Origin of the sequence: Streptomyces sp. NBC_00009 (genome assembly GCF_045040855.1) — a bacterium.
GTDB classification, from domain to species: Bacteria; Actinomycetota; Actinomycetes; order Streptomycetales; family Streptomycetaceae; genus Streptomyces; species Streptomyces aureus.
Genome location: NZ_CP108312.1, coordinates 4,685,213 through 4,915,898, shown reverse-complemented (window position 1 = coordinate 4,915,898; position 230,686 = coordinate 4,685,213). Strand labels below are relative to the sequence as shown.

Annotated in this window: 186 protein-coding genes, 1 tRNA gene, 3 rRNA genes, 1 other RNA gene and 1 pseudogene (2 of these 192 cut by a window edge); 67 read left to right on the top strand and 125 right to left on the bottom strand. The window is 70.4% G+C overall.

Going from position 1 to position 230,686, the window contains the following annotated elements:
- Positions 1-272 carry the beginning of an RDD family protein gene (locus tag OHA58_RS22180; RefSeq protein ID WP_405480854.1) on the bottom strand. The gene continues 1,438 nt to the left of window position 1, outside the view, so 272 of the gene's 1,710 nt are visible here — the first part of the coding sequence; its start codon is at positions 270-272; the stop codon falls past the left edge of the window.
- A gap of 221 nt (positions 273-493) precedes the next feature.
- Here OHA58_RS22180 and OHA58_RS22175 point away from each other — a divergent pair, with 221 nt between their 5' ends.
- Positions 494-973 carry an SsgA family sporulation/cell division regulator gene (locus OHA58_RS22175; protein ID WP_405480852.1) on the top strand — a complete coding sequence of 160 codons (480 nt, stop codon included), beginning with the start codon at positions 494-496 and terminating at the stop codon, positions 971-973.
- Positions 974-1,025: 52 nt separating this feature from the next.
- Here the strand turns inward: OHA58_RS22175 and OHA58_RS22170 are convergent, their stop codons facing one another.
- A complete protein-coding gene (locus OHA58_RS22170) occupies positions 1,026-2,396 on the bottom strand; it encodes an FAD-binding oxidoreductase (protein ID WP_405480850.1) in 1,371 nt (456 codons plus the stop codon).
- A gap of 108 nt (positions 2,397-2,504) precedes the next feature.
- On the opposite strand from OHA58_RS22170, the gene OHA58_RS22165 reads away from it, so the two are divergent.
- Positions 2,505-4,172 carry a tetratricopeptide repeat protein gene (locus tag OHA58_RS22165; protein WP_405480849.1) on the top strand — a complete coding sequence of 556 codons (1,668 nt, stop codon included), beginning with the start codon at positions 2,505-2,507 and terminating at the stop codon, positions 4,170-4,172.
- 36 nt (positions 4,173-4,208) lie between these two features.
- Here OHA58_RS22165 and nthA read toward each other — a convergent pair whose 3' ends face one another.
- The 4 genes from nthA to hppD are packed head-to-tail and all read right to left on the bottom strand — an operon-like array spanning position 4,209 to position 6,556.
- Positions 4,209-4,796 carry a nitrile hydratase subunit alpha gene (gene nthA, locus OHA58_RS22160; protein ID WP_405480847.1) on the bottom strand — a complete coding sequence of 196 codons (588 nt, stop codon included), beginning with the start codon at positions 4,794-4,796 and terminating at the stop codon, positions 4,209-4,211.
- Positions 4,796-5,071: a nitrile hydratase subunit beta gene (locus OHA58_RS22155; protein WP_264484678.1), complete on the bottom strand. Its 276-nt coding sequence runs from the start codon at positions 5,069-5,071 to the stop codon at positions 4,796-4,798. The genes nthA and OHA58_RS22155 overlap by 1 nt, the downstream gene beginning before the upstream one ends.
- Positions 5,064-5,348 carry an SH3-like domain-containing protein gene (locus OHA58_RS22150; RefSeq protein WP_116512741.1) on the bottom strand — a complete coding sequence of 95 codons (285 nt, stop codon included), beginning with the start codon at positions 5,346-5,348 and terminating at the stop codon, positions 5,064-5,066. The genes OHA58_RS22155 and OHA58_RS22150 overlap by 8 nt, the downstream gene beginning before the upstream one ends.
- Positions 5,349-5,401: 53 nt before the next feature.
- Positions 5,402-6,556 (bottom strand): 4-hydroxyphenylpyruvate dioxygenase, encoded by a 1,155-nt coding sequence (gene hppD / locus OHA58_RS22145; protein WP_405480845.1) that lies wholly within the window; start codon positions 6,554-6,556, stop codon positions 5,402-5,404.
- 122 nt (positions 6,557-6,678) lie between these two features.
- On the opposite strand from hppD, the gene OHA58_RS22140 reads away from it, so the two are divergent.
- The 5 genes from OHA58_RS22140 (at position 6,679) to OHA58_RS22120 (ending at position 11,047) form a co-directional block, all read left to right on the top strand.
- Complete coding sequence (locus OHA58_RS22140) at positions 6,679-7,149, top strand: Lrp/AsnC family transcriptional regulator (protein ID WP_116512739.1); 471 nt, start codon at positions 6,679-6,681, stop codon at positions 7,147-7,149.
- A gap of 131 nt (positions 7,150-7,280) precedes the next feature.
- On the top strand, positions 7,281-7,928 hold the full coding sequence (locus tag OHA58_RS22135; RefSeq protein ID WP_405480844.1) for an ABC transporter permease: 648 nt from the start codon (positions 7,281-7,283) through the stop codon (positions 7,926-7,928).
- Complete coding sequence (locus OHA58_RS22130; protein WP_405480843.1) at positions 7,921-9,225, top strand: betaine/proline/choline family ABC transporter ATP-binding protein; 1,305 nt, start codon at positions 7,921-7,923, stop codon at positions 9,223-9,225. Before OHA58_RS22135 ends, OHA58_RS22130 begins: the two co-directional genes overlap by 8 nt.
- Complete coding sequence (locus OHA58_RS22125; RefSeq protein WP_405480842.1) at positions 9,222-10,082, top strand: ABC transporter permease; 861 nt, start codon at positions 9,222-9,224, stop codon at positions 10,080-10,082. The genes OHA58_RS22130 and OHA58_RS22125 overlap by 4 nt, the downstream gene beginning before the upstream one ends.
- A complete protein-coding gene (locus OHA58_RS22120; protein ID WP_405480840.1) occupies positions 10,079-11,047 on the top strand; it encodes a glycine betaine ABC transporter substrate-binding protein in 969 nt (322 codons plus the stop codon). The genes OHA58_RS22125 and OHA58_RS22120 overlap by 4 nt, the downstream gene beginning before the upstream one ends.
- A 43-nt stretch (positions 11,048-11,090) precedes the next feature.
- Here the strand turns inward: OHA58_RS22120 and OHA58_RS22115 are convergent, their stop codons facing one another.
- The 4 genes from OHA58_RS22115 to OHA58_RS22100 form a co-directional block, all read right to left on the bottom strand.
- Positions 11,091-11,834, bottom strand: coding sequence for a S16 family serine protease (locus OHA58_RS22115; protein ID WP_405480838.1), 744 nt, complete (start codon positions 11,832-11,834; stop codon positions 11,091-11,093).
- A gap of 246 nt (positions 11,835-12,080) precedes the next feature.
- Positions 12,081-12,722 carry an IclR family transcriptional regulator gene (locus OHA58_RS22110; RefSeq protein WP_266671017.1) on the bottom strand — a complete coding sequence of 214 codons (642 nt, stop codon included), beginning with the start codon at positions 12,720-12,722 and terminating at the stop codon, positions 12,081-12,083.
- 363 nt (positions 12,723-13,085) lie between these two features.
- Positions 13,086-14,894, bottom strand: coding sequence for a DEAD/DEAH box helicase (locus OHA58_RS22105; protein WP_405480836.1), 1,809 nt, complete (start codon positions 14,892-14,894; stop codon positions 13,086-13,088).
- 335 nt (positions 14,895-15,229) lie between these two features.
- Positions 15,230-16,747, bottom strand: a complete 1,518-nt coding sequence (locus OHA58_RS22100) for an MFS transporter (RefSeq protein WP_405480835.1) — start codon at positions 16,745-16,747, stop codon at positions 15,230-15,232.
- A gap of 211 nt (positions 16,748-16,958) precedes the next feature.
- On the opposite strand from OHA58_RS22100, the gene OHA58_RS22095 reads away from it, so the two are divergent.
- A tRNA-Cys gene (locus OHA58_RS22095) sits at positions 16,959-17,030 on the top strand.
- A gap of 110 nt (positions 17,031-17,140) precedes the next feature.
- Here the strand turns inward: OHA58_RS22095 and OHA58_RS22090 are convergent.
- The 3 genes from OHA58_RS22090 to OHA58_RS22080 are packed head-to-tail and all read right to left on the bottom strand — an operon-like array spanning position 17,141 to position 20,470.
- Complete coding sequence (locus OHA58_RS22090; RefSeq protein WP_405480833.1) at positions 17,141-17,782, bottom strand: hypothetical protein; 642 nt, start codon at positions 17,780-17,782, stop codon at positions 17,141-17,143.
- Between the two features lie 17 nt (positions 17,783-17,799).
- A complete protein-coding gene (locus OHA58_RS22085; RefSeq protein ID WP_405480831.1) occupies positions 17,800-19,959 on the bottom strand; it encodes a hypothetical protein in 2,160 nt (719 codons plus the stop codon).
- Positions 19,960-20,005: 46 nt separating this feature from the next.
- Positions 20,006-20,470, bottom strand: coding sequence for a hypothetical protein (locus tag OHA58_RS22080; RefSeq protein WP_405480830.1), 465 nt, complete (start codon positions 20,468-20,470; stop codon positions 20,006-20,008).
- A 476-nt stretch (positions 20,471-20,946) separates the two neighbouring features.
- Between OHA58_RS22080 and OHA58_RS22075 the strand changes: the two genes are divergently transcribed.
- The 3 genes from OHA58_RS22075 (at position 20,947) to OHA58_RS22065 (ending at position 23,977) form a co-directional block, all read left to right on the top strand.
- Positions 20,947-21,303 (top strand): hypothetical protein, encoded by a 357-nt coding sequence (locus OHA58_RS22075; protein WP_405480829.1) that lies wholly within the window; start codon positions 20,947-20,949, stop codon positions 21,301-21,303.
- 68 nt (positions 21,304-21,371) lie between these two features.
- Positions 21,372-23,444 carry a hypothetical protein gene (locus OHA58_RS22070; RefSeq protein ID WP_405480827.1) on the top strand — a complete coding sequence of 691 codons (2,073 nt, stop codon included), beginning with the start codon at positions 21,372-21,374 and terminating at the stop codon, positions 23,442-23,444.
- The gene (locus OHA58_RS22065; RefSeq protein WP_405480826.1) at positions 23,441-23,977 is read left to right on the top strand and encodes a hypothetical protein; all 537 of its coding nucleotides are present in this window, start codon (positions 23,441-23,443) and stop codon (positions 23,975-23,977) included. The genes OHA58_RS22070 and OHA58_RS22065 overlap by 4 nt, the downstream gene beginning before the upstream one ends.
- Positions 23,978-24,695: 718 nt before the next feature.
- On the opposite strand, the gene OHA58_RS22060 is transcribed toward OHA58_RS22065, so the two are convergent.
- On the bottom strand, positions 24,696-26,045 hold the full coding sequence (locus OHA58_RS22060; protein WP_405480825.1) for an FG-GAP-like repeat-containing protein: 1,350 nt from the start codon (positions 26,043-26,045) through the stop codon (positions 24,696-24,698).
- Between the two features lie 316 nt (positions 26,046-26,361).
- Positions 26,362-27,009 carry a TetR/AcrR family transcriptional regulator C-terminal ligand-binding domain-containing protein gene (locus OHA58_RS22055; protein ID WP_405480823.1) on the bottom strand — a complete coding sequence of 216 codons (648 nt, stop codon included), beginning with the start codon at positions 27,007-27,009 and terminating at the stop codon, positions 26,362-26,364.
- A gap of 429 nt (positions 27,010-27,438) precedes the next feature.
- Here OHA58_RS22055 and OHA58_RS22050 point away from each other — a divergent pair, with 429 nt between their 5' ends.
- Complete coding sequence (locus OHA58_RS22050; protein ID WP_405480822.1) at positions 27,439-27,864, top strand: hypothetical protein; 426 nt, start codon at positions 27,439-27,441, stop codon at positions 27,862-27,864.
- A 173-nt stretch (positions 27,865-28,037) separates the two neighbouring features.
- Here OHA58_RS22050 and OHA58_RS22045 read toward each other — a convergent pair whose 3' ends face one another.
- The 4 genes from OHA58_RS22045 to OHA58_RS22030 form a co-directional block, all read right to left on the bottom strand.
- Positions 28,038-28,397 (bottom strand): hypothetical protein, encoded by a 360-nt coding sequence (locus OHA58_RS22045; RefSeq protein WP_405480821.1) that lies wholly within the window; start codon positions 28,395-28,397, stop codon positions 28,038-28,040.
- Entirely contained in the window at positions 28,394-28,873 is a 480-nt protein-coding gene (locus OHA58_RS22040; RefSeq protein WP_405480819.1) for a hypothetical protein, read from the bottom strand. The genes OHA58_RS22045 and OHA58_RS22040 overlap by 4 nt, the downstream gene beginning before the upstream one ends.
- 112 nt (positions 28,874-28,985) lie before the next feature.
- Positions 28,986-29,186, bottom strand: coding sequence for a DUF397 domain-containing protein (locus OHA58_RS22035; RefSeq protein WP_405480817.1), 201 nt, complete (start codon positions 29,184-29,186; stop codon positions 28,986-28,988).
- Complete coding sequence (locus tag OHA58_RS22030) at positions 29,183-30,040, bottom strand: helix-turn-helix domain-containing protein (RefSeq protein WP_405480815.1); 858 nt, start codon at positions 30,038-30,040, stop codon at positions 29,183-29,185. The genes OHA58_RS22035 and OHA58_RS22030 overlap by 4 nt, the downstream gene beginning before the upstream one ends.
- Positions 30,041-30,195: 155 nt before the next feature.
- Between OHA58_RS22030 and OHA58_RS22025 the strand changes: the two genes are divergently transcribed.
- From OHA58_RS22025 to OHA58_RS22005, 5 genes are all read left to right on the top strand, one after another.
- On the top strand, positions 30,196-30,573 hold the full coding sequence (locus OHA58_RS22025) for an ATP-binding protein (protein WP_405480814.1): 378 nt from the start codon (positions 30,196-30,198) through the stop codon (positions 30,571-30,573).
- Positions 30,574-32,046: 1,473 nt separating this feature from the next.
- The gene (locus OHA58_RS22020) at positions 32,047-32,505 is read left to right on the top strand and encodes a hypothetical protein (RefSeq protein ID WP_405480813.1); all 459 of its coding nucleotides are present in this window, start codon (positions 32,047-32,049) and stop codon (positions 32,503-32,505) included.
- Positions 32,505-34,751, top strand: a complete 2,247-nt coding sequence (locus tag OHA58_RS22015) for a hypothetical protein (protein WP_405480812.1) — start codon at positions 32,505-32,507, stop codon at positions 34,749-34,751. Before OHA58_RS22020 ends, OHA58_RS22015 begins: the two co-directional genes overlap by 1 nt.
- 48 nt (positions 34,752-34,799) lie before the next feature.
- Complete coding sequence (locus tag OHA58_RS22010; protein ID WP_405480811.1) at positions 34,800-35,453, top strand: hypothetical protein; 654 nt, start codon at positions 34,800-34,802, stop codon at positions 35,451-35,453.
- A 97-nt stretch (positions 35,454-35,550) separates the two neighbouring features.
- Positions 35,551-36,219, top strand: coding sequence for a hypothetical protein (locus OHA58_RS22005; protein WP_405480809.1), 669 nt, complete (start codon positions 35,551-35,553; stop codon positions 36,217-36,219).
- A gap of 118 nt (positions 36,220-36,337) precedes the next feature.
- On the opposite strand, the gene mycP is transcribed toward OHA58_RS22005, so the two are convergent.
- The 12 genes from mycP to OHA58_RS21945 all read right to left on the bottom strand — a co-directional run bounded on the left by mycP (position 36,338) and on the right by OHA58_RS21945 (position 51,358).
- Entirely contained in the window at positions 36,338-37,714 is a 1,377-nt protein-coding gene (gene mycP, locus OHA58_RS22000; protein ID WP_405480808.1) for a type VII secretion-associated serine protease mycosin, read from the bottom strand.
- 3 nt (positions 37,715-37,717) lie between these two features.
- Positions 37,718-39,415 carry a translation initiation factor IF-2 gene (locus OHA58_RS21995; protein WP_405480807.1) on the bottom strand — a complete coding sequence of 566 codons (1,698 nt, stop codon included), beginning with the start codon at positions 39,413-39,415 and terminating at the stop codon, positions 37,718-37,720.
- The gene (locus OHA58_RS21990) at positions 39,416-39,970 is read right to left on the bottom strand and encodes a hypothetical protein (protein WP_405480806.1); all 555 of its coding nucleotides are present in this window, start codon (positions 39,968-39,970) and stop codon (positions 39,416-39,418) included.
- 270 nt (positions 39,971-40,240) lie between these two features.
- Complete coding sequence (locus OHA58_RS21985) at positions 40,241-42,571, bottom strand: xanthine dehydrogenase family protein molybdopterin-binding subunit (RefSeq protein WP_405480804.1); 2,331 nt, start codon at positions 42,569-42,571, stop codon at positions 40,241-40,243.
- Positions 42,568-44,268 carry a 2Fe-2S iron-sulfur cluster-binding protein gene (locus tag OHA58_RS21980; protein WP_405480803.1) on the bottom strand — a complete coding sequence of 567 codons (1,701 nt, stop codon included), beginning with the start codon at positions 44,266-44,268 and terminating at the stop codon, positions 42,568-42,570. Before OHA58_RS21980 ends, OHA58_RS21985 begins: the two co-directional genes overlap by 4 nt.
- The gene (locus OHA58_RS21975; RefSeq protein WP_405480802.1) at positions 44,265-45,149 is read right to left on the bottom strand and encodes an FAD binding domain-containing protein; all 885 of its coding nucleotides are present in this window, start codon (positions 45,147-45,149) and stop codon (positions 44,265-44,267) included. Before OHA58_RS21975 ends, OHA58_RS21980 begins: the two co-directional genes overlap by 4 nt.
- A 317-nt stretch (positions 45,150-45,466) precedes the next feature.
- Positions 45,467-47,125, bottom strand: a complete 1,659-nt coding sequence (locus OHA58_RS21970) for a beta-N-acetylhexosaminidase (protein WP_405480800.1) — start codon at positions 47,123-47,125, stop codon at positions 45,467-45,469.
- Positions 47,126-47,130: 5 nt separating this feature from the next.
- The gene (locus OHA58_RS21965; RefSeq protein ID WP_405480799.1) at positions 47,131-47,988 is read right to left on the bottom strand and encodes a carbohydrate ABC transporter permease; all 858 of its coding nucleotides are present in this window, start codon (positions 47,986-47,988) and stop codon (positions 47,131-47,133) included.
- Between the two features lie 32 nt (positions 47,989-48,020).
- Positions 48,021-48,917 carry a sugar ABC transporter permease gene (locus OHA58_RS21960; RefSeq protein ID WP_361046793.1) on the bottom strand — a complete coding sequence of 299 codons (897 nt, stop codon included), beginning with the start codon at positions 48,915-48,917 and terminating at the stop codon, positions 48,021-48,023.
- A 4-nt stretch (positions 48,918-48,921) separates the two neighbouring features.
- Positions 48,922-50,214 (bottom strand): extracellular solute-binding protein, encoded by a 1,293-nt coding sequence (locus tag OHA58_RS21955; RefSeq protein WP_405480797.1) that lies wholly within the window; start codon positions 50,212-50,214, stop codon positions 48,922-48,924.
- Between the two features lie 196 nt (positions 50,215-50,410).
- Positions 50,411-50,698 carry a DUF3039 domain-containing protein gene (locus tag OHA58_RS21950; protein ID WP_100593929.1) on the bottom strand — a complete coding sequence of 96 codons (288 nt, stop codon included), beginning with the start codon at positions 50,696-50,698 and terminating at the stop codon, positions 50,411-50,413.
- A 99-nt stretch (positions 50,699-50,797) separates the two neighbouring features.
- Positions 50,798-51,358: a YqgE/AlgH family protein gene (locus OHA58_RS21945; protein WP_405480796.1), complete on the bottom strand. Its 561-nt coding sequence runs from the start codon at positions 51,356-51,358 to the stop codon at positions 50,798-50,800.
- A 326-nt stretch (positions 51,359-51,684) separates the two neighbouring features.
- Between OHA58_RS21945 and murA the strand changes: the two genes are divergently transcribed.
- Positions 51,685-53,025, top strand: coding sequence for a UDP-N-acetylglucosamine 1-carboxyvinyltransferase (gene murA / locus OHA58_RS21940; protein WP_100593927.1), 1,341 nt, complete (start codon positions 51,685-51,687; stop codon positions 53,023-53,025).
- 213 nt (positions 53,026-53,238) lie between these two features.
- Here murA and OHA58_RS21935 read toward each other — a convergent pair whose 3' ends face one another.
- The 6 genes from OHA58_RS21935 to OHA58_RS21910 all read right to left on the bottom strand — a co-directional run bounded on the left by OHA58_RS21935 (position 53,239) and on the right by OHA58_RS21910 (position 60,219).
- On the bottom strand, positions 53,239-53,520 hold the full coding sequence (locus OHA58_RS21935; protein ID WP_030680681.1) for an HU family DNA-binding protein: 282 nt from the start codon (positions 53,518-53,520) through the stop codon (positions 53,239-53,241).
- A gap of 296 nt (positions 53,521-53,816) precedes the next feature.
- Entirely contained in the window at positions 53,817-55,250 is a 1,434-nt protein-coding gene (locus OHA58_RS21930; protein WP_405480795.1) for an NAD-dependent malic enzyme, read from the bottom strand.
- 363 nt (positions 55,251-55,613) lie between these two features.
- Positions 55,614-58,010, bottom strand: a complete 2,397-nt coding sequence (locus tag OHA58_RS21925; RefSeq protein WP_405480793.1) for a HelD family protein — start codon at positions 58,008-58,010, stop codon at positions 55,614-55,616.
- An 81-nt stretch (positions 58,011-58,091) separates the two neighbouring features.
- A complete protein-coding gene (locus tag OHA58_RS21920; RefSeq protein ID WP_405480792.1) occupies positions 58,092-58,889 on the bottom strand; it encodes an anti-sigma factor family protein in 798 nt (265 codons plus the stop codon).
- A complete protein-coding gene (locus OHA58_RS21915; RefSeq protein ID WP_116512709.1) occupies positions 58,886-59,461 on the bottom strand; it encodes a sigma-70 family RNA polymerase sigma factor in 576 nt (191 codons plus the stop codon). Before OHA58_RS21915 ends, OHA58_RS21920 begins: the two co-directional genes overlap by 4 nt.
- Before the next feature lie 146 nt (positions 59,462-59,607).
- Positions 59,608-60,219 (bottom strand): CGNR zinc finger domain-containing protein, encoded by a 612-nt coding sequence (locus OHA58_RS21910; protein ID WP_405480790.1) that lies wholly within the window; start codon positions 60,217-60,219, stop codon positions 59,608-59,610.
- Between the two features lie 133 nt (positions 60,220-60,352).
- Here OHA58_RS21910 and OHA58_RS21905 point away from each other — a divergent pair, with 133 nt between their 5' ends.
- Positions 60,353-60,571: a type II toxin-antitoxin system VapB family antitoxin gene (locus OHA58_RS21905; RefSeq protein ID WP_405485097.1), complete on the top strand. Its 219-nt coding sequence runs from the start codon at positions 60,353-60,355 to the stop codon at positions 60,569-60,571.
- 1 nt (position 60,572) lies between these two features.
- A complete protein-coding gene (locus OHA58_RS21900) occupies positions 60,573-60,989 on the top strand; it encodes a PIN domain-containing protein (RefSeq protein WP_405480789.1) in 417 nt (138 codons plus the stop codon).
- A gap of 13 nt (positions 60,990-61,002) precedes the next feature.
- Here the strand turns inward: OHA58_RS21900 and OHA58_RS21895 are convergent, their stop codons facing one another.
- The 3 genes from OHA58_RS21895 to OHA58_RS21885 all read right to left on the bottom strand — a co-directional run bounded on the left by OHA58_RS21895 (position 61,003) and on the right by OHA58_RS21885 (position 64,851).
- Positions 61,003-62,163: a uroporphyrinogen-III synthase gene (locus OHA58_RS21895; protein ID WP_405480788.1), complete on the bottom strand. Its 1,161-nt coding sequence runs from the start codon at positions 62,161-62,163 to the stop codon at positions 61,003-61,005.
- A gap of 97 nt (positions 62,164-62,260) precedes the next feature.
- Complete coding sequence (locus tag OHA58_RS21890) at positions 62,261-63,613, bottom strand: nitrate/nitrite transporter (protein ID WP_405480787.1); 1,353 nt, start codon at positions 63,611-63,613, stop codon at positions 62,261-62,263.
- 200 nt (positions 63,614-63,813) lie between these two features.
- The gene (locus tag OHA58_RS21885; protein ID WP_405480786.1) at positions 63,814-64,851 is read right to left on the bottom strand and encodes a hypothetical protein; all 1,038 of its coding nucleotides are present in this window, start codon (positions 64,849-64,851) and stop codon (positions 63,814-63,816) included.
- A gap of 195 nt (positions 64,852-65,046) precedes the next feature.
- Here OHA58_RS21885 and OHA58_RS21880 point away from each other — a divergent pair, with 195 nt between their 5' ends.
- Positions 65,047-65,328 (top strand): hypothetical protein, encoded by a 282-nt coding sequence (locus OHA58_RS21880; protein WP_405480785.1) that lies wholly within the window; start codon positions 65,047-65,049, stop codon positions 65,326-65,328.
- A gap of 6 nt (positions 65,329-65,334) precedes the next feature.
- Here OHA58_RS21880 and OHA58_RS21875 read toward each other — a convergent pair whose 3' ends face one another.
- The 4 genes from OHA58_RS21875 to OHA58_RS21860 form a co-directional block, all read right to left on the bottom strand.
- Entirely contained in the window at positions 65,335-66,645 is a 1,311-nt protein-coding gene (locus OHA58_RS21875) for an acyltransferase (protein ID WP_405480784.1), read from the bottom strand.
- Entirely contained in the window at positions 66,642-68,816 is a 2,175-nt protein-coding gene (locus OHA58_RS21870; RefSeq protein WP_405480783.1) for a glycosyltransferase, read from the bottom strand. The genes OHA58_RS21875 and OHA58_RS21870 overlap by 4 nt, the downstream gene beginning before the upstream one ends.
- Positions 68,817-69,500 carry a hypothetical protein gene (locus tag OHA58_RS21865; RefSeq protein ID WP_405480782.1) on the bottom strand — a complete coding sequence of 228 codons (684 nt, stop codon included), beginning with the start codon at positions 69,498-69,500 and terminating at the stop codon, positions 68,817-68,819.
- A 247-nt stretch (positions 69,501-69,747) separates the two neighbouring features.
- Positions 69,748-70,761, bottom strand: a complete 1,014-nt coding sequence (locus OHA58_RS21860; protein WP_405480781.1) for a LysR family transcriptional regulator — start codon at positions 70,759-70,761, stop codon at positions 69,748-69,750.
- Between the two features lie 83 nt (positions 70,762-70,844).
- Between OHA58_RS21860 and OHA58_RS21855 the strand changes: the two genes are divergently transcribed.
- Entirely contained in the window at positions 70,845-72,101 is a 1,257-nt protein-coding gene (locus OHA58_RS21855) for an MFS transporter (protein WP_405480780.1), read from the top strand.
- A 13-nt stretch (positions 72,102-72,114) separates the two neighbouring features.
- Here OHA58_RS21855 and dacB read toward each other — a convergent pair whose 3' ends face one another.
- The 7 genes from dacB to ftsE form a co-directional block, all read right to left on the bottom strand.
- Positions 72,115-73,734, bottom strand: coding sequence for a D-alanyl-D-alanine carboxypeptidase/D-alanyl-D-alanine-endopeptidase (dacB, locus tag OHA58_RS21850; RefSeq protein ID WP_405480778.1), 1,620 nt, complete (start codon positions 73,732-73,734; stop codon positions 72,115-72,117).
- A 96-nt stretch (positions 73,735-73,830) separates the two neighbouring features.
- On the bottom strand, positions 73,831-74,934 hold the full coding sequence (locus tag OHA58_RS21845; RefSeq protein WP_405480777.1) for a hypothetical protein: 1,104 nt from the start codon (positions 74,932-74,934) through the stop codon (positions 73,831-73,833).
- A gap of 179 nt (positions 74,935-75,113) precedes the next feature.
- Positions 75,114-75,502, bottom strand: a transfer-messenger RNA (tmRNA) gene (gene ssrA / locus OHA58_RS21840).
- 98 nt (positions 75,503-75,600) lie between these two features.
- Positions 75,601-76,134 (bottom strand): SsrA-binding protein SmpB, encoded by a 534-nt coding sequence (gene smpB / locus OHA58_RS21835; RefSeq protein ID WP_356328691.1) that lies wholly within the window; start codon positions 76,132-76,134, stop codon positions 75,601-75,603.
- Between the two features lie 30 nt (positions 76,135-76,164).
- Positions 76,165-77,319 carry a S41 family peptidase gene (locus tag OHA58_RS21830; protein ID WP_405480776.1) on the bottom strand — a complete coding sequence of 385 codons (1,155 nt, stop codon included), beginning with the start codon at positions 77,317-77,319 and terminating at the stop codon, positions 76,165-76,167.
- 78 nt (positions 77,320-77,397) lie between these two features.
- Positions 77,398-78,315: a permease-like cell division protein FtsX gene (gene ftsX, locus OHA58_RS21825; RefSeq protein ID WP_405480775.1), complete on the bottom strand. Its 918-nt coding sequence runs from the start codon at positions 78,313-78,315 to the stop codon at positions 77,398-77,400.
- A gap of 44 nt (positions 78,316-78,359) precedes the next feature.
- A complete protein-coding gene (ftsE, locus tag OHA58_RS21820; RefSeq protein ID WP_116512695.1) occupies positions 78,360-79,049 on the bottom strand; it encodes a cell division ATP-binding protein FtsE in 690 nt (229 codons plus the stop codon).
- A 291-nt stretch (positions 79,050-79,340) separates the two neighbouring features.
- On the opposite strand from ftsE, the gene OHA58_RS21815 reads away from it, so the two are divergent.
- Positions 79,341-79,532 (top strand): hypothetical protein, encoded by a 192-nt coding sequence (locus OHA58_RS21815; RefSeq protein WP_100593906.1) that lies wholly within the window; start codon positions 79,341-79,343, stop codon positions 79,530-79,532.
- 74 nt (positions 79,533-79,606) lie between these two features.
- Here OHA58_RS21815 and OHA58_RS21810 read toward each other — a convergent pair whose 3' ends face one another.
- The 4 genes from OHA58_RS21810 to OHA58_RS21795 all read right to left on the bottom strand — a co-directional run bounded on the left by OHA58_RS21810 (position 79,607) and on the right by OHA58_RS21795 (position 84,758).
- The gene (locus OHA58_RS21810; protein WP_405480774.1) at positions 79,607-80,260 is read right to left on the bottom strand and encodes an LPXTG cell wall anchor domain-containing protein; all 654 of its coding nucleotides are present in this window, start codon (positions 80,258-80,260) and stop codon (positions 79,607-79,609) included.
- A gap of 290 nt (positions 80,261-80,550) precedes the next feature.
- Positions 80,551-81,654, bottom strand: a complete 1,104-nt coding sequence (prfB, locus tag OHA58_RS21805) for a peptide chain release factor 2 (protein WP_405480772.1) — start codon at positions 81,652-81,654, stop codon at positions 80,551-80,553.
- 78 nt (positions 81,655-81,732) lie between these two features.
- Entirely contained in the window at positions 81,733-82,968 is a 1,236-nt protein-coding gene (locus tag OHA58_RS21800) for a serine/threonine-protein kinase (RefSeq protein WP_405480771.1), read from the bottom strand.
- 137 nt (positions 82,969-83,105) lie between these two features.
- Positions 83,106-84,758, bottom strand: a complete 1,653-nt coding sequence (locus OHA58_RS21795; protein WP_405480770.1) for a protein kinase domain-containing protein — start codon at positions 84,756-84,758, stop codon at positions 83,106-83,108.
- Positions 84,759-85,160: 402 nt separating this feature from the next.
- Here OHA58_RS21795 and OHA58_RS21790 point away from each other — a divergent pair, with 402 nt between their 5' ends.
- The 5 genes from OHA58_RS21790 to OHA58_RS21770 all read left to right on the top strand — a co-directional run bounded on the left by OHA58_RS21790 (position 85,161) and on the right by OHA58_RS21770 (position 94,743).
- Positions 85,161-88,511, top strand: a complete 3,351-nt coding sequence (locus OHA58_RS21790) for an FHA domain-containing protein (RefSeq protein ID WP_405480769.1) — start codon at positions 85,161-85,163, stop codon at positions 88,509-88,511.
- Positions 88,512-88,722: 211 nt separating this feature from the next.
- The gene (locus OHA58_RS21785) at positions 88,723-90,126 is read left to right on the top strand and encodes an ABC transporter substrate-binding protein (RefSeq protein ID WP_405480768.1); all 1,404 of its coding nucleotides are present in this window, start codon (positions 88,723-88,725) and stop codon (positions 90,124-90,126) included.
- A 9-nt stretch (positions 90,127-90,135) separates the two neighbouring features.
- Entirely contained in the window at positions 90,136-91,491 is a 1,356-nt protein-coding gene (locus OHA58_RS21780) for a carbohydrate ABC transporter permease (RefSeq protein ID WP_405480766.1), read from the top strand.
- Positions 91,488-92,369, top strand: coding sequence for a carbohydrate ABC transporter permease (locus tag OHA58_RS21775; protein WP_116512686.1), 882 nt, complete (start codon positions 91,488-91,490; stop codon positions 92,367-92,369). The genes OHA58_RS21780 and OHA58_RS21775 overlap by 4 nt, the downstream gene beginning before the upstream one ends.
- A gap of 148 nt (positions 92,370-92,517) precedes the next feature.
- Positions 92,518-94,743 (top strand): CDP-glycerol glycerophosphotransferase family protein, encoded by a 2,226-nt coding sequence (locus tag OHA58_RS21770; RefSeq protein WP_405480765.1) that lies wholly within the window; start codon positions 92,518-92,520, stop codon positions 94,741-94,743.
- 24 nt (positions 94,744-94,767) lie between these two features.
- Here the strand turns inward: OHA58_RS21770 and OHA58_RS21765 are convergent, their stop codons facing one another.
- From OHA58_RS21765 to OHA58_RS21725, 9 genes are all read right to left on the bottom strand, one after another.
- A complete protein-coding gene (locus OHA58_RS21765) occupies positions 94,768-95,940 on the bottom strand; it encodes a glycosyltransferase (RefSeq protein WP_405480764.1) in 1,173 nt (390 codons plus the stop codon).
- 2 nt (positions 95,941-95,942) lie between these two features.
- Positions 95,943-98,699 (bottom strand): CDP-glycerol glycerophosphotransferase family protein, encoded by a 2,757-nt coding sequence (locus OHA58_RS21760; protein WP_405480763.1) that lies wholly within the window; start codon positions 98,697-98,699, stop codon positions 95,943-95,945.
- Positions 98,696-102,205: a CDP-glycerol glycerophosphotransferase family protein gene (locus OHA58_RS21755; protein ID WP_405480761.1), complete on the bottom strand. Its 3,510-nt coding sequence runs from the start codon at positions 102,203-102,205 to the stop codon at positions 98,696-98,698. The genes OHA58_RS21760 and OHA58_RS21755 overlap by 4 nt, the downstream gene beginning before the upstream one ends.
- A gap of 204 nt (positions 102,206-102,409) precedes the next feature.
- Positions 102,410-103,246, bottom strand: a complete 837-nt coding sequence (locus OHA58_RS21750; protein WP_405480760.1) for a TylF/MycF/NovP-related O-methyltransferase — start codon at positions 103,244-103,246, stop codon at positions 102,410-102,412.
- 60 nt (positions 103,247-103,306) lie between these two features.
- Positions 103,307-104,023: a methyltransferase domain-containing protein gene (locus OHA58_RS21745; protein WP_405480759.1), complete on the bottom strand. Its 717-nt coding sequence runs from the start codon at positions 104,021-104,023 to the stop codon at positions 103,307-103,309.
- 64 nt (positions 104,024-104,087) lie between these two features.
- Positions 104,088-105,227, bottom strand: coding sequence for an acyltransferase family protein (locus tag OHA58_RS21740; RefSeq protein ID WP_405480758.1), 1,140 nt, complete (start codon positions 105,225-105,227; stop codon positions 104,088-104,090).
- A complete protein-coding gene (locus tag OHA58_RS21735) occupies positions 105,224-106,963 on the bottom strand; it encodes a hypothetical protein (RefSeq protein ID WP_405480757.1) in 1,740 nt (579 codons plus the stop codon). The genes OHA58_RS21740 and OHA58_RS21735 overlap by 4 nt, the downstream gene beginning before the upstream one ends.
- On the bottom strand, positions 106,960-108,561 hold the full coding sequence (locus OHA58_RS21730; protein ID WP_405480755.1) for a hypothetical protein: 1,602 nt from the start codon (positions 108,559-108,561) through the stop codon (positions 106,960-106,962). The genes OHA58_RS21735 and OHA58_RS21730 overlap by 4 nt, the downstream gene beginning before the upstream one ends.
- A 192-nt stretch (positions 108,562-108,753) precedes the next feature.
- Complete coding sequence (locus tag OHA58_RS21725) at positions 108,754-109,167, bottom strand: organic hydroperoxide resistance protein (RefSeq protein ID WP_116512677.1); 414 nt, start codon at positions 109,165-109,167, stop codon at positions 108,754-108,756.
- Positions 109,168-109,306: 139 nt separating this feature from the next.
- Between OHA58_RS21725 and OHA58_RS21720 the strand changes: the two genes are divergently transcribed.
- The 4 genes from OHA58_RS21720 to galE all read left to right on the top strand — a co-directional run bounded on the left by OHA58_RS21720 (position 109,307) and on the right by galE (position 113,905).
- Positions 109,307-109,807 (top strand): MarR family winged helix-turn-helix transcriptional regulator, encoded by a 501-nt coding sequence (locus tag OHA58_RS21720; protein WP_405480753.1) that lies wholly within the window; start codon positions 109,307-109,309, stop codon positions 109,805-109,807.
- 122 nt (positions 109,808-109,929) lie between these two features.
- Positions 109,930-111,168, top strand: coding sequence for a glycosyltransferase 87 family protein (locus tag OHA58_RS21715; RefSeq protein ID WP_405480752.1), 1,239 nt, complete (start codon positions 109,930-109,932; stop codon positions 111,166-111,168).
- 57 nt (positions 111,169-111,225) lie between these two features.
- Positions 111,226-112,845 (top strand): glycosyltransferase family 2 protein, encoded by a 1,620-nt coding sequence (locus tag OHA58_RS21710; protein WP_405480751.1) that lies wholly within the window; start codon positions 111,226-111,228, stop codon positions 112,843-112,845.
- A gap of 58 nt (positions 112,846-112,903) precedes the next feature.
- Positions 112,904-113,905, top strand: coding sequence for a UDP-glucose 4-epimerase GalE (gene galE, locus OHA58_RS21705; protein ID WP_405480750.1), 1,002 nt, complete (start codon positions 112,904-112,906; stop codon positions 113,903-113,905).
- Positions 113,906-113,969: 64 nt separating this feature from the next.
- On the opposite strand, the gene OHA58_RS21700 is transcribed toward galE, so the two are convergent.
- Together OHA58_RS21700 and OHA58_RS21695 are read right to left on the bottom strand one after the other, a co-directional pair.
- Positions 113,970-114,614: a LuxR C-terminal-related transcriptional regulator gene (locus OHA58_RS21700; protein WP_405480749.1), complete on the bottom strand. Its 645-nt coding sequence runs from the start codon at positions 114,612-114,614 to the stop codon at positions 113,970-113,972.
- Positions 114,602-115,756 (bottom strand): sensor histidine kinase, encoded by a 1,155-nt coding sequence (locus OHA58_RS21695; RefSeq protein ID WP_405485094.1) that lies wholly within the window; start codon positions 115,754-115,756, stop codon positions 114,602-114,604. Before OHA58_RS21695 ends, OHA58_RS21700 begins: the two co-directional genes overlap by 13 nt.
- Positions 115,757-115,934: 178 nt before the next feature.
- Between OHA58_RS21695 and OHA58_RS21690 the strand changes: the two genes are divergently transcribed.
- The 3 genes from OHA58_RS21690 to OHA58_RS21680 all read left to right on the top strand — a co-directional run bounded on the left by OHA58_RS21690 (position 115,935) and on the right by OHA58_RS21680 (position 118,408).
- Positions 115,935-116,099, top strand: coding sequence for a hypothetical protein (locus OHA58_RS21690; protein WP_405480748.1), 165 nt, complete (start codon positions 115,935-115,937; stop codon positions 116,097-116,099).
- A gap of 693 nt (positions 116,100-116,792) precedes the next feature.
- Positions 116,793-117,590, top strand: a complete 798-nt coding sequence (locus OHA58_RS21685) for a maleylpyruvate isomerase family mycothiol-dependent enzyme (RefSeq protein WP_405480746.1) — start codon at positions 116,793-116,795, stop codon at positions 117,588-117,590.
- A gap of 596 nt (positions 117,591-118,186) precedes the next feature.
- The gene (locus tag OHA58_RS21680; protein ID WP_405480744.1) at positions 118,187-118,408 is read left to right on the top strand and encodes a hypothetical protein; all 222 of its coding nucleotides are present in this window, start codon (positions 118,187-118,189) and stop codon (positions 118,406-118,408) included.
- A 429-nt stretch (positions 118,409-118,837) separates the two neighbouring features.
- Here the strand turns inward: OHA58_RS21680 and OHA58_RS21675 are convergent, their stop codons facing one another.
- Complete coding sequence (locus tag OHA58_RS21675) at positions 118,838-119,263, bottom strand: ATP-binding protein (RefSeq protein WP_405480742.1); 426 nt, start codon at positions 119,261-119,263, stop codon at positions 118,838-118,840.
- A 138-nt stretch (positions 119,264-119,401) separates the two neighbouring features.
- On the opposite strand from OHA58_RS21675, the gene OHA58_RS21670 reads away from it, so the two are divergent.
- Positions 119,402-120,244: a helix-turn-helix domain-containing protein gene (locus tag OHA58_RS21670; protein WP_405480740.1), complete on the top strand. Its 843-nt coding sequence runs from the start codon at positions 119,402-119,404 to the stop codon at positions 120,242-120,244.
- Positions 120,241-120,513: a DUF397 domain-containing protein gene (locus OHA58_RS21665; protein WP_405480738.1), complete on the top strand. Its 273-nt coding sequence runs from the start codon at positions 120,241-120,243 to the stop codon at positions 120,511-120,513. The genes OHA58_RS21670 and OHA58_RS21665 overlap by 4 nt, the downstream gene beginning before the upstream one ends.
- A gap of 6 nt (positions 120,514-120,519) precedes the next feature.
- Here the strand turns inward: OHA58_RS21665 and OHA58_RS21660 are convergent, their stop codons facing one another.
- Complete coding sequence (locus OHA58_RS21660; RefSeq protein WP_405480736.1) at positions 120,520-121,179, bottom strand: TetR/AcrR family transcriptional regulator; 660 nt, start codon at positions 121,177-121,179, stop codon at positions 120,520-120,522.
- Positions 121,180-121,302: 123 nt separating this feature from the next.
- Between OHA58_RS21660 and OHA58_RS21655 the strand changes: the two genes are divergently transcribed.
- The 4 genes from OHA58_RS21655 to OHA58_RS21640 all read left to right on the top strand — a co-directional run bounded on the left by OHA58_RS21655 (position 121,303) and on the right by OHA58_RS21640 (position 127,075).
- A complete protein-coding gene (locus OHA58_RS21655; protein ID WP_405480734.1) occupies positions 121,303-122,229 on the top strand; it encodes an ABC transporter permease in 927 nt (308 codons plus the stop codon).
- A complete protein-coding gene (locus OHA58_RS21650; protein ID WP_405480733.1) occupies positions 122,222-123,058 on the top strand; it encodes an ABC transporter ATP-binding protein in 837 nt (278 codons plus the stop codon). The genes OHA58_RS21655 and OHA58_RS21650 overlap by 8 nt, the downstream gene beginning before the upstream one ends.
- Before the next feature lie 118 nt (positions 123,059-123,176).
- Positions 123,177-125,384, top strand: a complete 2,208-nt coding sequence (locus OHA58_RS21645) for a CDP-glycerol glycerophosphotransferase family protein (protein ID WP_405480732.1) — start codon at positions 123,177-123,179, stop codon at positions 125,382-125,384.
- Entirely contained in the window at positions 125,384-127,075 is a 1,692-nt protein-coding gene (locus tag OHA58_RS21640; protein ID WP_405480731.1) for a glycosyltransferase family 2 protein, read from the top strand. The genes OHA58_RS21645 and OHA58_RS21640 overlap by 1 nt, the downstream gene beginning before the upstream one ends.
- Here OHA58_RS21640 and OHA58_RS21635 read toward each other — a convergent pair.
- The 5 genes from OHA58_RS21635 to OHA58_RS21615 all read right to left on the bottom strand — a co-directional run bounded on the left by OHA58_RS21635 (position 127,072) and on the right by OHA58_RS21615 (position 136,131).
- A complete protein-coding gene (locus OHA58_RS21635; RefSeq protein ID WP_405480730.1) occupies positions 127,072-128,586 on the bottom strand; it encodes a hypothetical protein in 1,515 nt (504 codons plus the stop codon). The genes OHA58_RS21640 and OHA58_RS21635 overlap by 4 nt on opposite strands.
- A complete protein-coding gene (locus tag OHA58_RS21630) occupies positions 128,570-129,040 on the bottom strand; it encodes a GtrA family protein (RefSeq protein ID WP_405480729.1) in 471 nt (156 codons plus the stop codon). Before OHA58_RS21630 ends, OHA58_RS21635 begins: the two co-directional genes overlap by 17 nt.
- On the bottom strand, positions 129,037-129,741 hold the full coding sequence (locus tag OHA58_RS21625) for a polyprenol monophosphomannose synthase (protein WP_116513623.1): 705 nt from the start codon (positions 129,739-129,741) through the stop codon (positions 129,037-129,039). The genes OHA58_RS21630 and OHA58_RS21625 overlap by 4 nt, the downstream gene beginning before the upstream one ends.
- 86 nt (positions 129,742-129,827) lie before the next feature.
- On the bottom strand, positions 129,828-130,931 hold the full coding sequence (locus OHA58_RS21620; RefSeq protein WP_405480728.1) for a sugar phosphate nucleotidyltransferase: 1,104 nt from the start codon (positions 130,929-130,931) through the stop codon (positions 129,828-129,830).
- 268 nt (positions 130,932-131,199) lie between these two features.
- Complete coding sequence (locus OHA58_RS21615; RefSeq protein WP_405480726.1) at positions 131,200-136,131, bottom strand: NAD-glutamate dehydrogenase; 4,932 nt, start codon at positions 136,129-136,131, stop codon at positions 131,200-131,202.
- A 479-nt stretch (positions 136,132-136,610) separates the two neighbouring features.
- Between OHA58_RS21615 and OHA58_RS21610 the strand changes: the two genes are divergently transcribed.
- Positions 136,611-137,177 carry a DJ-1/PfpI family protein gene (locus OHA58_RS21610; protein WP_116512662.1) on the top strand — a complete coding sequence of 189 codons (567 nt, stop codon included), beginning with the start codon at positions 136,611-136,613 and terminating at the stop codon, positions 137,175-137,177.
- A gap of 300 nt (positions 137,178-137,477) precedes the next feature.
- Here OHA58_RS21610 and OHA58_RS21605 read toward each other — a convergent pair.
- From OHA58_RS21605 to OHA58_RS21595, 3 genes and pseudogenes are all read right to left on the bottom strand, one after another.
- Positions 137,478-139,756, bottom strand: a pseudogene (locus OHA58_RS21605) (ATP-binding protein).
- Between the two features lie 102 nt (positions 139,757-139,858).
- The gene (locus OHA58_RS21600) at positions 139,859-140,533 is read right to left on the bottom strand and encodes an HAD family hydrolase (protein WP_405480724.1); all 675 of its coding nucleotides are present in this window, start codon (positions 140,531-140,533) and stop codon (positions 139,859-139,861) included.
- Between the two features lie 46 nt (positions 140,534-140,579).
- Positions 140,580-141,095 (bottom strand): DUF6912 family protein, encoded by a 516-nt coding sequence (locus OHA58_RS21595; protein ID WP_405480723.1) that lies wholly within the window; start codon positions 141,093-141,095, stop codon positions 140,580-140,582.
- 288 nt (positions 141,096-141,383) lie between these two features.
- Here OHA58_RS21595 and OHA58_RS21590 point away from each other — a divergent pair, with 288 nt between their 5' ends.
- On the top strand, positions 141,384-141,875 hold the full coding sequence (locus OHA58_RS21590) for an Rv3235 family protein (RefSeq protein WP_405480722.1): 492 nt from the start codon (positions 141,384-141,386) through the stop codon (positions 141,873-141,875).
- Between the two features lie 298 nt (positions 141,876-142,173).
- Here the strand turns inward: OHA58_RS21590 and secA are convergent, their stop codons facing one another.
- Complete coding sequence (gene secA / locus OHA58_RS21585; RefSeq protein ID WP_405480720.1) at positions 142,174-144,978, bottom strand: preprotein translocase subunit SecA; 2,805 nt, start codon at positions 144,976-144,978, stop codon at positions 142,174-142,176.
- 243 nt (positions 144,979-145,221) lie between these two features.
- Here secA and OHA58_RS21580 point away from each other — a divergent pair, with 243 nt between their 5' ends.
- Positions 145,222-145,794, top strand: a complete 573-nt coding sequence (locus OHA58_RS21580) for a GNAT family N-acetyltransferase (protein ID WP_405480718.1) — start codon at positions 145,222-145,224, stop codon at positions 145,792-145,794.
- A 120-nt stretch (positions 145,795-145,914) separates the two neighbouring features.
- The gene (locus OHA58_RS21575) at positions 145,915-147,093 is read left to right on the top strand and encodes a winged helix-turn-helix domain-containing protein (protein ID WP_405480717.1); all 1,179 of its coding nucleotides are present in this window, start codon (positions 145,915-145,917) and stop codon (positions 147,091-147,093) included.
- A gap of 34 nt (positions 147,094-147,127) precedes the next feature.
- Here OHA58_RS21575 and OHA58_RS21570 read toward each other — a convergent pair whose 3' ends face one another.
- Both OHA58_RS21570 and hpf read right to left on the bottom strand, forming a co-directional pair.
- Positions 147,128-147,883 carry a response regulator transcription factor gene (locus OHA58_RS21570; protein WP_116512656.1) on the bottom strand — a complete coding sequence of 252 codons (756 nt, stop codon included), beginning with the start codon at positions 147,881-147,883 and terminating at the stop codon, positions 147,128-147,130.
- Positions 147,884-148,109: 226 nt separating this feature from the next.
- Complete coding sequence (gene hpf, locus OHA58_RS21565; RefSeq protein WP_375996403.1) at positions 148,110-148,799, bottom strand: ribosome hibernation-promoting factor, HPF/YfiA family; 690 nt, start codon at positions 148,797-148,799, stop codon at positions 148,110-148,112.
- 114 nt (positions 148,800-148,913) lie between these two features.
- Between hpf and OHA58_RS21560 the strand changes: the two genes are divergently transcribed.
- Positions 148,914-149,435 (top strand): hypothetical protein, encoded by a 522-nt coding sequence (locus tag OHA58_RS21560; RefSeq protein ID WP_405480716.1) that lies wholly within the window; start codon positions 148,914-148,916, stop codon positions 149,433-149,435.
- A gap of 901 nt (positions 149,436-150,336) precedes the next feature.
- Here the strand turns inward: OHA58_RS21560 and OHA58_RS21555 are convergent.
- The 4 genes from OHA58_RS21555 to mtnA form a co-directional block, all read right to left on the bottom strand.
- The gene (locus OHA58_RS21555) at positions 150,337-152,139 is read right to left on the bottom strand and encodes an LpqB family beta-propeller domain-containing protein (RefSeq protein ID WP_405485092.1); all 1,803 of its coding nucleotides are present in this window, start codon (positions 152,137-152,139) and stop codon (positions 150,337-150,339) included.
- Positions 152,140-152,233: 94 nt separating this feature from the next.
- Positions 152,234-154,315 carry an MtrAB system histidine kinase MtrB gene (gene mtrB, locus OHA58_RS21550; protein WP_405480715.1) on the bottom strand — a complete coding sequence of 694 codons (2,082 nt, stop codon included), beginning with the start codon at positions 154,313-154,315 and terminating at the stop codon, positions 152,234-152,236.
- 1 nt (position 154,316) lies between these two features.
- Positions 154,317-155,006, bottom strand: a complete 690-nt coding sequence (gene mtrA / locus OHA58_RS21545; RefSeq protein ID WP_189491636.1) for a two-component system response regulator MtrA — start codon at positions 155,004-155,006, stop codon at positions 154,317-154,319.
- 4 nt (positions 155,007-155,010) lie between these two features.
- A complete protein-coding gene (gene mtnA, locus OHA58_RS21540; RefSeq protein ID WP_405480713.1) occupies positions 155,011-156,159 on the bottom strand; it encodes an S-methyl-5-thioribose-1-phosphate isomerase in 1,149 nt (382 codons plus the stop codon).
- A gap of 140 nt (positions 156,160-156,299) precedes the next feature.
- On the opposite strand from mtnA, the gene OHA58_RS21535 reads away from it, so the two are divergent.
- Genes OHA58_RS21535 through OHA58_RS21515 form a run of 5 tightly spaced genes read left to right on the top strand, consistent with a single transcriptional unit; the run spans position 156,300 to position 161,901 of the window.
- On the top strand, positions 156,300-157,625 hold the full coding sequence (locus tag OHA58_RS21535; protein ID WP_405480711.1) for a hypothetical protein: 1,326 nt from the start codon (positions 156,300-156,302) through the stop codon (positions 157,623-157,625).
- Between the two features lie 4 nt (positions 157,626-157,629).
- Complete coding sequence (locus OHA58_RS21530; RefSeq protein WP_405480709.1) at positions 157,630-158,328, top strand: DUF4129 domain-containing protein; 699 nt, start codon at positions 157,630-157,632, stop codon at positions 158,326-158,328.
- The gene (locus tag OHA58_RS21525; RefSeq protein WP_405480708.1) at positions 158,325-159,584 is read left to right on the top strand and encodes a DUF4350 domain-containing protein; all 1,260 of its coding nucleotides are present in this window, start codon (positions 158,325-158,327) and stop codon (positions 159,582-159,584) included. The genes OHA58_RS21530 and OHA58_RS21525 overlap by 4 nt, the downstream gene beginning before the upstream one ends.
- On the top strand, positions 159,581-160,573 hold the full coding sequence (locus tag OHA58_RS21520; protein ID WP_199842108.1) for a MoxR family ATPase: 993 nt from the start codon (positions 159,581-159,583) through the stop codon (positions 160,571-160,573). Before OHA58_RS21525 ends, OHA58_RS21520 begins: the two co-directional genes overlap by 4 nt.
- A gap of 17 nt (positions 160,574-160,590) precedes the next feature.
- Entirely contained in the window at positions 160,591-161,901 is a 1,311-nt protein-coding gene (locus OHA58_RS21515) for a DUF58 domain-containing protein (RefSeq protein ID WP_405480707.1), read from the top strand.
- A gap of 131 nt (positions 161,902-162,032) precedes the next feature.
- On the opposite strand, the gene rrf is transcribed toward OHA58_RS21515, so the two are convergent.
- From rrf to OHA58_RS21495, 4 genes are all read right to left on the bottom strand, one after another.
- A 5S ribosomal RNA gene (gene rrf / locus OHA58_RS21510) occupies positions 162,033-162,149 on the bottom strand.
- Between the two features lie 89 nt (positions 162,150-162,238).
- Positions 162,239-165,362, bottom strand: a 23S ribosomal RNA gene (locus OHA58_RS21505).
- A gap of 313 nt (positions 165,363-165,675) precedes the next feature.
- A 16S ribosomal RNA gene (locus tag OHA58_RS21500) occupies positions 165,676-167,203 on the bottom strand.
- The 16S, 23S and 5S rRNA genes sit together here, the layout of an rRNA operon.
- 600 nt (positions 167,204-167,803) lie before the next feature.
- Complete coding sequence (locus OHA58_RS21495; protein WP_405480706.1) at positions 167,804-168,811, bottom strand: stage II sporulation protein M; 1,008 nt, start codon at positions 168,809-168,811, stop codon at positions 167,804-167,806.
- Between the two features lie 110 nt (positions 168,812-168,921).
- Between OHA58_RS21495 and OHA58_RS21490 the strand changes: the two genes are divergently transcribed.
- Positions 168,922-169,866 (top strand): RDD family protein, encoded by a 945-nt coding sequence (locus OHA58_RS21490; protein ID WP_405480705.1) that lies wholly within the window; start codon positions 168,922-168,924, stop codon positions 169,864-169,866.
- Between the two features lie 17 nt (positions 169,867-169,883).
- Here OHA58_RS21490 and OHA58_RS21485 read toward each other — a convergent pair whose 3' ends face one another.
- The 9 genes from OHA58_RS21485 to OHA58_RS21445 all read right to left on the bottom strand — a co-directional run bounded on the left by OHA58_RS21485 (position 169,884) and on the right by OHA58_RS21445 (position 179,709).
- Positions 169,884-170,498 carry a hypothetical protein gene (locus tag OHA58_RS21485; protein WP_405480703.1) on the bottom strand — a complete coding sequence of 205 codons (615 nt, stop codon included), beginning with the start codon at positions 170,496-170,498 and terminating at the stop codon, positions 169,884-169,886.
- A gap of 124 nt (positions 170,499-170,622) precedes the next feature.
- The gene (gene ahcY / locus OHA58_RS21480; RefSeq protein WP_405480702.1) at positions 170,623-172,086 is read right to left on the bottom strand and encodes an adenosylhomocysteinase; all 1,464 of its coding nucleotides are present in this window, start codon (positions 172,084-172,086) and stop codon (positions 170,623-170,625) included.
- A 235-nt stretch (positions 172,087-172,321) separates the two neighbouring features.
- Complete coding sequence (locus OHA58_RS21475) at positions 172,322-173,326, bottom strand: cation diffusion facilitator family transporter (RefSeq protein WP_405480700.1); 1,005 nt, start codon at positions 173,324-173,326, stop codon at positions 172,322-172,324.
- Between the two features lie 128 nt (positions 173,327-173,454).
- Positions 173,455-174,606, bottom strand: coding sequence for a mannose-6-phosphate isomerase, class I (manA, locus tag OHA58_RS21470; protein WP_405480699.1), 1,152 nt, complete (start codon positions 174,604-174,606; stop codon positions 173,455-173,457).
- A gap of 63 nt (positions 174,607-174,669) precedes the next feature.
- Positions 174,670-175,794 carry an SIS domain-containing protein gene (locus OHA58_RS21465; protein ID WP_405480697.1) on the bottom strand — a complete coding sequence of 375 codons (1,125 nt, stop codon included), beginning with the start codon at positions 175,792-175,794 and terminating at the stop codon, positions 174,670-174,672.
- 43 nt (positions 175,795-175,837) lie between these two features.
- Entirely contained in the window at positions 175,838-176,008 is a 171-nt protein-coding gene (locus OHA58_RS21460) for a Trm112 family protein (RefSeq protein ID WP_100597970.1), read from the bottom strand.
- 110 nt (positions 176,009-176,118) lie between these two features.
- Positions 176,119-177,483 (bottom strand): phosphomannomutase/phosphoglucomutase, encoded by a 1,365-nt coding sequence (locus OHA58_RS21455; protein WP_405485090.1) that lies wholly within the window; start codon positions 177,481-177,483, stop codon positions 176,119-176,121.
- A gap of 90 nt (positions 177,484-177,573) precedes the next feature.
- A complete protein-coding gene (locus OHA58_RS21450) occupies positions 177,574-179,190 on the bottom strand; it encodes an L-lactate permease (RefSeq protein WP_405480696.1) in 1,617 nt (538 codons plus the stop codon).
- Between the two features lie 141 nt (positions 179,191-179,331).
- Complete coding sequence (locus OHA58_RS21445) at positions 179,332-179,709, bottom strand: DUF3499 domain-containing protein (protein ID WP_206302118.1); 378 nt, start codon at positions 179,707-179,709, stop codon at positions 179,332-179,334.
- Between the two features lie 322 nt (positions 179,710-180,031).
- Here OHA58_RS21445 and OHA58_RS21440 point away from each other — a divergent pair, with 322 nt between their 5' ends.
- Positions 180,032-180,487 (top strand): metallopeptidase family protein, encoded by a 456-nt coding sequence (locus tag OHA58_RS21440; RefSeq protein ID WP_405485088.1) that lies wholly within the window; start codon positions 180,032-180,034, stop codon positions 180,485-180,487.
- Between the two features lie 25 nt (positions 180,488-180,512).
- Here the strand turns inward: OHA58_RS21440 and OHA58_RS21435 are convergent, their stop codons facing one another.
- The 3 genes from OHA58_RS21435 to OHA58_RS21425 form a co-directional block, all read right to left on the bottom strand.
- Positions 180,513-182,015 (bottom strand): DUF5719 family protein, encoded by a 1,503-nt coding sequence (locus OHA58_RS21435; protein WP_405480694.1) that lies wholly within the window; start codon positions 182,013-182,015, stop codon positions 180,513-180,515.
- Entirely contained in the window at positions 182,012-185,731 is a 3,720-nt protein-coding gene (locus OHA58_RS21430; RefSeq protein WP_405480692.1) for a glycosyltransferase, read from the bottom strand. The genes OHA58_RS21435 and OHA58_RS21430 overlap by 4 nt, the downstream gene beginning before the upstream one ends.
- A 287-nt stretch (positions 185,732-186,018) precedes the next feature.
- Entirely contained in the window at positions 186,019-186,282 is a 264-nt protein-coding gene (locus OHA58_RS21425; RefSeq protein WP_093617031.1) for a WhiB family transcriptional regulator, read from the bottom strand.
- Between the two features lie 705 nt (positions 186,283-186,987).
- Between OHA58_RS21425 and OHA58_RS21420 the strand changes: the two genes are divergently transcribed.
- Genes OHA58_RS21420 through OHA58_RS21410 form a run of 3 tightly spaced genes read left to right on the top strand, consistent with a single transcriptional unit; the run spans position 186,988 to position 189,779 of the window.
- The gene (locus OHA58_RS21420; protein ID WP_405480690.1) at positions 186,988-187,491 is read left to right on the top strand and encodes a cysteine dioxygenase; all 504 of its coding nucleotides are present in this window, start codon (positions 186,988-186,990) and stop codon (positions 187,489-187,491) included.
- 33 nt (positions 187,492-187,524) lie between these two features.
- Positions 187,525-188,484, top strand: coding sequence for a 2-phospho-L-lactate transferase (gene cofD / locus OHA58_RS21415; RefSeq protein ID WP_405480688.1), 960 nt, complete (start codon positions 187,525-187,527; stop codon positions 188,482-188,484).
- Positions 188,481-189,779, top strand: a complete 1,299-nt coding sequence (locus OHA58_RS21410; RefSeq protein WP_405480686.1) for a coenzyme F420-0:L-glutamate ligase — start codon at positions 188,481-188,483, stop codon at positions 189,777-189,779. The genes cofD and OHA58_RS21410 overlap by 4 nt, the downstream gene beginning before the upstream one ends.
- A 265-nt stretch (positions 189,780-190,044) precedes the next feature.
- On the opposite strand, the gene OHA58_RS21405 is transcribed toward OHA58_RS21410, so the two are convergent.
- The 3 genes from OHA58_RS21405 to OHA58_RS21395 form a co-directional block, all read right to left on the bottom strand.
- Positions 190,045-191,070, bottom strand: a complete 1,026-nt coding sequence (locus OHA58_RS21405; protein WP_405480684.1) for a DNA-3-methyladenine glycosylase family protein — start codon at positions 191,068-191,070, stop codon at positions 190,045-190,047.
- 106 nt (positions 191,071-191,176) lie between these two features.
- Positions 191,177-192,259 (bottom strand): sugar phosphate nucleotidyltransferase, encoded by a 1,083-nt coding sequence (locus tag OHA58_RS21400; RefSeq protein WP_405480683.1) that lies wholly within the window; start codon positions 192,257-192,259, stop codon positions 191,177-191,179.
- Positions 192,260-192,342: 83 nt separating this feature from the next.
- Positions 192,343-193,722, bottom strand: a complete 1,380-nt coding sequence (locus OHA58_RS21395; RefSeq protein WP_405480682.1) for a peptidoglycan recognition protein — start codon at positions 193,720-193,722, stop codon at positions 192,343-192,345.
- Positions 193,723-193,871: 149 nt separating this feature from the next.
- Here OHA58_RS21395 and OHA58_RS21390 point away from each other — a divergent pair, with 149 nt between their 5' ends.
- The 4 genes from OHA58_RS21390 to OHA58_RS21375 all read left to right on the top strand — a co-directional run bounded on the left by OHA58_RS21390 (position 193,872) and on the right by OHA58_RS21375 (position 199,719).
- Entirely contained in the window at positions 193,872-194,627 is a 756-nt protein-coding gene (locus OHA58_RS21390; protein WP_405480680.1) for a TIGR03089 family protein, read from the top strand.
- A gap of 127 nt (positions 194,628-194,754) precedes the next feature.
- The gene (locus tag OHA58_RS21385; RefSeq protein ID WP_405480678.1) at positions 194,755-196,068 is read left to right on the top strand and encodes an LCP family protein; all 1,314 of its coding nucleotides are present in this window, start codon (positions 194,755-194,757) and stop codon (positions 196,066-196,068) included.
- A 226-nt stretch (positions 196,069-196,294) separates the two neighbouring features.
- Entirely contained in the window at positions 196,295-198,025 is a 1,731-nt protein-coding gene (locus OHA58_RS21380; protein WP_405480677.1) for an LCP family protein, read from the top strand.
- Between the two features lie 80 nt (positions 198,026-198,105).
- Positions 198,106-199,719 carry an LCP family protein gene (locus OHA58_RS21375; RefSeq protein ID WP_405480676.1) on the top strand — a complete coding sequence of 538 codons (1,614 nt, stop codon included), beginning with the start codon at positions 198,106-198,108 and terminating at the stop codon, positions 199,717-199,719.
- A 40-nt stretch (positions 199,720-199,759) separates the two neighbouring features.
- On the opposite strand, the gene OHA58_RS21370 is transcribed toward OHA58_RS21375, so the two are convergent.
- The gene (locus tag OHA58_RS21370; RefSeq protein WP_405480674.1) at positions 199,760-200,788 is read right to left on the bottom strand and encodes a glycosyltransferase family 2 protein; all 1,029 of its coding nucleotides are present in this window, start codon (positions 200,786-200,788) and stop codon (positions 199,760-199,762) included.
- A 237-nt stretch (positions 200,789-201,025) separates the two neighbouring features.
- Between OHA58_RS21370 and OHA58_RS21365 the strand changes: the two genes are divergently transcribed.
- A complete protein-coding gene (locus OHA58_RS21365) occupies positions 201,026-202,387 on the top strand; it encodes an LCP family protein (RefSeq protein WP_405480672.1) in 1,362 nt (453 codons plus the stop codon).
- Between the two features lie 228 nt (positions 202,388-202,615).
- On the opposite strand, the gene OHA58_RS21360 is transcribed toward OHA58_RS21365, so the two are convergent.
- Complete coding sequence (locus OHA58_RS21360; RefSeq protein ID WP_405480670.1) at positions 202,616-203,164, bottom strand: acyl-CoA thioesterase; 549 nt, start codon at positions 203,162-203,164, stop codon at positions 202,616-202,618.
- 118 nt (positions 203,165-203,282) lie between these two features.
- Here OHA58_RS21360 and OHA58_RS21355 point away from each other — a divergent pair, with 118 nt between their 5' ends.
- Entirely contained in the window at positions 203,283-204,584 is a 1,302-nt protein-coding gene (locus OHA58_RS21355; RefSeq protein ID WP_405480669.1) for an LCP family protein, read from the top strand.
- A 38-nt stretch (positions 204,585-204,622) separates the two neighbouring features.
- Here the strand turns inward: OHA58_RS21355 and OHA58_RS21350 are convergent, their stop codons facing one another.
- The 6 genes from OHA58_RS21350 to OHA58_RS21325 all read right to left on the bottom strand — a co-directional run bounded on the left by OHA58_RS21350 (position 204,623) and on the right by OHA58_RS21325 (position 210,659).
- A complete protein-coding gene (locus OHA58_RS21350) occupies positions 204,623-205,594 on the bottom strand; it encodes a hypothetical protein (protein ID WP_405480668.1) in 972 nt (323 codons plus the stop codon).
- On the bottom strand, positions 205,591-206,682 hold the full coding sequence (locus tag OHA58_RS21345) for a protein phosphatase 2C domain-containing protein (protein WP_405480667.1): 1,092 nt from the start codon (positions 206,680-206,682) through the stop codon (positions 205,591-205,593). The genes OHA58_RS21350 and OHA58_RS21345 overlap by 4 nt, the downstream gene beginning before the upstream one ends.
- Positions 206,683-206,699: 17 nt before the next feature.
- Positions 206,700-207,365 (bottom strand): VWA domain-containing protein, encoded by a 666-nt coding sequence (locus OHA58_RS21340; protein ID WP_266563463.1) that lies wholly within the window; start codon positions 207,363-207,365, stop codon positions 206,700-206,702.
- 27 nt (positions 207,366-207,392) lie between these two features.
- Positions 207,393-207,884 (bottom strand): hypothetical protein, encoded by a 492-nt coding sequence (locus OHA58_RS21335; RefSeq protein WP_405480666.1) that lies wholly within the window; start codon positions 207,882-207,884, stop codon positions 207,393-207,395.
- Entirely contained in the window at positions 207,881-209,266 is a 1,386-nt protein-coding gene (locus OHA58_RS21330; RefSeq protein WP_405480665.1) for a hypothetical protein, read from the bottom strand. The genes OHA58_RS21335 and OHA58_RS21330 overlap by 4 nt, the downstream gene beginning before the upstream one ends.
- A gap of 235 nt (positions 209,267-209,501) precedes the next feature.
- Positions 209,502-210,659 carry an acyl-CoA dehydrogenase gene (locus OHA58_RS21325; RefSeq protein ID WP_405480664.1) on the bottom strand — a complete coding sequence of 386 codons (1,158 nt, stop codon included), beginning with the start codon at positions 210,657-210,659 and terminating at the stop codon, positions 209,502-209,504.
- A 174-nt stretch (positions 210,660-210,833) separates the two neighbouring features.
- On the opposite strand from OHA58_RS21325, the gene OHA58_RS21320 reads away from it, so the two are divergent.
- Positions 210,834-212,177 carry a UDP-glucose dehydrogenase family protein gene (locus OHA58_RS21320; protein ID WP_405480663.1) on the top strand — a complete coding sequence of 448 codons (1,344 nt, stop codon included), beginning with the start codon at positions 210,834-210,836 and terminating at the stop codon, positions 212,175-212,177.
- A 4-nt stretch (positions 212,178-212,181) separates the two neighbouring features.
- On the opposite strand, the gene OHA58_RS21315 is transcribed toward OHA58_RS21320, so the two are convergent.
- Positions 212,182-212,682 carry a CGNR zinc finger domain-containing protein gene (locus OHA58_RS21315; RefSeq protein ID WP_355686395.1) on the bottom strand — a complete coding sequence of 167 codons (501 nt, stop codon included), beginning with the start codon at positions 212,680-212,682 and terminating at the stop codon, positions 212,182-212,184.
- Positions 212,683-212,773: 91 nt separating this feature from the next.
- Between OHA58_RS21315 and OHA58_RS21310 the strand changes: the two genes are divergently transcribed.
- On the top strand, positions 212,774-213,136 hold the full coding sequence (locus OHA58_RS21310; protein ID WP_405480661.1) for a VOC family protein: 363 nt from the start codon (positions 212,774-212,776) through the stop codon (positions 213,134-213,136).
- A gap of 21 nt (positions 213,137-213,157) precedes the next feature.
- Here the strand turns inward: OHA58_RS21310 and OHA58_RS21305 are convergent, their stop codons facing one another.
- From OHA58_RS21305 to OHA58_RS21290, 4 genes are all read right to left on the bottom strand, one after another.
- Complete coding sequence (locus tag OHA58_RS21305; protein ID WP_405480660.1) at positions 213,158-214,264, bottom strand: dipeptidase; 1,107 nt, start codon at positions 214,262-214,264, stop codon at positions 213,158-213,160.
- A 210-nt stretch (positions 214,265-214,474) separates the two neighbouring features.
- Entirely contained in the window at positions 214,475-215,662 is a 1,188-nt protein-coding gene (locus OHA58_RS21300; protein ID WP_405480658.1) for a dipeptidase, read from the bottom strand.
- 5 nt (positions 215,663-215,667) lie between these two features.
- Positions 215,668-216,195 (bottom strand): 5-(carboxyamino)imidazole ribonucleotide mutase, encoded by a 528-nt coding sequence (gene purE / locus OHA58_RS21295; RefSeq protein WP_362897574.1) that lies wholly within the window; start codon positions 216,193-216,195, stop codon positions 215,668-215,670.
- Entirely contained in the window at positions 216,192-217,346 is a 1,155-nt protein-coding gene (locus OHA58_RS21290) for a 5-(carboxyamino)imidazole ribonucleotide synthase (RefSeq protein ID WP_405480657.1), read from the bottom strand. The genes purE and OHA58_RS21290 overlap by 4 nt, the downstream gene beginning before the upstream one ends.
- Before the next feature lie 123 nt (positions 217,347-217,469).
- Between OHA58_RS21290 and OHA58_RS21285 the strand changes: the two genes are divergently transcribed.
- Complete coding sequence (locus OHA58_RS21285; protein WP_405480655.1) at positions 217,470-218,003, top strand: GtrA family protein; 534 nt, start codon at positions 217,470-217,472, stop codon at positions 218,001-218,003.
- 34 nt (positions 218,004-218,037) lie between these two features.
- On the opposite strand, the gene OHA58_RS21280 is transcribed toward OHA58_RS21285, so the two are convergent.
- Together OHA58_RS21280 and OHA58_RS21275 are read right to left on the bottom strand one after the other, a co-directional pair.
- On the bottom strand, positions 218,038-219,312 hold the full coding sequence (locus tag OHA58_RS21280) for an ATP-binding protein (RefSeq protein WP_405480654.1): 1,275 nt from the start codon (positions 219,310-219,312) through the stop codon (positions 218,038-218,040).
- A gap of 27 nt (positions 219,313-219,339) precedes the next feature.
- Positions 219,340-220,017 carry a response regulator transcription factor gene (locus OHA58_RS21275; RefSeq protein WP_100597941.1) on the bottom strand — a complete coding sequence of 226 codons (678 nt, stop codon included), beginning with the start codon at positions 220,015-220,017 and terminating at the stop codon, positions 219,340-219,342.
- Positions 220,018-220,509: 492 nt separating this feature from the next.
- On the opposite strand from OHA58_RS21275, the gene OHA58_RS21270 reads away from it, so the two are divergent.
- The gene (locus OHA58_RS21270; protein ID WP_405480652.1) at positions 220,510-221,997 is read left to right on the top strand and encodes a peptide MFS transporter; all 1,488 of its coding nucleotides are present in this window, start codon (positions 220,510-220,512) and stop codon (positions 221,995-221,997) included.
- 90 nt (positions 221,998-222,087) lie between these two features.
- Here the strand turns inward: OHA58_RS21270 and OHA58_RS21265 are convergent, their stop codons facing one another.
- From OHA58_RS21265 to OHA58_RS21230, 8 genes are all read right to left on the bottom strand, one after another.
- Complete coding sequence (locus OHA58_RS21265; protein WP_405480650.1) at positions 222,088-222,525, bottom strand: DUF397 domain-containing protein; 438 nt, start codon at positions 222,523-222,525, stop codon at positions 222,088-222,090.
- 589 nt (positions 222,526-223,114) lie between these two features.
- Entirely contained in the window at positions 223,115-223,933 is an 819-nt protein-coding gene (locus OHA58_RS21260) for a hypothetical protein (protein WP_405480649.1), read from the bottom strand.
- A 604-nt stretch (positions 223,934-224,537) separates the two neighbouring features.
- Positions 224,538-225,839, bottom strand: a complete 1,302-nt coding sequence (locus tag OHA58_RS21255) for a hypothetical protein (protein ID WP_405485086.1) — start codon at positions 225,837-225,839, stop codon at positions 224,538-224,540.
- Between the two features lie 38 nt (positions 225,840-225,877).
- Positions 225,878-227,008: a hypothetical protein gene (locus tag OHA58_RS21250; protein WP_405480647.1), complete on the bottom strand. Its 1,131-nt coding sequence runs from the start codon at positions 227,006-227,008 to the stop codon at positions 225,878-225,880.
- Positions 227,005-228,015, bottom strand: a complete 1,011-nt coding sequence (locus OHA58_RS21245) for a hypothetical protein (protein WP_405480646.1) — start codon at positions 228,013-228,015, stop codon at positions 227,005-227,007. Before OHA58_RS21245 ends, OHA58_RS21250 begins: the two co-directional genes overlap by 4 nt.
- Positions 228,016-228,226: 211 nt before the next feature.
- Positions 228,227-228,928, bottom strand: a complete 702-nt coding sequence (locus OHA58_RS21240; protein WP_355686379.1) for an LPXTG cell wall anchor domain-containing protein — start codon at positions 228,926-228,928, stop codon at positions 228,227-228,229.
- Positions 228,929-229,122: 194 nt separating this feature from the next.
- Complete coding sequence (locus OHA58_RS21235) at positions 229,123-229,644, bottom strand: ATP-binding protein (protein ID WP_405480644.1); 522 nt, start codon at positions 229,642-229,644, stop codon at positions 229,123-229,125.
- Positions 229,645-229,858: 214 nt separating this feature from the next.
- Positions 229,859-230,227 (bottom strand): STAS domain-containing protein, encoded by a 369-nt coding sequence (locus tag OHA58_RS21230; protein ID WP_266563427.1) that lies wholly within the window; start codon positions 230,225-230,227, stop codon positions 229,859-229,861.
- A 250-nt stretch (positions 230,228-230,477) separates the two neighbouring features.
- Here OHA58_RS21230 and OHA58_RS21225 point away from each other — a divergent pair, with 250 nt between their 5' ends.
- On the top strand, positions 230,478-230,686 hold the beginning of the coding sequence (locus tag OHA58_RS21225; protein WP_405480643.1) for an RNA polymerase sigma factor SigF. Its footprint extends 688 nt past the window's final position; 209 of the gene's 897 nt are visible here — the first part of the coding sequence; the start codon lies at positions 230,478-230,480; the stop codon falls past the right edge of the window.

Genomic DNA, 230,686 nt, shown 5'->3' with positions numbered 1-230,686 from the left:
GCCGGCTCGTCCGAGTACCGCTCCGGCTCCTCGTCGAGGAAGACCGGGCCGGTCTCCTCGACGGACGCGGGCGTGGGGGCGGGCTCGGGGGCGGGGGCCGGGGTCACCCCGGCGGGGGCCGCGAGGGGTTCGCCGTCGGACGGGGCCGGGCGGCTCGTGCCGGGCACCCATGCGGCACCGTTCCAGTACCGGACATATCCGGGAATGGACGGGTCGGGGTAGTACCCGTCGCGGGGCCTGTCGTCGCCGGGTGCCGGAGTTGGGGCGCTCATGTCCGTCGTCCCGTATCTGCTCGGGGGTTTTGTTGGGGGTCCACATCTATCAGACCACCGCCCGCCACCGGGCGGGTCCACCCGTACGGACCACTTTCCGGGGACGCCGAAAAAACTTTCCGGAACTCGCGTAATGCTCCGCGCCCTTCGCCCTCTCTCCTTGCACGGGCCCGCTCTCGCGGGCCCCCGCACGACCCGTACGAGGAGAGGAAACGCACGACATGCACACCGTGGTGGAACGCGAACTCGAGCTGAGGCTCGTCCTGTCGCCCGAGCGCAGCATCCCTGTCCCTGCCCGGCTCACCTACCGGACCGACGACCCGTACGCCGTCCACATCGCCTTTCACATCGGCTCCGAGCACCCGGTCAACTGGACGTTCGCGCGCGAGCTGCTCGTGGAGGGGGTGTTCCGTCCGTGCGGGCACGGGGACGTGCGCGTGTGGCCGACGAAGGTCGACCGCCGCAGCGTCGTCCTCATGGCGCTGAGTTCACCGGACGGCGACGCGCTCCTGGAGGCGCCCGCCGCCGCCGTGTCCGCCTGGCTGGAGCGGACGCTGCGGGTGGTCCCTCCGGGCTCTGAGTCCGAGCGGCTCGGCATCGACGACGGCCTCGCCGAGCTGCTCGCACCCACCTCGGGCCGCGTCGACGACCTGTGGCTGCGCGACCCGTGGCCCTCGGACGAGTCCCAGGACGGTGAGTGAGCGCGCGTCCCACGGGGGTGGATGCGGGCCGACCGACCAGGAGCGGCGGGCGTCAGAAGAGTTTGCCCGGGTTGAGCAGGCCGAGCGGGTCGAAGGCCGCCTTGACGGCGCGCTGCATCTCGATGCCGACCGGGCCGAGCTCGCGCGCCAGCCACTCCTTCTTGAGTACGCCGACGCCGTGTTCGCCGGTGATGGTCCCGCCGAGTTCGAGACCGAGCGCCATGATCTCGTCGAAGGACTCGCGGGCCCGCCGGCCCTCGTCGGCGTCCTGGGCGTCGAAGCAGACGGTGGGGTGCGTGTTGCCGTCCCCCGCGTGGCAGCAGACGCCGATCGTGAGGCCGTACTTCTCGGCGATACGGTCGACGCCGGTGAGCATCTCGGCGAGTCTCGACCGCGGCACGCACACGTCGTCGATCATCGTCGTGCCCTTGACCGCTTCGAGCGCGGTGAGCGAGAGGCGCCGGGCCTGGAGCAGGAGTTCGGACTCGGCGGCGTCCTCGGCGGGGACGACCTGGGTCGCGCCCGCGGCCTCGCACAGGGCGCCGACGGCGGCGAGGTCGGCGGCCGGGTCGAGGGTGTCGAAGGCGGCGAGGAGCAGCGCCTCGGTGGTCTCGGGGAGCCCCATGTTCGCCATCGCGTTGACGGCCTTCACGGTCGTACGGTCCATGAGTTCGAGCAGCGACGGGACGTGACCGCCCTCCATGATCTTGCAGACCGCGTCGCAGGCGGCGTCCGTGGAGGCGAATTCGGCGGCCAGGACCAGCTGCTGCGGCGGCTCGGGCTTGAGCGCGAGTGTCGCCCGTACGACGATGCCGAGGCTGCCCTCGGAGCCGACGAACAGACGCGTGAGGTCGTAGCCCGCGACGCCCTTGGCCGTGCGGCGTCCCGTGGACAGGAGCCGGCCGTCGGCGAGGACGACGTCGAGCCCGAGGACGTACTCCGCCGTCACCCCGTACTTCACGCAGCACAGGCCGCCCGATGCCGTGCCGATGTTCCCGCCGATGGTGCACATTTCCCAGCTGGACGGGTCCGGCGGGTAGTAGAGGCCCTTCTCGTTGACGGCGCGGGAGAGCGTGGCGTTGATGACGCCCGGCTCGACGACCGCGATCCTGTCGACGGTGCTGATCTCCAGGATGCGGTCCATCTTGACCAGGGACAGCACGATGCAGTCGTCGGACGCGTTCGCCGCGCCCGACAGGCCCGTGCGGGCGCCCTGCGGGACGACGGGGACGCGCAGCTCCGTCGCCGTGCGCATCACGTGCTGGACCTGCTCGACGGTGCGGGGCAGCACCACGACGGCCGGCGCTCCCGCGTCGCAGAAGCTGGCCATGTCATGCGCGTACGAGGCCGTGACGTCGGGGTCGGTGAGGACCGCCCCGGCCGGCAGGCCTTCCTGAAGTCGTTCGACGAGTGTGCGGCTCATGATCACAGCCTCGCACTCGGGGCCATCGGTGTGAACCCGTCTGCGGCAGCCTTCACCTGCCGGGATGTTGCCGTGATGCGCTCTTCGTATTGACGCACAGTGTGCGCCATGAAGACCGAGGAGATCGAAGTGGAACAGCAGGCTCCGGCCACTGTTCCCGAGCCGGGGCGCCTGCTGTCCCCGCTGGTGAAGGGCGTGATGATCAGCGCCGTCGCGGGAACCGTGGTGCTCGGCGGCGTCCTGCCGGTGCTGCCCTCCTCGTCGGAGCGGGCCGTGCCGCCCGCGGCGGGGTCCGCCGGCCGCGCGATGGACGCGGCGGCCGCGGGGGCCGACGCGTCGCTGCCCGATCTGACGGCCCTCATCAGAGAGCGCGAGTCGTATCTGCGGGCCCATCCGCGTGACGACCGGGCGTGGGCGGTGCTCGGGGCCGCCTACGTGGAGCGCGGGCTACGGACGGCCGACTCGGCGTACTACCCGAAGGCGGAGCGCGCCCTGCAGGCCTCGCTGAAGACGCGGCCCGCCGGGAACGTGGACGCCCTGAACGGGCTCGCCGCGCTCGCCGACGCGCGGCACGACTACCGCGCCGCGAAGAAGTGGGGCGAGGCGTCTCTGAAGCTGGCGCCGAAGCGGTGGACGACGTATCCGCTGCTCATCGACGCCTACGGGCAGCTCGGGGACTACAAGGCCGTGGACCGGGCCCTGAAGACGCTGACGGGGCTGCGCTCGGGCGCGGCCGTGATGGCGCGCGAGGGGCAGGTCTACCGGGACCGCGGCTGGCGCGAGGACGCGCTCGCGTCGCTGACCGACGCGGCGGCGCTCGCCTCGACGCCGTCCGAGCAGGCCGCGTATCTGCACAGGGCGGGCGAGCTGACGTGGGAGCGGGGCGAGCCCACGGAGGCGCTGAACTACTTCGCCCAGGCCCTCGCGGCCGACCCCGACCACTACGCGTCGCTCGCCGGGAAGGGCCGCGCCCTGACGTCGCTGGGCCGTACGACGGAGGCGGTCCAGGCGTACCGGAGCGTGCTCACCAGGCAACCGCGGCCCGAATACTCCCTGGAACTGGGCGAGTTGTACGAGTCGATCGGGTTCGGCGACGCGGCGAAGGCACAGTACGGCCTGCTGCGGAAGCGGGTGGACGCGGACGGGGCGAACGGGGTCGACGACTCGCTCCTCCTCGGCCGGTTCGAGGCGGACCACGGGGACCCGCGGGCGGCCGTGACCCGACTGCGGGCCGAGTGGAAGCGGGCGCCGAGCGTGCAGACCGCGGACGCGCTCGGCTGGGCGCTGCACAAGGCGGGCGACGACAAGGAGGCGCTGACGTACGCGAAGCGCGCGACGGACCCGGAGCACGGGGGCACCGTACGCAGTGCACTGATCGCCTACCACCGGGGGGAAGTGGAAAGGGAGTTGAAGCTGGACGGGCCCGCCCGTCGGCACATCGGCGAGGCCCTGCGTATCAACCCGGCGTTCTCTCCGCTCCTGGCCCCGCTCGCGAAGGCGGCGCTGGCCGCGCTGGGCGATCCGCCGGCCGGCAGGCCCGACAAGGCGCGGGGGACGGGGGCGAACGCGGCACCGGCTCCGAGGCCCCACGCGGCGCCCCGGAGCTCGGCCCCCGAGCGCCCCGAATCCCGGCGTCCGGCGAGCCAAAGCCCCGCGGCCCGCCCGACCGCCCCCGTCGCGCCGCCCAAGCCCTCGGCCCCGCCGGCCAAGCCTCCGGCCCCGGCCAAGCCGTCGCCCCGTCAGGCCCCTCAGACGCCCAAGCCCCCGGGTGCGTAACCCCCGGAACCCGGGACCCCCGGGACCCCCGGCCCCCTAGAGCACACCCGTCCCGATGAGCCCGTTCCGCGTGATCAGCGACGCCAGTTCTTCCTCGCTCAGGCGGTCCGTCCCCGCGGGGCGCCTGGGCAGGACCATGTACCGCGTCTCCGCGCTGGAGTCCCAGACCGTGATGTCCACGGACTCCGGGAGCGTCACGCCGAACTCGGCGAGGACGCCGCGCGGGTCCCGCACGACGCGGGAGCGGTACGCCTCGCTCTTGTACCAGCCGGGCGAGGGCCCGAGCAGGCGCAGGGGATAGCAGGAGCACAGCGTGCAGACGATGACGTTGTGCGTGTCGGCGGTGTTCTCGACGACGCGCAGCCGCTGCTTCTGAACTCCCCCGGCGGAGAAGCCCAGTTCACCCACCGCCGAGGTACCGTCGGCGAGGAGCCGCTCGCGGTAGGCCGGGTCGGTCCACGCGCGGGCCACGACCTTCGCGCCGTTCACGGGCGAGGCGCCCGCCAGGAACCCGTCGATGACCTCGTCGACGGTGTCGCCCCCGACGATGCCCTGTGCCTCCAACAGGCTTTCCAGGCGCCGAACCTGACGGGAGATCACCGCGTCCTCATGCGTACCGGACATCACTCGGCCTCCCTCAGATAGCTCTCCGACAGGTCGAGTACGACGTGGTGGTCGCCCTCACCCCACAGCTCGCGTGCCGCGAACCGGACCGCGTAGATCATCTCGACGGGGGCGTCGTCCCGGCCCTGCGCGCGCACGTCGGCGAGCGGTGCCCGCCCCTCCGGCTCGACCACGACGCCGAGCTTGCCGCGGGCGTACCGCGGCAGGCGCGTGTGGTGCGGCGGGTCGTGCGGGTACGTGCGGACGTGGGCGCCGGCCGCGAACCGGTCAGTCATCGCGCAGCGCCCCTTCCTCGATGACGCCCTTGCGTTCGAGGAGCGTGCGGATCGCGTGGAACCAGCGCTCGTAGTACGAGGCCGCGAGGTACTCGCCCGGCGGCATCGTCTCGATGGCGTCCCTGAACTCGTCGAGGTTGAAGACCCCTTTGACGAGGAGCGCGCGCTGGAGGGCGAAGACGCGCGCCTCCCAGTCCGCGTGAAAGGGCTCGGCGTCGTCGGTGGTGTCGATGGCGCCGAACCCTGTCATGCCGCCCACGTCATTGATCCTGGCCATAGGACCAGCCTAGGACGTGTGTCTACGGAGTGCCCCCAGAGATCTGCAGGTCCCTACAGATTGCCGCGCTTCTCCTGCTCGCGCTCGATCGCCTCGAAGAGCGCCTTGAAGTTGCCCTTTCCGAAGCCCATCGAGCCGTGCCGCTCGATCATCTCGAAGAAGACGGTCGGCCGGTCCTGGACCGGCTTGGTGAAGATCTGCAGCAGATAGCCGTCCTCGTCCCGGTCGACGAGGATCTTCAGCTCGCGCAGCGTCTCGACGGGCACGCGCGTCTCGCCGGCCCACTCGCCGAGGGTGTCGTAGTACGAGTCGGGGGTGTCCAGGAACTGGACGCCCGCGGCGCGCATGGTCCGTACGGACGCGACGATGTCGTTCGTGGCGAGCGCGATGTGCTGGACGCCGGCACCGCCGTAGAACTCCAGGTACTCGTCGATCTGGGACTTCTTCTTGGCGATGGCCGGCTCGTTGATCGGGAACTTGACCTTGAGCGTGCCGTCCGCGACGACCTTCGACATCAGCGCGCTGTACTCGGTCGCGATGTCGTCGCCCACGAACTCCTTCATGTTCGTGAAGCCCATGACCTTGTTGTAGAAGCCGACCCACTCGTTCATCCTGCCGAGCTCGACGTTGCCGACGCAGTGGTCGATGGCCTGGAAGGTGCGCTTGGCGGGCGGCTCCACGATCGGCGACGCCTCGGTGAATCCTGGCAGGTAGGGGCCGTCGTACCCGGTGCGCTCGACGAGCGTGTGTCGGGTCTTGCCGTACGTGGCGATCGAGGCGAGCACGACCGTGCCGTGCTCGTCCTTGAGCTCGTACGGCTCCGTGATGCCGCGGGCGCCGTGCTCGACGGCGTACGCGTACGCGGCGCGGGCGTCCGGGACCTCGATGGCGAGGTCGACGACGCCGTCGCCGTGCTCGGCCACATGGTCGGCGAGGAAGTGGCCCCAGTCGGTGGAGACCTTGATGACGGAGGTGAACACGAAGCGGGCGGAGCCGTTCGTGAGCACGTAGGAGGCCGTCTCGCGGCTGCCGTTCTCCGGGCCCGAGTAGGCCACGAGCTTCATGCCGAAGGCGGTCGAGTAGTAGTGGGCGGCCTGTTTGGCGTTGCCCACGGCGAAGACGACCGCGTCCATTCCCTTCACCGGGAAGGGGTCGGCCTCGCGCGCGGTGTCGGGGGTGGGCTGGGTGTGCGCAGAAGTAGCTGCCATGGCCCGAGGCTCTCTCCGAACCACAAGGTGCGCAATAGTTTGTGATTCCGGTGGTCAATCTGCTCAGTGGATCGCCAATATGGGCGAGCGATCTGTACAGGATGACCACCACGGAGGCCCGTATGGCGATCGATCATCTGGACGGGCGGCTGATCCTGCTGCTCGCGCGCGAGCCCCGGATCGGGGTCCTGGAGGCGTCCCGGCGCCTGGGGGTCGCGCGCGGCACCGTGCAGGCGCGCCTCGACCGGCTTCAGTCGAACGGAGTCATCCGCGGCTTCGGACCTCAGGTCGACCCGGCGGCCCTCGGCTACCCGGTCACGGCGTTCGCCACGCTCCAGATCCGGCAGGGCCAAGGCCCCGACGTCAGGGCGCACTTGACGACGGTCCCCGAGGTCCTCGAACTCCACACGACGACCGGCAGCGGCGACATGCTGTGCCGCCTCGTGGCCCGCTCGAACGCCGATCTCCAGCGGGTGATCGACCGGGTGGTGGGTTTTGATGGCATCGTCCGGGCTTCCACCGCGATCGTCATGGAAAACCCCGTTCCGCTGCGGATCATCCCGCTCGTGGAGCAGGCCTCGTCAGATTCCTGACGCGCACGTCCCCGACGCTCGCACAGTCCGCCCGGACGAGGTGAGTGCCGGCGCTGCGTCTTCCCGGGGACAACCCCGGACCACCGGCCGAAGCCGGCCGGACGTCAGCCCGGCGCGAGGAGGTGAGGCCCGTGAACTTCTGGGAGTACATCGTCACCCGCCATCAGCAGCTGCTGGCGGATGCCTACCAGCAGGCCAGCCTCGTCTTCCAGTGCATGGTCGTCGCGACCCTCGCCGGCGTCCTCATCGGCGTCCTCACCTACCGCAGCGAGTGGGCGGGCAACTTCGCCACCTTGGCGACCTCGACCATCCTGACGATCCCCTCGCTCGCCATGATCGGTCTGCTGATCCCGATCGTCGGCCTCGGCGTCCCGCCGACCGTCATCTCGCTGACTCTGTACGGGCTGCTGCCCATCGTGCGGAACGCGATCGTGGGCCTGCGGGGCGTGGACCCCTCCCTGATCGACGCGGCGCAGGGTATCGGCATGTCCCGCATCGCCCGGCTCGCCAAGGTGGAGCTGCCGCTGGCCTGGCCGCCGATCCTCACCGGGATCCGGGTCTCCACCCAGATGCTGATGGGCATCGCCGCCATCGCGGCCTACGCGTCAGGCCCCGGCCTCGGTAACGAGATCTTCCGCGGCATCGCGTCCCTGGGCAGCAAGAACGCGCTCAACCAGGTCCTCTCGGGCACGCTCGGCATCATCATCCTCGCGCTCCTCTTCGACGCCGCGTACGTCCTCATCGGCCACCTGACCATCCCGAGGGGGATCCGTGTCTGATTCCGTGCCCGAGACCCCCGCGTCCGCCGCCACGGCGACCGCCACCGCCGAGCCCGGAGCGGGGCAGCCCGGCTCCACGACCGGGGCGACGATCGAGCTGGAGAACCTCACCAAGCGCTACCCGGGGTCCGCCGCCCCGGCCGTCGACAACGTCAGCCTGGAGATCAAGGCGGGCGAGACCGTCATCTTCGTAGGACCCTCGGGTGGCGGCAAGACCACCCTCCTCAAGATGATCAACCGGCTCATCGAGCCGACCAGCGGCCGCATCAGGATCGGCGGCGAGGACGTCACGGACATGGACCCGGTGAAGCTCCGCCGCAAGGTCGGCTACGCGATCCAGTCCTCGGGCCTCTTCCCGCACATGACGGTCGCGCAGAACATCGCCCTCGTGCCGAAGATGGTCGGCTGGTCCAAGTCGAAGATCAAGGCACGCGTCGAGGAGATGCTGGATCTGGTCGGCCTCGATCCGGGCGAGTTCCGCGGCCGCTATCCGCGCCAGCTCTCCGGAGGGCAGCAGCAACGCGTGGGCGTGGCACGGGCGTTGGCGGCCGACCCGCCCGTACTCCTGATGGACGAGCCGTTCGGCGCCGTCGACCCGATCACCCGCGACCACCTCCAGGACGAGCTGATCCGGCTCCAGCGCGAGCTGCACAAGACGATCGTGTTCGTCACCCACGACTTCGACGAGGCGATCAAGATCGGCGACCGCATCGTGGTCCTGCGCGAGCGCTCGCACATCGCCCAGTTCGACACCCCCGAGGCCATCCTCACCAACCCCGTCGACGACTTCGTTTCCGGCTTCGTCGGCGCGGGCGCCGCCCTCAAGCGCCTCAACCTCACCCGCGTACGGGACGTGGAGGTCACCGACTACCCCACCGTGCAGGTCGACGACCCCCTCCAGACCATCTTCGACAAGCTGCGCGACGCGGGCACCAACGAGCTGCTCCTGCTCGACAAGCGGCGCCGCCCCTACAAGTGGCTGCGGCGCGGCGACCTGATGCGCGCCAAGGGGTCACTGGCCCGCGCGGGCACCCTCGTGCACGACACGGTGACCCGGGACGCGACCCTGCGCGACGCGCTCGAAGCGGTGCTCATCGACAACGCGGGGCGGGTCGCGGTGACCGGGCGGCGCGGCGAGTACGAGGGCGTCGTCGACATGGAGACGCTGATGAACTCCGTGCACGAACTCCTGGACGCCGACCGGCTCGAAGCCGTGGAACACCAGCACGAACTGGAGGAGCTGCGGGCGCAGCAGACCCACAAGGAGCAGGAAGGCGAGGGGGGACCGAAGGCGTGAACACCCCCAAGTCACCCCTGGGCGAGCGTCCCGAGGGCGAGCACGAGGTAAAGGGCGTCGCCTTCCGCGACGAGGGCGAGGCCGAGCAGGAGGCGCCCCCGCCGCCGGTCCGCGAGAAGCGCCGGATCACCTGGCAGAAGCTCACGTTCCTGCCGGCCGCGGTCGCGGCGGTGCTCCTCGCCACCTGGCTCTGGTTCCAGCAGGCCTCCCTGGACACGATCTCCGAGAACGCCATCGTGGGCGGTCAGGTGTGGAAGCTCGTCAAGCAGCACATCTACCTGACGGCGGTCTCCACGTTCTTCGTGCTGATCATCGCGATCCCGCTGGGCATCCTGCTGACCCGCAAGATGTTCCGCAAGGCGACCCCGGTCGCCCTCGCCTTCGCCAACATGGGCCAGGCCACCCCCGCGATCGGCCTGCTCGCCCTGCTGGTGATCTGGCTGGGCATCGGCCGCCGGTCGGCCCTGATCGGCATCATCATCTACGCGATCCTGCCCGTGCTCTCCAACACCATCGCGGGCCTGAAGGCGAACGACCCGACACTCCTCGAATCGGCGCGCGGCATCGGCATGTCACCGGTCGGCGTCCTCACCAAGGTCGAACTTCCGCTGGCCGTACCGCTGATCCTCGCGGGCGTGCGCACCGCGCTCGTCCTGAACGTCGGCACGGCGACCCTCGCCACGTTCGGCGGCGGTGGCGGGCTCGGCGTCCTCATCACCACAGGCATCACCACCCAGCGCATGCCGATCCTGGTGCTCGGCTCGGTCCTGACGGTCGCGCTGGCCCTGATGGTGGACTGGCTGGCGTCGCTCGCCGAACTCCTTTTGCGCCCGCGCGGGTTGGAGGTGCGGTCATGAGGCGTACGTACCGTGCGGCGGCGGCAGCGGGCCTCGTGGCGTCCTTGCTCGCGGGCTGCGGACTGACCAGTGGCAGCCCGATGGTCGACGACGTGAAGCCGGGCTCGGTCGGCCAGGGCGAGCCGCTCAAGGGCGCCGACATCACCGTCACGTCCAAGGAGTTCACCGAACAGCTGATCCTCGGCGCCATGATGGGCATCGCCTTCAAGGCGGCCGGCGCCGAGGTCCTCGACCGCACCGGCATCCAGGGCTCCATCGGCGCCCGCGAGGCCATCAAGAGCGGTGACGCGGACGGGATGTACGAGTACACGGGCACGGCCTGGATCACTTACCTGGGCAACTCCCACCCCATCCCCGACCCACAGAAGCAGTGGCAGGCCGTCCACGACGCCGACCTCAAGAACGGCATCACCTGGCTGCCGCCGTCCGCGCTCAACAACACGTACGCGCTGGCCATGAACGAGACCAACTTCAAGAAGTACGGCACGAAGACCCTCTCGGACGTGGCCGCGCTCGCCAAGAAGAACCCCAAGGCCGTCACACTGTGCGTGGAAAGCGAGTTCGCCAACCGCGCGGACGGGCTGCCGGGCATGGAGAAGGCGTACGGCATGAAGATCCCGACCGCGAACATCACGCAGATGGACACCGGGATCATCTACACGCAGGCCGCGAAGGGCACGTGCACGTTCGGCGAGGTCTTCACGACCGACGGCCGCATCAGGGCGATGAACCTCAAGGTGATGGCGGACGACAAGCACTTCTTCCCGAACTACAACGCGGCCCCGGAGATGAACACCAAGTCCCTGGAGAAGTATCCGGCGATGGCGAACGTCATCGAGCCGATCACGAAGAAGCTCAACAACACGGTCGCGCAGGAGCTGAACGCGAAGGTCGACGTCGACGGCCAGGACCCGCACGACGTGGCGAAGGACTGGCTGGTGAAGGAGGGCTTCGTGACGGAGTGAGCTGATCCGGCTGCCGGGGACTCCGGCTGTCAGGGGCAGGGATTCAGCAGCTGGGGACCTTGCTCGCGTCGCCCTTGTCCAGGGCCGTCAGCGCGGAGACCGCGCCGGTCAACGTCGTCACGGGGATCAGCCGCATGCCCTTGGGCAACTCGGCCTTGGCGTCGCCGCACTCCGCCCTCGGCACCAGGAACACCTTCGCGCCGTCCCGCCAGGCCGCCTGCGTCTTGAGCGAGACTCCGCCGACCGCGCCGACCTTCCCGCCGGAGGTGATGGTGCCCGTACCGGCGATGGAACGGCCGCCCGTGAGGTCGCCGCCGCTGCCGTTGCCGTCCAGCTTGTCGACGATGCCGAGGGAGAAGAAGAGCCCCGCGCTCGGCCCGCCGACGTCAGCGAGCTGAAGGTTCACGTGCACGTCCTTCGGGTCCTTGCCCAGATAGCCGAGCGCGGCCTCGGTCGCGGAGTCCTGCGACTTCTTCATCTCACCGAGGTTGTGCTGCTCGATCTCCTTGGTGGAGTCGCCCGCCGGGTATACGGAGTCGCGGGGCATGACCGCACGGTCCGTACGGAACCAGCTGTCGACGACATCGCCCAGACCCACCTCCGCGTCGGGCCCCGTAGCCACGATCGTCACCATGCGCAGCTTCCCCGAGGTGTCGCGGGTGGGCGCCCCGGAGATCTCGATGACGGGCTTCCCCTTCGAATCCCCGAGGACATCGGTGGTCGGCCCGGGCTGCGCAAGGGCGAACGGCAGCGGCGCGAACCCCGCCACGGCCAGCAGAGCCACCACAGGCAAAGCACAAACGGCAAGGGCCTTGGGCCGAGAAATCCGAGAGAGAAGCACGAGCCCAATCTAACGCGAGGGACAGGGGGGCCGGATGTGCCGGGGGTGGCGCCCCGGAGGGGGCGCGGGGAACTGCGCGCTCAGCCGAACCCGACCCGCAGCCAACAACGGACCGCTTCATCAAGGGGCGCGGGGAACTGCGCAAAACGCCCGGCACTGATCCCCCGCACAAACGCCCAGTCCGCAGCGCGCCTAGCGCAACGCATCCGCCACTTCCCGCGCAGCGTCAAGCACTCGAGGCCCCACCCGCTCCGGCACGGAATCCGACAGCATCACCACACCCACGCTCCCCTCGAGCCCGGTGACCCCGACAAGCGGCGCAGCCGCCCCGCAGGCGCCGGCCTCGAGCTCCCCATGGGTGAGCGTGTAACCGGGCTCGGGCACCAGCCCCTGCCGCGCAGCGAGTATCGCCCGCCCCGCGGCCCCCCGGTCGAGCGGATGCCGGAACCCCGCCCGGTACGCCACGTGATAGTCCGTCCAGGTCGGCTCGACGACGGCCACGGCGAGCGCCTCCGAGCCGTCGACCAACGTCAGATGGGCGGTGGCCCCGATGTCCTCGGCAAGAGAGCGCAGCGCCGGCAGCGCGGCCTCCCGTACCAGCGGATGCACCTGGCGGCCCAGGCGCAGCACGCCGAGCCCCACCCGCGCCCGGCCTCCGAGGTCGCGTCGGACCAGGGCGTGCTGTTCGAGCGTGGCGAGCAGGCGGTACACGACGGTGCGGTTCACGCCGAGCTTGTTGGACAGCTCGGTGACCGTCAGTCCGTGGTCGGTGTCGGCGAGCAGCTTGAGGACACGCAGTCCTCGGTCGAGCGTCTGGGAGGTCTCCGCGGTCACGACGCCCACTCCTTAGTGGTGAAGGCGGCGGCCCCCTCCGCGGCGGTTGCGTCGCCGGTCCCGTGGGCGACGCGCGTCAGAGGCCGCCGGTCGGCAATCGACCCGGTTCGGATGGTCCCGGGCGGAGGCGCATGGCGCACCGGCTGCGCTCCGCGGCGGCTCTGCCACGGGGCGTGTGCGTTGCCGGGAATGTAGCGAGGTCGTCCCGCTCAGCGGAAGACTCCGTCCAGAATCCGGGCAGTAACTATCCTGACCTGTACCGATTGCCCCGTTACGGGGGGCGTGATCAACGGAGCGTGCACCACCTCTGCACGTAGCGCACACGATTCCCGGCGCGCCGGCCCGGCACGGCGCGAGGGGATGTCACTTCATCCGGGTGGCCCACTCCTGGACCTTCGCGATGCGCTGCCGCAACTGACCGGCCGTCGCCTCCGCGCTCGGCGGCCCCCCGCACACCCGCCGCAGCTCGGTGTGGATGACGCCGTGCGGCTTGCCGCTCTGATGTACGTACGCGCCGACCATCGTGTTCAGCGACTTACGGAGTTCGAGGAGCTCCTTGTGCGACACGACGGGCCGCCGCTCGGCCGGCATCTCAAGCAGATCGGCCTCGCTGTCGGGCTTCTTCTTGCTGTGCGCGATCTGCCGGGCCTGCCGCTTCTGGAGCAGCATCTGTACCTGGTCGGGTTCGAGGAGCCCGGGAATGCCGAGGTAGTCCTGCTCCTCCTCGCTTCCCGGGTGGGCCTGCATGCCGAACTCGGCGCCGTCGTAGAGGACCCGGTCGAACGTGGCCTCGGACTCGAGCGCCTCGAAGGAGAACTGCTCCTGCTCCCCCGTGTCCTCGTCCTCCTGCTTGTTCGCCTCGTCCATCTCCGCCTCGGACTCGGCGTAGGGGTCCTCCTCCCCGTCCTTCTTCGGCTTGTCGAGCACGTGGTCGCGCTCGACCTCCATCTCGTTGGCGAAGCCGAGGAGGTCGGGGACGGTGGGCAGGAAGACGGACGCGGTCTCGCCGCGCCGCCGCGAACGCACGAAACGGCCCACGGCCTGCGCGAAGAAGAGCGGGGTCGAGATCGTCGTCGCGTAGACGCCCACGGCGAGACGGGGCACGTCGACGCCCTCGGACACCATGCGGACGGCGACCATCCAGCGGTCGTTGCTCGCCGAGAAGTCGTCGATGCGCTTCGAGGCGCCGGTGTCGTCGGACAGGACGGTGGTGGGCTTCGTGCCGGTGATCTCCCGGATCAGCTTGGCGTAGGCGCGGGCGGAGTCCTGGTCGGCGGCAATGACGAGACCGCCGGCGTCCGGGATGCCCTTGCGCACCTCGGTGAGCCGCTGGTCGGCGGCGCGCAGCACGCTCGGCATCCACTCGCCGCGCGGATCGAGGGCGGTGCGCCAGGCCTGGCTGATGGCGTCCTTGGTCATGGGTTCGCCGAGCCGGGCGGCGATCTCGTCACCGGCCTTCGTGCGCCACCGCATGTTGCCGCTGTAGGAGAGGAAGATGACGGGCCGCACGACGCCGTCGCCGAGCGCACTGCCGTAGCCGTACGTGTAGTCGGCGGAGGAGCGGCGGATGCCGTCCTTGCCCTCCTCGTACTGGACGAAGGGGATCGGGTTGGTGTCGGAGCGGAACGGCGTACCGGTGAGGGCGAGTCGGCGGGTCGCCGGCTCGAAGGCCTCCAGGCACGCCTCACCCCACGATTTGCTGTCACCGGCGTGGTGGATCTCGTCGAGGATGACGAGCGTCTTGCGCTGCTCGCTGCGGTTGCGGTGCAGCATCGGCCGTACGCCCACACCCGCGTACGTGACGGCGACGCCCTGGTATTCCTTGTTGAGCGGCCCCGCGCTGTACTCCGGGTCCAGCTTGATCCCTATGCGCGCGGCGGCCTCGGCCCACTGCTTCTTCAGGTGCTCGGTCGGCGCGACCACGGTCACCTGCTGCACGACATGGTGGTGCAGCAGCCAGGACGCGAGGGTGAGCGCGAACGTCGTCTTGCCGGCGCCCGGGGTGGCGACGGCGAGAAAGTCGCGCGGCTGCTCCTGCAGGTACCTCTCCATGGCCCCTTGCTGCCAGGCACGCAGCTTGCCCGCGGTGCCCCAGGGGGCGCGGCCGGGGAAGGCGGGTGAGAGGTGGTGGGAGGAGGCGGAAGAGGCGGTGGCGGCGGCGGTGGTAGTCACGGTCTCCGGTTTTGACGCAGGTACGGGCGCGGGCTGCGGAGTACTGACGCAGGCTTCTGATGTCTGACGCGAGCATCTGAGTACTGACGCAGGCTTCTGACGCTGGGGGTACGCACTTTGACGCTGGGGGTACGTACGACAACCGGGCCACCCTACCGGTGGGGTGGTCGGGTCAGCGGGGGAACGGCGCCGGGGCGACGCGCGATGCGACCCGTTTCACAGTCGGCCTCACGCAGCGCGTTCGAGTGCCGTACGGAGCGCGTACGGGTGCCGTACGGGGCGCGTCCGGACGGGTGTCCGCCCGGTTCCAGGCGACCGGATTCGGACGGCCGGATTCAGACCCCCGGCTTCAGCGGGCCGGAAGCCGGAGGCCGGGGAGCCGACCTCACGCGCGTAGCCACCCAGGCCCCCACCAGGGCGACCGCCGCCATCGGCAGGAACACCGCGACGAAGGCGGCCGGATGGGATCCGCCGCCGGCCGAGGCCACCTCGTGGGCGGAGCCCACCGCACCGCCCCCGAGCGCTGCGAACGCCGCTCCCCCCACGGCCAGCAGCACCACGTTGGACAGCCCGTCCGAGATCTGGAGGGCGGCCGAGTTGGCCCCCGCCTCCTCGGGCGCCGACAGCTCCAGCAGCAGCACGCTCGTCGACGAGATGACCAGCCCCATCCCCAGGCACCCGAAGCCCCACGCCACCGCCACGATCCACACCGGCACGGCCTGGATCAGCACGCTCGGCGCCGTCGCGACGGCCGCCGTCACCAGCACCATCCCGCCCGCCATCAGCCGCTCCCGATACGGCTCGAAGCGCGGCCGCGACTGCAGGAACGACCCGAACGCCCACGTGGCCCCGCCCACCGCGAGCGAGAGCCCGGCCATCATCGGCGAGAGCCCGCGCTGCGTGACGAGCATCAGCGGCACGAACGACTCGGCCGCGATGAAGGACCCGGCCGCGACACCCCGCAGCAACACCACCGACGGCAGCCCGCGCGCCGCCCGGTACGTCCCGCGGGGCAGCAGCCCGAGCACGGCCGGCACGAGCAGGGCCACGCCCACCGCACCGGGCAGGAGCGAGATCCACCGCAGGTCCTGGGCGGCGTACTGGAGCAGACCGGCCCCGAGCGAGATCCCGAGGGCGAGCCGGATGCGACGGCCGTCGACGGCTCCGCGCGCCGCGCCCTCCGCGGGCCCCGACGCGCGCCGCCGGATCTGCGGCAGCGCGAGCGCCAGCGGGAACACGACGAGCACCGGGATCCCGATGAACACCCACCGCCACCCGAGATGCTCGGTCACGGCCCCCGACGCGAGCGGCCCGACCACGGACGGCACGACCCAGCTCGCCGCGAACGCCGCCATGATCGCGGGCCGCAACCGCTCCGGGTAGGCGCGGCTGACGACGACGTACAACGCCACGATGACGAGCCCGCCCCCGAGCCCCTGCACGGCCCGCCCGGCGATGAACATCCACATCGACCCCGCGGTCCCGGCGAGCAGCAGCCCCACCGCGAACGCCGCGATCCCCGCGCCCAACGGCCCGAGCGGACCGCGCCGGTCCGCCCACTGTCCCGAGAACACCATCCCGAACAGACTCGTCGTGAAGTATCCGGAGAACGCGAACGCGTACAGCGACACCCCGTCCAGCTCACGCGCGGCGACAGGCATCGCCGTCCCGACGGCGGTGGCCTCGAAGGCGATCAGCAGGACGACGGAGACGATGCCGACGCTGAGGGACCGGTAGGAACGGCTGAGGACGCCGACGCCGGGCGGGGTGGTCGGAGCGGTCGGGGGCGGGGTCGGGGTCGGGGTCGGGGTGGCGACGACATCGGCGTCGTCACGCGGTTCCAGGGTGGCCATACGGCTCAGAGTAAGGGGCACGAAACCACTTGACCCCTGTCGGTGGTCCCCGTTCCCCTGGTCCCTTGGTCGTACGACCATGAACGCCGTATGGCAGTCACATTGCGGCCCACGCGCCCCTCTTGGCGCGGCGGCCCAGGGGCCATACGGTCGAGACATCGAGTTCAACGAACCTTGTAACGAACCTTGTTCCGAAGTTCCGAACTCAGTTGGCCGTGTGCCCGAGTGGTTTAGGGATTCGCCTGCAAAGCGAAGCACACCGGTTCGATTCCGGTCACGGCCTCGAGCGGCTCGACGGCGCCGAGCCGCAGCCTTAGGGGTGGCCCACCATTGGTGGGCCACCCCTAAGGCGTTACGGCGACACCCGGACGACGGCCCGCCCGCTACGCCGCGTCAGCCGACGCTCGGCACCCCATCGGGGAGGCGAGTCGCGCTGTCACAGCCTTCCACCCGCTGCCCCAGGGCTCGCGCGCTGTCCGCTGCCAGTGCCGCGACTCTCGCCATGGTGGGCCGATCCTTCAGCTTCCCGCTCTCGCCTCCCAGACTGGCAGTTACCTGAAGCAGGCCGTCGCGCCCGTTGACGCGGGGGCAGTTCACAAAGAGCTTGACGGCGCGGCCCTCCACATACCCCTTGGCCTTCCCAAGACTGACGGGAAGATTCCCCGGCTTCTTGGCGTCCCGATCGACATCTTCTTTCCTGTACCCGTCGGGCCAAAAGACCGTGTAGTAGCCAATGTGAACCGACTTTCCACCACCCGATAGAACACATTTACCGGGCGCTGACAGCGATCCCCGCGGCGAGAAGTCGAACGCGTGCTCCTCGAAGGCTTCCCCCCGCTCCGGTAGCAGTGGCCGGAGCGAATCACCCGGCAGAGACCGCGAACACACGCGGTCGGGCACCGCAACGAGCGGGTCGTCGGACAGCCAGAACTTCCAGACGCCGAACCCAGCCAGCAGTGCCACGATCAACGCAACAGGAACAACAACACCCTTGCGCCAGCTTCTACGCCCCGGCTCTGAAGCAATGTCTTGCATGAGACCTTCCCTGCCGCCTACTGCTGGCCCTGACCGTAGCTGTCCTTCACCTTCTCGGACGCAGTGGTGGCCATGCTCTTAGCCTGGATATCGCTGACACCTGCCTCCTTGGCTGCCGTATATGTCGCGTCATAGACGGCGGATGCCGAGCCGGAACGCTGAGTCGCCAGGAATTTGTCCCGTTCCACCTGAGCCTCCCCACTCGAGTCGCGGGTGTAGTGCTCAACAACTGACTCGCGGATATCCCCGATCACCCACCCTGCGGCATCCCCGGCCACGGGGAAGCGCGCGAGCCCGGTGTCGATGGCGCGCCCCGCCCACTTGTCCGCAGTCACCACGCCCTTGTTGAACTCGGCGTCTTCGGCGATCTTTTGGTCGTACACCGCTTGCGTTCGAGAGTCGGCCATGATCCCAGCGATCTCTGCACCCGGGGACACCCTGTTGTTCACCTCGAACATCAGCTGATCCCCCAACTTGTCCCGGTCATGGAAGGCGCCATTGATAAGTTCCGTGCTGACCGCCTGCTGAGAATTGATGATCGCGCCGTACGCATCCGGGTCCTTGCCTACCTCCCCCAAGAAGCGCTTCAGGGTGCCGTCATCGGCAAGGGCCTCGAGATTCGCGTTACTCCCATATGTCGCAATTCCACCTTCACCGTTCAATCCATCCTGAACGTCGCGCATGTACTCCGCTGTGATGTTGCCGAAGCTGTCACTCATGGGCGAATCGTCGAGCTGTTCAGGGTTGGTCCCGAATTCCTGAACAATCCTGTTGACCAGTTCCGCGCTCTCCGCCGAGTGCTTGGGCGGCGTCGCATCAGATCCATAAGGGACCCCGATCGTCGCCGATTCCAGCGCATGTCCGAGCGCATCGTGCCCGATCGGCTTGCCGTCGTCACCCAGCGGCCACTCGCGCGCACCGTCGCCCTTGGCCACCAGATAGTCCCAGTTGTCGAGCTTCTTCCCATCGGCCGTCGTCGAGTCATTGAAGAACTTCAGGGATGCCTCAGGGTTGTGGCCGAGGCCCTCCATGAAGCCGGCGACGGGGTCGTTCGGCTCGTCGGTCGGCGGGTAGTTGAGGTTCGTCGAGTCGCGCCACGCCACCTTGGGGTCGCCTGGATACTCGCGCTCGTACTTGAGCATCGCGTTGCCGTAGTCGTGCATGAAGTCGCCGTCGAACTTCCCCTTGCCCATCAGGCTGCTCATTACCTGGAAGCCGTTCGGCCCCATGGGCAGTCCCTGGATCGGGAAGGGCTTGTCACCGGCAGCGATGACCTCCCGCTTCCAGGTTTCCATGGCGGGACTGTCGCTCTGGGTGGCGTTGGCGAGCGACATGCTGAGGTTGTCCTGCACGTCGGCGAGGATCTTTGCGCGGTCGCCGTCGACGGCGCCACCGGGCGGCGCGGCCAGGTCGCGCCAGAACTGCAGCGTGCCGTCCGCGCCGAGCGTGGTCGCAAACGTCTCGGTGAACCCGGGGTTGTCGCGCTGATTCTTGAGGGTCTCGTTGTAGCGCCGCAGATCCGCGTCGCTCCAATCCTTGACGTCGCCCTCTTTGATGCGCTTCGCCCAGTACTCGGCGTCCTCTTTACCCTGTTGCGCGTCGGCCTCCTTGAGACCTTGAGGGCCGTCGCCTGTGAAGTCGTACTTACTCTTGGCGAGTTTGCGCAGTGCGCGCGCCGCGATCCGATCGGTCTCGGATGCCTCCCACAAGATGCGAGTGATCCGGTGCTGCGCGACCTCGATCTCCTCGTCCGTGGCATGGATGCCACCGACGCCGGCCGCTCCGGACGCTTCCTGCCGTACGACACCACCCTTGGCGTCGACGTGGAGATTCCGTTTGGCGAGGTCGCTCTCGGCCGTCCGCAGATCCGTCTTGTGCTGCTTGAAGGCGGCGCTGGCGCCCTTCAGAATCCCGAGGACACTTGCCGCCTCCCCTGCCACGTCCTGAAACTCGACAGCCGTCTTCGTGACGAACTCCCGCGACACCGTCGCGTTGACACCCTTCCAATCGGCGGCGTTCGCCTTCGTCTCCAGGTCCTTGGCGCTCACATCGCCATGACCACCGGTGGAGAGCGTGTCCAGCCGTTTCGACATGGTCTCCCAGTCCGAAACAGCGGTGTCCAGCGTACCTAGGCGCAGGTTGCTGAGTTCCTGCGCGGTCATCATCTTCTCCGCCATGCCATGCCCCCGTGTACCGTCGCCGCGAAATGCCCTGCGACGTCGGTCACTTCATGTAGTCGTTGATCCTCGACACCGTCATCAGGTGACCGGCCGCATCCTTCATTCCGGTCTGGATGTGGACCTCGTCCTTCGCGTGCTGGGCACGCGTGAAGTCCAGATGGTTCGAGATATGAGCGCACGCCTCTTTCAACGTCTGCGTCTGCGTGTTCCACGCGTCGTGGAGCTCGAGCAGCGCGGAACCCATGTCGAGTCCGTCGTTGAAGAGGTCGACCGATGCCGTGAACGTGCTCGGCCGCGCGAAGTCACTGTCCACGCGGAACTTCTCGCGCAGGTCGTACGCCATGTTTCCCCGCTTGCCCAACTGATCGTCATGGACGACAAGATCAGCGTCGGACGATCCGCCCCCACCGCCACCACCGCCTTCGGCGGGAAGCTGGTTGAGCTGCATCTTCGCGGACTGCCGGTCCGCAGATTGAGCCTTGAGTTGCTCCCACTCGTCCCATGCCATGGGTTGAGCCCTTCCCCGTACGTTGGTCGATCCAAGGAACGCCTTCGCTTCATGCACGTTAGCAACTCGTATGGGGCCGAAGTGAACAGGATGAAGATGGGTGCAACTTGCTCACACGCGCGAGCCGGCTTGCGGGCCTCACGAGCCGCGAAATGCCCTACTAAATACGCGCTTTCCGGAAGTCGAATTCTGTTGCCAGCGTTGCATTTGCGCATCTCCATCCGCCGCCCAACCGGCAGGCCGTCCCCCGCAAGCTGACCGCGCCCACCATCGCGTCGCCGCCCCGTCAAGCCGCACGGACTGCGTCACCCGGGACGGACCGCCCTCCACCCCGCCCACTACTGGCCTGCGGCACTGATCACCCGGACGTGGGGTGACCGGCGCGTCCGGTCCTCGTTGCCCAGAATCCCGCCTCGACTCAAGACAGTTGGGCTGCGCGGGGATGTGAGTACACACACGGGGAGGACATCAGCATCATGGTCATCGGACCTGCCCAGGGGCAGCAGAACCTCGCTTCGTCGCCCGCGCGGAAGCGCGCCGCGGCACGGGCGATCGAGAACCACATCGAGCCCGACACGCGCCGCTCGGGCGAGTGGGCGGACGAGGACACGGGCGCCGCCGTCCGGGCGTTCGACGCGAAGGACGGGCACGGCTGGGTCACGTCGTCGTCCCTGAAGAGGGCGCACAAGGCCTGGGTGGATCAGGTGAAGTCCCTTATGAACAGGCTGAGTTCAGAGAAGGTGTCCCTGCGCGCCACCACGGCACTCCTCCAGGGAACGGACTTCGGTGTAGGGGCGCAGGTCCGGACGACGTCATCGCTCGACCGCTACTGACTGCCGTACGGCCCGCCCCCGACCAACGCACGAGGACCGACCCACCCATGCCTACGTACCACGAGATCATGACCACTGACCTCGCCACGCTCACCACCGCGGCCGATCGCTGGGACGGTATGGCGAAGGAATTCGGAAAGCGGGAGACGGACTACAAGCGGGACGTGCATGGCATCACGCCCGGCCCGCCGTCCCCCTCGACCTGGACCGGTCTGAGCGCCGACGCGGCCGGCAAGCGCTTCGACGTAACGCTCCACGAATTCCAGAACGCCCAGACGGAAGCAAAGGCGATCGCCTCGCTTCTCCGGGACGCTCACGCGCAGTTCACCACGTTGCGCGGCCACCTCAAGTCCGAGCGCGAGGCGGCCATCAAGGCCGGCATAAAGGTCTCGGATCGCGGCGTGGTGGCATACGACGAGGAACGCGCGGCCGGAAACGCCTCGGACTCGGCGATGCACGACCCCGCAAGCAGGGCCGAAGTCCAACGGGCGGTCGAATCCTGGCAGGGCCGTATCGACAAGGCGGTACGTGCGGTGGGGGACGCCGACGAAGGAGTCGAGATCGCACTAGGGGCCGCCGTCTTCGACTCCAACCTCACCGACGGAACGGGCAACGGATTCAATGCCCGCGCCAAGGGCGACATCGAACAATACGAGGCGGACGTGGCAAAGAAATCCGCCCGCAAACTCGCCGGCGGCGAACGGCTCACGCCACACGAACTCGCCGAACTCCAACGCTCGTTCCGCGACAACAGCCGCGATCCGGGATTCAGCCGCACCGTCCTGGACAGCCTGGGCCCGAGCGGCACGATCCGCCTGACCAACAACCTCGGCGACCTCGCCCATATGACCGACCCCCGGCACGCGGCCGACTACAACTCCATCGAAACCGGCCTCGCCAACTCCCTCGCGACGGCCACCAAGAACCCCCACTCCAAGTGGTACAAGGACTGGCGGACGGAAATGCGGAAGGCGGGAGTCGCGCGCTACGAGACCGACTTCCAGGCAGCCAGGCTGGACAAGGTCCACGGATACCAGTCGCTGATCACACTCATGCAGCACGGTGACGGGTACGGACGCGACTTCCTCGAGGACCTCGGCGACGACATGATCAAGGCCGAGAAGAAGAACCCGGAAATCTGGGATCTGAAGGGCGAATACAGCGGAAAACGGGACGGCTGGTTCGCCAACGACCCGGTCGACGGCGTACTCGGCATCATGAGCCACGAGCCGGCCACGGCGGCGCATTACCTCAATGACGACGACCGCATGAAGTACCTGATGCACGACCGCGACTGGAAGCTCACGCTGCACACGACCGAGACGCCGAAGGCGACGGTCTACACCCCATCCCTGGACACGGACACCCACGCAGGCTTCGCGGCGGCGCTCCAGGCGGGAGCGACGGGCCTGGACCCATCGGACCCGAACGCGAAATATGTGGACCACTCCGCGGACAACAACAAGGTGTTCAAGTCGTCGCTGAAGTACCTGGCGGAAGAGGGCGACAAATTCCCGGCGTCACTACGGGAACCCATGGCGAAAATTCTGGTGAATCATGGGGATACGGTGCATGCGGCGGCTAGCGCGGTAGATATGCATGGGGCGCCACTGGAGCAGGATCAGCTTTACGAGGTCGTGAAGCAGGTTTCCAAGAACCAGGATTCTTATGCGGCTCTCAATAGTGGCATCAACCATTTCATGGTCGCGGACATTCACGACCCAAACCAGAAGCACCCAGAGGATTCACTTACTCACGCCGGACGGACAGTGGGTTTTCTCGAGCAGGCCCGCGCCAACGCCGCGGGGGATCCCAAAGTGGCGGAATTCAAGCACAAGTGGGTCGTCGATCAAGCTATCGGCTACCTCCCAGTGGCCGGTGACGAGGTCCAATCAGGAGTGGATTACGTGACCGATCGATGGCTCGCCGACGAGCAGAAGAAGCTCGATGACAAGGCAGCCGATGAAAACGTCGCCGACTACACCAAGCGGAACAGGCAACTCATGGCCCTCGCAAGTGAGTGGCACAAGGTCCATGGGTCCCACGGTGGATCCGCCATTGCGGCACAGGAGGCTATCGATGAAGCCGCATATGCCGGCTTCGAACGGGGCCGGGGTGCTTCAGGAGAGAAGGCAAAATGATCCACCGAACACCGATCGGACTGCTGACACTGACTGTACTCTCAGGGCTTGCACTGCCCGCTTGCAGCTCCCAGCATCCCGCAATCCCCGAATCCATCTGCGGCACGCGTGTGGACCAGAAACTCACCGAGCCACTACTGAGGGCTACCGGAAAAGTCAACGAATGGCACACCGCAGGCTGGGGCGATAGAGAGACCAACTGGTGCATTGTTCGAGTCGGGAAAGAAGAATCTCTGCGCTTAAAATTTGCGTGGCACTCGGACGCCGTGGACCCGATGAAGTCGGCCTCTCCCGACAAAAACGTCACGGGCCTGCAGAATCCGGTCCAGATGCAACTGGCGGACAATGCCGCACTCGGCGATGACGGCGCGATCGCGACCACTCGCTGCCAGACGAAGCCGAATAATCACTTCACACTGGCCCTCAAACTGAAACACCGAGACGGTGTGCCACGTCTCAGAAGGGACATCGAGCAGTTCATGCGCGCCTACATGCCCGCCACCATAAAAGCCGTGGGCTGCACCCACCCCTGACGAGCGAGCGCACGCGACGCGTCACCCCCCAGCCGTAAGAATCACGCCCCCACCCACAACAATCACCGCAAACGCAACAAACACCGCCACGAAGAGCATCAGCTTCCCGGCGGAGGGTCCGGGCTCGTAAGCGCGCGGCTCGGGCCCGTCCTCCGGTTCCTGGCGACCAGAAGTCTCACTCGTCGTCACCACTGCCGTCCTCTCCGAGCGCATCGCGACGTTCGCGTTCCCAACGTACGACCCCGCCGGAACCCGCAATCAGCCGCCCCGCCATATCCGGAGAAACGGGCCACGTTGGCAACGACCCTGAACCCGATGGGTCGTACAGGGCCCCGTGTCAGATACGGGGCCCCACCGACCGCTCCTGCCACCCCCGTGACGCGGCAGTGCCGCCTCACCATAGGCCTGGACCATTGCAACTCCACCAGGCGGCCGCCGGATGACCACGGGCCTTCCGCAAACGGAGTGAGAGCTGCCAAGTCGCGGACGAGGGCCGCCTAGCCACGGGGGAAGCCGGGCGGCCCTCGTACTCAACAGTAAGTACACAGGAGCGGACGCGGGCCCGCAGATGGCCGACGTTTGCTCGATCTGCACGCCCGGCTCGCGACCGTCACACACACGTCTGCGCTGGTCATCGCCATGAATGAGTCGTGCGAGCGGCGCCGCGGGGCCACGCCGATTCGGCCGGAGTCGATCGCTCCCTCGTAACGGCATGTGCTCAGGAGCCCGAAATGACGTCCCCGAACATGGGGTCGTCCCCCGAGTTCCCGATGCCCACGGACGACGCACCGAAGCTCACCGAGCCGGTGGCCGTGACGCCTCCGGTGGAGCCGCGCAGGACCCACACGGCGCCGTCGTCGCTGTTCTCGCCGCCCGCGCCCACCGACAGATCGGCGCGGCCGTCCTTGTTGTGGTCGGCGAGGTGGATGGCGTCGCCGAACAAGTCCGACGACTCGTTGGCGCCCGGGACACCCGAGGTGCCCTGGTTGAAGGACTGGGCGCCGGTCCCCGTCAGGCCGGAGGCGCCGCCACGCAGTACCCAGATGTTGCCTGCTTGGGCTGCGGAACCGATGCTCTCGAAGTCCGCGCCGACGGCGAGGTCCGGGTAGCCGTCACCGTTGACGTCACCCGCGGCGAGTGCGCCGCCGAACGAGTCGTCGGACTCGTCCGTTCCCGGCACACCCGCGGTGTCCTGGCTGAAGACAGCACTGCGAGCGGTGTCGACGCCCGCCGCACCGCCGTAGAACACGGTGACGTAGCCGCCCCTCGCCGCCTGGTCCAAGACGGAGACGAAGTCGGAGCCGACGACCAGGTCGTCGTGCCCGTCACGGTCGAAGTCGGCCACGGTGAGCGCACCCGCGTACCCCGCGCCCGCCTCGGTCTGCAGCGTGGGCCCGGTCGAGGCGCCCCGGTAGACGAAGTTGCCCGCGGAGGACCCCACCACCACGTCGTCCGTCCTGTCGTTGTCAAAGTCCCCGGCGGCCAGCCGGACGGCGCCCTTGGGGTGCGCGCCGGCTTCGATCTGCGCGTCGAAGCGCAGTTTCCCGGCCGCGCCGCCGGACTTGGTGAAGCCGCCCTTGAAGATCCACACGTCCTTGCCGGTGGAACCGACCGCCAGGTCGGCCTTCCCGTCACCGGTGAAGTCGCCGACCGCGAGGGACTGGCCGAACCGGTCGTGGCCCGACGCGTTCGGGTCACTGATCGTCGTGCCGCCCGACAGGCCGGACGAGCCGCCCCACAGGATCGTGACCGACCCGCCGTCGACGTCGCCGCTGACGTCCTCCAGCGGTGTGCCCACGACGAGATCGCCGTAGCCGTCGTTGTTGAGGTCGCCGTGCGCGAGTTCGGTGCCGAAGCGGTCCGAGGTCTCCGAGGCGCCCGGCACGCCGGAGGAACTCTGCGAAGTGGTCTTGTGGCGCGCGGCGCTGATACCGCTCGACGAGCCGTAGTTGACGACCACGGCGCCCGCCTTCGCCTTCCCGCCCGCGACAGCACCCGGGGCGCCCGTCGCAAGATCGCGGTAGCCGTCACCGTTGAAGTCGTCGGCGAGGCCCGGACGCGGCGGCACTCGCGCCGCCGGGCAGGGTAATGAGCAGGCCACCGGCCAGGACAGCCGCGACGGCGGTGGCGCCCAGGACGACGGGTCGCCGGGAGCGCTTGTGATGGGACCGGGACATGGGTTCCTCTCCTCCAGGCCAGATGTGCGGCTCGGAGATGACCTCTGGTGAGCCTGAAGGGTTGTATGGGACAGGCGAGGTTTTGGCGCTGACGACGTGGTGCACGGCAACGATCGGGGCACTTCCAGGCCATGCCCGCGTGGGGCGCCCGCACGGCCGAAAAATGATCACCCACCAGCCGACCCGTCAGGCCGGCACGCCCCGCCCTCAATCGCGCACCACGCCGTCGCCCGAGCGCCCGCCGGCCCCCTCTCCACAGAACACCCCGCCCAACGCCGCCCGATAAGCCGCCTCAGCGCTCGCAACAACAAGCCGCTCATCAATGTCCGCCCGCATGATGAGCAACCGGTAGTAGAAGGGCGCGCTCAGCGCCGCGATGACTTCGTACGCATCCGTGTCCGGAGGAACCTCGCCCCGATCGACGGCGCGACGCACCAACTGCGTCACGACTTCCGTGCGCGCGACGAAAGCGCCGCGGACAAGATCCGCGATATGCGGGTCGTACGCGGCGGCCGCCACCATCGCCTCGACGAGGTTGCGACTGCGCGGCAGGGCATGGAACCCGGCGATGGCCTCGGCCAGCTCGTACAGGTCCCGACGGAACTCACCGGAGTCCGGCGTGGCGATCGTCTTGCTGTGCTGGGCCATCAGATCGACGACGACCCCCTCGACGCTGCGCCAGCGGCGCCTGATCGTCGAGACGTGCACACCCGAACGCGCCGCGAGCTTGTCGAGGGTGAGCCCGCCGAACCCGGTCTCGTCGAGCTCGTGCAGCGCGGCCGCGAGGACGGCCGCGCGGGTGCGGGCCGTACGTCCGCCGGGGCGGGCGGAGCCGTGCTGTGGTCGCTCAGTCATCGACGCCAATCTAGACGCCGACCCGATGGGCACCAGATCTTCACGTGCGGCCCGGTCGATTCCTGCCGTTTTCGAATTGTGTGGGCCCGCGACTTCCGGATAGCGTGAGCACACCTTAATGCGCGGCGAGAAGCATTAGCGTCACGTCGCGCCGAGGTGTACGGGGGTACGTGAGCCGGGGCCCCATCCGGGCCCTGAGCTCACACAACGGGGGATATCGCCACCGCTGCCGCGCCGGCCAACGCCGCGCGGTGGCGGTGGCGCCACGACCACGCAGAAGAACCTCACCGCGACGTCCGACCACGACAGCGGCACCCCTCCCCACGCCGGAGGCGCCGCCCCACACGTCCCCACGCCTCCCTGCACCACGACCGAGCGGCCCCGAACTCCGCTTCCGGGCCGTCCCCACCGCAGAGAGGGCACAAAGTCATGCGCACCATCCGCCGGAAGATCGCCATGACCGCGACCGGCCTCGTCGGCGCCGCGGCCCTGCTGACCACCAGCGCCGTCAACGCCCACGCCGACGAGTACGACATCACGTTCAAGATGTACCCGGGCAAGATCAGCGTGCTCGTCGCCTACGTGGACGGAAAGCCGGCCGGACGAGTCAGCTGGGTCGCCGACCCCTACGAGGGCGACCCGACGGGCGACCACCTGTGCGCCGTGGACGACAGGTCGGACGGCTACTACGTCAAGGGCATCCTCTCCACCGTCAGCACCGCCGGCAGGCCCGCCCCAGGCGGCTCCGACTGCCAGGGAGGAAACCTCCCCGAAGACCACGGCTACGGCCTGAAGGCCTGCCTGGAAAACCACTACGTACGAGCCTGCTCGACCGAGTACTACGTCCACTCCTGACCAGCAGACAACCGACAACCGGTCCCGGGAGCAGCCAGACCACACTCCCGGGGCCCCACCCCCAAGTGCAGCAACAACATCCGGCCACACCCCAGGTCAGAGGTGCTGGGTTGCTGGGTTGCTGGGGCGTCAGATTCCGAGCCCGGCCCAACGGCGCTGGGCTGCCCCGTACCTCAGCGCTGGTCCGTCGCCCGAGGGTGCCCTGTGCCCGCGAACGTGATCCAGCAAGTGTCGCGACCGGCATCCAGCAGGTACCAGACGCGCCCGCCGCCGGTCACTTCGATCTGCCACTGCTCACAGGTCTGCCCGCGGTAAGTGCCGTGCGCGAGGCTCCCCTTCAGCCGGTGGTGCCGGGAGTTCTCGACCGTGGGCCGGGGATCGGTACGCATGACAACCCAGGCACGGTAGGTGTTCTCGCGCACCTGCCGGCACAGGTTCTCCCACCCCTTGGCCGCGGCCGCGTCGGCGAACCGGACTTCCCATTGCCCCTCCGCTGCCGGAGGGGCGGCACGATCGCCGCGCCCCGCGCTCACGCGCGACCCCTCGGGTCGGGAGCCGTCCCGTAGTCCTCGTCATGCTCCCTGGTCAGCGCCTCCAACAACTCAGGGTCGGAATACGCCTCGGCCGTGTGCTGCCAGGCGACGAGCATGAGGGCCACTGACGCACTGTTGCCCACCGAGTCGGCGGCCCTCATGGTGTCGACCAATTCGACAGCGAAAGCGTGAACGTCGGGCTCGGGCAGGAAACGAACCCAAGGGAACGCGTCCGGCAGTACGTCCAGAAGCAGTTCCATGCTGCCGGGCTCACGACGCGCCATCGCGGCCAGCATGCGGGTCGCGGCCGACACCACGGTCTGATCCTGCTCCGCGCGCGCCGCCGTGGTGAGGACCAGGTCCTCCCCGTCTCTACGGTGAAGCAGCAGCCTGGGCGACTCCTTGAGCCGGGCAAGCGTCTGCTTGTTCTTGTTCACCAGCTCGGAGAAGTTCACGGCCGCGTTCTCAGTCGCCATGAGATTGAAAGTACTTCGAAAGTCGCCACTCCGCCATTACCCGAAAGAGGGGCATCCGCGCCGAGGCGCCTGCATGCACGGCCATACGACGGGTGACCCGCCCCGCCTCACATCAGCAGGAGGCGACGAACACGGCCCAAGCAGCGGGCGCCACAGCCATGTGAGGCTGCCGCGTGTCCTTGGAGTCGCGGACGTGGATGGCCGTGGGCGTACCAGCGACCTCGACACAGTCCTCGCCGTTACTGCTACTGCTGAAGCTGCTCTTGAACCACGCCAGCCCGCAGTCGTTCCTGCCAGCGGTTCTGTCCGTCACGTTTCCCCCAGCAGATGCTCGATGAAAGCCAACGACTCCCCCGCCGTGAGAGCCTCGGCGCGGATGATGCCATACCGCAGTTCGAGGATCCGGAGCTGCCTGGGCTCAGAGACCGGACGGCCCCCGAACTCCCCGTCAGAGCGGCCTACTGCAGAACCGTCCCCGAACTTCAGCACCTCGATCAGCCCGCCCGTACCTGGATGGTCTCCGCGACTGGTCGGCATGACCTGGATCTCAACGTTCCGCATCTGCCCCAGCTCCAGCAGTCGTTCGAGCTGCCGACGCAGAACCATTGTCCCTCCGGTCGGGCGACGCAGCGTCACTTCCTCCTGAACAAAGCTGAGTTCGGGGGCGGGCGACCGGTCGAAGACCGACCGCCGCCCGACACGCGCAGCCACCATCCGCTCCAACTCGTCTGGTCCGTACGCCGGCCGCCGCGTGCTCAGCAACGCCCGCGCGAACTCCTCGGTCTGCAACAAGCCATGCATGTTGTGGTTGCTGTAGAGAGCCAGCTCGACCGCCCGCGCCTCCAGCTTCGCCAGTTCACGGACCTTCTTCGGGTACTGAGCCTGCGCAACATCCTCCGACATCGCGGCGATCTTCCCGCTGGCGCCAAGAACCTCATCCGCCTTCACAAGGAACTCGGGACGCGGAATCCGCCGACCGCTCTCCAACTTGTAGACCTGGTTCTCCCCGTACCCCACCCGAGCACCGAACTCGGCAGCGCGCAGCCCCGCAGCCTCCCGCCACATCCTGAGCTGGCGCCCCAGCGCCTCGACCAAGGCGACCGTCTCGTCCCCCGGCTCGATGCCCCACCCTGCCCCGCCGTCGCCACTGTCCGCAGTCACACTCACAAGCTCACCTCCGAGGCGTCGCTTCCCACCGCGCCCACGCCCCCGGAACATCCCGGCTTGACGGCCTGTACAAGCCCGTACAACCACTGGACAGTCACCGTACGCATCGACGGAATCACTGTTCAGAGTAGGCGCGGCTGGCCACGCTGAGTGACATGAACGACGAACTCACCTTCACGATCCGCCTGTCGGCAACCCACCGAGGCGCACGCCTCGCCCGCCGACTGACAGTCCAGCAACTCCTCGACTGGGCCCGCCCGTTCGAGACGGCAGAGCAACTAGTAGCCGAACTGGCGAACAACGCAATTACCCACGGCCGCGTACCCGGCAGGGACTTCCGCCTGACACTCACACTCACGCCGGCGGACACGCTACGTATCGAGGTGACGGACGCCCGCGGAGACGCGATGCCGCGCGAGCCGGGTTACGGCCTGCTCCTGGTCGAGGCACTGGCGGACGCCTGGGGTACGAGATTGGGCCCGCCTCCAACCAAGACGGTATGGGCCGAATTGGAGGCATCAAAGCCATCTTGACCAGATCGAGGGATTCACGACGCGGTGGCCCAATGCGCGGCAGGTCACGCGATCAAAGGCCAAGTATCCGGGGAGAGAACCCTCCCCAACCTCCCCCAACCCCCGCTGCTGCTGCTCGACCGAACCCCGACTGAGGCTGACGTTCGCAGACCGAGGTCCAACCGCGGCCCGGGTTGCCCTCCCGCCGAATGCTCGATCACTCCACCCTCCCGAGCCTCAGCCCGAGAAAGCCAGCCCCCACAGGCAGCAGCGGAACAACGAAAGGGATGGAGGCATCAGCAACCACCCCCGGAGAGCAACCACGCAATTCAAGAACCCCGAACCCGCACCTCACCCACAAGGGTGATCGCGCCCAACTCAACTTGCATGAAGCCCCGTTCGCACTCCACGCTCACCCAGAGCAACGCGAAACAACTCCAGAACACAGAACGGCCCCCGCCGGGACTGGCATCCCACTGCGAGGGCCTGACCACCCAGGAAGAAGAGACCTTCCCGATGGCTGATCAGCAGCTTAACGCGCCCCCGTGCGCCCAGTCCCAGGTTCCGGCGGACGTTCCGCCGAGCGGCATCCGTCACATCAACCGCCGCCACGCGGACCGCTTCACGGTCGTAGGCAACCACCTGGTCCAACACCGCCAACTCTCCCTCACGGCCATCGGCTTGGCGGCCCACATCCAGTCGCTCCCACCCGGCGCCAGCGTCACGATCAAAACGTTGGCGGCCCGCTTCCCGGAGGGCGAGGTCCGCATCGCGGCGGCGTTACGCGAACTGGAATCGCACGGCTACCTGACGCGAACCCGAGAGCGCCTGGCATCAGGCCGAGTGATCACACGCACGACGTCGTACAACAACCCACCAGCGATGACGGCCACCCCGGCACCACCCCACGAGCCACGGCCCACGCCACGGACACCAGCGCGCCAACCCCCCACCCCCACGCCCCCGCCCACACCTACGGGCCCAGCCGCAACGCTCCTCACAGACCTACGCCGCCACGACCCACGCCTCCTACTCGCAACTCGCGACGTCGCCCGCCTGGCGCCCGCGGTAGCGACATGGATGGACCGCGGCATCACGCGGGAGGCGATCCGCCGAACCCTCACGGCCGCCCTCCCACAGGAACCCCTCCGCAACCCAGCAGCCCTCCTCTCCCACCGCCTGACGGAACTACTCCCCCCACCCCTGCCCGCACGCACCCCCACACCCCCGCCCCCACCCCGCCCGGCCCCCCTCCAGAACTGCGACGGCTGCGACCGAGCATTCCGCTCCCCAGAACCAGGCAAATGCGCCACATGCCGCCCACCCGAGCCGAAGGCGGCGTAACACGAGCGGCAGTTGAGGCATTTCCTCCTGGTTTGCATCTGCGAGATCACCCTCCGGTCTGTGATCTTCGCAGCGAGTTGCTAACTTGATCGAGCCAATGCATCTGACGATCACAGAAGCAACCGGGTACACGGGGGAAGGTGCTCACCCATGGCTTGGGAAGAATGGGATCAGCTCAAGGCCGAGGCGGCAGCCCGGCACTCGACCAACATGCAACTCAACAGCATCCCGGCGGACCCAGGCGGCGGAGGCGGGAGCCCGCACGGCGATCTCACGGTCAACCAGAAGGACCTAGCAGCAGTCGGTAACGCTGCCTTCGAACTCCGCACAGAATTCGAAGGCGTCAGCGACCGCGCCCGCCTCTCTTCCATGAAGGTCACGAGCAGCCTTAAGAAGAGCGATGGGTTCGCGCTCGGTGACGCGCTGGACCACGTCGCAACGCACTGGGTCGACCAAGTACAGAACCTTCTTGACGCGACGGCCCACATCTCCAACCACCTTGACTACACCAAGGGTGTGCACGCCAAGGACGAGGTCTACATCGCCGGCACGATCAGCAGCATCGCCCAGCTGGACAAGGGCTTCGACGAGCGAGGGACGGGCCACTGATGGATCTCGATGCGCTCCGCCACCTCAACTTCTCCCAGCTCGATGACGCCATCGACGACTGGGACCAGATGACGCGGGACCTCAAAACCGTCGCAGACCACGCCGACACGAACCTCAAGAGGAAAGCTGACAGGGCCAACTGGACGGGATACAACGCGGCCGTCACCCGGGAGTTCGTCGACAAGACCTCGGGGGAGTTCAGTGACGCCCACACACAGGCGGACACCGTCACCAAGATCCTCAAGGACACCCGTGGTGAACTGGGGAATTACAAGACTCAGTTGAACACCTTGATCGAGTCGACCAAAAGTATGACGGTCGTGGACACAGGCAACGGCTCGTTCAATGTCATTCCCAACCCCACGACCGACCCCGATGGCGCCAAGACTGATGCCGCCAGCCTGCGTGACCAGATCGAGGGAATCCTCAAGAAGGCTAGCGAAAGCGACACAACAGCCGCAAAGGCCTTGCGGCTCATCGTCGACCACGCCGAGTACGGCTTCTCGGACGCCAGCTACAAGGACCGGGACTCAGCAGCCGCAGCGATCAAGGCGGCCGAGGAGGCCGCTAAGACGCTGCGCAAGAACCCGCATGACGTGACGAACACGGAACTATCTTCCCTCGATTCAACCTTGGCCAAGTACAAGAACGATCCCCTCTTCGCCGAGCAGTTCGCCGTTGACGCGGGCCCGAAGAAGATCATGACGTTCTACGCGGGAATTGCCGATCCTTACGGAATGCATTACGACCCGGAGCGCGGTGCTCTGGCAAAGAAGCTTCAGAAGAACCTGGGCATCACGCTCGGAACAGCCACGCTCTCGGACAGCGCGAACATGCGGGGCTGGGAGAAGCAGATGGTGGGTCTGGGGTCGGGCGAACTCGGAACCGACGATGCCAACAACCCTCGCGGCTTCGCCGTCATGAGCAACCTCATGCGATTCGGCGACTATGACGATCAGTTCCTCAACGACTACGGCGACAAGCTCTACGCGTTCGACAAGGAACACAACGTCAAGGGGCTAAGCCCTTGGGTAAATAACTGGAATCAGGGCGACCTCAACTTCTGGGGCAAGGACGACCGAGGCCGCGACCCGATGTCCGGTTTCCTCGAAGCACTCGGGCACAACCCGGACGCCTCGACGCAGTTCTTCGAGCAGCCTGACGGCTCCGGGGCCGGCGTTGACAAGGACTCTGAGGTCAACGACCACCTCAAGTACCTGACCAAGGAGCGCATCTGGCTCTCCGATGCCACGCTTGACGGCAGTGACAAGGTCGTGGCTGGACGTGACTCCCTCGGCCACGCATTGGAGGCAGCCACCATCGGCTACCCCTACGACGCCGACGCAAAGGCCATGCGGGCCGGAGATCACCGCACAGCCGCGACAGCGGGCGTCATGGAACAGGTCGCATATCTCTACGGCAGCAAAGATGGGCCGGATATGCTGCATGCCCAACCAGAACTGGCCGACAGTCTGGGCAAGATGGGCGGCGCCTACATCGACGACCTCGACTACAATCTTTCCGGTGTCGGCGAGAGCGCCATGGACAGCGATACCTTCCCGCCCAAATATCCCGGGCGCGCCCACTTCACCAACGAGGGTGCGATCAACTTCTTGAGCGTTCTCGGACAAGACGAGAATTCACACCGTGCCGTCACTGCCGCGCAGCACCTTTACGCACTGAGCGCCCTCGACGCCTACCCCCCGACGACCGAAGCCAACATCGGACACGCTCATGACGTGCTGACCACCGAGGCCCAGGCCCGGGGCATTCTCGACAACTCCCGGGTTCAGCAGGCCGAAGCTACGTACAAGGCCGGTTCGGAAGAGGCCAACAAATCGCTGGGACGCTCTGCCGACTGGATCAAGCTCGGGGCCGGAGCGGTCGTCGGCGGCGGCATCGCGGCGATTCCGCTTCCGGGGTCCACGGCAGCTGCTCTCGTAGTCGCGCCGCTCGCAGCGGACACCGTGGGGGAGGCGGTGAATACCTTCATCGGACATCAGGTCGACAAGGGTGTGGACGCGGCAGAGAAGGATCCCACTCAACAGGCTCAGGTGACGAGCAGCGAATTCTACAAGAAGGGCGTAAATCAGCTCGGATCCGAATATGCGTCCTACATTGAGGACAGCTCCAAGGCCAAGGAAATCGGCAACCAACAGGACTGGAACGAAGACATCAACAACGCGTACTACGGAACCGGCTCACAAGAAAACGACTACCGCGGCCTCGCTCCACACAAGGACTGACCTGTGCAACGGATCAGCAGACGACCACGTGCCTGCATTACGCCCCAGGTGGCGGCAGGTATCGCCCTGGCGGCTCTCGGCCTTGTCTCGTGTAGTGACGGCGACGACGGTAACAAGACTGAGCCGAGCTTGACCGCTTCCCAGGTATGCGCCTCAACCCTCGACGATTCGGCGGCTGCGGCTCTCGAGCGCATGGGTGACACCGAGAAGTTCACTGAACTCCCGGGCACTAGTGACTCTGGAGAGCCCAACAAGTTCTCGCCAAAACGAGCCGCGGACACCCTTTACAAGGACATGACGCAGCGGAACCAGTGTGTCGTCTTCAAATCCGAAGACACCACCGGTCATCCGTTGATCTCCGTGGATTTCTCGGCTGTTAAGCACCACCCGAGCACGACCACAGGTGGCAGCGAAGGCTCGGATCCGTCCCGTTACCGGATGGGCGTGTACGCCGCGACGCACGGCACCACTGGGGCCTCGCTGTACTTCAAGTGCTCGACGCGGAATCCCGATGAGTCGGGGCAGTCCACGCCCTACGTCGAGGCAGAGCTTGTCGGACTCCCGGACCAGCTCTCGGCGAAGAGTACGGGGCGCGACAGGATGGCCGTCCTCAACGCCGTCTCACGTGCCATGGCAAAGGAATTGGGTTGCGCCTCACAGGCATCCTTGCCGTATCAAGTGCCTGCAGCCCAGGCCGATTGACACAAGGAAGTTGGGTCGACGATTACCCGCCCCGGAGCCCAAAGCGCTCGTTCCAGCCATCGGCCCTCAGGACTGACGGCCTCGACAGGATGAAGACGTGGACGCGGCCCCCGCGACGACGACTTCCTGCCCGACGCGCGGCCGCCCCTGGAAGGTCTCGGCCGTCGCGGCGGGCGTCCTGCTCGTTCTGGCCGGGGTCGGCGCTTGGCTGTTGTGGCCCGACGAGGAACCCGCCGTAGCAGTGCCCAGGAAGGTGTGCGAGAAGTCGCTTCCCGGCACGGCCGTGAGGGGTCTCATGCCCGAGCACGGCGAGAAGTTCCAAGAGAGGAACTCCTACAAGTTCTCCTCCGCCGAGCACAGTCAGGGCGCCATGCGCGGCTGGGCACTCGGGCAATGCTTGCTGACCGGAGGAGGGGCGAAGGTCGATGTCGAGTACCGGCTGCTTCAGGGTGCCGACTACAACCGCGCCGACGCCGAGCACGATGCTCGCAAGTCCGGCCATACGCCGCTGACGCTCGGGAACGCGATCGGGTACCTGTACGGCACCGGCGCTCACCTCTTTGTCAACTGCCCGGTGCATTCAGGCGGCGACGAGCTTCTGTCGATCTCGGTCGGCGTAGGCGGCAGCGGACCAGACATGAAGGACCACACGTTGCGTGCCAACGCGGCTACCCTGGCCGCCTCCACCGCCCGGCACGCGGCCCAGGACATCCGGCAGTGCGCCGACGCGGAGAACCTGCCGGATGGTGCGCCTGACATCGGGTGAGGCGGGGGTGTCCCCGGTGTTTCGGGCCTGCTCGCGGCCTTGGAGGCGGCGGCCGGCGCAACAGGTTAGGCGTCGTCCGCCCGTTCAGGATCGTGCGGGACGTCCCGGATGGGGACCGTCAGCGACCCTGGTTGGGGTTGTGCTGGTTGTCGCCCGACGGAGGCGCGTACTGCTGTGGGTTCGTGAACTGCGGCGCCCCGTACTGCTGTCCCTGATAGGGCGGCTGGGCCGGAGGGTAGGGCGGCGGCGAGGCATGCGAGGCCGCCGCGCGGCGTCGGCTGCGGCTGATCGCAACGGCGGTCGCGGCGCCGGCCACGACGAGCACGCCTACGCCGACACCGATCCAGAGGAGGGTGTTGCTGTCGTCGCCCTTCGATGCGGCGGCCGGCGCGGCGGAGCTGGTGTCGTCCGGGGCCTGGGCGCCCTTGGAAGGCTTGGTGGCTGGGGGCTTGGATGCTGCGACGGGGTAGTCCGGGAGCGGGTACTTGCCGGCCGGGCCGGGGTCGCCGGGGGTCTTCAGGGCAATGCGGGGGCGGACGGTTCCGTAGCCGATGGCGTCGTTGCGTTTCGCGCCGTCCGTAGGGCCTCCGATGGTGTTGAGCATGACTCGGAGGACCTGGTTGTTGGTCCAGGCAGGATGCTTGGACCAGAGCAGGGCAGCGCTCGCAGAGGCCAAGGCGGTGGCGTCACTTGTACCGTGGGTCTTGCAGAAGCCGGTCTTGCCGCCACAGGCGTGAACCATTTCATCGCCTGGGGCGGAGATGTCGACCTGCTTTCCGTAGGTCGACTCGGACGTCCGATGCAAGTCCTTGCCAATTGCGCCAACGCCAACCACACCTGGCGTGGCCGCAGGATATTCGAGCGTATTGGCCTTGTTTCCACTGTTGCCAGTTCCAGCAAAGATCAACGAGCCCTTCTTCAGGGCGTAGTCGACAGCTGCCGAAAGCTGAGGCGATCCCTGCGCCTGCGCCTGAGAAATATTGATGACCTTCGCGCCTTCGTCGGCCGCGTACCGGATTCCCTTGACCAGCGCGTCGAGGAACTCTGCGCTCGATTCGGCCTCACTGGACGCCTCCATGGCGTTCGGCAGACGGATCGGAAGGATCTTCGCGCCCGGCGACAGGCCGAGAGAGCCCTGTCCGCCTCCGTAAGCACCTGTTCCAGCGATCAATGCAGCCATGCCGGTGCCGTGGCCCTCGTAGTCGGTGTATGCATCTCCCGACTGACTGGCCGGCGCGAGATCCTTGCCGCTGAGGATCCTGCCTTGCAGATCCGGGTTGTTACGGTCCACCCCCGTGTCGATGACGGCGACGGTGACGCCCTTGCCCGTGCTGGTCTTCCACATGCCGTCCGCCTGCATGGCATCGAGGTACCACTGCTGAGACCGGATGGAGCCCGCTTGAGCCGGGGCTGCTGCCGTACCCACCAGCAGCAGGCCTAGGAGCGCCGAAGCTGCTGCGCCGCGGCGTCTGTGACGAGTGCTGGTGGTGGGCATGCGTTACCTCTCGTTGTTCTTGGGCGCGTCATCGACAACCGGGGGCACATTACGGCTGCCGTCCGGCTGCCAGGTCTGCTCGTCCTCAGCGAGGTAGTCGGGGCGCGCCCCTCGTTCCTCATCGCGGCGTTCGCCAGGGCTTGAGCCATTGGGCACCGCACCATTGCGGCCCGCCTGGCTCCCGCGGTGCGTGTCCTCGGGCGAACCTCCGCCTACGCTCCCCTGGCCGCGCACCAGTCCCGAGCCACCCGTGCTGAAGGCGCGGGCATTCGCGCGGCCGCCCTGTTGTTGCGGTCGACCTCCGACGATGCCACCGTTCTCACCGGTGATTCCGGCAGCTCGGCGCCCGGAAGCAGCACCACGCGGGCTCTCGCCGATCACGCCGGGCCGTCCAGCCGTCTGCCCCGGCCTGGAACCCGTCGGTCCTTGGCTTGCCAGGCCACGGCCTCCAGTCGCGCCACGGCCCGCGGCGTTGCCTTCGCCGCCCATCACCGTGCCCCGGGGAATTCCCTTCGTGGGCTTGCCCGTTACAGGCTGGGGACGTCCGCCGGACACCCCATTGTTCGTCGGCAGACGCCCTTGGGTCGCTCCGGTGGCCCGGCCCGTGGCGCTCTGGCCCGGCATGCCGGTGTTCGGGCGGCCTGTGGCACCCGTAGCCGACTGAGGACCCGGTTTTACTGATCCACTGCCGTTAGTGAAAGGCGAGGTGCCACGGCGACCTGCCAGTGGCGGCCCGCCCCCGGGGTTCCCGATGGGCTTTACGCCTCCTCCACGGAAGACCGGAGGGATCATGCCGGGAGTAGGCGCGGTAGGACCGCTCGGGGGCGTGCTTACCGGTGCTTGGCCTGTTGCCTGCGCAGGGGTCTGCAGGTGAGGAAGCGTGTCGACGGAGTCGACGCCCATCCGTGTCGGAATCTCCGGCTTCACGGGCTCCGCAGGCTGGATCTGCCCATGCTCAGCCACCGCGGGAGCCACTCCCGGGGAAGCAGAATGCCCACTGGCCGTCGCAGCGGCGCCCACAGCAGCACCTGTGGCTCTCTCCGAACCGGCCACGCCACCAGGCGCTGCGACATCCTGACTACCGCCATCAATGGAGTTGTGACCGGCCGGCACGAACGCCGCAGGCGGTGGCGGGAACTTGGGCTTCTTTGCCGTCAATTGGTCCATCTGACCTGACGACAACGAGTACGCCTGGCCGAGCTTTTCCATGTGTCCGGCTGCCTCGAGCCGCACCTTTTCCTTGTCGGCCGCGATCGCCGCGAGCTCACTCGACGACTTCGAAGCGACCGACTGGGCGTCAGGGTCGTTGTGTGCTGCCTGCGCCGCATCCAGGTTGGCCTTGGCACTGTGTTTGTCACGGGGGATGGTCGCCTGGGCTGTGGAGATCGCGTTAGCGGCCTCGCCCATCCACTTGGCAGCGCCTTCACTGTAGTCGCCGAGCCCGAGCGTCGCGTTGGCCAAGTCGGCCGCCCACGAACGGAAGGAGTCCGCGCCCTCGCCCTTCCATTTCACCCACTGCGGACGGACCTTGAGTTCGTCTGCAATCTTGTGAATCTCCTTGGCTGCTGCCGTCAGCTTGCCGGCGGCAGCCTGGACTCCCCCACTGTTCGCTTGGTCAAGCCACGCCAGCATCTCCTCGTGACTCATGTTCGCGAACAGCGTGCCTCCGACGCTCCCGCCGCCGATCGGTGCCTCTGCCATTTAGAGCCCCCCACCCGAAGCGCCATCCACAGACTTGCTCGTATCGCTGCTGTGGGTTACGGGATCCTTGGTGTCCTTGTCCTTATTGGGAAGGTTCGGCACGTACGGGCCGCCGTAGTGTTTCGTGGCCGCCGCGCTGATTGCGCGCATCCGGTCCTTGATGTCGTCGTCGATGTTCGCGTAGCCCTTGTGCGACTTCAGAACAGCGATCCCCATGCCCTCGATCGAGTCGGAGAGCAACTGCGACAGGGTCTCGAGCTCCGTGATCACCGTCTGGTACGACGTGTGGAGACCGGCCGCTTCCTTGAAACCGTCCGCTCCGCCACCGAACTGGGCTCGACCCAACGGCTCTTGCCCCAGCTTCTTCGAGTCTGCTGGGGACCCCTTCAAATCCTTAATCAACTGATCAACCCGCTGCTGGAACTTCGTGAACGACTCCAGCTCGGTGACGATGTCGCCCACCGCCGCCTGCGCCGCCCCCACCGCTCCGAGTACGCCGAAGAAGGCCCACGGCGAGCCGTCGCTGCCGCCGCCCTTGTCCGCTGCCTCTGCCATCGCGTCCTCCCCGTTCCCCGCGTCCCCGTGTCCCGTACAGACCGCTCGTCGAGCGGCGGCGGCCGGCGTCGTTCAGACCGCTCGTCCCGTCGCGTCGCCCGCCGAAGGTCATCGGCCGACGCCCTCGTCTACGAAGTCTCGACAACAACTCTAGCCAAACGCACTGTCAGTTCACACGCCGCCCGTTGCAGAGTCCATCGACATCGCGTCACACAACGACACGTCACGTCACAAGTTGCAACGGGCAATGGGCAATGGGGGCTTGGAGATTCATTCCGTTGACGACGCCATCGCCGGAGCGGACGCGTTCGTCACCACCGCCGCCTGCGGGCGGATCGGGAGGCGGTTGACGGGGCGGCCCGTGGCCGCGCGGACCGCTGAGGCCACTGCCGCCGGGGACGCGACCACCGGGACCGCGCTTGCCGCCTTCGCTCCGAAGGGGGCTACTACGTCCCGTTCCTCGACCAGTTTCACGATGCGGATGTCGGGGGCGTCCAGGGACGTGGGGAGTGCGTAGCCCGTGAAGTCTGGGTGGCGGACCAGGCCGCGCGGGGTGCGGAGGTTCTCCGTGAGGGCCGCGCCGACTCCCTGGGTGACGCCCGCCTCGATACGGGCCGTCAGCTGCGCCGGGTTCAACACCCTGCCCACGTCCTGGGCTACCGCCAGCTCCACTACGCGTACCGAACCGAGTTCGATGTCCACGTCGACCACCGCGCGGATCGCGCAGAACGCGAGGCCCACGAAGGCGTCGCCCTGGCCGTCGGCGTCGAGGGGTTCGGTGGGGTGCGGGCGGCACTGGGCCGTGGCCCACAGTTCCTTGCCGTCCATCGCCTCGGTGACCGTCGTCGACAGGACTCCGTCGTACGACGTGATCTTGCCGTCCGCGATCTGGAGCAGCTCCGTTGACATGCCGAACTTGTGGGCGAGGGGCTGGAGTAGCTGGGTGCGGACCATTTTTGCGGCCCGTTCGACCGCTCCGCCCGAGACCCAGGTGTGGCGGCCGCGGCAGCCGGGGCCGGCCGGCGGCTGGTCCGTGTCGACCGGGGCGACCTGGACCTCGTCGATGCCGAGGGTGTCCTGGACGATCTGCCTCGCCAAAGTAGTAAAACCCTGGCCGGTTTCCACGGCAGCGCAGATGACCGTGGCCACGCCGTCGTGGACCTTCACCGTCGCCGTCGACACCTCGTCGGTGCCTTCCGCGCCGAGCATGTGCACCATGCCGATGCCGTAGCCGACACCGCGGCGCACCGCACCCGGTTCGCCCGCGCCCTCGGGGCCGCCGGGCAGCAGCCAATCCGCCTCGGGGGTGTCCCTGGGCAGCTCCGGCAGCGGGAAGTCCCGTACCGCGCCCAGCAGTTCGGCGACCGGCGCCGGGCACGTCACCGTCTGCCCGGTCGGGAGTACGTCGCCCGTCGCCATGGCGTTGCGCAGGCGCAGCTCCGCCGGGTCGATACCGAGTTTCTTCGCCAGCTTGTCCATCTGCGCCTCGTACGCGGCGCAGACCTGGAGGGCGCCTTCTCCGCGTACGTGGCCGGAGGGCGGGTTGTTGGTGCGTACCGCCCAGCCCTCGATGAACGCGTGCGGGACGACGTACGGGCCGCAGGCGAAGGAGACCGCGGCGGCGAGCGCCTCCGAGGACGTGTCGGCGTACGCGCCCGCGTCGAGGAGGATCTGCGCCTCGACCTTGACCAGCTTGCCCTCGGCGTCCGCGTGGTGGCGGTAGCGCAGGAGGGTGGGGTGGCGGTGGGTGTGACCGAGGAAGGACTCCTCGCGCGTAGCGGTGAGTTTGACCGGGCAGCCGGTCCTCAACGCGAGCAGCCCGAGCGGGAGTTGGAAGCTCTGGTCCTCGCGGTCGCCGGTCGCGCCGGGCACGCCCGTGACGACGACCTTCACGCGCTCGGGTTCGAGGCCGTAGCGGGCGGCGGCGAGGTCGCGGTCGCCGTGCGGGTCGGTGGAGGCGATGTAGAGCTCCACTCCCCCGTCGGGCCGCGGGACGGCGAGGCCGGCCTCGGCGCCGATGGGGGCCGGGTCCTGGCGGCCGATGCGGTACTGGCCCTCGACAACGATTTCGCCGACCGCGTCCTGGTCGCCGTGGCGCAGGGGGATGTGGCGGATCAGGTTGCCGTCGGGGTGCAGCGGCTCAGCGGCGAAGGCCTGCTCGGGGTCGGTGACCGGTTCGAGCACCTCGTACTCGACGAGGACGGCCGCGGCCGCCATGCGTGCGGTGTCCGGGTGGTCGGCCGCGACGGCCGCGATGGCCTCGCCGTGGTGGCGTACGACGTCGGAGGCGAACACCGGGCGGTCCGCGGCGCGGTGGCCGGGAAGGGGCGCTCCGGGGACGTCCTCGTGCGTGATGACGGCCCGTACACCGGGCATCTCGCGCGCGTGGGTCGTGTCGATGGAGAGGATGCGCGCGTGCGGGTGCGGGGAGCGCAGGACGGCCGCCCACAGCAGGCCCTCGGCCCACAGGTCGGCGGCGTACGGGAAGGTGCCCTCCGTCTTGGCGCGCGCCTCGGCGGGCGGCAGGGACGCCCCGAGGCCGTGCGGCAGCGGCTCGGCCACGGGGGCCGCGGGCGCGGTGGCTGTTGCTTCGTCACTCACGCCAGGCCTCCGTCCTGAATACCTTCGGTCGCGCTGGGTCCCGCCTGGTGCGGGATGCGGGCCTCGCCCGCGGCGTCACCCGCGGAGACGGACGGGCCCGTCGAGTCCGTCGCGGTGGTCGCGCCCGCCGCCGTCGCCTCGCGTTCGGTGACGACCTGCTGTACGGCGTCCAGGATCCCGCGGTAACCGGAGCAGCGGCACAGGTTGCCGCACAACGCCTGGCGGGTCTCCAGTTCGGTGGGGGCCGGGTTGCCCTCGAGGAGGTCGTGCACGGTCATCGCCATGCCGGGCACGCAGAATCCGCACTGGACGGCGCAGCGGCCGGCGAGGGCGCGCTGCACGTCGGAGGGCTGCCCGTCGGTGGCCAGGCCCTCCACGGTGCGTACTTCGCTCCCGGCCGCGGTGGCGCCGGGCACGAGGCAGGAGGCTACGAGGCGGCCGTCGACCTGCACGTTGCAGGCGCCGCACTCGCCTTGCGAGCAGCCGTCCTTGGCCCCGGCGAGGCCGAGGCGCTCGCGCAGGACGTAGAGCAGGGACTCGCCGATCCACGCGCCGGTGACGGGGCGGTCGCTGCCGTTGACCCGCAGGACGTAGGAGGCGAGGGGGTGGTCGTCGTGGAGGGGCGCGACCACGGCGTCGGGGGCGGGCTCGTCGGGGGCGGCGCCCTCAGGAGCGGGGGCCTCGCTGACGTCGGGGACCTCGGTGACGTCCGGGACCTCGTCGACCTCAGAAGTCTGAGAAACCGCAGAAACCGCAGAAGCCGCAGAGACCTCCGGGACCTCCGAAGCCTCGGCAGTCGGCACCCGCACCGGCTCCTTCGCCGACTCGGCGGCGACGTCCGCGAAGGCATGCGCCTCGCCGTCCGCCGTCCCGACCGGCTCGGGTTCGCCGAGTACGCCGTGTACGGCGCGTACCGCATGTATGTCGCTTACGTTCCCCTGCGTCGGCTCCGGCGCAGCCTCAGGCGCGACCTCGGGCTCGAACTCGGGCTCGAACTCGTCCTCCGGAACGCCCTGCGAAGGCTCCCTCGCCCACTCCTCCGCCGCCCAGGGCGCCACCGCGCCCCCCGGCAGCGTCGCCGGAGGCGTCCGGCCCCACTGCGCGGCGAGGGACGACGTGGTGAACTCGCCCGACTCGTCCGGAAGATCCCCTTCGGCGATGACCGGAATCGACCACTGCCCGGTCTGTCCCGTCTGGCTCGCCTGTCCCGTCTGTCCCGTCTGTCCCGCCGGTTCGGCAACGGCATGGTCGTGGGCGGGCGGCGCCTGGTGCTCGACGTCCGAGAAGTTCCACTGCCCGGTCACCCCGGCCCCGTGGCCGTACGAAGGCATCGCCTCAGGAGCGGCCGGTTCGGCGTGTTCGATGCGTTCGGCGTGTTCGGTGTGTTCGGCAGGTTCGGGCCAGTGCACCTCGCCGGTCGCCGCGCCCGTGGGCGCCGCCTGCGCGCCCGTCACGTCGGGCGGCAGCACCCACAGGCCCGTCGCCGTCGGGTCCGTGGCCGCGGGACCGCCGGGCGCGATGGTGATCTGCGGCGGCACGTAACCGTGTCCCGGCGCGGCCAGCGGCACGTCGGGCAGGCCGCCCTCGGGGAGCTGCACGAAGGCGGTGGCGTCCGCGTCGTAGTCGCCCTGGGGCAGCGGCTCCCAGCCGCCGCCCTGGTGGCCAGCGTGGCCACCGTGGTTGTGCTCGTCAGTCACGACAGCGCCCTCCCAAGTGCCCGTCGGGCCAGCGCGGCGACCGTGCGCCGCAGGTGCAGTACGGCGGGCGGCAGCTGTTCCTGGGTGCCGTCCGGGGCCGGGGCGGCGTCGGGGATGCAGGCCGCGGCGACGTACTCGCCGAACGCGGTCAGCGCCTCAGGCACGAGCATCCGCTCGCCGTCCCAGTCGATGAGCGAGGCCACCCACTGCTCGGCCTCCAGGGGCCGCAGCGGCATGGGCGCGATGGCGCCGACCGCGCACCGCACGCCGCGCCTGGCCGGGTCGAGGACGAGCGCGACGGACGCGAGGGCGCGTCCGGGGCCGGTACGGCCGGTGGCCTTGAGGAAGGTCTGCGGGGCGTGCAGGAGCGGCACGCGTACGAAGCCGATGAGCTCGCCGGGGCTGAGCATCTCCATGCCCGCGAGCAGGTGGGAGACGGGGACCTCGCGCCGCGCGCCGCCGGGGCCCGCGATGATGAGGGTGGCTTCGAGGGCGGCCAGGACGGGCAGTGTGTCGCCGGTCGCGGCGGCGGAGGCGATGTTGCCGCCGAGGGTGCCCGCGTTACGGATCTGGGGCGGTCCGGCGGCGCGTGCCGCGGCCGCGAGCGCGGGGATCAGGGCGGCGAAGTCGGGGCGTCCGATGCGGGCGTGGGTGAGGCCGGCGCCGAGCAGAGCGTGACCGTCCTGGTACTGCCAGCCGCGGATCTCGCTGATGCGGCCGAGGCCGACGAGGGCGGCGGGGCGCAGCAGTCCGGCGTTGACCGAGGCCATCAGATCGGTGCCGCCCGCGACCGGGACCGCGGCGGGCATGGCGGAGAGTGCTGCCACGGCCTCGTCCAGCGAGCCCGGGAGCGTCACGGCCTGCGTTGCGTGCGTGGTCAAACCGGCTGCCCCTTCCCGATGTCCGGCACTTCGCCCGGCGGCTTCGGCATGTGAACCGTCGTTCGCGCCGTTACGCCTGTTCCGCCGTACGGTACGTGCTGACAGGCCGGACGTGGCAACTCTGGCACATCTTCCCGGGGGCCCGGCGAGGGGGTCCGCTAGGAGGCTTTCGCCCCGAGGACCAGGGAGATGGGTCGCTTTCTCCCCTGGTCACCGGTCGGTGCGCATTGCCACTCTTCGGTGATTTTTGTAAGGCTTTTTCGTGCAGTCCCACGGTCCCAGGGCCGGAGCCCCGGGGCACGCGTACGGCGGGCGTCTCACACGTTCGGGGGCGCCCCCTCGATCGGGCGTCCGAGCACACCCGGTCGCTGCTGCCACGGAAGGGGGCCCGTGGGCGGGCGGTAGCCGACGCCGAGGGCGTCAAGGCGGCCGTAGTGGGCGGTCATTCGGCGCCGGAAGTCCGCGTAGTCGCGCTCGGCGGGGGCGGGCAGGGCGCTCCAGGCGACCTCGGCGAAGGCGGCCAGGCGCGGGAACACCTGGTAGTCGACGCGGGCCTGGCTCTCCATCACCTCGGTCCACACGTTGGCCTGGGTACCCAGGACGTGCCGCGCCTCCTCCTCCGTGAGCTGCGGGGGGACGGGCTCGAAGCGGTAGACGTCCTCGAGGGTGCGGACGTATCCGATGGGCATCGGCTCGTCGTCGCCCGGCGCCTGACGGTGGTCCAGGTACACCTGCTGCTCGGGGCACATGACGACGTCGTGTCCGGCCCGGGCGGCGGTGATGCCGCCCTGGTAGCCGCGCCAGGACGACACGGCGGCGCCGGGGGCGAGGCCGCCCTCCAGGATCTCGTCCCAGCCGATGAGGCGGCGGCCGCGTTCGGTGAGCCAGGTGTCGAAGTGCCGGATGAACCAGGACTGCAGCTCGTCCTCGTCCTTCAGGCCGAGTTCGGCGATCCGAGCCTGCGCGGCGGGCGACTGCTTCCACTGGTCCTTGGGGCACTCGTCGCCGCCGATGTGAATGAACGGCGAGACGTCGGCGGGGAAGAGGCCGAGGAGTTCCTCGAATACGCCCTCGTAGAAGCGCAGCGTGTGGTCGGTCGGCGCGAGTACGTTCGGGGTTACTCCCCAGTTGTCCCAGACGGTGAGGGAGGCGGTGTCGACGACGTCCGTGTTGCCGAGTTCCGGATAGGCCGCGATGGCCGCCTGGGAGTGGCCGGGGACATCGATCTCGGGGACGACGCGGATATGCCGTTCGGCGGCGTACGCGACGATCTCGCGGATGTCGTCCTGCGTGTAGAAGCCGCCGTGCGGACGGTCGTCCCACAGGGGTGAGGCGCGGTGGCCGAATTTCGTGCGTGCGCGCCAGGCGCCCTGCTCCGTGAGCTTGGGGTGGCGCTTGATCTCGATGCGCCAGCCCTGGTCGTCGGTGAGGTGGAAGTGGAAGACGTTCAGTTTGTGCGCGGCGAGCAGGTCGAGATAGCGCAGGACCCCGTCCTTGGGCATGAAGTGGCGTGATACGTCGAGCATCAGGCCGCGCCAGGCGAAGCGGGGGGCGTCCTCGACGGTGCCGGTGGGGACGGTCCACTTGCGGCCCGGTTCGAGGGGTGCGCGCCGGAACGCGTCGGGGCCGAGGAGCTGACGGAACGTCTGGGCTCCCCAGAAGACGCCGGCCGCGCTGCCGCCTTCGATACGGACGGTCCGCTGGCCGACGGTCATCCGGTAGGCCTCCGGGCCGAGTTCCGGGTCCAGTTCCGGGACGATGCGCAGCTCTATACGGGTTTCACCGTCGCGCAGGTCAACGCCCGTGCCGGCGTGGGGCAGGCCGAGGCCCGTGGCCGCTCCGACGGTCGAGCGCAGCCAGCGGGCGACGCCCTCGGTGCCCGCGCCGGCGTCGATCGTGGTGGCGTCGCCGAGTTCGTGGAGGCCGTCACCGGGCGCCGTCCGGCGGGGTGCGGGAATGAGATCTGCCGAAGTCACTGACGTCAGTCCTTAACCGCGCCGCCGAGCCCGGACACCAGGCGCCGCTGTACGAGTACGAAGAAGACCAGTACCGGAATGGTCATTACCGTCGACGCCGCCATGATGCCGCCCCAGTCGTTCTCGTCGGGTTTGAAGAAGACGAGCAGGGCCATGGGCAGGGTCGACTGCGAGGTGTCGCTGATGATGAAGGACTTCGCGAACAGGAAGTCGTTCCAGGTGGAGATGAAGGAGAAGACGCTGGTCGCCACGAGGCCGGGAAAGACCAGCGGGAAAAGGATCTGCCAGAGAAACCGGGTGCGGCTCGCGCCGTCGATGTACGCGGCTTCCTCCAGCGCTTCAGGGACGGCCTTCACAAAGCCCCGGAGCATCCACACGGCGAACGGCAGGGAGAACGCCAGGTGGGGCAGGATCAGTGAGCCGAGTGTGTTGAGCTGCCCGAAGTCCCGCATGAGGAAGAAGAGCGGAATGGTGAGGGCCTCGACGGGCACCATCTGCGCGACCAGGAACATGATGAGAAGCGTCGTGCGGAACCTGAACCGGAACCTTGTCACCGCGGTCGCCGCGAGGAATGCGACGAGGGCGGAGACCACGACGACGGTGCCCGCGACGATCAGGCTGTTGAGGAAGTACCGGCCGAATTCCTCCTGTTGGAAGACGCGCCGGAAGGAGTCGAGGGAGGGCGCGAGCGTCCAGGGTCTCGGCTCGGCCGACTCGATCTCGCCTGCCGGCTTGAAGGCGCCGAGCACCATCCAGTAGAGGGGGAAGGCGACGACGAGGGCGATCAGGAGAGCGGACGCCTCGGCGGCGAGCCGCCACGGCCGCCGCACCCTCACCCGTACCCGGACCCGTACGGAGCTCACAGCGCGTACGGGACTCGCAGCACGTACGGAGCTCACAGCTCCTCCCCTCTGCGGCGCAGGATCCGCAGGTAGCCGAGCGTGACGGCGAGCAGGATCAGCAGCATGACGACGCCGATCGCCGAGCCGAGGCTGTACTGGCTGGAAGCGAAGGCCTTCTGGTACGCGTACACGTTGAGCACGAGGTTCTGGCCCGCGATGCCGCCGCCGTTCGTCATGACGTAGATCTGGGTGAACACCTTGAAGTCCCAGATGACCGACTGGACGGTGACGACGAGGAGGATCGGCCGCAGCATCGGTGCGAGCACCGAGCGCCAGATCCGCCACTGCGAGGCCCCGTCGAGCGCCGCCGCCTCGACGACCTCCGCCGGGACCGCTCTGATGCCCGCGTACACGGTCACCATCACGAACGGGAAGGAGCACCACACCACTTCGAGCAGGACGAGCGCGAAGGCGCTGTAGCGGCCGTACGTCCACGAGAAGTCGCCGAGCCCGAACACCCGGTTGACCGGGCCGAAGTCCGGGTCGAAGAGGAACATCCAGACCGTGGAGCCGGTGACAGCCGGGGTCGCCCACGCGCCGAGCGCGGCCAGCATCAGGGCGAGCCGGGGCAGGGCGCGTACGCGGGTGAGCAGGACGGCGAGGGCGCAGCCGACGGCGAGGGTGGAGACGACGCACGCGGCGGCGAACAGGACCGTGGCGAGCAGCACCTGCCAGAACTGTTCGTCGGCGAAGAGCGTCGCGTAGTTCCCGAGCCCCTGGAACGTGGTCGGTTCGCCGCCGCTGACCTGGGCCTGGGTGTATTCGAGGAACGAGATCAGGCCGAGTTGGTAGACGGGGTAGACGAGGAGCCCGCCGAGGAGGAGCAGGGCGGGGGCGAGATAGAGCCAGGGGGTCCAGGCGCCGGTGCGGCGGGCGGTGGTGGTGGCCACGTGGTCAGCCCGCGGTGCGAAAGGCGGTGTCCATCTTCTTCGCCGCGTCCCGCGAGGCCGTCGCCACGTCCTTACGTCCGCTGACGATCTCCTGGAACATGGTCGGCAGGACGAGCGAGGCGTCTATCTGGCCCCAGGCGGGCGACGCGGGCACGAACTTGGCGCCGGCGCCGAGGGTCTTGATGAAGGGCGCGACGAAGGGCTCCTTCTTCGCGACGCTCTCGCGGACGTCCGTGTACGTGGGCAGGAAGCCCATCGCGTCGAAGAGTTCGCCCTGCGTCTTCTTCGAGGAGAGGCTCTTCATGAGGTCCACGGCGAGCGTGCGGTGCGAGGTGCTCTTGAGTACGCCGATGTTGTTGCCACCCGCGAAGGCAGGCGCGATGTCGCCCTTGTCCGCTCCCGGCAGCGGCACGACGGCGTACTTGCCCTTGACCTTGCCGTCCTCCATGGCCTGGTGGCTGAAGTCGCCGCCGATGGCCATGCCGGCCTTGCCGGAGGCGAAGGCGGTGACGGTGTCGTTGCCGCCCATGCCCGCACACTTCGCGGCGGGACAGTTGTCGCCGCCGAAGAGGGACGTGTACGCCTCGATGCCCTTGCGCGCGGCCGGGCTGTCGATGGCCGACTCGTACGATCCGCCCTTCTTCTCGGCGAGTTCGCCGCCCCGGGACCAGATGAAGGGCATGGCGCCGTACGTGTAGGCGCCGCCGACCGCGAGGCCGTACAGGTCCGGCCTCTCCTTGTGGATCTTCCGTGCCGCGGCGGCGAGTTGGGCCTGCGTCGTCGGGACGTCGAGCTTGAGGTCCTTGAAGACGTCGGTGCGGTAGTAGAGGGCGCGTACGCCGACGAAGTAGGGGGCGCCGTAGATCTTTCCGTCGACGGTCACGGACTCCTCGGCCGTCGGGTCGGTGTCCTTGGCCTCGGACCAGGCGCCGAACTCCTCGGTCACGTCGGCGAGGCCGCCGTCCTTGACGTATCCGGCGGTGTCGGTGTTGCCGTACTCGATGACGTCGGGGGCGCTCTTCGGGTCGTTGAAGGCGGCCTTGATCTTCTCGGCGCGGGTCTCGACGGGTATGTACTCGACCTTGACGTCGGCGCCCTTGTGGGACTTCTCGAAGGCGGCGACGGCCGCGTCGACGACCTTCTGCTTCGGCTGGTTGTTGACCTCCTGGAAGAGCCAGACGCGCAGGGTCCCGCTCTTGTCGTCCCCGGCGGAGCCGTTGTCCGAGGTTCCGGGGGCGCAGGCGGTGGCGAGGGCAAGTGCGGCCAGGGGCAAGGCCATGCGGACGGGGAGCTTCATGGGGGCAGCCTCCGAAGTGTCGTTGCAACATACGCAATGGCGGTTTTGCTGTGCACAACACAGAGGAGGCTAGGAGGTCCAGACCACTGAGCGCAACGGTTACGGAGGCAGCACAAAGGCCCCCATGGCGCGACAGATGCGCACCTCGGGGGCCTTTCGCAGCAGACTCAGGAACCTTCCGCGGCGGCCGGGGCCGCTACTTCTTGTCCTTGCCGCCCTTGTCCTTGTCGCCGCCGGCGCCCATGGACTCGTAGATCTCCTTGCACATGGGACACACGGGGTACTTCTTCGGGTCCCGGCCCGGCACCCAGACCTTGCCGCAGAGCGCGACGACCGGCGTCCCCTCGAGGGCGCTCGCCATGATCTTGTCCTTCTGGACATAGTGGGCGTAGCGCTCGTGGTCGCCGTCACCGTGCGATGTCTGCGGCGTCGGCTCTACGAGGGTCCCCGTACCTGTCCCGCGCTCGGGCTCAAGAGTGCTCATAAAGGCCAAGGGTACTGAAGCTCCGGGGGAAGGGTCAGCGGCCTCGTGGTGAAGGGCCCACACCCCCGGATCCGTCGATCACGGCACCGGCCGACGGCCTCAGTTGAGCGACGGATCGTCCGGGTACGTCGCCACCATCGCCAGGTCGCTGCGCTGGCGTCGCAGCACCGCGCGCCACAGGCCCTCGGGGTCCGTCGACGAGACGTCGCCCGGCTCCGACTCGACGACGTACCAGGCGCCCTCGGTCAGCTCGGACTCCAGCTGGCGCGGGCCCCAGCCCGCGTACCCCGCGAAGATCCGCAGGGATCCGAGCGCGGAGGCGAGCAGCTCGGGAGGGGCCTCCAGGTCGACCAGGCCGATCGCGCCGTGGACGCGGCGCCAGCCGAGGGGCCCTTCGTCGCCGGGGATCACCGCGACGCCGAGCGCCGAGTCGAGTGAGACCGGGCCGCCCTGGAAGACGACGCCCGGAGCGCCGGCGAGCTCGCCCCAGCCCTCCAGGATGTCACCGACGCCGACCGGCGTGGGCCGGTTGAGGACGACGCCGAGCGAGCCCTCCTCGTCGTGGTCGAGGAGCAGCACGACCGCGCGGTCGAAGTTCGGGTCCGTGAGGGCGGGTGTGGCCACGAGCAGCCGCCCTGTGAGCGAGGACACCTCGGTCATGCCAGACATGATCCCGCATCTTGTCGCCGAGCGGGCAGTCAATGGCCCTTCCCGGGTGCGCCCAGCTCAGAGACGCCTCACGCGCCCGGGGCGCGCGCCGTGAACCGCACCCGGAAGGTGACCCTCCGCGCCCGTTTAGCGACATTTCGTGTTGTAGCGAAGTCATGACGTCCCCCCGGTGCACTTGGGCTTACGGAAGGGGGGTAGGCGGCCCTTACGCTTATGCCTTGGCCCGCCCAGCGGCCCGGCCCGAAAGGCCTCGCCCGACGGCTCCGCCCTGCGGTCCTGCCCATCTGTCCTGTCCATCTCATCGGAACGCGAGATTCATGACCGTCACCGACGATGTACTGCTTGTCCACGGCGGAACCCCGCTGGAGGGCGAGATCCGTGTCCGCGGCGCGAAGAACCTCGTGCCCAAGGCCATGGTCGCCGCGCTGCTCGGCAGCGAGCCGAGCCGGCTGCGCAACGTCCCGGACATCCGGGACGTCCGGGTCGTACGCGGCCTCCTCCAGCTGCACGGCGTGACGGTCCGCCCGGGTGAGGAACCCGGCGAGCTGATCATGGACCCGTCGCACGTGGAGAGCGCCAACGTCGCCGACATCGACGCGCACGCGGGCTCCTCGCGCATTCCGATCCTGCTGTGCGGGCCGCTCCTGCACCGGCTCGGCCACGCGTTCATCCCGGGCCTCGGCGGCTGCGACATCGGCGGCCGGCCGATCGACTTCCACTTCGAGGTGCTCCGCCAGTTCGGCGCGACCATCGAGAAGCGGGCGGACGGCCAGTACCTGGAGGCCCCGCAGCGGCTGCGCGGCACGAAGATCCGGCTGCCGTACCCGTCGGTCGGCGCGACCGAGCAGGTCCTCCTGACGGCCGTGCTGGCCGAGGGCGTGACCGAGCTCTCGAACGCGGCCGTGGAGCCCGAGATCGAGGACCTCATCTGCGTTCTGCAGAAGATGGGCGCGATCATCGCCATGGACACCGACCGGACCATCCGGGTCACGGGTGTCGACAAGCTGGGCGGCTACACGCACCGCGCCCTCTCGGACCGTCTGGAGGCCGCGTCGTGGGCGTCGGCCGCGCTGGCGACCGAGGGCAACATCTACGTCCGCGGCGCCCAGCAGCGCTCGATGATGACGTTCCTGAACACGTACCGCAAGGTCGGCGGCGCCTTCGAGATCGACGACGAGGGCATCCGCTTCTGGCACCCGGGCGGCTCGCTGAAGTCGATCGCCCTGGAGACGGACGTCCACCCCGGCTTCCAGACCGACTGGCAGCAGCCGCTCGTCGTGGCGCTGACGCAGGCCTCGGGCCTGTCCATCGTCCACGAGACGGTCTACGAGTCCCGCCTCGGCTTCACGTCCGCGCTGAACCAGATGGGCGCGCACATCCAGCTCTACCGCGAGTGCCTGGGCGGCTCGGACTGCCGCTTCGGCCAGCGCAACTTCCTGCACTCCGCGGTCGTGTCGGGCCCGACGAAGCTCCAGGGCGCCGACCTGGTCATCCCCGACCTGCGCGGCGGCTTCTCGTACCTGATCGCCGCCCTGGCCGCCCAGGGCACGAGCCGCGTCCACGGCATCGACCTGATCAACCGCGGCTACGAGAACTTCATGGAGAAGCTCGTGGAGCTGGGCGCGAAGGTCGAGCTGCCCGGCAAGGCGCTCGGCTAGCCACAAGCTCGGCTGGGGGTCCGGGGGTCACCCCCCGGACAGACACAGCATGGAGAAGCTCGTGGAGCTGGGCGCGAAGGTCGAGCTGCCGGGCAAGGCGCTCGGCTAGCCACAGGCCCTGCTGACGCCCTTCCTGAGCGCCGGCAGGACCCCCGTGACAACACAGAAGGGGCGGCCACCCGAACCGGGTGGCCGCCCCTTCTGTTGCCTGGCTTACTTGCCCTTGGCGGCTTCCTTGAGCTTGGAGCCCGCGGACACCTTCACGCTGAAACCGGCCGGGATGTTGATCGGCTCGCCGGTCTGCGGGTTGCGGGCGGTGCGAGCGGCACGGTGCGTGCGCTCGAAGGTCAGGAAGCCGGGGATGGTGACCTTCTCGTCGCCCTTGGCAACGATCTCGCCGACCGTCTCGGCGAACGCGGCCAGCACGGCGTCGGCGTCCTTGCGGGTCACCTCGGCGCGGTCGGCCAGCGCGGCCACCAGCTCACTGCGGTTCATGTTTGTACTCCCGTGTTCTTCTTGCCGTTGAGGCGTGCCACGCGGCGGAGCCGCATGTTGGGCACAGCGAAGCCGATGCTGCCAGGGTCCTCGGTCAGGCCCCGGACCCGGGTCCGTCTTCAGACCCTCGCGCCCGAAGACGCATCCTGCCCCCACCAGCGGCGGGAAAGCCAATCCGGCGCCCTTGGGGGTCACACGGATTGCGTCGCCGTCCCGGTATGGGGCGGGGTGGGGCCGTGCTTCCCGGCCACCCTAGAGGGCGGCCAGGGGCCCCGCATTCCGCGACGCGCCGGGCCTCAGGAGGCCGTGGCGCCCGTCACAGCGCCGCCGACGGCCTTCGCGGCGTTACGCACCGCTCCGGCGACGGCGCCCGCGACCTTGTCGTTGAAGACGCTCGGAATGATGTAGTTCGGGTTGAGCTCGTCCTCGCTCACCACGCCCGCCAGGGCGGCCGCGGCGGCCAGCATCATCTCCGTGTTGACCGTACGCGAATGGGCGTCGAGGAGGCCACGGAAGACGCCCGGGAACACGAGGACGTTGTTGATCTGGTTCGGGAAGTCCGAGCGGCCCGTGGCCACAACTGCTGCCGTCTGACGGGCGATTGCGGGGTCGACCTCGGGGTCGGGGTTCGCGAGCGCGAACACGATCGCACCCTCGGCCATGGCCGCCACGTCGTCGCCGTCGAGCACGTTCGGAGCGGAGACCCCGATGAACACGTCGGCGCCGCGCACGGCCTCCTTGAGCGTGCCCGTAAGGCCCTCGGGGTTGGTGTTGTCGGCGATCCAGCGCAGCGGCGAATCGGCCTTGGCGTCGACGAGGTCCGCGCGGTCCGCGTGCACGACACCGTGGATGTCGGCGACGACCGAGTTCTTGACGCCGGCCGCGATCAGGAGCTTGAGAATCGCCGTGCCGGCCGCGCCCGCGCCGGACATGACGACGCGGATGTCGCCGATGGCCTTACCCGCGACACGCAGGGCGTTCGTCAGGGCGGCGAGGACGACGATGGCCGTGCCGTGCTGGTCGTCGTGGAAGACCGGGATGTCGAGGGCCTCGCGCAGGCGGGCCTCGATCTCGAAGCAGCGCGGGGCGGAGATGTCCTCGAGGTTGATGCCCGCGAAGCCGGGGGCGATGGCCTTGACGATCTCGACGATCGCGTCGGTGTCCTGGGTGTCCAGGCAGATCGGCCAGGCATCGATGTCGGCGAAGCGCTTGAAGAGGGCCGCCTTGCCCTCCATGACCGGCATGGCGGCCATCGGGCCGATGTTGCCGAGGCCGAGCACGGCGGAGCCGTCCGTCACGACCGCAACGGTGTTCCGCTTGATCGTCAGACGCCGGGCATCCTCGGGGTTCTCGGCGATCGCCATGCACACGCGGGCCACACCCGGCGTGTAGATCATGGACAGGTCGTCACGGTTGCGGATGGGGTGCTTCGACTGCATCTCGATCTTGCCGCCGAGGTGCATCAGGAACGTACGGTCGGAGACCTTGCCGAGGATGACGCCCTCGATGCCGCTCAGGCCCTCGACGATCTCGTCGGCGTGCGCGGTGGAGCTCGCGGCGATCGTGACGTCGATCCGGAGTTTCTCGTGGCCGGACGCCGTCACGTCGAGACCGGTCACCGAGCCTCCGTGGGACTCCACGGCCGTCGTGAGTTGGGATACCGCTGTTCCGCTGGCGGGCACCTCAAGGCGGACCGTCATCGAGTAGGAGACGCTGGGCGCCGTTGCCATGGCCGACTTCCTCTGCTTTCACCGTGTGGCTGCTGCTGTTTTTCCGTCCGATCGTCGCACCTACCGCCGAGTACGTGGTAGCCGCCCCGGATTGCGAACGTTTTGTTCACCGCCCGGACAGCACCCCGGTCGCGCACTTTCGGAAAGTTGTTTCCACCATACGAGAAGTGACGGGAAACAGAAAGAGGTCCACGTCGGCTGACGTGGACCTCTCACTTACGTTAATGACACCGACCCGCCATGCTCGCCTCGCGGCAAGTGGTCGCTCGTAGCGACGAAGGTTGGGCCCGGGGGCTTGGATCGAGCCGGTGCCACGTCCAAGGTAACAAAGGATCCCCGTAAGGCAATTCCCATCCCTCGAACTCATTCACGCAGCAGGTCCGGGACCCCGTCCGCATCCGGTTCGTCGCGGCTGCCCGAGACGACCGTGAGCTGCTGCGTGGCGCGGGTCAGCGCCACGTACAGGACGCGCAGGCCCGCCGGGGACTCGTCCGCGACCTCCGCGGGCGACACGACCACCGTCGCGTCGTACTCCAGGCCCTTGGCCTCCAGGCTGCCGAGCGCGACCACCCGGTCGCCGAGCCCCGCCAGCCAGCGCGCCGCCTCGTCCCGCCGGTTCATCGCGACGACGACGCCGACCGTGCCGTCGACCTGGTCGAGCAGCCGCGCCGCCTCCTCGCGGACGGTGTGCCCGAGGCCGTCCTGTACGACCGCGAACCGCGGGCGCACCCCCGTCGAGCGGACCGCCGACGGGGACTCGGAGCCCGGCATGGCGAGCGCGAGGACCTTGGCGGCGAGCTCGGCGATCTCGGCCGGGTTGCGGTAGTTCACGGTGAGGGTGAAACGGCGGCGCGGACGGGAGCCGAGGGCCTCGTCGCGGGCCTCGGCTGCCTCGTCCGGGTCCGACCAGGACGACTGGGCGGGGTCGCCGACCACGGTCCACGTCGCGTGCCGGCCGCGGCGGCCGACCATCCGCCACTGCATGGGCGTGAGGTCCTGCGCCTCGTCGACGATGACGTGCGCGTACTCCGTGCGCTCCTGGGCCAGGCGCTCGGCGCGCTCGCGCTGGGTCTCGTGGCGCTCGGGCATCAGCTCCTCCAGCCCGGTGAGCTGGTCCAGAGGGTCGTACTCGCGCTTCTTCTTGGGGCGCAGCGGGGCGCCGAGGACCTCGTTCAGCTCGTCCAGGAGCGCCACGTCGTGCACCGACAGGGCGTCGCGGCGCAGCGAGCGGGCGACCTTGCGGACCTCGCCGGGGTTGAGGATCCGGCGTGCCCAGCGGCCGAGACGGCGCTCGTCGCCCATCGCGGCGAGGACGCCGCGCGGGGTGAGTTCGGGCCACCACGCGTCGAGGAAGCGGAGGAAGTCGTCCTCGGAGGTGATGTCGTCGTCGAACGAGGAGCGCAGCTCCGCGGCGAGTTCCGGGTCGCTGTGGCGGGTGCCCGCGCCGGACTGCGACCACAGGGCGTCCAGGAGGAGCTTGCGGGCGCGCGGGCGCAGCAGGTTGACGGGGGCGGTGCCGCTCAGCGCGTTCTGGCGGATCCTCGCCAGGTCGGCGGCCTCCAGCTCCAGGCGGCGGCCGAACGCGACGACGCGCAGGCGTGTGGGCGGCTCCGCGGGGGTCTGTGCCTCGTCCTCGTCGGATTCGTCGTCGCCGAAGGCCAGCTGGCCCTGCTTCGGCTGCGGCGCCGCCGTCACGGTCCCCATTTCGAGGGCGCCGCGGGCCGCCTTGCGCAGGACGCGCAGCATCCGCGAGGAGCCCTTGACGCGGGCCACCGCCGGGGAGTCGTAGACCGTGGCGTCCGCGCCGTCGACCAGCGAGCCGACCGCACGGATCGCGACCTGGCCCTCCTCGCCGAGCGAGGGCAGGACGCCCTCGGTGTAGGCGACGAGGAGCGGGGTCGGGGAGACGATCAGGATGCCGCCCGCGTACCGGCGGCGGTCCTGGTAGAGCAGGTACGCGGCGCGGTGCAGGGCCACGGCCGTCTTGCCGGTGCCGGGACCGCCCTCCACGTACGTCACCGACGCGGCGGGCGCCCGGATCACCAGGTCCTGCTCGGCCTGGATGGACGCCACGATGTCGCGCATGGTGTGGCTGCGGGCCTGGCCGAGGGCGGCCATCAGGGCACCGTCGCCGATGACGGGCAGCTGCTCGCCGTCGAGGTACGCGGTCAGCTCGGGGCGCATCAGGTCGTCCTCGACGCCGAGCACCTTGCGGCCCTTGGAACGGATGACCCGGCGGCGTACGACCCGTCCCGGATCGACCGGGGTCGAGCGGTAGAAGGGCGCGGCGGCCGGCGCGCGCCAGTCGATGACCAGGGGCGAGTAGTCGGCGTCCAGGACGCCGATCCGGCCGATGTGGAGCGTCTCGGCGATGTCGGCGGTCCGCTGCCCGTCCGCGTCCTCGCGCACGGACCCCTCGGCGGGCTCCACGGCCGTGTACGCGCCGTCGGGACCCTTCTTGCCGTCCTTGCCGAGCAGCAGGTCGATCCGGCCGAAGAGGAAGTCCTCGAACTCGTTGTTGAGGCGGTTGAGGTGGATCCCCGCGCGGAACACCTGGGCGTCGCGCTCGGCGAGGGCGCCGGGCGTGCCGACCTGCCCCCGCTTGGCCGCGTCGTTCATCAGGAACTCGGCCTCGTGGATCTTTTCCTCGAGCCGGCGGTACACCTGGTCGAGGTGTTCCTGTTCGACACCGATCTCGCGGTCCCGGACGGAATCGCGGTCCTGGTCGAGCGCGGTCTGCTGATGAGCCTGAGCGGCCACCGGGCCCCCTTCTGACGTGCTGGGCAGCCGTCAAAGGTACGCGAAGGGAGGCCCGGGAGGCTACGCATCCGGCTGCCGGGGCTACGCGTCGACCTCCACGAGGCGTTTGCCGTCGAGCGTCTCGACCTCGAAGTGGTCGATGGCGTTGCGCTCGAACGCGGCGCCCCCGTGCACGTACAGGGGGTACTTCGACGCCTCGTGCTTGCTGTTGGGAATGCCGTAACCCCACTTCGGGACGGCCCAGGTGGTGACCGTCTCGCGCTGGCCGTTCTTCCCGACCGCAATCAGGGAGCACTTCAGCGGGCCCTTGACGTTCTTCAGCTGCAGGACGGCGTGGGTGCCCCAGGCCTTCGGTTCCATGGCGACGGTGGCGGTGACCTTGGTGCTCGCGTCGGTCGCCTCGACCCTGTCGTGCATGTGGTCGAAGAACATCTCGGCCGGGCTGGTGGGCTGGGGCGCCTCGGCTACGTTGCCCGTCCCGCCGTTGTTCACGGCGATCACCGTCAGCGGTCCGCCGACGATCAGCGCGGCGGCGGCCGCCACCAGGTACATGCCGCGGCGGCGCTTGCGCGCCCGCTTCTGCGCCACCTCGTCGAAGAGCCGGCCGGCGAGCCGGTCGCTCGGGCGGGCGCCGAGCTGCGCGCCGAGGCGTTCTCTGCCGGGGGTGCCCTGCGGTTCGGGGATGTCCGCGAGGGCGGCGAGCATCGGCTCCATGCCGGCGAACTCCTCCAGCTGGCGTGCGCACAGCTCGCAGCCCGCCAGATGCGCCTCGAAGGCGCTCGCCTCGGCGTCGTCGAGGACGCCGAGCACGTAGGCGCCGACCGTCTCGTGAACGTCACCGGACCCATGCGGTCCGTAGTCGTCGTACGAGGCACTCATGCCGTCACCCCCCGCTCCTCCAGCGCCAGCTTCATGGAACGCAGCGCGTAGAACACCCGTGAGCGCACCGTTCCGCTGGGAATACCGAGTGTCTCGGCCGCCTCATTGACCGTACGCCCCTTGAAGTACGTCTCCACCAGTACCTCGCGGTGGGCAGGCGTCAGGTCCTCGAGCGCATCCGAAAGCGTCATCAGCCACAGCGCCTTGTCGATCTCGTCCTCCGCGGGGATGACCTCCAGCGGCGACGGATCGACCTCCTGCGGCCGGGCCTGCCGGCTGCGGTGAGCGTCGATGACGATGCGCCGGGCGACCGTCACCAGCCAGGGGCGTACCGAACCGGTCGCTCGGTTGAGCTGACCGGCGTTCTTCCAGGCACGGATGAGCGTTTCCTGCACGACATCTTCGGCGCGCTGCCGGTCCCCCGCCACCAGCCTGAGCACATAGGCCAGAAGTGGACCCGCGTGCTCGCGATAGAGCGCGCGCATCAGCTCCTCGTCGGGCTCAGGAGGCTGCGGCGCGCGATGTCGTGCCCTCGGCGGGCGTTCATCGGCCACGGCGGAATCCTTGCGCACGCCTACCTCCGCTGTCCCCTGGTTGAGCGTTCCGGCTCTGTCGCCGCTCGGCTGGACGCACCCCAGTACGTAAGCGGGCCGCGAAGTGTTCAAACGATCTGCCGGGACATGTCAAAAGGGGGTTCGGGGAGGTCTTCGGGGGATCTTCAGGCCCGGGCGAGTGCCGCCCTGCGGCGGTGCCGCGCCACCCGCTCCCGGTTGCCGCACACCTCGCTGGAGCACCAGCGGCGGCGCCGCCCCCGGGACGTGTCGAGGTAGATGATCGGGCAGCTGTCGCCCTCGCAGCGGCGCAGACAGGAGCGGGCGACCGGGTCCGTGAGCAGTTCCACGGCGTCGCGGGCGACGGCCGCGAGCAGCTCGCGGCAGCCGGGGTCGGCGTGCAGGTCCCTGGCGAGGGTGCCGTCGGCGCGGCGGGTCGCGCGGGGCGCGGGCGGCGCCGCGCGGGCGAGGGCGTTGACCCGCTCCAGGGCGGCGGACGCGGGCCTGCCGTCGAGTTCGCCGCGCACCAACTGGCCGATGTGGCCGCGCAGTTCGTGCACGGCGGCGAGCCAGGCCGCGTCGACGCCGCGCAGCGGCGTGTCCGCGGGCACGAGCCCCGAGCCGACCAGCCAGGCCCGCAGCCGCCCCACCGAGTCGAGCCGTTCGTCGGGATGCGCCGTGGCCAGGAGATCCAGCGAACTGCACCCGGAGTCGAAGCGCAGCTCGTACGAGGACGAGGACGGTGGCGAGGACGAGGACGAGGACGATGGCGATGCCATGCCCCTACAGTGCCCGCACGCGCGCACGGCCGGAACCCCTGGTACCGGGCCGCACACGAAGGGTTCACAGAGGCATGTATGCAGCATGGGTTACCTTTGTATGCAGACCATGTCCGACATCTTGGAGGGCGCCATGTCCGCCACGCAGATCGACATAGACGATGAGGCTCTCGCCGAGGCGATGCGGCTGTCCGGGGCGCGCACCAAGAAGGAAATGGTGAACCTCGCCCTGCGCGAGTACGTGGAGCGCGAGCGCCGATCCGAAGCGAACCTCCGGCATTTCCGTGCGGCTCAGGAGTGGGACGAAGAGAGCTTCTGGCGTCTGCACGCCGCCGAGAAGGGCACCGCCTGACATGCTGCGCTACTTGGTCGACTCCACCGCGGTCTGGCGGCTGGAGCGCGATCAGCCACTCAACGAGGCATGGAGGCCCGAAATCCGCCAGGGAAGCATCGGCTCCTGCCACCCCCAGCGCACCGAGTTCCGCCGGTCGGCGAGGAATCTCGACGAGTACGACGCGATGACGGACATGTTCGCCGACCTGTACCCGGACGCGCCCGTACCCAAGGGCGCCTGGCAGTGGATCGAGACGGCGCAGTACCGGCTGGCCCAGCGCGGCCGCCACCAGAGCCTGTCCGTCGTGGACTGGCTCGTCTGCGCCACGGCGGCCCACCACGGGTTCGTCGTCCTCCACGACGACAAGGACTTCTCCGCAGCCGCGGGCCTGCTGACCGACCTCACGGAACACAACGTCCATCAGGTCCCGGGCTGACCCGCGCCGCCCCTCACCCGTCCGCGTACTTGGCGTCCGCCGCCGGGTCCAGGGCGAGCCGGTAGCCGCGTTTGACCACCGTCTGGATCAGCTTGGGGGTGCCGAGCGCCGTGCGCAGTCTGGCCATCGCCGTCTCCACCGCGTGTTCGTCGCTGCCCGCGCCGGGCAGCGCGCGCAGCAGTTCGGCACGGGGCACCACCCAGCCGGGCCGGCGCGACAGGGAGCGCAGGAGCGACATCCCGGCGGGCGGCACCGGGCGCAGGTCGCCGTCGACCAGGACGGCCTGCCCGCGGATCTCCATGCGGTGACCCGCGACCGGCAACGTACGGGCCCTGCCCGGGAGTTCGGCGCACAGGAGCTGGACGAGCGGGCCGAGGCGGAAGCGTTCGGGCTGCACGGTGTCCACGCCGTGGGCCTGGAGGGGCAGCGCGGTCACGGGACCGACGCAGGCGGGCAGGACGTCGTGGTGCAGGGCGGCGAGCAACTCCGGTAGCAGGCCCCGCAGTTCGGCCCGGGAGAGCAGGGACACGGCGGCGGGCGCGCTGGTGAACGTGAGTGCGTCGACGCCCCGGGTGAGAGTCGCGTCGAGCAGCCGGTCGAGGGGCCCTATGTCCTCCGGCGGCATCCACCGGTACACCGGCACCCCCACGACGTCGGCGCCCGCCTCGCGCAGCGCCTCGACGAAGCCGGGCAGCGGCTCGCCGTGCAGCTGGACGGCGACCCGGCGGCCGTCGACGCCCTCGTCGAGGAGCCGCTCGAGGACCTCCGCCATCGACTCGGACGACGGGGACCACTCCTCGGTGAGCCCGGCGGCCCTGACGGCGCCCTTGACCTTGGGCCCGCGGGCGAGCAGCTCCACGCCGCGCAGCCGGGCGACGAGCGCCTCGCCCAGGCCCCAGCCGTCGGCGGCCTCGATCCAGCCGCGGAACCCGATGGCGGTGGTCGCGACGACGACGTCGGGCGCGTGGTCGACGATCTCCTTGGTCGCCGCGAGGAGCTCGCTGTCGTCGGCGAGCGGGACGATGCGCAACGCGGGCGCGTGCAGGACGGCGGCGCCGCGCCGCTGGAGCAGCGCGCCGAGCTCGTCGGCGCGGCGCGCGGCGGTCACGCCCACGGTGAAGCCCGCGAGGGGGCCGTGCTGCCCCGCCGGGGGGCCCTGCTGTGCGTCGTACATGTGGCTCTCGTCCCGCTCGGGTGGTTCTGCCGGGGTCGACCGAGCCTGTCAACGTCCCGTGACGGGCTCGGTTCCCCATGATGTCAGCGGTGTTACGTCACACCTCGGCGTAGCTGAGCCGGGGCTCCGTCTCCGCGGCCTCGACAGGAGCCTCCGCGGCGGCCGGGCGGCGAAGGTATACGGCCCAGGTGAGGGCGAAGCACACCGCGTAGAAGACGAGGAACCCGACGAAGGCGGCCGTGCCGGTGCCCGCGGTCTGGAAGGACTGGCGGAAGGCGAGGTTGATGCCGAGCCCGCCGAGCGCGCCCACCGCGCCGATCAGCCCCATCGAGGCCCCGGACAGGCGCCGCCCGTACGCCGCGGCCTCCTCCCCCGTGAGCCCCCTGGCGGCGGCCTTGGCCTGGAAGATGCCGGGGATCATCTTGTACGTCGACCCGTTGCCGAGGCCGGTGAGCACGAACAGGGCGATGAACGCCGTGGTGAACAGCGGCAGCGACTTCTGCGTCGACGCGAGGACGACCACGGCGGTGGCGGCGGCCATCCCGACGAAGTTCCACAGCGTGATGCGGGCGCCGCCGAACCGGTCGGCGAGCCGGCCGCCGACGGGCCGGATCAGGGAGCCGAGCAGCGGCCCGATGAACGTGATCGATGCGGCCTGCAGCGGCGTCCTGCCGAACTGCGTCTGCAGGACGAGCCCGAACGCGAAGCTGTAGCCGATGAACGACCCGAACGTCCCGACGTACAGGAACGCCATGATCCACGTGTGCGGGTCGCGCACGGCCTCCTTGGCCGCGCCGGTGTCGTTCTTCACGGTCGCGAGGTTGTCCATGAACAGCGCGGCGCAGATCGCCGACACCGCGATGAGCGGGATGTAGATCCCGAGCAGCACGCGCGGGCCGCCGCTCGCGCCGATCACGGCGAGCCCGGCGAGCTGCACGACGGGGACGCCGATGTTGCCGCCGCCCGCGTTCAGGCCGAGCGCCCAGCCCTTCTTCCGCAGCGGGAAGAAGGAGTTGATGTTGGTCATCGACGAGGCGAAGTTGCCGCCGCCGACACCGGTGAGCAGCGCGCACACCATGAACGTCGTGTACGAGGTCCCCGGCTCCATCACGGCGAATGCGGCAACCGTCGGGATGAGGAGCATGCTCGCGGCGACGATCGTCCAGTTCCGGCCGCCGAAGCGGGCGACGGCGAACGTATAGGGGACCCGTACGACCGCCCCGACCAGCGTGGCCATCGAGACCAGGAAGAACTTGCCGGCCGGGTCGATGCCGTACTCGGGCCCCATGAACAGGACCATCACGGACCACAGGGTCCAGATCGAGAATCCGATGTGCTCGGACAGGATGGAGAACGCGAGATTGCGCCGCGCGACCTTCTCGCCGCCCTCCTGCGACCAGAACGTCTCGTCCTCCGGATCCCACCGCTGGATCCAACTCCGGGCTGCCATCACACGCCTCCAGGGTCACCGTTCTCGGCTGATGACCTCGAAGGTAGGGAGGCGGGATTACCGCGCTGTGCCGCACCGTGACCGGCGGGGAACGTTGCTCTCACCGGGCGCGGGGCCCGGCGGTGAGCTTCGCTCCCCGGCGTGGGTCAGGTCGTGGGCGTGGGTCAGGTCGTGGGCGTGGGTCAGGTCGTGGGCGTGGGTCAGGTCGTGGTGCCCGCCCACTTGAGGCTTGCCGAGCCGCCCTTGTCCCACTTCAGCGTGACCACGTCGTCGGCCTGCGTCAGGTTCGCCCCGAAGACCTCGTCGCCGGTGTCCTTGCCCATGCACTTGACGGCTATCCGGAAGGCCCCGCCGCTGCGGTTCTCCCCGATGCCGGTGCAGATGCCCTTACCGCCCGCGTCGATGTAGGACACGCTGTACTTGCCCTTGGCCGTGCCGGACGCGACCTTGTCGCCGACCGTGAGGGTCCTGGCCTGCTCGTCCTGCCACTGGCCCTGATAGCCGGTGGACCCGGCGGGCCGCTCCTCCACCGTCCCCGAGGGATCACTCGGCTCCTCGACGGGGTCCTCCGTCGCGGGGTCCTCGGTCGTGGGCTCGTCGGAGGGCTCGTCCGACGCGGTGGGCTCCGCGGACACGGAGTCCTTCGCCTTCGGCTTGTCGTCGTCGCCGCCGCTGTTCGTGGCGAGGAAGATCCCGCCGACGATCACGACGAGCGCGACGACCGCGGACCCCACGATGACGGCCGTCCGGCGCTTGCCACCACTGCCCTGCGGGGGCGGGGGCGGCGGATAGGCACCCCCGCCGTAGGGCGGCTGCCCGCCGTACGGGGGCTGCCCGTACGGGGGTTGGCCCTGCGGCTGGCCCTGCGGCTGACCGTAGGGGGGTTGGGCGCCGTAACCGGACTGGTCACCGTAGCCAGGCTGGTCCCCGTAGCCAGGCTGGTCCCCGTAGCCAGGCTGGTCCCCGTAGCCAGGCTGGTCCCCGTAGCCAGGCTGGTCCCCGTAGCCAGGCTGGTCCCCGTAAGCGGGCTGGTCACCGTAGCCGGGCTGGCCCTGAGGGGCCGGTGCCGGTGGCGGGGTCTGCGGTATCTGCGGCGGAGCCGGAGGCGGGGTCGGCGCGCCGGCGTACGGGTTGTCCTGCCCGCCGCCGGACGGCGCCTGGGGCGGGGTGGGCGGCGGCCCGTACGCCGGGTGGTGCCCGGATCCGTCCTGCGGCGGCTGGCCGGGAGGCTGTGTCATGTCGGTCCGGGTTCCCCTCGTGGTCCTGCGGTCACTGGTCGCGCACGCCCCAACCTCCCCCACCCGCCACGGGCGCACAAGGCCGCCTGGGTCACGCGCGGTGCGAAGTGCCTCCGCGCGCCCGGTGGATGCCTTAGCGTCTACCTCGGCTTTCGAGGGCATACACCCAGCGATGCCATGAGGACGGGGAACAGCATGACAACTCTCTTGGTAGCGGTGGGACTTGTGACCGTCCTGCCCGCCTGTGCCGCGATGGCCTTCGGCTGGCTGCCCCCGTGGCTCTCCGGGCACATTACTCATCCACGACTGTGGGGCGTGGGCATGTTCGGCATCGGCTTCTTCGCCGTCACTCAGATACCCGCGCTGCGTGAGCACTTCGAACACGCCGGGACAGCCGGTGTCGCCCTTCGTCTCGGCGTGCTCGGTATCGGGCTGGCCGCTCTGCTGTGGTCAAGTGACCGCCTGGTCCGGCGATGAACAGCTTCAGCCCCGATGCGTCCCGCTCCGCGACCCCTTCTTCTTGACGCCGTTCGGCCACAGCCGCGGGCGCCGCTTGGCGGCCAGGTCCTCGATCCAGCCCGTGCCGAGGACCGCGAGCCCGATCAGCGGCCAGGTCAGCACGAACATCCAGATCATGTACGTGGTGTCGAGGGCGCCGCTCCAGCGCGCGTTCTCCATGAACGGCAGGTCGTACGCGAGGTCGATGATCGGCACCGTGGCCATGATCAGCATGTTGTGCCAGAGATAAATCGTGACCGCGCGGTTGTTGGAGAGCGTGATCAGCTTGTCCCACTTGGCGAGCCGGCCCGGCAGCTCCTGCCAGGACGGCGAGTACTGGAGCAGGATGACGACGAACCCGAAGGACCAGGTCGCCTGCGCCAGCGGAATGTCGTTCAGGTCCCAGCCGTCCGGCCCGAGATGGCCCGAGGCCCACCACAGTCCGAACGCCATCACGATCGCCGAGCAGGACACGGCGAGATAGCGCGGCACCTTCGCCAGGACGCCCTCGTGGTGGGCGAAGCCGAGCACCCAGCAGCCGCCGTAGACCGCGAAGTCGGTGACCGCGTTCCCCGTCTCGCCGGGGATGGTGACGATGCCCGTACCGACGACGGCCGTCAGCGCGAGCGGCGCGAGCAGCGTGGCCCACGGCACCTTGCGGAACGCCCAGAGCAGCAGCGGGGACGCGATGACGAACCAGAGGTAGGCCCGCAGATACCAGAGCGGGCCCGCCGCCTGCGCCGGCCAGGTGTCCTCCAGGAGCCCCGCCTTGTCGCCGAGGTGCCAGGGGAACGACGGCGCCCCGACGGGCACCAAGTAGTTGAGGAGGCTGACCCAGCCCCAGGTCCCGCCGTTGTCCGGGTCCTTGCCCGGGTTCCAGCCGCCCAGGAAGAGCAGGGCGAGGACGACGACGCTGAACATCCACAGGGGCGGCAGGAGCCGGCGGATGCGGCCCCTGATCACGCCGATCGCGGGCCGGCTCAGGGAGCGCGCCATCAGCGATCCGGCGAGCGCGAACATCACGCCCATGGACGGGAAGAGGACCGTCAGCCACGCCCACCCGAAGAGGTGGTAGCAGACGACGCGGACGAGCGCGATGGAGCGCAGCAGGTCCAGATAGCGGTCGCGGCCCGGCTTCTTGGGCGCGGCCGCCTGCGCGGGCGGGGCGGGCGGGGTCGGTGCGGGCGCGGGTCCGCGCTCCGGCTCGAACGGCACCTGCGGGAACGGCACCTGCGGCAGCTGCCGCGTCGGCTGGAACCCGCTCTGGCCGCCGGTGGCGGGAGTGGGATACGTCATGCGACGGGCCTCCGATCGTTGCCGCGCGACGCCCGCTGGCGCGGAATCGCCCCCGGCGCCTCCACCGCTCCGGTGCGCCGCAGCTTCTGCCAGCGCAGCCGGCCTCCGGTGAGCGCGGTGATCCAGGACTGGAGCAGCACGACGTACATCAGCTGCCGGTACAGGACCTGCTGGAGCGGGAGTGAGATGAGATGGGTCATGCGTTCGCGGTCGAGCCGGAAGGCGTACGCCGCGCAGACGGCCTGGATGGCGAGGACGCCGAGCCAGGCGACGATCGTCTTCTCCGTGGGGCCGAACACGAGGCCGTAGAGCAGGAAGACGTCGATGAGGGGCGCCAGGAGCGGCGCGAGGACCATGAAGAGGGCGACGAACGGCAGGCCGATCCGGCCGAAGCGCCCGGAGGGGCCCGACTCGATCACGGAGCGGCGGTGTTTCCAGATCGCCTGCATCGTGCCGTACGACCACCGGTAGCGCTGGGACCAGAGCTGCTGGACCGACTCCGGGGCCTCGGTCCAGGCGCGGGCCTTCTCGGCGTAGACGACGCGCCAGCCGTCCCGGTGCAGGGCCATGGTGACGTCGGTGTCCTCGGCGAGCGTGTCGTCGCTCATGCCGCCGATGCGCTCGAGCGCGCTGCGGCGGAAGGCGCCCACGGCCCCGGGGATCGTGGGCATGCAGCGCAGCATGTCGTACATGCGGCGGTCGAGGTTGAAGCCCATCACGTACTCGATGTGCTGCCAGGCCCCGATCAGGGAGTCCTTGTTGCCGACCTTCGCGTTGCCCGCGACCGCGCCGACGCGGTGGTCGCCGAAGGGCTGGACGAGCTCGCGGACGGTGGACGGCTCGAAGACCGTGTCGCCGTCCATCATCACGATGAGGTCGAACCGGGCGTTGGCCAGGCCCCTGTTGAGTGCCGCCGGCTTGCCCGCGTTGTGCTGGCGGACCACCCGGACGCCTGGCAGGCGCAGATTCTCGACGATGCGGGCCGTGCCGTCGGTCGAGCCGTCGTCGATGACGATGATCTCGATGGGGTGCTCGCTCGACATGAGCGAACGCACCGTGTTCTCGATGCACTTGGCCTCGTTGAACGCCGGGACCAGGACCGACACCGGTTCGGTGACGGGCGGTCCCCAGGAGAATCCGCGGCGCCGCACGCGCCGGGCGTGTGCCCCGGACAGGAGGAGCATCAGGCCGAAGCGGGTGATGACGAGGACGCCGATGACGGCGAGGCCCACGACAAGCACGTCCGTCACGTTGTCCGACGCGTCGACGGCGTAGATCCACGCCTTGCCCTTGGCCAGCTCGAGACCGTGCACGGGCGTATGGGCACTGGGTGCCCCGAGCGCCTCGGTGAGGTTGACGAAGTCGTATCCCTGGCCCTGGAGCTGGGGCAGGAAGCGGTCGAGGGCGGCGACGGTCTGCGAGCGGTCGCCACCGGAGTCGTGCATCAGGACGATGGCGCCCTTGCCACCCTTGGGCGTGGCGCGGCGGATGATCTCGTCGACGCCGGGACGCTTCCAGTCCTCACTGTCGGTGTTGTTGACGACGGTGATGTACCCGCGGCTGCCGATGTACTTGGTGACCGGCCACGACTTGTTGTCCATGGCATCGGCGAACGAGGAGTACGGCGGCCGGAACAGCGAGGTGCGGATGCCGGCCGCACCGGCCAGGGCCGTCTGGTTCTGGGTGAGTTCCCAGTCGATGCGGCTCTTGGACTGGTACGAGAGGTCGGGGTGGTTGAAGGTGTGCAGGCCGACCTCGTGCCCCTCGTCGACCATGCGTTTGACCAGGTCCGGGTAGCGGGAGGCCATGGTGCCGGTGACGAAGAAGACGCCGTGCGCGTGGTGTTCCTTCAGGACATCGAGGACCTTCGGGGTCCACTCCGGGTCGGGGCCGTCGTCGAAGGTGAGGACGAGCCGGTGCTCGGGCACGCTCATGCTGGTCTCGCGCCCGCCGCGGGTGTCGATGACGGGACCGCCCTCGAGGATCTTCTCGGGCACGTGATCGGTGGCGGCGGGCGGCTGGATGCGGTGGTCGGCGAGGATCTCGCTGTGCACGTACCCGCGGAGCATGAGCATCGCGAGCAGGGCGACAAGGAGCAGCGACGGCAGCAGATAGCGCATGGGCAGGCGGCGACGCGGCGCCCTGCGGTTGCTGCGTGGGCGGGAGGACATTTACAGGATGCCGCTTTCCGGGGACGAGGCCGCTGACGGTCCGGCCGGACTCTGGCTCGGGTCGACCGGCGATGCGACGGGCGACTCGACGGGCGGCGCCGCGACGGTCTCCGTGCCGCCCTGGGCCGGGGAGTCCGACGGCTCGACGGGTGGTCCGCTGTCCGACGGGGACGGCTCGCCGGGGCCGGGTGAGCTGGGCTGCTGCGAGGGGCCGGGGCCCGGGTCCGGCGACTGGCCGGGGTCGGGCTTGACGGGGCCGCCGGACGGCTTCGGGTCGGGTGACTTGCCGGGTTTGTCGTCCGGCTTGGCGCTCGCGCTGCCGTCCGGCCCGGTCGACGAGCCGGCGCCCGGCTCGCTGGACGCCGCTCCTGTGCCGGAAGCGCTGGGATCGGCCGTGGCGCCCGTCGAGGAGGACGGCCTGGCCGCCGGGTCGGCGGGCAGCGGCGATGTGTCCACCTTGCCGGCGGGCTTGTCGCGGTCCTCGCCCTGGATGGGCAGCCAGGGAGCGCTCGAGTTTCCGGAGAGCAGCGTCGCCACGATGACCACGGCGTAGGCCGCGCAGATCATCCCGACGATCGCGCCGAAGCGGCGGTACCTGCGGTTCCGCCGCCCCGAGTCGTCCACGAAGACCGGGACTTCCTTGTCGGCCGCACCCTCGCGCCGCGCAGCAATGAGCTCGTCCAACTGGCGGCCTGCGCCGTCGAGTTGGACCGTTACTTCATTAGGATCGTGAGTCTGCCCGGAACGGGCATTTTCTCGCCAATGTTCCACCGTACGCACATCCCCCCAAGGACATGAATATTGGGTGCGCGCACGACGTACCGAGCACTCGTCGTTCGGACCGGGCCCCCACCCGATCCGAGCGCCCCCCTTATCACAATGCGCTCGGACCAAGAATGTAGCGCACGCGAGTGACAGCCACGCCCAACCCTCAGTCCTGACTCATCATGATGAGTGCATCTATGGCCGGAATCCAGGCGCCTGAGGGCTTACGGAGCCAGTCGTTCTCCTCCGCGAGCGTGGCCGCCGCCGCACGGAGCGCGTCGATCCCCGGGTGCACGAGCCCCGTCGGCCACACCAGCGACACCGGCGACAGGGGCACGGGGTCGGTCAGGGGCCTCACGACGGAGCCGGGCATGGCCGGAAAGTCCCCCGCGGCGAGCACCGGGGTCCCCGTCTTGGCCATGATCCGCCGGAACTCCTCGACGCCCACGGCGAGCGGCGCGGGCGGCGCGACCGCTATCCCACGCCCCTCGAAGAGCCGCCCGGCCAGGTCGGTCCACTCCGGCGTACGGGGATTGCCCGCGCCCGCGTACACCGTCTCGCCCGCGAGCCGCGCGAGCGGCACGGCGTCCAGGGCGGCGAGGGGATGGCCGTCGGGCAGGACCACCGTCATCGGCTCGTACCGCACGGGCTGCTGCGAAAGACGCGCCCGCACCGCCGGATCGAGCCCCGCGTACCGCCCGAACGACGCGTCCAGGCGGCCCGCGGTCATCTCCGCGGCGGCGCCGGTCAGACCGCTCTCGTAGCGGGCCATCAGTTCGCACTGGGGGGCGAACTCGCGGGCCCGCTCCAGGATGCGCTCGAAGACGAGGCCGGGGCTGTTCACGTCGACGAGCAGCGGCCGCACCGCCCCTCCGGCCGGGCGGCGCGTGAAGGCGGCGAGCAGTTCGTCCTGCGCATCGAGGACCCGTCGCGCGTACGGCAGCAGCCGCGCCCCGTCCGCAGTCAGGGCGACCTGGCGCGTGCTCCGCGCGAACAGCTCAGCTCCCAGCTCCCGTTCGAGCCGGCGGATGTCCCTGCTGAGGGCCTGCTGCGCGACGTACAGCCGGGCTGCGGCACGCGTGAAGTGCAGCTCCTCGGCGACGGCGAGGAACGCGCGCAGCAGCCGGGGCTCCAGGTGGGCGGGGGCGGACGTGCCGGGCGCGGCTGGCTGGTCGGGCATCCGGCGAACTTACAACGCCGGCGCGTGAATCGGTACGGAGAAGGTGTTGGACCGGGCGCCCGGCCCACGGCGACGCTGATCACATGCCCGACGCGATATCCGAGCCCGCCACCGCTCCCCTGACCTCCACCCACCGGCCGCAGCCCAGCCGCTCCCCGTACGTCCGGCTCCTGTCCACGCCCGGCGCGCTCGCCTTCACGCTCGGGAACCTCCTCGCCCGCCTCCCCATGGGCATGTTCAGCGTCAGCGCCGTCATCATGATCGCCGGGGCGCGCGGCTCGTACGCGCTCGCCGGGGCCGTCACCGCGACCGGGATGGCCGCGACCGCGGTCGTCGCCCCGTGGACGGCACGCCTCGTGGACCGGTACGGGCAGGCCAGGATCGCCGTACCCGCCACGGCGGTCGCGGTCTGCGGATCGCTCGCCCTGCTCCTGTGCGTGCACTACGGAGCGCCCGACTGGACCCTCTTCGCGGCCTACGCGGCGACGGCGACCACGCCCAACACGGGCGGCATGTCACGCGCCCGCTGGGCCCATCTCCTCAAGGGCGACCCGGCCGCCCTGCACACCGCGAACTCCTTCGAACAGGCGGCGGACGAGCTGTGTTTCATGCTCGGCCCGGTGCTCGCCGCCTTCCTGTGCGGGTCGCTCTTCCCGGAGGCCGGCAGCCTGATCGGTGCGGTCCTGCTGTTCACCGGCGTACTGGTCTTCGCCGCGCAGCGCGCCACGGAACCGCCCACCCATGGGCGCACGGCCACGAAATCGCCCCTCCGCGCGCGCGGGATGCCCGTTCTCCTGGCGTCGTTCCTCGCCACCGGCGCCGTGTTCGGCTCGATGGAGGTGGTCACGATCGCGTTCGCGGACGAGGCGGGCCACAAGGCGGCGGCCGGCGCGGTCCTCGCACTCCAGGCGGCCGGTTCCTGTGTGGCGGGCCTGGTCTACGGGGCCGTGCGGCCCGCCGGTCCCGCGGCGCGCCGCCACCCGTGGTGCGTCGCCGCGATGACCCTCCTGCTGGCCCTCCCCCTGCTCGCGGCGCTCACCGGCTCCCTCCTTGTCGTCGCCGGGGCTCTCCTTGTCGCCGGTATGGCGACGGCACCGACGATGGTCACGGGCATGACGCTGGTCCAGGCCCGCACCCCCGAGGGCCAGTTGAACGAGGGCATGACCCTCGCGGTGACGGGCCTGCTCGGGGGCATCGCCTGCGGCGCGGCGGCGGGCGGCTCCGCGGTGGAGCGCCTCGGCCCCACCGCGGGCTACGCGGTCCCGGCCGCCGCGTCGGCGTGCGCGCTCGTACTCGCGCTCATCGGTTACGTACGCGGCGACGCACGCGACCGTGCGTAGTCACCCGCAGCCGTCAGCACACCGCCGGTTTGCGCCACGAGCACTCCAGGTCGCCCTTGCGTTCGGAGACCGGCACGGAGCGCAGCGAGCGCGGCTTCACCGCCACCGCCGCGTCCGCGTCGGACTTCGCGAGCGTCACCACGATCGCGTCCTCAAGGGGCTTCACCGAGCCGACCAGGTAGTTGTTCTGGACGACGCTGTAGACGAGTTCACGTCCCCCGGAGTCCTTCACGTAGCCGGAGAGCGCGGACGCGCCGGTCAGGGAGCCGGTCTTGCCGCGGGCGTTGAGCGCGGCCGGTGTCCCGCACATCCGCGAGCGCAGCGTCCCGCCGACGAACCGGTCCGGGTCGCAGGCCACCGGCAGCGACTTGTGCCAGTCGCCGAACCACGGCTCGGCGCGCACCGCGAGCAGCAGCTTCGCGATCTGGCCCGCCGGGATGTTGTCCATGCGGGAGAGCCCGGACCCGTCGACCTGGCGCAGCCGCCCGGTGTCGACGCCGATGCCCTTCAGATAGCCGCTGATCGCCGCGAGCCCGTCGTCCCAGTTCCCCGCGCGGCCGGTCGCCTTCGCGCCCATGGCCTTGGTGAGGATCTCGGCGTGCATGTTGTTGCTCAGCTTCATGAAGGGGATCAGCAGGTCCTTCAGGGGCATGGAGTCGTGCGTGGCGAGCCGCACGGCGCCCTTCGGGGTGGCACGCCCGAGCTTCGTGCCGCCCGACACCTTCACGCCGTGCGCGGCGAGCGCGTCGCGGAAGACGGAGGCCGCGTATCCGGTGGGCTCCCAGACGGTGACCCACTCCTTGGTGGTGCCTCCACCGACGGGGACGGTGCCGCTGACGGTGACGGTGTTCGTGCCGTGCTGCCGCTCGACGGTGAGGCTGTCGTCACCGCCGGCCGCGACGGTCGTGGCCCGCACGTCGATGTCCACGTAGTGGGTCCTGGGCGTGACGGTGATCTTCGGCTTGTCCCCGGCCTTCGCGCCCGGCGAGGCCTCGACGATCACCGTTCCGGTGTCGTAGTCCGTGTCGGGCGCGACGCTCAGGGCGGAGATCTGCGCCGAGTAGTACGAGGACTCGTCGTCGGCGGCCCACGAGCGGCCAAGGCGCCGGGTGTCGAACGCGGTGTCGTCGGCGACGAGGCGACCGCTGACCGACTTCACGCCCGACGCGGCAACCTTGGCGGCGAGCTCGTCGTAGTCCTTGGCGAGGGCGGTCGGGTCGCCGGTGCCACGCAGATACAGATCGCCGTCGAGGACGCTCCCCCGCCGCCGCCCGTCGCCGAGCACGTCGGTGGTGAACCGGTAGCCGGTACCGAGGAGTTCCGTCGCGGCGGTAGAGGTGAGGAGCTTGGTGTTGGACGCGGGCATCAGGCGTCCGGTGGGGTTGTGCTGGTAGATGATGTCGCCGCTCCGGGCGTCGGCGACGACGACGCTCGCCGCGCCGCCCTCCATGGACGGGTCGCTGAGGATGGTGTCGATGGCCTCGGGGAGGCCGGTGCTGTCGCCGTCGGCACCGGCCGGTGAGCCCCAGGTCAGGCCCGCCGCGAGCGCGACGAGCGCGGGCCAGACGAGGTAACGCCGTTGACGTGCAAGGGGATTGAGGAGTCGTCTCACAGGTCCGTCGGGTCTACTCATGCCTCAGGAGCATCCCGGATCGTGGCGCCCGGGGACAGTGCGCCTCGCCGGTGGCCCGGAGCGCCGTGGCGCGGCGCCCGAACCGCCGGGTCTCGCTCAGTTCTGCCGCAGGGCGGGCATCGGAACCGGAATGCTGTACGCGGTCGCCCCGCCGCCGACGCCGCCCTCGCAGGTGTTGGGCGGCGCGGTCCCGGTGCCGCGCGTGGAGGGCCGCTCGGCCGCCCAGAACATATAGCCGAGCATCCCGGAGCTCACCCCCGCCCCGTTCGGCGCGACGCTCTGGGTGAACGAACCGGTCGACTTCTGCAGCGAGTTCGCGAAGTCGGTGCACTCGGGCAGCGACTTGCTCTGGTCGGCGATGTACACGGACCCGGTGAACTTGGCCGGCGCGAGGGGCGGCACCACGGGCGAGTAGGTGGGCTTCCCGTCCACGTGCTCCTGCCAGTTGGCGATCGCCGAACTGGTGGAGGGCTGCCGGGCGGGCACCATGGCGTTGGCGTAGTCGAGCACGGGCGTGTCGGTACGCAGCCAGTCGGCGGTCGCCTTCCGGTTGATGTCGATCAGCCACCGGTCACCGGCGGCGGTGTCGATGGTGAGCCGGGCTGTGGGGTCGGCCCCCGAGGCGTCATAAGGGTGCACGGACCGGTAGGCGTCGATGAAGGACTGCAGCCCGGTGAGATCGGGACCGGAATTCTGCTCGTAGTCGATCTCGATACCGACCCCGAGATCGTTCGCGACGGCCGCCGCGTTGAGACCGAGCTGCGTCGGATTCTCGGCGAGCGCCGCATCCCATTCGTCGGTGTACGTGATTCCGCCGATGGACAGCATCACGCGTATTCCGCGCGAGGTGAAGTACTGGACGATCTCTTTGGTCATGCCTTTGGGCACGCCGTTCGCGGTGGTCGCGTCATTCGTGCGGTGCAGCAGTTTCTGCGGTTCCACAAAACTGAGGACGACGAGATTGACGGAGGGCCGCCCGTCGCCGCGGTCAACGAGCCAGTGATTCTGCGAGTCGAACTCACTGACACTGCGCACGGTGCCCCAGACGCAGGCGTCGTTGCTGCAGTGCCAGGCACCGTAGATCTGGGCGGGCGTGGCAGCGGCGGTGACCGCCGTGGCCGACGAGGCCTGCGGAACGACGAGCGCGAGGACAAGCCCCAGGACGGCGAGCAGGCTGTTGCGTACCGGTCTGTGGCGCATACGGACCTCCGGGGAGGGAACGGCCTACGGGACGTGAGGGGGTGGCGCGGGCAGCGTGACAGGTCCAGACCAACTCGGCAAGAGGGCGTCGACGACCACGTTCCTCGGGCCTACGGCCCCCCGGACACGACGAAGGCCCCGCAGTCCGGGGACTGCGGGGCCTCAGCCTCACATGGGAATTGTGGAGATGGCGGGAATCGAACCCGCGTCCAACGGTGCAGAATCAGGGCTTCTCCGTGTGCAGTTCGCTTCGATTTTCTCAGCCCCGGAGATCACGCGAACAAGTCTCCGACGGGCTCAGTCACTGTTTGATTTCCCATCGAACCCCGTGACCGGGCTCGATGGTTTAGTCCCCTAGATTATGCCAGGATCCGGGTCGGGAACATCCCCGGGCTGACACCCTTTTAGGGTCCTTCACTCACTGCTTATTAGGCAGCGAGGGCGAAGGACTGGGAATCGCTCTTAGAAGTGGCGATTATTGGTTGCGACATATGGTTAACGAGATCATTGTCGCTTCCTCGACACGCTTCCCCTGCTTCGACAGCCGCTGTCGAAACCGATCATCCCCATGTTGATTTTTCAAAATGTGTCCCGTCACCAGCGGGACATCACCCATCGTACGTGACCAACGGTCGACGGGGCCAGCCTATTCCTGACTGACCGGCGTCAGCGCTCCCGCGCCCGCTGCCGGCGCTTCGCCGAGGCGATGGCGCGGTCCGAGTCCCGGCGGTCCTGCTGCTCGCGCAGCGTCTGCCGCTTGTCGTACTCCTTCTTGCCCTTGGCCAGCGCGATCTCCGCCTTCGCCCGGCCGTCCTTGAAGTAGATCGCCAGCGGCACGATCGTGTGGCCGGTCTCCTGGGACTTCGACTCCAGCTTGTCGATCTCCTCGCGGTGCAGGAGCAGCTTGCGCTTGCGGCGCACGGAGTGGTTGGTCCAGGTGCCCTGGCTGTACTCGGGGATGTGGGCGTTGTGCAGCCACGCCTCGTTCCCGTCGATCTGGACGAAGCCGTCGACCAGCGAGGCGCGGCCCTGCCGCAGCGACTTCACCTCGGTGCCGGTCAGGACGATGCCCGCCTCGTACGTGTCGACGATGGCGTAGTCGTGCCGGGCCTTCTTGTTCTGCGCGACGATCTTGCGCTTGCCGTCCTTGTCCTTGCCGGACGCGCCCTGCTTGGGCTGTGATTCCTTCGGTACGAACATTCCCTTAGACATAGTGCTGTCATTTTCGCACTACGAGGGGTCCCCGAGGCCACTCAATACTGTCTCGGCCCGCTGCCGGGCGCCTTCCTCGGCCTCGAGGTCGGGGGTGATGCCCCGGCCGTCGACGCCGCGGCCGGTGGGGGTGCGGTAGTGGCCGACGGTCAGCTCGGCCACGGAGCCGTCGGGAAGCCGGCTCGGCATCTGGACCGAGCCCTTGCCGAAGGTCTTCGAGCCCACGACGACCGCGCGGCCGCGGTCCTGGAGGGCCCCGGTGAGCAGCTCGGCCGCACTCATCGTGCCGCTGTCGACGAGCGCGACCACCGGTCTGGAGGTGTCGCCGCCGCGCTCGGCGTGCAGGGCGCGCTGCCGTCCGCGTACGTCGTACGTCGCCACGAGCCCGCCGTCGAAGAACGCCGACGCCGCGGTGACCGCCTCCGTGACCAGGCCGCCCGAGTTGCCCCGCAGGTCGAGGAGGACGCCGTCGCCGCGGGGGGCGTCGCGCACGGCGGACCGTACGCGATCACCCGAGCCCTTGGTGAAGGCGGCGACCTTGATCAGGACGGTGCCGCCGGGGAGGCGGGAGACGGTGACGGACTCGGTGGCGAGGTTCGCCCGGCGCAGGGTCTCGGTCCACGCGCGCGTGCCGCGCGACAGGCCGAGCCGGACCGCCGTCCCCGCGTGCTCGCCGCGCAGCAGGGAGACGACCTCGGTGACGGGGCGGCCGGTGACGGGCCGGCCGTCGACGGTGCGGAGCCGGTCGCCGGGGCGCACGCCCGCGTGCGCCGCGGGGGAACCGGAACCGACCTTGGAGACCTCGATCCGGCCGTCGGCGGTACGCCGGGCCCAGAGGCCGACGCCCGTGTACTGGCCGTCGAGTTCCTGCTCGAACTCCTTGTACTCGCCCTGCGAGTAGACCGCGCCCCAGCGGTCGCCGCTGCGGCTGACGGCCTCCTCGGCGGCCTGCGTGGGGGACTTGCCGTCGGCCATCGCCTCGGCGGCCGCGTCCCGCACGTCCTCGTGTCCGCCGCCGGTGGCCGAACCGGCCAGGCGCTCCCCGGACTTGCTGTCCTCGGCGCTCCACGAACCCGTCGCGACGCCGGTGGCGAGGACGCTCGCGAAGACCAATGTCAGGGCCGCCCCGCGGCCGAAGCGGCGGGGCCGGGAGAACAGCTCGGGGCCCGACATGACGGTGAGTCTAGGACAACGCGAAGCGCCGTACGGCTCGTTGAACCGCACGGCGCCCTGGATCGCTGGGGAGGCTTGTCACACCTTCAGGTACTTGCGCAACGCGAAGAACGCGGCAATCGCGGGCATCAGCAGGCCGATCGCGAGGACGAGCGGAAGCTTGGCGAGGACCGCGTCCCAGCCGATGAAGTTGATCAGGTTCAGCTTCTCGGAGAGCGCCAGACCGTGGTCGATCATGAAGTAGCGGCCCACGAGGAGCATGCCGCAGGCGACCACACCGCCGATGACTCCGGCGACGGCGGCCTCCATGATGAACGGCATCTGGATGTAGAAGCTGGACGCGCCGACCAGGCGCATGATGCCGGTCTCTCTGCGGCGGCTGAACGCCGAGACGCGCACCGTGTTGACGATCAGCATCAGCGCGACGATGAGCATCAGCGCCATCACGGCGAGCGCCGCCCAGTTCATGCCGTTGAGGAGACCGAAGAGGTTGTCCAGGATGCCCTTCTGGTCCTGCACGGACTGCACCCCGTCACGCCCGTCGAAGGCGGTCGCGACGACCTGGTACTTCTCCGGGTTCTTGAGCTTGATCCGGTATGACTCCTGGAGCTGGTCGGACGTGAGGGAGCTGGCCAGCGGGGAGTCGCCGAACTGCTGCTTGTAGTGCTCGAACGCCTGCTTCGCCGACTCGTGCGTGACCTTCTCGACGACCGGCATCTTGCCCAGGTCCGATTCGATCTGGGCCTTCTGCTCGTCGGTGACCTCTCCCTTGGCGCACTTCGGGTCGGACTCGGCGTCGCCCTTGTTGCACAGGAAGATCGAGACGTTGACCTTGTCGTACCAGTAGCCCTTCATCGTGCTCACCTGGTCACGCATGAGCAGCGAGCCGCCGAACAGGGCGAGCGAGAGGGCGACCGAGACGATGACCGCGAAGGTCATCGTGAGATTTCGGCGGAGACCGACGCCGATCTCCGACAGGACGAATTGGGCGCGCATGGCGTCTGCTCAGGCCTTTCTCAGTGCTCTGGTGCTCACGGGGCTCAGTGCTGGTAGCCGTAGACGCCGCGCGACTGGTCGCGGACGAGACGGCCCTTCTCCAGCTCGATGACGCGCTTACGCATCTGGTCCACGATCTGCTGATCGTGGGTGGCCATCACGACGGTCGTCCCGGTGCGGTTGATCCGGTCGAGCAGCTTCATGATGCCGACCGAGGTCTGCGGGTCGAGGTTGCCGGTCGGCTCGTCGGCGATCAGGAGCTTGGGGCGGTTCACGAACGCGCGGGCGATGGCCACACGCTGCTGCTCACCGCCGGAGAGCTCTCCGGGCATCCGGTCCTCCTTGCCGCCCAGGCCGACGAGGTCGAGCACCTGGGGCACGGACTTGCGGATCTCGCCACGGGACTTGCCGATGACTTCCTGCGCGAAGGCGACGTTCTCGCCGACGGTCTTGTTGGGCAGGAGCCGGAAGTCCTGGAAGACCGTGCCGAGCTGGCGGCGCATCTGCGGCACCTTCCAGTTGGACAGTCGTGCCAGGTCCTTGCCCAGGACGTGCACCTGTCCGTGGCTGGTGCGCTCCTCGCGCAGGACCAGCCGCAGGAAGGTGGACTTTCCGGAGCCGGAAGATCCCACAAGGAAGACGAATTCGCCGCGCTCGACCTCGAGGGACACATCCCTGAGGGCGGGCCGGGTCTGCTTGGGGTAGGCCTTGGAGACGTTGTCGAATCGGATCACGGGTGCGCCTCGGTGCATCGTGGGCGTCGGGGGTAGGTGAGCGTGACCATACGCGAACCCGGCTGCGCGGCGCAGTCGGCGTCCTTGGTTGAGCGGTTTGTCCCGATGATTGCCCGGTCAGAGGCGGGTCCTGACGGGAACGGAACGGGTCCAAAGGGGCAGCATCCGGGGAGGCGCGCCGAAATCCCCGGAAGCTGGCACAGTGGTAGGGGGAACGGTTGCGTTCCCCGGAGCGTTGTGCGGAGAGAATTACGCTGTGGCGGCTCCGCCGCGCGGGAGGAGGAAGAGCGCATGACCTATGACCGGCTGGTGTGCGCGAACTGCGCGGCGCCCGTGAGCGAGGGCCGCTGCCCCGTATGCCGGGCGAACCGTGAGCGACTTCAGCAGGAGAGCCCGTTCGCGGGTCTTCACCCGATGGCCCTGATAGCTCTGGTGGCTGTGCTCATCGCGGCGGTGGCGCTCCTCGCCCACCAGACCGTCTAAGACACGAAGAAGGGCCCGGAGCGACGCTCCGGGCCCTTCTTGCGTTACGTGCGGACGTACGCGCCTACGGCTGCCTAGGCAACCGTGCGGCCGCCGCCGACGAGGCGGGGCAGCAGGCGGAAGCCGATGCCGCCGGCGATCATCGTCGCGGCGCCGATCAGCAGGAACGTGGTCTCGGCGGCGCCGGTCTCGGCCAGCTCACCGCCGGACTTGCCGTTCTGGGCGGGCTGGGCGGCCGGCACGGAGCCGGTGTCCTGCAGGCTGTCCTTGCCCTGGCCCTGCTCGACCGGGTTGTTGCCGCCGTCGGGGTCGGTGTTGCCGTTCCCGCCGCCGTGGTTGCCGCTGCCACCGCCGTGGTGACCGCCGCCGTTGCCACCACCGTTACCGCCGCCGTTGCCCGGCGTGGTCGGGTCCTCGGTCGGCTCGGTGGGCTCGTCGGTCGGGTCCGTCGGGGGCTCCACGGTGGGAGGCTCCTCCGTCGGCGGCTCGTCCGTCGGCGGCAACGAGGTCGGCGGCTCCTCGGTCGGAGGGGTCGGGTCCTCTTCGCCGCCGATCGCGACACCGGCGCCGACGCCGTCGTCGCCCGCGTGCACGTTCGCACCGACGCCGGGAAGGTCAACATTGATGTCGAGGGCCGAAGCGGCGCCCGCGGCGGTCAGCGACGCACCGGCTGCGATCACCGCACCGGCTGCTATCCGCGCGACACGGATCCGCGTCTTCTTGGTCATCTGCCTGCTACCCCCAGTAGCTAATCGTTGATGGAGCAGCGCGCGGGACGGGGGCCGCCCGGGGGTAGTCGGCGACTGCTGGCCCGTCCCCCGGTGCACACACGTCCCACTGATACGCATGCCGCGCGTCAGCCTTCCCAGTTTTCATGTCAGCGTCAAGGTCGTTGCGTACGCGATGCCCGAAATCTGGGGAGTTGGCCGTCGTAAGGTCATGTGACTGTGACGTAAAAGGCAACTGCCGCCCGGTGGGCGGCAGTTGCCTTGTCGACAAAGCTGGAAAAGGCGGGAGGCTACTTCTCCTGCTGCTTGCGCCAGCGAATTCCCGCTTCGAGGAATCCGTCGATCTCGCCGTCGAGCACCGCCTGCGGATTACCGACCTCGAATTCCGTACGGAGGTCCTTGACCATCTGGTACGGGTGCAGGACGTACGAACGCATCTGGTTGCCCCACGAGCTGCCGCCGTCCTTGAGGGCGTCCATCTTGGCCCGCTCCTCCTGGCGCTGGCGCTCGAGGAGCTTCGCCTGCAGGACGTTCATCGCGGTCGCCTTGTTCTGGATCTGCGAGCGCTCGTTCTGACAGGAGACGACGATGCCGGTCGGCAGGTGGGTCAGACGGACCGCGGAGTCCGTCGTGTTCACGCCCTGGCCGCCGGGGCCCGAGGAGCGGTACACGTCGACGCGCAGCTCGGACTCGTCGATGTCGATGTGGTCGGTCGTCTCGACGACCGGGAGGATCTCGACGCCCGCGAAGGACGTCTGGCGGCGGCCCTGGTTGTCGAAGGGCGAGATACGCACCAGGCGGTGCGTGCCCTGCTCGACCGAGAGCGTCCCGTACGCGTACGGGATCTGCACGGCGAAGGTGGTCGACTTGATGCCGGCCTCTTCCGCGTACGACGTCTCGTAGACCTCGGTCTTGTAGCCGTGGCGCTCGGCCCAGCGCAGGTACATGCGCTGGAGCTGCTCGGCGAAGTCCGCGGCGTCGACGCCGCCCGCCTCGGCGCGGATGTTGACCAGCGCCTCGCGGGAGTCGTACTCACCGGACAGGAGGGTGCGGACCTCCATCTCGTCCAGCGCCTTCTTGACGGAGGTCAGCTCGGACTCGGCCTCGGCACGGGTGTCCGGGTCGTCCTCCTCCTCGGCCATCTCGAAGAGCACGCTCAGGTCGTCGATCCTGCCGCGCAGGGTCTCCGCCTTGCGCACCTCGGCCTGGAGGTGGCTCAGCTTGCTGGTGATCTTCTGTGCCGCGTCGGGGTCGTCCCACAGGGACGGCGCGGCCGCCTGCTCCTCGAGCACGGCGATATCTGCCCTCAGCTTGTCGAGGTCCAGGACGGCCTCGATCGACTCCATGGTCGAGGAGAGGGACTTGAGCTCTTCGGAAACGTCGACGACTGCCACGACACCAGCGTAACGGCTGGGGCAAGTGCTCCGGTCCTGGTGGCCGCGGGGCCGGGTCCGGGGGCCTGCCGGGCCGCCTCAGGGAGAGGCGGGAGCCGACTGCCCGGGGTTCTTGCCCGGCGTCGCGTCCGCGTCGTCGCCGCCCACGGCCGCCCACGTGCCGATGCCGGCCGCCACCACCAGGACGGCTCCGGCCACGCCGAGCGTGATCCTCCGGCGCCGGGCGGAGGCGCGGTGGCGGGCCGAGCCGGGGCGGGGCGCTCCGGCCGCGCGAGGGGCGCGGGCGGTGCCGCGGGCGCCGCCCGCCAGCTCGTCGGGGGCCGGGACACGCATCGACGTGTGCGTGTCCCTGTTCGAGTCGGCCGGGGTCGCGCCGGGGACCAGCGGGACGGCGCCGCGGCGGGCGGCGGGCGCCTCGGGGGCGGCCGGGGCGGCCTCCGGCTCCGGGTCGGGCTCGGTGTCCGGCTCGTCCACGTCCAGGGGCGCCATCCCGGCGAGCTGGGGCAGCTGCTCGCGCAGACGGGACGCCAGCTCGGAGGCGCGCAGACGGGACGCAGGCGCCTTCGCCAGGCACTGGACGAGGAGCTGCCACAGCTCGTCGGGGATGCCCGGGAGCGGGACGACCGTCTCCGTGACATGCCGGCGCAGGATCGCGCCGGGGTGGCCGCCGCCGAAGGGCGTGAACCCGGCGAGCAGCTCGTACAGGACCGTCGCCAGGGCGTAGATGTCGACGGCGGCGCGCGGCGGGAGGCCCTCGATGAGTTCGGGGGCGAGGTAGTCCGGGGTGCCGATGATCTTCGTGGCGCGGGTGCGGCGCGGGGAGTCGATGAGCTTGGCGACGCCGAAGTCGGTCAGGAGCGCCGGGTGGGAGCCGCCGGGGCCGAGGGGGCCCTGCATGTCCAGGAGGACGTTCTCCGGCTTCACGTCGCGGTGCACGATCCCGGCGGCGTGCGCGGCGGCGAGCCCGTCCGCGATGTCCGCGACGATGGCGACCGCGGCCTCGGGGGCCAGGCGCCGCTCACGGTCGAGCCGGGTGCGCAGGTCGGTGCCCCGTACGAGGTCCATGACCAGGGCCAGGTCGTTCCCGTCGACCACCAGGTCACGGACGCCGACCACGCGCGGGTGGTCGAGGCTGAGCAGGGCCGTGCGCTCCTGGACGAAGCGGCCCACGAGCTCCTGGTCGGAGGCCAGGTCCTCACGCAACAGCTTGATGGCGACGGGCCCCTCGGGTCCCTCGCCCAGCCACACCGTGCCGGCGCTGCCGCGTCCCAGGATCTGGTTCGCGGTGTACCGGCTGCCGATCTTCCGTGCCAAGACTGCTCCTACAGACGCGTGTTGGCGCCCAAGCTACGCGGCTCGGACGCCAACCATCACATCCGCGGGGGAAATCACCCTCCGGAAGTCGATAAATCTCCAACATCACGCCCAACGCCGGGCGTGCGGGGCTCGGTTCAGTTGCCGGAGCCCCCGCTGCCCGAGCCTCCGCTGCCCAGGTCACCGATCCAGCCGGTGACCGTGTCGAACCAGTCCGACAGCTGGGCCCAGTAACCCTTGCCCGTGCCGATCCAGTCCTGGAGCGGGGTGAACTCCCAGACGAGCCAGCTCACCACGAACAACATGACGATCATGAAGAGGCAGCCCTTGAGGCAGCCGAGCCCCGGGATCTTCATCCGGTTCGCGCTGCGCTGCCTCGGCTGCCGCGGCTCACGCTGCGGCGCCTGCGGCTGCGGCTGGCGGGGCTGCTGCGGCGGCGCGTACTGCTGCTGCTGGGGCTGCGGCGCGTACCGCTGGGGCGGCTGCTGCTGCGGCTGCTGCCGGCGGGGCTGCTGGGGCGCGTACTGCTGCTGGGGCTGCTGCTGCGGGTGCCCCTGCTGGCGCTGCGGCCGGCGGCGCAGCGGGTCGTCGTTCGGGTCCAGGTACTGGACCTGCGTCTGCTCGTTGCGGTCGCGGGCCGCCCGCATCTGGTTCTGCCAGGGGTGCGGGTCGTCCGGGTTCGCGCCCGGTTGGTGCGGCGGGACCGGCGGCATGACGGCCGTCGGGTCGGCCGCGCCCCCGTTCGGCAGGACCGAGGTGGGGTCGGCGTCACCCATGCCGGTGGACTGCATGACGCTCGTCGCCGCGTTCGGGTCGTACGAGCCCGCGTTACTGGGCAGGACCTGCGTCGGGTCTGCCGCGCCGGGCACCTGGGCGGGCGCCGGGTCCGGCATGAGGAGGGCGCCGACGCCCTCGGCGGCCGCGATCTGCGCGGAGTTCGCGTGCACGCCGATGCCCTCGGCGACGGCACGCAGGCCGCGGGCGAGGTTCTCGGCGCTGGGGCGCTCCTCGGGGTTCTTGCGCAGGCAGCGCTCTATGACCGTCCACAGCGGGTCGGGCACCGTGGACGGGCGGCGCGGTTCGGCGCTCAGGTGCTGGTGCAGGACCTCGAGCGCGGAGCCCCCGGAGAACGGCGGCCGGCCCGTGACCAGCTCGTACAGCAGGATTCCGGCGCCGTAGATGTCCACCGCGCTGGTCTGCGGGCGGCCCTCGGCGGACTCCGGCGCGACGTACGCGGGCGTGCCGACGAACTCGTGGGTGCGGGTCAGGCCCGGGGAGTCGGCGAGGCGGGCGATGCCGAAGTCGGTGAGCATCGGGTGCATCTCACCGCCGTCCTGCTTCAGCAGGACGTTCGCCGGCTTCAGGTCGCGGTGCACGACGCCGTCCGCGTGGCTCGCCGCGAGCGCGTCCGCGACCTGGGCGGTCAGCAGGGACGCGGCCACCGGGGAGAAGGGGCCGTTCTCGCGGAGGTAGCGGTGCAGGTCGGGACCGTCGACCAGGTCCATGACGAGGGCGAGGAGCTCGCCCTCGACGACCAGGTCGCGGGTGCGCACGATGTTCGGGTGCGTCAGGCGGAGCAGCACGGAGCGCTCGCGCAGGAAGCGCATCACGACATCCGCGTCGTTGGCGAGCTCCTCCTTGAGGACCTTGATCGCCACGGTCTCACCGGGCTGCCCGGCGACGGCCGCCTCGGCCCCCGCGGTCTCCCGCTGGCGGGCCCGCCAGACGGTGCCCGTGGCGCCGCGTCCGAGCGGCTCCTCGAGCAGGTATTTACTGCCTACCGGCCGCACGTCATGCGCTCCCTGCTTGCTGCGTACTGGCGTACTGCTTGGTCTTGCTCGTTCTTGGGTGCTCCGACCCACTGTAGTGCCGTCGAACAACCCACTGTCTGTTGATCTTCCACGACTCCCCGCCCGCCGGAGCCGCGTTCGACGGAAAGACGCTCGGGGTGGGCTGTTGGTTGCCGCCGGCAAGGGCGTGAGCGGTCCCAAGCGGCATCATGCAGGCACTTTTGCGGGCAGAGCCGACCAATCAAGATCACTTACGGGTGGCCGACGGGCGTGTTGTCGGTGGCAAGTGCGAGGATGCCTCTCGTACTGGCCTACGTGCCCGTTGTGCGGTGGGGGATCTGCGGTGGGTGACCGCGGTGCAGCCCCTTCCCGGGCGCCCGCGCAGAAGGGACCGCTGACGCGATGCAGATCCGGCTGACCGTCGTAGACCCCCTGGGGACGCGCCCCGACCCGCAAGGCCGCGCGGCGTCGTGCGACGTGCTGGTCACCGCCCCGGCGGGCACCGCGCTCGCCGCGGTGGCCTCCGCCCTGGTGGCGGCCGTCGCAGGCGGTGAGGGCACGGCGATTCTCTACGCGGGACCCGAGCGGCTCGACGGGCAGCGGTGCACGCTGGGCGAGCCGCCACTGACCGACGGGGCCGTGCTGTCCCTGGGCGTTCCCGCCGAGCCGGGTCCCGAGATCGAGGGCGCCGCGGCGCAGCTCCATGTGGTGGCGGGGCCCGACGCGGGCGGTGTGCATCTGCTGCACGGCGGCGAGATCCGCGTGGGCCGCTCCGCGGACGCCGACGTCGCCCTCGACGACCCCGATGTGTCCCGGATGCACTGCGCTGTGACACTCGGCACCGACGGCCGTGTGACGGTCACGGATCTGGGCTCGACGAACGGGACGACGGTCGACGGCAACCCCGTCGGGGACCGTCCCGCCCGGCTCGCCCCCGGCGCCCTCCTGCGCCTCGGCGAGTCCACTCTGCGGCTGGCCCCCGAGGGTGCCGCGGGTTCCTCGACTTTCACCGGTTTCTCAGGTTCCCCGGGGCCCGTACTGCGGACGGCGCCCGACGGCGAGGGCCACGTGCGCGTGACGGCCCCGGACGCGGGCGCCTCCGAAGACCCCTCCGCCGATCCCGCTCTCGCGGGCGAGACCCGGCACGCGTACGGGCCCGCCGCGCTCGCCGCCGGTTCCGGCCCCGTGGTGCCCGAGCAGGGCGGGCCGCCCGCCGTCGAGAGCACGCCGACCATCACCCCCGCGCGCGGGACACCCATGCCGCGCGAGCAGCGCAGGCGCGGCGGGCTCGGCGCCTGGGCTCGGCGCCTGGCCGGCGGACGCACGGGCGAGGACGTGTCCCCGTACGACAGCGGGGCCTACGACGGCGAGCCGCCGCACCTCCCCGAGACCTTCGCGCCCGCCTCCCCCTCCTCCAGGGGATCCTCCGAGGCGTGGCCCGACGCCGCCGCGCTGCTGCTCACCGCGCTCGGCCCGGGGCCCCGGCTCTGGGAGCGCGGCCCCGAGCACCCCGAGGCGCTCGCGGTGCGGCTGGGCACGGACGACCGGACGTCCCCGGACCGCACGGGGCTGCTGCCCGGCGTGCCGGTGACGGCGGGGCTGCGGGAGGCGGGCGCGCTCGGTCTCGCCGGGCCGCGGGCGCGGCTGTCGGGCGTGGCCCGTTCCGTCGTCGCGCAGCTCGCGGCGCTGCACTCGCCGGACGTGCTGGAGATCGTCCTGGTCAGTACGGACCGGTCGCGCGGCGTGCAGGACCGCGCGGCCGAGTGGTCCTGGCTCGGCTGGCTCCCCCATCTGCGTCCCGCGCACGGCCAGGACTGCCGGCTCCTCCTGGCGTACGACCGCGAGCAGGCGGTGGCCCGCACGGGCGAGCTCCTGCGCCGCCTCGACGACCACATCGCCGATGAGTCGCGCCGCCCCGACGCCGGGACGGCGGCCGCCCGCGCGGGGCAGCAGCAGGCCGGCTTCGGGCCCATGGTGCCGAGGTCCCGTTCGGGTGAAGCTGCCGACGCCGGGGAGCGCGGTGGCCGTATGACCGCGCCCGGGCCGTACGGGCACGAGGGCGCGGGAGGCCGGTCCGACGCCGTGGCGGACGGCCGCGGGGATTTCAGGCCCACCACGGACCGGGACGGGCGCGCGTCGGAGTACGCCGCCGGGCACCCCGCCGCGGAGGAGACCTGGCCGCCCGGGACGACGCAGGGACCCGGCGCCGGGCACCGCTGGACCGGCCCGCTGACCGTTCTCGTCGTCGACGGGGACCCGGGGTCGGCCGGGCTGCGCGAGGCCACCGTGCGGCTCGCGACGGAAGGGGGCCGGGCCGGGATCCACGTCATCTGTCTCGCCGAGGCCCCCGCGTCCTCGCCCGCGTCGCCGGTCACCCAGACCTACGAGATGGCGTGCGCCGTGTCGCCCGCGTTCAAGTCGTGCGGCGCCGTCGCGCTGCTCAGCGGGGACGTGGCGACAGCGCTGCGGCTGTTGCGGACGTCCCACGGCCAGGTCGTCGGGCACGGCACGGTCGCCGCGATCGACGCGGTGTCGGCGGCCTGGGCCGAGCGCTTCGCGCGGGCCCTCGCCCCCTTGCGCACCGACAGCGGCCCGAGCGAGCCGCACCCCCGGGTCTCGGCCCCCCTGCCCCAAATCGCCCGCCTCCTGGACGAGTTGGGGCTCGCGCGGGCCACGCCCGCATCCCTGATGGCCCGCTGGGCCGCCGCCGGGGACGACACGGAGGCGCTCGGCGGGCGCGCCTGGGCCGTGCTCGGTGCCGGGCCGCGCGGCCCGGTCGTCGTGGACCTGGCCGCGGAGGGCCCCCATCTCCTGATCGAGGGCCCTGCGGGCAGCGGCCGTACGGAGCTGCTGCGCTCGATCGGCGCCTCGCTCGCGGCGGCCGAGCGGCCGGACCGGCTCGGGCTCGTCCTCGTCGACGGCCGGGACGGCACGGGCGGCGCCGACCGGGGCGACGGACTGCGCGTCTGCACGGACCTGCCGCACGTCACGACCCATCTGGCGGCCAACGACCCGGTGCGTATGCGGGAGTTCGCCCAGTCGCTCGCCGCCGAGCTGAAGCGCCGCGCCGAGCTGCTCGGGCGGCAGCACTTCGCCGAGTGGCACACCCAGCGCGAGGTGTCGGGCCGGATGGTCTCCCAGCGCCCCGCGCCGCCCCGCACATCCGACCAGGGCGCCGGGGACCTGGAGGCGCCGCCCAGCTCGACCATGCGCCTGCGGCCCGCCGCCGCCCGCAAGGAGGCCGATCCGGCGCCGCCCCTGCCCCGGCTGGTCGTCCTGGTGGACGACCTGGACGCGCTGCTCTCGCCGCCGCTCGGCTCGCCGGGGCGGCCCGCCGCGGGATCCGTCGTACGGGCTCTGGAGGCCGTCGTCCGGGACGGCGAGCGGCTCGGGGTGCATCTGGTCGCGGCCCGCGCGTCCGGTTCCGAGCCGGCGTGGGGTGTGGCGCTTCGGGTCGCGCTCGACGCCCCGTCGGCCGGTCCCGACGATCCGGCGCCCGGCCGCGGCCGGCTCTCCGGCGCCGACGGACGCGAGCTGGCGTTCCAGGCGGGCCGGGTCACGGGGCGCATCCCCCGTACGGCCACACAGCGGCCCACGGTGGTGCCGCTCGACTGGACGCGGATGGGCGACCCGCCGACCCGGCGCCCCGTGAGGGAGTTGGGGAACGGGCCGACCGATCTCGCTCTGCTGGCCAGCGCGTTGGAGCGGGCCGCTCGTTCCGTCGCGGCACGGGAGGTGCCGTCCCTTCTGTGACGGCACGCCCGGCGGGACGGCCCGAGAATTCCCAACTCCCCATGTTCAAGGCCGACATCACGACCCCGTCACGATCTTGGAGCTGACACTGCAGGCGCCCTTGCCGGGTGTCCCCGGCCGGGCGTAGAACCAGACGCCACGGGACAGCGCACATACGTACGTTCAGCGTTCGGTGCGTAAGTTCAGCGTTCGGGACGAGAACGGGGCAGCGATGCGCAGCATTCGTACACGCACGACAACAAGGGCGTCCAGGACGTCCGGGGCCGCGAAAGCCGCAGCGGCAGCTCTGACCGCGGGCGCCCTCGCGCTGACGCTGACCGCCTGCGGCGGCGGGGACGGCAAGGACAAGGGCGGCAAGGACAAGAGCGGCGGCGAGAGCAGCAGCGCCTCCGTCAAGCTGCCCAAGCTCGACGGGCAGACCCTGGAGGTCGCGGCCGTCTGGACCGGGCCGGAGCAGGACAACTTCACCAAGGTCCTCAAGGAGTTCGAGAAGCGCACCGGCGCCAAGGTCAACTTCGTGCCGACGGGCAACAACACCGCCACGTTCCTCAGTACGAAGATCGAGGGCGGCAAGCCGCCGGACGTGGCGTTCCTGCCGCAGGTCGGCGTGCTGCACCAGTTCGCCGACAAGGGCTGGATCAAGCCGCTGGGCAGCGAGGCGCAGGCCCAGGTCGACAAGAACTTCTCGGCCGGGTGGAAGAACCTCGGGGCGTACAAGGGCAAGCAGTACGGCGTCTATGTGAAGGCCGCCAACAAGTCGCTGGTCTGGTACAACACGGCCGCGTTCGAGGCGGCCGGGATCTCCAAGACCCCGAAGACGTGGGACGACTTCCTGTCCACCGCGCAGACCCTGTCCGACGCGGGCTCCCCCGCGGTCTCCATCGGCGGCGCGGACGGCTGGACGCTCACCGACTGGTTCGAGAACATCTACCTCTCCCAGGCGGGCCCGGAGAAGTACGACCAGCTCGCCACCCACAAGATCAAGTGGACGGACCCCTCCGTGAAGGAGGCGCTGACCACGCTCGCCCAGCTGTGGGGCAAGGACGACCTGATCGCGGGCGGCCGCAAGGGCGCGCTCGGCACGGAGTTCCCGAAGTCCGTCACGCAGACGTTCTCCGGTGACACCCCCGCCGCGATGGTCTACGAGGGCGACTTCGTGACCGCCAACATCAACGCGGACACCAAGGCCAAGGTCGGCACGGACGCCAAGGTCTTCCCGTTCCCCGCGGTCGGCGACAAGGCCCCCGTGGTCAGCGGCGGCGACGTGGCCGTGGCGCTCAAGGGCGGCAAGGGCGCCCAGGCCCTCGTCACGTTCCTCTCCTCGACCGACGCGGCCGAGATCTGGGCGGCGCAGGGCGGCTACATCTCCCCCAACAAGGAGATGGACACCTCCAAGTACAAGGACGCGGTGACCCGGGACATCGCGAAGGCGCTGCTCGCGGCGGGCGACGACTTCCGCTTCGACATGTCCGACCAGGCGCCCGCGGCGTTCGGCGGCACGCAGGGCGTCGGTGAGTGGAAGGGCCTCCAGGACTTCCTGAAGAACCCGAAGGACGTCGCCGGGACCCAGCGCCAACTCGAGGCCGACGCCGCCAAGGCGTACAAGAACGGCTGACGGCGCGGTATGTCGTCCTCCGTGGCGAAGGGAGGCGCCGGCGCACTGCCGCCGGCGCCGTCCGCGACACCGCGCAAGAGCGTAATCGGGACCCGGCCGTGGGTGGCGGCGCTGTTTCTGCTGCCCGCGCTCGTCCTTCTCGGCGCGCTCGTGGTCTACCCGATCGGGTACTCGGTCTGGCGCAGCCTCTACGACTCCGGCGGCTCCCACTTCGTCGGCGTCGACAACTACGTCGACATCTTCCGCGACGACCAGACGCTGATCGCGGTCAGGAACACGGCGATCTGGGTGGCCGTGGCGCCGGCCCTGTGCACGGCGCTCGGCCTGATCTTCGCCGTGCTGACCGAACGGGTGCGCTGGGGCACGGCGTTCAAGCTGATCGTCTTCATGCCGATGGCGATCTCGATGCTGGCGGCGGGCATCATCTTCCGCCTGGTCTACGAGCAGGACCCGAACCAGGGCGCGGCCAACGCGATCGTCACGTCCGTGCACGACGCGTTCACCGACGCCTCCGTCTACCCGAAGGCGCGCCCCGCCATCGGCAGTGACCTCAAGGCGTCCGGCGGCGGGTCGTTCACGACGAAGCAGACCGCGCAGGCCGGCACCCCGGCGTTCCTGCCGCTGGTCGGCATCGCGCCCGACAAGGTGCCCGGCAGCCCGCAGAACGCCAAGCCTGCAACGGCCGGGGGCGACAAGGTCACGGGCACGGTCTGGCTGGACTTCAAGCTCGGCGGAGGCGGCACGAAGGGCGCCGTCGACGCGGGCGAGAAGGCCCTGAAGGGCGTCAAGGTGGAGGCGGTACGAGGCGGCAAGGTCGTCGCGTCCACCACCAGCGGCGCCGACGGCACCTTCACTCTGCCCAAGGCGGCGGACGGCGCCCAACTCCGCCTGCCGGGCTCGAACTTCGCGACCGCCTACAACGGCGTCGAGTGGCTCGGCCCGGCCCTGGTGACACCGTCGATCATCGGCGCGTACGCCTGGATGTGGGCGGGCTTCGCGATGGTCCTGATCGCCGCCGGGCTCGCGGGCATCGACCGTAACCTCCTGGAGGCCGCGCGCGTCGACGGGGCGAACGAGTGGCAGGTGTTCCGCAAGGTCACCGTGCCGCTGCTCGCGCCGGTCCTCACCGTCGTCCTGGTCACGCTGATGATCAACGTGATGAAGATCTTCGACCTGATCTACATCATCGCCCCGCAGCCGTCCCAGGACGACGCCAACGTCCTGGCCCTCCAGCTGTTCCTGTCCGCGTTCGGCGGCCAGGGGAACTTCGGCGCGGGCAGCGCCATCGGCGTGCTGCTCCTGCTGCTCGTCCTCCCGGTGATGTGGGTCAACATCCGCCGGTTGCGGAAGGAGCGTCAGCGGTGACCGCACTCGACACGTCCGTGCGCGCCAAGCGTTCGCTCGCCGCCCGGATCGCGAGCGGCGCGGCGGGCGGTGCGCTGCGCGCCTTCCTGCTCGTGGTCGGCCTGTTCTGGCTGGTGCCGACCTTCGGCCTCCTTGTCTCCTCGTTCCGCGATCCGACGGACATCGCCGCGTCGGGCTGGTGGAAGGTCTTCACCGCCCCGGCCCAGCTGACGACCAAGAGCTATCAGTCGCTCCTGGAGAAGGACGAGATCACCCACGCCCTGTTCAACACGATCTGGATCACGGTCCCGGCGACGCTCCTCGTCGTGATCATCGGGTCGATGGCCGGATACGCCTTCGCCTGCATGGACTTCAAGGGCCGCGACGGCTGGTTCATGGCGGTCGTCGGGCTGCTGGTGGTGCCGGTGCAGGTGGCGCTGATCCCGCTCTCCGAACTCTTCGGGAAGATCGGCATCTTCGGCAGCATCATCGGCGTCATCCTGTTCCACGTCGGCTTCGGGCTGCCGTTCGCGATCTTCCTGCTGCGCAACTTCTTCGCGGAGATCCCCCGTGAACTCCTGGAGGCGGCGCGGCTCGACGGTGCGGGAGAGGCGCGGCTCTTCGCGACGGTGGTCCTGCCGCTCGGCGGACCGGCCATCGCGTCGCTCGGCATCTTCCAGTTCCTGTGGGTGTGGAACGACATGCTGGTCGCGCTGATCTTCTCCGACTCCGGCTCGCAGCCGCTGACGGTCGCACTCCAGCAGCAGGTGCGGCAGTTCAGCGGGAACATCGAGATCCTGGCGCCCGGCGCCTTCATCTCCATGGTGATCCCGCTGGCCGTGTTCTTCGCCTTCCAGCGGCAGTTCGTGTCCGGTGTGATGGCAGGGGCGGTGAAATAGCCGCATCCGCAGGCGAATTGAGGGGCGGACCGGTCACGGTTCGCCCCTCTTCGGCTACCGAGGTCCCCCGTATGCCACAACTGGCGTAACCGGATCACTCCATCGGCCGTTGCCGGGCAGTCTGCCCGTGCCGACCCATGGATGCGTCTTGCCCCGGTTCAGTGTCATCGTCCCCGTCTACAAGGTGCAGGCCTACCTGCACGCGTGCCTCGAATCCGTCCTGGAACAGTCGTGTTCCGATCTTGAGGTGATCGCGGTCGACGACTGCTCGCCGGACGCGAGCGGGGCGATCGCCGACGAGTTCGCGGCGCGGGACGAGCGGGTGCGGACGGTGCGTCTGCGGGAGAACGTGGGGCTGGGCCGGGCCCGCAACGCCGGTCTCGAACACGCCACCGGCGACTACGTCCTCTTCCTCGACAGCGACGACACCCTCACGCCGGGCGCGCTCCAGGCGATCACGGACCGTATCGAGGCGACCGGCCACCCCGACGTCCTGGTCTACGACTACGCCCGCACGTACTGGACGGGCGAGGCCGTGCGCAACCAGTACGCGGACCGTCTCACTCAGGACGGACCGGCACCGTTCGCCCTCGTCGACCGGCCCGAGATCCTCCAACTCCTCATGGTGGCCTGGAACAAGGCGTACCGGCGTGCCTTCATCGAGGAGCAGGGCTTCGTCTTCCCGCCCGGCTACTACGAGGACACTCCCTGGACCTATCCGGTCCTGATGTCGGCGCGGACGATCGCCACCCTCGACCGGGTCTGCGTCCACTACCGCCAGCGCCGCCGGGGCAACATCCTGGGCACCACGTCCCGCGCCCACTTCGACGTCTTCGACCAGTACGAACGGGTCTTCGCGTTCCTCGACGCACACCCCGAACTCGCGGACGCGTGGCGCCCGTTGCTGTTCCGGCGGATGGTCGAGCACTTCGCCACGGTGTTCACGAATCCGGACCGGCTGCCGCGCGGCTCCCGCCCCGACTTCCTGCGCAGGGCCCGCGCGCACTACCGGCGTTACCGCGTCCCCGGCGCACCCGTCGCAGCCCGCGACCGGCTCCGGCACGGCCTGGTGCGGCTCGGCTCGCACCGCACGTACCGGTCGCTGGCCGCGGCGATGCGCTGCGTGCGGCGGGTCCGGGGGCTCGCGGGCCGGCTGCGGCGCGCGGCCCGGGCGGCCGCCCTCCAGGCGCACTACCGCGTCCAGCTGCGGCTCCCGGTGCGTGCGGACCGTGCCGTGTTCTCCAGCTACTGGGGGCGCGGCCACGGCTGCAACCCGGGCGCCCTGGAAACCGCGTTCCGCACGTACGCGCCGCACGTCGCCACCGCGTGGATCGCCGAGCCCGAGCACCACCACACCCTGCCGTCCGGCACCCGCGCCCTGAGCCCCGGGACCGCCGCCTACTGGACGGCGCTGGCCCGTTCCAAGTACCTGGTCAACAACGTCGACTTCGACCACAGGCTGGTCAAGCGCCCCGGCCAGGTCGTGATCCAGACCCAGCACGGCACACCCCTGAAGAAGATGGGCCTCGACCTCCAGGACCATCCGGCGGCGGCCCGCGGCCAGGACTTCGGCCGGCTCCTGCGCTCCGTCGACACCTGGGACTACGTCCTGTCCGCCAACCGGCACTCCACCCTCGTGTGGGAGCGCGTCTACCCGTCCGCGTACACGACGCTGGAGTACGGGTATCCGCGCAACGACGCCTTCCACCGGGCGAGTTCGCGGGACGTGGCCCGTGTCCGCGAGAGCCTCGGCATCCCGGAGGGCGCGACGGCGATCCTGTACGCGCCGACCCACCGCGACTACCGCCGCACCCAGTCCTGCGCCCTCGACCTGCAGCGGGTGCTGCGCCGGCTCGGCACGGACTTCGTCGTCCTGACCCGCGCCCACCCGCTTCACCCGGCGCCTCTCGCGCAGAGCGCCGGCCGCCTCATCGACGTCTCCGGCCACGCGAGCGTCGAGTCGCTGTGCCTGGCGGCGGACGCCCTCGTCACCGACTACTCGTCCCTGATGTTCGACTACGCCAACCTCGACCGGCCCATCGTGATCCACGCCGACGACTGGGAGGCGTACGAGGCGTCGCGGGGCACGTACTTCGACCTGCGCTTGTCCCCGCCCGGCGCCGTCGCCCGCAGCGAGGACGAGCTGATCGACATCTTCGCGACGGGGCACTGGCGCGGCTCTCGCTCGGCGCAGCTGCGGGCCGCGTTCCGCCGGCGGTTCTGCCCGTACGACGACGGGCGGGCGGCCGAGCGGGTCGTGCGGCACGTCGTGCTCGGCGAGTACGAGAAGGCGGCGGCGCGGTCCGTGCGCGAGGTGCCGCTCGCCGGGCCGCGCCCGGAGCCCGCGGGTGAGCGGGTCGGCCCGCGCGCCTGAGCACGGAAGGCGCGGGCCCGGGCCTCACCGCTCCAGCAGGGCGAACAGCTCCTCCCAGCGTTCCAGGACGCGCTCCTCGGAGAACCGCTGCACATTGCCCCTGGCCCGCTCCCCCATGGCGTCCCGCAGCCGCGGGTTGCCGGTGAGGCGCAGGAGGCGGTCGGCGAGCGCCGCGGTGTCGCCGGGGGGTGCGAGGAGCCCGTCCTCGCCGTCGCGCACGATCTCCCGCACCCCGGGCGCGCAGTCGAACGCAGCGCACGGCACGGCGCTCGCCATGGCCTCCATCAGCGCGAGGGGGAAGCCCTCGCCGCGCGACGACTGGACGAACACGGCGCTCCCGGCGAGCGCGCCCGCCACGTCGTCCGTGCGGCCCATCCACCGCACGGACCGGTCGAGGCCCAGCTCGGTGCACTGGCGCCGCAGGTCCGGTTCGTCGGATCCGGCGCCGTAGATCCGCAGGGTCCAGTCGGGCCGGTGCGGGGCGACCTCGGCCCAGGTGTCGACGAGCATGTCGATGCCCTTCTGGTCGGCGAGGCGGCCGATGCTGCACACGACCTTCGCGGTGCGCGGCGAGGGGATCTCCGGGAGGTGGGCGAGGGCGTTCGGCATGGCGCCGACGTTGTGCATGCCGTCGGCGATCCAGTCGTCGGCGTCCTCCTGGGTGAGGGCGAGCCAGCGGTCGGCGGACGGGTAGTTCCGCCTGACCCAGCGGTAGCGGTGGCAGGCCCGCGTGTAGGCGTACGACTCGTGGCTCATGCCGATGATCCGCAGGCCCGCGGTGTCCGCCTCGCGCAGCCACTCCATGGGCCACACCTGGGTGACGACGGCGACGGCGCCGGGGCGGGCGGCGCGGAAGAGCTCCGAGAGGCGGGCGACGGCGCGCCCGCGGTCCGCGAGGCGCCGGGCTTCGCGGCGGTGCGCGGCGGGGCTGAGGCGGCTGAGGCCGCGCACGGGGCGCGGGGTCGGGGGGTGGGCGGGGTAGAGGCTGGTCACCTCGTAGCCGAGGTCGGCGGGGAGGGCGAGTTTGAGCTCTGCCTCGTGGACGCCGATGACGTGCACGCGGTGGCCCGCGCCCTGGAAGAGGCGGGCCATCTGGTGGGTCCAGGCGGTGACTCCGCCCAGTTCGTCGACGGTGTTGGCGACGAGGAAGAGGTCGCGGCCCGTGCGCGGGGCGGTCGTGGAGGTCGATGCGGTCATGCTCAGCCCTGCTTCCCGAGGATGAGGTCGGCGGCCGCGCGGGCGGCGCCGCCGTCGTCGTACGAGCCGAACTCGGCGGCGAACGCGCGGCGTGCCGCCTGCCACTCCCCGTCCGCCTTCTTGAGCTTGTCGAGGGTCCGCAGCAGCTCCTCCTGCGTCTCGATGACGGGCCCGCCGGCGCGCTTGCGCAGGTCGAAGTAGGTGCCGCGGTCGGCCACGTAGGCGTCGAGGTCCGGCGCGAAGTGGACGAGGGGCCGGTCGAGGAGGGCGTAGTCGAACATGATCGACGAGTAGTCGGTGATCAGCACGTCGGCGAGGACGAGGAGTTCACTCACGTCGTGGTGGCCGGAGACGTCGACGACCGTGCCGGGCGGGGTGACGGGCAAGCTCGCCGCCTCCATGTAGTGGGCGCGCACGAGCAGGACGTGCGTGTCACCGAACCGCTTCGCGAACTCCGTTACATCGAGTGGCAGTTGGACGGTCCGCCCGTTCTTGGGGACACCGCGGAACGTGGGCGCGTACAGCACCACCGTGCGGTGGTCCGGGATGCCGAGTTCCGTGGCGAGCGCCGGGCGCGGGAAGCGGCCCTCGCGCTCGTCGCGCCCGCGGGCCTCGACGAGGCGGTCGTTGCGCGGGTAGCCGGCGCGCAGCAGCCGCTCCTCGGGGATGCGGTAGGCGCGGGCGAGGGTCCGCACGTCGTGTTCCGAGCGGACCATGAAGTGGTCGAACCGGGCGACCGCGCGCCGGAGTTTCTCGCGCTCCGGCGCGTTCCGCGTCCTGTGCCGCGCCTCGTCGAACCCCATGCGCTTGTACGCGGATCCGTGCCACGTCTGCAGATACGTGGTGTGGCGCGGCTTGTCGAGGGCGTGCGGGAAGCCCTGGTTGTCGACCCACCACTCGGCGCGGGCCAGCGCCCACAGATACCGCCAGGACCAGCGGCGTACGAGCCGCGCGCCGTCCGGGAACCCGGCGGGCGACGTGGCGTACGACCACACGCAGCGCACCCGGGCGCCGCGCGCGAGGAGTTCCTCGTGAACGGCGCGCGGGCTGTCCCCGTAGCACTTGCCCATGTGGCTCTCGAAGACGACGAGGCCCTTGCTGACGGGCAGTTTGGACAGGACCCGCCGGTACACGCGGAGCTTGACGCGCTGCGAGTGCAGCGCCTCGCGCTTCTTGCCCAGGGCGCGCAGTACGGGCTTCAGCTTGCGGGCGGGCCTGAAGTGGGTGACGTAGTGCAGGAGGGCCTGTGCGGTGCGGGCGGCGCGGCGGCGGGGCAGGAGGCAGACGGCCAGGTGGTGCTTGGCCGTGACGTAGGGCTGCCAGGTGTCGGCCGTGAGGCGGGTCAGGAGGGGGCGGGCCGGCAGGGCGGTGGCACGGGTGGGGACGGTGGCCTTGTCGGCGAACAGGCCGGTGGTGACGGGGACGCCGTCGACGGTGAGGACGAGCCGCGGGTCCCACACGCGGTCGCCGATGCCGCGCGGCCGCAGCGCACCGGTGAGGGGCAGCTCGGCCCGCCACACCACGCCCCCGTCCTCCTGGCGTACGTCGGTCACCGGCACGGAGAGCGTGTGCGGGCGGCCGCCGCGCACTGAGAGGTCGAGCCGGGCGGCGAGCGCGGGCCGGTCGTCGAGGAGTCCGAGCGGCACGACGAGCCGCCCCTCGACGGCGAGCACCGTTCCCTGGCGCAGGCAGTGCGTGACGCGGTTCAGGAGGCGGAGGTCGGTGAACTGGCCGTACTGATGGCCGAGTTCGGTGACGTCGAACGTGTCGTCGGCGGCGTGCTCCGCGTTCCAGCGGACCCGCCCTTCACCCGTCCTGACGAGCGGGGAGACGACGGTGCCGGGCCGGGCCAGGGCGTACGCGGCGGCCTGCACGCCGTCCGCGTCACCGTCGGCGAGGAGCCGTACGCCGATGCGCTCGACGGGCGGCAGCGCACGCAGCGCCTCCGGGGTGACGAGGCCGTCCAGGCTCGGGGCGAGAGTGTCCGCCGCCTCCCTGCGGTCGTCGGGGCCGAGCGCCAGGAAGGCGCGGACGCAGGGGACGACGTGGTCGGTGAGGAAGGCGCTCTCGCGGGCCGCGCGCAGGGCGTCGTCGCCGTCCAGCAGTTCCAGCGCGCCGCGCTGGGCGTCGGCGGCACGGGGCAGGTCCCGTACCGGGTCGGCAGGGGCGCATCCGGTGGTGATCAGGTTCGGGACGAGCGCGATACGCCGGGCGGCGAGCGCGGCCCGCACGCCGAAGAGGGCCTGTCCCGCGCCGGACAGCGCGTCGAGTGCGCCGCGCCGCACGCAGAACCCGGCGCTCAGGCTGTCCCGCGTGACGAGTTCGGGAGCGTCCGCGAGGTCCTCGACGACCCGGGACCTGGCGTGCAGCTCCTTGTGCCAGGCGGGCGCCTTCTCCCACCGGCCCGCGACCAGGTCGGCGTCCGTGCGGCGGCCCGCCTCGAAGAGGTTGCGGCAGGCGTGCCGTTCGAGCCGTTCCCCCGGGGCGGCGACCATGACGTACCGGCCGCGGGCGGCGGCGAGGCCCAGGTCGCGCAGGACGCACGCCGGGCTCTCCGCTCCTGCGTGGACGAGCCGGATCCGGTGCGGGTCGCCGGCCGCGAGCGTCGCGGCCTCCTCGTCCGCCCCGGTGGTGACGAGGACGGCCTCGGTGCCGGCCAGCGTCTGGTCGAGCACGGACCGCACGGTGGCGCGCAGGGCGGCGGCGTCCGTGCCGCACACGACGACGCAGCTGATGTCGTACACCTCGGGGGTGCTCATCGGCGGCCTCCCGGCAGCATGGCGTCGGCGACGTGGGCGGCGGCGCGCCCGTCGTCCAGGTCGCAGAACACCTCGCGGAAGCGGCGGTATGCCTCCTCGTGCCCGGCGGTCGCGGCAACCGGGTCGCGCAGCGCCTCGACGACCTCCTCGCCGGTGGTGAGCAGCGGTCCCGGCGCCTGCGCGACGAAGTCGAAGTAGAAGCCCCTGAGCGTGTCCCGGTAGTGGTCGAGGTCGTAGGTGTGGAACAGCATCGGGCGGCCGGTCTGCGCGAAGTCGAACATCAGCGACGAGTAGTCGGTCACCAACACATCGCTGATCAGGAGCAGTTCACTCACGTCCGGGTAGCGGGTGACGTCGCGCACGAAGCCGGACGCGGTGCCCGGGACGGTGCCGCCGACGAGGTAGTGGCGACGCACGAGCAGGACGTGGTCCTCGCCGAGGGCGCGTTCGGCCGCCGCGAGGTCGAGGCGGAGGTCGAGCCCGTAACGGCCGCCCTTGCGCGGCTGGTTCTCGCGCCAGGTGGGGGCGTAGAGGACGACGCGCCTGTCCTCGGGGATGCCGAGGCGTTCGCGGACCGCGGCGGCGACCTTGCCGCGGTCCGCCGCATGCAGCAGGTCGTTGCGCGGGTAGCCGGACTCCAGGACCTCGCCGTGGTAGCCGAACGCGCCCCGCAGGACGGGGGTGGAGAAACGGTTCGGGGAGACGAGCAGGTTCCACTGCGCGGCGCGCTCCGGCAGCGTGGCGATGTAACGCTGGTCGCCGGACGGGCTGTCCGCGAGGTCGCGGCCGATGCGCTTGAGCGGGGTGCCGTGCCAGGTCTGTACGACGTACTGGTCCTCGGCGCGCTCGAACCAGTCGGGCAGCTGGGTGTTGGTGACGACGTAGCGGCTGCGGGCCAGGGCCTCGTACCACTCGGTGCTCCACAGGGCCACGGGCCGGCCGCTCGCGGGCACCGTGACCTGCTGGTCGCGCACGACCCACAGGTGCTCCAGGGGTTCGCCGCGGGCGACGAGCTCCTCGTGCACGGCGCGCGGCGAGTCCGAGTACTGCCGGCCGTCGAAGCTGGAGTACAGGACCGTGTCGGTGCGGGGCTCGACGCGCAGGGACGCGTAGCGGGTGCGCAGCGCGCCCTGCTGGACGCGGCCTCGCTCCGTGACGGCGAGGGCGGATCCCGACTCGATGACGAGGCGGTCGTAGCGGCGGCGCCCGACGGTGAAGTCCCGGCCGCCCAGGGCGCGTACGAGGGGCAGGCTCTCGTGCCGGGCGGGCGCGACATGGACCTGGCGGTACCGGCCGGGGTCGGTCTCGCCGGGCTCGCGCAGGAAGAGGTACCGGCGGCCCTCGGCGAGCGGCAGGACTCCGGCGGGGCCCGCGACCGCGTCCGGACACAGCGCCGCGGCGAACCGCCCGTCGGTCACCTCGACCGGAAGGACGGCCTCCTCGTCGTGGCCGCTGTGCTGGAGCAGCAGCTCCCACGCGGTGCCGGACTCGTCGGGGAAGCTGCCCTCGACGGCGAGCCGCCCGTCCTCGTCCCAGGTCAGGGTGTCGACGAGGGGCCGTACGGTCTGGTTGCGCAGCTCCACGTTCCCGGCGGCGTTAGCGAGGACGAGCAGTTCGCGCCCGGCGCCGAGGGGGTGGCGGCCCGCCGGGATGTCGGGGCGGACCGCGAGGGCCGACCACTCGTCGTCCCCGCGCACGAGGCCGACGCCCCACGGGTCGGTCTTGCGGGGCGCCCCGGAGTCGTCGGTCCCGGCGCCCGCGACCAGTTCCAGGCGCAGCTCGGCGGCGAAGGTGCGCCCCGAGCGCTCGACGGGGAGGTCGTACGCCTCCTTGGTGTGCCAGTTCTCGACGCGCAGCGCCTTGAGGTCGGCGGGCGCCCCGGGGGCGAGTTCACCCTCCAGCCTGAGCGTGCCGCCGGACTCCTCGTGCCGCACCAGCCGGGCCTTCACACGCTCGGCCCGCAGCCGGAGCCGGCCCGCGCTGAGCCGGGGCGTGATGCGCAGGAAGTCGTCCAGATAGCGCACGGGCAGCTCGGCGAGCCCGCCCATCCGCACGGGCCCGGTGCGCAGCAGGCCGCCTCCGAAGGCGGCCATCTCGACGTTCCAGGTGGTGCTCGGCCGCTTGGTGACGAGCCGGGCCGGGTCGATGACCGTCTCGAACCCGGACCGGTCGTAGCTGTGCAGCCCCTGTTTGGAGCGGTAGGTGGCCTCGCGGGAGCGGGCGGTACGGACCTTCAGCGGCACCGCGCGCCGCTTGCCCGCCCGCAGCCACGCGAACTTGGCGCGCGCCCCGACCCGGCCCGCGGGCAGGTTCCGTACATAGGCGTACCCCTTGAGCCGCAGCCGCCCCTCCTTGTCCCAGGACGCCTCGGTGATGTGCGACTTCAGCGGCAGATCGGCCCGCCGGAGCGCGGTCACGCCACGCGGCAGGCGCCCGGTGACGGGCGGGAACTGCGCCCGGCTCCTGCGCGGCCCGCGCGCCAGGAACGTCGTGCCGTTGCTCTTCTCGTACGTCATGAACGCGAGCAGCTCGGTCAGGCGGCGCTCCCGGATGAGCTGCCACTTGACGCGCAGGGCCAGCGGGAGACCGGTGAGGACGGCCGGGTCGACGGTGTCCGCGAAGGAGTTGGCGTGGTCGAGGAACGCCTCGTGGTACTCGGCGTCGCCATGCGGCAGCACCTCCATGAACAGCCACATGTCCCCGGAGACCACTGTCGTGTCGTAGCGGCGCTTGGCCTCGGCCCAGAGCTTCTCCGCCGGTGTCCCCACGCTCTCCCGCTTCTTCCCGGCGAGGAAGCCGCTGGCCGCCAGGACGGCAGTTGTGCGGTCGCGGACGGCGCGGGGCTCGGCGCGGCGGTTGGTGATGGAGCCGTCGCGGTCGCGCCAGAAGTAGACGGGGTCCTTGAGCACGTCGACGGCGTCGGCCAGGAAGTGGGCGGGGACCATCACGGGGGTGTCCTCGAACAGCACGCCCTCCGGGAAGGCGAGGGCGTGCCGGTCCCAGAAGGCCCGGCGGAAGACCTTGTTCCAGGCGACCCGGTCGGCGAGCAGCCCCCAGTCGCGGGTGACGTGCGTGCCGCTGCGATCCGCCGCCATCACCTTGCGGAACATCGGCGACTGCTCGCTCACCCCGTCGGGCCGCAGCCGGTGGACGTTGCCGGTGACGAAGTCGGAGCCGGACTCCTCCAGGGCGCCGAGCATGCGCTCGTAAGCGTCGTGCGGCACGACGTCGTCGCTGTCCACGAAGGCGAGGTGCGCGCCCGTGGCCAGGGCCGCACCCGCGTTGCGCGCCGCTCCGAGGCCCGCGTTCTCCTGCCCGACATAACGGAAGCGCCGGTCGCGCCCGGCCATGGCGCGGGCGATCACCGGACTCCCGTCGGTGGAGCCGTCGTCGACCATCACGACTTCGAGGTCGGGCATGGTCTGCGCGGCCAGCGACTCCAGGCAGGCGTCGAGGTACGCCTCGACGTTGTAGATGGGGACGACGACGGTGAGTCGTGGTGTCATGCGGTGCGCACATTCCTTCCGGAGAACTGGCGGGCACGGCTGCGCGGCCCGCGAAGGGACCTACTGGTTAACAACCCGCGCTGCGGATCCGGGTCACCACGCCTGAGCCATTCGGGTGATCACGCACCGATCCCGCACAGCAGGCCGGCGGACGGCCGCGCTGCGCGGGATCGGTGAGGGTCGGGTCGGGGGCTGCGGGCCGGGTCAGGGCTTGACGGCGATGCGCCCCTCGTCCATGCGCAGGAGCAGCAGCCGCTCGCCGGTCTTCTCCAGGAACTCGTCGACGGCCTGCCGGGAGCCCTGCCAGTAGCCGTAGTCGTCGATGAGGAGGATGCCTCCGGGCACCAACCGGTCGTAGAGATGGTCGAGTTCGTGCTTGGTGGAGGCGTACCAGTCGGTGTCGAGGCGCAGGATCGCGATCTGCTCCGGGGCCTGCTGGGGGACGGTGTCCTCGACCTTGCCCTGCACGAAGTGGAGGCGGTTCTCGGGGTAAGGCACGGCCCGGAAGCCGGACTTGACGTCGTCGAGGGTGGCGACGGCCCAGATCGGGCGGTCCTTGCCCTGGGCGGCGAGCAGTTCCTCGGCGGACTTCCCGTCGCGCCTGAGGTCCTCCTCGGTGGGCGGCGTCATGCCCTCGTACGTGTCGAAGAGGTAGAGGCCGCGTTCCGTGTCGCCCTGCGAGAGGAGGGCCTTGGCGCAGGCCTGCATCGAACCGCCGCGCCACACACCGCACTCGACGATGTCGCCGGGGATGTCGTGCTTGACGATGTGGCGGGTGGCGAGGATGAAGGCGTTGAGCCGCTCCGGGGACGTCATCGTGTACGGCTTGACCGCGCGGATGATGTCCTTCGCCTCGTCGTCGTAGTCCACGGGGAGGACCAGGCCCTTGGGTTTCGGCGTCGGCTTCGGCTTGGGCGCCGGGGCCGGTGGCGCCGACTCGGGCGCGCGGGCGGCCTGCCGGGGAGCGGGCACCGGTACGCGGGTCAGCTGGTACCCGGTGAGCTGCTTGATGACGCCATTCACGGCGCTTCGCCATGCCATGCGCGGCACCTTACGTCCGCGTTATTCCGCATGTCACTTTTCGTCAACCGGCAGGCGTTTCTAACCATTTGATACGCCCGCGGGCCTGGGAATCGCCGCCGGGCGGCCGCACTGCTCCCGTCCGGCGAGCGGCGCGGGCAGCGGCACCCCGTCGACACCGCCGACGCGGTTGGCCCACCAGCGCGTGGTCGAGCGCACGAACGCCATGGTGAGACGTGGGTACTTGGCCGGTTTGCGGAAGACGCCGACGGTGTCGCCCCAGTAGGCGTGCTTGGCGTCGATGCTGCCGTAGGCGTGCCGGGTGCCTTTCATCGGCGGGAAGTCGGTGTACACCTCGCGCAGTTCGAGACGCGTGTACGCGGCCAGGGCGCGCATCCCGTCCGGGTAGTAGCGCCAGCAGTCCTGCGCGTCGTGCACATGTCCGCGCGAAGGGGCCGTGATGAACGCCGTACCCTCCGGCTTGAGGACGCGCGCGATCTCCAGCATCGACGCCCAGAAGAACGGGATGTGCTCGAAGGCCTGGCCGGAGATGAGGAAGTCGGCGCTGTTCGAGCGGACCGGGATGCGGTACGGCTTCGCCATCACCGCGTCCACGTTGCGCCCCTCCAGTACGTCGACGCCGACGTACTCGGTGTCGTACCCCTCCAGGAGCGACTTGTGGGTGCGCACCTGCCCGTCCGACACCCGCGCCCCGAGATCGACCACCCGCAGCCGCCGCCCGCGCGGCAGGTAGCTCCGGACACAGAGCTCCATCTGTTCGTACGCGGACTGGTGCATGGCGGCCTCCATCAAGGGGGTTGGGGTGACTTGATGGCCTTTCAACGCGCATGTCCGCGTGGGGTCACCGTGCGAGGCGGCGCGGCGTGTGCCGGGACCACCACTTTCTGGCCGGTTCCTCGACGTAGGTGAACAGCGCCCAGGACAGCGCGATCACCGCGACGGCGAGTCCGCACAGCGCGAACACGGCGGAGTTGTCGGGCCGCATCCGGCCCCAGGTGTCCTGCACATACCGGTTCAGCGTCTGGTGCAGCAGATAGAACGCGTACGACCACGCGCCGAGCAGCACCATGGGGCGCGAACAGAGCGCTCCGCGGCGCCCGGACAGCTCGCGCCGGGCGTACGCGACGATGAAGAGCGCCGAGAACACGGCGACGAACGGCCTTACCGTCCACTCCAGTTGACCCGCTGCGCCTGGCGAGAACCAGTCGGTCCGGTGGCAGTACACGGCCGTGTACGCGGCGAAGGAGGCGAGCAGTACGGCCGGGCGGAGGGCGATCCGGTGGCCGCGGCGCAGGGCGATCGCACATACGAGGCCGGCCGCGAACTCGGGCAGGCGCGTCACAGGGTGGCGCATGACCCATTCGCGGGCGAAGGGCGAAAGGTGCGCGGCGGCCCACCAGTTGACGGCCCACATGGCGGCGAGACCGGACGCCGCGAGGAGCGCCAGGGTGCGGGTGCGCAGGCGCAGGGCGGGGCCGATCACCCAGGGGAACAGGAGGTAGAAGAACACCTCGACGCTGAGCGTCCAGGCGACGCCGTTGCCCGGGAACATCGGCACGACGCCGGGGAACCAGGCCTGCACGAGCAGCAGCGACGTGACGAAGCTGAACGCGTCCGTGGGCACGCCGCCCCAGAGGTAGAACACCCAGATGCACGGGATCGTGGCGGCGAGATGCGCGGGCCAGATGCGGCCGGCGCGACGCCAGTAGAAGAGACCGCGACGCGTGCCGGGGCGGTGCCCCCAGGCCAGCAGGAACCCGGACAGCACGAAGAAGAACCCGACACCGTTGACGCCCATGGTCGAGTACGGGAAGAGGACCGGCGCCTGCGCCAGGCCGTTGCCCGGGGCGAGCCCGGTGGTGTGGTGCACGAAGACGGCGAGCGCCGCCACGAAGCGCATCCCGGTGAGCGAATCGAGCCGCGGCGCCCGCGCCTCCGCACTGCGGGAGCGGGTGGGCGCGGGGAGAAGGGTGGCTGTCACAGGGCGGCTCCCTGACCCGGGGTGAGAGTGGCGCCGCAGCTGCCGGTGTGATCCTGGTCCGCGATCAGTCGGTCGAGGCGCGGCGCGGCCCAGGCGCGTACGGCGGCGATGCGGGCCGGATCGTGGACGGCGTCGGCCCGGACGAAGTCACCGCCGTTCTGCTGCCGGTACAGCGGGACGTAACCGGCGTCTGCCAGGCGGGCGACGGTCAGGCCCGACTTGTTCACCCAGGCCGTGTGGACGTGCAGGAGTTCGGGGCGCTCGGCGCGCAGGACGTGGTCGCGCAGGGCGCGCATGTCGCCGGAGGCGTACGCGTCCGCGATGCGGCGGTCGGTCAGGCCCGCCAGGTCCAGTACCCGCAGCCGCGTGGTGAGCAGCGTGCCGCCGAGGTCGGGCAGGGCGACGGTGGCGTGCCGCAGGCCGAGGCGCTCGGCGTACGTGTTGAACACCTGGCCGTAGCGTTCGGCGACGAAGCACATGGAGAGCGTCGGGTGGGCCTTGAACGAGGCGTCGCGTTCGGCCCGTCCGGTGTGCGCGAGGACGAGCGCACCGGTCAGCGCCATGACGAGGACGGCTCGGCCGCGGGCTCCTTCCGCCTCCCACAGCACTACGGCCGACAGCGCGGCGACGGCCGCCGCGAGGACCCACACCGGGGTCGCGAACCGGTACAGGTTCATCCAGTCCCGGCCGAGCACCCCGTACGCGAGCAGCGACAGGAGCAGCGGCACGAGCAGCGCCACCAGGGCCCGGCGCGCCGTGCCGGGCCGGGCGAGCACAGCACCGGCGCACAGCGCGCCGATCAACGCGAAGGCCCAGCCCGCGTACGTCAACAGGTCGCCGGTCCGGGCAAGTTGGGCGAGTTCGGGGGTCTGCTGCGCCTTGGCGACCGCGGTGTTCGGCACCCACAGTCCGAAGACGGCGTGCCGCCACAGCAGGAACGCCCCGTAGGGCACGGCGACGACACCTGCGTGCAGAGCCAGCGCGCGGACCGACCGGGCCAGCTCGCGCCGGCGCACGAAGAGGACGAGGACGAGGGGGTAGGCGGCGACGAGTACGGCGCCGTCGGGCCGGGTCAGCGCGGCGAGCAGGGCGATCGCGGCGGCGGCCACGGCGGTGCGGGGCGCCGTAAGGCCACCCCGGGCGACCGCCCGCACCAGCACCGCCCCCGTCCCCGCCGCCGTCAGCCCGTACAGCGGGTTTTCCAGGCCGGAGAAGGACCAGGCCACGTAGGACAGGTTCGTGGCGAGGGCGGCTCCCGCGAGGAGCGTCACCGCCCACGCGCGGCCGGGGGCCACGGCGCGGGCCGCCCACGCGATGCACGCGAGCGTGCCGGCCGTGCACAGCAGGGCGAGTGCCTTCGGGTAGAGCACGAGGTCGCTGACGCCCAGGAACGCGCCGTGGTCGAAGAGGCCGAGCCTGCGCCCGACGGCCATCAGGACGAGCCAGGAGGGGTTGGAGTAGCCCTCCACCGGTGACGCGCCGGGCAGTTGGACCGGGCCGAGGCCCTCGTCGATGCTGCGCGCGTACGCGAAGGTGACGGCGGCGTCGTCGACGATCCAGCGCCCGAGTCCGGCGGCCCTGACCGCGATCAGCGCAGTGGCGGCGAGGACGGCGGCGGGGTCGGCCCACCGGCGCAGGCGCGACGCGGGTCCGGCGGGCGAGGCGCGGGCGGCGGGCACGGGCCGCGCCCGGTCGGGGCGGCGGTTGTCGAGGAGGGCGAGGAGCGTGGCGTTCATGGGGACTCCGACGTCGGCTCGGTGGGTGTGACGTGCGCCGCGGCAGGCCCCGCGCCGGCCACGCACGTGGGCGCGGGGCCGCCCACGCGCTCGTACAGGCGCAGCAGCCCGCTGCGGCGTCTCGATTCGGTGAGGGGGGTGAAGTCCCGCTCCAGGAGCGCGAGTTTGGTGAGTTCGACGGGATTTCGGGTGTGCCAGCCGGGGTGGCCCGCCTCCGCGTCGAAGAGGACCCAGACGCGGGTCAGGCACGCCATCCGGGCGCGGAGTTCGGCGGGGCTCGTGTCCACGCCGTACAGGGTTCCGGAGCGGGCGCCCGTCGACTTCAGCGCCACGTCGCGCACGCCCGCCACCGCGCGCGGATACGTCTCCGTGAGGCGTCGGCCGGTCTTCGGCAGGTAGAGCAGCGCGTCGCCGGGCCGCAGATCCCGCTCAGCCATCCGAGCGACCGCCCCGAAGTCGTCCCTGCGGCCCTCGGGCGACCGCTCGCGCAGCTGCGCCGGGAACTGCACCCAGAACGCCACCGCGACCAGGACGGCCCCGGCGGTCACCTGGACGTACCCGGAGGGCCGCACCCGGTCCGGCAGGCGCCGCAGGACCGTGTCCGCGCCGGCCGCCACCAGCAGGGGCAGCCCGGCGAACGCGAAGAACGTGTAGCGCGGCGCGTACAGCGGCTGCCACTGCGACACGGTCAGCAGCAGCGCGGGCGGCACCACGGCGAGCGGCAGCGCGACCGCGGCGAGCCCGCACGTCCCCCGGCGGACCGAGGGGGCGAGCACGGCGGCCGCGGCGAGCAGGAGCATGGTGTTGAAGACGGCGCCGCGGTGCCCGGCGGCGAGCCGCAGCAGCGCCTCGGCGTCCTCCCAGCCCGGCCTGCGGATCCACGCCACCTGGAAGCTCTGCTCCCGCGCCTCGTCGGCGAGCGGCAGTACCAGCAGGACGGCGGCCGCGGCGGCGGCCGCCCAGCGCCGCCACAGCACGGGGGCCGCGCGCGAGACGAGGAGGGTGACGGCGTGCGCGACGAGGACGAGCACGGCGAACTCGTGGAGCCACGCGGTCACCGTCACGAGCGCGGCGTACCCGGCCCACGCGGGCCACGACGGATGCCGTACGCAGTGGACGAACATGAGCGTCGCCGCAGCCGCGCCCGCCGCGACGATCGCGTACGAGCGGCCTTCCTGCGCGTAGTAGCCGGTGAACGGCGAGGCGGCGTACAGGAGTCCGGCCCACAGGCCGACGCGGGGCCGGGCGAGCCGGATGCCGAGCGCGGCGACGAGGCAGGCCGCCGCGGTCGCACCGAGCACGGACGGCAGCCGCATCAGGTAGGCGTCCGTCTGCCCGCCGAGCACGAAGTGGATCAGCACGTAGTAGAGGCCGTGCACCGCGTCGATGTTGCCGAGGAGATGGTGGATCTGGGGCAGGGAGCGGGTGGCGACGAGTATCGTCGCGGCCTCGTCGCGCCAGATCGTGCCGCGGTCGAGCCCCCAGAGTCCGAGGCCCAGCATCACCACGCCCGGCAGCAGGACCGCGGTCACGGCGGGTGCAGCGGCGGGAAGGGCCCTGGGGGTGCGGCCGCGCGGACCGTCCGAAGAGATGCGCACGCGCCGATCCTGTCCCAGTTGATCGGATTTGTGACGCAGCCTTGCCGTCATGGGCGCGTGGAGCGAACGGCGGCAACCAGCAATCACGGGCGCTTCGCGCGCACGGGCGAGGTGCTCGCGCGGGTCAACGGGGGTTTCACTGGGGAGCGTTGACACCCCGGAAGCAGGACGAGCACCCCGCAGGCAGGGCGACTACTCGACGACGAGCTCGACGTCGATGTTGCCGCGGGTCGCATTCGAGTACGGGCAGACCTGGTGGGCCTGCTCGACCAGCTTGCGGCCGGTCTCGGCGTCGACCGTCTCCGGCAGCTCCACGCGCAGCGTCACCGCGAGCCCGAAGCCCTCGCCCTGCTTGCCGATGCCGACCTCGGCGGTCACCGCGGCGTCGCTGATGTCGACCTTCGCGGCGCGGCCGACCAGGCCGAGCGCGCTGGCGAAACAGGCGGAGTACCCGGCGGCGAAGAGCTGCTCGGGGTTGGTGCCCTGGCCGTTGCCGCCCATCTCCGTGGGGATGCCCAGCTGGAGGTCGAGGCGGCCGTCGGAGCTGACGGCGCGGCCGTCACGGCCGTGGGTGGCGGTGGCTACGGCGGTGTAGATCGCTTCCATGAAAAACATCCTCCTGCGATGGGGTCCCGCGGTGACGTCCGCGGTGGAGTACGTGCTGCGCTGACGGATACAAGTAGAGCACGCAATTCAATTGCGCACAACTGAATGGCACACCAGAGGTCCCGGTTACCCTGGACCCATGACCACCGAGACGACCGAGACGACCGAGACGACCGAGACGCCCGAGACGCCCGGCGACGAGGAATTCCTGCGGCTCGACCGGCAGATCTGCTTCTCCCTGAACGCCGCGTCGCGCGCGTTCGGCGGCGTCTACCGCACGCTCCTCAAGGACCTGGGCCTGACCTACCCCCAGTACCTGGTCATGCTGGTGCTCTGGGAGGACGGCGAGCTGCCCGTGAAGCGGCTCGGAGAGCGGCTGCGACTGGACTCGGGCACGCTGTCCCCGCTGCTCAAGCGGCTGGAGGCGGCCGGCCTCGTCCAGCGGGAGCGCAGCGCGCGCGACGAGCGCTCGGTGAACGTCCGGCCGACCGGCGCGGGCACCGAGCTGCGGGAGCGCGCGGCGCTGGTGCCGCGCCGGATCGCGGCGGCCACGGGTTTCGACCTGGCGGAGATCGAGGACATGCGCGCCCGCCTGGACCGCCTGACGACGGCACTGGACGGGGCGGCACTCGACGGATGACCGGCCACCCGTGCCGGACGCGTGACACCCCCGCCCGGCAGAGCCACCCCTTGATCGGCATAAAAGCCCCATTCGGCTGATTATCAGCGCATATACGGCCATACGCTCGTACGCTCGCACAGGTGACGCTCGACACGCAGCCACCCACCACCGCAGCGCCCGTCCACGCGACCTGGGTCCGCCCCGGCCCCCTCGCGCGGGCGGCGCTCCCCCTCACCTGGCTGGCCACCCGCGCCGCGATGCTCGCCCTGCTCCTCATGGACGGGCGCGCCCCGCTCGGCGTCGGAGGCGTCGCACACGAGGTGCACACGCTGTACGCCCGCTGGTACGCCACCCTCGCCGGCGGCGCCTTCCCCGCCGGCGACCCGAAGTGGCAGTACCCGCCGGGCGCGGGCCCCGTCCTCCTGGCGCCCGGCCTGATCCCCGGCCTCACCTACTTCCAGGCCTTCGTCGCGCTCACCCTCGCCACGGACGCCCTGGTCACGCTCACCCTCGCCCGGATCGGCGCGCGGCCGCGGCGCAGCACGGGAGGCGCCTGGCTGTGGGTGGCCGGGCTGCCGCTCCTGCTCCACATCCCGCTGGCCCGCTACGACATCGAGGTCACCGCGCTCGCCGTGTTCGCGCTGCTGCTCATGGGGCGGCACCCGCGCGCGGGCGGCGTCCTCGCGGCGTGCGGCGCACTGGTGAAGGTGTGGCCCGCGCTCGCCCTGCTCGGCACACCCCGGGGACGTACGAGCCGGGAGGCGTGGACGGCGGCGCTCACGTCCGCCGCCGCGATCCTGCTGGTCCTCGCGGTCGCGTTCCGCTCGCCGTTCTCGTTCCTGCGCCAGCAGGGCGAGCGGGGCGTGCAGATCGAGTCGCTGGGCGGCACGGTGCTGTCCTTCGCGCGGCGGGCGGGCTGGTCGGGGCACATCCGCTACCAGTTCGGGGCGATGGAGTACGTCGGCCCGCACGTCGGCGTGGTGGCCGCGGCCTCCCTGGTGCTCACCGCCGTCGCGGCGGCGCTGCTGCTGCTCTGGCGGCTGCGGGCGGTGAGCTGGAGCCCCGCGACGCCGTACGACGCCGCGCTCTGCGCCGTCCTGCTCTTCACCGTCACCAGCCGCGTGATCAGCCCGCAGTACCTGATCTGGCTGCTCGGGCTCGCCGCGGTCTGCCTCACCTCGCACCGCACCACCCAGCGCCCCGTCGCCCTGCTCGTCGTAGCGGCGGCCGGCCTGAGCGCGCTCGCGTACCCGGTGCTGTACCGCGACGTCGAGGCGGCCACGTGGACGGGCTCGCTGCTGATGCTGGCGCGCAACGGCCTGCTCCTCACAGGAGCCGTCCTCTCGTTCCGTTCCCTCTGGAAGGGAACCAAGGTGTAGGACTTTTACTTACCGGACAATTACCGCAAAGGCCTAGGATTTCCTTCTGTGGAAGCCATGCAGTCGCAGTCCCAGCCCCAGCAGCCGTCGCAAGAGCGCTCACAGGTCTCGGTCGTCGTCATCGGCTACAACGACGCCGCACGGGTCACCGACGCCGTACGCTCCGCCCTCTCCCAGGGCCCCGCCGTCCGCGAGGTGATCGCCGTCGACGACTGTTCGACGGACGGCAGCGGCGAGCTACTCCAGCGCATGGCGGACGACGAGCCACGCCTGAAGGTGGTGCGCCGCGCCACGAACAGCGGCGGCTGCGGCACCCCGCGCAACGACGGCACCGACAGTGCCACGGCCCCGTACGTCATGTTCCTGGACAGCGACGACGTGCTGCCGCCCGGCGCCGTCGACGCCCTGCTCGGCGCGGCGCTCACACACGGCACCGAGGTCGCCGCCGGCCTGTGCGTGCGCCGCGAGCTCCCCTCGGGCCGCGACATCCCGTGGCAGCCCGAGCTGTACGCCGAGGCCGCCGTGATCCCCCACCCGGAGCGCCGCCCCCGCCTCGTCCACGACACGCTCTGCGTCAACAAGCTCTACCGCACGGACTTCCTGCGCGAGCACGGGATCCGTTTCCCCGACGGCCACTTCGTCTACGAGGACTTCGTCTTCACCGCGCGCGTGCTCGCCGCCGGACCGCGCATCGCGCTCGTCCCCGACACGGTCTACATCTGGAACGTGCGCCGCGACGCCGACCGCCTGTCGCTCTCCCTCGACCGGACCGGACTCGACAACTGGACCGCCCGCATCGAGGCGCACCGCCAGTCCGTCGACATCCTCCTGACCGCCTCGCACAAGCGCCTCGCACGCGCGGCCCGAACCCGGTTCCTCGACCACAGCCTGCGCATGTACGCCCGCGAGCTCGACCTGCGCAGCCCCGAATACCGCGCCGCGTGGTGGGACCGCACCCGCGCCTACCTCGCCACGTTCGACACGGCCGACATCGACGCGGCGCCCGCCCCCGGCCGCGTCGTCGCCCGCGTGATCCTCGCCTCCGACCACCCGCGCGACCTGTCCCGCCTCAAGGAGGTCGCGGCCCGCCCCGCCCGCCTGCGCCCGCCCTACGCACGCGCCGCCGACGGCACGCCCATCTGGTCCGACGACCTCCCCCAGGTGACCCTGGAGCACCTCCTCGTACGCCCCATGGACCTGCTCCCCATCGCCATAGAGGCGGAACTGCGGCCACGCGCGCGTGGCTCACGGCTGCGGCTGCGCCTGCACGACCTGTACGGACGCGTCGCCGAGGCGGGCCCCGCCACCGTCGACATCGAGGTCATCGACCGCGTGCGCCACCGCCCCGCCAGACGCCGCACGGTGACCTTCGCGCCCGGGCCCGACGCCGGGACCTGGGAGGCCGAGACGTCCCTCGACCTGTCGGCGCTCGCCACCGGCACCTGGGACCTGCGCCTCCATGTGAACTTCGCCGACGGCACCAGCCGCGACGCGAGCGCCCACGCCGCCACCGGCCCCGGCCTCCTGCGCCGCACCGCCCTGCCGAGCATGCGCCACGGCATGCTGCTCGCCCATCCGTACGCGACCCACTCCGGCGCCCTCGCCGTACGCCTCGCGCCCGGCGTACGCGGAGCCCTGGCGGTAGCACGCGGCCGCCTCAACCGCCTGGTTCACTAGAACGCCGACCGCACGCGCACGACGAGACACGACACGACCGAGGGGACCCTGAACCGACATGACCTGGCTGATCACCGGCGGTGCCGGATACATCGGGGCGCACGTCGTCCGCGCCATGCAGGAGGCGGGCGAGCGGACCGTGGTCTACGACGACCTGTCCACCGGCATCGCCGGGCGCGTCCCCGACGGCGTACCCCTGGTCGTCGCCTCGACCCTGGACGCCGACGCCGTGGCGCGCACCATCGCCGGGCACGGCATCACCGGCGTCGTCCACCTCGCCGCGAAGAAGCAGGTCGCCGAGTCGGTGGAGCTGCCGCTGCACTACTACCGCGAGAACGTCGAGGGCCTGCGCGTCCTCCTGGAGGCGGTCACCGAGAGCGGCGTCCCGTCGTTCGTCTTCTCCTCGTCCGCCGCCGTGTACGGCATGCCCGACGTCGACCTCGTCACCGAGGACACCCCGTGCCTGCCGATGAGCCCGTACGGCGAGACGAAACTCGCCGGCGAGTGGCTGGTCCGCGCGACGGGCCGGGCACACCGCCTGGCCACGGCCTCCCTGCGCTACTTCAACGTGGCGGGCGCGGCCACCCCCGAACTGGCCGACACCGGCGTCTTCAACCTCGTACCGATGGTCTTCGAGAAGCTCACCGACGGCGAGGCCCCACGGATCTTCGGCGCGGACTACCCGACGCCGGACGGGACCTGCGTACGCGACTACATCCACGTCGTCGACCTCGCCGAGGCCCACGTGGCCGCCGCCCGCCGCCTCTCCGCCGCCACCCCCGGCACGGACCTCACCCTCAACATCGGCCGCGGCGAAGGCGTCTCGGTCCTGGAGATGGTCGAGCTGATCAACACGACGACCGGCCACGGCACCGACCCCGTCGTCACCCCGCGCCGCCCCGTCGTCACCCCGCGCCGCCCCGGCGACCCGGCCCGCGTCGTCGCCTCCGCGGACCGCATCGCGACGGAGCTCGGCTGGACGGCGAAGCGCGACGTACGCGACATGGTCGAGTCGGCGTGGCAGGGCTGGGTCCGGGTCCATGGGCCCGCCGTGAGGTGAGTCCCCGTTCGGGGCCGGGTCAGGAGCCTCCGTCCTGGCCCTACTCCCTGGTTCTGCCCGGGCCCTACATCCTGTTGAGGTACGCGAGGACGGCGAGGACGCGGCGGTGCCCGCTGTCGCTCGGGGGCAGCCCGAGCTTCGCGAAGACATTGCCGATGTGCTTGCTGACGGCACGCTCGGACACGACCAGCGTCTCCGCGATCGTCGTGTTGTCCCGGCCCTCCGCCATCAGCTCCAGCACCTGGCGCTCGCGCGGGGTGAGCCCGTCGACCGGGTCGTCCCGGCGCCGGCTGAGCAGTTCCGTGACAACCTCGGGGTCGAGAGCAGTGCCGCCCCCGGCCACCCGGTCGAGCGCGTCGAGGAACTCGTCGACCCGGCCGACGCGGTCCTTCAGCAGATAGCCGACACCGCTCGCGCCATCACCCAGGAGTTCGGTGGCGTACGACTCCTCGACGTACTGCGACAGGACCAGAACAGGCAGTCCGGGCAAGGACTTCCGGGCCTCCAGCGCCGCCCGCAGCCCCTCGTCCCGAAACCCCGGTGGCATCCGCACGTCGAGCACCGCCACCTCGGGCCGGTGCTCCAGCAGGGCGGGCAGCACCTCGGGCCCGCTCTCGGCGACGGCCACGACCTCGTGCCCCGCCGAGCCGAGCAACAGGACGAGCCCCTCGCGCAGCAGCGCGTTGTCCTCAGCGATCACCACACGCACGGCAGCTCCACCTCGATCACGGTCGGCCCCCCGACGGGGCTCGACACCTCCGTCGTCCCGTCGAGCGCGGCGACCCTGCGCCGCATGCCGAGCAGCCCCGAGCCACCCGACTGCCGCGCGCCGCCCCGCCCTTCATCCCGTACGAAAACCCTCAACCCGCCCTGCAACCGCGCCAGTTCCACCGTCGCCCGGTCCGCGCCGCTGTGCTTCGCCGCGTTCGTCAGCGCCTCCGCGACCACGAAGTACGCCGCCGCCTCGACGGCCGCCGGGGCACGCGGCCCGTCCGCCACACCGTCCTCGCGCACCGTCACATCGAGCCCGCTCCCGGCGGCGAGCGCCCGCACGGCGCCGGCCAGGCCCCGGTCGGTGAGGATCGGCGGATGGATGCCGCGCACCACGTGCCGCAGCTCGGCCAGCGCCTCCTCGGCCTGGTCCTGGGCATCGTCCATGAGCTTGCGGGCAGCCGCCGGATCACGGTCGTACGCCCGCTTGGCGAGCCCGATCCGCATCGACAGGGAGACGAGGCGCGCCTGCGCCCCGTCATGCAAGTCCCGTTCGATACGCCGCAGTTCGGCCCCGTGCGCGGCAACCGCTCCCGCCCGCGTCGCCGTCAGCTGCTCGATCCGGTCCGTGAGCCGCGCACTCGCCGGGGGCGCGAGGAGCGCGCCGGACCAGGACGCGTCCAGGTCGGCGAGCCGCGCGACGAGCGGCAGCACCACGGCGCGCCGCCCGAGCAGCCCGCACCACACGCCGTCCACGAGCAGCCCGAACGCCCACACCGCCAGGGACACGTAGAGCAGCACCCACCCGTACAGGAAGTGCACGGCGAGCCAGCGCAGGTCACGCCATGTGCAGGGGTCCGAGACCGCCGCATGCACGCGCTCGGTGAGCGTCCCCGTCAACGGAACATACGCCTCCGGGATCTCCCGCCCCGTCCAGGCCGCCACGCGCCGCCGCTTGAACCCGGCCATGCGCCGCAGCAGCAGTACGGTCTCGGGCAGCACCCCGGCGCCGACCACGAGCAGGGTCACCGCTGCCGTGAAGAGCAGCAGCCCGATGAAGAGGTACGAGACGAGCGCCAGCCCGGCCGCCACACCCAACTGCCCTGTGGCACGCGCAGCCCCCCGCACCGTCTCCCGCATGGCCCAGACCATGGCCACAGGCTAGGCGACCCCGCACGAGTACGCGGTCGAGCCGACTCCCCTGCGATGGTGCAGCGCGCTACACCATGAGTCCGGTGGCGGGCACCCTCGCCCGGGCGCCCGCACCACGCCAGACTTGACCGCAACACCGTCCGCCACACCCGAAGGGAACCCGGTCATGAAGGCCCTGCTCTGGCTCGTCCTCATCGCAGCCCTCGCCGTCAACGTCTCCACCAGCATCGTCTTCGACGGCGTCGAGCAGGTCCTGATCAGCATCGGAACGGGCCTCGCGGCACTGGCCACCGGAGTGACCCTGTTCCTGCTGCGCCGCCGGGACGCGTGAGGGCCTGCGCCCTTGCCCGCAGGCTCAAGAATGGATTTTTTTGCGTGGCTGATGGGGGTGGGTGGTTGCGGGAGCCTCCATCAGTTTTCCGTTCGTCTGCGGACTGGCGGGGGCTGACTTTCCCCGATACCGGTCAGTGAGTGGGCATGAATTGATCAACCTCCCTGACAGGCAACTGCGGACAAGCAAGTGCCAAAGACCAAAGACGAGGCAGCAGCGGGAGGTGGGGGTGGGGAGGGGTGGTGGGGCGGCTGCGGGTGGTGGTGGGCGGCTGTAGGAGGTGGGGGTGGCTGTAGGAGGTGGGGGGCCGTGGGAGGTGGGGGGCGGCTGCCGGGAGGTGGGGGTGGCTGCCGGCGGGCGCGGGTGGTGGTTGGGGGCTTGAGGGCTTGAGTAACGAGAGCTGGGCGGGCGGCGTCCACCGCGTCGTCGTGGCACGTGACGCGTGGCCGAATGGCCCAGATCTGCCAATCCTCCGAGGGCGGGCGGGGTCGGGCCAAGGCGGGACTGCATCCGCCTTGCCGAATACGGCTGTTGAGGGCAGGCTCTGGCAGATTTGGGCCACAGGCTCACTCCCCAAGGCGGGCCTGAGCTGCGTATTCGCCAGCCGACTGACGGTTTCGTCCTCTCGGACGCCCGCCGCGGGGCTGGGAAAATCGCTGTCCGATGGTCGGAACTCGGTGATAAAGAGTCTGTGTGACAACGACACTTGAGTTCGCCGACCTCCTGCAGCTGATCGACGAACGATCGACCGCCTTCCGTGCCGCGGTCGCCTCCGCGCCCAGCCTCGACGTACAGGTGCCGACCTGCCCCGAGTGGACGCTGCTCGATCTGGCGCAGCACATCGGCGAGGGGCGCCGCGCCTGGGCCGCCACCGTCGCCGCAGGGCCTGCTCCGGCCAAGTCCGCAGCGGAGGGCGCCCCGGCTGCGCCTCGGGAGCGCGAGGCCCTGCTGGCCTGGTTGGCGGAGTCCACGGAGCAACTGCTGGACGCATTGCGGAAGGCCGGCCCGGATCGCGGTTGCTGGACGTGGTGGGGTGCGTCCCAGTCGCCGCAGACCTCCGGTGCCGTCGCCCGGCACCAGCTCCAGCAGATCGCGGTGCACACCTACGACGCCCAGGTCACTGTGGGTGCCCCGGAGCCGCTGCCGGCCGAGGTGGCACTCGACGGTGTCGAGGAGTTCCTGTCCACCTGCGTCGCAACGACGAGTGCCTGGCCGCACAAGCCCACTGCCTTCGACTTCCACGCCACCGAGGGCCACTCCTGGTGCCTCACGGTCGACGGCGACGGCGCACGCTCCACCCGTATCTCCGCGCCCGGCACGACGCCTGTCGCCGCTGCCGACGAGGGCCCGAACGCGGCTGGCGTCTCCGTTCGCGGCACGGCCAGTGAGCTGGTTCTCTTCGTGTACGACCGTATCCCGGCGGACTCCCTGAAGCTCGACGGCGACCGGGATCTGTTCGACCTGCTCCAGGCCTGGGAGCCGGAGGAGTAGGACGTACCGAGTCCAGGGCGGCTAGTGCTGGTGACCACAGGAGGGACCGGGGGCGGGAAGCACAGGCGAGGGCGGGGCCGGCATTGGCTGATGCTCGCATCCGCCCGCCCGCCGTGCCGGATCTCGGCGGCATTGGGAGAGTGCGGGCGCGCCGGGCCTTGAGCCGCCAGAAGCCAAGGGCAGGTAGGGAAAGGCTGAGTGGCCTCGATCTGCCAATCCCTCGGCGAGGGCGGCGCCGCCTCAAGGCGGGACGGGACTCACCCGGCCGAAGCCTGCCGATGCCGGGAAACATTGGCAGATTTGCGCCAGAACGACCCACCGACCAGGACGCATCACGGCCAGCCAACTCGTCGGCCAAGACGACGTCATGGGCAGTCAACTCCCTGGCCAAGGCGGCGTCATGGGCAGCCGAAGGGGCCGAGAGCGCGCAACCTCCCACCTGCTCAACGCCAGCCCGCGCCCCTTCAACCGGCGCTCCCGCTGACACCAGCTCGGCCACCGCGGAGCGGGCGCCGGGGAAGACCCAGGAGACCGCATCGAGCGGATACCGCCGCACCCTCGAGGCCCACCTCGGGGCCAAGCCCGAGCAGCAGGCGGTGAACCCGTACGTGCGGGCCGTCCGCGCCCGGCAGGAAGCCGCCCTCGCCGCACCCCACCAGCGCGAGCCCCAGGGCGCGTTCACCGACTCTGTCGCCGGGACGGAGCGCCACGCTCAGGAGCGAGACGTGGATCGGCCCGAAGCTGTCCGCCTCGCCGCCATCGCCCGCAAGCGCCTCGGTGTCAGTGCGCCCGTACGCCGCACCTTCGACGTCGCCTGAGCGACAGACCTTTACCGCGGTAAAGCCCGGCCCACCGGCCCACCGGCCCACCGGCCCACCGGCCCACCGGCCCACCGGCCCACCGGCCCACCGGCCCACCGGCCCACCGGCCCACCGGAAGTCTCGACTACTTGAGCCCCGCCCCCACCTCCCGCCTCCGCCTCGTACGCCAGCCCCCCGCCTCCTGCTGCCGCCCCTCCCCCCTTCCTGTTGCTGCCGCTTTCCTCCCCCGCGGCCCGACCGGGCGCGCTCAGTCCACGGCCTCCGCCCCCGCACCACCCGCAGTTCCTCAAACAACGGCTGCAAATCCCGGACCCCGTACGCACCTCAATTGGGGAAAGCCAGCCCCCACCAGTCCGCAGACGAACGGAAAACTGATGGAGGCTCCCGCAACCACCCACCCACACCAGCCACGCAATCCGCTCTTGATCAGTTCACCCGGGCCCGGGGCACGGACAACTCCGCCCACGTCGTCTTCCTCGGCGCCGGGCCGGGCGTCACACCCCAGCGCGCCGCCAGCGCCTCCACCAGTTGCAGGCCTCGCCCCGCCTCTTCCTCGTCGCCGGGGTGGCGCAACTCCGGGACCCGCTCCCCGCGCGTATCCGTGACCTCGATTCGGATCACCCCGTGCGTCGCCAGGAGCGTGAACCGGAAGTCCCGGCCGGGCACCCGCCCATGGGTCACGGCATTCGCCGCCAGCTCCGCCACGACGTGCGCTGCCGCTTCGAACGGGACTCCCCAGGTGCGGAGCTGCTCCGTGGCAAGCAGCCTGGCCAGGCGCGCTCCGCGTGGCGTGGCCGAGAGCAGCACCGTGAACTGGCGTGCGGTTGCGTGGAGTTGAGTTTCTGTTTCCATGTCACTCAGCGTGTCGGAGCGGGGACGCCATGAGCAGCCATGACTCCGGTGCGTACAAGGACTGTCCAGAGCCTGTCCACTCGTGTCCGGGCTGTCCACAGCGGTCCTACGGGTAACGGAACGTCGGAGGTGGCGCCGGTGAGTGCGGACGAGGCGGGATGGGAAGTCGACCCGGACGACGAGTCGGGTGCGGCGGTGGTGGCAACGGTGGGGCGGCAGTTGCGCATGCGCCGGGAGGCGGCGGGGCTGCGGGTCGGCGAGTTCGCGGCGGCGATCGGGTACGGGGAAGATCTGATCTACAAGGTCGAGGCGGGCAAACGGATCCCGCGCCCGGAGTACCTGGACAAGGCCGACGAGGCGCTCCGCGCGGGCGGGCTGATCTCGGCGATGAGGCATGACGTGGCGGAGGTCCGGTACCCGAAGAAGGTTCGGGATCTGGCCGGCATGGAGGCCCGCGCAGTCGAGCTGGGGGTCTACGTGGCGCACGGCCTGCATGGGCTCTTGCAGACGCCGGGCCACGCGAAGGCCCTGTTCGAGGCCCGGCAGCCAGCGTATTCGCAGGACGAGGTGGAACAGGGTGTGGCCGCACGAATGGCGCGGCAGTCGATTTTCCAGCGATCCCCCGCACCCGCGCTCAGCTTCGCCCAAGAGGAGTCAGCTCTCCGACGACCCATCGGAGGCACAATGGAATGGCGGCAACAGCTCGAACGCCTCTTGGAAGTAGGGCAGTTGCGCAGTGTCACACTTCAAGTGATGCCAACCCACCGGGAGGCCCATCCCGGCTTGGACGGGAAGATCGAGGTACTGAAGTTCGGAGACGGAACGGCGGTGGGACGCTCGGAAGGAGCGTTCAACGGCCGCCCTGTCTCCGACGCGAAGCAGCTCCGCATCCTCGAACTGCGTTATGGCATCATCCGGGCCGAGGCTCTCACCCCCCGGGAGACATTGGCCTTTATCGAGAGACTGCTGGGAGAAACATGATCCGCAAGGCTTCCGCACGAGACGTTTCCGAGCTGGCCTGGTTCAAGAGCAGCTACAGCAGCGACGGTAACGAAGCCGACTGCGTCGAGGTCGCCCTCGACTGGCGTAAGAGCAGCTACAGCAGCAACAGCAGCGAGGCCGACTGCATCGAAGTAGCCCCCACCCCCACCACCATCCACATCCGCGACTCCAAAACCACCCTCGGCCCCCACCTCACGGTCACCCCCACCACCTGGGCCGCCTTCATCACCTACGCAGCCCAGCGCTAGCTACAGCTACAACACCCTCAACCCCGCCGCCGTAGCCGAAGCCAGTTTCCCCAGGTACCCCTTGGGCAACGGCGTCCGCACCACTACGGCGCGCCAGTACAGCGGGCCCGAGATCAGGTCGAGGGCGAGGTCCTCGTCGAGGTCCGCCCTGACCTCCCCGCGCGCGGCGGCGCTGCGCACGATGCCGCTCGCCACGCCGTGCTGGCCTTCGCGCAGCGCCTTCTGCATGGCCTCTGCGATTTCCGGGTTGCGGGCCGCCTCGGCCTGGAGGTCGGGGATGATCTGGCCCGCGACCGGGTGCTTCAGGGCCCGGGACGTGACCTCGTAGAGGAGGCGCAGGTCGCCCTCCAGGGAACCCGTGTCCGGGGCCGGCAGGCCCTGTACCGCTATGGCGGAGACCAGGTCCAGGACCAGGTGCAGTTTGGAGCGCCAGCGGCGGTAGACGGCGGTTTTGCCGACGCCCGCGCGGCGCGCGATCCCCTCGATGGACATGCGGGCGTAGCCCACGGCGGCGAGCTCTTCGAAGACGGCTGCCCTGATGGCGTCGGTCACATCCTCACGGAGCACGGCTGCCCCTGCGGGGGCCCGGCGACGCGCTGGCGATGGGGGTCCCCCCTGCTCGAGCGAAGCCGAGAGCTCGGGGGAAGAGTCGGCGTTGGTCGTCATGGTGAACAGCTTACGGCGTTACGACGAAACGGTTGCGTTCCGACGTAGCGACGCCCTACGCTCACGTCACGACGATACGGACCCGTTCCGACGTCTCCGACCCCTTGAGCGAAAGCAGCGGATGTGAGTCAGGCAGTCGAGGCAGTCGACACACCTCCCCCGTCGGCGGCCACCGCGCCGGCGGAGGATCCCGCGGAGCTGGCCGCGCGGTACGGCCTCTCTGTCAGCGGCGCGCGCCCGACCCTCGCGGCGTACGTGGGCCAGCTCTGGCAGCGGCGCCACTTCATCACCGCGTTCGCGACGGCCAAGCTCACGGCGCAGTACAGCCAGGCGAAGCTGGGCCAGGTGTGGCAGGTGGCGACCCCGCTCCTGAACGCGGCGGTCTACTACTTCATCTTCGGCGTGCTGATGAACACGAAGCACAACGTGCCGGACTATGTGCCGTTCCTGGTCACCGGCGTGTTCGTGTGGACGTTCACGCAGAGCTCGATCATGGCGGGCACCCGCGCGATCTCCGGCAACCTCGGTCTCGTACGGGCGCTGCACTTCCCGCGCGCCGCGCTGCCGGTGTCGTTCGCGCTCCAGCAGCTCCAGCAGCTGCTGTTCTCGATGTGCGCGCTGGTGGTGATCCTGCTCTGCTTCGGCGTTCCGCCGGCCCTCTCCTGGTTCCTGGTCCTGCCGGTTCTGCTGCTCCAGTTCGTCTTCAACACCGGCGTGGCCCTCGTCATGGCGAGGATGGGCGCGCGGACGCCGGACATCGCGCAGCTGATGCCGTTCCTGCTGCGTACGTGGATGTACACGTCCGGCGTGATGTGGAGCATCGACAAGGTGCTCAAGAACCAGCACCTGCCGCACGTCGTGCACGTACTGCTGTCCGCGAACCCGGCCGCCGTCTACATCGACCTGATGCGCTTCGCCCTGATCGACAGCTTCCACCGCGGTCAGCTGCCGCCCCATGTGTGGGCGATCGCGGCCGGGTGGGCGCTGCTCGCGGGCGTCGGCGGGTTCATCTACTTCTGGAAGGCAGAGGAGACGTACGGCCGTGGCTGACACTTTTGGGGAGCGGATTCCCACCGTCATCGTCGACAACGTCGACATCGTCTACCGCGTGAACGGCACCGGGGCGGGCCGCGGCACCGCGACCGCCGCGCTCGGCCGCATCATCGGCGGCCGGAAGAAGGCCGAGGCGCGGGCCGGCGTGCGCAAGGTGCACGCGGTGAAGAAGGTCTCGTTCACCGCGTACAAGGGCGAGGCGATCGGCCTGATCGGCACGAACGGGTCGGGCAAGTCGACGCTGCTCAAGGCGGTCGCGGGGCTGCTGCCGACGGAGAACGGCCGGATCTTCACGCATGGCCAGCCGTCTCTGCTCGGCGTGAACGCGGCGCTGATGAACGACCTCACGGGCGAGCGCAACGTCCATCTCGGCGGCCTCGCCATGGGCATGAGCCGCGAGGAGGTCCGCGAGCGTTACGAGGACATCGTCGGCTTCTCCGGCATCAACGAGAAGGGCGACTTCATCACGCTGCCCATGCGGACGTACTCCTCGGGCATGGCCGCCCGGCTCCGGTTCTCCATCGCCGCCGCCAAGGACCATGACGTGCTGCTGATCGACGAGGCCCTGGCCACCGGCGACCGGTCCTTCCAGAAGCGCTCGGAGTCCCGGATCCGCGAGCTGCGCAAGGAGGCCGGCTCGGTGTTCCTCGTCAGTCACAACAACAAGTCGATCCGCGACACCTGCGACCGGGTCCTGTGGCTGGAGCGCGGCGAGCTGCGCATGGACGGGCCGACGGACGAGGTCCTCAAGGCGTACGAGGCGTTCACCAATCCGGGCGACGGCAAGGCGGGGCCGAAGAAGACCAAGGTCGCCGTCTCCGCCTGAGGCCGATTCGGGACCCACTCCCCCTTATCCCCCTTATCCCCCTTCAGGCCCACTCCCTTTATCCCTTTTATCTGATTGGTGACAGTATGGTGCGCCAGGAGAAGAAGGGACGGCGACCGTGCAGGAACTCAGCGTCATCGTGTACGGCCGGGACGTGCAGGGGCATCTCGCCGACTGTCTGGACAGCGTGACCGGCCAGCTGCCCGAGGGGGCGGAGCTCGTCGTCGCCGCCGTGGACGATCCGGCGCCGACCGCCGACGTGCCGGGCCGCGTCACCGTTCTGGCCCTGCCCGGCGCCATCTCCGACGAGGAGGCCCGCGCGGCCGGCGGCGAGCGGGCCTCGGGCGAGTGGCTGCTGTTCGTGCACGCCAAGGACCGGGTGCCCCCCGGCGCGCTGCGGGCGCTGCGGGACCGGGTCGCGGACCTCCCGGACGGCGCCGAGCGCGTGGATGTCGTACTCGCCGACCAGGTCCGCTCGACCTGGCACGCCTCCGGCGCCCCGGGCCCCGACGCCCGTCTGCTGGCCAGGGCGGGCGACCGCGATCTGGCCCTCGCGGACTGCCCCGACCTCCTGCGGGTCACCCCGCTGCTCGGCAACCGCGCCCTGCGCGCCGCGTTCTGGCGGCACCACCGCGACCAACTGGCCGCCACCGACGAGCGGTTCGCGGCGCGCGCCGCCCTCGTCCTCGCCGGCCGCGTCACCGCTCTGCAGCAGGTGGTGCTCGACGAGCGCAGGCTGCGCGCGGCGAGCCTGCCGCCGCTCACCCCGGAGGAGTACTACGCGCCCGTCGGCGAGTACGAGGACCTCCAGCGGCTGATGGCCGACCGCGGCACGCCGACCGGTCCCCGCGCGGTGCTGTACGACGTGATGGCGACCGAGTGCATGCGGATCGTGGCCCGCGCCGGGATGCCGGAGCCGGTGGGCCGCGAGTTCTTCCGCCGGGCCTCCCGCGCGGCCGTCGCGTGGCGGCCGGAGGGCTACCGCAGGCCCGCGGGGCTCGAAGGCATCCGGCGCCGGCTGCTCGAAGAGGACGCGTACTCCCGTTACCGCGCCTTCCAGAGCGTCAACCACAAGCGGCGCGGCCTGAAGTCCGCGGTCAGGGAGCGCAAGCGACGGGTCGGCGCGAAGGTCCGCGCCCACCGCTACCGGCGGGAACTGCGCCGGCCCGTGGACCCGGACCTGGCGGTGTTCTCCGCGTACTGGGACCGGGGGATGGCCTGCAATCCGGGCGCGATCGCCGCGAAGGTCGCCGAACTCGCCCCGCGCATCCACCAGGTGTGGGTCGTCTCGGCGGCCAACGCGCCGCTCCTGCCGCCCGGCACCGACCACGTCGTGCCCGGCTCCCGCCGCTACTGGGAGGTCATGGCCCGCGCCAAGTACCTCGTCAACAACGTCAACTTCCCCAACGCCGTGGTCAAGCGCCCCGAAGCCGTCCACGTCATGACCCACCACGGCACGCCCCTCAAGCGCATGGGCCTCGACCAGATCGAGTACCCGACCGCGTCCAAGGGCCTCAACTTCCGCCAGCTCCTGGCCCGCGTCGACAAGTGGGACTACAGCGTCACGTCGAACAGCCACTCCACCCGGATCTGGGAGCGCGCCTATCCCGCGCACTACGTCCCGCTGGAGTACGGCTATCCGCGCAACGACGTCTTCTACCGCGCGACGGCCGCCGGCATCCGGGCTGTTCGCGACCGCCTCGGCATCGCGCCGGGCCGGCGGGCCGTCCTGTACGCGCCCACCCACCGCGACTACGAGGCCTCCTGGACCCCGCGCCTCGACCTGGCCACGCTCGCCGACCGCCTGGGCGACGACACCGTCCTCCTCGTGCGCGGCCACTACTTCTACGGCGGGGCGGCCTCACCGCTCGCGGAGCTGCGCCGCAGCGGCCGGGTCATCGACGTGTCCACGTACGACCCGGTCGAGGACCTCTGCCTCGCCGCGGACGCCCTGGTCACGGACTACTCGTCGATCATGTTCGACTACGCCAACCTGGACCGCCCGATCGTGGTCTACGCGGACGACTGGGAGATGTACGCGAAGACCCGCGGGGTCTACTTCGACCTGATCGCCGAGGCGCCCGGGCCCGTCGCCCGTACGCAGGACGAGCTGACGGAGATCCTCGCCTCGGGCGCGTGGCGCGACGAGGCGTCGGGGAAGGCGCGGGCCGCGTTCCGGCGCCGGTTCTGCGAGTTCGACGACGGCCACGCCGCCGAGCGGGTCGTGCGCCGGGTCTTCCTCGGCGAGAGCGACGCGTCGCTGCCCCCGGTGATCCCCGTCGACGAGCGCATCCCCGCGCCCACCCCCGAGGAGGCGGCCCGCTGATGACCACGCCCACGAGCACGATCACACCCGACGTCACGGTCACCGTCATCGTCTACAACGACGCCGGGCGGCTGCCGCGCGCCGTCGCCTCGGTCCTGGAGCAGACGCACGGCAACATCGAGGTCGTCATCAGCGACGACCACTCGACGGACGCCACCCCCGAGGTGGCGCGCCGCCTCGCCGCCGCGGACCCGCGGGTGCGCTACCTGCGTCTGCCGGAGAACAGCGGCGGGTGCAGCGCGCCCCGCAACCGCGCGCTCGGCATCGCCCGCGCCCCGTATCTGATGTTCCTCGACAGCGACGACGAACTCCCGCCGGAATCGGTGGAGTTGCTGCTCGCGGCGCACCGCGAGCGGGAGATCGACTTCGCGATGGGCGCGGTCGAGCGGGTCCGCGTCGACACGGGCCGCACCTCGACGTGGATGCCGCACCTGGTCGCGGAGCGCCGCACCGTCGACGGGATCGACGCCGAACCCGGCCTGTTCTTCGAGCACTTGTCGACGAGCAAGATGTACAAGCGGGAGTTCCTCGACCGCAACGAGCTGCGTTTCCCCGAGGGCATCCACTACGAGGACCAGCTGTTCTCGGCGCAGGCGTACTGCCTCGCGAAGTCCTTCACCGTCATCCCCGAGCCGGTCTACCGCTGGTACATCGCGCCGTTCGTCGCCGCGGACGACGCGTCGATCTCCAACCAGCGGCACAAGCTGAGCAACGTCCGCGACCGCGTCCACGTGCAGGAGCTCATCGACGAGTTCCTCGCGGCGGGCGGCCACGCGGGGGTGCGCGAGGACAAGGACTACAAGTTCCTCAAGCACGACTTCCGGATGTACGCGGGCGACCTGCCCTCCCGGGACGACGCGTGGCTGGCCGGGTTCGCCGAGATCGTGAACCCGTATCTGGCGACGCTGTCCCCGAGCGCGTACGCCCGGCTGCCGCGCCCCGAGCGGGTCGTCCTGCAACTGGTGCGCGACGGGCGCCTCGCCGACGCCCGGCTCGCCGCGCGCGGGCTCGGTCACGCGGTGGCCCCGCGCCAGACGGCCACGGACGCGTCCGGCGCCGTGTACTGGGGGTCAGTGGTCCCGTCGTCGGACGAGGCGCGTACCGAACTCGACCTGTCCGACCAGGAGTTGTACGCGCGCCCCTTCCCCGGCGCCCAGTTCCGGCACGAAATCACGCGGATCGAGCGCGGTCCCGGCGCCACCGTCGACCTGTCGGTGCGCACGTACGACCCCGGTCTGCGCCTCGCCGTCGGCCCGCACGTCGCCGCCCTGGTGGTGGCGCCGGGGCGGCGCCGCATGACGACGCGGCTGCGGCTCGACCCGGTGCGGCCGGGCGTCTTCGAGGGGCGGGTGCGGCTCGATCTGGCGGCGGCCCCGCTCCCGGTGCACGGCTTCGACGGCGTACGGCATCCGATGCTCCAGCTCCAGGAACAAGGCCTGCGCAACACGGCGGTCCTGCTCGCGCCGCCGGCCTTCCCCACGCTCACCGCCCGCGTCGGCTACCACTCGGGGGCGGCCCCGCACCGGGTGACGCTGGAGCCGGAGGGGCGGGGCGCGGGGCGCCTCCAGATCCGCTGGCAGCCGGCGGGGCTCACGGCCCGGGTGACGCACCCGGTGGCGCGCAGGCTGGCCACGGCGTCGGACGGGCGGGTACGGAACGCGGTACGCCTTGTGAAGAGCGCGCTGCGTTAGCCCGGGTCGCCGACGACCTCGTAGAGGGTCTGGCCTCCCGGGCCCGTCGTGACCTTGTGCAGTGCCGGGTCGCTGGCGGCGAGGCCGGCGTCGTCGCGGTGGCTCACGATCCACCGCACCCCGTAGCGGCGCAGGACGTCGAGGCGTTCGGCCCGCGTGGTGCCGGGTGCGAAGTAGATGTCCACGGCGCGGGTGCGTGCGTCCTCGTCGGGCAGGAAGAAGTCCGGGTAGCCGGGGGCGACGGTGTAGGGCCCGTACCCGGGGATCTGCCGCGCCGGGAACATCGTGGCGAGGACCACGTCCCCGTACTTCGCCCAGGGCGTCACCCACTGGTAGCCGCGCCACGGCGGGTTGTAGCGGTCGGCGATCGGCCGGGGCAGGGCGTCGCGCGGCAGGACGTAGCCGAGTGTGCCCGACTGGGTCCACGCGCCCGCGAGGAGCGCCGCGCCGAGCACCGCGGCGAACGCCGTACGTACCGCCCTGCGCCCCGCCCCGAACACCTCGAGGCCCGCCGCGACCTGCGCCGGGATCACGGCGGCCGGCAGGACCCGGCCCCACGAGTAGTGGCCGCTCACCCCGCCCGCCGCGAACATCAGCGCCCCGAGCACGAAGAGGACCACCAGCGGATCGCGGCGGTCTCTGCGCCCGCGCAGGGCGAGGGCGAACACGCCGGGCAGCAGGAGCCAGTACCGGCCGAGCAGGTTCCCGTACAGGGCCCGGTGGATCTCCTCCAGGCCCTGCGCGTGGAAGAGCGAGAAGAACGAGTAGTACGGCCACGCGGCGAGCACGACCGCGCCGATGGCGAGCCCGGCCGCGAGCCGTGCCCACACCGCGCGTACCGGCCAGGGCCGCGCCCCGGCCACCATCGCCAGCGCGCCGAACGACGCGACGACGCCCGAGAACTGATGGCTCAGCAGGATCACGGACCAGAGCAGGCCGAGGCCGAGGAACACGGGCAGGCCCGAGCCGCGTGCGAGCGCTCCGCGCAGCAGCGCCCAGAAGTGGAAGGACACCCCGAGCGCGAACGTGCTGGGGTAGGAGACGGTCAGGGCAAGGGAGTTGAGGCCGAGGAACCCGCTCCAGTTGAACAGGCTCGTGCCCCACAGGAGGAGCAGGCACAGGAGGACGAGCACGGTGACCGCCGTGCGCCGGGTGCGGCCCATGGACGCGCCGGTGAAGGTGCCGGTGAACCGCCATACGCCGGTCACGAGCAGCGTCAGCGAGATCAGTGCGGCGATGCGCAGGACGGTGAAGGTGCCGAGGCCGGTGACGTCGGCGAGGACGGCGAGGAACACCGTCCACGGCGAGTAGTACGGGCTCGGCGTCTTCTCGTCGACCAGCGGGTTGCCCGGGTCGAGGAGATCGTGGCGCAGGCGCTCGACGGTGGCCGCGTGGATGCCGAGGTCGCCCGCCCACGGGAGCCGGACGGCGACTGCCACGAGCAGGGCGAGGAGCAGCAGGAGGACCAGCGGGGCGGCGGCCCTCAGGGCCGCGTCAGTCGCGGCGCGCATCGTGCTGGAAGACCCACGTCCGGTAGACGAGGAAGCGGAACGCCGAGGCCAGGACGATGGACAGCGCCTTGGCGACGTTCGACGCGAGCGGTCCGGTCATCGAGGCGCCGTGGTATCCGGCGTAGAACAGGACGCTCTCCATGAGGACGCCAAGCGCGCTGAAGCCGAAGAACAGCGCGATCTGGCGGCGGGTGCGGGAGGCGCGGTCCCGGTAGGCGAAGAAGCGGAAGCCCAGGTAGTTGGTGCCCATGGCGACGCAGCTGGCCAGGACCGTCGCCGTCATCGGAGCCCGGCCGATGCCGTGCAGCAGGAGGTTGAAGACGAGGAAGTTGACGGCGACGCCGCTGCCGCCGACGACGCCGAACTTGGCGACCTCCATGGACAGGCGGCGCACACGGGCCCGGACGGGTACGACGACGGGCGGCGCCTCACGCACCGCGGTCGGGACCGTCATCGGCGCGCCCTCGCCCGCAGCTTCCACGGCATGGTGACCGATTCGAGCTGCACCATCAGGTTCATCTTGGACTCGCCGACCGTGCGGTCCTCGAAGTGGATGGGGACCTCCATGACGCCGAAGCCGCGGCGCACGGCGCGGAACTTCATCTCGACCTGGAAGCTGTAGCCCGCGCTGTCCACGGACGCCAGGTCGATGGCGCGCAGGGCGTCCTCGCGCCACAGGTTGAAGCCGCCGGTGATGTCGCGGACGCGGGTGCCGAGGATGGTGCCCGCGTAGGCGTTGGCCCAGCGGGACAGAAGCCTGCGGTGCGCGCCCCACGCGTCGGAGAGCGTGCCGCCCTGGACGTAGCGGCTGCCGATGGTGACGGCGGCGCCGGTGGACAGGGCGGTGCCGAGGAGCGCGGGGACCTTGTCGACGGGGTGGCTGCCGTCGGCGTCCATCTGGAGGACGTAGCGCGCCCCGTCGGCGACGGCCCGTGCCATGCCGGCCGCGTAGGCCCGGCCGAGGCCCTCCTTCCCGGCTCGGTGCAGGACGCTCATCCGGTCGCGCCCGTGCCGTTCGGCGTACCGCTCGGCGATGTCGCCGGTGCCGTCGGGGCTGGAGTCGTCGACGACGAGGAGGCGCAGGCCCGGGAGCGGGAGCGCCATGAGGGCGTCGGCCATGCCGGGCAGGTTGCCCGCCTCGTTGTAGGTCGGCATGACGACGGTGAGGGGGGTGCGGGCCCAGTCGTCGGGCAGTGGTTTCGCGGCGGCCGGTGTGGCCCCGATGTCGGGAGAGTTCGTGTTCACTGTTCGGTCAGCCCTTCTCCGGCGAGGGAGGAGAAGCGGACGGCCCGGTCGGGCAGTACGGCCTCGCACCACACCCGGGTTCCGTTCCGCAGATCGTTGTGGGCGCCGACGCGGGCGCCGTCACCGATGACACTGCCGTGCAGGACGGAGCGCCGCCCGATCCGCGCACCCGCGCCGACCAGGCTCTTCCTTACGTAGGCACCGGCGCCCACGATCGCGCCGTCATGCAGCACGGAACCGTGGACGACGGCCCCTGAACCTACCTGGGCGCCCGCCCCGACGACGGTCCCGTCGGCGAGCCAGGCGTCGGCGGCGACCTTGGCGCCGGGCAGTACGAGGGACTCGCCGCGCACTCCGGGCACGGCGGGTGAGTGGACGACCCCGCGCACGAGGTCGGCGGAGGCCTGCACGAAGGCTTCGGGCCGGCCGAGGTCGAGCCAGTAGGAGTCCTCGACCATGCCGTGCAGATAGGCGCCCGCGGCGAGCAGGCCGGGGAACGTCTCGCGCTCGACGGAGACGGCCCGCCCGGCGGGGATGCTGTCGATGACGGACCTGCGGAACACGTAGGAGCCCGCGTTGATCTGGTCCGTGACGATCTCCTCGGGCGTCTGCGGCTTCTCGGTGAAGGCGAGTACGCAGCCGTCGGCGTCGGTGGGTACGAGGCCGAAGGCGCTGGGGTCGTCGACGCGGGAGAGGTGGAGGGTGACGTCGGCTTCGCGATCGCGGTGCCGGTCGATGAGGGCGCGGGTGTCGAGGCCGGTGAGGATGTCGCCGTTGCAGACGAGGACGGGTTCCTCGGGAGCGGAGATCAGGCGGCGTGCCGCGTGCCGGATCGCGCCGCCGGTCCCCAGCGCCTCGTACTCGACGGCGTACTCGAGGTGGACCCCGAACGCCGATCCGTCGCCGAAGTACGGCTCGAAGACCTCGGCGAGATAGCAGGTGGCGAGGACGATGTGGCGCACGCCCGCGTCGGCGAGCCGGGCGATCTGATGGGCCAGGAAGGGGACTCCGGCCGCGCGCACCATGGGCTTGGGTGTGTTGACCGTGAGCGGCCGCAGCCGGGTGCCCAGCCCGCCGACCAGCAGAATCGCTTCCGTCATGGACCCTTCCCGACCTCTCCGCTCCGTGCCGCCAATCTGACAATCGGGTCCACTTTAGACCTAATGCCCGATTCAATGGCTTATGACAAACCCCATGGGGCCGACGCGCCTTCAGGAGCAACCGATTGGGCGCGCGGTCCATCAGGTCAGACCCGGGCAAGAGGCCGGCCGGAGAAAGGGAAGAGAACGGAAAGAGAACGGGCGGTGAAACGGGGGCGCCCCGCACCGGAGTTCCGGTGCGGGGCGCCCCCGTTCGCTGATGCGGACCCTACGAGTGCGTGCGCAGCAGCGTCCTCATCGTGCGCATCGCGACCGACAGGTTCGCCAGGTCGAAGGCGTCCGAGCTCTGGATCTCCTCCAGGGTCGTCCGCGCGCGGCCCAGGATCGGCGCGTTCTTCTCCTGCCACGCGTCGAAGCGCTGCTCCGGAGTCGACACGCCGTTCCCGACGGTCAGCACATCGGCCGTGAGGGCGGCGTGCGCCGCGTACAGGTCCTCGCGGATCGAGGCGCGGGCCATCGACTGCCAGCGGTCGGACCGCGGCAGCTCGATGATCCGGTCCATCAGCTGCGCGATGGACAGCCGGTCCGCGAGGTCGTAGTACACCTCGGCGACGGCCAGGGGGCCCTTGCCGGTGCGGTCGGCGATCGCCACGATGTCGAGCGTCGGGAAGGCCGAGGAGAACCCGGCGACCCGCTGGGCCAGCTCCTCCGGCACGCCCGCTGCGGTCAGCTCGTCCAGGATCGACTGGTACCACTCGGCGTCCGCGCCGCGCAGCATCTTCGGCATGGCCGACCAGACCTGGGCGACACCCTCACGGAAGAAGTCGATCGTCTCGGCGAGCTGGAGCGGCTGCGGCCGGTTGTTGAGCAGCCAGCGCGTGCCGCGCTCGACCAGGCGGCGCGAGTGCAGCCTGATCCGGGTCTGGACGTCCGCGGCGACGACATTGTCGAGCGCCTCGACCGCGTCCCAGACCTCGCCGAGGCCGAAGATCTCGCGCGCGGCGAGCTGCGCCCGCACGATCTCCTCCAGGGACGCCCCGGTCTCCTCGCGCAGCCGGTGCAGGAACGTCGAACCGCCCGTGTTCACCGTGTCGTTGACCAGCACCGTGGTGATGATCTCGCGGCGCAGCGCGTGCCCGTCGACCGCGTCGGAGAACCGCTCGCGCAGCGCCTGCGGGAAGTAGGCGTGCAGGAGCCTGCGCAGGTACGGGTCGTCCGGCAGCGACGTCTGGATCAGCTCGTGCGCGGCCGTGATCTTCGTGTACGCGAGGAGGACGGCCAGCTCGGGCTGGCTCAGACCGCGCCCGGAGTTCAGCAGTTCCTTGATCTGCCGGTCGGCCGGCAGGAACTCCAGGGCCCGGTCGAGGTTCCCGTCGCGGACCAGGCGGCGCATGAAGCGCTGGTGGGCGTGGAGCAGGTCGGGCGCCTGGGCGACCGCGTTGGCGAGGGCCGTGTTCTGCGCGTAGTTGTTGCGCAGCACCAGGGCGCCGACCTCGTCGGTCATCTCGGCGAGCAGCTTGTTGCGCTGCTTGACGGTCATGTCGCCGTCGGTGACGAGCGCGTTGAGCAGGATCTTGATGTTCACCTCGTGGTCGGAGGTGTCCACGCCCGCGCTGTTGTCGATGGCGTCGGTGTTGACCTTGCCGCCCTTGCGCGCGAACTCGATACGGCCCAGCTGGGTCGCGCCGAGGTTGCCGCCCTCGCCGATCACCTTGGCCCGCACGTCCTGGCCGTCCACGCGAATCGCGTCGTTGGCCTTGTCGCCGACGTCCGCGTTCGACTCGGCGGACGACTTCACGTACGTGCCGATGCCGCCGTTCCACAGCAGGTCGACCGGCGCGTGCAGGATCGCCTTCATCAGGTCGGCCGGCGTCATCTTCGCGGCGCCCGACTCGATGCCGAGTGCCTCGCGGATGTGCGCGTTGAGCTGGATCGCCTTGGCGGAGCGCGGGAAGATGCCGCCGCCCGCGGAGATCAGCTCCTTGTTGTAGTCGGCCCACGAGGAGCGCGGCAGGTCGAACAGACGGCGGCGCTCGGCGTACGAGGTGGCCGCGTCGGGCCGCGGGTCGATGAAGATGTGCCGGTGGTCGAACGCGGCGACCAGGCGGATGTGCTCGGAGAGCAGCATGCCGTTGCCGAACACGTCACCGGACATGTCGCCGACGCCGACGACCGTGAAGTCCTCGGTCTGCGTGTCGGTGCCCAGCTCCCGGAAGTGCCGCTTCACGGACTCCCAGGCGCCGCGGGCGGTGATGCCCATGCCCTTGTGGTCGTAGCCCGCCGAGCCGCCGGAGGCGAAGGCGTCACCGAGCCAGAAGTTGTACGACTCGGCGACCGCGTTGGCGATGTCGGAGAACGTCGCCGTGCCCTTGTCGGCCGCGACCACAAGGTACGTGTCGTCCTCGTCGTGCCGCACGACGTCCGCCGGGGGCACGACCTCGCCGGCCACCAGGTTGTCGGTGATGTCGAGCAGCGCCGAGATGAAGGTCTTGTACGACGCGACACCCTCGGCCAGCCAGGCGTCACGGTCGACGCTCGGGTCCGGCAGGTTCTTCGCGACGAAGCCGCCCTTGGCGCCGACCGGCACGATGACGGTGTTCTTCACCATCTGCGCCTTGACCAGGCCGAGGACCTCGGTACGGAAGTCCTCACGCCGGTCGGACCAGCGCAGACCACCGCGCGCGACCTTGCCGAAGCGCAGGTGCACACCCTCGACACGCGGCGAGTACACCCAGATCTCGAAGGCGGGGCGCGGCGCGGGCAGGTCGGGGATGGCCTGCGGGTCGAACTTCATGGAGACGTACGCGTGCGGCTTGCCGTCGTCGGACTTCTGGAAGAAGTTCGTCCGCAGCGTCGCCTTGATGACGGTCAGGAACGACCGCAGGATCCGGTCCTCGTCCAGGCTCGCGACCTGGTCGAGCGCCCCGTCGAGCTCCTCCAGGAGCCCGTCGATCAGCTCGGTCCCGGCCCGCTGGCGCTCCGGCGACATGCGCGCCTCGAAGAGACTCACCAGGAGGCGGGTGGTGTGGACGTTGTTACGGAGGGTGTCCTCCATGTAGTCCTGGCTGAACGTCGCACCGGCCTGGCGCAGGTACTTGGCGTACGCGCGCAGCACCATCGCCTGCCGCCAGTTCAGACCGGCGCTCAGGACGAGGGAGTTGAAGCCGTCGTTCTCGGCGGCACCGGTCCAGGTCGCCGTGAAGGCCTCCTGGAAGCGCTCGCGGCCGTCGTCACCGAGGTAGTCGCCGTTGCCGTTGAGCGACTTCGGCAGGCGAAGGCCGAAGTCGTAGATCCACGCGGTGGTCCGGTCCGAGCAGCGCAGCTCGTACGGGCGCTCGTCGATGACCTCGACGCCGAGCCGGTTGAGGACCGGCAGGACGGACGAGAGGGAGACCGGGGATCCGGTGCGGTAGATCTTGAAGCGGCGCTCGCCGGGGGCGGCGCCCACGGGCTCGTACAGCGAGAGCGCGAACTCCTTCTCACGGCGGTTGAGGGCCTCCAGGTGGACGAGGTCGGCGACCGCCGCGCGCGGCGAGTGGTCGGCCTTGTAGCCCTCGGGGAAGGCGCCGGAGTAGCGGCGGGCCAGCTCGGCCGCGCGCTCCTCGCCGCACTCCGCGTTCAGCGCCTCGCCGAAGCCGTCGGCCCACGAGCGGGCGGCGTCGACGAGCCGCGCCTCGATGCGCTCGGTGTCGGCCTCGGTCAGCGTGGGCAGCTCGGTGCCCGGCTCGACGCGGATGACGAAGTGCAGCCGGGACAGGATCGACTCGGTGTTCCAGGCCGTGAAGTCGACGCTGGTGCCGTTGAGCTCTTCCTTGAGGATGTCGATGATCCGCAGCCGGACACCGGTGGTGTAGCGGTCGCGCGGCAGGTAGACGAGGGCCGAGTAGTAGCGGCCGTACTCGTCCTGGCGCAGGTAGAGCCGCAGCCGGCGGCGCTCCTGGAGGTAGAGGACGCTGGTGACGATGGCGCGCAGCTCGTCGGCCGGGGTCTGGAACAGCTCGTCGCGCGGGTACGTCTCCAGGATCTGGAGCAGGTCACGGCCGTCGTGGCTGTTGGGCGAGAACCCGGCGCCCCGCAGCACTTCCTGGACCTTGCGGCGCACGACCGGGACGCGCCGGACGGACTCCGTGTACGCGGCGCTCGAGAAGAGGCCGAGGAAGCGGCGCTCGCCGATGACGTTGCCCTCGGCGTCGAACTTCTTCACGCCGACGTAGTCGAGGTACGAGGGGCGGTGCACGGTGGCGCGGCTGTTGGCCTTGGTCAGCACGAGGATCTTGTGCTCGCGGGCCTTGGCGCGCGCGTCGGCGGGCAGCCGGCTGAAGGACGGGCTCACCGGGTGGTGGTCGTCGCCGCCGTGCTGCGGGTCGGAGCGCAGGATGCCGAGGCCGGTGCCGGGCACGGCGGACAGCGTGTCGTCCTCGCGCAGCTCGTACTCGCGGTAGCCGAGGAACGTGAAGTGGTCGGCGGACAGCCAGCGCAGCAGCTCGCGGGCCTCCTCGACGTCCTGGGCGCGCAGGTCGTCGGCGGTGGGCTCGCTGGGCAGGTCGTCGGCGATGCGCAGCGCCGAGTCCCGCATCTTCTCCCAGTCCTCGACGGCCTCACGGACGTCGGACAGGACACGCAGCAGGTCGGAGGTGATCTGCTTCAGGTCGGCGCGGTCGGTCTCCCGGTCCATCTCCACGTGGATCCACGACTCGGTGAGCGTGTCGTGGCCGTCGGCGGCGCTGCCCGCGGGCAGGACCTCCTGGAGCTTGCCGGTCAGGTCGCGGCGCACGGTGACCTGCGGGTGGATCACGACGTGGATGCCGCGGCCCTGGCGGGACAGCTCGTTGGTGACCGAGTCGACCAGGAACGGCATGTCGTCGGTGACGACCTCGACGACGGAGTGGCTGCAGGTCCAGCCGTTCTCCTCGACCGTCGGCGTGTGGACCTTGACGTTCGCGGTGCCCTGCGGGCGGACCTCCGCGAGCCGGTAGTGGGAGACGGCTGCTCCGAAGACGTCGACCGGGTCACGGTCGGCCAGGTCCTCAGGGGCGGTGTGCAGGTAGTAGCGCTGGAGGAACGCGAGCACGGACTCCGGGTCCGGAGCCCCCTCACCATTCGTCCCGGCCGGGAGATGGCCCCCTGCCGGGCTGTTCTCAGCTACCCGGGCGGCCCGTGCGAGCAGCTCGGCCTTGGCTTCGTCCAGCTTGGTCTGCATTGTCCTCTGGCTCCTGTCGCGCGCCGTTGCGTGACGTTGAAGAAATTGATGCGGCACAACGCCACGACGCGGGGTCTCCGGTCGATGTCGACGGTATGCCGGGATGAGAGATGAGCGGGCGTTTATCCGCCATTTTTGGCGTATTTCCTGCCCGGAGCCGGGACGGCATCCATGTTCCGTCCCGAAGGGAATGGTCAGCGGAGCACCGGGCACGGATGTAGATCTCCGTGTGCTCCCGGCGCGGGCAGGGGGCGACGATGCCCCCGCGAGATATCGCGCTGATCACGGGTCAAGGCTATCGCCCCTCCCCCGGGAGTCGTCATGAGCCGTATGTGTACAAATACAGCGGTCGAACTTTGACACTCTGCACAGGGACAGCGACGCGGATGGATGCCACGAGGGGTTGCCTAACGGTCCTGCCGGGTCCACGTTGAGGGGAAGACACCCCGGCCCGAAGGCTCCGAGGGGAGCGCACAGCCATGGCACCCAAGATCCTCCTGGTGACCGGCGACGCCGCCGAGTCACTGGAAGTCCTGTACCCCTACCAGCGCCTGCGCGAGGAGGGCTACGACGTCCACATCGCCGCCCCGGAGCGCAAGAAGCTGCAGTTCGTCGTCCATGACTTCGAGCCGGGGTTCGACACGTACACGGAGAAGCCCGGCTACACCTGGCCCGCCGATCTCGCGTTCGCGGAGGTCGAGCCGGAACAGTACGTCGCTGTCGTGATCCCGGGCGGCCGCGCCCCCGAGTATCTGCGCAACGACCCGGAGCTGCGCAAGATTCTGAAGTCTTTTTTCGACGCCGACAAGCCCGTGGCCCAGATCTGCCACGGTCCGCTGCTCACGGCGGCGGTCGACGGGCTGCGCGGGCGCAACGTCACGGCCTATCCGGCGCTGGAACCCGACATGCAGGCGGCCGGTGCGGCTTTCCGCGACGCGGAAGTGGTGGTCGACGGGACGCTGGTGTCGTCCCGCGCCTGGCCGGACCACTCGGGGTGGATGCGGGAGTTCCTCACGGTGCTGCGCGCCAAGGCGCCGGTGACCTGAGGCCTGAGGCCTGAGGCCTGAGGGGATGGTGGGCGGCTGCCCCGCCGACGAGGGCAGCCGCCACACATGGCGCTCCTGGGGCGACACGACGGAACCCCGTTGCCACGACAGCCGAGAGAGTTGACCGGATTGCTGCCCGGCGCACCGCCGCGCCGGACCACCCGCGGAACGGCACGCCCCCAGCCTGACGTGCGGAGGAAGGCCCGGGCATCGGTATCGGCGCGGAGCCGTATACGCATTTCGGCGCTTCGGCCTTGATCGGTATACCTACCGGGCGCCGGCACCGGCCGGTGCGTGGGGCTACGGCTTTCCCGCGACCGCCGCGATCTCCGTACGGGACGCGACGCCCAACTTGGCCAGGATGTGCTCCACGTGCGCGTCCGCCGTGCGCTTGGAGATGACGAGCCGCTCGGCGATCTCCCGGTTGGACAGGCCCTGCGCCACCAGCGCGGCGACCTCGCGCTCGCGCCGCGTCAGCGCGTCCGCGCCGCCTCCGCTCCGCGCGGCCGGCACCGCGGCCGGCGTCTCCGCCCCGCTGCGGACCGCGGCGAGTATCTCCCGGCCCGAGAGAGCCGCGCGCCCACGCCGTGCCACCGCTCGTACTGCGTATCACCGAGCGCGGTCCGCACCGTCTTGCGCGCGGACTCCTGCTCGTCGAACAGCGAGGGCAGCATGCCCACCGGGTCGCCGCCGCCCAGCCTGCGCGCGTTCTCCGCGTAGCCGAGCAGCCAGGCCGCCCGCACATGGCGTCCCTCGTGGGCCGCCGACCAGGCAAGGCCCAGGCAGCACAGGGCGGCGACGAGGATCTCGTCGATCTCACCCGCGGCCTCCAGCGCCCGGGACAGCGGGCCGACGCTCTCCTCGCGCTGCCCGGCCAGCCACAGAACCAGGCCCTGCACCATCAGCGTCGACCCGTACAGCTGGCGCTCGCCCGTGCCCTCCAGATACGCGAGCCCTTCGCGGCACAGCGCGAGGGCGCCCTCCGTGTCGCCGAGCACGGCCCGCAGAAGCGCGGCCTCGTAGTGGATGACGCCGATCCCGATCCCGTCGTCGGCCGCCAGGAGCCGCAGGCGGGCCTCCTCCATCGCGACGAGGCCCGCGGGCTCGCCGCACAGCGCCGTGAGTCCGCCGAGGTAGGCGTCGCAGAAGACGCCGACCCGGTCGTTGCCGCCGCGCCTGGCCACGCCCGACGCCACCTGGAACTGTTCGAGCGCCGTGGGCAGGTCCCCCGTCCACACGGAGAACAGGCCGGTCATGAACTGTCCCCAGGCCTGCTCCTCGCCGTCCCCCGGCAGCAGCGCGAGCCCCTTCTCGATCCAGTAGCGCCCCTCCGACAGCGCGCCCGATGCCCGCCAGAAGGGCCCCAGCTGCGAGGCGAGCCACAGCCCCTGGGCGGCCCTGCCCTCGGTGGCGTACGCGTACTCCAGGGCGGCCCGCAGGTCGGGCATCTCGGCGCGCAGGGTGCGGTGCGCGCCCGGCTGCTCCGCACTGAGGAACATGTCCCAGAAGCGCTGCCCGAGGTCGCGGTAGTACGTGAAGTGGCGCTCGCGCACGGGTGCTTCGGCGTCCGCCTCGGCCAGCCACTCGGCGCCGTACTCGCGGATGGTGTCCAGGAGGCGGTAGCGGCTGCCGTTCTCCCCGATCCGCTGCACGACGGACTTGTCGACGAGCCCGATCAGCTGCTCCAGGACCGTGCCCGCCGGAAGGTCCCCGCCCACGCCGACCCGCTCGGCGGCGGTCAGCTCGAAGGACCCGGCGAAGACGGAGAGCCGCGCCCACAGCAGTCGCTCCTTCGGCGTGCACAGCTCGTGCGACCAGCCGATGGCCGTACGCAGTGTCTGGTGGCGGGTGAGCGCGGTGCGACGGCCGCCGGTGAGCACCTCGAAGCGGTGGTTGAGCCGGGCCACGAGCTGGTCCAGGGGGACGGCCCGCAGCCGCACCGCCGCAAGTTCCAGCGCGAGCGGGATCCCTTCGAGGCGTGCGGCCAGGGCCCGCACCTGCTCGCGGTTGGCGTCGGTCACCGCGAAGCCGGGGACGACGGCCGCGGCGCGCCGCACGAACAGCTCCACGGCGTCGTCCGGCGGCAGGGGCGCGATCGGGCAGCAGTGCTCGCCGGGCACGTCCAGCGGCTGACGGCTGGTGGCGAGCAGGCTGACGCCCGCGGCCTCGCGCAGCAGGATGTCGGCGAGCATGGCGCACGCGTCGACGAGGTGCTCGCAGGTGTCGAGCACGATGAGCAGCCTGCGCCCCTGGAGATGCGCGACGACCGCGTCGAGGGGCTCCATCCCGGCCTGCTCGGGCAGTTCGAGGACGGCGGCGAGCGTCGCCGGGATCAGCTCGGGGTCGCGCAGCGCCGAGAGCTCCACCACCCAGACCCCGTCCGGGAATTGCTCCCCGAGCCCGGCCGCTGCACGCAGCGCCGTGCGGCTCTTGCCGACCCCGCCGCGGCCCACGAGGGTGACGAGCCACGCCTACCCGAACGCCCCCCGTACCTGCGCGAGTTCATCCGCCCGGCCGACGAATGTGGTGACGTCGGCCGGGAGTTGTCCCCCGCGCCTCTGCCCGAAGCCGAATCCCATGGCGCCGCGCCCCCGTCCCGCTCTGCCGGATCTGTGCATTCCGGTTCGTCGACGAACCCAGCACAGCGTACGCAGCCCGCTGCGGAGCGTGAGCGCATTCGCTCACTCCGCCAGGCGTTGCGCCACCCCCACGGCCTCGGCGAGAGTGTCCACGACCGGCGCCCCCACGCCTTCGAGGCTGGCCCTGCTGTGGGATCCGCCGGTGTAGAGCACGGCGCCGGCGCCCGCGTGCAGCGCGGCCACCGCGTCGTCGGCCGCGTCCCCGATGACCACCGTGCGCCCCGGCGCCACCCCCGAACCGGCCAGCGCACCGAGATGGCGGACCATGTGCTCGGCCTTGCTGCCGCCGGAGGGGCCGGTGCGCCCTTCGACGCGAAGGAAGTGCGACTCGATCCCGAACTCCCGCACCAGCGGGACGAGTTCGTCATGCCCGTACATGCTGAGGATCGACTGACTGCGGCCCGCGGAGCGCCAGTCGGCGAGGAGGATCTCCGCGCCGTCGGCGAGCCCGCAGGCCGTGCGGTGGAGCGTGTAGTGCCGCTGGAAGGCGGTGTCCATGCGCTCCCACTCGGCCTCGGTGGGCAGCCGGCCCATCAGCCGCTGGTAGAAGCGGGGTATCGGCACGCAGTACAGCTCTCTGTACCGCTCCAGGGTGATCGGCTCGAGTCCGATCTCCTCGAAGGCGGCGTTGGTCGCGCTGATGACCGCGTCGTTGTCGTGGAACAGCGTCCCGTTCCAGTCCCAGACGATGTGTGCTCCGGCTGCGTGCTTCCCCATGCCAAGAACTTACCCGCAGGGACCGACAATCGTACGTTCGCGCAGGTCAGCCACCCAGGCCGAGCAGATTCGGGATCTCCTGCGTGGCGAACCAGAGGAGCTCGTGGTCCTCGGCGCCGTCGACGACGAACTGCGCGTCGTCGTCGCCCTGGTCCGCCGCCCCGAGCGCCGCGGCCGCCGCCGTCACGTCCTTCTCGGCGTCGGCGGAGTCCACGTGCACCGCCGCAGCCTTGGCCAGGGGGACCGCGTTCGCGACCCGCACCTCGCCGAGCGCTCCCGGGTCGAGTCCGCGGTCCGGGTCGGCCACCGCGGCGCCGTCCGGCACGTCGAGCGCGACCACGACCCGCTTACGGGGCGCGTCCGGCTCCCCGGCGATCAGCCGCAGCGACGCCACCGCCGCGCGGTTGAGGGCCGCGTACTCCAGCTCCTCGATGTCGTCGGAGACGCACCACTCGCGCAGCGCGGGCGTCACGGCGTACGCGGTGAGCGGTCCGGATCCCAGTTCGCCCGCCTTGTGCGCCTCGGCGAGACGGGGCAGGGACAGGGGGACGTACACGCGCATGGCGGGCCACTTTCGTCGACGAGAGGGCCTTCAGGATACGTGCGGGAGTCCCCCTTCGGGGTGCCGGTCACCACCCGTCCGCACGTCCACGCCGGACCTTCCGTGACCCTCCCGAGCCCCGTCCTCGCACGCCTTGTCCGCCGTCCGGTCACTCGGATAGGTGATCCTTCCGGCCGCCCGCGCCGGGCGCCTTTGGCCTTGTGAGCGGCGCCTCCGTCCACGTACAAGATCCCCAAGCGAAGTTACCGATCGGTATCCATCGGTCGGACGCCGAACGGGGACCCAGACATGCACGAGCCCACCGCCCATGAGCCGCTGCGCAAGGTGATGGACCAGCCGCGCCGCCGCCCCAGGACGACCCGGCCCCCGGGCGGCCGCCCGCCCGGCAGGCAGGACGCGAGGCGCCCCGGGGCGCGGCCCGTGCGCGTCCCGCCCCAGCTGCCGCCCCACCCCGCCGAGCTGTTCACCGAGCGCCTCCTGCTGATGCTCAGCGGCCAGCGCCCCGTCCACTGGGCGTCCCGCCACTTCGCCGGATCCCTCTACGACGCCCTGATCCGGCTCGCCGAGAACCGGCCCCTCAACGACCGGGGACGGCAGCCCGTCGTCCGCGGCATCGGCCACTACCAGCCCGAACCCGGCGTCTACGAAGTCTTCGCCCGGATCAGCGCCGGCCCCCGGCTGCACGCCCTCGCCTTCCGCCTGCACCGGGGCGACGACCATCGCTGGCTCTGCACGGCCGTCGAGATGGTCGGGCGCCCGCCCCGCGGCACCGGGGCGTGAGCACCGCCGCCGTCAGCGCGCCAGCCGCGCGTCGAGCCAGGCGTCGACCGCCTGGCCGCCGCGTGCTCCGCACTGTCACCGTCACCGCACCCGCGGTCTCGGCCGGGTCCGGCGTCGTCATGCCCGTCATCCCCGGATACCCGTTAGCCCTGGTGTTCCGACTGCCGGTTTCCGACTGCCGGTGTTCCGGCCGCCGGTGTTCCGGCCGCCCCTGCTGTGCCGTCCCGACACCGACGAAAGGGGCCGGGCATCCCGTGCCCGGCCCCTTCACTTACGCTCGGTCAGAGCGCGCCGCGCACTACTTCTTGCGGCGACGCCCGCCCTTCTGCTGCTTGCGGCGCTCCGCGCGCGTGAGGCCGTCGGCCTCGGAGCGCGTCGGGCCGTCCTCGGTGACGTAGTCCATCTCGTCCACGCCGCCCTCGGCGTTCGGCGCCTGGAAGTGCAGGCGGTCCGGACGCTGCGGCGCGTCGAGGCCCTTGGCGCGGATCTCGGGACGGCCGACACCGGCCGGCACCGCGTCCTGCTTGTCCAGGGACGGCGCCGCGTCCTGCACCGGGACCTCCTCGACCTGCTGCTCGACCTGGACCTCCAGGTTGAACAGATAGCCGACGGACTCCTCCTTGATGCCCTCCATCATGGCGGTGAACATGTCGAAGCCCTCGCGCTGGTACTCGACCAGCGGGTCCTTCTGCGCCATGGCGCGCAGGCCGATGCCCTCCTGGAGGTAGTCCATCTCGTAAAGGTGCTCACGCCACTTGCGGTCCAGGACGGAGAGGACCACGCGGCGCTCCAGCTCACGCATGATCTCGGAGCCGAGCTGCTCCTCACGCGCCGCGTACTGCGCGTGGATGTCCTCCTTGACGGACTCCCCGATGAACTCGGCCGTCAGACCCGCACGGTCACCCGCGGCCTCCTCCAGCTCGTCCACGGTGACCTTCACCGGGTAGAGCTGCTTGAAGGCGCCCCACAGCCGGTCCAGGTCCCACTCCTCGGCGAAGCCCTCGGCGGTCTCGGCGCCGATGTACTCGTCGATCGTGTCGTCCATGAAGTGCTGGATCTGCTCGTGCAGGTCCTCGCCCTCCAGGACGCGGCGCCGCTCGCCGTAGATGACCTCACGCTGCCGGTTGAGGACCTCGTCGTACTTGAGGACGTTCTTCCGGGTCTCGAAGTTCTGCTGCTCGACCTGCGACTGGGCCGACGCAATGGCGCGCGTGACCATCTTGTTCTCGATCGGCACGTCGTCCGGAACGTTCGCCATCGACATGACGCGCTCGACCATCTGGGCCTTGAACAGGCGCATCAGGTCGTCACCCAGCGACAGGTAGAAGCGGGACTCGCCCGGGTCTCCCTGACGGCCGGAACGGCCACGCAGCTGGTTGTCGATACGGCGCGACTCGTGCCGCTCCGTGCCGAGGACGTAGAGCCCACCGAGGTCCTTGACCTCCTCGAACTCGGCCTTCACGGCCTTTTCGGCCCTCTCCAGGGCGGCGGGCAGCGCGGCGGCCCACTCCTCGATGTGCTCCTCGGGGTCGAGGCCGCGCTGGCGCAGCTCCGCCTCGGCGAGGTCGTCCGGGTTGCCGCCGAGCTTGATGTCGGTGCCTCGACCGGCCATGTTCGTGGCGACGGTAACGGCGCCCTTGCGGCCGGCCTGGGCGACGATCGTCGCCTCACGGTCGTGCTGCTTCGCGTTCAGCACCTCGTGCTGCACACCGCGCTTGGACAGCTGCTGCGAGAGGTACTCGGACTTCTCGACGGACGTCGTACCGACGAGGATCGGCTGACCCTGCTCGTGCTTCTCGGCGATGTCGTCGACGACCGCGTCGAACTTGGCGACCTCGGTGCGGTAGATCAGGTCGGCCTGGTCCTTGCGGACCATCGGCTTGTTCGTCGGGATCGGGACGACGCCCAGCTTGTAGATCTGGTGGAACTCGGCGGCCTCGGTCATGGCCGTACCGGTCATGCCGGAGAGCTTGTCGTAGAGACGGAAGAAGTTCTGCAGGGTGATCGTGGCGAGCGTCTGGTTCTCGTCCTTGATGTCCACCCCTTCCTTCGCCTCGATGGCCTGGTGCATGCCCTCGTTGTAGCGGCGGCCGGCGAGGATACGGCCGGTGTGCTCGTCGACGATCATGACTTCGCCGTCGATGACGACGTAGTCCTTGTCCTTCTTGAACAGTTCCTTCGCCTTGATGGCGTTGTTCAGGTAACCGACGAGCGGCGTGTTCACCGACTCGTAGAGGTTGTCGATGCCCAGCCAGTCCTCGACCTTGGCGACGCCGGGCTCGTGGATGGCGACGGTGCGCTTCTTCTCGTCGACCTCGTAGTCGCCGGTCTCCTCGATGCCCTTCAGCGGATTGCCGGCCTCGCCCTTCTTCAGGCGGGTGACCAGCTTCGCAAAGTCGCCGTACCACTTCGTGGCCTGGTCGGCGGGGCCGGAGATGATCAGCGGCGTACGGGCCTCGTCGACGAGGATCGAGTCGACCTCATCGACCACCGCGAAGTTGTGGCCGCGCTGGACGAGCTCGTCCTGGGACCACGCCATGTTGTCGCGGAGGTAGTCGAAGCCGAACTCGTTGTTCGTGCCGTACGTGATGTCGCAGTTGTACTGCTCGCGGCGCTGCGCCGGCGTCATGTTCGCCAGGATGCAGCCCACGCTCAGGCCGAGGAACTTGTGGACACGGCCCATCATTTCGGAGTCGCGCTCGGCCAGGTAGTCGTTCACCGTGATCAGGTGGACGCCCTTGCCGGACAGCGCGTTCAAGTACGTGGGGAGCGTGCCGACGAGGGTCTTGCCCTCACCGGTCTTCATCTCGGCCACGTATCCGAGGTGCAGCGCGGCGCCACCCATCAGCTGCACGTCATAGGGGCGCTGGCCCAGGACACGCCTGGAGGCCTCACGGACGGTCGCGAACGCCTCGGGGAGCAGGTCGTCGAGGCTCTCGCCGTCGGCGAACCTCTCCTTGTACTCGTCGGTGAGGGCCCGCAGCTCGGCGTCGGAGAGGCTGACGAAGTCCTCTTCGATGGAGTTGACCTGGTCCGCGATGCGGTGCAGCTTGCGCAGGATCTTGCCTTCGCCTGCACGCATGATCTTCGAGAGGACGGACACGGGGGTTGGTCTCCTTGCCGGTCGGGCCTGGCACGGTCGGGTGTGACGGTATAGAGCAACGGCCATCGTATGCGAGGACCCCGGCGCGCCGGGAGGTCTGCCGTAACCACAGCCACACGGACAACGCACGAGGACCGCTCAAGGTGCCGCACGAAGGTGTGCACCCCGACTACGAAAGGTAACAGCGCGCTCACCCCGCGAATTCTGCTGGCGTCATTGTCGGCCTCCGAGCAGAATCGGCCGATGGAACCCGTCGTACTCACCACCGACCGCCTGCGGCTGCGCACGTTCACCGCCGAGGACACCGACGAGGTGTATCTCGCGGCCCAGGACCCCGACATCCAGCGCTGGACCACGATCCCGTCGCCCTACGCGCGCGTGGACGCCGAGCACTTCGTCGGCCGCATGGTCCCGGACGGCTGGCGGGCCGACACGGAGTACACCTTCGCCGTGCGGCTCCAGGAGGACGGCCCCGTGATCGCCGCCGCGAGCCTGCACCACCCGCGCGCGGGCGCCTGGGAGGTCGGCTTCTGGACCGGCAAGGAGCACCGCGGCCGCGGCTACATGACCGAAACCGTCCTCGCCCTGGCCCACTGGGCCTTCACCGACCTGGCCTGTACGCGCCTGGAGTGGCGCGCCGAGGTCGGCAACGTCGGCTCGCGCACCGTCGCCGAGAAGGCCGGCTTCACTGTGGAGGGCGTCATGCGGGCGGGCCTGCCCAACAAGGGCGTGCTGCGCGACTGCTGGGTCGCCTCGCTCCTCCCCTCGGACCTCGGCCTCCCGGCGGCGCTGCCCTACCTCCCGGCACCTGCGTGACGGCGTCCGGCACCGGGACGGCACTTCCCGGCCCCGGCCTGACGGCTTCCGGCGCCGCCTGACGGGCAGGGCTTTGCGGTCCCGGCCCGACTGTCAGTGCCGCGCCCTATCGTTCGGGGCATGACGACCACGCCGCGCCCCGCCGCCGAACTCACCGCCGACGAGGCCCGCCGCATCGCGCTGCGGGCCCAGGGGTTCCTCGGCGCGCCGGACCGCAGGGCAGGGGTCCGCGGCGTGCTCCGTCACCTCGGAGCGGTCCAGCTCGACACCATCTCGGTGCTGGCCCGCTCCCACGAACTCATCCCGTACGCACGCCTCGGCTCGGTCGGCCGCAGAACGGTCGAGGACGCGTACTGGACCCCCGGCACATCAGGCGCGCCGCACGCCTTCGAGTACTGGTCGCACGCCGCGTGCATCCTGCCCGTCGAGGAGTGGCCGCACTTCGCGTTCCGCCGCCGCGCCTACCGCACCCGCCCGCACTGGCACCACGACCTGCCCGACGGCGCGTACGAGCAGGTCATCAAGCAGCTGCGCGCCGAAGGCCCGCTCACGGCAACGGAGTTGGGCGGCGCGAAGAACAAGGGCGAGTGGTGGGACTGGTCCGAGGCAAAGGTCGCCGTGGAGCGCGCCCTGATGTACGGCGAGGTGGTGTGCACGCGGCGCCGCAGCTGGAAGCGGGTGTACGACCTCGCCGAGCGCGCCGTCCCGGCCGAGCTGCTCCATGACGACCTCGACGACCGGGAGTGCCTGCGCCGCCTGGTCCGCCTGGCCGGACAGGCCCTGGGCGTCGGCACGCGCTCCGACATCGCGGACTACCACCGCCTGAAGAACGAGCAGTTCGACGCGGTGGTCGAGGACTCGGGCCTGGTTCCCGTGACCGTGGAGGGCTGGGGGAAGCCGGCATGGGCGGACCCGGCGGCGCTGGAGACCGTCCCGCGCGGCCGCCACCGTACGACGCTGCTCTCGCCCTTCGACTCCCTGATCTGGGAGCGGGCCCGCACGGAGCGGATCTTCGGCTTCACGCACCGCCTGGAGGCGTACGTCCCCAAGCCGAAGCGGGTGCACGGCTACTTCGCGATGCCGGTCCTCGCGGGCGGGCACCTGGTGGGCCGCGTCGACCCCGCGCGCGACGGGAGCACGCTGGTCGCCAAGCAGGTCACCCTGGACGGCCCGAAGGCGGTCCCGGCCGTGGCGCAGGCGCTGCGGGAGGCGGCACAGTGGGTGGGCTGCGACACGGTCCGGATCGAGCGCGTCGACATGCCGGGCCTCAAGCCGGCCCTGGTCACCGCCCTCGACTGACCACTCTCGACTGACCGCTCTCACCCGGCGGCCGTCACCGGATCTCGAGGATCTTCTCCCGCATCGCGTAGACCACGGCCTCCATCCTGGAGTGCAGCTGCAGCTTCTCCAGGATGTTGCGCACATGGTTCTTCACGGTGTTCTCGGAGATGAACAGTTCCTTCGCGATATCGCGGTTGTTCATGCCCGTGGCGACCAGCTTCAGGACTTCCAGCTCGCGGTCGGTCAGCCGCGGCGCGGGAACGAGGCGCCGCTCGTCCGTGCGCTGGATCATCGACTTGAATTCGGTGAGGAGCTTCGACGCCATCGAGGGGCTGATCTGCGACTGCCCGTCGGCCACGGCGCGAATGGCTGTCGCCACCTCGTCCGTGGAGATCTCCTTGAGCAGATAGCCCGTCGCGCCCGCCTTGATCGCGTCGTAGAGATCGGCTTCCTCGTCACTGATGGTGAGCATGATGATCTTGGCGCTGGGGGCCACCTCCTTGATGGAGGTGCACGCCTCGATCCCGCCGCGCTTGGGCATCCGCACATCCATCAGGATGATGTCGGGCAGCAGGTCAGCCGCCTTGTCCACGGCCTCGGCGCCGTCACCCGCCTCGCCGACGACCTGGATGTCCTCCTCGGCCGCGAGAACGATCTCGAGCCCGCGCCGGAACAGCGCGTGGTCGTCCACCACGAGGACCCGGATCGGCTCCTTGCGCGGCGCGCTCTCGTCCGGGCCCATGCCCTGGACACCGTCACCGGCCGTACCGGCGCCGTCGTCCCGCATCGGTCCGAAGCTGTCCGCCATCGTTCCTCCCCCTGAAGGCCATGGCCCGTCTTCCGGTGCCACGCCAACCCGAGGCAGCGGCACACCGGTTGACCCGGCACGGCCATGATTTCATGCCTTGGCGTCGGTGCGGTGACAGAGCGGTGTGCACGGGGGTCGCACGATGGTGCCCCTGGGGGCGCACGCGCTCCCAGGGGCACCCTTTCCGGCTGTCTCCCGCGGGCTCAGCGGTGTTGTTCCGCCTGCCTCAGCCGCCGAGCGCCCCGCCCGCTTCGGACGACTGCGCCTGGGTGACCATCGGGTCGGTGTTGAGGTGGATCACGCCGTAGTCGTAGGCGTGGCGCCGGTAGACGACGCTGGGCTCCTTGGTCTCGGAGTCGACGAAAAGGTAGAAGTCGTGCCCGACCAGCTCCATCTCGTAGAGCGCCTGGTCGAGCGACATGGGCGCAGCGACGTGCGTCTTCTCGCGAACGATGAGCGGGCCTTCGCCCTGGACCTCGAGAGAGCCGATCCTCGTGGTCGGCACTCCGCCGGGCTCCTCGTTGTTGACCACTGAGCCGTCCCCGTTCAGAGTCGCCGTGCGGACGACATCGGGGACTTCCGCGGCCGTGAGCCTGCCGTTTCCACGGCGGGTGGACCGCTTGCTGTGTTCCTTGCGCAGGCGCGCCTCGAGCTTGTCCGTTGCCAGGTCGAGCGCCGCATACGGGTCGCTGGCCGCGGCCTCCGCCCTGATGACCGGGCCGCGCGTGCGGAGTGTGATCTCTACGCGGTCGCAGCGGTCGGCCTGTCGGGGGTTGGGCTCCTTGGACACCTCCACGTCGAGGCTGATCACCTTGCCGTCGAACTTCTGGATCTTCTCCAGCTTCAGCTTCTCGGCCACGTGCTTGCGGAACCGCTCGGGCACCTCTGTTTTGCGGCCCTTGACGACGATGTCCACGCAGAACTCCGTTCCCGGATCGCCCCGCTCCATCGGCGGAGCATCTCCCTGTTGCACCAGACTCCGGCCACTTCCGGAGTCTCTGACTCGGCGACTTCCACCTCCTCCTCCCCCATGGACAAGATCTACACCCCATCATCGCGGGTGATTGCCGAAAAAACCTGCGGCACCCACGACACCGGCATTCCAGATTGCCGAGGACGGCGTCAACCATTCCTCACAACCGAACATATCTCGCCCGGACGGATGTCGTCACCCTCTACCGACGCGTACCTCCATTCAGGTGAATTGACCCTCTCGCTACCTGCAACGACGCAGGTTTACGCTCAGTTCCGGTTTATTTCGAAAGAACCCGGAGAGGCGGCGACCACGGCCGCACTGATCGAGTTGCGCGGGGGCAATTCCCGTGCAGTTTCCACCCATCCCGGCGTGAACCCGTCGCTCTCATCCTCTGCCGTCCTGACCTCTGCCGCACGTATTGCGCGGGCCGCCTCCGCCAATGACGCGCCCGTGGTCATGACGTCGTCGACCAGCACGATCCGGCCACCCGAGGCAAGGAGCGCACGGGCTCCCGCGGGCACCTCCAGAGCACCGGCGAGATTGGCCAGACGCCGCCGCGAGTCGAGCCCGGCCTGATCGGCAACGGCCCGCCTCTGACGCAACGCGGCCAGCACCCTGGCAGGCACCCCCACCCGACGCAGCTCAGCCGCAGCGGCATACGCGATCCGCCGCGCAGGATCATGCCCACGCGCCCGAACAGCCTTCCGGGCAGAGGGGACGGGGACCAGGAGGAGGGGGGTGGGGGGTTGGATGCGGACGACTGGTTGGGTGGGCGCGCTTGCCGGGGGTCGTGCGCTTGCCGAGGTTCGCCCGCTTGCTTGGGTGCGGTCGCCTGCTTGGGCCCGCGCACCTGCTTGGGTGCGGTCGCCTGCTTGGGCCCGCGCACCTGCTTGGCCACGCACGCCACGTACCTGGGTGTGCATGTCTCGCTGCGTACGCGCGTGTGCCTGTGTACGTCCATAGGCCCGTGTGCGCCCGTCTGCGGGGCCCCCACCCCCGCCCCCTCCCCCACCCCCCGCTTCACTCAGCCCCGCCCGCACCGCCCCCGCGAGGGCCGCGCCCAGGGGCTCCGCGAGACCCAGCGCCCCCCGCTCCTTGTGCGCGAGCAGTACGGCCCGTACCGCGTCCTGGTACGGAGCTGCCGCGTGCACCACCGGCAGCCCGGGCGGCTCAGGGCTCGGCCGCACCCGGCCCGGGGCACCGCCGCACAGGGCGTCCCCGCAGCGCGCGCAGAGCGCCGTACGCGGCCGACCGCAGCCTCCACACTCGGCCGGCAGCACAAGATCTCCGAGGTCCTGCAACCACCCCCGCATGTCCACCACTGTGCCAAGAGGGGCGCGCTGCGACCACCCCTGTGGATAACCCCCTGTGGACAACTCCCGGACGGGCACACTCCGTTGCAATCGGAGGACTCAACTCCGTCCGGCGGGAGGGAGAACGGCGTATTTCATGCCGTCCCGCCGCCCCTCAGCTCCCTCTACCCCGGGTAGACCGGCGCCGTCCCGTCCTTGAGCACCGTCTGCCACGGCAGACCTGGCGGCAGCCTGACGATCCCGTCGTCCGAGTGGGCAACGAGTGGCAGGCGGTCGTCCTCGGACGCCGCGATCTCCTTCACGCCCGTCAGGCCGGGCAGCGCCTGCCCCGTCGGCGCCGAGCCGTCGCACTGGACGTAACTCAGCTGCTGCACGCCCCCGGACTCGCGTCCGACGACCACGAGTCGGCTTCCGCTGGCCCACGACATGGCCGTGACCTCCTCCATCTGGGGTGCCGCGGCGCGCAGTTCGTCGACCGAGACCGACAGCTTGCCGTCCGGTCCGGAGTCGCGTTCGACGCGCCCGATCCGCAGCGTGGTCTTGCCCTTCTCGGCCACGAGCAGCGCGATCCGCACTCCGTCGGCCGACACCTTCACGGCCTCGATGCGCCCGCCGTCGAGACCGGAGACGTCGGCTTCGTGGATCTCGTCCGCCATGCCCCGGCCGAACATCAGCAGCCGTGGCTTCTTCGGGTCGCGGTCGGCCACCCACAGGTCGCCGAGTCCGTCCCAACTGGGTGTCGTCAGCCGGTCCTTCTCGGACTTGGCGCTGCTGCGTACGACAGGGTCGCCGAGCGAGGCGCCCGCCACGAGCGACCCGACGAACAGGGCGCTGCCGTTGTTCGACACCGCCGCGGCCTGCGTCTCGTCGCGCGAGACGGCGACCGAGCGCATCCGCTGCTCGCCGTCGCCGAGCGGCCCCGGCACCCGCTCAGGCTCCTTCGCGGTGCGGGAGGCGCCCGACATCTGTACGAGCCGTCCCTTGTCGTCCAGGAAGTACTGGTCGTCGGAGGGCCCGGAGGTGCGCGGCTCCACGAGCGCCTCGGCGTCGCTCTCGCTCAGGACGCACAGCTGCGACCCGTTCGACCGCTCGAGCTCGATCTGCGACACGTTCGCCGACGTCACATCCCGCAGGGAGAACAGGAGTTGGGCGGCCATCTCCTTGCAGCGGGCCTGCCCGACGTGGTCGGCCTTCGCGTTCAGCGGGACCTTCAGATTGTTCTCGTCGTCGGGCGCGAGGGATTTCACGCCCTTGCGCAGCCGCGTGTCGGAGGGGAACGTCGTGGTCACGACCGGGTTCAGCCAGTGCGTGGGACCCGAAAGAAGGGCCCGCACCGTCTGCGTGAGGGGGTCTATCCACTGACGTACGTACACGGGGTCGGCGACCAGCCTCTTCTGACGGCTGGTCGAACCCGAACCCGAACCCGATCCCCCACCGCTCTGCGCGCCACCGCCGGAGGACTCCTCGTCCAGCGCGAAGTAGTACTTGTTGACGGACTGGTAGATGCGCTGGAAGTCGGACTGCCCGAGGACGACGCCCTGCGGCAGCCCGTCGATGCGCCACTGCTTGCCCTTGGGCCCGTTCTCCTGCACGAGGTGCAGCGTCTTGCTGTACGAGGTGCCGTCGGGCCGGTACGCCTGCTGCTGGTCCACGAACGCGACCTGATGGCCGCTCAGTCTGAACGTACGGCCCTCGTCACCGGCGCTGGGCCTGCTCGCCGGTCCTGTGCTCGGTCCGTCCGTGAGGACGGTGGTGCGCTCCTCGGGGTGCCAGCCCTTGGCGGCCTTCTCCGTGAGGTACTTGCGCGCCATCGTGTACTGCGGATCGTCGCTGGTCAGCGCCTCGAGGAAGCCCTCGACGATGCTGACGGGCCCGGCGTTCTCACGGGGCGGCATCGCGAAGACGCGCACCTGCGAGTCGGGCCGCTGCGACGCCTCCACGGCCTGGAGTCCGCCGTTGTCCGGCATGGACGCGCAGCCGCTGAGCACCACTGCGCCGCAGCCGAGCAGCACACCTGTACGCAGCCCGCGCCGCCGTCCGGCCAACGGTGGCCGCCCCCGCTCACCGCGCACGCCCGCCCCCACTTCCCTCGCCGCTGCCGCCGGCCCCCTCGGCCGGTCCGGCCTGCTCTTCCCAGAGCCCTTCCGGACCCCTTGCGTCCTGACTGCGTGCCGCCGGTGCGGCGGTGTCGCCGCGGGCCACGACCCGCGAGCCGTTCCCGGGCAGCGCCGCGGGATCGACCGCGTACCGGGGTGCGGCCGGTTCCTTCGCCGGTACGGGCGACGGCACGCGGGACGCGCCCGCTGTCTGCGCCGGAACTGTCGCGAGCTTGCCGGCGCCCCCGCCGAGCGGGAGCCCCGCCTCACTCAGGCCGCGGTTGCGCCGCGAGTCCTCCGGCTCCAGCGGTATCGGGGACCCGCGCAGGGGTTCGTCCGCCGTCCGCGGCAGCGTCAGCCGGAACTGCGAGCCGCCGCCGGGCTCGCCCCACGCCTGGAGCCAGCCGCCGTGCAGCCGGGCGTCCTCGAGGGCGATGGACAGGCCGAGGCCCGTACCGCCGGTGGTACGCGCGCGTGCCGGGTCGGCGCGCCAGAAGCGGCTGAAGACGCGGGTGGCTTCGCCGGGCTTCAGGCCCACGCCGTAGTCGCGTACGGCGACGGCGACCGCGCCGCCGGCAGCGGCGAGCCGCACCACCACATCCTTGCCTTCGCCGTGCTCCACGGCGTTGACGACGAGATTGCGCAGGACGCGCTCCACGCGCCGGGCGTCCGCCTCGGCGACCACGGGCTGCTGGTCCCCGACGATCCGCACATGCGTGCCCTTGTGCTCGGCGAGCGGCTCGGCGCCGCCCACCACACGCCGTACGACTTCCCGCAGGTCTATCGGCTCCGCCTCCAGGGCGGCCGCGCCCGCGTCGAAGCGGCTGATCTCGAGGAGGTCCGAGAGGAGTGACTCGAACCGGTCCAGCTGATCGGCGAGCAGTTCCGCCGACCGCGCGGTGACCGGGTCGAAGTCCACGCGCGCGTCATGGATCACGTCGGCGGCCATGCGCACCGTCGTCAGCGGCGTCCGCAGCTCGTGCGACACGTCGGACACGAAGCGTCGCTGCATGCGCGAGAGATCCTCGAGCTGCTGGATCTTCGTATGCAGGTTCTGCGCCATCTTGTTGAAGGCTTCACCGAGCCGGGCGATGTCGTCCTCGCCGGTGACCTTCATACGTTCCTGGAGGCGTCCGGCGGACAGCCTCTCGGCGACGCCTGCGGCCATCCGTACGGGCGTGACGACCTGCCGTACGACCAGCCAGGCGATGGCGCCGAGCAGCACCACGACGAACAGCCCGGCCGTGGCGAGCGTCCCCTTGACCAGGCCGAGCGACTTCTCCTCCTGGGTGAGCGGGAAGAGGTAGTACAGCTGGTAGGCGTGGCCCTTCGGGTCGGTCATCTGTTTGCCGATGACGAGGCCGGGCTGGGAGTCCTTGCCGTCCTCGTAGACGATGCGCGTGTACTCCTGGGACGCGCCCGTCATCTTCTCGACCCGCTCGCGCAGGTCGTCGGGGACGCTGGGGTCGAGGACGCCGCCGGAGGCCCGCGGTCCGCGCACGCTGTCGCCGCTGTCGGCCCCGGGCGGGCTGAGCGTCACCACGTCGAAGGCGCTCTGGCCGCCGGAGGAGAGCTGGGTGACCAGCTCGCTCATCCAGTTGTTCGTGTTCAGGGGGGCGCGGCTGTCCGTCGTCGCCCCGTCGCGCGCCCCGGCCGCGGCTGTGTCGGCCTTGTCCTTGGCGGCCCGGAAGCCGCCCTCGGCCTGGCTCTGCGACGCCTTCACCTTGGCGTCGAGCAGGCCGTTGCGTACGGAGCCGATGACGACGATGCCGAGCAGCAGTACGACGCCGAGCGACATCAGGAGCGTCGTGACGACGATCTTGAGCTGGATGTTGCGCCGCCACAGGCGCATGGCGGGCAGCAGCGGCCGCCGCACCCAGCGCGTGAACAGGCGCAGCACGGGGCTGCCGTTCATTCCGCCCTGGAGCAGCAGACCGCCGTCGAGGACCCGGCGCAGCACTGAGCCACGCCCGGCCTTCGGTCCCACAGGCCGCCCCGAGCGGATTCCCGGCCCCCCGGGTGCCGGAGCGGCACTGTCACGGGACATGTCAGCTCGGTCCGGCCTTGTAACCGACGCCACGGACGGTCACCACGATCTCCGGACGCTCGGGGTCCTTCTCGACCTTCGAGCGCAGCCGCTGCACATGCACGTTCACCAGGCGGGTGTCGGCCGCGTGCCGATAGCCCCACACCTGCTCGAGGAGGACCTCACGCGTGAACACCTGCCACGGCTTGCGGGCGAGCGCCACCAGGAGGTCGAACTCCAGCGGCGTCAGCGCGATCGACTGCCCTTCCCGCTTCACGGAGTGCCCGGCCACGTCGATGACCAGGTCACCGATGGCGAGCTGCTCGGGCGCGGGCTCCTCGGACCTCCGCAGCCGCGCCCGGATACGGGCCACGAGCTCCTTCGGCTTGAACGGCTTCACGATGTAGTCGTCGGCGCCCGACTCGAGGCCCACCACGACGTCCACCGTGTCGCTCTTCGCGGTCAGCATCACGATCGGCACCCCGGACTCCGCCCTGATCAGGCGGCACACCTCGATGCCGTCCCGGCCGGGAAGCATCAGGTCCAGAAGGACCAGATCCGGCTTGGACTCTCGGAAAGCGGCCAGCGCCTTGTCGCCGTCAGCTACGAACGACGGCTCAAAACCTTCACCACGCAGCACAATGCCGAGCATCTCGGCCAGTGCGGTGTCGTCGTCGACGACAAGGACTCGTCCCTTCATAGGCCACATCATCCCATTACTTAATCGTTACCTGGCGTGACCTGGCACACAGCTCGCCCAGTCCTTCAGCTGTCACAGGGGAAACCACTCCCCACTCTGTGACGATCGCCGTCACCAACTCGGGCGGCGTCACATCGAATGCGGGGTTGTACGCCTGCGTCCCCAGCGGAGCCACCGGAAACACGCCTCCCGCCTCAACCCCGGCCATCGGCACCTGGGGTGCCGTGACCTCCGTCACTTCATGTCCGGCCCGCTGCTCCACCTCGACGGACGCTCCGTCGGGGGTGTCCGGGTCCACGGTCGTACCCGGCGCCACCACGATGAACGGCACGTGGTGGTACTTGGCAAGAACCGCGAGCGGATAGGTCCCCACCTTGTTCGCGACGGAACCGTCCGCCGCGATCCGGTCGGCCCCGACCAGCACCGCGTCCACCTCACCGGCCGCGAACAGCGACCCCGCCGCATTATCCGTGAGCAGCGTGTACGCCATCCCCGCCCGCGCCGCCTCGTACGCGGTGAGCCGCGCACCCTGGAGCAGCGGCCGCGTCTCGCCGACCCACAGCCGGGTCAGCCGTCCCACCCGGTGCGCGGCGAGCGCCACCGCGAACGCGGTGCCCTCACCCCCGGAGACCAGCGCCCCCGTGTTGCAGTGCGTGAGGATCCGGTGCTGTCCGCCCGGCATCATCTCGTCGAGCAGCGCGAGGCCGTGCCCGGCCATGGCGGCGCTGGCCTCGGCGTCCTCCCGGTGGAGCGCCCGCGCGGCGGCGAGTGCGTCCCGGGCGGCCCGCTCCCGGTCCCCCTCGCCCCCGAGCCCGGCGCGGTACGCCGCAAGAGCCCGGCGCACGCCTCTGGCGAGATTCACCGCGGTGGGCCGCGCGCCGGCCAGCGCGTGGGCCGCCTCGTCCACGTCGAACCCCCGTGCCGCGGCCAGGGCGACCCCGTACGCCCCCGCGATGCCGAGGAGTGGCGCTCCCCGCACGGCGAGCGTTCTGATCGCCTGGACGAGCGCCTGCGCGTCGGTGCAGACCAGCTCGACCTCCTCCACGGGCAGCCGGGTCTGGTCGAGCAGGACGAGCGCGGGCCCCTCGGCCGGCTCCTCCCATCGGAGTACGGGTATGTCGGTGGGCCGCTTGTCGTCGCCGGTTTGCGCGTACTGATCAGCCATCCGACCAGTCTGCCCCGTACCTGGCGGACAATTGAAGGTGTGCAGCCCATACGGCACCCGGTCAACTCCGAGCCACACCGTGGCACGATGGGCGCCAAGCTGCCGCCGCGACCGCGGACGGGCACCGTGAAGGAGCGACGATGAACGACACTCCGGGCTGGGCCTCGCCCGGATCTGCCCCCTCCGACGGCCAGGACGACCAGCCTGAGCAGGACGGCCAGGACGGCCACACCGGCGACGGCAAGGACGCCGCTCCCGACCCGAAGTGGTCCAAGGAGCAGCCGCCGCCCGCGCAGTGGTCCGCCCCGTCCGGCACCGGCCAGACCCCGCCCCCTCCGTCGCCTCCGGCCCAGGGCTGGGGCGGCGGATCCCCCGGCGGCCCCACGGGCCCCGGCGGTTACGGAGGTAGTGGCGGCTACGGCGGCCCAGGCGGTGGCTACGGCGCCGGATGGGGCTCCTGGCAGGGCAGGCCCCAGGCCGCCAAGCCCGGCGTCATCCCGCTGCGCCCGCTCGGCGTCGGCGAGATCCTCGACGGCGCCGTGTCGACGATGCGCGCGCACTGGCGCACCGTCCTCGGGATCTCGCTCTCCGTGGCCGTACTCATCGAGTTCGTCGTCGTCCTCCTCCAGGGCCTCGTCCTGAACAACTCGACGAACACGGATGCCCTCGACGACCCGAGCGCGACCGCGAGCGAACTGACGCGCGCCGTCGGCGACACCCTGCTGAGCTCGGGCGTCGTCCAGATCGTCTACCTGCTCGGCACCATCGTCGCCACAGCCCTGCTCACGACCGTGACCAGCCGGGCCGTCCTCGGCAAGTCCGTGACGATCGGGGAAGCCTGGAAGGACGCCAAGCCCCAGCTCCTCAAGCTGGCCGGCCTGACGCTCCTCCTGCCGCTCATCGCCGCCGCCGTCCTGCTCGTCTGCATGCTGCCCGGCATCCTCGTGGCCGTCATAGGCTCCTCTGACTCCGGCTCCCCGCTCATCGCCCTCGGCGCCCTCGGCGGCGCCGTCCTGGCAATCTGGCTGATGATCCGCTTCTCGCTCGCCTCGCCCGCCCTGATGCTGGAGAAGCAGAGCATCCTGAAGTCGATGAGCCGCTCCGCCAAGCTGGTCCGCGGCTCCTGGTGGCGGGTCTTCGGCATCCAGCTGCTGGCCGGGATCATCGCCGGACTCGTCTCGTCGATCATCGTCATCCCGTTCACCTTCCTCGCCGCCGCACTCGGGGGCGAAGGCGTCAGCGGACTCCTCGACGGCGGCACCGGCGACCTCGGCTGGACGTTCCTCATCGTCACCGGCGTCGGCTCCGTGATCGGCTCCATGCTCACGTTCCCGATCACGGCGGGCGTCACCGTGCTCCTCTACATCGACCAGCGCATCCGCCGCGAGGCCCTCGACCTCGAACTCGGCCGCGCGGCAGGCCTCCAGGGCTACGGCGACACCACGAGCCCCACCCCGGGGAGCTGATGCGGTGAGCCCGGCGGGGGGAGTGCTCTGGGCTGCCGCGCTGCGCTCGCGCACGGGCGGCGACGAACCACCGGTGACGATCGGGCGCGACCCCGCGCGGGAAGCGGCCCGACGCGAGCTGTCCGAGCCCGCGTACCACCAGGACGACACGAGCCTCCTCCAGCGGGGCCTCAACCGCTTCTGGGAATGGCTCGACAAACTGTTCTCCGCCGCCTCCGGGGCGACCCCCGGCGGCGGATTCGGCCTGCTCGTCATCGTGCTCGCGGTCGTGGCCCTCGCCGTCGCCCTGTGGTGGCGCCTGGGCACCCCGCGCCGCTCCACCCACTCCACCGCCAGGCTCTTCGACGACCGCCCCCGCACTGCCGCCGAACGCCGCGCGGCCGCCGAGGCACACGCCGCCCAGGGCCACTGGACCCAGGCCGTGCAGGAACGGATGCGCGCCATCGTCCGCTCACTGGAGGAACGCGCACTCCTCGACCCGCGCCCCGGCCGCACCGCCGACGAGGCCGCCACCGAAGCCGGCCGCACCCTGCCCGCGCACACGGACCGACTGCGCACCGCGGCCCGCGACTTCGACGACGTCACATACGGCGGCCGCACCGCCACCCCGCAGACGTACGAGCGCCTCACCACGCTCGACTCCGAACTGGACCGCACCACCCCCACGCTCACCGGCAGCGCCCCCAGAGGAGCCGCCGAGTGACCACCCAGCATCCGACGGCCCCCGGCGCTGCCCCGCCGAACGCACAGGACTCCACGCCACCGGCGCACCCGGGCGGGCAGACACCGGTCACCTCCACGGCTCGCACCCCACGCCAGCTCTGGACCCACACGCGCGGCCTGCTCATCGCCGCCGCGATCCTGCTCATCGCCGCCGTCGCCATCGCGCTCGTCCGCTCCGACGCCGCCCACGGCCGCCTCGACCCGCGCTCCGCCGACCCGGGCGGCAGCCGCGCCGTCGCCCAACTCCTGTCCGACCGGGGCGTCTCCACGCGCGTGGTCACCACCACCGCCGAAGCCCGCAACGCAGCAGGCCCCGACACCACCGTCCTGGTCGCGTCCCCGGACCTGCTCACCAACCGCCAGCAGGCCCAACTGCACGCCGCCACCACCGACTCCGGCGGCCGCACCGTCCTGATCGCCCCCGGCACCCTCTCGCTCGGCACCCTCGCCCCCGACGTCACCGCGGACCCCAGACCCAGCCTCGACGCACTCGCACGCCCCGGCTGCACCCTGTCCGCCGCCCGCCGCGCCGGCGACGCCGAGACCGGCGGCCGCCGCTACGTCACGTACCCCGTGGACGCCGACACCTGCTACCGCAGCGAAAGCCTCCCCACCCTGCTGCGCCTGCCGGAGGCCAAGGGCGGCGACACCGTCCTGATCGGCGCCCCCGACATCCTCCTCAACGACCGTCTCGACAAGCAGGGCAACGCCTCGCTCGCCCTGCAACTCCTCGGTTCCCGCCCCCACTTGGTCTGGTACCTCCCCTCACTCTCCGACGACGCCCGGGCCACCGACTCCGAGCGTCGCAGCTTCTTCGACCTGCTCCCCTCGGGATGGCTCTGGGGCACCCTGCAACTCTTCGTCGCAGCCGTCCTCGCCGCGTTCTGGCGCGGCCGCCGCCTCGGCCGGCTGGTCCCCGAACGCCTCCCCGTGGCGATCCGAGCCTCCGAAGCCGTCGAAGGACGCGCCCGCCTCTACCGCAAGGCCAACGCCCGCGACCGCGCCGCCTCCGCTCTGCGCACCGCCACCCGCACCCGCCTCGCCCCCCTCATCGGCGTCCCCCCGTCACAGGCCCACACGCCCGAGACCCTGCTCCCCGCCCTGACCGCCGCACTCCACACCCCCGGCCAGGACCCACGCCCCCTCCTCTTCGGCCCGCCGCCCGCCAACGACGCGGCCCTCACAGCCCTCGCCGACCAACTCGACGCCCTCGAAAGAGAGGTACGCCACTCATGATGGCCCCGACCACTGACAACGCCGGGCCCACCGGAGATCCCCGCAGCTCACGGGCGTCTCTGGAGGCCCTGCGCGCGGAGATCGCCAAGGCCGTCGTCGGCCAGGACCCCGCGGTCACGGGCCTCGTCGTGGCGCTCCTCTGCCGCGGCCACGTCCTCCTCGAAGGCGTCCCCGGAGTGGCCAAGACCCTCCTCGTACGCGCCCTCGCCGCCTCCCTCGAACTCGACACGAAGCGCGTCCAGTTCACCCCCGACCTGATGCCGAGCGACGTCACGGGCTCCCTCGTCTACGACGCCCGCACCGCAGAGTTCTCGTTCCAGCCCGGCCCGGTCTTCACCAACCTGCTCCTCGCGGACGAGATCAACCGCACCCCGCCCAAGACCCAGTCCTCCCTCCTCGAAGCCATGGAGGAACGCCAGGTCACGGTCGACGGCACCCCCCGCCCACTCCCCGACCCCTTCCTCGTCGCGGCGACGCAGAACCCCGTCGAGTACGAAGGCACGTACCCCCTCCCCGAGGCCCAGCTGGACCGTTTCCTCCTCAAGCTCACGGTCCCCCTCCCCTCCCGCCAGGACGAGATCGACGTCCTGACCCGACACGCCCAGGGCTTCAACCCACGCGACCTGCGCTCCGCGGGCGTACGCCCCGTAGCCACCGCCGCCGACCTGGAAACCGCCCGGGCAGCCGTGGCGAAGACCTCGATCTCCCCCGAAATCACGGCTTACGTCGTCGACATCTGCCGCGCCACCCGCGAATCCCCGTCCCTCACCCTGGGCGTCTCCCCGCGCGGCGCGACGGCGCTCCTGTCCACGGCCCGCGCCTGGGCCTGGCTGACGGGCCGCGACTACGTCATCCCCGACGACGTGAAGGCACTCGCCCTGCCCACGCTCCGCCACCGGATCCAGCTCCGCCCCGAGGCCGAGATGGAGGGCGTCACGCCCGACTCGGTCATCAACGCGATCCTGGCCCACGTCCCCGTTCCCCGCTGACGCAAGGCTCTGGACCCATGGCCCTCACCGGACGCACCGCCCTGCTCGCCGCCCTGGGCTCCCTCCCCGTAGGCATCTGGGAGCCCAGCTGGACCGGCATCCTGGCCGTGAACACCCCCCTGGCCCTGGCCTGCGCCTGCGACTTCGCCCTGGCCGCCCCGGTACGCCGACTGCGCCTGACCCGTTCGGGCGACACCGCAGTACGCCTGGGCGACCCGGCCGACGTCACCCTCACCGTCACCAACCCCTCGCGCCGCCCCCTGCGCGCCCAGCTCCGCGACGCCTGGCCTCCCAGCAGCTGGCTCCCCGGCACCGAGGTCGAGGCGTCCCGCCACCGCGTGACGATCCCCCCGGGCGAACGCCGCCGCATCACCACCCGTCTGCTCCCCACCCGCAGGGGTGGCCGAAAGGCCGACCGGGTGACGATCCGCTCGTACGGCCCGCTGGGCCTCTTCACCCGCCAGGGCAGCCACGACGTCCCCTGGACGGTCCGCGTCCTCCCCCCGTTCCACAGCCGCAAGCACCTGCCCTCGAAACTGGCCCGCCTCCGCGAACTCGACGGCCGCACCAGCGTCCTGACCCGCGGCGAGGGCACCGAATTCGACAGCTTGCGCGAGTACGTTCCCGGGGACGACACCCGTTCCATCGACTGGCGCGCCACCGCCCGCCAGTCGACACTCGCGGTCCGCACCTGGCGCCCGGAACGCGACCGGCACATCCTTCTCGTCCTCGACACGGGACGCACCTCTGCCGGCCGCGTCGGCGACGCACCCCGCCTCGACGCGGCGATGGACGCCGCGCTCCTCCTCGGCGCACTGGCTTCCAGGGCCGGCGACCGGGTCGACCTGCTCGCCTACGACCGCCGTATCCGCGCCCTGGTCCAGGGCCGCGCGGCCGGCGAACTCCTGCCGGCCCTGGTCAACGCCATGGCTCCACTGGAGCCGGAACTCGTCGAAACGGACGCCCGCGGCCTGACCGCGGCGGCCCTGCACACAGCTCCCCGCCGTTCCCTCGTCGTCCTCCTCACGAGCCTCGACGCGGCTCCCGTGGAGGAGGGCCTTCTCCCGGTCCTCTCCCGCCTCACCAAACGCCACACGGTATTGGTGGCTTCGGTGGCGGACCCGACGATCGCGGAAATGGCCGGCTCCCGAGGAAACACAGAAGCGGTCTACGACGCTGCCGCCGCGGCCCAGGCCCAAGCGGAACGCCACCGCACGGCGGAACTGCTCATCCGTCACGGCGTCACGGTCGTCGACGCCACCCCGAACGACCTCGCACCGGCACTGGCGGACGCCTACCTCGCTTTGAAGGCAGCAGGCCGACTCTGAATATGAGGAAAAAGGCCGGGCCCTGAAAAGGGTTCCGGCCGAAAAAGGGGGGACCGCCCTGGGACCGACCCTGAACGCAGAAAACCCCCGTAACAGGATTCTCATCCGTTACGGGGGTTTCTTCAAAAATAGTTCGGCGGCGTCCTACTCTCCCACAGGGTCCCCCCTGCAGTACCATCGGCGCTGTGAGGCTTAGCTTCCGGGTTCGGAATGTAACCGGGCGTTTCCCTCACGCTATGACCACCGAAACACTATGAAACTGTCAACCGCACCACGCTCTGTGACAAACGTGGGGTTGTTCGTGGTTTCAGAACCAACACAGTGGACGCGAGCAACTGAGGACAAGCCCTCGGCCTATTAGTACCAGTCACCTCCACCCGTTACCGGGCTTCCAGATCTGGCCTATCAACCCAGTCGTCTACTGGGAGCCTTAACCCCTCAAAGGGGGTGGGAATACTCATCTCGAAGCAGGCTTCCCGCTTAGATGCTTTCAGCGGTTATCCTTTCCGAACGTAGCCAACCAGCCATGCCCTTGGCAGGACAACTGGCACACCAGAGGTTCGTCCGTCCCGGTCCTCTCGTACTAGGGACAGCCCTTCTCAATATTCCTACGCGCACAGCGGATAGGGACCGAACTGTCTCACGACGTTCTAAACCCAGCTCGCGTACCGCTTTAATGGGCGAACAGCCCAACCCTTGGGACCGACTCCAGCCCCAGGATGCGACGAGCCGACATCGAGGTGCCAAACCATCCCGTCGATATGGACTCTTGGGGAAGATCAGCCTGTTATCCCCGGGGTACCTTTTATCCGTTGAGCGACGGCGCTTCCACAAGCCACCGCCGGATCACTAGTCCCGACTTTCGTCCCTGCTCGACCCGTCGGTCTCACAGTCAAGCTCCCTTGTGCACTTACACTCAACACCTGATTACCAACCAGGCTGAGGGAACCTTTGGGCGCCTCCGTTACTCTTTAGGAGGCAACCGCCCCAGTTAAACTACCCATCAGACACTGTCCCTGATCCGGATCACGGACCCAGGTTAGACATCCAGCACGACCAGAGTGGTATTTCAACGACGACTCCCCCTGAACTGGCGTCCAGAGTTCAAAGTCTCCCACCTATCCTACACAAGCCGAACCGAACACCAATATCAAACTGTAGTAAAGGTCCCGGGGTCTTTCCGTCCTGCTGCGCGAAACGAGCATCTTTACTCGTAGTGCAATTTCACCGGGCCTATGGTTGAGACAGTCGAGAAGTCGTTACGCCATTCGTGCAGGTCGGAACTTACCCGACAAGGAATTTCGCTACCTTAGGATGGTTATAGTTACCACCGCCGTTTACTGGCGCTTAAGTTCTCAGCTTCGCACACCCGAAAGTGCACTAACCGGTCCCCTTAACGTTCCAGCACCGGGCAGGCGTCAGTCCGTATACATCGCCTTACGGCTTCGCACGGACCTGTGTTTTTAGTAAACAGTCGCTTCTCGCTGGTCTCTGCGGCCACCCCCAGCTCATGAAGTAAATTCAATCACCGGTGATGGCCCCCCTTCTCCCGAAGTTACGGGGGCATTTTGCCGAGTTCCTTAACCATAGTTCACCCGAACGCCTCGGTATTCTCTACCTGACCACCTGAGTCGGTTTAGGGTACGGGCCGCCATGAAACTCGCTAGAGGCTTTTCTCGACAGCATAGGATCATCCACTTCACCACAATCGGCTCGGCATCAGGTCTCAGGCTCATGCTGTCCGGATTTACCTAGACAGCGCCCTACACCCTTACCCCGGGACAACCACCGCCCGGGCTGGACTACCTTCCTGCGTCACCCCATCACTCACCTACTACAAGTCTGGTCCGTCGGCTCCACCACTTTCCTTTCCCCGAAGGGTCCGGAACGGCTTCACGGACTTAGCATCGCCTGATTCAATGTTTGACGCTTCACAGCGGGTACCGGAATATCAACCGGTTATCCATCGACTACGCCTGTCGGCCTCGCCTTAGGTCCCGACTTACCCTGGGCAGATCAGCTTGACCCAGGAACCCTTAGTCAATCGGCGCACACGTTTCTCACGTGTGTATCGCTACTCATGCCTGCATTCTCACTCGTGAACCGTCCACAACTCGCTTCCGCGGCTGCTTCACCCGGCACACGACGCTCCCCTACCCATCCATACTCCCGTTGGGGATATGTGTATGAATGACACGACTTCGGCGGTACGCTTGAGCCCCGCTACATTGTCGGCGCGGAATCACTAGACCAGTGAGCTATTACGCACTCTTTCAAGGGTGGCTGCTTCTAAGCCAACCTCCTGGTTGTCTGTGCGACTCCACATCCTTTCCCACTTAGCGTACGCTTAGGGGCCTTAGTCGATGCTCTGGGCTGTTTCCCTCTCGACCATGGAGCTTATCCCCCACAGTCTCACTGCCGTGCTCTCACTTACCGGCATTCGGAGTTTGGCTAAGGTCAGTAACCCGGTAGGGCCCATCGCCTATCCAGTGCTCTACCTCCGGCAAGAAACACACGACGCTGCACCTAAATGCATTTCGGGGAGAACCAGCTATCACGGAGTTTGATTGGCCTTTCACCCCTAACCACAGGTCATCCCCCAGGTTTTCAACCCTGGTGGGTTCGGTCCTCCACGAAGTCTTACCTCCGCTTCAACCTGCCCATGGCTAGATCACTCCGCTTCGGGTCTTGAGCGCGCTACTGAATCGCCCTATTCGGACTCGCTTTCGCTACGGCTTCCCCACACGGGTTAACCTCGCAACGCACCGCAAACTCGCAGGCTCATTCTTCAAAAGGCACGCAGTCACGACGCAAGGAACAAGTTCCTTGCGCGACGCTCCCACGGCTTGTAGGCACACGGTTTCAGGTACTATTTCACTCCGCTCCCGCGGTACTTTTCACCATTCCCTCACGGTACTATCCGCTATCGGTCACCAGGGAATATTTAGGCTTAGCGGGTGGTCCCGCCAGATTCACACGGGATTTCTCGGGCCCCGTGCTACTTGGGTGTCTCTCAAACGAGCCGCTGATGTTTCGACTACGGGGGTCTTACCCTCTACGCCGGACCTTTCGCATGTCCTTCGCCTACATCAACGGTTTCTGACTCGTCTCACAGCCGGCAGACTGTGAAAGAGAGATCCCACAACCCCACATGCGCAACCCCTGCCGGGTATCACACGCATATGGTTTGGCCTCATCCAGTTTCGCTCGCCACTACTCCCGGAATCACGGTTGTTTTCTCTTCCTGCGGGTACTGAGATGTTTCACTTCCCCGCGTTCCCTCCACATACCCTATGTGTTCAGGTATGGGTGACAGCCCATGACGACTGCCGGGTTTCCCCATTCGGAAACCCCCGGATCAAAGCCTGGTTGACGGCTCCCCGGGGACTATCGTGGCCTCCCACGTCCTTCATCGGTTCCTGGTGCCAAGGCATCCACCGTGCGCCCTTAAAAACTTGGCCACAGATGCTCGCGTCCACTGTGCAGTTCTCAAACAACGACCAACCACCCATCACCCCGAACCAACAGATCCGAGTGCACTGGGGTCGGCACTGAAGGCGACCGTTTCGGCCGTACCTTCAGACACCCAACAGCGTGCCCGACCCAGTCAGTTGATGTGATTCGCGTTCCACGCCGAAGCAGTACTGGCAAACCCATCTAACTCACTGTGCCGAATAGTCAACGTTCCACCCTTGAGCAACCACCGTCGAACATTTGCCGACGAAATGGCTCTTGGACCACCAGACAATGTCTGGCAGTCAAAGTGCTCCTTAGAAAGGAGGTGATCCAGCCGCACCTTCCGGTACGGCTACCTTGTTACGACTTCGTCCCAATCGCCAGTCCCACCTTCGACAGCTCCCTCCCCACAAGGGGGTTGGGCCACCGGCTTCGGGTGTTACCGACTTTCGTGACGTGACGGGCGGTGTGTACAAGGCCCGGGAACGTATTCACCGCAGCAATGCTGATCTGCGATTACTAGCAACTCCGACTTCATGGGGTCGAGTTGCAGACCCCAATCCGAACTGAGACAGGCTTTTTGAGATTCGCTCCGCCTCGCGGCATCGCAGCTCATTGTACCTGCCATTGTAGCACGTGTGCAGCCCAAGACATAAGGGGCATGATGACTTGACGTCGTCCCCACCTTCCTCCGAGTTGACCCCGGCAGTCTCCTGTGAGTCCCCATCACCCCGAAGGGCATGCTGGCAACACAGAACAAGGGTTGCGCTCGTTGCGGGACTTAACCCAACATCTCACGACACGAGCTGACGACAGCCATGCACCACCTGTATACCGACCACAAGGGGGGCACCATCTCTGATGCTTTCCGGTATATGTCAAGCCTTGGTAAGGTTCTTCGCGTTGCGTCGAATTAAGCCACATGCTCCGCTGCTTGTGCGGGCCCCCGTCAATTCCTTTGAGTTTTAGCCTTGCGGCCGTACTCCCCAGGCGGGGAACTTAATGCGTTAGCTGCGGCACCGACGACGTGGAATGTCGCCAACACCTAGTTCCCACCGTTTACGGCGTGGACTACCAGGGTATCTAATCCTGTTCGCTCCCCACGCTTTCGCTCCTCAGCGTCAGTAATGGCCCAGAGATCCGCCTTCGCCACCGGTGTTCCTCCTGATATCTGCGCATTTCACCGCTACACCAGGAATTCCGATCTCCCCTACCACACTCTAGCCTGCCCGTATCGACTGCAGACCCGGGGTTAAGCCCCGGGCTTTCACAACCGACGTGACAAGCCGCCTACGAGCTCTTTACGCCCAATAATTCCGGACAACGCTTGCGCCCTACGTATTACCGCGGCTGCTGGCACGTAGTTAGCCGGCGCTTCTTCTGCAGGTACCGTCACTTTCGCTTCTTCCCTGCTGAAAGAGGTTTACAACCCGAAGGCCGTCATCCCTCACGCGGCGTCGCTGCATCAGGCTTTCGCCCATTGTGCAATATTCCCCACTGCTGCCTCCCGTAGGAGTCTGGGCCGTGTCTCAGTCCCAGTGTGGCCGGTCGCCCTCTCAGGCCGGCTACCCGTCGTCGCCTTGGTGAGCTTCTACCTCACCAACAAGCTGATAGGCCGCGGGCTCATCCTGCACCGCCGGAGCTTTCAACCCCCTCCCATGCGAGAGGGGGTGTTATCCGGTATTAGACCCCGTTTCCAGGGCTTGTCCCAGAGTGCAGGGCAGATTGCCCACGTGTTACTCACCCGTTCGCCACTAATCCACCCCGAAGGGCTTCATCGTTCGACTTGCATGTGTTAAGCACGCCGCCAGCGTTCGTCCTGAGCCAGGATCAAACTCTCCGTGAATGTTTTCCCGTAATCGGGACTACACCACGAGAGCGGAACCGTCGGGAGGAATAATCCCCACGATTCACTGCGTCCTCGCTAGTGCGCCTCACCCCGGTGTGGGAGTGAGGACTTTTTCAAAGGAACCTCCAACCCACCAAAGGTGGGCCGGGGTTGTCAATCTGGCGTTGACTTTTGGCACGCTGTTGAGTTCTCAAGGAACGGACGCTTCCTTTGTACTCACCCGAGAGACTCTCTCAGGCTTTCCTCCGGGCAGTTTCCCTTCGGTCTTGCGTTTCCGACTCTATCAGACTCTTTCGTGTCCGATTTCCTCGGTGCCTTTCAGGTTTCCGCTCCGGCCTTTCGGCTTTTCGCGTTTCCCTTTCCGGCGGTTCCGACTTTATCAGAAGTTTTCAGCCGGACTGACCGGCGTTCGTTTTCCGATTTATCGGTAGGCGCCCCTCCGAAAGAATTTCGGGGAACTAAGTAAATCCTACATCGTTGCCGCTCACTCTGTCGAGCTCCTGGGCAACTGTTCGAATCTACCTCCCCACGCTGGCTGTGTCAACAGCCTTTGTGGGGCGTCGAGGAGACTAGCAGGTCAGAGGGGGCGAACGCACATCAGGCGGCGATGGGGACGGAGGCGCTGCGCTCCGCGGTGTCCAGGTCCCCCGTCCCACCGGCGCGTACCGCGCGACCACCGAGCACGTAGACGTACACGAGGAATGCCAGCTCCGCGGCGACGCCAATGGTGATGCGGGCCCAGGTCGGCAGGCCCGACGGGGTGACGAAGCCTTCGATGGCGCCCGAGATGAAGAGGATGAGCGCCAGGCCGATCGCCATTCCCAGGGCGGCGCGGCCTTCTTCGGCGAGGGCCGCGCGGCGGGTTCGGGGGCCCGGGTCGATGAGGGTCCAGCCGAGGCGCAGGCCCGTACCGGCCGCTACGAAGACAGCTGTCAGTTCCAGGAGGCCGTGGGGCAGGACCAGGCCCAGGAAGGTGTCGAGGCGGCCGGCCGAGGACATCAGGCCGATGCCCACTCCCAGGTTCAGCATGTTCTGGAAGAGGATCCAGAGGACGGGGAGGCCCAGGAAGACGCCCAGGACCAGGCACATGGCTGCCGCCTGGGCGTTGTTCGTCCACACCTGGGCGGCGAAGGAGGCCGCAGGGTGGCTGGAGTAATAGGTCTCGTACTGGCCGCCCGGGCGCGTGAGGTCGCGCAGTTCGGATGGGGCGGCGATCGATGCCTGTACTTCGGGGTGCGTTCCTATCCACCAGCCCAGGAGGGCGGCTATCGCGGTGGAGAGGAGTGCGGTGGGGACCCACCAGTGGCGGGAGCGATAGACCGCCGCGGGGAAACCTTGGGTCAGGAAGCGGGTCACGTCGCGCCAGGAGGCGCGGCGGGTGCCTGTCACGGCACTACGCGCGCGTGCCACCAGTTGTGTGAGACGGCCGGATATCTGGGGGTCCGGGGCGCTGGACTGGATCAGGGAGAGATGGGTCGCGGCCCGCTGGTAGAGGGTGACGAGTTCGTCGGCTTCGGCGCCGGTGAGGCGGCGTCTGCGGCGCAGCAGCGCGTCCAGGCGGTCCCACTCGGCTCGGTGGGCGGACACGAAGACGTCGAGGTCCATCGGGTCGGCTGCTCCTCGGCTGCTGTTGCTGTGGCTACCTCTGCGGCGCGATGTGCCCTCAGCTTGGCAGACTGGCGGTTCCGAGGGCAGGGCAGGGAAGGACGGTCGGCGTGAATGAGCTTGTGACGGGCGAGGCGGTGGCTCTTGAGCTGCGCCCCGCGAAGCTGCCCAGTCGGGCGTTGGCGGTGGTCATCGATCTCGTCGTGGCGTTCACCGTGTACATCGTGGTGACGATGGGGATCGTGGCGTCCACCGCTTCCCTGGACGAGGCGGCGGCCGCGGCTGTGGCGGTGGCGACGTTCGTGCTGGTGCTTGTCGGGGTGCCGATCGCGGTGGAGACGCTGAGCCATGGGCGTTCACTGGGCAAGCTGGCGTGCGGGCTTCGTGTGGTGCGGGACGACGGGGGGCCGATCCGGTTCCGGCATGCGCTGGTGCGCGGGGCCGTCGGGGTCGTGGAGATCCTCATGACGTTCGGGGTGGTCGCGTGCATCGCGTCGCTGGTGTCCGAGCGGGGGCGGCGGCTCGGGGACGTGTTCGCGGGGACGCTCGTCGTGCGCGAGCGGGTGCCGGCGGGGCCGGCGCGGTTCGTGCCCCCGCCGCCTCCGTGGCTGGTGGGGCGGTTCGCCGGGCTCGATCTGTCGGGGGTGCCGGACGGGCTGTGGCTGGCGGTCCGGTCGTATCTGACGCGGATGGGGCAGCTGGATCCGCAGGTTGGCTGGGCGATGGCGGAGCGGCTTGCCGGTGATCTGGCAGCGTGTACGGGTGCTCCGGCGCCACGTGATGTGCCGCCTGCGGCGTATTTGGCCGCGGTGGTGCATGAGCGGCAGTCGCGGGATGCGCAGCGGGCGTTCAGCGGCGGGGCGGTGGGGGTGGGGGTGGCTCCGGTCGGGACGGGTCCGGTGGGTGGGCCGGGTCCGGTGTATCCGGGTGCCGGGGCGCCGGTTGGGGCGCCCGCGGGTCCGGCGGTCGCGGCTGCGCCTCCCACTCTCGATGTCGCACCTGCGCGTCCTCGCGAGGACGAGGGGCCGGGCACGGGTTTCGTGCCGCCTGCCTGACGCGGGTCCGCCGTCTCTCAGGCGAAGGTCGAGGGCGGGGATTCGAGGTGTTCGAGTTCGATGCCGGAGGCGGCGAGCACCACGTCGCCGGCGAGGTAGACGGCCTGCTGTTCCCCCGTGTCCAGGTCTGTGACCTGGTATTCGTCGACGTTCAGGGGCCCGTTGTCAGTGGTGTGTGTTTCTGTTTTCAGCAGGGCCCAGGACTGGTCGAGGGTGAGGGGGGCCAGGACGGGGTCGGTGAAGCGGACCAGGCGGACGCGGGTCGCGGGAGAAGCGGGGGTGAGGCGCAGCAGGCGTGCGGTGGCGACGAGGAAGGCCGGCGAGGTGCCGGTGAAGGCGTGAGCGGGGGCGTTTCCCTCGGTGGCGTGGGCGCCGGTGGGGTCGGTGCGTACCCAGGTGACGCCGTCGATGGCTGCTCCTCGTACCTGCCAGCTCGCCGCGTTGAGTTCGAGGCGGATGGGGCGGCCGAGTTCGTCGATGGCCAGGTCGACGGAGCCGGAGTGGTCGCCGGAGGGGGTGATGGTCTGGGAGACGTAGCGCCAGCCGGAGGGGCCGGGGGCGCAGTGAAAGTGTTCTTCGCCGAGGGGGGTGTGGTCGTGGGTGTCGTGGAGCGAATAGCGGCCGCGGGGCATGGGGGCTCTCGAGGTCCTTCGGGGTCGTGCGGACGTCGGGTGGTGTGGGATGCCGGGCCGGTACGGGGCAGGCCCCCCGCACCGGAGTGCGAGGGGCCTGCGCAGCACCGGGGTCCGCTCGGGATCAGTAGCGGTAGTGGTCCGGCTTGTACGGGCCGTCGACCTCTACGCCGATGTACGAGGCCTGCTCGGGGCGCAGCGTCGTCAGCTTCACGCCGAGGGCGTCGAGGTGCAGGCGGGCGACCTTCTCGTCGAGGTGCTTGGGGAGCACGTAGACGTCGGTCGGGTACTCGTCGGGCTTGGTGAACAGCTCGATCTGGGCCAGGGTCTGGTCCGCGAACGAGTTGGACATGACGAAGGACGGGTGGCCCGTCGCGTTGCCCAGGTTCAGCAGACGGCCCTCGGAAAGGACGATGAGGACCTTGCCGTCGGGGAACTTCCAGGTGTGGACCTGCGGCTTGACCTCGTCCTTGACGATGCCGGGGATCTGCGCGAGACCGGCCATGTCGATCTCGTTGTCGAAGTGGCCGATGTTGCCCACGATCGCCTGGTGCTTCATCTTGGCCATGTCCGAGGCCATGATGATGTCCTTGTTACCGGTCGTGGTGACGAAGATGTCGGCCTTGTCGACGACCTCGTCGAGCGTCGCGACCTGATAGCCGTCCATCGCCGCCTGCAGCGCGCAGATCGGGTCGATCTCGGTGATGATCACCCGGGCACCCTGGCCGCGCAGCGACTCGGCGCAGCCCTTGCCCACGTCGCCGTAGCCGCACACGACGGCGGTCTTGCCGCCGATCAGGACGTCGGTGGCGCGGTTGATGCCGTCGATCAGGGAGTGGCGGCAGCCGTACTTGTTGTCGAACTTCGACTTCGTCACGGCGTCGTTCACGTTGATCGCCGGGAACAGCAGGGTGCCGTCGCGGTACATCTCGTAGAGACGGTGGACGCCGGTCGTGGTCTCCTCGGTCACGCCGCGGATCTCCGAGGCGAGCTGGGTCCACTTCTGCGAGCCCTCGGTGATGGTGCGGTTGAGGAGCTCCAGGACGACGCGGTGCTCGTCCGACTCGGCGGTGTCGGCCGAGGGGACCTTGCCGTCCTTCTCGTACTGGACGCCGTTGTGGACGAGGAGGGTGGCGTCACCGCCGTCGTCCAGGATCATGTTCGGGCCGCCGGTGGGGGTGTTCGGCCAGGTCAGGGCCTGCTCCGTGCACCACCAGTACTCCTCCAGGGTCTCGCCCTTCCAGGCGAAGACCGGGACGCCCTGGGGGTTGTCCGGGGTGCCGTTCGGGCCGACGGCGATGGCCGCGGCGGCGTGGTCCTGGGTGGAGAAGATGTTGCAGGAGGCCCAGCGGACCTCGGCGCCGAGGGCGACGAGGGTCTCGATGAGGACGGCGGTCTGCACCGTCATGTGCAGGGAGCCGGTGACACGGGCGCCGGCGAGCGGCTGCGTGGCGGCGTATTCCTTGCGGATGGACATCAGGCCGGGCATCTCGTGCTCGGCGAGGGTGATCTCCTTGCGGCCGAAGTCGGCCAGGGAGAGGTCGGCGACCTTGAAGTCCTGGTCCTGTCGGTTGTCGACAGTCGTCATAGGGAGCTTGCTCCTCGTGGTGGTGGGTCGAGGTGGGCATGGCTGGTCTGCGGCGATGGACATACGAGTGCCCGGCGCTCGCAGCGCAGTCCGTCGGAGGCCCTCTCTCCCTCGGCCGGCCCGTCGTGCGGGCCGCCCGACCGCCATCAGCAGCGACGTCTGGCTCAGTGACGAATCTACACCGATCGGCCCAGCCGGACCCAGCCCGCCTCCGGGTCCGGCGTGAGCGGGGAGGTCAGTTGGCGTCCGGGCCCGAGCTGTCGGGGGCCGAGTTGTCCGAGGTCGGGCTGTCCGGGGTCTTGGCCGGGTTGGTGCCGGCGGAGGCGGCCGCCTCGTTGTAGATGTCCGGTTCGAGGTAGATCACGCGGGCGATCGGGACGGCCTCGCGGATGCGGGCCTCCGCGGCGTTGATGGCGTTGGCGACCTCGGTGGCCGTGTCGTCGTGCTGGACGGCGATCTTGGCGGCGACGAGGAGTTCCTCGGGGCCGAGGTGGAGGGTGCGCATGTGGATGACGCCGGTGACGGTGTCTCCGTCGACGAGCGCGGTCTCGATCTTCTTGACGTCGTCGATGCCCGCAGCCTCGCCCAGGAGCAGCGACTTGGTCTCGGCGGCCAGCACGATCGCGATGGCGATGAGCAGGATGCCGATGCACAGGGTGCCGATGCCGTCCCAGAGGCCGTCGTCGGTGGCGAGGGCGAGGCCGGTGCCGGCGAGTGCGAGGACGAGACCGATCAGCGCGCCGAAGTCCTCGAGGAGGACGACGGGCAGCTCGGGTGCCTTGGCGCGGCGGATGAACTGGGACCAGGTGAGCTTGCCGCGCAGCTCGTTGGACTCCTTGATGGCGGTACGGAACGAGAAGCTCTCGGCGATGATCGCGAAGACGAGGACGCCGATCGGCCAGTACCAGTTCTCGAGCGCGTGCGGGTGCTTGATCTTCTCGTAGCCCTCGTAGACGGCGAACATGCCGCCGACCGAGAAGAGGACGATGGAGACGAGGAAGGCGTAGATGTAGCGCTCGCGGCCGTAGCCGAAGGGGTGTTGCGGGGTCGCCTCGCGTTGGGCCTTCTTGCCGCCGAGCAGCAGGAGGCCCTGGTTGCCGGAGTCGGCGAGCGAGTGGACGCTCTCGGCGAGCATCGAGGACGAGCCGCTGAAGAGGAACGCCACGAATTTCGCTACCGCGATCGCGAGGTTGGCGGCGAGTGCCGCCACGATCGCTTTTGTGCCGCCTGAAGCGCTCATGTGTTCCCGATGTCCCTTCGTACGCCGTCCCGGTCCTGGCTCGTACGGATCTGTCCGCGTACGCCGTCCCGGGCTTTGCCCACCCTTTGCGGTGGGTCATTGTTGCAGCCCGGGACGGCTGGGGCGCGTCAGGCCACCACGGTTGCCCGGAAGAGCGTGCCGGCTCCGGACACTTCGGCCTTTTCCCCTGCGGGGACGAACGCCGACTGCCCTGCGGTGAGGGCGAGTTCGCCGGCGCGGACGGTGCCCGCGGTGCAGAGCAGGATCTGCGGGGTCGCGGCGGTGACGTCGTGCGGGGCTGTGCCCTCGGGCAGGACGTGGCGGGAGAGGCGGAATTCGTCGATGGGGGTCGCGTAGACCTCTTCGCCGTCGGGGGACGCCTCGGGGCGAAGGATGCCGGGGTCGGTGGCCTCGAAGCGGACGATGCGCAGGAGTTCGGGGACGTCGACGTGCTTGGGGGTGAGGCCGCAGCGCAGGACGTTGTCCGAGTTGGCCATGATTTCCACGCCGAGGCCGTCGATGTAGGCGTGCGGGACGCCGGCGCCGAGGAAGAGGGCCTCGCCGGGGTTGAGGCGGACGTGGTTGAGCAGCATGGCGGCAATGACGCCGGGGTCGCCGGGGTAGTGGTGGGCGAGCCCGGCGTAGGGCGCGTAGTCGCCGCCGAGGTGTTCGGCGGCGACCGCGGCCTCGGTGACCGTGGTGGCCATCTCCTCGGGGTCCGCGCTCAGTACGGCCGTCAGGACCTCGCGCAGCGCGGCCTCTTCCGGGTGGGCGCGCAGCAGGTCGGCGTAGGGCTTGAGGGAGTCGACGCCGAGTCCTTCGATGAGGCGTGCGGCCTCTTCGGGGGCGCGGAATCCGCACAGGCCCTCGAACGGCGTGAGGGCACAGAGCAGTTCGGGCTTGTGGTTGGCGTCCTTGTAGTTGCGGTGCGGGGCGTCTACGGGGACGCCGGCGCGCTCCTCGGCCTCGTAACCTTCCTTGGCCTGGGCGAGGTCGGGGTGGACCTGGAGGGAGAGCGGGGCGCCCGCGGCGAGGAGTTTGAGGAGGAAGGGGAGGCGGGGGCCGAACTTCGCGACGGCCTGCGGGCCGAGCTCACGCTCGGGGGCCTGGTCGATCACCTCGTTGAGCGGGCCGCGCCCGGTCTGCGAGGGGGCTCCCGGGTGGGCGCCCATCCACATCTCGGCCTGCGGCTCGCCCGTCGGCTCGGCACCGATGAGGTGCGGGATGGCGGTGGTCGAGCCCCAGGCATAGGGGCGGACGGTGTTGGCGAGGCGGTCCATCAGGTGTTCTTCTCCGTACGCGGGTCAAGGGGCCGGCCGGTGTTCGGACCGGCCGGGTCCACGTCATGCGCCTGAGGCGAGCGCGAGGTAAACGGCGGCGAAATCCGTGACGGCGATCAGTTCGGCGAGTGTTTCCAGTTCGCCGCCCTCTTCGGGTTCGAGCTCGCTGATCGGGGTGTCGTGGCCGAGGGCCAGCTCGCGGGCGGCGGGCGCAGCGGTGAGGCCGCCGGGCCGGTCGCGCAGGAGGACGACGCGGACGCGCATCGGCTGCGCCTCGTCGACCCGGTCGCGGAAGAAGTCGTCGGGGTCGGCGCCGCCCGCGAGGTCGCCGAGGAGGAGGCGGCCGTGCGCGGGGAGCGCCTCGGGCAGGTCGGAGGCGAGGGCCGGGCGGCCGGCGAGTTCGGCGAGCGCGGCGGCGAAGCGGCGGCCTGCCGGGCCCGCGGCGTGCCCTTCGGTCCAGATCAGGGGCAGGGCGTCGGCGAGCTCGGCGGCGAGGGTCTTGGCGGGGTTGCTGTAGGTCGCGATGGCCGGGCCGCAGCGCTCGGCGGTCTGGTCGAGGCGGTCGGCGACCCTCTCCAGGGTCTCGGCCGGCGCGGAGAGCAGGCCGGTGCGGTCCAGGAGGGAGAGCAGCGGGGTGAGCAGGGCCCACAGGGCGCCGGGCGCGGAGGCCGCGGCGGGTTCGTCCTGCTCGTACGGGGCGGTCGCCATCGGTACGAAGAGGCCGTGTGCCCCGGCGACGGCCTCGGTCAGGGGGGTGCCTTGGGGGCTGACGGCGACGATGGTGCAGCCGCGCCGGTAGGCCTGTTCGACGAGGAGGGCGAGTCCCGGCTCGGTGCCGTCGGTGGTCGCGATCAGGAGCAGGTCCACGGGGCCCGCCCAGCCGGGCAGCTCCCAGCGCAGGGCGCCCGCGGCGGGGGCGACTCCGGTGGGGCGCAGGCGGGCGACGGGGCAGGAGGCGCCGGCGAGCCTGTTGAGCAGGTCGGCGACGCAGCCGGCGGCGAGGCCGGGTCCGGCGAAGAGGACGGCGCGCGGGCGGCCGTCCGGTTCGAGCTGGGTGATCCCGGCCTCCGCGGCGTGCCGGACCGCGGTGCGGACGCGGGCGCCGGCCTCGGCGGCGCCGCGCAGGAGTCCGCGGCGGTCGACCCCGGCGAGGGCCTCGGGGGCGTCGAGCAGCGATTCGTCGAGCATGGTGTCAGCCTCCGGGACGGCCCCTGCGGGGCCTGGGTGGGACCTATGCGGGGCGGCGGGCCTCGTCCACGAGGAGTACGGGGATGCCGTCGCGGATCGGGTAGGCGAGGCCGCAGTCCGATCCGGTGCAGAGCAGCTCGGCGTCCGCCTCCTTGAGGGGGGCGTGGCAGGCCGGGCAGGCGAGGATCTCCAGGAGGCCGGCTTCGAGCGGCATGGGGTGTCCCTTCGGCGGTGTGAATGTGTGTGCGTGCGGCCTGGTCAGCGTACCGCCGGGGGCGGTGGCTCGGCTGCTCGGACGGGGTCCCGTTTCGCGTGTGGCCGTGGTCAGGCTCTGATGATCGCCAGGACCTCGTCGCGGATCTTGGCCATCGTGGCTTCGTCCCTGGCCTCCGCGTTCAGCCGGAGGAGGGGCTCGGTGTTGGACGGGCGGACGTTGAACCACCAGTCCGCGGAGGTGATCGTCAGGCCGTCGAGCTCGTCGTGCGTGATGCCGTCCCGGCCGGCGTACTCGGTCTTGATCGCGGCGAGGCGGGCGTGCTGGTCGTCGACCGTGGAGTTGATCTCGCCGGAGCCGGTGTAGCGGTCGTACTCGGCGACCAGGGCGGACAGGGCGCCGCTCTGGCCGCCGAGGGCGGCGAGGACGTGGAGCGCGGCGAGCATGCCCGTGTCCGCGTTCCAGAAGTCGCGGAAGTAGTAGTGCGCCGAGTGCTCGCCGCCGAAGATCGCTCCGGAGGTGGCCATCTCCTGCTTGATGAAGGAGTGGCCCACGCGCGTGCGTACCGGTGTGCCGCCGTGCTCCTTCACCACCTCGGGGACGGACCAGGAGGTGATCAGGTTGTGGATGATCGTGCCCGTGCCGCCGTTCCTCGCCAGTTCGCGGGAGGCGACGAGGGCGGTGACGGCGGACGGGGAGACGGGGTCGCCGTGCTCGTCGATGACGAAGCAGCGGTCCGCGTCGCCGTCGAAGGCGAGGCCGAGGTCGGCGCCCTCTTCGCGGACGCGTTTTTGGAGGTCCACCAGGTTCGCCGGGTCGAGCGGGTTGGCCTCGTGGTTGGGGAACGTGCCGTCGAGCTCGAAGTACATCGGGACGAGGTCGAGCGGCAGGCCCGCGAAGACGGTCGGGACGGTGTGTCCGCCCATGCCGTTGCCCGCGTCGACGACGACCTTCAGGGGGCGGATCTTCGTGAGGTCGACGAGGGAGCGCAGGTAGGCCGCGTAGTCGTCGAGGGTGTCGCGCCGGGTGAGGGTGCCCGCCTTCGCGGCGGGTTCGGGGGCGCCCGTCTCCAGCCACTTCTCGGCCAGTCCGCGGATCTCTGCCAGGCCCGTGTCCTGTCCGACGGGGGCGGCGCCGGCGCGGCACATCTTGATGCCGTTGTACTGGGCCGGGTTGTGCGAGGCCGTGAACATCGCGCCGGGCAGGCCGAGCGCGCCCGACGCGTAGTACAGCTGGTCGGTGGAGCACAGGCCGATCTCGGTCACGTCGGCGCCGAGGGCGGCGGCGCCGCGCGCGAAGGCCCGGGAGAGGCCGGGTGACGAGGGCCGCATGTCGTGTCCGACGACGATGGCCGCGGCGTCCGTGACGCGTACGAAGGCGGCGCCGAACAGCTCGGCGAGGTGCTCGTCCCACTGGTCCGGGACCACTCCGCGTACGTCGTACGCCTTGACGATCTGCGACAGATCAGCAGTCACGGTCACCCAACTCTCCTGAAGTCCGCTTCGGACAGCACAAACTACCCGTACGGACTGACAGTCAGCTGTGAGCGTCCCGTTCCGGAGTGGTCAGGGCAGCATCCAGCCGAGGACCGCGGAGCTCTGCGCCATCACGATCAGGCACATCACGAGCAGCAGTCCCGCGCTCCACGGCAGCACCTTGCGCAACAGGTCCCCCTCCTTGCCCGCGAGCCCGACGGCCGCACACGCGATGGTGAGGTTCTGCGGCGAGATCATCTTGCCGAGGACGCCGCCGGAGCTGTTCGCGGCGGCGAGCAGTTCGGGTGACAGGCCCGACTCCTGGGCGGCGGTGACCTGGAGTGCGCCGAACAGGGCATTGGCGGAAGTGTCGGATCCGGAGACGGCGACGCCGAACCAGCCGAGTACGGGCGACAGGAACGCGAGGCCCGCACCGGCAGCGGCGACGAAGTGCCCGATGGTGGCGGCCTGCCCGGAGAGGTTCATGACGTAGGCGAGGGCCAGGACGCTGGTCACGGTGAGGATCGCGAAGCGCAGCTCGTACACGGTCGCCAGCCACTCGCGTACGGCCACGCGCGCGTGGACGCCGATGACGGCGGCCGTGATCGCGCCGGCGAGGAGGACGAGGGTGCCGCCGGTGGAGACGAGCGGCAGGGTGAAGACATTGCCGCCGACGGGCTTGCCCTCGGGGTTCGCCACGTTCAGGAAGGGCCAGTCGAAGACGCGTGTCGCCTTGGCGATCCACTCCTTGACCGCGGGGATCTGCGCGATCGAGAAGATGACGACGATGAGCGCGTACGGGGCGTAGGCGCGCAGGACCTCGGGCCGCGGGTCGTCCTGGTCGAGCTCCTCGCTGCGTACGCCGGTCAGGACGGCGGCGCGTACGGGTTCGGCGACGGGCCTGCGTGCGTGCGGCACGGCGACGAGGGCGCCCGCGCCGATGAGCGCGGCCCCGATGTCGGCGAGCTGTGCGGAGACGTAGTTCGAGGCGGCGAACTGGGCGGCGGCGAAGGCGACTCCGCAGGCGAGGGCGGGTATCCAGGTCTCGCGCAGGCCGCGCCGCCCGTCCACGAGCCAGACGAGGATGAGCGGCACCAGCAGGGCGAGCAGGGGTGTCTGACGGCCCACCACGGAGGCGACGGAGTCGAGCGGGAGCCCGGTGACCTGGGCGAGGGTGACGACGGGGGTGCCCATCGCGCCGAAGGCCACGGGCGCGGTGTTGGCGACGAGGGCGACGACGGCCGCCTTCACGGGGTCGAAGCCGAGGGCGACGAGCATCACGGAGCAGATCGCGACGGGTGCCCCGAATCCGGCGAGCGCCTCCAGCAGGGCGCCGAAGCAGAACGCGATGACAAGGGCCTGGATGCGCGGGTCGTCGGACAGCCGCCCGAAGGAGCGGCGCAGGATGTCGAAGTGCCGGGTGCGGACGGTCATCCGGTACACCCACAGGGCGTTGACGACGATCCACATGATGGGGAAGAGCCCGAACAGCACGCCCTGTGCGGCGCTCGACACGGTCTGGCCGACGGGCATCCCGTAGGCGAGGCAGGCGACGAGGGCGGCCACGGCGAGCCCGATGAGGCCCGCGAGGTGGGCCTTCATGCGGACGGCGCCGAGCAGGACGAGCACGGTGAGCAAGGGCAGGGTCGCGACGAGTGCGGACAGACCGAGCGATCCGGCCACCGGTTCAAGCTGCTGGACGAACACAGGCGCCTCCCGGGGCTCTGGGTGGCGAAATTGTTGTGTCCGCAACAAACTCAGGTCAATGAGTGGGACGGAGGAGATTCCGTAAAGGGGAAACCGAAATCCGAATCCGGCCGCCGGCCCGGCTACCGGATGGGGTCCGGCTCAGTTGTCCGGTGAGCGCAGCACCCGCAGATGGCCGCGGCGCGCGACCTCCATCGGGTCCGCCGTGCGGGGGCCCGAGCCGCCCGCCTCGGCCGCGCGCTCCTGCGGGCGGGCCGCCTCACGCACGGCGTTCGCCAGGGCCTCCAGATCGTCGCCGCTGGGGCGCGAGGGGCCGGAGGTGTCGGCGAGCCGGACGACCTCCCACCCGCGCGGGGCGGTGAGGCGCTCGGAGTGCTCGGCGCACAGGTCGTAGCAGTGGGGTTCGGCGTAGGTGGCGAGGGGGCCGAGGACCGCGGTCGAGTCGGCGTAGACGTACGTCAGCGTCGCGACGGCGGGACGGCCGCAAGCGGTGCGCGAACAGCGACGTACAGGGCTCACAGCGTTGGACGGTACCGCACTCTTGAGCGGGCCGCGACGACTCCCCGGGAGGTCACCCCACCGTGTCGTGGTGCGCAGCGGCGCACACGGGGTTCCGGGAGCGCGCCGCTGACCTGCGCGGACCGGGGGTGGTGCGCCCCGCGTCCCTGGTGCGGGCGGTCACCAGTCGGGGCAAATACCGACAGGAGCCGCGAGGTCACCGGTCCGGGAGGGATGCCGAATCGCGCCCAAGTTTGGCTCGATCGGTCAGGAAGAGACATGCCGGTTCCGTGGGGGCCACCGCGGGCGGGTGCGTCCGCGGGAGGTCTACGCTGCGTCAGTGATGGAGAACCCCGTACCGCCCCCCGCCGCAGAGCCGAAGCCTCCCCGCCGCCGCGACCGGCACGGCAGGGGCATGCGAGGGCCCGTCGCCCCTCCTCAGGTGCCGCTCTCAGCGAGCCGGGCCGCGGGGTTCGCGGATCTGGTGCAGGACTCCGTGGAGCGGCTCGAGCGGCGCTTCCCGCAGCTCGCCGACATCGATTTCCTCATCCTCGATGTGCCCTCGGTCGGCGCGGCCGGCGAGGGCTGGAGCGACGAGTCGGTGCCCCTGGGCTCCACGATCGCGGCGCGCGAGGGGCACCCCGCGCGCGTGGTCGTCTACCGCCGCCCGGTCGAGATCCGCACCAAGGGCCGCGACGAGCGCGCGGCCCTTGTGCACGAGATCGTGGTCGAGCAGGTCGCCGAACTCCTCGGCCTGTCCCCGGAGACGGTGGATCCGCGCTACGGCGACGAGGAGTGACCCGGCGGACCGGGTCACGTCGAGATCACTTCTGCAGTACCGACAGGTCCTGGTCCGCGTGCGGCACCGAGACCGTCCCCCGGTCGTCCGGGAGCGTCTGGACCGTGAACATGGGGACGCCGGGGACGTCCGCGTCGGGCACGTCCAGCATCCGCGAGCCGTAGACCTCCCCGCCGGACACCTGCTCCACCGTCAGCGCGTACGGCCCCTTGAGCCCGGCCGGGACCGGCGGCTGCACGGACATCGTCGTGCCGGCCTTCACGGTGTACGTCTTCGTGACCGGGGTCCCGCCCTCGGTGCCCGCCGACGCCGTCACCTTGACCGTGCCCGCCGCGCCCGGGGCCGTCAGCGACAGCGTCGAGCCCTTCGCGCGGTTGTCGGCGACGGTCGCCCGCGCGCCGACGGGCCGGGTCGCCGGGATGAACGCCGACTCCTGATCGCCGCCCTTGCCGCGCACGACGCGCAGGGCTGCCACGACCGGGGCCGAGTCGCCCGTGGGCGTCAGGACGAGGGAGCCGGCTTCGCCGCGCGTCACGTCACCGAGGTCGACGGCGGCCGTCATCCCCGACTTCACGTGCAGGCTCTCGTGCCCGGCCGGGGTGATGCGGCCGGTCGGGGAGGCCAGCTGGACCTTCAGGTCCGCGTCGTTGTCGCCGTGCGTAAAGGCGACCAGGCGCACGCTCGTGGCGTCCTTCGGGATGCCGGGCAGGACGACCGTGCCCGCGGGGTCCGCGGACGCCGGGAGCCAGTCGCCGCCGAGCTTGTCGTCCGCGGCGAGGACGGCGGCGGCGACCCGGCCGCTGCGGGCCGTCACATGGAGCGTGACGTTCGTCTGCGGCTTGTCGGTGAGGGTGGACAGCAGGACCGGCACGCTGGAGTGCGGCTGGACCTGGATGCCCTCGCCCACATCGGACTTGATGGCGCCGTTCGCCCCGTACAGCTGGACGTCGACGACCGCCGCCGAGCCGTCCGGGTTCGTGAGGTGGATGTAGTCGCTGCGCTCCTTGGCGGTGGAGGCGCCCGGGAACCAGAAGTCCGTGTCCGGCGCCGAGCAGTTCACCCCGAGAAGGCCGCGGCCGGTGCCGGCGGCCACCTCCGTCGTCTGCTGCACGGTCCAGCCGGGCGCGAGATTCCCGTCGGCGCTCCCCACGAGCGCGGGCGACTCTGCGCCCGACGACTCACCCGCCACGGGCTTGCCCGGCTTCAGCGGGGACAGCACCGGCTTGTCGGCCTTGCCCTTGCCCTTGCCGCTCCCCGTGCCGTCCGTCAGCTCGCGCGTGGCCGACGACAGGGCGGCCTTGCCCGAACTGCCCGACCCCTTCGAGGCGGGTGTGTACGAGGTGTACGCGGTCTCGGCGAGGTCCGACGTGCTCGGCGCGGGGCACAGCAGGCTGGAGCGCTCCACCGGCAGCCGCGCGGCCGCCTTCGCGGAGTCGCCGTCGCCGCCGGGCGCGGTGGCCGCCGCGAAACCGGTGACAGCGGCGAGGGCCGCGGCCGCGGCGATCAGGGACAGGGTGGTGCGGTTCACTGCTGGCTCCCGTCGGGGCGCTCACTGTCGGTGCCGTGCGGCGGCTGCGCGGGCGGCTGCGGCTGCTCGTACGGGGCGTCGTAGGCCTGCTGCCCGTACTGCTGCCGGCCGTCGTACGTGCCCCCGTAGGCGTACGGGTCGTACTGGCCGGCCTGGTAGGGGTCTGCCTGATAGGGATCCGCCTGCTGGGTCGGGTCGTACGTGCCCTGGTAGGCACCGTCCTGGTACTGCTGCTGATCACCCGCGGCGTACTGGCCGTACTCGGCGGCCGCGTACGTGGGGGTGTCCCACTCGCCGTACGACTGCTGCTGCGGCACACCGGCCGCGGCGAGCTCCTCCTCCGAAGGCGGCGGCGGTACCGCGCCGTCCGTGCCCTCGGCTGAGGCTTGATCGGCTTGTTCGGCCTCCGCCTGGGCGCGCAGGCGGCGGGCCCTGCGGCCCTCGCCCTCGACGGCCTGCGCGGGCACGACGGGCTCCTCGGGGAGGTCGTCGTCCACGTCCCTGCGCCGGCCCGGCAGCGCGAGCACCACGAGGACGAGAGCGAGCACGCCCTGCGCCCACAGCCAGGCCGCGTGCGAGATCGGCGCGTCGAACGTGACGTCCAGGCGGCCGCCCGTGGCGGGCAGTTCGAAGCCCTGCGCCCAGCCGTCGACGGTCGTCTTCGTCAGGGGCGCGCCGTCCAGCGTCGCCGTCCAGCCCTCGTCGGCCGTGTCGGCGATGCGCAGGACACGGCCGGCCTTGCCCTCGGGGATCTTCGTGTGGAGTTCGACGGGGCCCGCGGCGACGGGCTGCGGCTCGTCGGACCCGGACACGATCGCGGCGCGGGAGACCTGCCGGTCCACGCGCCACAGGGCGGTGCCGTCCTGCTGGCTGAGCCGGGACAGGCCGGGCGTGGAGTCGAGCACGCGGCTCATCTGCCGGGGCGCGCCCGCGCGTACGAGGACGTAGCGCACGGCGAAGCCGCCGAGCTGGTCGGCCTGGTCGGCGCCGGAGCCGGCGACGAGGTTGGCGACGACCTTGTCGAGCTTCTTGTTGCTGCCGCCCGCCTCGGTCAGTTCGGCGTCACCGAGGCGCGCGCCGGCGCCGCGCACCAGGGTGTACGACACCCTGGCGGCCGAGTCGCTGTCCATGACGAGGGTGCGGGCCTGGTCCTGGGTGTCGCTCTCCTCGGCGACGAACGCGGGCACCTGGGTGGGGTCGCGGCGCTCCAGGGGGCCGTCGGCCCCGCGGATCATCCAGCCCGCCGCGGCGAGGAGCGGTCCGGCCACCGCGGCGAACGCGATGAGGGCCGCCACCGGCTGCCGCCAGCCGAAGCTCTGCTCGGCCACGCGCGAGCGTGCCCCGTCGGCGCCGAGCACGGCGGCGGCGAGGAGGGCGATGCCGTAGACGAGGGTCGCGGGCCCGGCCCAGGCCGAGCTGTTCGACAGGGCCGCGAAGACCAGGGCCACCAGGGCGATCGCCCAGGCGGTGAGGACGGCGGGGCGGCGCTCGGTGCGCAGGAGCGCGGCGAGCCCGGCGAGGACGATGCCGATGAGCAGCAGTCCGCCGAGGGTGCCGGAGCCGCCGGGCGAGGCGCCGAGCAGGCCGAGCGCGGACGCGGACCCCTTTCCGTAAGGGAGGCCCGCCTCCTTGAAGAAGCCGAACGGAAGCAGCGTCAGCGACCAGGGCGCGAGCATCAGGAGCGGGGTGCCGAGCGCGGCCAGGAAGCGGAGCCCGTACGCGGTGATGTCGCCGCGGCGGACCGCGAGGAGCGCGATGCCGAGGACGAGCGCGATCGGCCACACGATGGGCGTGAAGGCCGTCGTGACGGTCAGCAGGAGGGCGTACGCCCAGGTGGCGCGCCAGCTGCCGCGCGCCCCCGCGTTGTTCATCAAGCCGCTGGCGGACAACCCCGCGCGCGCGATGAGCGGCAGCAGGATCGCAAGGACCGCGGTGCCGATCCGGCCGCCGGCGAGCGCGCCGGTGGCCGCGGGCAGGAACGCGTACGCGACCGCGGCCCACGCGCGCAGCAGGCGCGAGGTGACCAGGGGCCGCGAGGCGAAGTAGGCGGTGAAGCCGGCGAGCGGCACCGAGCAGACGAGGAGCACGGTGACGGCGAGTCCGGTCGAGCCGAACAGGAGCGTGGAGAACGCGGCGACGAGCGCCAGGTACGGCGGCGCGGACTGGGTGCCGCCCGTGCCGGCCGCGTGCCAGCCGTCGAGATAGCGCGACCACAGGGCGGACGCGTCACCCGGAGCGGGCAGCAGCGCGCCGCCCGCGAGCGCCCCACCGCCGAGCAGCGCGCGGCAGGCGATGAGCGACACGAACAGCAGCACCACGAAGAGCATCGGTCCCGGCTTGCGGGCGATGCGCTTGAGACGGGCGAACTGCTCGATCTCCAGGAAGTCCGCGTCGTCCCCGCCGGGGCCGGACTCGACGGCGCTGCCGTGCCGTCCCGCGGCGTTGATCTCGGGGTCGGACGCGCCGAAGACGCTGCCCGCGACCTGCTCGACGGTGAGCCGGACCGTGGCGCCCGGCGGCGGGAAGAGCGGCCGCAGCTCCTTGGCGTCGACCACTCCCTTGCCGCGCCTGCGGCGGGCCGCGAGGATCCGTTCGGGCCGCAGCAGGGTGCCGAGGAGTCCGGTGATCTCGTCGAGCGCCTGGCCGGGAACCTTGCCGACGAGGTACGCGAGCGTACGCGCGAGCGTGCCGATGACGAGGCGCAGAAGCACCCAGGGCAGCACGGCCGTAGGGGCGTTGACGAGCAGGGTGTAGACGGCGCCGGCCTTGTCGACCTTGTGCGGGGACGTCGCCGTGCGGCCCACGCAGTCGACGGTGCGGCGCTCGCGCGAGGAGGCCTCCGCGTGCCGGACGACGGCGTCGGGGGCGATGACGACGCGGTGCCCGGCGGCCTGGGCGCGCCAGCACAGGTCGACGTCGTCGCGCATCAGGGGCAGTCTGCGGTCGAACCCGCCGAGCTGTTCGAAGACATCGCGCCGGATCAGCATGCCGGCGGTGGACACGGACAGGACGGGCCGCACGTGGTCGTGCTGCCCCTGGTCCTGCTCGCGGCGGTCGAGGCCGGTCCAGCGGCGCCCCGAGTTGGCGATGGAGACGCCGACCTCGAGAAGCTGCCTGCGGTCGTACCAGCCGAGCAGCTTGGGTCCGACGACGGCGACCTCGTTGCCGATCTCGCGCTCGTTCTCGACGACGCGCAGGAGTTCGGCGAGCGCGTCGGGCTCGGGCGCGCAGTCGTCGTGCAGGAGCCACAGCCACTGCTCGGGCTCGCCGTGCGGCAGCTCCGGCATGTCGTAGGCGTCGTCGCGCCAGCTCCGGCTGACGGGGTCCCAGCCACTGGGGCGCTTGAGGTACGGCAGCTCCTCCGGTGTCAGCACTCCCGCGGTGCGCGCCGCTTCGTCGACGGCCTGGCCGAAGCCGGTGCGGCGGGCCAGGTGGAGAACGCGCTCGTCGCCGATCGCGTCGGCGATCAGCGTGGCGGAGGCGTCCGCGCTGCCGGTGTCGGCGGCTACGGCGTTCTGTACGGGGCGCTCCTGGCCGAGCAGTCCTGACAGGACGTCGGGCAGCCAGCGTGCTCCGTCGTGGGAGACGAGCAGGGCGGTGACGACATGTCTGGGGAACTCGGGTGGCCTGGTCGGGTCTGGCCCTGCGGCGTGCCCCGGGTTGAACGCGGCTGCGGCAGTGTCGAATTGGCCTGCCGAATGGCTGTGCACGGACATCGAGGTACGGGCCCCGGTTCGTTGGACTGCGGTGGACGCCTGTGCCCTGCGGGGGCGCTGGGTCGTCTCGGACGGGGCCCCACACTAACGGCTGACAACAACGGCGGCCCGCCCCCTGTGGACAACTCAGGGCGACGGGCCGATCGCTACGCGGAAAAGAGTCTTCGGACGGCGCCCTTGTGGCGGTCCTCGGTGCGGCCCCAGCTCTGGTCCCGGCTGCGGGCCTTGGTGTGGGGCTTCGTGCGGGGCTTCGTACGGTCTTGCGGCGTTCTGCAGTCTTTGTCGCCTCAGACCGCGGCCTTCTTCAGGCGGCGCCGCTCCCGCTCGGAGAGGCCGCCCCAGATGCCGAACCGCTCGTCGTTGGCGAGTGCGTACTCGAGGCACTCGGACCTGACCTCGCAGGCGAGGCAGACCTTCTTGGCCTCCCGGGTGGAGCCGCCCTTCTCCGGGAAGAAGGACTCGGGGTCGGTCTGGGCGCACAGCGCGCGCTCCTGCCAGCCGAGTTCCTCTTCCGCGTCCTCGACCAGCAGTTGCTGAAACGACTCGGTCATAGTGCGCCCCTCGTCCGTCTGTGCGTCCCCGTGATGCTGCCGTTACCGATTTCGGCTGAACGACACGAGTGAAATTACAAGTGTGCCGATCCGGGCCAGTCAAGCCGAGATCTGCTATTGGGTCCCTTATTCACTCTGCGGAACCAAGGGTATGCGGAAAGTGTTCAAATCGGTCTAAATCTTGACACTTGCCAGAGGCCCATCCCGGCCGCCACTCCCCCAGAGCTCCGGCAGGCCTCACGCGGGCCTCTGCAAGGAAGGACGCCTCGGGCGTTGATCCCGTTCCGGGAGCGGCGCCGGAGCGTTCCGGATCACATTCGGATCACGGGAGCGCGACGGCGTTTGTACGCCCGGTTGATGCGCCATGTGTCCGAGCCAGAAGCTGCACAAACCTTTCGCCTGGCAGGGCAACCGGATGAGGTGAAACATATCCCACAATCCGGACACCTAGTTGACAGAGGAGGAGTGAACCGGTGTCCTGGTGGGCATGCTCGCGAACTTGGCGCTTTCCGTGACCCGACCCGGGTCCCTCGGTGCTGCCCACGCGCGCTGTCGCTGTTGCTGTCCCAGCTGTTGAGCCCACCGCGCTCCGGCTGAATCCCCTCGCTCCACCGCGCTCCACACCCCCGGCAGTTTCATCTGTGCCGGGCGCCGTCCAGCGACACCCCCCAGCACACCGCACTCCGCCGAGGAACCCCCATACCCATGAACAGCGACAGCGACCTCCAGATCGCCGGCGACATCCTCGAAGTACCGCACCTGCTCCAGCCCGCGCGCGAGCACCCGGCCACCGTCGCCGAGTTCGCTGGCCTGGCCCGCACCATCGCCGCCGACCGCGGCCGGTGGGAACACCTCGTCGAGTACGACGCCACCAGCCGCTGGTACCACCGCCTGCAGACCGGCCCCGGCTACGAGGTCTGGCTCCTGTCCTGGGTTCCCGGACAGGGCAGCGGACTGCACGACCACGGCCGCTCCTCCGGGATACTGACCGTCCTCCAGGGCGAGTTGACGGAGCGTTCGGAGCGTGGCTCCCGCACCCTCGCGCCCGGCGCACAGCGCGTCTTCGCCCCCGGCTACGTCCACGAGGTCGTCAACGACGCGCTGGAACCCGCCGTCAGCCTCCACGTGTACTACCCCGGCCTCACCGAGATGCCCATGCACGCCCCCCGCTGCGTCAGCGACGCCACGCAGGATGCCGTGACCGCCTGACGAACTGTCGTACCCGCCTGCGATGCTGGGCACATGCGCATTGTGGTTCTGGCAGGCGGCATCGGTGGTGCCCGGTTCCTTCGCGGTCTCAAGCAGGCGGCACCGGACGACGCGGTCATCACGGTCATCGGAAACACCGGGGACGACATCCATCTCTTCGGCCTGAAGGTCTGTCCCGACCTCGACACGGTGATGTACACGCTCGGCGGCGGCATCAACGAGGAGCAGGGCTGGGGACGTACGGACGAGACGTATCTGGTCAAGGAGGAGCTCGCCGCGTACGGGGTGGGGCCCGAGTGGTTCGGTCTCGGCGACCGGGACTTCGCGACCCACATCGTCCGTACGCAGATGCTGGACGCCGGCTATCCGCTCAGCGCGGTCACCGAGGCGCTGTGCGAGCGCTGGAAGCCCGGCGTGCGGCTCATCCCGATGTCCGACGACCGCGTCGAGACCCATGTGGCGGTGACCCTCGACGGAGAGCGCCGGGCCGTGCACTTCCAGGAGTACTGGGTGAAGCTGCGGGCCTCCGTGGACGCGCACGCGGTGGTGCCCGTCGGCGCCGAGCAGGCCAAGCCCGCGCCGGGTGTCCTGGAGGCCATCGCCGAAGCGGACGTCATCATCTTCCCGCCGTCCAACCCCGTCGTCAGCGTCGGGACCATCCTCGCCGTGCCCGGCATCCGCGAGGCCATCGCCGAAGCCGGTGTGCCCGTCGTCGGGCTTTCGCCCATCGTCGGGGACGCGCCCGTGCGCGGCATGGCCGACAAGGTGCTCGCCGCGGTCGGCGTCGAGTCGACGGCGGCCGCGGTGGCGCAGCACTACGGCTCGGGGCTGCTCGACGGGTGGCTCGTCGACACGGTGGACGCGGGCACGGTGGAGCGCGTCGAGGCGGCGGGCATCCGCTGCCGCGCGGTGCCGCTGATGATGTCCGACCTGGACGCGACGACGCAGATGGCGCGTGAGGCGCTCACGCTCGCGGCGGAGGTCCGCGCGTGAGTGACGCTCCCTCCTTCCGCGCCTGGGCGCTCCCCGGCATCCCCGAGGTCCGGGAGGGCGACGACCTCGCCAAGCTGATCGCCACCGCCGAGCCCGGCCTCGTCGACGGGGACGTACTGCTCGTCACCTCGAAGATCGTCAGCAAGGCCGAGGGCCGGATCGTCGAGGCGACCGACCGCGAGGCGGCCATAGACTCCGAGACCGTACGGGTCGTCGCGCGCCGCGGCACCCTGCGCATCGTCGAGAACAAGCTGGGTCTGGTCATGGCCGCGGCCGGTGTCGACGCGTCGAACACGCCCGCGGGCACCGTGCTGCTGCTCCCGGAGGACCCCGACGCGTCGGCCGCGGCGATCCGGGACGGGCTGCGGGACGCGCTCGGCGTGGACGTCGGGGTCGTCGTCACGGACACCTTCGGCCGCCCCTGGCGCAACGGCCTGACCGATGTCGCCATCGGCGCCGCGGGCGTGCACGTCCTCGACGACCTGCGCGGCGGCACGGACGCGTACGGCAATCCGCTCAGCGCCACCGTCGTCGCCACGGCGGACGAGCTGGCCGCCGCCGGGGACCTGGTGAAGGGCAAGGCGGCCGGGCTGCCCGTCGCCGTCGTGCGCGGGCTCGCGCACGTGGTGGGCGAGGGCACCGGCGCGCGCGAGCTGGTGCGCGTCGCGCGTGACGACATGTTCCGGCTCGGCACGTCCGAGGCCGTGCGGGAGGCCGTGACCCAGCGGCGTACGGTGCGGGCGTTCACGGACGAGCCGGTCGACCCGGGAGCCGTACGGCGCGCGGTCGCCGCGGCCGTGACCGCGCCCGCCCCGCACCACACGACGCCGTGGCGGTTCGTGCTCCTGGAGTCGCAGGACTCGCGGGTCCGGCTGCTCGACGCGATGCGGGACGCGTGGGTCGAGGACCTGCGGCGCGACGGCAAGAGCGAGGAGTCCGTCGCCAAGCGCGTGCGCCGCGGTGACGTGCTGCGCCAGGCGCCGTATCTGGTCGTGCCGTGCATGGTGATGGACGGGTCGCACACGTACGGGCACGCGCGGCGGGACGCCGCCGAGCGGGAGATGTTCGTGGTCGCGGCCGGTGCGGGCGTGCAGAACTTCCTGGTCGCGCTCGCCGGTGAGCGGCTCGGCTCCGCGTGGGTGTCGTCGACGATGTTCTGCCGCGATGTCGTACGCGAGGTGCTCGGGCTTCCGCAGGAGTGGGACCCGATGGGCGCCGTGGCCGTGGGGCACGCGGCCGCCGCCCCTGCCGAGCGCCCGCCGCGTGACGCCGGTGACTTCGTGGTCGTGCGCTAGGGCGTGTCCGGCGGATCAGGTCGCGCACGGTGGCCTCGATCGGTCGGTGCAGGTGAGCGGGGCCTGGTGCGTCGAGATGCAAGGCGGAGGAGGGCGACAACGCGATGGGGGTCCCCCCTGCTCGAGCGAAGCCGAGAGCTTGGGGGAGTTGGCAACCGACGACAACGCCGCAGGTCGGCGTGCCAGGTCCCGCGACCGCGACATGATCCGCCGGACAGGCCCCGCGACCGCGACAGGATCCGCCGGACAGGCCCTGGAAGAGCGGCTACCAGTCGGCGATGTTCGTGCGGCGCATCTTCGGCTGTCTGCGCGGGGGTGTGCGGCCGCTGAGGAGGATGAGGCGGGCCGCGCGGTGGCGCTGGCCCTGCTCCTCGTACGGGGCGAGGAGCCGCAGCATCTCCGCGTCGTCGGCGTCACGGTTGCCGGCGAGGGCGTAGCCGACGATGCCGGGCAGGTGGATGTCGCCGGTCGTCACGGCGTCGGCTGCGCCGTTGCTGCGCTGGACCGTCTCGGCGGAGGTCCAGGGGCCGATGCCGGGGATCAGTTCGAGGCGGGCGCGGGCGTCGGCCGGGGTCATCGCCGCGGCCTCCTCCATACGCCGGGCCACCTTGACGGCCCGCAGGATGGTCGAGGCCCGCTTGTTGTCGACGCCCGCGCGGTGCCACTCCCAGGACGGGATGAGCGACCAGGCGCGCGGCTCCGGCATGACGTGGAGGCCGAGCCCGGCGGTGGGGCCGGGCGCCGGGGTGCCGTACGTACGGAGCAGGATGCGCCAGGCGCGGTACGCCTCCTCCGTCGTGATCTTCTGTTCCAGGATCGACGGGATCAGCGATTCCATGACCAGACCCGTACGCAGCAGGCGCAGTCCCGGCCGGTAGTGGTGGGCGTGGGCGAGGAGCCTGTGGCGCGGCTCGAACGCCTCGGGCTCGTCCAACTCGCCGAGAAGTTCCGGGAGTTGGGCAAGGAGCCAGGTCGCGCCCGGGCCCCACGCCTCCGCCTCGGCGACTCCGCCGCGCAGGGCCACGCGCAGGGTGCCGGGACCTTCGGGGGTGCGGGTGGCCCGCCAGACCGAGCCGTCCGGTGTGACGCGGAAGGCGGGGTCGGCGGGCCCCCGGCGCAGCGGGCCCAGGGTCAGGCCCAGGTCGAACGGGCCCCTCGGTAGCCAGCGACGGGTGTGCGCCTCGGTCGCCGGGCGCGGCACGACGGCTCGGGGCACGCCGGCCCTGGGCACGCCGACCTCGCCGCCGCGCACCGTGGTGCGCGTGGGGCGGGGGGCGTATCGGCCGGCCAAGGGGTCCTCGTCGGGTGGTGGGGTGCTCCTTGCAGCGTAGGGGGTCGGGCTCGCCGGCCCCTACTGGTCCGAGGAGACGACCCCTGCCGGTCCGAGGAGACGACCCCTACTGGTCCGAGGAGAAGCGCACCGCCGCCGCCGGGATGCGGGCGTCGCACCACACCCGTACGCCCGACTGGAGTTCGTTGTCCGCGCCGACCGTCGCGCCGTCGCCGATCACCGCGCCCGTCAGGACCGTGCGGGCGCCCACGTGGGCGCCGCGGCCGATCAGGGAGTCGGTGACGACCGCGCCCGCCTCGACCGTCGCGCCCGCGAGGATCGCGCTGCCCGAGATGCGGGCGCCCTCGCCGACCGTCGCGTTCTCGCAGACGACCGTGCCGCCCGTGAGCTTCGCGCCGGGGTCGACGGAGGCGGTGGGCAGCGTGAGGCTGTCGCCGCGCCGGCCGGGGACCGCCGGGGACGGCGCGCGGCCGAGGACGAGGTCCGCGGAGCCGCGCACGAAGGCCTGGGGGGTGCCCAGGTCCAGCCAGTACGTGGAGTCGACCATGCCCTGGAGATGGGCGCCGGACGCCAGCAGGTCGGGGAACGTCTCGCGTTCCACGGAGACGGGGCGGCCCGTCGGGATCGTGTCGATGACCGAGCGGCGGAACACGTAGGCGCCCGCGTTGATCTGGTCGGTGACGATCTCCTCGGGCGTCTGGGGCTTCTCCAGGAAGGCCTGGACCCGGCCTGTCGTGTCCGTGGGGACCAGGCCGAACGCCCGCGGGTCCTCGACCCGGGACAGGTGCAGGGAGACGTCCGCGCCGGTCGTCTCGTGCTCGTGCACCAGGGCGCGGATGTCGAGGCCGGTGAGGATGTCGCCGTTGAAGATGAGGACCGGGTCGTCGGGTCCCGAGTGGAGACGGGACGCGACGTTGCGGATCGCGCCGCCGGTGCCGAGGGGCTCCTCCTCGGTGACGTACTCCAGATGCAGTCCGAGGCGTGAGCCGTCACCGAAGTACGGCTCGAAGACCTCGGCGAGATACGAGGTGGCAAGCACGATGTGCTCGACGCCCGCGGCTCTCGCCCGGGCCAGCTGGTGGGTGAGGAACGGGACGCCCGCCGCCGGGACCATCGGCTTGGGTGTGTTCACGGTGAGCGGTCGCAGTCGGGTGCCCTTGCCGCCGACCAGGAGGATCGCTTCTGTCACCTGTCGTCTCTGCTTCCTGCTGGGGCCGGTCGAACTGCCTTTCGGCCGGCCAGTGTATGCAGACTGTGCGGTGCGGCCGGGCGTCAGCGGCCCTGGAGACTGGCCGATGTGGACCGGGCGGTGCCGAGCTTGTTGTAGAGGAGGCGCCCCGGGCACTCGGTCGCGAAGCCGTCCCGGTGCCCCGAGATCACGTTCAGTCGTACGCTCTCTCCCTTGCCGTACAGATTGCCACCGGCCGACGTGAGATATGTCTTACCGCTCGGATTCACCCCGTAGAGGCCAAGCTTCCAGGCCGTCAGGCGGGCGAGGCCCTTCACCGCGGCGGCCGGCGGCTTCGAGGTGCCGAAGGTGCCGAGCACCGCGACTCCCATGCTGTTCGTGTTGAACCCGAGCGTGTGGGCGCCCATGACCGGCTTCGCCACGCCACCGGCACGGCCCTCGTAGATGTTGCCGCACTTGTCGACGAGGAAGTTGTAGCCGATGTCGCGCCACCCCATGCTCTTCACGTGGTAGCGGTAGATACCGCGGACGACTGAAGGGGCTTGCGAGCAGCTGTAGTTGTTGCCCGTGGCGCTGTGGTGCACGAAGGCCGCCTTGACCTTCGAGGTGTAGCCGAAGTCGCGCTCGCGCAGCGTCTCGTCGGCGCCCCAGCCCGTGCGCGTGACGATGCGCGGGCGCGGGCCGATGTAGGGGCGGACCTTCGCGTCGGCCTCGCCGCCGCGGGCCTCGATCAGTTCGCTCTCGGTCTCCTTCTTGCTGAGGGCGGGGATGGCGTCCGCGCCGAGCGGGGCCAGGTCGGCGTTGACGGCGGAGGCAGCCGCCGACTCTGCGGTCAGCGCTCCGGCGCGGGGGCCCTCGGCGGGGGCACCGGCGGGCGGGGGCTCGTCGCCGGGGTCGACCAGTTCGAGGTGCAGGCCCTTGGGCAGAGGGGCCTGAGCGGCGGAGTTGGCGACAGATGCGGCGGGCGCGGGTGCCCGGTGCGCCGGGGCGGCCTGGGGGCGCACGCGCACCTCGACGCCGTCGGAGGCGCCGACCCACAGCGGGGCCGTGGAGCCGCGCACCCGGCCCGAGTCGCGCTCGGCCGTGCCGGGGTCGGGGGCGTGGTCACCGTTGTGGGTCTCGACCTCCTGCCAGCCTGACCAGTGGGCGGTGCCCGTGGCGCGCGTACGCACCTGGACGCGGCCCTCCAGCGCGACGGCCGGGTCGTCCCAGACGACGCCGACGAGCGAGAAGGGGTGCACATCGCGCTGGGTCAGACCCTGTTCGCCCGGGGCGTGCAGACCGCGGTCGCGGGGCAGGACGGACAGGGGCAGCGACTGGGTGCTGCCGGGGACGGCTTCGGCGGTCAGGGCTCTGGCGGCCGAAAGGATCGTGGCTGCCCCGGCTCCGGAGGACAGGGCGAACGGAAGGGAGAGGGCGGCCGCACACGCGACGCCGATCGAGGAAGCTAGGAATCCACGCATGTCAACGATCGTGGACATAGCGACACATATCTGTCCATCGGGAAGTGTCATTGGTGGGCAGGGGAATTGACAGTTCATCGGGCCGACACGGCGTCGTGGTTCCCCCGGTCGGCCGCACGACGCCACACGCCCCGCGTACCCTTGCGCCCGTGAACGCCACCGACCGCACCCCCGCCGATCTGCTGCGATCCGCGCTCGCCGCCGATCCAGGACGCCCACTGGTGACCTTCTACGACGACGCCACGGGCGAACGCGTCGAACTGTCCGTGGCCACCTTCGCCAACTGGGTGGCCAAGACCGCCAATCTCCTCCAGGGCGACCTCGCCGCGCAGCCCGGCGACCGGCTCGCGCTGCTGTTGCCCGCGCACTGGCAGAGCGCCGTGTGGCTGCTCGCGTGCGCGTCGGTCGGAGTCGTCGCCGACGTCGACGGTGACCCGGCCGCCGCCGACCTCGTCGTCAGCGGCCCCGACTCGCTGGAGCGGGCGCGCGCCTGCTCCGGCGAGCGGGTGGCGCTCGCCCTGCGTCCGCTCGGCGGCCGCTTCCCGCAGCCTCCGGAGGGCTTCGCCGACTACGCGGTCGAGGTGCCGGGGCAGGGCGACCGGTTCGCCCCGTTCGCGCCCGTGGACCCGGAGGAGCCCGCGCTCGTCGTCGCGGGGGCGGAGCTCACCGGCGCCGAGGTCGTCGAGAAGGCGCGGGCCGACGCCACGGACCTCGGCCTGACGGGCCCCGGCTCGCGCCTGCTGTCCGGACTCCCGTACGACACCTGGCGCGGCCTGAGCGCGGGCCTGTACGCGCCGCTCGCCACCGGCGGTTCCGTCGTCCTGTGCCGCCACCTCGACGGCCTGGACCAGGAGTCCCTGGCCAAGCGGGTGGAGAACGAGCGGGTCTCGACGACCGCACTCTGAGACACCCGGGCCGGCGTCACCCGTTCGGCCCTGTCCACCCCTGGGCCACCGGGCCACGGGCGCCGTGCCGGGCGATGGTCGAAGGGGCGCACCTGCGCACCGTCGTCGTCATGAGGGGTGGACTCACGTGACCGAATCCGCAGGCACGCCCCGGGAACCGCGGCACCCCGGCGACGACGACGCGGCGGGACCGGTCACGCGCGGGTCGGGCGCGGGCTCGTCCCCCACGGGGGCGGGCACGGCCCGGCGGCGCCGGCGCTGGCTGCGGTACACGGCGATCGGCGTCGGCGTCGTGGTGCTCGCCGCGGGCGGCACCGGCTGGGCGGTCTACGAGAAGCTCCAGGGGAACATCACCGAGGACACCGACGCGGCCGCCGAGCTCGCCCGCTACGAGAAGGAGCGGCCCACCTCGCTCGTGCACGGCGCGCAGAACATCCTGCTGATCGGCTCCGACTCGCGGGCCGGCGCCGGCAACCGCAAGTACGGCCGCGACTCGGGCACCCAGCGCTCGGACACGACGATCCTGCTGCACATATCCGCCGACCACAAAAGGGCCGTCGCGGTCTCGCTGCCCCGCGACCTGATGGTCGACATACCGAGCTGCCGCACGCCCAAGGGCACCCGCACCGGCCCCATGTTCGCGATGTTCAACTACGCCTTCGAGCAAGGCGGTTCGGCCTGCACGATCCGTACGGTCGAGAAGCTCACCGGCATCCGCGTCGACCACCACATGGTCGTCGACTTCAGCGGGTTCAAGGACATGGTCGACGCCGTGGACGGCGTCGAGGTCTGCCTGAAGAAGTCGATGAACGACCCCGCGGCGCGCCTGAAGCTGCCCGCGGGCAAGCAGACCCTCAACGGTGAACAGGCGCTCGGCTTCGTGCGGGCCCGCAAGAGCCTCGGCAACGGCAGCGACACCGACCGGATGGACCGCCAGCAGCAGTTCCTCGGTGCCCTGGTGAACAAGGTGCAGAGCAACCAGGTGCTGCTCAACCCGACGAAGCTGTACCCCGTGCTCGACGCGGCCACCTCGTCCCTGACCACGGACCCCGGGCTCGCCAGTCTGCGCGGCCTCTACAACCTCGTACGCGACACACGGGACATTCCGACCGAACGCGTCCAATTCCTGACGGTGCCGCGGCGCAGTTACATCTACAACGCCAACCGCGACCAGCTCGTCCAGCCCGCGGCAGAGCAGCTCTTCACGCAACTGCGCACCGACGCCCCCGTGGCGGTCGCCGAACAGACGCCGAAGGAGAGTGCCGCCCAGAGCTCCTCCGACGGCTCCGGCGAGGACAGCTCGGACACGGACAACATGGCGTACGAGCACGACGGATACGACGACGGGAAGCCCGGCGACCCCTCCGTTTCGTCCGGTTCCTCCCCCACTCCGGCACCCACATTCCGCGGCAACACGGCCGCCCAGGATGCCTGCGGGTAAAGCGATACCCAAGGGGTTCGCGTCACGTCCAAAGAAATAGGACGGATTGCCCAGTTGTAGGGAAGTGGAATTTGTCACCGCCGTCGCTCGGCGCTGAACTGGGCGGATAGTGTGAGCGATCCGGTGCACCCGGCCAACGACGGTCGCGCACTGAATTCCGACTGACCGAGCGCCTTCTTGAGGGGGACAAGGCGCCGCGTGGCCCCGACGGAGGATGCAGACAACCGTGGACGCGCAAGGCCGTGGGCGGGCGGACAACATCGACCCCGCAGACCAGTGGGTACTCAACCCGAACACCGGCGATTACGAACTGCGACTGAACCCTTCCTCTGGGCAGTCGGCCGTACCCGGACCTCGCAGGTCTTCCCAACGCCCCACCGGGCAACGGGGACAGACCGGGCAGAACCGGCAGAACGGCAGGACCCGCGAGGAACAGGACAGCCGCGAGGTACCCGGCCAGCGCAGGCGGCGGGCCCCGCAGCCGGAGCCGGCCAGCAGGCGCCGGTCGAGGCCGAAGAAGAAGTCGCGGGCGAAGAAGGCGCTTCTGTGGACGGGCGGCACGATGGCCTTCGTCATGGTCGCCGCCGCGGGCGGGGTGTATCTGTACCTCCGCCACCTCGACGGCAACATCAACACCACCGATGTCGTGGGCGCCAAGAACGGCTTCAGCAAGGACGAGGCCTTCAACCTCCTCATCATCGGCACGGACAAGCGCACCGGTAAGGGCAACGAGGGCTACGGCGACAAGGGCAGCGTCGGCCACGCCGACACGAACATCCTGCTCCACGTCTCCAAGGACCGTACGAACGCCACCGCGTTGAGCATTCCGCGCGACCTCGTCGTGGACATCCCGAGCTGTCAGGTGCGGCAGAAGGACGGCTCGGTGCGAACGATCGACGGCACGCCGAACCAGCGCTTCAACACCAGCCTCGGCCAGTTCGACCGGGACCCGGGCTGCACGATGGAGACCGTCAAGAAGGTCACGGGCATCACCGTCGACCACTTCATGATGGCCGACTTCAACGCAGTGAAGACGCTGTCGAGCGCGGTGGGCGGAGTCGACGTCTGCGTCGCCAAGCCCGTCGACGACGCGGAGTCGCACCTCAAGCTGCCGAAGGGCCACAGCGTCGTCGAGGGCGAACAGGCCCTCGCCTTCCTGCGCACCCGGCACAGCTTCGGCAACCAGGGCGACCTCGACCGCATCAAGGTGCAGCAGCAGTTCCTCGGATCCCTTGCACGCAAGATGAGTTCGGGCGACACCCTGACCAGCCCCTCCAAGCTGACGAGCCTCGCCGAGGCGGCGACCAAGGCCCTCACGGTCGACAAGGGCATAGGCAGTCTCAGCCACCTCAAGGACATCGCGCTCGAGCTGAAGAAGGTGCCGCCGAAGAACATCTCCTTCATCACGACGCCGGTCATCGACAACCCGGCGGACGGAGTCGTCCACAAGACGGTCATCGTCAACCCGACGCTCGCGCCGCAGGTCTTCTCGATGATCAAGAGCGACGTCTCGCTGACGGAGACGAAGAAGAAGGAGAAGGCCGCCGAGGCCGCCAAGCTCAAGGGCCCGAAGTCCGCGGCCTCCGACGTGCGGGTCGACATCTACAACGGCAGCGACACCGTGGGCGCCGCTCAGCAGACCCTCACCTGGCTCCAGAACACCGAGGGCGTCACGAAGTCGACTCAGCTGGGCAACGCGCCGAAGAAGCTGTCGAAGACGACCCTCGAGTACTCTCCCGGCCAGGCCGACCAGGCACGGCGGCTGGCCGACATCATGGGGCTGCCGGCCTCCGCGCTGAAGCCCGGCAAGAGCGAGAAGAACGATCAGGGCCTGCCGGCCATGATCCTCACGCTCGGTGGTGACTTCAAGGGAGCCGGGACACCCATAGCCGCTCCGTCGAAGGCGCCGGACAACGTTGAGAAATCAACAGCGGACAAGACTGTGTGCGCCAAGTGACCAACCTCGGCCGCCTCTTGACTGTCTAACAGACAGGATCGGGGCGGCCGAGGTGTAGGCCGGGGGCGGGAGGGCGGGGCATGAGGCAGAGCAGTGTGCGTGACAGTCGGCGTACGGCCGGGGGGCCGGACGGCGAACAGGGTCGGGTACCCGGGCAGAGTCAGGGTGACGGCAGCGGGCCGCGCGGCCACCGGCGCGGACGCACGCGCCCGCGGCGCCGCAAACACCGGATACTCCGCTGGTTCTCGATCACCCTTGCCGTACTGATACTCGGCACCGCGGGAGCGGGCTATCTCTGGTACGAGCACCTCAACAGCAACATCAAGACGGACAAGCTCAACATCGGCGAGCACCAGGCGGCGAAGCCGACGCCGAACGCGGCGGGCCAGACCCCGCTGAACATCCTGCTGATCGGCTCGGACGCGCGGGACTCCAAGGCGAATCAGAAGCTCGGCGGCGCCAAGGACACCTTCGGCGGCGTACCCCGCGCGGACGTGCAGATGCTGGTCCACCTCTCCGCGGACCGCAGCAACATGTCGGTGGTGAGCATGCCGCGCGACACCCTCCTCAAGCTGCCGAAGTGCACCGACCCGAAGACGGGCAAGGAGTACCCGGCCACGGTGGGGCGGCAGATGACGAACGACTCGCTCGGCCGCGGCGGCCCCGGCTGCACGGTGGCCACCTGGGAACTCCTGACCGGCATCCACATCGACCACTTCATGATGGTCGACTTCGCGGGCGTGGTCTCCATGGCGGACGCCATCGGCGGCGTACCGGTGTGCGTGGACGCCAACATCTACTCCAAGGACAGCCAGGGTCACGGCTCGGGCCTGAAGCTGGCGAAGGGCACGCACCCGGTCAAGGGCGAGCAGGCCCTGCAGTGGCTGCGTACGCGCTACGGCTTCGAGGACGGCAGCGACATCGCGCGCACCAAGGCGCAGCACATGTACATGAACTCGATGGTGCGCCAGATGCGGGAGAACGCGACCATCACCAACCCCGGCAAGCTGCGCAGCCTCGCCGAGGAGGCCACGAAGGCACTCCGCGTCGACGAGGGCCTCGACACGGTCAAGAAGCTCTACGACCTCAGCAACGAGCTGAAGAAGCCCGCGCCGAAACGCATCACGATGACGACGATGCCGTACGTGTACGAGGGCGCGCGCGTGGCCCCGAAGCCGGGCGACGCGGACAAGCTGTTCCGGCTCGTGCGCGAGGACGTGGCCCTGGACGGCAAGGACAAGAAGAAGGCGCCGCCCAAGGAGTCGGACGATCCGGCGGCGCCCGACGGCGAGATCGCCGTGCAGGTGCAGAACGGCACGCGGACGGCGGAGCTGCCCGCGGCGTCGGGCCGGGCGAGCGCGGTGTCGCAGATCCTGACCGCGAAGGGCTTCACGAAGGCGTCCGCCGATCAGTCGCAGTCACTGAGCGAGGAGAAGACGGTCATCCGCTTCCCCAGCGTCGATCTGGAGGGCGACGCCCAGCGGGTCGCCAAGTCCCTTGGCATTCCGCTGAGTTCGGTGAAGAAGTCGACCGACGTCTCCGGGGTGACGCTCGTCGTGGGCGACGACTGGCGGGAGGGGAACACCTACCCGAAGTCCTCGAAGGACGACGACACCACCCCGGACACGGCGCTGGCGCTGAACGGTTCGGACAAGAAGGCCTGCATGAAGGTGAACAAGAACTTCACCTGGTGACGCACGCGCCGGGGCCGCGCCCCGTCGGACTCCGAGGCCCTCAGGCCTCGCTGAGTACGGCGGGGCGCCGCGACGCGATGACCCTCTTCGCGAGGGAGCGCGGGCTGGTCAGGAAGCCCCAGCCCCACGACATGTGCATCGTGGCGAGCGCGACCGGGATCTGCAGGCGCGCCTTCAGGGGCAGCCCCTTGCCGGCCGGCACCGAACCGGCCGCGATGGCCGCCAGGTAGCCGCCGGGGATCACGAAGCCCCACGGCGTCACGAGCGCGCCCACGACGACACCCGCGGCGATCGCGCACACGGCGGCCGGCGGCGCGAGGTAGCGCAGGTTGATCGAGCCGGCGTGGTAGCGGGCGACGACGTGCCGCCAGCGGCCGTAGTCCTTGTACTGCTTGGCGAGCGCCTTCGCGCTGGGCCGCGGCCGGTACGAGACCTTCAGCTCGGGCGAGAACCAGATGAGGCCGCCGGCCTCCCTGATCCGGAAGTTCAGCTCCCAGTCCTGGGCGCGGATGAACTCCACGTTGTAGCCGCCCTGCCGCTCAAGGGCCTCGCGCCGGAAGACGCCGAGATAGACGGTCTCGGCGGCCTGCGCCTCACCACCCGTGTGGAAGGCGGCATTACCGACGCCGATCTTCGAGGTCATCGCGGCGGCGACGGCCTTCTCCCAGTCGTTCGTGCCCTGGGCGTGCATGATGCCGCCGACGTTCATCGCGCCGGTCGCCTCCAGGAGGCGGACGGCGGTCGCGATGTAGCCCTGCGAGAGCGCGGCGTGCCCGTCGACGCGGACTACGACCGGGTGGCGGGAGGCCTTGATCGCGGCGTTCAGCGCGGCGGGGGTGCGGCCCGTCGGGTTCGGCACGGTGTGGACGCGGGGGTCTTCGGCGACGAGCTGCGCGGCGATCTCGTCCGTACGGTCGGTGGACGGGCCGAGGGCGACCACGACCTCCATCTCGCCGTCGTACTCCTGCGCCAGGATCGCCTCGACGGCCTCGCGCAGGTGCCGCTCCTCATTGAGGACGGGCATGATCACCGATACGGGCGGAAGCTGCTTGTCGGAATTCGCGTTCATCAGGCGTCACGTTACCGCTAATGGGGGACACCGGCGCGCGCCGCCGTGGTCACTGCCGCGGGCAGGAGATCCTATCGGCCTACGGTGCTCGCGATCCCACGCCCACCTTCTCGGAGGTGTCCCCACGTGCCCAGTCCGCCGACCCGCTCCCCCGCACGCCCGCCGCGTCCCCCACGGCAGGAGCGCGGCCGTCCCCCCGTGCCCGCCCCCGTACGGAGGAGGAAGCCTCGGTGGGCCATGCGGGTGGCGACGACGGTCTCGGTCACGGTCCTCGCGGCCGCCGGGATCGGGCACGCGGTCGTCACCGGGCTCGACACCGAGATCAACCGCGTCGACCCCTTCAAGGACATGAAGAACCGGCCCTCCGGCGGTCACGGGATGAACGTGCTGCTCGTCGGCACCGACGGCCGCGACAAGATCACCCCGGCGGAGAAGACGAAGTACCGGCTGGGCGGCGCGCCCTGTCACTGCACGGACACGATCATGATCGTGCACCTCTCCGCCGACCGGGACCGCGCGAGCATCGTCAGCCTGCCCCGGGACTCGTACGCCGAGATCCCCCCACACACCGACCAGACGACGGGCCAGCAGCACCACCAGCACCCGGTGAAGCTCAACGCGGCGTATGCGGAGGGCGGGCCCCATCTGACCGTGCGCACCGTCGAGCACATGACCGGGGTGAAGATCGACCACTATCTCGAGGTCGACTTCACCAGCTTCATGAAGACGGTGGACGTGCTCGGCGGCGTCGAGATCTGCACGGCCAAGCCGCTCAAGGACTCGTACACCGGGCTCGACATGGCAGTCGGCACGCACACGCTCGACGGCGGCCAGGCCCTCCAGTACGTGCGCGCCCGGCACACCGACGGGGCGGGCGACGTGGGCCGGATGCAGCGCCAGCAGCGCTTCCTCGCCGCGCTCATCGCGAAGACCACGTCGTCCGGGGTGCTCCTGAACCCGGTCAAGTTCCGTGATGTGGCTCGCACCCTGCTCAGCTCCGTGCGCGCGGACCGGGGGTTCGGCACGGATCAGATGGTCGAGCTCGGGCAGGCGATGCGGGGGTTCTCACCGTCGTCGTCGGAGTTCACGACCGTGCCGATCGGCAACGTCAGCTTCCCGGTCCCGGGCATCGGCTCGACGGTGAAGTGGGACCCGGCGAAGTCCGGGAAGCTGTTCAAGGCGCTGCGCGAGGACAAGCCGCTCGCCGTGCACCACCAGAAGAAGATGGGGACGGTCGTCGGCGTCGCCCCGCAGCAGATCCGCGTCCAGGTCGAGAACGGCACGATGACACCGGGTCTCGGCAGGAAGGTGGACGCGGGGCTGCGGGGGACGGGGTTCCGCACGAGCGGTACGCCGATGAACGCGGCGCAGCGCACCGCTCAGCACACGGTGGTCCTCTACGACCCGCGCTGGGACCGGTCGGCGAAGGCGCTGGCGACGGCGCTGCCGGGCGCGCAGCTCCAGGCCGTGAACGGACAGGGCGCGGTACTGAAGGTGGTGGCGGGCCCCGACTTCAAGTCCGTACAGGCGGTGCGGGCCGAGGATGCGCACCAGGGAGAGTTCGGAGCGGTCACCGGGGACCAGGTGGTGTGCGGCTGACGCCCCGCCGCCTCCGGACGGAAAGCCCTAGGGTCTTTCGTTTGGATCAGGCCGGATCAGGGAGCGGGGTCTGGTGCCGTGCATCGCAAGGCGGAGGAAGGAGTCGACGCGATGGGGGTCCCCCCTGCTCGAGCGAAGCCGAGAGCTTGGGGGAGTCGGCGACTGACGACAACGCCGCGAGGTGCGGTGCCAGGCCCCGCGAGCCCGGCATGATCCAAACGAGAGGCCCTAGTCCTGAATGCCGTCGGCCGCGCGCTGCTCCCGCAGTTCCTTGATCGCGCGGCGGCGCGCGAGCCGGTGCTGGCGGCGGATCTGGGCCTCCTGGTAGCGCCGCTTGTCGCGCTCGCTCTCCGGGAGCACGGGCGGCACCGAGCGGGGCTTGCCGTCGGCGTCGACCGCGGCGAACACGAGGTACGCGGAGCCGACCTGCTGGGCCGGCGTCGACTCGTTCCAGCGTTCGGCGAGGACCCGGACCCCGACCTCCATGGAGGTGCGGCCCGTCCAGTTGACCTGCGCCTTCACATGGACCAGGTCGCCCACGCGCACCGGCTCCAGGAAGACCATCTCGTCCATGGAGGCGGTGACGGCGGGTCCGCCCGAGTGCCGTCCGGCCACGGCGCCCGCCGCGTCGTCGACCAGTTTCATGATCACGCCACCATGTACCGTTCCGAGCAGGTTGGTGTCGTTATGGGTCATGATGTGCGACAACGTCGTACGGGAAGCTGAGGTCGGCTTACCCGGAATTTCGGATTCCGTGCCGCGGGCCTGGTCTGTCATGACCTCCACCTTATGCCGGGCAGGACACGGGCCACTTTGTGTCAGCTCTGCAACAGCCCTGGTCTGATTCGACACCCACCCTTGTGGGGCACACATCCCAGGACTGCACACTGGGGCCATGAACGATTGGCCAGAGGGTTGGGGCGACAGTCAGGGCGGCGGCGACCGCGGTTACGGTCGCGGCAGTGCCAGCGCGCGCCCCGAGGGCGCCCGCGCAATGCCGCATGTGCAGCGCGGACAGGGCGGCGGCCCCCGCCGCTCCGCGCCGCCCCGGCCCACGGTCCCGGCGCAGCCCTCGTACGGCGAGGGGTACGGGGACCAGTACGACAGCGGCTACAACACCGGCCAGGTCTACGGCGATGGCGGCGGGCGCCGCGGCGGCAGCGGCTACGTACCGAACGACAACGACCCGGCCGACGGGTACGCGCCCCCGCGGCCGCGGCCGAACTGGGGCCGGCGCATCAAGTGGGCCGTCCTCACCCTCGTCGTCGTGTTCGTCGGTGTGAGCATAGGCACGTACTTCTGGGCCGACTCCAAGCTCCACCGTGACGTCGACCTCTCCAAGGTCATAGAGCGGCCCGAGGCCGGCAAGGGCACGAACTACCTCATCGTCGGCACCGACAGCCGGGCCGGGATGTCCGACGCGGAGAAGAAGAAGCTGCACACCGGGTCCGCCGAGGGCAAGCGCACGGACACGATGATGATCCTGCACACCGGCGACAACGGCAGCACGATGATCTCCCTGCCGCGTGACTCGAACGTCACGGTCCCGTCCTTCAAGGGCTCGGACTCCGGCAAGTTCTATCCGAACCAGGGCCGCCAGGTGAAGCTCAACGCCGCCTACGCGGAGGACGGCCCCGAACTGCTCGTGCGGACCGTCGAGTTCAACACCGGGCTGCACATCGACCACTACGCGGAGATCGGCTTCGGCGGCTTCGCGAAGATCGTGGACGCGGTCGGCGGCGTCGAGATGAACCTGAAGGAGGGCTTCAAGGACAAGTGGTCCGGAGCCGACTTCCAGAAGGGCAAGCAGACGCTGAACGGCCAGCAGGCTCTGGCCTTCGTCCGTACGCGCCACGCGTTCGCCGCGAGCGACCTCCAGCGCACCAAGAACCAGCAGGCGTTCCTGTCGGCGCTGGCCCACCAGGTGGCCACCCCGTCGACGGTCATGAACCCGTTCAAGCTCTACCCGACGATGGGAGCGGGACTCGACTCGCTCGTCGTCGACAAGGACATGAGCCTGTGGGACCTGGGCTCGATGTTCTTCGCCATGAAGGGCGTCACGGGCGGCGACGGCAAGTCGATGAACATGCCGGTCTCCGGCTCCGTCAACGGCAACCTCGTCTGGGACAAGACCAAGGTCAAGCAGCTGGTGGGCGAGCTCAAGAACGACGAGACCGTGACGGTCTCCGGCAACTGACGCAAGAGACGGGGCAGTTGGCCGGCCGGATCTCCGACTCAGGCCGGCTGCCCCGGTCCTCCCCGGCCGTTCAGCTGTATCGTGCCGCGCTGCCGGGCGGTGTCGAACATCGAACGGTCGACCGCGGGGCGGGGCGCCGGAGCGGCCGCGATCAGCTTGATCGTCTCGCGCCCGGCGAGCGCCGTCTGCCACTGCCCGAGATCGGGCCGGCTTCCGTAGGGGCCGGCCGCGCGGGCCCAGAGGCTACGCACCGCCGCCTCGCGCCGGTCGTCGAGGACACCGGAGAGCGGCGCCATCGGCCGGCCCGGATGCGCGTACGGGTCCCGCATCAGCACCCGCCCGATCATCAGTGACGCCTTGTACCGGTCGCTGTCGACGGTGGCCGTCCCGGCCGGGGCGAGCGGGTCGTGCCAGTCAGGGGTGTCCGCCTGGTCGAGCACGGCGGGCCGGCCGACGAGCCGGATGCCGTCGCAGTCGAGCAGGAAGACGGCGGGCTCGGGCGTGAGGGTCCACAGCACATTGGCCTGCGACAGGTCACCGACCACGAGCCCCGCCGCGTGCAGCCGCCCGAACAGCCCGGCCAGCGCGACGGCGATCCCGAGCCGGGCATCCGGCTCCGGCTGCGGCACGGCCTGCCAGGCCACCTTGGGCTCACGGAGCAGATAGGACAGCTCGATGAGCTTCGTATCGCCTTTGGGAGTACGCCAGTTGGTGGTCGCCGGCGCCCTGCGCATCAGGAACCCGGTGACCGTCCCCGCGTCGAGGACCCGGCACAGCGGCCACGCGGTCTCCGCGTCGAGGCGGTCCCTGTCGGTGGCGGCAAGAGCCTGACGGTGCGCCACCAGGGCCGCCAGGGACGATCCGTCGACCTTGTGCGGCTCGCGGTAGCTCTTGTAGAGCAGGTCACCGGGGCCGCCGACCGCGTGCACCTCGCCCTGCCCGCCGTCCCCTATCTTGCCGAGCAACTTGAGCCCGCTGTACGGGAGATCGGCGCCGTTGTGGAACGTCACTGCGCCTCCCCGTGCTCCCACAGGACGACGGCGGTGCGATCGTCGTCGTAGGACTTCACCCGGTACTGGAACTGCCAGAGGAAGTCGGCCGGCGCCGGGACCTCGTCGCCGTTCCACGCCTGGGCGAGGAAGTCCCGCATTCCGGCGTCGCCCGCCAGCGGGGACGACAGGCCGTCCGTGCTGAGGACGAGGACGTCGCCGGCGTGAGCGTGGAGCAGGCGCGTCACGGCGCTGCGGGCGCGCGGCAGCGCCGCGGTGCGCGTGTCGATGACGTCACTGTCCTTGTCGCCGTCGGCGTCTCCCGCGACGTCCAGGTGCCAGTAGCCGCGGCGCAGCAGGGCCGTGCCGCCGTCCCCGACCGCCAGGAAGCCGCGGGTGCGTATGCGCGGGTCGAGCGGGACCAACAGGATCCGCAGCGTGGTGGCGAAGGCGTCCGGGCGCTCGCTGTGCTGCAACGCGAGGTCGCCCAGCAGGTTGCCGATCTGGCGCACCACGTCGTCGGCCTTGCGCTGGAACCGCTCGGCGTCGCCGGTGCGGATCGCCTCGTGCAGGGACGTGGAGTGGTCGAGGTAGCGGGCGGCCAGGCGGCAGGCCTCGTTGGACCCGACGTGCGAGCGCGGGGCCGAGCCCACTCCGTCGGCGACCGCGAGCATCAGCAGCTCACCGCCGTGCTCGTCGCCTCCGATGCGGGTCACGCACAGCGCGTCCTGCCGCGGCTCCCCGGCATAGCGGTGGGAGTCCCCGCGTACGGAGGCGGCGCGGACGCTCAGTCCCGGGTACGCGGCACCGTCGAGGACGATGTCCGGCAGCACGGCCGCCGCCAAGTCCCCTGTCACGGCGGGCAGTCCCTGCGGGACCGGCGGATAGCTCGGCGCCTTCGGACCGCTGTGGGCGGGCGCGCCGAGAGCGGGGGCGGGAGACGAGGTGAGGGCCGGACCGTCGGCGCCCTGCACCGGCGCCGGCAACTCATAGTCGTCCCGCACCGACGGAGAACCGTCCCGCACCGTCGGGGCGTCGTCCGACACCACGAAGCCGTGCGGGTCGGTCGGCGTCCAGTGCAGCCGGGCCGCTTCCTCGCTCTCGTTCATCCGCGTACGCCCTTCGCTCACAGCTTGTCGAGGGAGACGGTGGAGAAGCCCGGGACGGTCTCGTCCACGGCCAGGGTGAAACCGCTCCCGCCGTCGGCCGGGATGCTGCTCGCCGACCGGACGATGGAGCGGGTCAGGCTGGACGCGAACTCCCGCAGGGCCTTCGCCGGTGACACGGTCGAGTCCTGCTGCATGAACGCGCGGAAGTTCGCCACCTGCCCGATCGTCGCGGCCTCCGCGTCACCGATCCCGAACGCGATGATCTTCGGGGCGTACTTCGAGCCGAGCAGGTCCTTGTGGTCCTGCTCCCAGCCGTCGTCGGTCGGAATGCCGTCGGACAGGAAGAACGCGACCGGCCGGTACACCTCGTGCCCCTGCGCCTTCAGCGACGCGACGTCCGCCTCGACGCAGCGCAGCAGCTCGCGGAAGGCCGCGCCGTACGACGTCAGTCCGCCCGCGGCGAGCGCCGGGACCTCCTCGATGTCGCTCAGGTCGACCAGGGGCTGCAGCACCTTCGCGTCGTCGGAGAAACCGATCAGGCAGAACCGGGTCTTGTCGGCGACCGTCGGATTGGTGCTGATCTCGTGGTGAAGCTCGGGCAATGCGCTGTTGATCGCCTCGATCGGGTCCCCCGTCATCGAGCCCGACTCGTCGCACAGCAGGTAGAACGGCAGAATCTGCATGGCCTCGTGCCTCCGGAAAGCCTGTCGTCAGTTCGCGTAGGTGTAGAAGTAGATCTCGATGTCGGCATGGCCCCCGGTGGCCGCGCCCTTCCAGAAGTCGCGGGTGGTCGCGTTCCTGAACATGTCCGGACGGGCCTTCGTCAGCAGCGAGTTGACCTGGTGGGCGTACGCGCCGCCGGCGCCCGGGTCGCTGTTGCGGCCGAAGGTGAGGACGAACGCCGCCTGCCGTCCCCGGTACTTCTCCGTCACCGCGCGCAGCCGCTTCTCGATACGGTCCCGGTCCCCCTGAGCGGCGTCGATGGACACCTTGACGGGCGTACGGGTCACCGCGCGCGGACCCTTGTGCTCGGGGCTCTTCGACGGTGTGGGCTTCCCGCTCGCGGACGCCGAGGGCGTCGGTCCGGCCTCCGCGGCCTGGGGGTCGCCCTGGTCGCCCATCGCGACGAGCGCGAGGACCAGCAGCATGTCGGCGAAGAGCCAGCCCGCCAGGTGCAGCGGGTTGAACCTGCGCGCCCTCATCCCGCGGAGCCCGGCCGGCCCGGCACGGCGTCCTCGACGGAGTGCTCCCTGGCCCCACCCGCGTCGCCGGGCTTGCCGAGATCCACACCGCGCGCGGGCCACGGCGGTACGGGCGGCGCCGACGGCGCGCCCTCCGGCGGCCGGGGGACGGGCAGACCGACTCCCCCGGAGCTCTGCACCACCGCCACCAGCTGCGCGAACTTCTCGGCGGTCTCGCGCAGGGCACCGGCCTGCTGGGCCATCGCCCGCACCACGGTCTGGGTCTCTTGCGCGGCGCTCTGCGAGTCCCGCACGGCGTCCTGCGTCTCCTCCGCCACCTTCCGGGACTCCCGTACCGCCTCCTCGGCGGCGGCGAACAGCCGCGCGGACTCCTCCGCGGCGGCGTCGAGGCGCCCCAGAACCTGCGCCGACACATCGGCGGCGACCTCGATGCCGGTGGTGAACGACCGCTGCGAGGCGGCGAGTACGGTCACGGAGTCCTCGACGCGCTCCCCGGCCCTGCCGAGGCTGTCGCGGACCTCACCGTTCACCGCCCGGACCTCGTCGAGCGCCTCGCGCACCATCGCGCCGCTGCCGCTGACGGCTGTCTCGATCCGTCCGGCAGCCTCCTCCAGCGGCCGTACGGAGGTGCCGACCGCGCCCAGCTGGCGCTCCGCCTCCTTGAGCGCCGCACCGACCGTCTCGGCGGCGGCGGCGAGTTCGGCGTTGGTCTTCGCTGCCCGGTTGCCGAGCCGGGTCAGCGTCTTGGCGGCGCCGGTCAGCTCGGCGGCGAACCTGACCGGGGACGACATCCGGTGTTCGTTGAGGACGAGCTGGGCGCGGCTGAGGGCCGGTACCAGACGCGCCATCAGCTGCTCGGCGGCACGGCGCGCGGCTTCCTCGCGACGGTCGACCGCCGCCTTGCGGAAGCTGTGCACGAGCGCCAGGGCGAACAGCACGGCGATCGCGACCGTCGCGCTCATCGCGACCGTGCCGAAGGTGTAGAGCCCGGCGAGGTGTCCCTCGAACCCGGACTGCCACAGCTGGAGGAAGGGCCGCGCCGCGGCCTTCGGGTTGTCGCCCGTCAGTGCCCCGTACGCGCTGGACGCCTGGGTCAGACCGTGCCAGGTGAACAGCAGCGGCAGGAAGACCAGCGCCCCGAGCCCGGCCTCCAGCCAGCCCCACGCCTTGTGTTCGACGGCCGGGTCGACCGCCACGCTCTCGGGCCGCCCGTACGCGGCGAGCAGGTCGAGGTCGGCCCAGGTACCGAGGCCGTCGGTGTCCGCGGCACGCAACGCCTTGGCCAGCGCCTGGAGTTCCTCGGCTCTCGGTGCGAGCCCGCGCTCGTCGGCGAGGTCACCGATCCGCTGGCCGACCACGTGCCGGTCCGTCAGGCCCCCCATGACCATCCCCCAACTCCCTTGTAAGCACCGGGAGTGCGCGTCACGAGCCGGCCCGCAGGTACGGCGGCCCCCCGGCCCCACGCGGCCCGCGCCCCTCGGGACGCGACCGCAGGCGCACAGCGTACGACACACGTCACAGACCGCGTACGGTCCTTGCCGCATTGGGAGTTGGCGAGATCGGCCGGACGCGGAACAGCCCCCGGCACGGCGCCGGGGGCTGCTTCGAAGGTCTGGACTACGGCAGGTTGCGCGCCATCACGATCCGCTGGACCTGGTTCGTACCCTCGTAGATCTGCGTGATCTTCGCGTCGCGCATCATGCGCTCGACCGGGTAGTCGCGGGTGTAGCCGTAGCCGCCGAGGAGCTGGACGGCGTCCGTGGTGACCTCCATGGCGACGTCCGAGGCGAAGCACTTGGCCGCGGCGCCCTGGAAGGTGAGGTCCGCGTCGCCTCGCTCCGACTTCGCCGCGGCCTGGTAGGTCAGGGCGCGGGCGGCCTCGATCTTCATGGCCATGTCGGCGAGCATGAACTGGATGCCCTGGAAGTCGGCGATCGGCTTGCCGAACTGCTTGCGCTCCTTGACGTAGCCCTTGGCGTAGTCGAGGGCGCCCTGGGCGATGCCGAGGGCCTGCGCCGCGATGGTGACGCGGGTGTGGTCCAGGGTCTTCATCGCCGTGGCGAAGCCGGTTCCCTCTTCCCCGATCATGCGGTCCGCGGGGATGCGCACGTTGTCGAGGTAGACCTCGCGCGTCGGGGAGCCCTTGATGCCGAGCTTCCTCTCCGGGGCGCCGAAGGAGACGCCCTCGTCCGACTTCTCGACGACGAAGGCGGAGATGCCCTTCGAGCGCTTGGTCGGGTCGGTGACGGCCATGACCGTGTAGTACTCGGAGACGCCTGCGTTGGTGATCCAGCGCTTCACGCCGTTGAGGACCCAGGAGTCGCCGTCGCGGACCGCGCGCGTCTTCATGCCCGCCGCGTCCGAACCCGCGTCCGGCTCGGAGAGGCAGTACGAGAACATGCCCTCACCCTTGGCGAGCAGCGTCATGTATTTCTTCTTCAGCTCCTCGGAGCCGGAGAGGATGACGGGCAGCGAGCCCAGCTTGTTCACGGCCGGGATGAGGGAGGAGCTGGCGCAGACCCGGGCCACTTCCTCGATCACGATGACGGTCGCGAGGGCGTCGGCCCCGGCGCCGCCGTAGGACTCCGGTACGTGCACCGCCTGGAGGTCATTGGCGACGAGTGCGTCGAGGGCCTCCTGCGGGAAACGCGCCTCCTCGTCCACCGCCGCGGCGAACGGCGCGATCTTGGCCTCGCACAGAGCCCGCACGGACTCGCGGAGCATGTCGTGCTCTTCGGCCGGACGGTACAGGTCGAATTCGGGCGAACCTGCCAAGGTGACTCACGCTCCAAGGACGCTAATTACCGTTAAGTAACCCAAATTTTATGCCTCTGCCCACCTGAGGGATACGTGACCTACACGACAGGGGAAACGTGCCCTGTGAGGGGCCGTGCCACGCCCGACTATGCTCGGGGCCGCACTGCAGCCGTACACCTCTGGAGCTCTCTCATGGCCTTGAAGATCACCGTGATCGGCACCGGCTACCTCGGCGCCACGCACGCCGCCGCCATGGCCGAACTCGGCTTCGAGGTGCTCGGGCTCGATGTCGTGCCCGAGAAGATCGAGATGCTCACGCGGGGCGAGGTCCCCATGTACGAGCCCGGTCTCGAGGAGCTGCTGCGCAAGCACGTCGCCGGGATCGAGGGGTCGACCGGGCGGCTGCGCTTCACCATGGACTGGGCCGAGGTCGCCGAGTTCGGTGACGTCCACTTCGTGTGCGTGAACACCCCGCAGAAGCACGGCGAGTACGCCTGCGACATGAGCTACGTCGACGCCGCGGTGGAGTCGCTGGCCAAGCACCTGGGCAAGCCGGCGCTCGTCGTCGGCAAGTCGACCGTGCCCGTCGGCAGCGCCGAGCGGCTCGCGGCCCGCATCCTGGAGCTGGCGCCCGCCGGCGGCGAGGTCGAGCTGGCCTGGAACCCGGAGTTCCTGCGCGAGGGCTTCGCCGTGCAGGACACGCTGCACCCGGACCGGATCGTGGTCGGCGTGCGCAGTGACCGCGCCGAGAAGACCCTGCGCGAGGTGTACGCGACGCCGGTCGGGCAGGGCTCGCCGTTCGTGGTGACGGACTTCCCGACGGCCGAGCTGGTCAAGACGGCCGCCAACTCGTTCCTCGCGACGAAGATCTCCTTCATCAACGCGATGGCCGAGGTGTGCGAGGCCGCGGGCGGTGACGTCGCGAAGCTCGCCGAGGCGATCGGCTACGACGAGCGGATCGGGCCCAAGTTCCTGCGGGCCGGGATCGGCTTCGGCGGCGGCTGTCTGCCCAAGGACATCCGCGCGTTCATGGCGCGCGCCGGTGAGCTGGGCGCCGACCAGGCGCTGACGTTCCTGCGCGAGATCGACTCCATCAACATGCGGCGCCGCGGCCAGATGGTCGAGATGACCCGCGAGGCGCTCGGCGGCGGCTCGTTCCTGGGCAAGCGGGTCGCGGTGCTCGGCGCCACGTTCAAGCCGGACTCCGACGACGTACGGGACTCCCCCGCGCTGAACGTGGCCGGGCAGATCCACCTCCAGGGCGGCCAGGTCACGGTCTACGACCCGAAGGGCATGGACAACGCGCGGCGCCTGTTCCCCACGCTCGGCTACGCGGAGTCCGCCGAGGCGGCCGTGCGTGGCGCGGACGTGGTCCTGCACCTGACGGAGTGGCGCGAGTTCCGCGAGCTGGACCCGGCGGCGCTCGGCGAGCTGGCCGGCACGCGGCTGATCCTCGACGGGCGCAACGCGCTGGACCCGGTGCTGTGGCGCAAGGCCGGCTGGACGTACCGGGCGATGGGCCGCCCGGCTGCCTGAGCCGCTATTTCGCGCGGTAGCGGCGCATCTTGGCGCGCGCTCCGCACACCGCCATCGAGCACCAGCGACCGCGGCCCGCCGGGCTGCGGTCGTAGTACACCCAGTGGCAGTCGGGGGCCTCGCAGGCCTTCAGACGGGGCCAGGTGCCGTCCGCGTGCGCCTGGGCGATCGCCGCCGCGACGCGCGAGACGAGAGCGTGCGGGTCCGCCGGCGCGAGAGAGGCCGAGCCGTCCGTCGCGTCGACGGTGACCAGGAGCGGGGCCTCGGCGAGCAGCCGGTGCAGGGGTGTCACCGAGCGGTGGGGGGCGTGTCCGCCGTGTGCGAGGCAGGCGACGCGCAGTGATTCGCGCAGTTCGCGCGCCGGTTCCGCCTCCTCCTGAGTGAGGCCGAGCGCCTCGCGCCCCTTCTCCGTGTCGAGTGCGTCGGCGCCCGTCTCGATGTCGAGGGTGTTCACCAGGTCCTGGATCAGGGCCAGTCCCCCGGGTGCGGGCACGCGGTCATTCATGGTTGCGACGTTACCTCTCTTGCGGGAGCATGCAGTAACGCGGTTACCTAATGAAGCCCTTTGCAGGTAACCCTCACGCCGAGGAGATGTCATGGCTCTCGCCACGCTGGGTGTCGTCGTCCTGGACTGTCCCGAACCGCGCGCGCTCGCCGATTTCTACGCGGAGGTGCTCGGCGGCGAAGTGACGAGCGACGACGGCACCTGGGTCGACCTGGAGGTGCCGGGCGGCCGGCCGCTCGCGTTCCAGGCGGCACCCGACTTCGTACCGCCGGCCTGGCCCGCGCCCGACCGGCCGCAGCAGTTCCACCTGGACCTCACGGTCGAGGACCTCGACACGGCGGAGAAGGGCGTACTGGCCCTGGGCGCGAGGGTCCTCGACGCGGAGGACCGCTCGCGCACCTGGCGGGTCTACGCGGACCCGGCAGGGCACCCGTTCTGCCTGTGCGCCTGCTGAGTCCGCTCTCCTGCCCGCCCGTCAGGTGTCGAGGCGTTCGATCCTCGCCGTCGACGGCGGGCGGCGCAGCGCGGCTGCCCGCGCCGCGAACTCCGTCTCGCGCAGCACACGCTGGACGTTGCCCCACGTGAGCTGTGCAAGATCGGACTCCGGCCAGCCCCGCCCGACCAGTTCCGCGATGAGGTGCGGATAGCGCGAGACGTCGGCGAGGCCGTCCGGGTGCACGGCTCCGGTGTCGTAGGAGCCGCAGAGGCCGACGGACTCCGGGCCCGCCACCCGTCTCACATGGTCGAGATGGTCGGCCACGTCGCCGAGTTCGGGGCCGGTGCGCTCCGCGGAGCACGGCACGAGGCACACGCCCCCGGCGGCGCCGAGGTCGGCGAGCAGGTCGTCGGGGACGTTGTCGGGGTGGCTGTTGAGGGCGTGGGCCCCGGAGTGGGTGAGGATCACCGGGGCCTTGGTGACGGCGAGGACCCGGCGGGCCGTGCGCACGGAGGCGCCGGTGAGGTCGGCGAGGACGCCGAGCCGGTTCATCTCGCGCACCACCTCCTCGCCGAACCGGGTCAGCCCCGCCTCGGTGGCCCAGGAGGCGCCGCTGAGGGTGAGTACGCGCAGGCCGAGCGTGTGCAGAGCGCGCAGCGTGGCGAGGGAGTCGCCGATGGCGGCCGCGGGTGCGGGGCCCATGAGGACGGCGATACGGCCGTATACGCGGGCGTCGCACGCCTCGGAGGCGGAGCGGGCCAGGCGCAGGCCCTCGGGGTACTCGGCCACGACGTGCTTGGCGAGGTCGAGCTGTTCGAGGACAGCGGTGACGGGGTGTTCGGCGTGCGCCGTGCCGGGCAGCAGGCGCAGCGTCCACAGAAGGGCGCCGACGCCTCCGTCACGCAGCCGCGGGAGGTCGGTGTCGACCGAGCTCTCGCCCAGTTCGAGGTCGTACCAGGGCAGTGTGCGCAGCGTTGCGGGCAGACCGCAGTAGCCGTCGGCGACGGGGTGGGTCGTGAGGAGGGCGCGGGCGCGGGTGAGCGCGTCGTCCGCGGTGGGCGCGGGAGCCTCCTCGGTCGGTGAGGAGAGCTCGGCGAGCTCGCCCATCTCGGCGGTGGCGGTCAGTTCGTCCTGCAGGTCTGCCATGGCAAAGCTCCGGGCATCGACGGTGTCGGCAGTAGCGTTCACCGTCACACGCATGGCCCGCAGCCACCCGGTGGGCGGCGCGTTCGGGCGACACCGGGCCGCCCAAACCTCCGGAGCAGCACTACTCCGGAGGTTTCTGCAGGTCGCCCAGCTGTCGAGCCCGATCGCCCAGCCGTCTAGCCCGGTCGCTCAGCCGTCGAACCCGATCGCTCAGCCGTCGAGCTGGTCGAGCGTCGCGTTCGAGGGGCCGCGCCGCGCCTGCTCGTCCCGGGCCACGTCCTCCGCCGCGCCGAGGACCCGTACCGCGTTCTGCCAAGTCAGCTTGGCGAGGTCGGTGTCCGACCAGCCGCGGTCGACGAGCTCCGCGATCAGGTTCGGGTAGCCCGAGACGTCGCCGAGGCCGTCCGGCAGGAACGCCGTGCCGTCGTAGTCGCCGCCGATGCCGATGTGGTCGACGCCGGCGACCTCGCGCATGTGGTCGAGGTGGTCGGCGACCGTGGAGACGGTGGCGACCGGGCGCGGGTGCGCCTCCTCGAAGGCGCGGTGGAGCTTCATGGCGTCCGCCGACGTGTCCAGGTGGTGGAAGCCGTGCGCGCGCAGGTTGTCGTCCGCGGCGGCCGTCCAGTCGACGGCGGCCTGGAGGACGAACTTCGGCACGAACGTGGCCATCGCGACGCCGCCGTTCGCGGGCAGCCGCTCCAGGACGTCGTCCGGGATGTTGCGCGGGTGGTCGCACACGGCGCGCGAGGACGAGTGGGAGAAGATCACCGGCGCGACCGACGTGTCGAGCGCGGCCCGCATCGTGGTCGCCGCCACGTGCGAGAGGTCGACGAGCATGCCGGCCCGGTTCATCTCCCGTACGACCTCGTGGCCGAAGGGCGAGAGTCCGCCGACGCCCGGCTCGTCCGTCGCCGAGTCCGCCCACGCGATGTTGTCGTTGTGCGTGAGCGTCATGTAGCGCACGCCCAGGGTGTGCAGCGCGCGCAGCGTGGCCAGCGAGTTGTCGATGGAGTGGCCGCCCTCGGCGCCCATGAGGGACGCGATCCGGCCCTCGGTGCGGGCGGCCTCCATGTCGGCGGCCGTCAGCGCGCGGCGCAGGTCGGCCGGGTAGCGCTCGATCAGCTGCTGGACGCAGTCGATCTGCTCCAGGGTGGCGCTGACGGCCACGTCGCCGGCCATGTCGGAGCGCACGTACACGGACCAGAACTGCGCGCCGACCCCGCCGGCCCGCAGCCGGGCCAGGTCGGTGTGCAGATGCGCGCTCTGGTCGACGGCGATGTCACGCGCGTCGATGTCGTACGCGACCTGCTCGCGCAGTGCCCACGGCAGGTCGTTGTGGCCGTCGACGACGGGGAAGTCGGCGAGTATCGCGCGGGCCCGCTCCAGGGAGGTGGTCATCGCGGTCACTTCCCGAAGCCGAAGCCGGACGCGCCGTCGACCTTGGCGCGCAGCCGCTTGCCCTTCTCCGTGGCCTGGTCGTTGAGCTCCTGCTGGAACTCCCGCATGCGGCCGAGGAGTTCCTCGTCGTGGGTGGCGAGGATGCGGGCCGCGAGCAGGCCCGCGTTGCGCGCGCCGCCGACGGAGACGGTGGCGACGGGGACGCCCGCGGGCATCTGCACGATGGACAGCAGGCTGTCCATGCCGTCGAGGTACTTCAGCGGGACCGGGACGCCGATGACGGGCAGCGGGGTCACGGAGGCGAGCATGCCCGGCAGGTGGGCGGCTCCCCCGGCGCCCGCGATGATCGCCTTGAGGCCGCGGCCGTCGGCGTGCTCGCCGTACGCGATCATTTCGCGCGGCATGCGGTGCGCGGAGACGACATCCACCTCGTAGGGGATCTCGAACTCGTCGAGAGCCTGGGCGGCGGCCTCCATGACGGGCCAGTCGGAGTCGGAACCCATGACAATGCCAACGACAGGGGACGTGCTCATTCGGTGATCGTTCCTCTGAGGTAGCCGGCTGCGTGACGGGCGCGCTCCAGCACGTCGTCCAGGTCGTCGCCGTAGGTGTTGACGTGGCCGACCTTGCGTCCGGGCTTCACGTCCTTGCCGTACATGTGGATCTTGAGCTTCGGGTCGCGGGCCATGCAGTGCAGGTACGCGGAGTACATGTCCGGGTAGTCGCCGCCGAGGACGTTGCACATGACCGTCCAGGGGGCGCGCGGACGCGGGTCGCCGAGGGGGAGGTCGAGGACGGCACGGACGTGGTTCGCGAACTGCGAGGTCACGGCCCCGTCCTGGGTCCAGTGGCCGGAGTTGTGCGGGCGCATCGCCAGTTCGTTGACGAGGATGCGGCCGTCGGGGGTCTCGAAGAGCTCGACCGCGAGGTGCCCGACGACACCGAGCTCCTTCGCGATGCGCAGGGCCAGTTCCTCGGCGCGCAGGGCGAGGCCCTCGTCGAGGCCGGGGGCGGGCGCGATCACCGTGTCGCACACGCCGTCGACCTGCTGGGACTCGACGACGGGGTAGGCCACTGCCTGGCCGTGCGGGGAGCGGACGACATTGGCCGCGAGCTCCCGTACGAAGTCGACCTTCTCCTCCGCGAGGACGGGGACGCCGGCCTTGAAGGGCTCGGCCGCGTCCTCCAGGGACCGTACGAACCACACCCCCTTCCCGTCGTAGCCGCCGCGCACCGTCTTGAGGATCACGGGGAAACCGTCACTGCCGTCGGAAGCGCCCTCCGCCGCGAAGGCCGCCACGTCGGCGGGGTCCTTCACGAGGCGGTGGCGCGGGCAGGGAGCACCGATCTGCGTGAGTTTCGCGCGCATCACACCCTTGTCCTGGGCGTGCACGAGAGCCTCGCGGCCGGGGCGCACGGGGATGCCGTCCGCCTCCAGGGCCCGCAGGTGCTCCGTGGGCACGTGCTCGTGATCGAAGGTGATCACGTCACAGCCCCGCGCGAAGTCACGCAGCGTGTCCAGGTCGCGATAGTCGCCTATGACGACATCGCTGACCACTTGCGCCGCGGAATCCTGAGGAGTGTCACTGAGGAGCTTGAACTTGATGCCGAGCGGGATGCCCGCCTCGTGTGTCATACGAGCGAGCTGCCCCCCGCCGACCATGCCGACTACCGGGAACGTCACACCCCCAGGGTATCGGCCGCCCCGCGGTGCCAGGATTACCGGCGTGCCCAGGCGCCCGACCAGCCGCCTGGTTAGCATGACGGGGTCGATATATCGGAATCTACGGGGGCTGGGGCGAGCACGATGAACGGACCTGCCACATGGCGTGCGCGGCTCGACCGGCTCGGCCGCGAGGTCGCCAAGTTCGGTGCCGTGGGCGCGCTCGGAACGCTGGTGAACTTCGGCGTCTCCAACTTTCTGTGGCACACCACGAGCCTTCAGGCCGTGCGGGCCAACATCATCGCCACGGTCATCGCCATCGCCTTCAACTACGTGGGGTTCCGCTACTTCACCTACCGTGACCGCGACAAGAGCGGCCGGACGCGGGAGCTCTCGCTCTTCCTGGCGTTCAGCGCGGTCGGCCTGGTGATCGAGAACGGCGTCCTGTACGTGGCGATCTACGGCTTCGGCTGGGAGAGCTCGCTCCAGCGCAACATCTTCAAGGTCGTCGGCATCGGCATCGCGACGCTGTTCCGCTTCTGGTCGTACCGCACGTGGGTCTTCAAGACCCTGCCCGGCCACGAGACCGTCACCCGCGCCGAATCGTTCCTGGAGACCCGGGACGGGCCGGACGGGCGTGAGGACCGCCGCTCCGAAGTGCAGCGCACCCACCGCTGACCGGGCCGGGCCCGCTCACCAGCCAGCCAACCAGCTAGCGGACCGTCTCGGGCCCGTCACCGGGCGCCGACTTCTTCAGCGGCGTACGCGACAGGAACAGGCCGAACACCGGCGGGTTCGTCTGGAGCATCTCCAGGCGGCCGCCGTCCGCCTCGGCCAGGTCGCGGGCGACCGCGAGGCCGATACCCGTCGAGTTGCGGCCGCTGATGGTCCGCTCGAAGATCCGCGCACCCAGATCCGCCGGCACCCCCGGCCCCTCGTCCGTGACCTCGACGACGGCCTGGTTGCCCGTGACGCGGGTGCGCAGCGCGACGGTGCCGCCGCCGTGCATGAGCGAGTTCTCGATCAGTGCGGCAAGGACCTGGGCGACGGCGCCCGGCGTGCCCACGGCCTTCAGATGCCGCTTGCCCGAGGAGACGATGGCGCGGCCCGCGCTGCGGTAGGCGGGGCGCCACTCCTCCAGCTGCTGCTTGATGACCTCGTCCAGGTCGAAGGAGACCGCGGACCCGGTGCGCGGGTCGCGCGAGTTGGTCAGCAGCCGCTCCACGACGTCCGTGAGACGCTCGACCTGCGCGAGCGCGATCGTCGCCTCCTCCTTCACCGTGTCCAGGTCGTCGGTGACGGTGATCTCCTCCAGGCGCATGGAGAGCGCCGTCAGCGGCGTACGGAGCTGGTGCGAGGCGTCGGCCGCCAGGCGCCGCTCGGCGGTCAGCATGCGGGCGATCCGCTCGGCGCTGGAGTCGAGGACGTCGGCGACCCGGTCCAGCTCGGCCACCCCGTAGCGGCGGTGGCGGGGGCGGGGGTCGCCCGAGCCGAGGCGCTCCGCGGTGGAGGCGAGGTCGGTGAGCGGGGACGTGAGCCGGTTGGCCTGGCGTACGGCGAGCAGGACCGCCGCGATGACGGCGAGCAGCGCCACCCCGGCGATGATCAGCAGGGTGCGGCCGACCTCGCGGGTGACGGAGGAGCGCGGCTCCTCGACGGTGACCGTCTCGCCCTTCTCGCCCTTGGCGGTGGCCTGGATGACTTCCCCTGCGGGGCGCTCACCGATCTCGATGGGGGCGCCCCCCGGCAGCTCGATCCTGGCGTACCGGTCGGGGCCGACCTGGTTCCTCAGGATCGCGCCGGTGACCTGTTCGTCACCGAGGAGCCGGCTGTCGACGATGCTGACGAGCCGGACCGCCTCGGAGTCCACCCGCTCCTGGGCGCTGTTGGTGATCGTGCGGGTCTCGACGATGACGAGCGAGACCCCGAAGACAGCGATCACGACGAGCACGACGGCGAGCGTGGAGTTGATCAGACGGCGGCGCATAGCTGTACCTGTACCAGTACCTCTACGTCAGCTCTTCTCGAAACGGAAACCGACGCCGCGCACCGTGGCGATGTAGCGGGGATTGGCGGCGTCGTCGCCGAGCTTCTTGCGCAGCCAGGAGATGTGCATGTCGAGGGTCTTCGTCGAGGACCACCAGGTGGTGTCCCAGACCTCGCGCATCAGCTGGTCGCGGGTGACGACGCGGCCGGCGTCGCGCACCAGGACCCGCAGCAGGTCGAACTCCTTGGCGGTGAGCTGGAGTTCCTCGTCGCCCATCCACGCGCGGTGCGACTCGACGTCGATGCGGACGCCGTGCGTGGCGGGCGGCTGCTGGGGCTCGGCGGCGCCGCGCCGCAGCAGGGCCCGTACGCGGGCGAGCAGTTCGGCGAGGCGGAACGGCTTGGTGACGTAGTCGTCGGCGCCGGCGTCCAGGCCGACGACGGTGTCCACCTCGTCGGCGCGGGCGGTCAGGATGAGGACGGGCACCGTGTGCCCCTCGGCGCGCATCCGCCGGGCGACCTCCAGGCCGTCCATGCCGGGCAGCCCCAGGTCGAGTACGACGAGGTCGATGCTGCCCTGAAGTCCGGCGTCGAGCGCGGTCGGGCCGTCCTCACGCACTTCGACCTCGTAGCCCTCCCTGCGCAGGGCACGGGCCAGTGGCTCCGAGATGGACGCGTCGTCCTCGGCGAGCAGTACACGGGTCATGCAGTGATGGTAGTCCGCGCCGGACCGCGGCCGGGGGGCGATCCACCAGGGCCGCGACCTGGCCGGGCGGGCCTGCGGCTGTGGGATGAGATCGTGGGGGATGCCTTCGAATCCGCGTGAACGGTTCCGTCAAGGCCTGTGATCCATGTCTCAAGTCCTTCCATATGCCGCACTGTCGTGTCGTATGGTGACTGAACGCCTGATGCACTAAAGAAGGACCTTTGGAGCGCACCGCGCAACGAAGGTCTCTTTCATGTGCGAGCTGGTTATCACCAGCATGAAGGAATGACCTGTGGGCCGGACCCTGACGCTATGACGCGTACGGGGTGTGGATCCCGGGACAGCCGTACCTGGCCTCCGTAAGCGTCTTCGCACGCGGAGGAGATCCCCTGTGGGCGTGGGGAGGAGGACGGCAGGTCCCGGTGCCGGCCACCCCCCTCACTGGCCGCGCGGTCACCCACGACCCGCGACCCGTACCAGCAAGGAACTTCCATGGCGACCAGCCTGACGAAGGAATCCACCGGAGCACCCTCCGGCGGCAAGACCTTCTTCGGCCACCCTCGCGGTCTGGCCACTCTGTTCATGACCGAGATGTGGGAGCGTTTCTCCTACTACGGCATGCGCGCCCTGCTTCCGCTGTACCTGGTAGCCCCCGAGGGGCTCGGCCTCGACGCGGGCACCGCGATCGCCATCTACTCCGTCTACGTCTCGACGGTGTACCTGCTCGCCATGCCCGGCGGCTGGTTCGGCGACCGCGTGTGGGGTCCGCGCAAGACGACCGCGATCGCCGGTGCGGTGATCATGCTTGGTCACCTGCTGCTGGCCGTCCCGTCGAACGGCGTCTTCTACGTCGGCCTGCTCTTCGTGGCCGTCGGTTCGGGTCTGCTGAAGTCCAACATCTCGACGATGGTCGGCCACCTCTACAACGGCGCCGACGACCCGCGCCGTGACGGCGGCTTCACCGTCTTCTATATGGGCATCAACCTCGGTGCGTTCGCCGCGCCGCTGGTCATCGGCACCGTCGGCCAGAACGTGAACTGGCACATCGGCTTCGCGCTCGCCGCGGTCGGCATGGCGATCGGCCTCGGCCAGTTCCTGCTGGGCACCCGCCACCTGTCGGAGAAGTCGTCGGTCGTTCCGAAGCCGCTGGACGCCGCCGAGCGCGCCGCCACGCTGAAGAAGTCGATGATCTGGCTGCTCATCGCGGTCGTCTTCTACGGCATCGTCGTGGGCACCGGCACCTACACCCTGAACTGGGTGATGGTCCCGCTCATGCTGGTCGGTCTGATCGTCCCGATCATCGTCCTCGGCCGCATCAAGCGCGACAAGGAGCTGACGACCACCGAGCAGTCGAAGGTCTCCGGCTACATCTGGTTCTTCGTCGCCGCCGCCGTCTTCTGGATGATCTACGACCAGGGTGGCTCGACCCTGTCGATCTTCGCCGACAGCCACGCCAACACGAGCGTCCTCGGCTGGGACTTCCCGGTCTCCTGGTTCCAGTCCGTGAACCCGGTGATCATCATGGCGCTGGCCCCGGTCGCCGCCATGATCTGGCTGGCGCTGGCCCGCAAGGGCAAGGAGCCGAGCACGGTCACCAAGTTCTCGCTGGGTCTGGCCCTCATCGGTATCTCCTTCTTCGTCTTCCTGCTGCCGCTGACGGCCGCGGGCGACGGCAAGGTCAGCCCCTGGTGGCTCGTCCTGATCTACTTCGTCCAGACGGTCGGCGAGCTGACGCTCTCCCCGGTCGGCCTCTCGGTGACCACCAAGATGGCCCCGGCGAAGTACGGCTCCCAGATGATGGGTGTCTGGTTCCTCGCGGTGACGGCGGGCGACGCGGTGACGGGTCTGCTCTCCACCTACGGCGCCGACCTCAACGGCTCGGGCGTCGTGGCCCTGGAGGCCGCACTCGCGGTGATCGCGGGTGGCGCGGTGTTCATGTACCGCAAGAAGGTCAAGGAACTGATGGGCGACGTGCACTGACGCACTCCGCTCGGCCTGTATGTGTCTGAAGGGCCGCCGCACCGGGTTCGGTGCGGCGGCCCTTCGGCGTTCTTTGCGAGGGTGGCGGCTTCAGCCGGCGCCGAGCGCGCCGGTGCGGACGGCCGTGACGAAGGCCGTCCAGGCGGGCGCGGCGAAGGCGACGGCGGGGCCGTGCGGGTTCCGGGCCGCTGGCAGACGCGCCAGCTGGTCTCGAATGTGCCGCTGAGCGGGGAGGATGCGGGGCTTGTGCGGGGCGCATCTCCGACGGGCGGGATTCCGGCCGCCGGTGGCCCGACCGTTCGGGCCGTCGGCCGTCTTCCTGACACGGCCCCTGCGGGGAACACCCTCCCACCTTCCCCGAAGCCGCAGCCGGAGCTCGCGGCCGACGGTTTCGCGGGCGCGCGTCGCGTCGTCGACGGGCTGGCACACCTGGACGCCCGACTGGGGCGCGTACCGCGCGCCATACTGCCGGAACTGACCGAACTCGTGCGGCGCAATCTGCCGACGGATGACGTACGGGTACACCACCCTTGGCGGGCTGGTGCGCTATTTGTGGCGAGAGGTCCCCGCCGTCGTGCCCGCCATCACCCCCTCACCCACGACACCCGCACAGCGCCCACGGGTCGCCACCATGCGCGAGTGCGAGGGCCGGGCCCATGTGCAGCCGCTGCTCTTCCGGCCGGTCGGAGAGGAGGAGTACTGCGGTGACTGCCGCCGGGCACGAGCTGGGGCTTCAGACCCCGAGCCGGCCTGGGCAGTCACGGCACAGCGAGGAGCGGCTGCCGCGCGGGAGGCAATGCGGGGCCGCTGCTGTCCGGCGGGGCTTAGGCCCTTCTCCCTATGCGAGTTCACGCAGCGCCAGGCCGCCGGGAGCGAGGCCCTGTACGGACGTGTGGGTTGTCACGGCGAGCATCGGGCGGTGCGGACGCAGGGGGACGGGGACGGGTAGGACGGAAAGCGGAGGTGGCGGCAGCCTCGCCGGACTCGACGGGCTGAGGCCGGGGGCCGGGGCAGGGGATGGCGGCAAGGGGAAGGGTGAATTGCGAGGACCGTCCCAGACCGATTGTGAGGGGAGCCAGGCCGGACGGGAGTGGGGCGGGACGCTCCTCGCATTAGCTCACTGCGCAGCCAAGGCCCTGCGGATGTCGGTCAGTATCCGGAGGGTCTCGGTCTGGACCTGCCGGGCTGTGAAGCGCAGGACGGTACGAATCTCTGGGCAGAGCTGGAGCTGATTGAAGCGGGCGAGGTCGCGGCGGTGGGCCTCGCGGGTGCCGTGGTACGCGTACCCCTCGATCTCGACGGCGACGCGCTCGCGGGGAAAGAGGAAGTCCGGCCGCACCGACCGCCCCTCCGGCGTCACGAGCTCGGCCTGCAACTGCGGATGCAGGCCCGCTTCGGCCATCCGCAGGCGCGCCAGCGTCTCCGCCGGCGATCCCGAACGGGCGTCGGCGAGGTGCAGGCGACGGCGTGCCCGTACGCCACCGCGCAGGTCGGTGTGGCCCGTCGCCCGGATGACTCGGTCGAGCGTAGTCAGCGGCGGGCGCCGGGTGGACCGTCCGTCGCGCGGTACGCGGCGCCAGGTGAGGGCGGAGTCGAGCGCCATAATCGCGTCGTCCTGGGGCGCTGTGCGCAGCAGGTCGGCCAGGGTCCGATCCACGGTGGTGCAGCGCAACAGGTCGAGGGTGGTGATCTCGCGGTCGTCGAGTGGATGGTTGTGAATGTCCGGGCCCTGTCGTCTCGTACGTCGTTCAGGATCAGTGAACTCGGCTGCCACGCACGGTACTTCGATGCCCCACAGCCAGGCGGCGGCGGAGTGGCTCGCGACGAGGCGTGGGGTGAGCCACTGGGTGGCGAGCAGCCGCTCCCGCAACCCGACCGAGAGCCCGGGCTCCAGCCACGCCCCCTCGACAACCCGCTGCCATCCCTCCGACCTCAACCGCCGATACAGCCCGGACCGCGACCACCCCGCGCCCCGAGCCCACGGCAACAACAGCAACCCGTCCATTGTGATCTCCCGCAGATCGCGTCGCACGACCTCAGTTTCCCGCAGCCCTTCTTCTGCTGCTGAGGGCTGTGGACAACCCACTCGGGCGGCGATCTGCGGGTGACCGATGCGAGCGTCCTCCGCGTCTTTCCATCCCGGGGGCTCAATCGGAAAACCCCGTACGAACCTCGACCCACGAAAGCCGGCCCCCACCGGGCCGCAGACGAGCCGCAAAGGGAGGGAGGCATCAGCAACCACCCCCGGAGACCAGCCACGCTCTCCGCCCCTACCCCAACCACTCAGGCCGAGAGGGCTCTGTCACGGTCACGCACCGCAGCGCGGAGAGCAGGCCCGTCGGGTCGGCCGTGCTCCAATTCCTGGAACTCGCCGAGCAACCGTCTGCCGTAAGGGGACTTCTCCACTCATGCGCGGGAGCCTAACCCGGCACACCCTGGCGGCTCCTGGGTCCTACGTGGGCCCGGGGCCATCGAACTCGCCCCGGGCCCAGGCCCCTCAACGCCTCAACTCACCCAAACTCAACTCACCCAAACTCAGCTCACCCCGCCCGACGACGCCGCGGCAAGAACGTGAAGACCGCCCCGCCCAGCAGGATCACCGTGCCCGCGACCAGGCCGAGGGCGCGCAGGATGCCGTCGTTCGAGGAGCCTGTCTCCGCGAGGCCGCCGGAGGTGTCCGCGCCGCCCGCCGAGCCGCCGGCCGAACCCGAGCCGCCGGCCGCGCCGCCCGGCTGGGCCGCCGTGTCGATCTCCAGGGAGACCTCCGTCTTCGACGGGGTGCAGGTCGTGGTGGTGCCCAGGGCCTTCACCGTGAGGACACCCGGCGACAGGGTCGACTTGCCGTCGGCGCCCGGCTTGTAAGTGCCCGTGAGGTCGGGGATGTTGATGGGCTGACCCGACTTGATGGGCTCCGCGTTCGTCGGGCCCTCCACATGGACGGTGCCCTTGTCGGCGCCGCCCAGCTTCACCTCCATCGACGGCTTGACCGAGTCCTTCGGGATGTCGGCCGGGCTGTCCATGACGGACTTCTTGAACTGGACCGTGAGGCCGTAGTTCCCGCCGTCCTTCTTCGCGTTGATCTGCACCGGCGACGTGGCGTCCTTGTCGCCGATGGGCGTCTTGCACTTGTACGGGATCTGGACTTCCTTGCCGGTGAAGTCACTCTTCCCGCCGCCGCTGCCACCGGAGTCGCTGCCACCGGTGTCACTGCCGCCCGTACCGGAGGAGCCGCCGTTGGAGCCGCCTCCGCTGGTGCCGCCCGTCGGCAGACCCGTCGGGAGCCCGGTCGGCAGACCCGTCGGAAGGCCGGTGGGCAGCCCGCCCGTGGTGGCGCCGCCCGCGTCGGTGACCTTGATGGTCGCGCCGGGCTTCACGGTCTCCTCGGGCGAGCACTTGGTGTCCGTCGAGATCGGCTTGCTGACGTTGATGTTGTACTTGTCAGGGGTCAGCGTCACCTCGCCGGGCGCCGTCAGCTTGATCTTGCCCTTCATGTCGGAGAGCACCATCGGGCTGTTCTTCTTGATCGGCGGGTTGCTGCGCGGGCCCTCCACCGCCAGGTCCGCCGTCTGCGCGCCGCCCACCTTCACCGTGCCGGTCGGCTGGACGGTGTCCTTCTCCAGGTCGATGACGCCGGGGTTGTCCGAGGCGGCCTGCGTCGTCTTCCAGACGACCTCCACCTCGTCCCCCACCTTGGCCTCTGCGGGCGCCGTGATCTCCACCTTCGTCGTGCCATGCACGGGGTCCATGCCGGAGATCGCGGGCGGGATGCACTCGGTCTTGTACGCGACTTCGGCGGCCTGTGCCGGTGCGGCGGCGAGCAGGAGGCCCGCACCGCCCAGCATCAGGGCGACGCCGGCCGCGCTCACTCTCCGTTGGGTGCTCACGTGTTCCCCTTCGTTGTCGGGCTGTTGTCTGACGGTGCGGAGAGCTGACCGGCCGGTGCGCCCGGATCGGTGTCCGGGGTGAACCAGGGCAGGGCCGTAGTGGTGTGGGTGCCGGATTCCGTGGTGTCGCGCGGCGGGCTCGCGGCGCGCCGGGAGGACTCGGGCAGGCGCAGCTTCGGTACGCGCGCAGCCAGTTCGGGAAAGCGCAGCGCGCCCCGGTGCCGGCCCGCGCCACCGGACCGCCGAGGGCGTACACGGTCGACGACGGCCATCCCGATACGGAACACGGCGGCCGGTACGACGACGCAGAGCAGGATCCAGAAGAGCGTCACGCCCCAGGGGCGGCCCACGCCCCACGGCTGCTCGGCGAGGACCTTGCCGCCGAACTTGAGGGAGACGAGGTAGTTGCCGTGCGCCCCCGAGGTGAGCTCGACGGGCAGCTTGATCTGCGCCTTCCTGCCGGGGGCGATCGTGCCGCGCCACTGCTGGTCCTCCCACTGCGGGGCGAACACGCCGTGAGAGGTGCCGACCTGGAAGACCGGGTCCTTGAGGGGGGCCGAGCCGACGTTGCCGACGGTGAAGACGAAGGTGCGTGACGCCGGGGCGCCGAACCAGGTCAGGACGCCGCTCGAACCGTCGAGCCGGGTGTCGGTGAGGACGGACAGCTTGCCGCCGCCCGACTGCGCGGGGAGCGCCTCGACCGGATGGCCCGCGACCTTGAGCACCGCGTCCGCCTGCGCCTTGTCGCCGGTGACGGTCGCCACGTGGACGACGCACGGGCAGGGCACGGGCGGCTCGGCGACCGGGAGCTTCTTGCTGAAGGTGCCCTTGTCCCCGGTGGTGACGGCGCGGCCGTCGGCGTTGGCGCAGGAGTTCGTGCCGCCGATGACTCCCCTGCCGGGTTCGGACTGGCCGCAGATCAGCATCATGAGCAGCGTCTTGGGACGCCAGCCCGAGCCGCTGACGGTGATCGAACCGCCCGTGCCCGCCTGGGACTTGGAGAGGGTGACGGCCGGCCCCTCGGCGGCGGAGGCGGCCTGCATCGGCAGCGCGGCGAGGCCGAGAGCGGCGACGAGGACGAGCGCTGCCGCCCACAGCCGGGGCCCGCAGCGGTGGCGGCGGTTCATGACCAACTCCCTTGGATCTCTTGGCTCCCGTGGTTCCCGCTCTTCTCGCCGTTCGCGCCGTTCTCGCCGTTCGCGCCGTTCGCGCCGTTCGCGCCATTGCCGCCATTGCCGCCGTTCGCATGCCGCCGTCGGCGTACGAACCAGAAGGCCGCGCCCCCGGCGGCCAGGATCACGGCGCACGTTCCGGCCACCGCCGCCCACGGCACGAACCGCTTCGTCGCCGTCGCCTCGTCGTGCGCGCCGCCCCCGGCCGTGACCGTGAGCCGCACCCGGACCGAGTCGAGGGCGGGGGCGTTCTTCCAGGGCTCGCTGAGGGTGACGCGGCGGCCCGGCAGCAGCTCGACCGGCAGGGTGCGCGGGCGCCGGTCGAGCGCCCGGCCGAGTACGCCGTCGGCGCGCACGGCGAGCCTCGGGGTCAGGACGGTGTTGCCGCGGTTGACGAGGTCGTACGAGATCCGGCCGCCGGCGACCCTGACCCGCTCGACGGTGAGCGCCGAGAGGGTGGGGCCACTGACCCGCAGATGGACGCTGACCCCGGAGTCCCGCCCGTTCGCGCTCGCCACGACGGCGCCCGGGTGGTCGCCGGGTGTGGCGTCGGCCGGGACGGTGACGGTGAAGGGCACCTCGGCGCGGGTGCGCGCCGGAATCCTCACCTCGCGCCGGGCGAAGGTGATCCACGCGCCCGTGTCGGTCGACCTCGTGCGCAGGGAGAGGGCGCCGGTGCCGGTGTTGTCGGCGTCGGCGCCACGCAGCCGTACGGTCAGAGGGCGGCCGCCGGGGTTGGTCACGGCCACCTTGTCCTGGAGCACGGTGCCGGGCACCCCCTCCGCGTAGAAGTAGGGGCGCCCGTCCTGTGCGGGCCTGGTGCCGCCGCCGGCCGACGGCGAGACGGACCAGGCGGGCGCCGTGCCGGCCGCGGCCGCCGGGACCCCCGCCCCTGCGGTCAGCAGGACGGCGGCCCCGCACAGCGCGCGCAGGCGGGCGCGGGCCCGGGGACTGGACGGCATCGGCGGCTCCAGGTCGTCGCGTACGGATGTCGGACGGGCACGGCCGCCCAGGGCCTTTCGTTTGGATCAGGCTGGATCAGGGAGCGGGGTCATGGGGGCCCCTGCTCGAGCGAAGCCGAGAGCTTGGGGGAGTCGGGGACTGACGACAACGCCGCGAGGTGCGGTGCCAGGGCCCGCGAGCCCGGCCTGATCCAAACGAGAGGCCCTAGGGTCAGCGCGCCGCCTGGTTGCGCCGCGTCAGCCACAGCACGCCCGCGGCGCCCGCGAGCAGCACCGTGCCGCCGAGGGTGCCGAGCGCGATCGCGGAGTCCTCGGGTCCCGTCTGCGGCAGTTCGCCGCCGGACGGGGTGCTCTGCGAGCCGCCCGAGGATCCGCCCGAAGTGCCGCCGCCCCCGGCCGACTTGACGTCCAGGGTCAGTGACGGCTTCGGGCTGTTCGCGGGTGTGCACGTGGTCGTGGTGCCGAGCGCCTTGATGGTGAGGACACCCGCCGTGAAGGTGACCTTGCCGCTCTTCGCGGGGGTGTAGGTGCCCGACAGGTCGCTGATCTTGATGGGGGTGTTGGCGGGGACCGCCTCCGCGTTCGGCGGCCCGGACACCGGCAGGGAGCCGGTCTCCGCGCCGCCCAGTTTGATGACGGCGCTGGGCTTCATGGCGCCCTTGCCGAGCTCGACCGGGCTGGACGAGACGCCCTTCTGGAAGGACATGGTGATCTTGTAGCCGCTGCCGCTCTTCACGCCCTTGATGTCGATCGGGGAGACCGCTCCCTTGTTCCCGATCGGCGTCTTGCACTGGTAGTTGACGTCCTGCACATCGGCCTGGGCTGCGGGGGCGGCCATCAGCACCCCGGAGCCGGCCAGGGCCGCGGCCAGCGCGAGCGCTGCCGTTCGCTTCTGGTACGTCCGGTACGACACCTCGAGTTCCCCTCATGCCGGGAGTTCCTGAGTTGCACGCGCCAAGTTACTGACGGCACATCAGATTGGGCGCTCAAGGTACGCCGGGGACCTTGTCGAGGGAAGACATAAGTGCGCGCCGGATCCGATGGGATCCGGCGCGTGCGAAGAGACGTGCGAACCGGGGGTAACCCCAGGCCCCCCAAGGGCTCCCGTCAGGCGGGCGCCCCGACTTCGGCCCACACGGTCTTGCCGGGGACGCCCGCGGTCCTGACGACCCCCCAGTCCACGCACAGGCGCTGCACGATGAACATCCCGTGCCCGCCGGGGCGGCCGGCGCGGTGCGGGGTCCGGGGTGCGGGCTGGCCGGCCCCCCGGTCGGAGACCTCGATGCGCAGCACCTTGGCGTCGCAGGAGATGCGCAGCTCGTCGGGGCCCTCGGCGTGCAGGCAGGCGTTGGTGACCAGCTCGGAGACGACGAGCAGGACGTCCTCGGCGGCGGCCCGACGGTCGGCGGTGTCCGCCGGCATCCAGCCCCACGCGTGCAGCGCCTCGCGGGTGAAGTCACGGGCCAGGGGGACGATGCCGGCCGCCCCGACCAGGTTCAGCCTGCGGCTCTGGTGCCCGACTGCCCGCCCGACGTCGGCGGGGGGCAGACCTGGCGTGCCACCGGTCTCGCCGGCGGCTTCCGGCTCCGGGCCGCGGTCGCCCGGCGAGTAAGGCCGGGTGGTGCTCATCAGCACTTCACCTCACCGAGACTCTTGACGTGTGATGTGTGGAAACGAACCGCCATGGCGGCGTGGCCCGGCGTGGGGCCCAGCTTGACTCCTGCCCGACCGAACCGTGGGAACACCCACTTGTTCGGCATGGCTGGTGTGACGCTGGTAACGCCTCGATCACATAGAGACAACTGACGCGTAACTTCCGTGCTTCACCTGCGTACGCGCCCTGTCAGTCGTCGAGAGCCGCGCTGAGCGACTCATGGACGGTGAAGACGGCCTCCGCGCCGGTGATCTCGAAGACCCGGGCCACCACGGGCAGCATCCCGGCCAGATGGACTCCGCCTCCGGCGGCTTCCGCCTTGAGGCGGGCACCGAGCAGCACATTGAGCCCGGTGGAATCACAGAACTCCAGCCGTGAGCAGTCGATCACCAGCCGTGAGAATCCGGCGGTGAGACAGCTCTCCAGGGGTTCTCGCAATAGATCGGCGGTGTGGTGATCCAGCTCACCCACCGGAGTCACGACGGCGCTGGCGCCCTCTTCCCGCACCTCGACCAGAAGCCGGCCCCGATGTGCGCTGCCGACTGTCCCGCGGTCCATGACGTATCTCTCTTCCGAGTCTTCTCGACCGTCGTGGCTGTTCATTGACGCCCTCGAACACTACGCCTTCGCTACGCGCTCCGGTACCCGAACAACCCCTAGGAATCGGACATTTACGGACAGAACGCACTTGCGGGCGGAGCGTGAAAGCGGGTAACCCTAGTAAGGGCAACTATCGACCACGACCGGCTTTGGAGGCGCCGCACACCGCAGTGCACGTATTGGCATCGGCAGCCATATGCCGAGAACGATGGAGGACATCATGTCACCCCGGCTCGACGAATCGCGTAGTGACCAGGCGTCGACGTCGACACCCCCACCGGAACACGAGGCCTTCGACAACCTGGCCGGCCTGCCGGAGATCCCGCCTTTCGACGAGGTGGGCCCCATGGACGCCCGGGCCCTGTCCAAAACGCTTTTCGGACGGCTGGAGTCCCTCGAAGAGGGCACCCACGAGTA

Coding starts and splice junctions, on each gene's coding strand:
- OHA58_RS22175 (WP_405480852.1), top strand. CDS start 494: ATGCACACCGTGGTGGAACGCGAACTCGAGCTGAGGCTCGTCCTGTCG.
- OHA58_RS22170 (WP_405480850.1), bottom strand. CDS start 2,396: ATGAGCCGCACACTCGTCGAACGACTTCAGGAAGGCCTGCCGGCCGGG.
- OHA58_RS22165 (WP_405480849.1), top strand. CDS start 2,505: ATGAAGACCGAGGAGATCGAAGTGGAACAGCAGGCTCCGGCCACTGTT.
- nthA (WP_405480847.1), bottom strand. CDS start 4,796: ATGTCCGGTACGCATGAGGACGCGGTGATCTCCCGTCAGGTTCGGCGC.
- OHA58_RS22155 (WP_264484678.1), bottom strand. CDS start 5,071: ATGACTGACCGGTTCGCGGCCGGCGCCCACGTCCGCACGTACCCGCAC.
- OHA58_RS22150 (WP_116512741.1), bottom strand. CDS start 5,348: ATGGCCAGGATCAATGACGTGGGCGGCATGACAGGGTTCGGCGCCATC.
- hppD (WP_405480845.1), bottom strand. CDS start 6,556: ATGGCAGCTACTTCTGCGCACACCCAGCCCACCCCCGACACCGCGCGC.
- OHA58_RS22140 (WP_116512739.1), top strand. CDS start 6,679: ATGGCGATCGATCATCTGGACGGGCGGCTGATCCTGCTGCTCGCGCGC.
- OHA58_RS22120 (WP_405480840.1), top strand. CDS start 10,079: ATGAGGCGTACGTACCGTGCGGCGGCGGCAGCGGGCCTCGTGGCGTCC.
- OHA58_RS22100 (WP_405480835.1), bottom strand. CDS start 16,747: ATGGCCACCCTGGAACCGCGTGACGACGCCGATGTCGTCGCCACCCCG.
- OHA58_RS22090 (WP_405480833.1), bottom strand. CDS start 17,782: ATGCAAGACATTGCTTCAGAGCCGGGGCGTAGAAGCTGGCGCAAGGGT.
- OHA58_RS22085 (WP_405480831.1), bottom strand. CDS start 19,959: ATGGCGGAGAAGATGATGACCGCGCAGGAACTCAGCAACCTGCGCCTA.
- OHA58_RS22080 (WP_405480830.1), bottom strand. CDS start 20,470: ATGGCATGGGACGAGTGGGAGCAACTCAAGGCTCAATCTGCGGACCGG.
- OHA58_RS22075 (WP_405480829.1), top strand. CDS start 20,947: ATGGTCATCGGACCTGCCCAGGGGCAGCAGAACCTCGCTTCGTCGCCC.
- OHA58_RS22070 (WP_405480827.1), top strand. CDS start 21,372: ATGACCACTGACCTCGCCACGCTCACCACCGCGGCCGATCGCTGGGAC.
- OHA58_RS22065 (WP_405480826.1), top strand. CDS start 23,441: ATGATCCACCGAACACCGATCGGACTGCTGACACTGACTGTACTCTCA.
- OHA58_RS22055 (WP_405480823.1), bottom strand. CDS start 27,009: ATGACTGAGCGACCACAGCACGGCTCCGCCCGCCCCGGCGGACGTACG.
- OHA58_RS22050 (WP_405480822.1), top strand. CDS start 27,439: ATGCGCACCATCCGCCGGAAGATCGCCATGACCGCGACCGGCCTCGTC.
- OHA58_RS22040 (WP_405480819.1), bottom strand. CDS start 28,873: ATGGCGACTGAGAACGCGGCCGTGAACTTCTCCGAGCTGGTGAACAAG.
- OHA58_RS22025 (WP_405480814.1), top strand. CDS start 30,196: ATGAACGACGAACTCACCTTCACGATCCGCCTGTCGGCAACCCACCGA.
- OHA58_RS22020 (WP_405480813.1), top strand. CDS start 32,047: ATGGCTTGGGAAGAATGGGATCAGCTCAAGGCCGAGGCGGCAGCCCGG.
- OHA58_RS22015 (WP_405480812.1), top strand. CDS start 32,505: ATGGATCTCGATGCGCTCCGCCACCTCAACTTCTCCCAGCTCGATGAC.
- mycP (WP_405480808.1), bottom strand. CDS start 37,714: ATGCCCACCACCAGCACTCGTCACAGACGCCGCGGCGCAGCAGCTTCG.
- OHA58_RS21995 (WP_405480807.1), bottom strand. CDS start 39,415: ATGGCAGAGGCACCGATCGGCGGCGGGAGCGTCGGAGGCACGCTGTTC.
- OHA58_RS21990 (WP_405480806.1), bottom strand. CDS start 39,970: ATGGCAGAGGCAGCGGACAAGGGCGGCGGCAGCGACGGCTCGCCGTGG.
- OHA58_RS21955 (WP_405480797.1), bottom strand. CDS start 50,214: ATGAAGCTCCCCGTCCGCATGGCCTTGCCCCTGGCCGCACTTGCCCTC.
- OHA58_RS21950 (WP_100593929.1), bottom strand. CDS start 50,698: ATGAGCACTCTTGAGCCCGAGCGCGGGACAGGTACGGGGACCCTCGTA.
- OHA58_RS21945 (WP_405480796.1), bottom strand. CDS start 51,358: ATGACCGAGGTGTCCTCGCTCACAGGGCGGCTGCTCGTGGCCACACCC.
- murA (WP_100593927.1), top strand. CDS start 51,685: ATGACCGTCACCGACGATGTACTGCTTGTCCACGGCGGAACCCCGCTG.
- OHA58_RS21935 (WP_030680681.1), bottom strand. CDS start 53,520: ATGAACCGCAGTGAGCTGGTGGCCGCGCTGGCCGACCGCGCCGAGGTG.
- OHA58_RS21930 (WP_405480795.1), bottom strand. CDS start 55,250: ATGGCAACGGCGCCCAGCGTCTCCTACTCGATGACGGTCCGCCTTGAG.
- OHA58_RS21920 (WP_405480792.1), bottom strand. CDS start 58,889: ATGAGTGCCTCGTACGACGACTACGGACCGCATGGGTCCGGTGACGTT.
- OHA58_RS21910 (WP_405480790.1), bottom strand. CDS start 60,219: ATGGCATCGCCATCGTCCTCGTCCTCGTCCTCGCCACCGTCCTCGTCC.
- OHA58_RS21905 (WP_405485097.1), top strand. CDS start 60,353: ATGTCCGCCACGCAGATCGACATAGACGATGAGGCTCTCGCCGAGGCG.
- OHA58_RS21900 (WP_405480789.1), top strand. CDS start 60,573: ATGCTGCGCTACTTGGTCGACTCCACCGCGGTCTGGCGGCTGGAGCGC.
- OHA58_RS21895 (WP_405480788.1), bottom strand. CDS start 62,163: ATGTACGACGCACAGCAGGGCCCCCCGGCGGGGCAGCACGGCCCCCTC.
- OHA58_RS21890 (WP_405480787.1), bottom strand. CDS start 63,613: ATGGCAGCCCGGAGTTGGATCCAGCGGTGGGATCCGGAGGACGAGACG.
- OHA58_RS21885 (WP_405480786.1), bottom strand. CDS start 64,851: ATGACACAGCCTCCCGGCCAGCCGCCGCAGGACGGATCCGGGCACCAC.
- OHA58_RS21880 (WP_405480785.1), top strand. CDS start 65,047: ATGACAACTCTCTTGGTAGCGGTGGGACTTGTGACCGTCCTGCCCGCC.
- OHA58_RS21875 (WP_405480784.1), bottom strand. CDS start 66,645: ATGACGTATCCCACTCCCGCCACCGGCGGCCAGAGCGGGTTCCAGCCG.
- OHA58_RS21870 (WP_405480783.1), bottom strand. CDS start 68,816: ATGTCCTCCCGCCCACGCAGCAACCGCAGGGCGCCGCGTCGCCGCCTG.
- OHA58_RS21860 (WP_405480781.1), bottom strand. CDS start 70,761: ATGCCCGACCAGCCAGCCGCGCCCGGCACGTCCGCCCCCGCCCACCTG.
- OHA58_RS21855 (WP_405480780.1), top strand. CDS start 70,845: ATGCCCGACGCGATATCCGAGCCCGCCACCGCTCCCCTGACCTCCACC.
- dacB (WP_405480778.1), bottom strand. CDS start 73,734: ATGAGTAGACCCGACGGACCTGTGAGACGACTCCTCAATCCCCTTGCA.
- OHA58_RS21845 (WP_405480777.1), bottom strand. CDS start 74,934: ATGCGCCACAGACCGGTACGCAACAGCCTGCTCGCCGTCCTGGGGCTT.
- smpB (WP_356328691.1), bottom strand. CDS start 76,134: ATGTTCGTACCGAAGGAATCACAGCCCAAGCAGGGCGCGTCCGGCAAG.
- OHA58_RS21830 (WP_405480776.1), bottom strand. CDS start 77,319: ATGTCGGGCCCCGAGCTGTTCTCCCGGCCCCGCCGCTTCGGCCGCGGG.
- ftsX (WP_405480775.1), bottom strand. CDS start 78,315: ATGCGCGCCCAATTCGTCCTGTCGGAGATCGGCGTCGGTCTCCGCCGA.
- OHA58_RS21815 (WP_100593906.1), top strand. CDS start 79,341: ATGACCTATGACCGGCTGGTGTGCGCGAACTGCGCGGCGCCCGTGAGC.
- OHA58_RS21810 (WP_405480774.1), bottom strand. CDS start 80,260: ATGACCAAGAAGACGCGGATCCGTGTCGCGCGGATAGCAGCCGGTGCG.
- OHA58_RS21790 (WP_405480769.1), top strand. CDS start 85,161: ATGCAGATCCGGCTGACCGTCGTAGACCCCCTGGGGACGCGCCCCGAC.
- OHA58_RS21785 (WP_405480768.1), top strand. CDS start 88,723: ATGCGCAGCATTCGTACACGCACGACAACAAGGGCGTCCAGGACGTCC.
- OHA58_RS21780 (WP_405480766.1), top strand. CDS start 90,136: ATGTCGTCCTCCGTGGCGAAGGGAGGCGCCGGCGCACTGCCGCCGGCG.
- OHA58_RS21765 (WP_405480764.1), bottom strand. CDS start 95,940: ATGACCGCATCGACCTCCACGACCGCCCCGCGCACGGGCCGCGACCTC.
- OHA58_RS21760 (WP_405480763.1), bottom strand. CDS start 98,699: ATGAGCACCCCCGAGGTGTACGACATCAGCTGCGTCGTCGTGTGCGGC.
- OHA58_RS21755 (WP_405480761.1), bottom strand. CDS start 102,205: ATGACACCACGACTCACCGTCGTCGTCCCCATCTACAACGTCGAGGCG.
- OHA58_RS21750 (WP_405480760.1), bottom strand. CDS start 103,246: ATGGCATGGCGAAGCGCCGTGAATGGCGTCATCAAGCAGCTCACCGGG.
- OHA58_RS21745 (WP_405480759.1), bottom strand. CDS start 104,023: ATGCACCAGTCCGCGTACGAACAGATGGAGCTCTGTGTCCGGAGCTAC.
- OHA58_RS21735 (WP_405480757.1), bottom strand. CDS start 106,963: ATGAACGCCACGCTCCTCGCCCTCCTCGACAACCGCCGCCCCGACCGG.
- OHA58_RS21725 (WP_116512677.1), bottom strand. CDS start 109,167: ATGGAAGCGATCTACACCGCCGTAGCCACCGCCACCCACGGCCGTGAC.
- OHA58_RS21720 (WP_405480753.1), top strand. CDS start 109,307: ATGACCACCGAGACGACCGAGACGACCGAGACGACCGAGACGCCCGAG.
- OHA58_RS21710 (WP_405480751.1), top strand. CDS start 111,226: ATGCAGTCGCAGTCCCAGCCCCAGCAGCCGTCGCAAGAGCGCTCACAG.
- galE (WP_405480750.1), top strand. CDS start 112,904: ATGACCTGGCTGATCACCGGCGGTGCCGGATACATCGGGGCGCACGTC.
- OHA58_RS21695 (WP_405485094.1), bottom strand. CDS start 115,756: ATGCGGGAGACGGTGCGGGGGGCTGCGCGTGCCACAGGGCAGTTGGGT.
- OHA58_RS21690 (WP_405480748.1), top strand. CDS start 115,935: ATGAAGGCCCTGCTCTGGCTCGTCCTCATCGCAGCCCTCGCCGTCAAC.
- OHA58_RS21675 (WP_405480742.1), bottom strand. CDS start 119,263: ATGGAAACAGAAACTCAACTCCACGCAACCGCACGCCAGTTCACGGTG.
- OHA58_RS21665 (WP_405480738.1), top strand. CDS start 120,241: ATGATCCGCAAGGCTTCCGCACGAGACGTTTCCGAGCTGGCCTGGTTC.
- OHA58_RS21660 (WP_405480736.1), bottom strand. CDS start 121,179: ATGACGACCAACGCCGACTCTTCCCCCGAGCTCTCGGCTTCGCTCGAG.
- OHA58_RS21640 (WP_405480731.1), top strand. CDS start 125,384: ATGACCACGCCCACGAGCACGATCACACCCGACGTCACGGTCACCGTC.
- OHA58_RS21635 (WP_405480730.1), bottom strand. CDS start 128,586: ATGCGCGCCGCGACTGACGCGGCCCTGAGGGCCGCCGCCCCGCTGGTC.
- OHA58_RS21630 (WP_405480729.1), bottom strand. CDS start 129,040: ATGACGGTCCCGACCGCGGTGCGTGAGGCGCCGCCCGTCGTCGTACCC.
- OHA58_RS21625 (WP_116513623.1), bottom strand. CDS start 129,741: ATGCCGACCTACAACGAGGCGGGCAACCTGCCCGGCATGGCCGACGCC.
- OHA58_RS21620 (WP_405480728.1), bottom strand. CDS start 130,931: ATGACGGAAGCGATTCTGCTGGTCGGCGGGCTGGGCACCCGGCTGCGG.
- OHA58_RS21615 (WP_405480726.1), bottom strand. CDS start 136,131: ATGCAGACCAAGCTGGACGAAGCCAAGGCCGAGCTGCTCGCACGGGCC.
- OHA58_RS21610 (WP_116512662.1), top strand. CDS start 136,611: ATGGCACCCAAGATCCTCCTGGTGACCGGCGACGCCGCCGAGTCACTG.
- OHA58_RS21600 (WP_405480724.1), bottom strand. CDS start 140,533: ATGGGGAAGCACGCAGCCGGAGCACACATCGTCTGGGACTGGAACGGG.
- OHA58_RS21595 (WP_405480723.1), bottom strand. CDS start 141,095: ATGCGCGTGTACGTCCCCCTGTCCCTGCCCCGTCTCGCCGAGGCGCAC.
- OHA58_RS21590 (WP_405480722.1), top strand. CDS start 141,384: ATGCACGAGCCCACCGCCCATGAGCCGCTGCGCAAGGTGATGGACCAG.
- OHA58_RS21580 (WP_405480718.1), top strand. CDS start 145,222: ATGGAACCCGTCGTACTCACCACCGACCGCCTGCGGCTGCGCACGTTC.
- OHA58_RS21575 (WP_405480717.1), top strand. CDS start 145,915: ATGACGACCACGCCGCGCCCCGCCGCCGAACTCACCGCCGACGAGGCC.
- OHA58_RS21570 (WP_116512656.1), bottom strand. CDS start 147,883: ATGGCGGACAGCTTCGGACCGATGCGGGACGACGGCGCCGGTACGGCC.
- OHA58_RS21560 (WP_405480716.1), top strand. CDS start 148,914: ATGGACAAGATCTACACCCCATCATCGCGGGTGATTGCCGAAAAAACC.
- OHA58_RS21555 (WP_405485092.1), bottom strand. CDS start 152,139: ATGCCGGACAACGGCGGACTCCAGGCCGTGGAGGCGTCGCAGCGGCCC.
- mtrB (WP_405480715.1), bottom strand. CDS start 154,315: ATGTCCCGTGACAGTGCCGCTCCGGCACCCGGGGGGCCGGGAATCCGC.
- mtrA (WP_189491636.1), bottom strand. CDS start 155,006: ATGATGTGGCCTATGAAGGGACGAGTCCTTGTCGTCGACGACGACACC.
- mtnA (WP_405480713.1), bottom strand. CDS start 156,159: ATGGCTGATCAGTACGCGCAAACCGGCGACGACAAGCGGCCCACCGAC.
- OHA58_RS21535 (WP_405480711.1), top strand. CDS start 156,300: ATGAACGACACTCCGGGCTGGGCCTCGCCCGGATCTGCCCCCTCCGAC.
- OHA58_RS21520 (WP_199842108.1), top strand. CDS start 159,581: ATGATGGCCCCGACCACTGACAACGCCGGGCCCACCGGAGATCCCCGC.
- OHA58_RS21515 (WP_405480707.1), top strand. CDS start 160,591: ATGGCCCTCACCGGACGCACCGCCCTGCTCGCCGCCCTGGGCTCCCTC.
- OHA58_RS21495 (WP_405480706.1), bottom strand. CDS start 168,811: ATGGACCTCGACGTCTTCGTGTCCGCCCACCGAGCCGAGTGGGACCGC.
- OHA58_RS21485 (WP_405480703.1), bottom strand. CDS start 170,498: ATGCCCCGCGGCCGCTATTCGCTCCACGACACCCACGACCACACCCCC.
- ahcY (WP_405480702.1), bottom strand. CDS start 172,086: ATGACGACTGTCGACAACCGACAGGACCAGGACTTCAAGGTCGCCGAC.
- OHA58_RS21475 (WP_405480700.1), bottom strand. CDS start 173,326: ATGAGCGCTTCAGGCGGCACAAAAGCGATCGTGGCGGCACTCGCCGCC.
- manA (WP_405480699.1), bottom strand. CDS start 174,606: ATGGACCGCCTCGCCAACACCGTCCGCCCCTATGCCTGGGGCTCGACC.
- OHA58_RS21465 (WP_405480697.1), bottom strand. CDS start 175,794: ATGCTCGACGAATCGCTGCTCGACGCCCCCGAGGCCCTCGCCGGGGTC.
- OHA58_RS21460 (WP_100597970.1), bottom strand. CDS start 176,008: ATGCCGCTCGAAGCCGGCCTCCTGGAGATCCTCGCCTGCCCGGCCTGC.
- OHA58_RS21440 (WP_405485088.1), top strand. CDS start 180,032: ATGGAGAACCCCGTACCGCCCCCCGCCGCAGAGCCGAAGCCTCCCCGC.
- OHA58_RS21430 (WP_405480692.1), bottom strand. CDS start 185,731: ATGTCCGTGCACAGCCATTCGGCAGGCCAATTCGACACTGCCGCAGCC.
- OHA58_RS21425 (WP_093617031.1), bottom strand. CDS start 186,282: ATGACCGAGTCGTTTCAGCAACTGCTGGTCGAGGACGCGGAAGAGGAA.
- OHA58_RS21420 (WP_405480690.1), top strand. CDS start 186,988: ATGAACAGCGACAGCGACCTCCAGATCGCCGGCGACATCCTCGAAGTA.
- cofD (WP_405480688.1), top strand. CDS start 187,525: ATGCGCATTGTGGTTCTGGCAGGCGGCATCGGTGGTGCCCGGTTCCTT.
- OHA58_RS21395 (WP_405480682.1), bottom strand. CDS start 193,722: ATGCGTGGATTCCTAGCTTCCTCGATCGGCGTCGCGTGTGCGGCCGCC.
- OHA58_RS21375 (WP_405480676.1), top strand. CDS start 198,106: ATGAGGCAGAGCAGTGTGCGTGACAGTCGGCGTACGGCCGGGGGGCCG.
- OHA58_RS21370 (WP_405480674.1), bottom strand. CDS start 200,788: ATGAACGCGAATTCCGACAAGCAGCTTCCGCCCGTATCGGTGATCATG.
- OHA58_RS21365 (WP_405480672.1), top strand. CDS start 201,026: ATGCGGGTGGCGACGACGGTCTCGGTCACGGTCCTCGCGGCCGCCGGG.
- OHA58_RS21360 (WP_405480670.1), bottom strand. CDS start 203,164: ATGACAGACCAGGCCCGCGGCACGGAATCCGAAATTCCGGGTAAGCCG.
- OHA58_RS21355 (WP_405480669.1), top strand. CDS start 203,283: ATGAACGATTGGCCAGAGGGTTGGGGCGACAGTCAGGGCGGCGGCGAC.
- OHA58_RS21345 (WP_405480667.1), bottom strand. CDS start 206,682: ATGAACGAGAGCGAGGAAGCGGCCCGGCTGCACTGGACGCCGACCGAC.
- OHA58_RS21340 (WP_266563463.1), bottom strand. CDS start 207,365: ATGCAGATTCTGCCGTTCTACCTGCTGTGCGACGAGTCGGGCTCGATG.
- OHA58_RS21335 (WP_405480666.1), bottom strand. CDS start 207,884: ATGAGGGCGCGCAGGTTCAACCCGCTGCACCTGGCGGGCTGGCTCTTC.
- OHA58_RS21330 (WP_405480665.1), bottom strand. CDS start 209,266: ATGGGGGGCCTGACGGACCGGCACGTGGTCGGCCAGCGGATCGGTGAC.
- OHA58_RS21320 (WP_405480663.1), top strand. CDS start 210,834: ATGGCCTTGAAGATCACCGTGATCGGCACCGGCTACCTCGGCGCCACG.
- OHA58_RS21315 (WP_355686395.1), bottom strand. CDS start 212,682: ATGAATGACCGCGTGCCCGCACCCGGGGGACTGGCCCTGATCCAGGAC.
- OHA58_RS21310 (WP_405480661.1), top strand. CDS start 212,774: ATGGCTCTCGCCACGCTGGGTGTCGTCGTCCTGGACTGTCCCGAACCG.
- OHA58_RS21305 (WP_405480660.1), bottom strand. CDS start 214,264: ATGGCAGACCTGCAGGACGAACTGACCGCCACCGCCGAGATGGGCGAG.
- OHA58_RS21300 (WP_405480658.1), bottom strand. CDS start 215,662: ATGACCACCTCCCTGGAGCGGGCCCGCGCGATACTCGCCGACTTCCCC.
- purE (WP_362897574.1), bottom strand. CDS start 216,195: ATGAGCACGTCCCCTGTCGTTGGCATTGTCATGGGTTCCGACTCCGAC.
- OHA58_RS21285 (WP_405480655.1), top strand. CDS start 217,470: ATGAACGGACCTGCCACATGGCGTGCGCGGCTCGACCGGCTCGGCCGC.
- OHA58_RS21280 (WP_405480654.1), bottom strand. CDS start 219,312: ATGCGCCGCCGTCTGATCAACTCCACGCTCGCCGTCGTGCTCGTCGTG.
- OHA58_RS21275 (WP_100597941.1), bottom strand. CDS start 220,017: ATGACCCGTGTACTGCTCGCCGAGGACGACGCGTCCATCTCGGAGCCA.
- OHA58_RS21270 (WP_405480652.1), top strand. CDS start 220,510: ATGGCGACCAGCCTGACGAAGGAATCCACCGGAGCACCCTCCGGCGGC.
- OHA58_RS21255 (WP_405485086.1), bottom strand. CDS start 225,839: ATGCTGGGCGGTGCGGGCCTCCTGCTCGCCGCCGCACCGGCACAGGCC.
- OHA58_RS21250 (WP_405480647.1), bottom strand. CDS start 227,008: ATGAACCGCCGCCACCGCTGCGGGCCCCGGCTGTGGGCGGCAGCGCTC.
- OHA58_RS21245 (WP_405480646.1), bottom strand. CDS start 228,015: ATGCCGTCCAGTCCCCGGGCCCGCGCCCGCCTGCGCGCGCTGTGCGGG.
- OHA58_RS21235 (WP_405480644.1), bottom strand. CDS start 229,644: ATGAGCACCACCCGGCCTTACTCGCCGGGCGACCGCGGCCCGGAGCCG.
- OHA58_RS21230 (WP_266563427.1), bottom strand. CDS start 230,227: ATGGACCGCGGGACAGTCGGCAGCGCACATCGGGGCCGGCTTCTGGTC.